Here is a 226,518-nt window from a genome sequence, read left to right as displayed (position 1 = left end):
CGCGCACCGCGCTGGTGGCCTCGACCGGGTCGGCGTGCCGGGCCGCCGCCGCCAGGAACCCCTCCCGCAGCACCTCGGGCGCGCGTGGCGCCAACTCGTTCTCCTCGGCCAGCAGCCGCAGCGCCTCCGGGTCGCGGGCGAGCAGGTCGGCGACGTACCGGGACAACGCGAGGACCCGGGCCAGCCGACGGGCGACCGGGCCGCCGTCGCGCAGCAGCCGCAGGTACCAGGGGGTGCTGCCCAGCTTGTCGGAGACCTTGCGGTAGTTGAGCAGCCCCCGGTCCGGCTCCGGCGCGTCGGCGAACTCGCTGAGCAGCACCGGCAGCAGGGTGCGCTGGATGGCCGCCGTGCGGCTCACCCCGCCGGTGAGCGCCTGGAGGTGGCGCAACGCCCCGGCCGGGTCCGCGAAGCCGAGGATCTCCAGGCGGTTCCGGGCCGCCTCCGGGGTGAGTCGCAACCCGTCGGCCGGCACCCGGGCCACCGACTCCAACAGCGGCCGGTAGAGCAGTTTGGCGTGCAGTCGGCGTACCTCGGTGGCGTGGGTGACCCACTCGGCCCGGAAACTCTCCACCGCGCTGCGCCCCGGCGCGGCGGTGAAACCCAGCGCGGCGGCGAGCCAGCGCAGCGCGCCCGGCTCGGCGGGCACCGTGTGCGTACGACGCAGGCCCTGGAGTTGCAGCCGGTGCTCGACGCTGCGCAGGAAGCGGTAGCCGCGCAGCAGGGCCTCGCCGTCGGCCCGCCCGACGTAGCCGCCGGCGACGAGCGCGCGCAGCGCCGGGATGGTGCCGGGCGGGCGTAGCGTCTCGTCGCCGCGACCGTGTACGAGTTGCAACAACTGGACGGCGAACTCGATGTCGCGCAGCCCGCCGGGACCGCGCTTGATCTCGCGTTCCAGCTCCTTCGGCGGGATGTGGTCGATGATCCGGCGGCGCATGGCGCGGACGTCCTCGACCGCTTCGGGCCGCTCGGCCGCCCGCCAGACCAGCGGCGCGAGCTGATCGATCCACTCCTGGGCCAGCGGCAGGTCACCGGCGGCCGGGCGGGCCTTGAGCAGCGCCTGGAACTCCCAGGTGCGCGCCCACCGCCGGTAGTAGGCCAGGTGGCTGGCGAGGGTCCGCACCAGCGGGCCGCGGCTGCCCTCGGGGCGCAGCGCGGCGTCCACCGGCCAGGCGACCAGCCCGCAGATGTAGATCAACCGGGTCGCCACCTGGGTCGCGGCGGACAGGTCGGCGTCCTCGGCGGCCACGAAGATGACGTCCACGTCGGAGACGTAGTTCAACTCGCCGCCACCGCACTTGCCCATCGCCACGACCGCCAGGCGGGGCCGCTCGGTCCCCTCCGCCAGCTCCGCGACAGCGATCTCGTACGCCGCGGAGAGCGTCGCGTCGGCCAGCGCGGAGAGCGCTGCCATCGTCTGCTCCAGGCCGCGACCGCCGGTCAGGTCGGCCGCCGCGATCCGCAGCAACGCCAGGCGGTACGCGATCCGCAGCGCCGCCACCGCGTTGCCGCCGTCGGTCGGCTCCAACCGCCCCTCGGCGGTCGGGGCGAGCCCGTCCGGTGCGGTCCGCAGCGCCTGGTAGTGCTCGGGGTGGGCCACCAGGTGGTCGCCGAGCGCCGCCGACGCGCCGAGCACAGCGATCAGCCGCCGCCGCAGTCCGGGATCGGCGTGCACGTCCGCGAGCAGCGGCGACTCGGCGCCCTCGGTGCTGCGGCCCTCCGCCTCCACGATGCGGTGCAGTTGGCGCAGCGCCAGGTCCGGGTCGGCGGCCCGGGACAGCGCGGCGAGCAGTTCCGCGGCGGCCTCGTCGACCGGCTCCTGCTCGGCCGGCTGCCACAGCCGCAGCCCCTCGGGGCCGAGCAGGTCCGCGGCGCGCGCGCCGCCATCGCCTTCGGCGGTGCCGAAGCCGTACCGGGCGAGCCGGCCCGGTGCCCTGGTCGGCCGGCTCATCAGTGCCCGAGCAACGGCAGGCCGCGCCGCGTCGTACTGTCGTCCAGCTCGCCGAGGGCCAGCGCGGCGAACCGGGCGGCGAACGGTTGCCAGACCTCCTCGACGTCGGCCAGCACCGAGGCGCAGGCCGCGACCACAAGCTCCGGGTCGTAGCCCAGCTCGGCGAGTTGGGTCGATTCGGTGGCCCAGTCGGCGATCATCGCGGCGTCGCACTCGATGTGGAACTGCAACCCCCAGGCCCGGTCACCGAGGCGGAAAGCCTGATGCGGGTAGCGGGTGGAGGCGGCCAGCAGAGTCGCGCCCCGAGGCAGCTCGGTGATCTCGTCGGCGTGCCACTGGAGCACGTCCGGGATCAACGGCACGTACCGGAACAACGGGTCGTTCTCCGCGGCGTCGCGCCGGCCGACCACGCCGGGGCCGATCTCCGGCCCGGACGGGCTGCGCTCCACCAGCCCGGCGTGCGCGGTGGCGAGCAACTGCGCGCCCAGGCAGACCGCCAGGGTCGGCACCCGGTACCGGACCGCCTTGCGCAGCAGGCCCTCCACGGCCGGAAACCACTGTGCGCCGGGCGAGCCGTCCGGCAACGGGTACGCCTGTTGGTCGCCGCCGAGCACCACCAGCGCCGCGTACCCCTCCAGGTCGGCGGGGAGCTCGTCGCCGGCGTGTGGGCGTACCACCCACAGCTCCAGCCCAGCCTCGGTCAGCCACTCACCCAGCCGGCGCGCGTCGTCCGTCGGGTCGTTCTCGATCACCAGCGCGGTTGCCACCCGTCGAGGCTAGCCGGTACGCCGCACGGCACCACGCCCCGGCACAGGTCCGCCCGCTGGGTGACGGCCTGGCCATGGTCGGGGTCGTTAGGCTCTGCGGTTGTGATCAGCGAGGACAGCGCCGCCGTACGCCCGCCCGTGCTGCGCCCGGGTGACACGGTGCTGCTGGTGTCGCCGTCCGGGCCGACCTCGCCGGAGCGGGTGGCCCGGGGCATGGAGCTGCTCACCGGATGGGGCCTGCGCCCGGTGCCGGCGCCCAACGCGTACGCCCGCCACGGCTACCTCGCCGGCACCGACGACCTGCGCGCCGCCGACCTGAACGCGGCCTTCGCCGACCCGGACGTGCGTGGGGTGATCTGCACCCGTGGCGGTTACGGCGCCCAGCGGATCGTGGACGCCATCGACATGGCCGCCGTCCGCCGCGACCCGAAGGTGGTGGCCGGTTTCTCGGACATCACCGCTCTGCAGTTCGCACTCTGGCGGGGCGCCCGCCTGGCCGGGGTGCACGGCCCCGGGGCGGCCTGGCGCGACGAGCGGACGCCACTGCGTTCCGCCGAGTCCCTGCACGCGGCACTGATGACCACCGAACCGGTGTCGATCACCGCGGTCCCCACCGAGGAGACCTTCGGCGTACGCGTACCGGGTCGCGCCACCGGCACCCTGCTCGGCGGCAACCTGTGCATGATCGCCGCGTCGATCGGCACGCCGGACCTGCCCGACCTGACCGGGGCGGTGCTGTTGATCGAGGACGTTCAGGAGCCCCCGTACAAGGTCGACCGAATGCTCACCCACCTGCGCCGGGCCGGCGCACTGGACGGACTGGCCGGGGTGGCGGTCGGGCAGTTCACCGACTGCGGCGACGGCTGGGACACCACAATCGTCGACGTGCTCACCGAACGTCTGGGCGACCTGGGCGTACCGGTCCTCGGCGGCCTCCCCATCGGCCACGGCCCCAACCAGCTCACAGTCCCGATAGGCACCACCGCCACCCTAGACACCACCACCGCCACCCTCACCGCAACCCCCGCAGTCCACTAACCCCCCACCGCTCCCCCGCCCGCCCCCACCCGCCCCCGCCCGCCCACCTCGGGCACCATTGATCATGAAGTTGTTGTCACTTGCCACGGCGTGTCGCGGCAATAACTTCATGATCGCCGCCGGGTGGGTGGGTCAGGTGGGCTATTGCGCCGATTTCCAGGGCGGCCCAGATGCCGGTGGGGGTGCGGGTGATGCCGTGGGGTTCGGCGTTCGGGGTGGGTAGGGCGTAGCCCTCGATTCGCCCGGCGGGGTCGAGGTGACCGATCCGGTTGGCACCCCACTCGGTGAACCACAGGCCGCCATCCGGGTCGGCCACTATCGCGTGCGGGCGGGCCGCCCGGTCCGGCAGCGGGAACTCGACGATCTCTCCATCCCTGTCGATCCGACCGAGCTGACCGGCGGCGATCTCCACGAACCAGATGACGCCGTCATCGCCCAAGGTGATGCCGACCGGGCCCGCCTTCGCTGTGGGTAACGGGTGCAGCGTGACAGTGCCGTCGAGGTCGATCCGACCGATCGCGTTCGCCTGGTTGAGTGTGAACCAGAGAGCCTGGTCCGCGCCGGCAGTGATCATCGAGGCGAACCCGCCGGTCACCGGCAGCGGGAACGCGGTGTGGGTGCCGTCGGTCTCCACCCGGCCGATGGTGTCGGAGGTCATCCCGGCGTACCAGAGCGCGCCGTCGGGCCCAGCCGCGATGCCGCCTGGCCCGGTGCCGGCCGGTAGGGCGACGGTGCGCTGCTCACCGTCGATGGTGATCCGACCGATCCGGTCGTCTCCCGAGCGGGTGAACCAGAGCGCCCCGTCCGGCCCGGCCGTGATGATCAACGGTCGACCGCCGGCCGGATCCAGCGGGTAGGTCCGGACCTCGCCGTCAGGCGACAACCGGGCGATCCCGCCGGCATGGGCCAACGTCAGCCACAGCGCGCCGTCCGGGCCAGGCGTGATGCCGTACGGTCCGGTGCTCGGCTCGACGAGTGGAATCTCCCGAATCTCGACGGTCATGCCGCAGTGTCCTTCCGTCGGTGAATCGTCCACCCTGACCCCCGGCCAGCGACGACACAACCGATTTCGCCCACCGCCCGGCCCTGATTGTCAGCTCGCTGACAGGGTCGCCACGGCTTTCGCCCAGACTGCCCGGTCACAGTCGGTCACGACAGCGCAGGATGACCGAACCTCTGGAGGACAGCATGTCCCGCACCATCCGCAGGAAGCACCTGCTGGCCGGCCTGGCCACCGCCGGCGTCCTCGGCGTCGGGATCGCGGCCCCGACGATCGCGTTCGCCGCCGACACTCCCACGCCGACACCAAGCGCCAACACCGCCGTCGCGCCCGACGCGGCGCCCGGCGGGGCCCCGGGTGCGAAGGCCGACCGGCAGGGCGAATTCGCCGAGGCGCTCGCCAAGGAGCTGGGCGTTCCCACCGACAAGGTGACCGCCGCACTGGAGAAGGTCCGCGAGCAGCACCGCCCGGCCGACCGACCGCAGCGCCCGTCCGCCGAGGACCGGCAGGCCGCGCTCAAGCAGCGCCTGGACCAGGCGGTCAAGGACGGCAAGCTCACCCAGGAGCAGGCCGACGCCATCACCACCGCCGTTGAGGCCGGCGTCTTCCCCGGCCCCGGCGGCCACCGCGGCCCCGGCGGCCACCGCGGCCCGGGCGGCCACCACGGCGCTGGTACGCCCGGCAAGTAGTCCGACGAGCCCGGCCCCGGCAGGCGCAAGCAGGCCGGGGCCGGCCTCGGCACCCCCAGGACAGGCCCGGTCCGCCCTCGGCACGCCCCCTACAGCAGACCCGGTCCGCCCCCGACACACCCCCGGGTAGGCCCGGTCCGACCCCGACACGCCCCCGGGCAGGCCCCGGTCGGCCCACGCCCGCAGCAGGCCCGTTCCGACCTGTCGGGCCCGGGCCTGTACCGGCTTGATCGACTCGGTTTCCGTGAAGTCGCGGTGTCCTGCGCGCTCGGACACCCCGACATCATGAAAACCGAGTCGATCACGCGTGGCCCGGGAAGGAGCGCGGCCCGGGAAGGAGCGTGGCTCGGGAAGGAGCGCGGCCCGGGAAGGAGCGCGGCCCGGGAAGGAGCGCGGCCCGGGAAGGAGCGCGGCCACCCGGGAAGGGGTCAGGGCTGCGGGGGCGGGGGCGTGAACACGCCCAGGTGGTTGCCGGCCGGGTCGAGGAGGTGGGCCAACGTGAGACCGCTCGGAGTCGTACGCGCCGGCACCAGCACCCGCCCTCCGGCAGCTTCGGCCTGTCGGCAGGTTTCCGCCACGTCGGCGACCTCGGCGTAGAACACCGCGTAGTTGGGCGACGTCCCGTCGGTTGCCCGGATCGCCCCGCCGATCCCGGTGTCGCCGCCGGCCCCGGTCACGCGGTAGGACCCACCGTTGGTCGAGCCCTGCTCCTCGAAGGTCCAGCCGAACAGGTCTCCGTAGAACCGCTCCGCGTCCTCGGGCCGGTCGGTGCCGATCTCGAACCAGGTGATGGGCGTGGTGGACCTGGACATCTCATGCCTCCAGAATTTCCGTGCCGGCCGATCGGCCGTCGTCTGGAGCAGTCTCGGGGTCGTTGGCGACAGCGTCCTGTCGGTGTTTTCGGATCACCCGGCGGGGTTTCCAGCGACGAGGCTCACCATGGCCCGCCGCCCCGCCGACAGGTCTCAGACCAGGCCGCCGCGCCGAGCCCCTCTCAGAGCCGAGCCCGTCTCAGACCAGGCTCAGCGGGCGGACCCGCTCGTGCGGGATGTCGAGATCCGTCAGGCGTAGCTCCCGGGCCACCACGTCGGGCAGCGCCCGGACGCTCCGGATCCGATCGGTACGGAAGCAGCGCAGCTCGTCGCGCAGCCGGCACCAGGCCACCAGGTACCAGTGTCGGGAGTTGCCGAGGTAGCCGAGCGGCTCGACGTCACGGGTCGAGTCGGCGCCGGAGCGGTCCGCGTACCGCATGCGCAGCACCCGCCGCGCGGCGACCGCGTCGGCGACCGTGGCCGGGACGGGCGTGGCCGGCCCGTCGCCGATCAGGTGCACCCGGCCGGCGAGGCGGTGCGCCTCGGCGGCGTCGGCGGCCGGCAGCACCGCCACCAGCTTGCGCAGCGCGGTGGCGGCCGGCGCGGCGAACGGCGAGCCGGCGAGCCGGTGCAGCGCCACTGCCATCGCCACCGCCTCGGCGGCGGTCAGGTTGACCGGCGGCAGGGTGCGGGCGCGGTCGAGGACGTAGCCGCCGGTGCGCCCGGGCTCGGCCCAGATCGGCACCCCGGCCTCCTGCAACGCGCCGAGGTCCCGTTCGATGGTCCGGCTGCTCACCTCGAAGCGCGCGGCCAGCCAGCTGGCGCTGCGCGGCCGTGGTGACACCGCCCGCAGCTCCTCGACCAGCGCGTAGAGGCGATCCGTACGGTTCATGCCCGGCACGCTACGGCCGGGGTACGACGCCCGCGGCGACCGCCCACCGACCGCGAGCGCCCCCGCCGGCCAGAGATCTTGGACAGTTTCCGTCAGGAGATAACGGAAACTGTCCAAGATCTGCACAGCCGCAGACGCACACCCGCCAGGACGCACGACCGCAGACGCACACCCGCACGACGAACCGCCCACACGACGAACCGCCCACACGACGAACCGCCCGCACGACGAACCGCCCGCACAGCGGACCGCCCACACGGCAGACCGCCCGCACGACGAACCGCCCGCACGACGGACCGCCCGCACGGCGACGCGGAAAGCCGCCTCAGGCGATGCAGGCGCAGACGATCAGCGCGGCCCCGAAGTGGGTGGCGGCGCTGACCCGGGCGGCCGGGTGCGGCTCGGGTGAGCAGATGACCTCGCCGAGCTTGCCGGGGGTGAGCAGGTCCAGCACCAGAAAGGCCAGCGCCATGATCGCCAACCCGACCAGGCCGAAGACCACTGTGGAGGCGAGCCCCTTGCCGAAGTCGCTGTAGCTGGTCAGGATCGCGGTGAAGACGATCCCGGCGATGCCGAGCTGGTTGGCAGCGAGCAGCAACCCCGCGTTGGCGTTGCGCTCGACCCAGATCAGGTCCCGCAGCCGTCCCGGGGTGAGCAGGTCGACGAGCCCGAAACCGGCGGCCATCAGGCCGACGCCGACGATCCCGAACACGACGCTCTGCCAGGCACCGCTGAACAGATCCTCCAGCACCGACTTGCCTCCCGACTCTCCGCCCGGAGGGGTACCGGCGCGGTGATCGAGACGATAGCGGCAGCGCGCAACGGCGTCAGCCCCTGCGTCTACAGGGCCAGGTAGCGCTGCCGCTCGTACGGGGTGACCTCACGGCGGTACTGCTCCCACTCGGCCCGCTTGTTGCGCAGGAAGAAGTCGAAGACGTGCTCGCCGAGCACCTCGGCGACCAGTTCGGAGCCGGCCATCACGTCGATCGCCTCGGCGAGGTTCTCCGGCAGCGCCTCGTAGCCCATGGCACGACGCTCAGCGCTGGTCAGCGACCAGACGTCGTCCTCGGCGCCCGGCGGCAGCTCGTACCCCTCCTCGATGCCCTTCAGGCCGGCGCCGAGCAGCACCGCGAAGGCGAGGTACGGGTTGGCCGCGGAGTCCAGCGAGCGGACCTCGACGCGGGCCGAGTTGGGCTTGCCGTACGCGGGAACGCGGACCAGCGCGGACCGGTTGAGGTGACCCCAGCAGACGTACGCCGGGCTCTCGGTGATCCGGTCGGGCAGGTGCTGCGGGAAGAGCCGCTTGTACGAGTTGACCCACTGGTTGGTGACCGCCGTGTACTCCCGGGCGTGCACCAGCAGGCCGGCGATGAACGACTTCGCCACCTTGGACAGCTTCATCGGGTCGCCGCCGTCGTGGAAGGCGTTGCGCTCCCCCTCGAACAGCGACAGGTGGGTGTGCATTCCGCTGCCCGGCTGGTCGGTGAACGGCTTCGGCATGAAGCTGGCCTGCACACCGGTGGAGAGCGCGACCTCCTTGACCACGTGCCGGAAGGTCATGATGTTGTCGGCGGTGGTGAGCGCGTCGGCGTAGCGCAGGTCGATCTCCTGCTGGCCGGGCGCGACCTCGTGGTGGCTGAACTCCACCGAGATGCCGATCCGTTCCAGGGCGAGTACGCCCTGACGGCGGAAGTCCCGGGCCACCGCGTGGGTGGTGTGCTCGAAGTAGCCGCCGGTGTCGACCGGGGTGGGCACCGAGCCGTCCTGCGGACCGTTTTCGAGCAGGAAGAACTCGATCTCGGGGTGGGTGTAGAAGGTGAAGCCCTTCTCGGCTGCCTTGGACAGCGCGCGGCGCAGCACGTGCCGGGGGTCTGCCCAGGACGGCCCGCCGTCGGGCAGCAGGATGTCGCAGAACATCCGGGCGCTCTCGCCGCTGACGCCGCCTTCGAAGGGGAAGACCTGGAAGGTGGTCGGGTCGGGCATGGCCACCATGTCCGATTCGAAGACCCGGGCGAAGCCCTCGATCGCCGAGCCGTCGAAGCCGATGCCTTCCTCGAAGGCCGCCTCGAGCTCGGCGGGGGCCACCGAAACGCTCTTGAGCGTGCCCAGAACGTCGGTGAACCACAGCCGGACGAACCGGATGTCCCGCTCTTCCAGCGTGCGGAGGACGAACTCCTGCTGACGGTCCACTTCCCCAACCCCTCGCGACACTCTTTTGTCCGCCTTGGCCGGGCTGCACCCGACCTGATCGCCCAGTGTTCCCGGGCCTGGTTACGCAGACGTTACGCGAACTGCCGCCGGCCGTCCCTTCGTGTCCCGCCCGGCGAGCGCGTGCCCCCGCCGTACCACGGCGTCCGCCGCCACGACGGCCGAGCTCCTGCCGCTGCGGCGTCGCGGCGGGTGGCGGCAATCTCGTCCGAGGGTACGGATTGTCGCGCGGGGGCTGGGGCAAGATGAAGGCATGCCCACCCTGCGTCTCGCCCTGTCCCAGGTCAACCCGAGCGTCGGCGACCTCGCCGGAAACGCCGACCTGGTCCGCAGCTGGACTCGCCAGGCCGCCGATGCCGGTGCCCAGTTGGTGCTCTTCCCGGAGATGATGCTGACCGGGTACCCGGTCGAGGACCTCGTCTTCCGGCGTTCCTTCGTCGCCGCGTCCCGGGCCGCCGTGGAGCGGTTGGCCGCCGACCTGGCCGCCGATGGTCTCGGCGAGTTGCCGGTCGTGGTCGGCTACCTGGACGCCGACGGCCCGCCGCAGGTCAGCGGGGACGCCGAGCCGGGCCGAGGTGCCCGCAACGCCGCCGCGCTGCTGCACCGGGGCGTCGTGGCCGCCCGCTACTTCAAGCACCACCTGCCCAATTACGGTGTCTTCGACGAGGACCGGTACTTCGTCTCGGGTGACGCGCTGACAGTTGTGCGGATCGGCGGCGTGGACGTCGCGCTGACCATCTGTGAGGACCTGTGGCAGGCCGGCGGTCCGTTCGCCGCCGCCCGGAGGGCCGGCGTCGGCCTGGTCGTCAACATCAACGGCTCGCCGTACGAGCTGAACAAGGACGACATCCGGCTGCCGCTGGTCCGCCGCCGCGCCGCCGAGGCGGGCGCCGCCATCGCGTACGTGAACATGACGGGCGGCCAGGACGAGCTGGTCTTCGAGGGCGACTCGATGATCGTGACCGCCGACGGTGAGCTGCTCACCCGGGCACCGCAGTTCGTCGAACACCTGCTCGTGCACGACGTCGAGTTGCCGGCCGCCGCCGACGCGCCGACCACCGAGACGCTGGCCGACGGCATGCGGATCGTGCACAGCACGCTGGACGGCATTCCGCCCGCGCCGTCCGGCCCGGCCGCCACCGGCGGGCTGATCGAGCCGGTGGCCGACGAGGCCGAGGTGTGGCAGGCGCTGGTGCTTGGTCTGCGCGACTACGTCAACAAGAACCGGTTCCCGTCGGTGGTGCTCGGTCTCTCCGGGGGCATCGACTCGGCGGTGGTGGCGGCGCTCGCCGTCGACGCGCTCGGGCCGGACCGGGTGGTCGGGGTGTCGCTGCCCAGCCAGCACTCCTCGGAGCACTCCCGGGAGGACGCCGCCGACCTGGCCAAGCGCACCGGCCTGGACTACCGGGTCGAGCCGATCCAGCCGATGGTCGACGGCTTCCTGGCCAACCTGTCGCTGTCCGGCGTGGCAGTGGAGAACCTGCAGGCCCGGGTCCGTGGCGTGATCCTGATGGCGCTGTCGAACCAGGAGGGCCACCTGGTGCTGACCACCGGTAACAAGAGTGAGCTGGCGGTCGGCTACTCCACCCTGTACGGCGACTCGGTGGGCGGTTTCAACCCGGTCAAGGACGTCTGGAAGACGCTGATCTGGCGGCTCGCGAAGTGGCGCAACAGGGACGCGGCGCGGCGCGGTGAGACAGCCCCGATCCCGGAGAACTCGATCGGCAAGCCGCCGAGCGCCGAGCTGAGCCCGGGCCAGCTCGACAGCGACAGCCTGCCCGACTACGACGTCCTGGATCCGATCCTGATCGGCTACGTCGACGGCGACCTCGGCCGCGACGGGCTGGTCGAGTCGGGTCACGACCCGGCGATCGTGGACAAGGTGCTGCGGCTGGTGGATACCGCCGAGTACAAGCGACGGCAGTCGGCGCCGGGCACGAAGATCTCCATGAAGGCGTTCGGCCGCGACCGCCGTCTGCCGATCACCAACCGGTGGCGCGAGCACGGCTGAGCCGTACCCCTGGGGGTGCCGGGTCGGTGGCGCGGCCCGGCGCCGCCGCGCGGTGACCTCACGGCGCGGTCCCGGGTGGCCGGGTGGGGCGGCCCCGCGCTGGTGGAGTGACATCTTGCACTGGGCCCTGCCGTCAGCCCGTCTCGCGGTGCGACGATCGCGACGGAACCCGGGGACCGCGCAGGCGGCCTCGAGGAAGGGAGACAGAGATGGTGGAGTCCACTCCGCACGAGGTGACCGCGTTGTACGGCGGCCCGGCCACCCGACGGGTCCGCACCCGCGACCTGTCGGCCGCCAAGGAGCGCGGCGAGCGCTGGCCGATGCTGACCTCGTACGACCAGTACACGGCGTCGATCTTCGACCAGGCCGGCGTTCCGGTGTTGCTGGTCGGCGACTCGGCAGCCAACAACGTGTTCGGCTACGAGACCACCCTGCCGATCACCGCCGACGAGCTGCTTCCGCTGGTCCGGGCAGTGGTGCGGGCGACCCGGCAGGCGCTGGTCGTCGGTGACCTGCCGTTCGGCTCGTACGAGGAGGGCCCGGCCCAGGCGCTGCGCACCGCTGTCCGGTTCATGAAGGAGGGTGGCTGTCACGCGGTGAAGTTGGAGGGTGGCCGCCGCAACGCCGCGCAGATCGCCGCGATCGTCGGCGCCGGCATCCCGGTGATGGCGCACATCGGCTTCACCCCGCAGAGCGAGCACACCCTGGGTGGCTACCGCGTGCAGGGTCGCGGCGACGCCGCTGACGAGGTGCTGGCCGACGCGCGGGCGGTGGCGGAGGCGGGCGCGTTCGCCGTGGTGTTGGAGATGGTGCCCGGCGAGGTGGCCAAGCGGATCACCCACGAGCTGCCGATTCCCACTGTGGGCATCGGCGCGGGCCCGGACACGGACGCGCAGGTGCTGGTCTGGCAGGACATGGCCGGGCTGCGGACGGGCAAGGCGCCCCGTTTCGTCAAGCGGTACGCGGATCTGGCCGGCGCTCTCACCGACGCCACCCGCCGTTTCGCCGACGAGGTCCGCGGCGGCGAGTTCCCCGCCGCCGAACACACCTTCTAGGACCGGGCACGGCGTGATCCGCTCGGTTGCGCCGAAAGCGGGGTGTCCCGGGCACCGGGACACCCCGTCTTCGTGAAACCGGAGTGGATCGCGCCGCTCGCGGGTCAGAGGTCGGTGACGCGGATGCCGGCGTGCGCCTTGTAGCGCTTGTTGATGGCGATCAGGTTGGCGGTGAACGCCTCGATCTGGTGGGCGTTGCGCAACCGGCCGGCGTAGATGCCCCGCATGCCGGGGATCCGGGCGGCGAGCGCGCCGACGATGTCGACCAGCTCGCGGTCCTCGGTGCAGATCAGCACGTCCAGGTCGATCCGGTCGACCTCGGGGTCGGCCAGCAGCGGAGCGCTGACGTGGTTGAACGCGGCGCAGACCCGGGAGTCGGGCAGCAGCGCGGCGGCCTGCTGCACGGCGCTGCCCTCGGCGACGGTCAGCGCGTACGGGCCCTGCTTGTCGAAGCCGAGCGGGTTGACGCAGTCGACGACGATCCGGCCGGCGAGCGGCTCGGCGAGGGCGGCGACGGTGGCGGCGTGCCCGTCCCACGGCACCGCGATGATCACCACGTCGCTGCGTCGGGCCACCTCGTCGTTGGCCGCACCGGTGACGCTGCCGCCGGCCGGCACCCCGGGCAGGGCGGCGATCTCGGCCGCGGACTCGGCGGCCCGCTCCGCCGACCGGGACCCGATCAGCACCGTCTGGCCGGCCCGCGCGAACCGGTAGGCGAGGCCCCGCCCCTGGTCGCCGGTGCCGCCGATGATGCCGACAGTCAGCCCGGACACGTCGGGCAGGGTGCTCGCGTCGTATGCCATTCCCTCATCCTCGCAAACCGCTCGGCCGGTCAGCAGCGCCGAGCGCTGTGAGAATCCCCGCTGCCGCGAGCGACAGCGCCGCCGAGGACCGGGCCAAGGCCGGCGACCACGCCCATGGACGACGGGCCGGCGGCCCGCTCAGGCCAGCTCGAACAGGACGGTACGGGCCGCCGGGTCGGCGGTGACGAGGCGGACCCGGACCCGTTCGCCGAGCGGCAGTTGGCCGAGGCAGCGGGCGCGTACCGGCGGGGCGTCCAGCGCGACGGTGCCGCCGGGCGGGCGGGGCCGGGACTTGCCGTTGGGCGGGGCGTCGACGTCGAGGACGGCCGCGTCGAAGGTCTCACCCACCCGGTGCTCCAGCACCGCCGCCTCGGCCAACTCGACGGCGCCACGAGCGGCCGCCGAGGCGACCCGGTCGGTGCTCGCCATCACCTCGGGCAGCCGGGGCAACGCGGCACGGGCCCAGTCGGGCACCGCCTGGCCCGCGTGCAGGGCCAGGCAGACCTCTGTGGCGTACCGGTCGGCCAGCCGCCGTAACGGCGCCGTCACGTGGGCGTACGCGGCCGCCACGCCACCATGTTCCGGCTGCTCCGGCAGCTCCCCGTCGAAGGCGGTGTACGCGGCACCGCGCATCAGCTCGGCCGCCTGGTCGATGAACGCGGCGGCGCGCGGCTGGGCGGCGTCCAGACCGGCGATGACCTGCCCCGGGCCCACGTCGTCCGGCCAGTGCACGCCCAGCGGCGCGGCGGCGGCCCGGAGCCGCTGCACCGCCTCCGGTTTGGGCGCCGGCATCGTCCGCAGCAGACCCACCCGGCCGGCCAGCATGATGTCGGCGGCAGCCATCCCGGTCAGCAGGGAGATCTGCGCGTTGTGTTCTTCCATCGGCACCGGCGCGCGCAGCACCAGCCGCCAGCCCTCACCGTCGGGCTCCAGATCCTGCTCGGGCAGCGGCAGGTTGATGGCGCCCCGGCTCAGCCCACGGGCGGTCAGTCGGTCGCCGATCTCCGGCAGCAGCGCGATCGGGTCGGGTAGCCGGCCGGCCTCGGCTGCCGCCTGCACCCCGGTGTAGTCCAGTTTGGCGCGGCTGCGGACCAGTGCGCGTTCCAGCTCGACGGCGACGGTGCCGCCGTCGGCGTCCAGGTCGATGGTCCAGACCACAGCGGCCCGGTCGTCGTCGGGCAGCAGGCTGGCCGCCCCCTCGCTGAGGGTGTGCGGGTGCAGCGGCACGTTGCCGTCGGGCAGGTAGATGGTCTGCCCCCGCCGCCAGGTCTCCGCCTCCAACGCCCCACCCGGTGTGACGTGCGCGGCGACGTCGGCGATCGCGTACCGCACCCGGTAGCCCCCACCGAGGCGGCGGCTGAGGTGCATCGCCTGGTCCAGGTCCCGCGAGGTGGCGGGGTCGACAGTGACGAACGGGATGTCGGTGCGGTCGACGGGCGGCTGCGGCGGTGCCGCAGCCGCCTTGTCGGCTTCACGCTGGGCGTCGGCCGGGAACTCCTCGGGCAGGCCGAGCTCGCGGCGCAACGCGCCGAAGTCGATGCGGGGCGCGAGTACGCGTCGAATGACCACGGGTCAATCCTGACAGCGCCACGGGTGATCCGCTTCCGGTGACCGGCCGAAAATCCGCCCGGTGAGGGGATGCTCCGCGTTCAGCCGGTCGCCTTGCGGGCTGCGCTGCGGGCCCCCCGGGGGGCGGTGGCTCGGGCGGCGACCGGGCGGGCCGGAGACTTACGGGCGGTCACCTTGCGGGCCGGCGTCTTGGCCGCGATGGTCTTCTTCGCCGGGGCCTTCTTCGCCGCCGCCTTGCGGGCGGTGGTCGACGAGGTACCCGTCACCTTCGCGGCGGGGGCCTTCTTGGCCGGAGCCTTGCGCGCGCCGCCGCTGGGGCGGGTGGACGCTGTCTTCTTCGCCGCTGCCGTCTTCTTCGTCGCTGTCTTCTTGGCGGCGGACGCCTTGGTCGCCACCTTCCGCGCCGGGGCCTTCGCCGCGCTGGTGGTCTTGCGCGCCGGAGCCTTCGCCGCGGTGGTGGTCTTGCGCGCCGGGGCCTTCGCCGCGGTGGTGGTCTTCTTCGCCGCGCTGGCGGTGGTCTTCTTCGCCGCGCTCACCGTCTTCTTCGTCGTACCGGTGGTCTTCTTCGCGGCGGTGGTGGTCCTGCGCGCGGTGGACGCCGGGGCCCGCTTGGCGGCGGCGGTCGTCTTGCGGGTGGTGGTCGAGGCCTTCGCGGGGGCCTTCTTGGCCGCGGCGGTGGTCTTGGTGGTGGCCTTCTTCGCGGGGGCCTTCTTGGCCGCGGTGGTGGTCTTCTTGGCCGGAGCGCGGCCCGCCCCGCCGGCGGCCTTGCGGGCCGGCGCCTTCGCGGCGGCCGCGGTGGACTTGCGCACCGGGGTGGTCCGGCTCGCCGCCGTGTTCCGCTCCGCCGCGGCGGTCTTCTTCGCGGTGGTGCGTCGGGCGGCCGGGCGCTTGGTGGCCTGCTGTGCTTCGGCCATCGTGGTTCCCTCCTCGGGGGACGTGCTCTCGCGTGCGTCCTCGCGGAGCACGGAATACCTCGGCGCGAGCCCGTCCCGCGCCGCCTATCTGTCGTCCCCGGCCCAACGAGCGTCCTCGGCATCCCACGCCTCGTTTCGCTCCTGCACTCGTTGCAGGGCGTTCTCCGCGTCGGCTGCCGAGTCGTACGGGCCGAGAACGTGCTTCGCCGGACACACGTTGGCGTCCGTCTCGACCCGGTGATGCCGGGTGCACCAGTAGAACTGCCCACCACGTTCGCTATCGCTCATGGGAATCACTGTGCACCGCGAACCGGCCGGCCGCCACCGGATCGCACAAGTCGCCGACGATCTCCACAGTAGATATGCATTGCGTTCGTCGGGCCGAAATGGCGAAACGCGTGGGACTGGAACTCCGGAAGATGCGCAGGTGAGCATCACTGCTGGGCACATCTATGATCGCCGGATGGCGACACCGGACTACATCGTGGGGCTGCGCAAGCACGTCGGCCACGACCTGCTCTGGCTGCCGAGCGTCAGCGCGGTGGTCCGCAACGACGCCGGTGAGCTGCTGCTCGGCCAGCGCGCCGACGACGGGCGCTGGTCGGTGATCAGCGGTTTCGTCGAGCCGGGCGAGCAGCCGGCCACAGCGCTGGTCCGGGAGGTGCGTGAGGAGACGGGCCTTGAGGTGGCGCCGGTGCGGATGTCCAGCGCCGTGTCACACCCGCACACGTACCCGAACGGGGACCGCTGCGAATACCTCAACCTGGGGTTCCTGTGCCGGTTGGTGGCCGGCACGGCCCGTGTCAACGACGACGAGTCGCTGGCCGTGCGGTGGTTTGCACTGGACCGGCTGCCCGAGCTGGACAAGCACGCTTTGCTGGTCATCGCGTACGCGTTGCGCGAGAACCAGCTGGCCGGCTACCTGGAGCCGGGTGCGAAGTGGGACGACGTACCCGACTGAGGTTCACACGGGGGTCGGCGCGAGGGCCACCGGCTCGGCGGTCGCCGACCGGGCCGCCCGGATGGTGTACGCGAGCGCGTACGGCATGCAGGCCAGGTAGAACATGGGTTCCGCCCGCACCTCGTTGGTGACGATGTGGAAGATCTCCCATGAGATGGTGGGTCGGGGCAGGCTGATGTTCCATTCCGTCCAGGTGGCGAGCAGCCACAACGGCGCGGAGATCCAGTCGAGGCCGCCCAGTGGCGTCGGACTGCTGACCGGGCCGGCGCGACCGCCCGCCGCGATGACGTCGACGACAGCGAGAATCACCGCGAGGTCGGCGGCGGCGAGTGCGCCGAGGACGCCCACCCACCAGGCCGCGCGGAGTCGATTCCGGCCTGCGAGGCTCGCTGCGGCCCAGAGGGCAAGCGTCAGGCCGGCCAACCAGAGCAGCAGCCCGGGTACGAAGGTGACCATGTCGTCCGGGGAGATGGCTGACAGAAACACGACAGCGACCGCACCGATGGGGAGCACCACGCCGAGCGCGATGCGCAGCGGGCCGTCGAGTGCGGCGTGCCGGGCCCAGCGCGCGGCGAACACCGCCAGCAGCACCGCCAGCCCGACGGTGAGCGCCGTCCAGATCGGCTTCTGCACCCGCTCGGACCAGTCCTGGGTCACCATGCGCTCGATCGGCATGAGGGCTGACGCGCTGGCGAGCACGATCCCGACGCAGGCGATCGGGGACAGCAGCAGCGCGGCGACGGTGCGACCGGTCCGACCACGCAGCACTGTGCTGTCGACGATCGGGGCGCCGGCGCGACTGACCGCCAGGCTCACCGCGAAGCCGACCATCTTCGTCCGGCGGCCGCTCTCGGCGAGCACGTGCAGCTCGGCGGCCCACTCGCGGCGCAGGTCGTCGCGAACCTCGGCCGGCCAGCGGCGCGCTGCCAACTCCAACAGCAGCTCGACAACCCGGCGGGTCACCACGCCGGTGCTCCGGTGGGCTCGGTGCCGCCCCACGAGCGACGGCCGCCGTCGGGGATCGCGGCCCGCAGGTCGGCGAGCGCCTGCCGGGCCTGCGTCACACCGACGGCGGTCAGTCGGTAGTAGCGGCGGGCCGGCCGGCCGGCCGCGACGGGATCGATCGCTTCCCAGTCGGCGGCCAGCCAGCCGGCCCCCTGCAAGCGGTGCAGCACCGGGTAGAGGGTGCCGCTGGGCAGGCCGGTCATTCGCATCAGGTCGAGCCCGTAGCGCTGCTCGTCGGGCTCGGCGAGCAGCGCCGCGAGCACCTTCGCGACCGGAATGGTCATCCGCATCCGGCCACTGTATCGGAACTCTACATAGGGGTGGGTACCCGTTCGACGGGAATCCACAGCTCGGCGTCCGCCTGGGCGCCGTCCGCCGACACCCGGACCCGGGAGATCTCCGGTCCAGGTCGGCTGCGGTACGGGTTGGACGGAAACCACTGGGTGAACACGTCACGCCACAGGAACTGCACCGCCTGCGGAAACGCACCGGACGTGGTGAACACCGCCCACGACCCCGCCTGCACCGGCAACGCGTCAAGGTCCTCCGGTGGCACGACGCTGGTCACCACCCCGTGCCAGTAGTCCAGCTCGGTGCCCTCCTGCCGACTGTCGGCGAGGTTGTCGCTGACGTTGACGATTCCCTTCGGCTCCTGATCGGAGAGCGCCTCGATCCGCTCTGTCGTTCCCTTGTCGATGCTCCGGATGAACGCGACGATCGCCGGATTCATCCCCTCGTGCACCAGCGGGACCCGGGCCTTGCGCCCCACCAGCGCGAACGCGTCCTTGTCGACGATCCGGTACTCCATGCTGCCGCTCCCTTCGACTGTGAGTCGGAAGGACATCCGGGGCTGGGCTCGCAGCGCTGCCCCCGTACGCCGAGCTTCTCCGGGGCCCACGCCGTGCACGGCGTGGAACGCCCGGGCGAACGCCTCCGCCGAGCCGTAGCCGTGGTGCACCGCGACGTCGAGCAACGTCCGCTCCCCCGCCAGCACGTCCGCACCGGCGACGGTGAGCCGACGCCGACGGATGTACTCCGACAGCGGCATCCCGGCCAGCGCGGAGAACAGCCGCCGGAAGTGGTACTCCGACGTCAGCGCGATCCGAGCCAGCTCGGCCACCTCGATCTTCTGGTCGAGGTGGCGCTCGATGTACGCCATGGCCTCGTTGAGCCGATCCAGCACCCAGGCCTCCTTCCCTTTCGAACACCGACGTTAGGTCGCGGGGCCGGTGGCCCACCCGACATCCGATGCCCGCGTCGGTCGGGTGCGGCCGCACCGATCGTCGTGTCGTAGCCTGGCGGACTTTGCTTCCCGAGGAGGTCGACGTGGCCGAGTATCCGCAGGACGTCGTGCAGCGTTTCCACGGCAGCCCCGAGCAGGTCGACGCCGGCCTGGTCGGCGAGCCGCCAGGAACCTGGGCGTCAGTCGTCATCGAGGAGTACGACAGGGCCTGGGCGCAGCGATTCGTCGCCCTCCGCACGTCGATCGTCGAGGCGCTGGGCGACCTGGCCCTCGCTGTGGAACACGTGGGCTCCACGGCGGTGCCGGGGCTGGCGGCCAAGCCGATCATCGACATCGACCTCGTCGTCGAGGACACCGCCGAGGAGGCCGCCTACCTCCCCGCGCTGGAGCGGCTCGGATACCGGCTCGTCCTGCGCGAGCCCTGGTGGCACGGGCATCGGATGCTCGTCAGCCCCGGCGAGGACGTCAACCTGCACGTCTGGCCGCCGGGTGCGCCGGAACCCGTCCGGCACCGGCTCTTCCGCGACTGGCTGCGTTCGCATCCGCACGACCGGGAGCGGTACGCCGCGGCCAAGCACCGCCTCGCCCGGGACACCGCGCACCAGCCCCGCGACTACAGCCTCGCGAAGAACGACGTCATCGACGAGATCTACGCGCGCATCTTCGCCACCTGACGCCCCGCGCAGTCGACGGCAACACGTAGATCTTGGACAGTTTCCGTTATCAGCTAACGGAAACTGTCCAAGATCTGGCCGCCGGCCGCCGGCCGGGCAGTCGACATTGTCCGGAAAAGCGCCTTGACCCTGACACGGTGGCGGGCTGGAGACTGGCTCCATGGACCTTGATGACTACCGGGGACACTCCCCCTACAGCGACCCCGGTCGGCACGGCGGGCTCCTCGACGCCGTGGCCTCCGACGTCCCCACAGTCGCCGCGACCGCCCGCAACGTGATCGTCCACTACCGGGCCGGCGGCGTCGACCTGCCTGTCGACCGGCTGGACGAGGTGAACCACCGCTGGGTGGACCGCGTCCTCGACACCGACCAATCCCGCTTTCCCCTGCCGCTGAGCGTTGAGCGCCCGGCCGTGGACCGGGTGGCCGGCTGCTGCCGGGACCACACGCTGCTATCGATCGCGATCCTCCGTCAGCACGGCATTCCCAGCCGCAGCCGGGTCGGCTTCGCCTCCTACTTCACTCCCGGCTGGCACCACGATCACGTGGTGATGGAGTACTGGAACGGCGAGCGCTGGGTCTGGGCCGACCCGGAGCTCGACCCGGCCGGCGACTGGCGGTTCGACGGCTACGACATCGACCCGGGGGCGGGGCTCTTCGACTCGGCGGCGCGGGTGTGGTCGGCGTACCGGGCCGGGACGATCGATCCCGACGTCTACGGCGTGGCCCCCGGCCTGCCGGTCCACGGCGCCTGGTTCATCTACAACTACGTCCTGCACGAACTGGCCCACCGGCAGAAGGACGAGTTGCTGCTGTGGGACAGCTTCGGCGCGATGACCGACGACCTCGCCGCCGCCGACCTCACGCTCGCCGATGAGATCGCCGCCCTGCTGCTCGAAGCCGACGACGGCGACGAGGCGGCGGAGAAGGCGCTCGCCGCAAGGTACGCGACCGACACTCGCCTGCGTCCCGGCGCTCAAATACGCAGCTTCTCACCGGTCTTCGGCACTGTGCGCACTGTCGATCTGCGTGTCAGCCGAAGGTGAAGGCGTACGCCTGGGCGCCCGGCTCGCCGAACGTGATCTCCAGGGTCCGCTCACGGACCGGGCCGTCCTGGCGGACGAGCTGGTAGAGCCGGCCGTCCTGGAGTACGCCGTTGCCGTCCTCGTCGACATCGACACCGTGTGACAGGCCGGGGGCGTCACCGTCGAGCAGCACCCGGAACGGAATCGACGCTCCCACCCCGGCGGCCAGCACGAGGTGCGCGTCGCGGGCGTGGAACCGGAAGGCGATGCCGCCGCCGGCCCGGTCCAACAGGACGTTGTCCGACCCGATCGTCCACTCCCCCGCCAGCGCCCACTGGTTGAGGCCGAGGCTCTCCGGCACCTGGTAGGCGCGGCGTTCGTCGAGCGCCGGACCGTTCGGCGACGCAAAGTGTTCGCCGCGACTGAAACCGAGGTACGTCTCGGGCGTGCGCAGGTTGTCCCAGTCGGCCTCCGCCTCCGGGCCGAGCCCCTTGACGGGTACGGGTTCGCGCTCGATGCCCAGCAGGTGCTGGAGCATCCGCTCGGACTGCTCGTAGCGCCCCTCGCCGAAGTGTTCGTCGCGGATGACGCCGTCGGTGTCGACGAAGTAGAGCGCCGGCCAGTAGTGGTTGTCGAACGCACTCCAGATCGTGTAGTCGTTGTCGACCGCCACCGGGTAGTCGATCGATCGGGCCGCCACCGCGCGGCGCACCAGGTCGACCTCGTGCTCGAACGGAAACTCCGGCGTGTGCACCCCGATGACGACCAGCCCGTCATCGCTGTAGGCCTGCGACCAGGCCCGCACGTACGGCTCCTGGCGCAACCAGTTGATGCAGGTCAGCGTCCAGAAGTTGACCAGGACGACGCGCCCACCCAGGTCGGCGGGGCCGAGTGGCTCGGAGTTGAGCCACTCGGCCGCCCCGTTCAGCGGGGGCAGGTGCACGCCCATCTAGCGCAGCGACCGGAAGGCGGTGCGAAGCTCTTCGGAGAAGATCTTCGGCTGTTCCCAGGCTGCGAAGTGCCCGCCCACGTCGAGCTTGTTGTAGTAGATGAGGTTGGAGTACGCCTGCTCGGCCCAGCTCTGCGGCGCCTCGTACAGCTCGTCGGGGAAGACGCTCACGGCGACCGGGACCTTCACGCCCTTGGCGGCGAAGAACGAGAGCTTGTTCTCCGCGTACAGCCGGGACGCGGAGATCGCCGTGTTCGTCAACCAGTAGAGCGAGATGTTGTCCAGGATGTCGTCGCGGGTGAGGCCCGCTTTGGCCCCGTCGAAGACCTGCGAGATCAGGGCCAGACTCTTCGCGTCGTGGTCGAGCAGGAACGACGCCAGGCCGACCGGAGAATCCGCCAGCCCGGTCAGCGTCTGCGGACGTGTCGCCATCATGAGGGCGTAGGCGACGTGTTTCCAGACGTAGTTGGCTTCCTCGGCGGCACGCATTTCGTCGTCGGAGAGCCCTGCTGGCAGCGAGCCCATGGCGTTGTTCGCGCCGGTGGTGTCGCCCTGGAACAACAGGTCGATCTCGGGTGGGATCGCACCGGGCATGTTGGTGTGGATGCCCAGCAGTTCCGGGGGCGCCTGAATGCCCATCTGGTCGACGATGACAGCACCCCAGTCGCCGCCCTGCGCGACGAACCTGTTGTAGCCGAGCCGTTTCATCAGCTCGGTCCAGGCGGTCGCGATCTTCTGCGGGTTCCACCCGGACTCGGTCGGCTTGCCGGAGAAGCCGTGGCCGGGCAGCGACGGGATGACCAGGTGGAAGGCGTCCGACGCGCTCCCGCCGTGCGCCGTCGGGTCGGTGAGCGGCTCGATGATCTTCATTTGCTCGATCACCGAGCCCGGCCAGCCGTGGGTGACGATGAGCGGCAGCGCTTCCTCGTGCTTCGAGCGCACGTGGATGAAGTGGATGTCCACCCCGTCGATGGTGGTCATGAACTGCGGTACGGCGTTCAGCCGCGCCTCGACCTTGCGCCAGTCGTACTCCTTCTCCCAATAGCGGGCGACGGCCTGAATGGTCGCGAGTGGCACGCCCTGCGACTGGTCGTCCACCGTTTCCTTGTCCGGCCAGCGGGTGGCCTTGATGCGCCTCTTCAGGTCATCGAGGTCGGCCTGCGGAATGTCGACCGAGAAGGGCCGAATCTCCGTGGTGCCCGGACGAGTCTTGGTTTTGACAGCCATGCGTGTTTCCTCTCCGTCTCGGTTTGCGCCTCGCGAGGAGAAATCATGGGTGAAAGGCTCTGCCCGGACTTATGTGCCAACGATGGGCACGCCGCCGCCATATCTCGGAGCCTAGAACGCCGCACCGGTTGCTCGTGGCGATACGAGCAGCCCTCTCATGTGTCGGCTCCGGGGGCCGCGACGGCGTGTTCGGCGGCGCGGCTGACCTGCTCCCAGCTCGCCCAGGTGTCCATCCGTCGACGGGCGATGTCGAACGCGAGGTCGTACACCATGCTGCCGAGCAGGAGCCGCAGCGGCGGCTCGTCGCTGTCGACCAGGCGCAGCAGCGCGTCGGCGGCGAGCCGCGGTTCGCTGTCGATCGAGCCTTGCGCCCACTGGCGCTCCAACTCGGCACGCAGTGGCGCGTAGGCGTCCATCGGGGTGGTGGCGCGCACGCTTGTGTAGAGGTCGGTCCAGTATCCGCCCGGCTGCACGATGCTGACAGTGATGTCGAAGGTCGCCGCCTCCATCGCCAGCGCCTCGCTCATGCCCTCCAGGGCGAACTTGCTCGCGCTGTACAGGCCGGTGCTCGGGAAGCCGGCGAGCGCGGCGATGCTGGAGACCTGCACGATGTGGCCGGACCGTTGGGCGCGCAGGTGCGGCAGCACTGCCTGACTGACCCAGAGCGCGCCGAAGAGGTTGACCTCGAACTGGGCGCGCGCCTCGGCCTCGGTGAACTCTTCGATCATGCCCATGGACAGGGTGCCGGCGTTGTTGATGACGATGTCGAGCCGGCCGAAGTGCTCGACGGCGGTGTTCACGGCGGCGATGACGGCGGCGCGGTCGGTCACGTCGAGGGTCAGGGCCAGCAGCCGGTCGGCGTACTTCTCGTCGAAGTCGGCCTGGTTGATGGTGCGGGCGGCGGCGACCACCCGGTCACCCCGGTCGAGCGCGGCGTCGGCGAAGGCGCGGCCCAGGCCGCGGCTGGCACCGGTGATGAACCAGGTACGCATGTGTTCTCCAAGTGTTTCAAGACGAGACGGTCCGTCTCGTGATGTGCCGAGACTAGGGCCGCCACAGCATCGCCGTCAAGACGAGACGGTTCGTCTCGTCGGCTGTTATCCTTCTGCCCATGACGCCCAACACGGCCCGCCGGAGAGAGACCTCCCGACGCGCCATCCTCACCGCGGCCTTCGACCTGCTTCGGGAAACGGGGTACGCGAAGCTCAGCATCGAGGGCATCGCCGCGCGGGCCGGCGTCGGCAAACAGACCATCTACCGCTGGTGGCCGTCGAAGGGCGCTGTCATCTTCGACGCCTTCCTCATGCTCAGCGAGGCCACCGAGGGTGGACCGCCGACGCTGCCGGACACCGGCGACCTGGCGGCGGACCTGACAGTGGTGCTGCACGCGACTGTCGAGGAGATGAACGACCCCCGGTACGAGCAACCGATGCGCGCGCTGGCCACCGAGATCGCGCTCGACCCCGTGCTGGCAGCGGCGTATGCCGAACGGTTGGACGGGCCGTTGAAGGAGGCCAAGCGGCAGCGCCTGCGCAGCGCCCAGCGGGCTGGCCAGATCGCTGAGGGCGTCGACCTCGCCGTGGCGGTGGACATGATCTGGGGGCCGATACTCAACCGGTGGCTGCACCGCAGCGGCCCGCTCACCGCCGAGTACGCCGACCTCGTCGTCGCCACCGCCCTCAACGGACTGCGCCCCCGCCGGTCCGGCGAGTGACTAGCCCTGCCGGCCCTGACGCGCCGTGCAGATCACGTAGCCCTTGGGGTCGCGCCACGGCCCCGCCTCGGCGGTGAACCAGGCGCGCACCTTCGCGCCGATGGCCCGCGTCAACTGCGGGCGCAGGGCCGAGTCGGGCTCGACGCCGTAGAACGACAGTTGGGCCGCCGCGAACGCGATGACCGGCTCCGGACTGTCGAAGACGAGGGCGTTGTCGAATCGGTGTACGGCGACCGCGCCGAAGGTCAACTCGATCATCTCGGGCAGATTGTCGCTGTTGACCCGCGAGTTGGGCACGACCGGGATGTCGATCCCCGCCGACGTGACCAGCTCGGCGACGAGCGCGGACACCCGAGGTGTGGTGCCGGGGCTGTTCACCACGGCCGCGAAGACTCCGTCCGACCTGAGCACCCGCCGGCACTCGGCCAACGCCCGCCGCACATCCGGAACGTGGTAGAGCATGTGGCGCGCTGTGACGACGTCGAAGGTCGCCGCGTCATACGGCAGGTTCATCGCGTTGCCGAGTTGCGCCGACACGCCTGCGACGTCAGAGAGCGCGTGTACGGCCGCCGGTGAGGTGTCCAGCCCCACGAGCCGGCCGCGATGGCCCCGCTCCGCGAGATTGCGGAGAAAGGCGCCGGTGCCGCAGCCGACATCGAGCAGATCCGCGTCCCTGGACAGCGACACCGCCTGCCGGACCGTACCTTCGACGTCGTCCGGGACTTCGCTGTAGCGCTGATGTGTCTGGATCCGCGTGGTCAGCGGCTCCAGTGAGAGGTACTCCTGCACATCGGAGATGGGGTGCTTCACCTCGTGCCCCTTTCCTCGGTGGTGATCTGTTTCGACTTCTTCAGCAGTAGTACTCGGCTTCACCACCAACCTCAACGGACTGCGGCCGCGCCGATCCGGCGAGTGACGATCAGTGGGATGGCTTTGCGCTGCCACAGCACGGTGCGGCAACATCAGGCGCCGTGACGGCACCAGGCACGGCCCCCGACAACGACATCCCGGCCAGCGACAACGGCACACCTCGGTCGGGTCGACGGGTCAGGCACTGGGTGGCCGGCGCCGGGGTCACCGCCCTGGCCGCCGTCCTGGGCATCACCCTCGCCGTCCGCGGCGGCGCCGCCCCGGCCTGCGCCGCGCCGCCGACGGGCAACGCCGTCCACAAGGGAAAGGCCAGCTTCTACGACGCGGGCCGCTCGGGCGGCAACTGCTCCTTCCCCGGCCCGCCGGCGGACCGGCTCTACGTGGCTGTCGGCGCATCTCAGTACTCCGGATCGGCGGCCTGCGGCAGCTACCTGGAGGTGAGCGGCCCGAAGGGCAAGGTCCGGGTCATGGTGATGGACCAGTGCGGCGGCTGCGGACCCAGCAAGATCGACCTCTCCACCGAGGCGTTCACCAAGATCGCCGACCGGTCGCAGGGCATCGCGTCAGTGACGTACCGGGCGGTGGTGAACCCACCGCTCGACGGAGGGCTCACCTTCCGAATGAAGGGCGGCGCCTCGAAATACTGGTTCGCGGTGCAGGTCGGCAACCACGGCAACCCACTCCGCTCGGTCGAGGCGCAGGGGGCCGGCGGCGGCTTCCGCAAGGCCGCCCGGCAGAGCGACAACCACTGGACCATCGAGGGCGGGATCGGCCCCGGGCCGTACAGCATCAGGGTCACCGACGTGTACGGACGCCAGGCGATAGCCACCGGCATCCGCCTGGTCACCAAGAAGGTGCAACGCAGCACGGCCACCCTCGCCAGCGCCTCCCCCACGCCCAGCGGCTCACCCTCGGCCCCGCCGAGCCCCACCATCGCGCCCGCACCGACGCCGACGGAGTCGGCCGCACCGACGGCGACAGTCGAAGCGCTCGCGGGTGCCGCCGCTCCGCTCGACCGCCCCCGCTGCTGACCGAGCCGCGACGGCACGGTCAGCAGCCTTGCGTACGACGGGAATGCGCCTCAGCGGAACGGGCGCGCGACAATCCTCAGTAGCGCCCTGAGCAGCACCAGTACGCGATACACCCCGTAAAAGATCCACACGCCGAACATGCCGATACCGGTGATGATCAGGGCAGGCCCCACGACGGCCGTTTCCTCGACCACCCAGCCGCCCGCGATCACCACCGTGACCACGACGCCGAGTAGCACGACAGCACGTCCCACCCCCTTTGACGCCTGCCACAGGGCGGTGGCTTGGGCACGGGCTGGCAGGGCTCCCGCCGAGGACAGGGTGGGCGACGCGACCGGTGCCGGCGGGCGCGACGCCAGTTCGTCGAGTTGTCGACCCGCCGCGCGGTCCCGTTCGTCAGCGGAGCCATTCAGGACCGCCTCCAGCGCACGCAGGTCATCCCGGCCACGGAGCGACCCGGTGCGCGGATCAGCGAGGAGCAGCAGAGGAACCGGGGGCTCCTCGTCCGCCGAGCGGGCCAGCACCCACGCATCGCCGAAGCCCCTCAGCTGATCCGGTTGCCGCACCGTGACGACCCCGGAGACCAGGCTGATCCGGGGCGCTGCCGGATCAGCACCGATTACCAGGTCAGCGCCGTCGATCATCGCTTCGGTGTCGACCAGGTCCCGGCAACTCTCGGTGAAGTGCCGAACAACTGTGGTGACGATGCCGACCACCACCAGGGAGACGACAAACACGATGCCGCCGAGCAGCTCGCTGTGCTGTGTCGCAACGACGGTCAGCGACAGCGACGGAACGAGGACGAGCAGATACCAACCGACGAACAGCAGGGCCCTGCGCCGGTCCAGCCACCGCTTGAGCCGGGCACGGTCGGGTTCGTCCGGAAAGCGCCCCAGAGGAACCCCGCTGGTCGGCTGGATCGGTTGCCGGCACAAATGGTGGAAGCGCTCACCCGCCAGGACCGCCAGGTCCCGCGCGAACTGGTCCTCCCCGTAGGCCACCTCAGCGAGCGCGAACAGTTCGATGGCCGCCTGGCCGTCCACCGGGCTCTTCTCGGGCAGCGGGACGCCCAGGCTCACCCCGGCCGCGGGCACCAGGAGCACACGTGGACGCCGCAGCGTGGGTCGGTCGGCGGTCGTGGGAGCGTCGGCGAGCACGACAGCGGCAACCTCATCCCACAGCAGGTGGCGCTTGAGCTTCGGAATCCGCACCGACAAGCCGTCGACGTCGACGTCGACACGGAACGGCAACACCGCGTCCCGCACCAGCCGGCCACCTGTGGCCAGACCGAACGCCACAGCCGCCGCACTCAGAAACAGGCCGACCCAGGCGATGTCCATCATCGCGTACGCGATACCGACAGCTCCGGTGAGCAGCAGCGTCCCGAACACCAGGAGGACGAGACGGTCGAAGTACGAGTGCCGTACCTTCACCAGCTCATCGTCCGGCACGAGGTCAAGCCGCAGACGGGTCGACCGTGCGCCGGAGCGGAGCCGGTATGAATCCGGGTTGCGTCAGGACCCGTAACGACCGAGCATCGCCGGGTGGATGCCGTGGTGCAGTGGGTTCGTACCTCGTGGACGAAGCGTTCGCGCGGCGGCGCCGAGGCGACCCGGCGTAACGCCGTACCGGTGTCGTTCGTCCTGCCGGAACGGGCGGTGCCGTTCGTTCAAGAGATCAAGATGTCGGAGGCCGTGGGGTTCGAGCCGCGCGAGGAAGTGACACGCCCGCCGTACCGGAGCGACGTGCGCCTCCAACTGGTAGCTGGTCGACTCCAGGTTGAACTGGTCGCGGCGGCCTGGGGCGCGCCGCGCCGTCACCGCCGGCCGCCCTCGGTACGACTCGCCCGCGGCGAATGGCTGCGCTGGCACATCAACTACCGCTTCGCCGGGATGAACGGCGGTGCCACGTTCTACCGGTTGGACACCCTCAACCTGGCACATGGCGCAGTCCCGGCCAACACCTTCCTCGGGGAACCGTCTCGGTTCATCGACGAACGCGCGCACATCTGGTAGCTGTCGCCGCCGTGCCCCGTCGTACCATCCACCGATGATCTCGGAGAGCTTCGATGCGCGTGGCGGGTTGACCTACGTTGACCGCCTCGACTTCACCCGAGGCGACACGCTCCGAGCTGTCCGACGAATGGCCTGGCCAACGGTGAGGCTGCACGCCGACGACAGCACGCTGACCTTCACGTCGCGTACCGGATCGGACACCCTGGAACACTTCTACGTCGCCGCGCTGGCGCACCATCCGTTTCACAGACGGTTCCCGCTGCCGGCCACCGCCGTTTCCTTCGAGGTCGAGGAGCGCGACCAGGTCCTGCTCTTCTGGACTCCCCGCGCGGGCGCGGTCCTGCGCGCACTCGACGAGTTGGGCTGGGACGCCGAACAGCCCGAGCCGTGGTCCCCGTACGTCTGAGCCGCTGGCAGTACGGGAAAGAGAGAAGCGACACCCTCGGAGGCCCGTTGACATGCGTTTCGAGCGAGTGACAGCGTTGTCATCGACTCATTTCCTCCATTTGAGACGAGGAGCGCATCTTGCTCTATCGGAACTCACCGCGCCGCACCGCGACAGCAGTCGCCGCAGTCGGCATTCTCATCACGGGGCTGGCGCTCGCTCCGTCCGCGCCGGCCCAGGCCAGCCACCACCGGGCGCAAGACGGAGCCGTACGCTCGGGTGACGCACGTTTCGAGGTGCTGTCCCCGACACTGATCCGCACCGAGTATCAGAAGGACGGCAGGTTCACCGACGCCGCCACGTTCAACGCCATCGGGCGCGACGATTTCCCCCGTACGCGTTTCACCAAGCACGTCGACCACGGCTGGCTCACCATCGACACCGGCGCGATGACATTGCGGTACCGGGTCGGCTCGGGCGCGTTCACCGCCGACAACCTCACCGTGCGGCTCACTGCCGGCAAGCAGACCGTGCAGGGCCAACCCTGGGCCGGTCACACCGCCCCGGCCTGCGCGTTCGGCGCGCTCTGCGAGGCCGAATCGCTGCAGTTGAACGGCCCTGGCGTGGCCACCGACCACCAGGGGTTCACCGGACGCGGCTTCGCGGCCGGCTTCGCCTCGTCCGGCGACTCGGTCACGTTCGCGCTCGACGCTCCGGAGGGCGGCACGAAGCAGCTCGCCGTCCGCTACGCCAACAGCACCGGCGGCGACGGCCAGAACGTGGACCGCACCCTGACGATTCAGGTCGACGGCGACGCCGGCCACACGCTGACACTGCCGCCCACCACTAACTGGGACACCTGGGGCCTGGCCAGCGCGCCGGTCGGCCTCACCGCCGGCCGGCACGAGATCAGCATCGTGCGGGGTCCCAACGACTCCGGCAACGTGAACGTCGACAGTCTCGCGGTGGTCAACCCGGGTGACTCGTTCCCGGCGCCGACCCCGCCCCAGCCGCAGCCTCTGCGGTTCGGCACGCTGGGAGAGGCCGAGACCGGTGCGCTGACCGGCGGCGCGAGGCCCGCGAACGACCACAACGGCGCATCCGGTACGGGATTCCTGGCCGGCCTGGAGAGCACCAGCTCAGCCGACACGCTGACAGTGACGGATGTTCCGTCCGCCGGTGACTACCAGGTGCAGATCCGCTACGCCAACGGCCGGGCCGGCGCCCAGCCGAGCCAGACGCGCACCATGTCGGTCACGGCGGGAACGGCGGCACCGGTCACGGCGACCCTTCCGCCGACCAGCGGATGGGACTACTGGAACACCGTTTCCGTCCCGGTCCACCTCAACCGAGGCACCAACACAGTGGCCCTGGGCTGCCCCACTGACGCCAGTTGCAACGTCAACGTCGACACTGTCGCCGTCACGAGCAAGAGCTCCCCGCTGCTCGCCCCGCACGCGCCGCTCGGCGGCTACCGCAGGGGCCTGGACGGCGTGACCGGTTCCGCCCTCACCGCCCCGGGCCTGCTCTACCAGGACGGCTGGTACCTGCTCGACGACTCGGCCTCGGCCCTGAGCACCACCAAGCCGCGGCCCGCCGCCGAGCAGGACGGCTACGTCTTCGCGTACGGGCAGGACTTCACAGGCGGCCTCAAGGACCTGTCGACCCTGACCGGGCCCACGAAACTGCTGCCCAAGTGGGCGTACGGGGTTTGGTACTCCGAGTACTACGACCGCACCGCGACCGAGTTCCAGAACCTGGTGACCCGGGCCAAGACCGAGGGCGTGCCGCTGGACGTGTTGGTCCTCGACACCGACGTCAAGGCGCCGGACAAGTGGAACGGCTGGAGCATCGACCCCACCCGCATCCCCGACCCGAAGGCCTTCTTCGACTGGGCCAAGAAGCAGGGCCTGCACACCGGCATCAACATCCACCCGAGCATCCTCGGCTCGGACCCGAAGTTCGCGCAGGCGCAGGCCACCGCGAAGGGCAAGCTCCAGCGCGTCGGCTGCAACGGCGGTCCCGACTGCTACGCCTTCGACTTCGGCGACCCGGACCAGCTCACTGCCTACATGCAGCTGCACGACGGGATGATCCCGAAGAGCAGCAAGGGCCCGGACCTGTGGTGGCTCGACTGGTGCTGCGACAACACGAAGTCCTCGCTCGCCGGGGTGACAGCCGACGCGTGGATCAACAAGCAGTACGCCGACAAGACCGGCTTCGCGTTCTCCCGGGCGTACGGCTCCTTGCAGGCCGGCGGATACAGCAGCCCGACCCCGGTGTCGACCGGACCATGGGCCGACAAGCGGACCACGTTGCACTTCACCGGCGACACCACCTCCGACTGGTCGACACTGCAGATGGAGGTCGGCTACACGCCGGGCGAATCCGCCGCGACCGGGCTGGCCGCTGTCAGCCACGACATCGGCGGGCACACCGGCGGCCTTCAGGAGCCGGGCACCGAACCGGGCAGCACCAAACTGCCCGACGACCTCTACGCCCGGTGGGTCCAGTTCGGCACGTTCCAGCCCATCGACAGGCTGCACTCCAACCACAGCGACCGGCTGCCCTGGCAGTACGGCCCGGAGGCGAACGCGTCGGCCAAGAAGTTCCTGAACCTGCGCAAGGAACTGCAGCCGTACACCTACGCCGCCGCCAAGGAGGCCACCCGCACGGGTACGCCCATCGTCCGCTCCATGTACCTGGCGTACCCGAACGAGCAGGCCGCCTACGCCACCGCCGGTTCCCAGTACCTCTACGGTCCGGACTACCTGGTGGCCCCGGTGACGACGCCAGGCACCACCGCGACCACGTCGGTGTGGTTCCCGCCGGGCAACACCTGGACCGACATCTTCACCGGGAAGACGTACCGGGGCGGCACCACGCAGAACATCACCACCACGCTGGACACCATGCCGGTGTTCAAGAAGCACTGACGTTTCAGGGATCAAGACGCCGGCCGGGTGGGGGCAACCCCGCCCGGCCGGTTCGTTACCTGGCTATCGCTGTGGCCGGCGGGCCAGCGACAGCCAGCCGAGGAACCTGGCGTGCATCGCGGCCGGGTTCGGGCGCAGCCCCAGGCCGTACACGTCGTCGATCGCCTCCTGCATCGATGCGGCGAGATAGAACGCCAGCGCGATCGAATGGCCGTAGAACTCGGTCACGAGAGCAAGCTGAGCCGGGCCGCACGGCCAGGGCGCGGCGCAGTTGCGGCACAGCCACGCCGGGCGCATCGGCAGGTGCGGGCGAGAGCGGGCGGTCATCCGACCCGCACCGGATGTCGTCGACGTTTGGCCGGCCTGGTCGGTGTGACGGGCAGGGCCTGCAACCGCACGCCCGTACGCATCACGTACAACTCGCGCTGCGCGACCGCGTCGCCCGCCGCGTTCAGCTCGTAGCCCTCAATCCAGACCCACCCGTGGTACGTGTGCCGCTCGGGCAACTCGCGGATGACGCGCACGAAGATCGGGCGCAGGAACTGCACGCTCGCCGCGGTGGTCAGACAGACCACGTCCCCGGCCTTCATCTTTCCGATCACCACAAACCCCACGGGTACGCGCCCGGCGCGCTGATCGGCTCCGGGATGGGCTTCTCGGGTTTGTCGTCGGGCACGGTCTCCCCCTCTGGTGCCGTTGGGAAGGGGCCGCTCCCGTGAGTGCTCGCCCGTCGGGAGCGGCCCCGCTACGAACGCGACCGCCGGGTTTCGTGGTCCTCACCAGCCGCGCCGCCTGGTGACACTCTGCTGTGGAGGCCACTACGCTGGGAAGGTGCTTCCGGCGTCCGGGCTGACCTGGCCTAACGGGGTCCCGACCTGTGGCACCTCGGGTAGTCGATCTCCGATTTGAGGAGCGTTGAATGGCTGACGTGCCGAGCCCTCTCGCGGGCTTCATCGTGAGCGAGATCCGCCGCGCTCGCGGAGCGTCCGGAATGACGCAAGAGTCGTTCGGCCGGGCAGCGGGCTTCAGCGCTTCGCACGTCAGCGCCGTGGAAAGCGGCACCCGAGCACTCACGATGGACTTCATCCGGGGCGCCGACCGCGCCTTCAACAACGACGGGTTGTTCGGACGCCTGGTGGTGAAACTCGGCGCGCCGTCGTGGTTCCTGCCATGGCTGGACGCCGAACGCGGGGCCCGACAGCTTCGTCTCTTCGAGCCACTGCTGATCCCGGGCCTACTTCAGACCGAGAACTACGCCCGCATCGTGATGCGTTTGAACGACCTCATGTCGGCCACGGAGGTCGACCAGCAGGTGAGCGCCCGGATGAGCCGGCACAAGATCCTCACCGGCGACACACCACCGCAGGTGGTGGCCGTGCTGGACGAGTCAACGTTGCGCCGCGCCGGCGACGAGCACGCCGGCATCATGGCCGAGCAGATCGCCCACCTCATCACCGTCGCCGAGCTGCCGCACGTTCACATCCACGTGATCCCGGCGGACGCGGGCCTCCACATCGGGCTGTCCGGGCCGTTCGCGCTCGCGCGAGCCGGCGACGGGGCCTGGGTTGGGCACCTCGAAAATCAGCTGGGCGGCATCGTGGTCGACAACGAAGATGGGCTTCATACTCTTCAGACGAGGTGGGAGAACGTAAGGAACGAGGCACTCCCGCGCCGACAGTCCAACGAGCTGATGAAGGAAGTGCACAGCCATCATGGACCTCACTAACGCCACCTGGCGCAAGTCCCGGCGCAGCGGATCGTCCGGGGGCAACTGCATCGAGGTCGCCGACAATTTGCCCGGCGTCGTCTGCGTACGGGACAGCAAGGACCCTGCCGGCCCGGCCCTGACCTTCGGGCCGGCGGCCTGGCGGGCGTTCGTCGCTCAGCTCGTCGAGCGACAGTAACCGTCGCGACGGGCTTCGCGCCGGACCAAGGTGCCGCAATCGGGCACGTCCCGGGTCACTGCGGCACTCCATCGACCTGCTGAAGGAAGTTGAGAGCCGCCATGGACCTCAGTAACGCTCAGTGGCGTAAGTCCACCCGCAGCGGCGCGAGCGGCGGGAACTGCGTCGAGGTGGCAAGCAACCTGCCCGGTGTGGTGGCCGTCCGCGACTCGAAGGACGTCGCCGGACCAGCATTGGCCTTCCCCCCGGCTGCCTGGGCCGCGTTCGTCGCCCAGGTCACCAAGCGGCCGTAGCGCCCGCCCCCGAGGCGGAGTGGGCGTGGGCACGCTGGGCTGGCATGCCCACTTGGTGCACTGTCGAGATCCTCTATGCAGTTGCCGGACGCCTCGCAGCCATCAACTGGCCCGCGAACTGCGGTTTTCGTAGCGGCGGCAGCCACCGCCTCGTCTTGGGCCCACACGACCTTCGAGACTCGGCGGTGGCTGCTGCAATGTCTACGGACAAACGACACCGTCACCGCAGTTCACAACAGACCTCTGCAATGTTGAGCCGCCTCACATTCCCTGACGGGCAGACGGTGGCGTCAGCCGAAGAGGGCGGCGGAGATGTCGGCGTAGAAGAGGGCCGGGTCGCGGGAAAGCGAAGCCTTGACCTTGGCGGTGGGGCTGTCGGCGATCACTTCGAGCTTGCCCGCTTCCAGGCCGTCCAACGCCATGGCGACCACCTCGTGGGGTGGCAGTTTAGGGATGTCGTAGGCGGCCATCATGTCGGTGTCGGCTATCGCCAGGGCCAGCGCGGTGACCTGGGTCTTCTGGTTGGCAAGCTCAATTCTGATGCCGTTGGTGAGAGACCATTCCGCGGCTTTGGAAGCGGCGTAGCCATTGCTGGCAGGGGCGAAGGTGTACCAGCTCAGCGCTGAGATGACGTTGAGAATGGCGCCCCCGCCAAGCTTGGGAGCGAAGGCGCGGACGACGTTCAGGGTGCCCCAGAAGTTGGTGTCGAACTCTCGGCGGATGTTCTCCGTGGATGAGCCGAGCAGGGGCGCGTCTGTGGAGATGCCAGCGTTGTTGATGAGGATGTCGAGTTCGCCCACCTCGGCTACCGCGGCCTCGATGGACGTCGGGTCGGTGATGTCCAGTTGGAGAGGGACGACGCCGGGGATGTCGATGCGATCGGGGCGGCGGGCGGTGGCGTAGACGGTGGTGGCACCGCGGGCGACGAGCGCCTCGGCAAAGGCCTTGCCGAGCCCACGGTTGGCACCTGTTACGAGGGCTTTCGTACCGTTGATCTGCATGCCCCCCACGCTAGAACCTCACGTTAACGTCAGAGGCAAATGTTTGCGAGGCGGGTCACTGTGCGGATCGGGGACGCGGTAACCGAGGCACTAGTTACCGACGCCGAGGCTCGACATGAACGCCGCCGGGTAACGGTCACCGCGCGCGGCACCCTTCGGCACGGCCGCCTCGATCTCTTCGAGATCATCGGCCGACAGCTTCACGTCCAGCGCCGGCAACGCCTCGGCCAGCCGCTGCCGGGTACGCGCACCGACCAGCGGAACGATGGACGGGTCCTGCGCCGCCACCCACGCGATCGCCAACTGCGCCACCGTGCACCCCTTCGCGTCGGCGACCCGGCGCAACGCCTCCACCAGGGCGAGGTTGTGCGACGCGTTCTCGGCGGAGAAGCGGGGACTGCGGTTACGCGGATCGTCCGCCCGCCCCGGCACCCAGGTCCCCGAGAGCAGGCCACGGCCCAGCACCCCGTACGCGGTCAGCCCGATGCCCAACTCCCCCAGCGTGGGCAGCACGTCGGCCTCGACCGCCCGCGACAGCAGCGAGTACTCAATCTGAAGATCAGCGATCGGATGTACGGCGTGCGCCCGCCGGACGGTCTCCGCGTCAACCTCGGAAAGTCCCACATACCGCACGTAACCGGCGTCGATCATCTCCTTGATCGCGCCGATCGTGTCCTCGATCGGCACCGACCGGTCGAGCCGGGCCGGCCGGTAGATGTCCACGTGGTCGACGCCGAGCCGGGTCAGCGAGTAGCTCAGGAAGTTCCGCACCGAAGCCGGACGGGAGTCCTGACCGGCGAACCGCATGCCTGGCCCCACCTGCTGCCCGAACTTCACACTCAGCAGATAGCTGTCCCGGTCGCGTCCCCGCAACGCCTCCGACAGCAGCAGCTCGTTGTGCCCCATGCCATAGAAGTCACCGGTGTCGACCAGCGTGACCCCCGCGTCCAGCGCGGCCCGTACGGTGGCCATGCTCTCCTCGCGATCGGCCGGGCCGTACGTGCCCGACATGCTCATCGCGCCCAGCCCCACCGCGGAAACCTCGGGACCCGTGTTGCCCAGAGTGCGTGTCTGCATCGAAACTCTCCTTCATCGGTCGATCTCGGCTCCACAGTGCGCCGCTTTCCGGTCCGCCGGCAGCGGAGCGCTTATCGTGGGAGCGCCGCTCCCTGGCTCGGTGCCCAGTCCCGGGGCAGCATGGAGGCATGCAGCGTGAGCAGCTCGCCGACTTCCTGCGGCGCCGACGCGAGGCCATCCGCCCCGCCGAGGTCGGCATCGCCGACGGCCCCCGCCGCCGCACCGCCGGCCTGCGCCGCGAGGAGGTCGCCATGCTCGCCGGCATGTCCGTCGACTACGTCATCCGCCTTGAGCAGGGCCGCAGCAGCCAGCCGTCGACCCAGCTGCTCGGTGCCCTGGCCCGGGCCCTGCGCCTGACCGACGACGAGCGAAGCCACCTGTTCCACCTGGCCGGCCACCAACCGCCACCCGCCGACGGCATCGCCCGCCTGGCCCGGGCCGGCCTGGTCCGCCTGCTCGACCTGGTGGGCGACACCCCCGCCATGGTCCTGTCCGACCTCGGCGAGGTCCTCGCGCAGAACCGCATGTCGATCCTGCTGACCGGCGACCACACCGGGCTGACCGGCGACCGCCGCTACGTCGCCTACCGCTACTTCACCGACCCGGTCATCCGCGACCTCCACGGCCCCGACGAATGGCAACGGCACGCCCGCCAACAGGTCGCCGACCTGCGCGCGGTGGCCGGCCGGCGGCCCGGCGACCCGGCCGTGACCGGCCTGATCGAACGGTTGCGGGCTGCGAGCGACGACTTCCGGCGGCTGTGGGCCGAGCACGAGGTGGCAGTGCGCCGGGCCGACCGCAAGACGTTCATGCACCCGCGCGTGGGCCGCATCACGATGGACTGCGAAACCCTGGTCACCCCCGACCTCGGCCAGCAGCTGCTGGTGCTGACCCCGGGCGACGCCGAGGCCCGGGAGAAGCTTGAGCTGCTGCGCGTGCTGGGGGTCGAGGAGTTCCCGGCCGGTGTGCGTCACTGACCCCTTGTCGCAAACTGCCACCGAGCTACGCGCCCATGCGCTAGTGCCTCGCCATGCAGCCTTGAACGTCTCACACGGGACAGCGGACCTCAGTCCTCAAACTCGAAGCCGTTCGCCTCGGCCGCCGTGACCAGCTGCCGCATACGCTCGCCGTCCGTCGCAACGGCGCCCATCCGAGCGGCAAGTTCCTTCAGAACGCTTCGGTCAGCTGACCATCTCCAGACTCCCTCGACGGCTACGAGCGAGGATGCAGGCCCGGGAGCAGGCCCGTGCCGCCTACCTCGAAGAGGGCGGTTCACCGGATCCTTCACATGATCACGATGGTCTGACCGCGAGCGCTTGTCTGCGGGGCCGCACTGGCGAGACGTCCGCTCATGCCGATGACAGCGCACGGGTATCAGGTCCCCTCATTCCTGCAGCGCCTTTAGCTCAGCGTTAGCTATGCGCCGGAAAGTGCGTGACTTTTCCTGGGTGAATTCATATACCTTCTGCCCCTTTGGGGCACCATGCCACAGGCAGGACCCAAGCAGGTTCGCGACAGATCGTCGGCCGCCGCCCGCAGGTCGTCTGAGCAAATCAGCGTAAGCTGTTTGTGGCGAAACCATAGCTTTTGAGCCACGAGACCTCGCTCGCTGTTAGGGAGTTGACTCGGATCGGCCGCCACCCGCTCGGCCTCTTGCTCCGCCTCAAAGAACAAGTCGATCGCGACCTTTCGTTCGACCCGCAGAGCAGCATGGCGCTGAAGTCGCTCCCGCCGTTCGGCAGATTTTGCAGCTATTTGTTGGCCAACGATTGTGCCGACCATCCCGATGACAGTTCCGGCCAATGTTCCGATCACCGCAACCCAAGTCAACTCTGACTCCTTCACGAGTGCTGGTTACGCCTTGATGGAATTGATCACGTCACGTGCCTGGCGGTCCAGGAGCATACCCATCTACCGCTTCGAGGGCGTGGTGTCGCAGCGAGGTCCACGTTGGGTGGCTCGTCGCGATTGCCTCACACGGTTACCGGGGTCGGTCGCGGCACAGCGCCAGATGGACGCGATCGAGCGTATGGAGTCTCGTGTCGAGCGCTCGCAAGACGCGTTCGTTGGGCGCGAGTCGCGCCGGCTGGCGCCGGCTCTCACATCAGTTCGAGCACGACCCCGTCCTCGAACTCCTCTCCACCGGCACCATGGGCACGGACGATTTCGACAAGCATGTCGAAGAGCGTCGGACCTCTTCCTTGCTGGGCGTCGCTGATCCTTGCTCGGACGCTCGCCCGATTCGACGGGTGGCAGGTGCACAGAATCTGTTCGAGCCAACGGATCGTCGCATGGTGGCTGAGCGCCGCCCTGGACAAGTCGGAGTTGATCCATCTGAACACCCAGCCAGCCTCGGGCGTGCCGAAACCACCTCGAAGGATGTCGTTGAAGGCGTCCAGGTTCCCGTTCCAGGCGTAGTGGCAGAGCAGGCTCGAGAACTCGCGGGCGAAGCCGTCGAGGTCGGAGAAGTTCGCCCCGTCGATAACCAGCACAGGAAGAGCATCGCCACCGGTAGTCATGATCGAAGTATGGAGTGCGTTGCCGACTGCGGGCATCCTCATTTGCCGCTGAGCGCGTGTTGGGTCAGCTGGCTGGGGAATCGGTGTCTCGTACGGATCTCGTCGGTCACATCGGTCGGAGTTCCGACCGGTGTGTCGGGCCCCGGAGGGGGCCATCGACGGCAAAGGGTGCCCGGTTGCGGCTGTATGTGCCTGGATCGGGAGGCCGCAGAACCAGTCGATCAAGCGTTGTGCCGATCGGGCCGCCAATTCGACAGACTGTCGGGGCGTCCTGGAAACCAGCCGCCGTGTGACGGCGGCTGGTTTGGTGGGCGACGGACGAGTCGACCTGTACGCCGGATTCTGTGCGCGGCGCGTACCCCGAAGGATCCGCGCCGGCGGCGGCCATCCATCTCGGCCTGCCGTTGCCGGCAGGCTCCAGCGGCCTACCCGCAGACATCGGGCGGGCAGCCCTCAAGCGTCTGCGCCGGGTCGTCATCTTGCGGTGACGGCCCTTGCTTGGCCTTGCTCCGGGTGGGGTTTACCGAGCCACCCCGGTCACCCGGGGTGCTGGTGGGCTCTTACCCCACCGTTTCACCCTTACCGTCCCCGTTGGGGTCGGCGGTCTGTTTTCTGTGGCACTGTCCCGCGGGTCGCCCCGGGTTGCCGTTAACAACCACCCTGCCCTGTGGAGTCCGGACGTTCCTCGGCGGCGGGCCGAAGCCCGCCGACGCGGCCGCCCGGTCGACTCGTCCGTCGCGCTCTCATCCTAACGACGAGCGTGCTGCCGGTATTGCCGCCCCGCCTGGGCAAGATCGCGCAGCTCACGAACGGTCCGGCGAATCCGTCCCGTGAGGCGGCGGCTAGCCTCGTGGGGCTATGGATCTCTCCCACGCCGCGCTGCTGCTCGCCGCCGGTCTCGCCGCTGGCACTGTCAACGCGGTGGCCGGCGGCGGTTCGTTGATCACCTTTCCGGCGATGATCGCGATCGGGTTGCCTCCGGTGCCGGCGAATGTCAGCAACTCCGTCGCCGTCTTCCCCGGGTACCTGGCCAGCGTGGCGGGCAGCCGGCAGGACCTGCCGCGTCCCCGCGCGCTGGCCACGCTGGTGCCTACCACCATTGTGGGCACGATCCTCGGGGCGTTGCTGCTGCTGGCCACTCCGGCCCGCGCGTTCGAGCTGGTCGTACCGTTTCTGGTCCTCGGCGCGACAGCGGTCCTGGCCTTCCAGGACCCGCTGCGCCGCCTGGTCGGTCACCCCCGGGACCTGACGCCACGCCGGCGGACGGTAACGGTGCAGACGATGGTTGCGCTCGGTGCGGTGTACGGCGGTTACTTCGGTGCGGCCCTCGGGGTGATGCTGGTGGCCGGGCTGGCCCTGGTGCTGGACGCGACACTGGCCCGGGTGAGCGCGATCAAGAATCTGCTCTCCGCGGTGGTGGGGTGCACGACGCTGGTGGTGTTCGCAGTGTTCGGCCCCTTGAACTGGGCGGCCGTCGCGGTGGTCGCGCCGGCCACCCTTATTGGGGGGTACGCGGGCGCCCGGCTCGTCCGTCGGCTGCCGCCGGTGGTGCTCAAGACGGTGATCGTGGTGTTCGGCACGACGATCGGCCTCTACCTGCTCTGGCGCGCCCTGAACTGACCCGGTCGACCGACGGTCAGTACGTCTCGCCGACAGGCTCGTGTTCGGTGTCGGCGGCGGCGCGGTTCCAGCGGGACCAGAGCACCCGCTCGCCGTAGCCGGCGGCCATCAGGTGGGCGAAGGCCAGGTAGACGAGCACGCCGACGGCGAGCACCCCGAAGCCGACCCAGAACGGCAGCGACAGCGACTGCTCGGCGAGCTTGCCGGAGATGATCGGGGCCGGCGCGGCGGCACCCCAGCGGACCAGGTTGAACGCTCCGGTGGCGACGCGCCGGTCGCTGGAGCCGAGGCCGAGCGCCAGGTCGGTGAGGTTGGCGTTGGCCAGCCCCATGCAGAGTCCGGCGAGCACCAGCACCACTAGCGCCTCGGCGGTGCTGGTGGAGGTGGCGAAGAGGACCATGCAGACCAGCAGCCCGGCGATGGCCACGCCGACGGTCTGCACCGCGCCGATGCGGTGGGCCAGCCGGTGACCGATCACCATGATGCCGGCGGCCAGGCCGAGACCCCAGCCGGTGAACGCGAGCCCCAGCGGGATGACGTCCAGGCCGAGGAAGAGTGGCGTGTAGCCGAGCACCACGAAGAACACGAAGTTGTACGCGGCGGTGACCACGCAGAGGGCGATGAACGCCGGTCGGCGGTAGGTGGCGAAGATCTGGCCGACGCGTACCGGGGCCTGCCGGTTGGTGGGTTCGCGGAGTTTGCGGGAGGCCACGCCGAGGGCGAGGACCATGAAGACGCCGCAGACGAAGAACGGCAGCCGCCAGCTGACCTGGCCGAGCAGGCCACCGATGAGCGGTCCGACGGCGAAGCCGAGGCCGAGGGCGGTCTCGAAGAGGCCCACCACCCATTCCCGGTCGACGGCCAGGTTGACGAGCACCACCATGGCGGTGGCGAAGAACATCGCGTTGCCCAGCCCCCAGACGCCGCGCAGCACGGAGAGCTGCACGATGTTGTCGCTGAACGAGGCGAGGATCGCGGCGAGGCCGACAACTGAGACGCCGGTGATGAGCACCGGCTTGAAGCCGAACCGCCCGCTGGCCAGCGTCGCCGGGATCATGCCGAGGGCCATGACCGCGATGTACGCGGTGAACAGCAGCTCGACCTGCCAGGCGGTGACCCCGATCGCCTCGCCGATGGCGGGCAGGATCGGGTCGACGACGGCGATGCCGGCGATGGCGAGGAAGGCCACCAGTGTGGTGGCGTAGATGGCACTGCGGTTCGGTTCGGAACGCCGATCCACTCCGACTCCTCAGATAGCTGTATCGTACAGGTATTTATTCTGTATCATACAGCTATGAGCGACGACAGTGACGAGAGCACCCTCGGCCAGATCGAGACCGAGGTGGCCCTGCTGATGCGCTTCGGCGAGGCCACCCGGCGGGCCACCGGCACGGCCGAACACCGGGTGCTGGACCGCGCGGCGTACGTCATCCTGCGCCACCTGGCAGACGCCGGCCCGCAGAACGTCTCGGCGCTCGCCGCCCGACTCAACCTGGACGGCTCGACAGTCACCCGACAGGTCTCCGCGCTTCAGCGCGACGGCCTGATCACCCGCACCCCGGACCCGTCCGACGGCCGCGGCACTGTCATCTCCCCCACCCCGGCCGGTCTCCAGCGGATGGCCGCCGTCCAGGCCGCCCGCACCCGGCTCTACGGCGACATGCTGGCCGACTGGAGCCCCGAGGATCGGACCACCCTGGCCGCCCTACTGACCCGGCTCAACCAGGCCCTGGTGAACCGCAACCGCTCCCGCTGACCCCGCGTCGGGGTGTCGTGGCGTGGCTCACCGCGCCATCCAGTCGCGCGAAGAAGCCCGTCCACCGCCAAGATCGCGCAAGATCCTGGTTGTAGTGGCATCCCGCGCGCTCCGACACCACTACAACGACGATCGAGCACGATCTGGCGGCGAACCCGCCGGGATTCAGGACAACGTTCGCCGCGCCCAGGTGCGGAAGTCGGTGGTCGGTAGGCCGAGGGCGCGGGTCATCTCCGGACGGGCGGGGCTTCCGTTCTCGTTGATCTGCTCGACCGCCTTGACCATGGCGGGCAGCAGGCCGCGCTCGACGGCCTCCTGCGGGGTGAGCACGGGCGCGGTGATCGCCCGACCGGTGACCTCACTCAGGATGGCGGCGACCTCGGTCATGGTGAGCAGGTCGCCGGCGAGTTCGACGTCCAGCCCGTCGAGCTTGCCCGGGTTCGTGAACGCGATCGCCGCCGCTTCGCCGATGTCGTCGACGGCGACCCACGGCAGGCGTGTGTCTTCGGCGAAGCCGGTGATGATCGTGCCACTGGACCAGTCGCCGAAGAGGTAGGACCACCCGACCAGGTTCTCCATGAAGGTCGAGGGCTTCAGGACCGTCCAGTGCGCGAAGCCACCCGAGCGCGCCAGCTCATCGATTGCCGCCTTGCTCTCCCAGTAGTGCCTGTCCCACCGACCTTCGGCCCAGCCGGGCTGGTTGCGGTGGAAGTCGCCGGCACCCGAGACGCTGCTGTGCACGAACTGCGACACGCCGGCCCGGCGCGCCGCCTCGACGACGTTGCGGCCGCGGATCACCTCGGCGTCGCCCTGCATGTCCGTCACATCGGGATACGGGATGGAGAAGACGCCGTCCATCCCGTCCGCCGCGGCGAGCAGCGAGTCGGCGTCGTCCAGGTCGCCGGTGACCAGTTCGGCACCCCGATCCCGCAGAGCTTGGGCGCTGTCAGTGCCGGGATCGCGGACCAGGGCGCGGACCGGGACGCCACGGTCCAGCAGCGCTCGGGCCGTTGCCCCGCCCTGCTTACCCGTCGCGCCGATGACGAGAACAGCCACGATGCCTCCTGAGAAACAAATGGGGTGGCACCCCACTTTTCGTCGGCTACGATACGGGGGACCACCCCATTTCTGCAAGGCGGGCCATGAGAGCGGACGCGCAGCGCAACTACGACCTCATCGTCACGGCGGCGTCCGCGGCGATCGCCCGCGACGGCGCGTACGCCTCGCTGGAGGAGATCGCCCGATCCGCCGGGGTCGGTTCGGCGACCCTGCACCGGCACTTCCCCACCCGGTGGTCGCTGCTCCAGGCGGTCTTCGGCGGATGTGTCCGCAACCTGGCGGCGCGCGCCGGAGATCTACTCGCCGCGTCGGACGCGCTCGACGCGCTGACGACCTGGCTGCACGAGGTGACCGCGTACGCCACGACAACCCGCGGCCTCGCGGACTCGCTCCTGAACGAGCCCGCCCAGGAGTCCGACACCTGCGGCGCGACACTCGTCGCCGCCGGTGAACCACTGCTACGCCGAGCCGTCGACGAGGGTTCGGTACGGCCCGACATCACCATGGCCGACCTGATGATCCTCGCCAACGGCATCTCACTCGCGGCGCAACCGACGGGCGCGGCCAAGGCGGAACAACTGCTGACCCTCGCCCTCCAGGGGATCGGGTCAGCGGACCTGCGAGAGTCGGTCCACAAGGGCTCGTGAAGCCCAGGCTTCGTCGATCATGGAGTTGTGGTGGGGGACGACTGCCGTGTACAGCCATCAACCAGGCACCACAACTCCATGATCGACGCGAAAACCCGGGCGGGGCCTCAGGTCAGGCGACCGGTTCGCGGGCCGGGTCGGCGTCGCGGTCGGGGCCCGGGGTGATCCGGGGGTCGCCCTCGTCGGCGAAGTAGTCGTCCGGCTCGGTGCCGTCGACTCCTTCCTCGACCTTCGCGGCCCGCAGCGCGAGCGTCACCAGAGCCGCCACGGCCAGGTTGACCGCCACCGCCACGATGCCGACGTAGATCGTCTTGGTGGTGTCGAACCCGAACTCCGACAGCGGGAACGCCGAGCCGCCGAAGTGCTTCCGGGTCGGGCTGGCCACCTGGTAGAGCATCCACATGCCCAACCCCATGCCGGCCACCCAGCCGACGATCAGGCCGGTGCGGTGGAACCACCGGGTGTAGAGGCCCAGCGCCACCGCTGGCAGCGTCTGAAGGATGATCACGCCGCCGATCAGCTGGAGATCGATGGAGAACTGCGGGTCGAGGAAGACGATGCAGGCCACCGCGCCGACCTTCACCACCAGCGAGGTGATCTTCGAGACGTTCGCCTCCTGGGCCGGGGAGGCGTCCCGCTTCAGGTACTCCTTGTAGATGTTGCGGGTGAACAGGTTCGCCGCCGCGATCGACATGATCGCCGCGGGCACCAGCGCGCCGATGCCGATCGCCGCGTACGCGACACCGGCGAACCAGTCCGGGAACTGCTGGTCGAACAGCAGCGGCACGACGGTGTTGTTGTCCACACTGCCGGCCGAAGCACCGGGCAGCGGCTTCACGCCGGCCGCGATGGCCATGTAGCCGAGCAGCGCGATCAACCCGAGCAGCAGGCTGTACGCGGGCAGCGCCGACATGTTCCGCTTGATCACGTCGCGGTTCCGGCTGGCCAGCACACCGGTGATGCTGTGCGGATAGAGGAACAGCGCCAACGCCGAGCCGAGCGCCAGCGTCACGTACTGAAGCTGGTTGTTGCCGTTGAGCAGGATGCCGTCGTTCGGATTGGGTGAGGCGTCGAACTTCGCGTCGGCGGCGGCGAAGATGTCACCCCAGCCGCCCAGCTTGTACGGCAGGTAGACGACCGCCACCAGGATCACGATGTAGATCAGGCTGTCTTTGACGAACGCGATCAGCGCGGGCGCGCGCAGCCCCGACTGGTACGTGTAGGCGGCCAGGATGGCGAACGCGATGATGATCGGCAGGTGTCGGGCCAGCGCGTTGTCGCCGGTGACGCCCATCGTCTTGAGCACCGCTTCGATGCCGACCAGCTGCAACGCGATGTACGGCATGGTGGCGACGATGCCGGTGATCGCGATCAGCAGCGCCAGCACCGGCGAGTCGAACCGGTTGCGGACGAAGTCGGCCGGCGTGACGAACCCGTGCCGGTGCGACACCGACCAGAGCCGCACCAGCACCAGGAAGACCAGCGGGTAGATGACGATGGTGTACGGCACGGCGAAGAACCCGGCCGCGCCGGCACCGAACATCAACGCCGGAACCGCCACGAAGGTGTACGCGGTGTAGAGGTCACCGCCGACCAGGAACCAGGTGATCCAGCCGCCGAAGCTGCGCCCGCCCAGCCCCCACTCGTCCAGGTGCGCCATGTCCTTCGGCGCCCGCCACCGGGCGGCCACGAAGCCCATCACGCTGACCAGGAGGAACAGCACGGAAAAGACGATGATCTCGGTGAGATGGTCGCGCCACATCACTGGACCTCCTTCGTTCGCGACTGCGGGGCTCGCAAACCCGGCTCACTCCTCGCGCTCACCGGTCTCCCCGCTTCTTCGTCATCTGGTAGACCAATGTGGTGGTGCCGACGCCGAGCAGGATGAAGGCCAGTTGCAGCCAGTAGAAGCGCGGGAAGCCGAAGACCCGGGGCGAGTCGCCATTGAAGAACGCCGGGATCAGCGGCACCACGATGGGGATGAAGAGCAACCAGTTCCAGGGGCTGTGGTCCTTCGCCCTGGTCGGCACCGTGGGCGGCGCCTCCGGTTCGGGTGCAGCCATCTGACACACCTCCGGGGAGTCGTGGCTTCCGATGTAACGGCCGGAGGCTACGACTCTGTGACGGCGGTCACCTGACCCGTCCGAAGGGTGCTGCGCCGAACGGCCGGTCGGCTGCGCCGAACGGCGCGGCCGACCGGCCGGGAGTAAATCGACTCAGAGAGCGGCGAGGTGGGCGGTGTCGTTGACGGTGCGCACTGCCACGCCGCCGTCCGACCACATGTCGAGCACCGAGATGCCTGCCGCGTCCAGGAAGAGCCGGTGCAGGAAACCGTCGCCGGCCGCGAGGGCGTCGCGCAGCACCAGCTTGATCGGCGAGACGTGCGAGACGGCCACCACTGTCTCACCGGGGTACGCGGTCAGCAGCCCGCTGATGACGCGGTGCGCGCGCTCGGCGACCTGGGTGAACGACTCCCCGCCCGGCGGGGCGATCCGGGGTGAGGCGAGCCAGGCGTCCATCTCCCCCGGCCACTGCTCGCGCACCTCGGCGAAGGTGCGACCCTCCCACTGACCGAAGTCGCACTCGATCAGGTCGTCCTCGGTGCGGACCGGCACGTCACCGAGCGCCCCGGCGATCGACGCCGCGGTGGCCGTACACCGGGACAACGGTGAGCTGAGCACCGCCGCGACGGACGGGGCCAGCTCGGCCACCCGGGCGCCGGTGGCGCGGGCCTGGGCCCGGCCACGCTCGGAGAGCGGGACGTCGCCGCGCCCGGAGTAGCGCCGCTGCTCGGTGTACGCGGTCTCGCCGTGGCGGACCAGGATCAGCCGGGTGGCGGTGAAGGTCGGCCGTGGCTCCCAGGAGGCCGGCGCGGTCGCCGGATCGCTGCCGACGATCGGGGTGGCGGGCGACGTCGAGGGCTGGCCGGTGGCCGGCGTTGTCGCCGGGCGGCCGGGGGCCGCTGTCGCCGACGGCCGACCCGCGGCGGCGTCCATGGCGGCGTTGGCGAGGGCGTCGGCGTGCCTGTTCTGCTCGCGCGGAATCCAACTGAACCGGACCGCTGTGAACCGGCCCACCAGCGCGGCGGCCTGGGCGGCGAGGGGCCGCAGGCCGGGGTGCTTGATCTGCCACCGGCCGCACATCTGCTCGACCACCAGCTTGGAGTCCATCCGGACGTCCACCTCGGCGGCGCCCAGCTCGGCGGCGGCGGTCAACCCGGCGATCAGGCCCTGGTACTCGGCGACGTTGTTGGTGGCCGTGCCGAGCGACTCGGAGCGCTCGGCGAGCACCTCGCCGGTCTCCGGGTCGCGGACCACCGCGCCGTAGCCGGCGGGGCCGGGGTTGCCCCGGGACCCACCGTCGGCCTCCATGGAGACCACGCGCGGCGCCACGACCTACAGACCCGACTCGTTGGTGCGGACCATGATCCGTCGGCAGTCCTCGCAGCGGACCACGTCGTCGGGGGCGGCCTTGCGGATCCGGGCCAGGTCGGCGCCGGACAGGTCCAGGCGGCACCCGCCGCAGCGACCCCCGGTGAGCAGCGCGGCACCCAACCCGGTGTCCTCGCGGATCTTGTCGTAGAGGTTGACCAGATCGCTGGGGAGGTCGGCGGCGAGCGGCTGACGGGCGCCCCGCTTGAACTCCTCATCCTTGGCGATCTCGGCCAGCGCTTCGTCGCGGCGCTGCTCGGTCGCGGCCCGCTTGTCCCGGGTCTCGGCCAGCCGCTGCTCCACGCCGTCCAGTACGCCCTGCGCGGTTTCCCGCTGCTCCATCAGCTCCAGCTCGGCGTCCTCCAGGTCGCCCTGGCGGCGCTTGAGCGAGACCAGCTCATGCTGGAGCGCCTCCAACTCGCGGGCCGGGCCGGTGCCGGCGGCCAGCCGGTTCTCGTCCTTCTCCTTGCGGGCCCGGACCTGCTCGACATCCTTCTCCAACCGGGCGATGTCCCGGTCCAGGTCGTCCACCGCCACCTGGGCGCGGACCCGCTCGTCCTCCATCGACGACAGCTCCCGGGCCAGCGACTCCAGCTCGGCCCGCTCGGGAAGCGAACGCCTGCGGTGGGCGAGTTGGGCGAGGTTGGTGTCGATCGCCTGGAGGTCGAGCAGGCGGCGCTGCACCTGAGGGTCAGCCTTCACGGTCGGGCTCCTTGTCGTCCACAGCGGGTGCGGCGGGTGCGGCGGCGTGCACGGTCCACGGGTCGGTGTCCAGGTCGGACACCAGCGTCTCGACGTCCAGCGCCTCCCGGAGGAAAGCGGCCAGGTCGTCCAGCCACGGTCGTTCGGTCGCCCAGTGGGCGGCGTCGATCAGGGCGGGACCATCGGCGGCGAGGTGCTCGCCGGCCGGGTGGTGCCGCAGGTCGGCGGTGAGAAACGCGTCCACCCCGGCGGCGGTCGCGGCGCCGAGGAAGCTGTCCCCCGACCCGCCGCTGACGGCGAGGGTACGAACCATACGCCCGGGATCCCCCGCCGCGCGAACTCCCCAGGACGTGACGGGGAGCACCGCCGCCGCGTGCCGGGTCAGCTCGGCGAGGGTCATCGGCTGGGGCAATTCGCCGATCCGGCCGAAACCCCTGTCGTCGCCGTGAGCGGGCGAGCCGGGCGCGGGTCGTTGCAGTGGGCGCAGACCGGTGAGCCCGAAGCGGGCGGCGAGGGCGTCGGAGACGCCCGGGGAGGCCACGTCGGCGTTGGTGTGCGCCGCGTAGAGCGCCACCCCGGCCCGGATCAACTGGTGGATGATCCGCCCCTTGAAGGTCGTCGCGGCGACCGAGGACACCCCGCGCAGCAGCAGCGGGTGATGCGCGACGATCATGTCCGCGTCGGCGGCGAGGGCTTCGTCGACCGTCTCGGGCACCACGTCGACCACGCAGAGCACCCGGCGGACCGGGGCGGCCGGCTCACCGAGCACCAGGCCCACCCGGTCCCACTCCTCCGCCCAGACCGGCGGAAAGCGCCGTTCCAGCGCGGCCACCACGTCGCTGACTGTGGGGGCGGATCCGCTTGTGCTCACGGCGGGCCAGCTTACCGGCGTCGGGGCCGCCGGGCGGTGACACCCGGCCCGGCCGCGTCGGGTGGAAGATCTTCCGGACGCGCTAGACCGCGCTCCAGGAGACGGTCTGCAGTGCGGCCAGCGGCATCGCCCAGGGGAAGGCGTGCAGGTGCTGTTCCCCCGTTCCGGGCGGATGCAGAGCGATGACATCGTCGCCGAAGAGCACAGTGACGCCCCACTCGGCCAACCGTGCCACCCCGGCACGAAACGCCGGGTGGCAGGCCATCGCCGCGTTTGTGTACGGCACCGCCACGATGGGGACGCCCTTGCCCTGGGCCTCGACCAACAGCCCGAGCGCCAGCGTGTCGGTGATCCCGGCGGCCCACTTGTTGACTGTGTTGACGGTGGCCGGGCAGACGATCATGGCGTCGGCGGGCGGCAGCACGTCCGGGTCACCGGGGTTCTTGTAGTGCGTCCGCACCGGGTGGCCGGTCTGCCGGATCAGGGCCGACTGGTCGACGAACTTCGCGCCGTCCGGCGTGGTGACCACGCAGACGTCCCAACCGTCGCGTTGGGCGAGGTCGACCAGACGACCGACGTGCCGAGCCAGCGGCGAACCGCAGGCGATGACGTAGAGCACCTCGCGGTGCCCGCTGTTGCGCGCTGCACCGGCCATCAGACCGGCTCCGCGCTCATACCCCTACTCCCATGTGCTCAGCCAACTCCGCTACCGGAGAAGGCGGCGCACCACGTGTGCGACGGAGGATGTCAGACATCACCTCGTGCGCGATCGGCCGGCAGCGGATCTCCGACGGGGCGAGCCGATCACCGAGCAGCAGCATCTCGCCGGCGTTCGCCACGTCGCCTATCTGGGCGTACCCGCGGGCGATGTCGAGCAGGTGGTGCGCGCGGCGCTCGGGCAGCAGCGCGTTGAAGGAGGGCTCCGCGATGCGCAGCTGGTGCACCTCCACGGCCCGCCCCCCGTCGCCCAACTCCACGGCGGCGGCGGCCCGGTGCAGCTCGACATTTGTCGGGCCGAACGACGTCCAGTAGTGGTTGTGGTCGCCGCCGAGCAGGGTGGCGGCCTCCTGCGCGCAGTTGATCAGGTCGTCGACGCTGGCCGAGTCACCGATGCGGGACGCGGCCATCGCCCCCTGGAGCAGCAGCATCCCGTAGACGGAGAGCCGGGCCGGCGAGACCTCGTTGCTGCCACCCGGCGCCAGCCGGTTGGCGATCTGGACGTTCAGCTCCAGCGCGGGGCGGGCCCGGCCCATCGCGACCAGGGCGTTGCACACCCGGGTGGTGGCGATCCCGGCGAGCAGCGGGTCGTCGGCCCGCTGGGCCACCGCCATCGACCGGTCGGCGGCCAACCAGGCGAGCTCGCACTCGCCGAGCTTGCGCAGCACCGAGGAGGCGATCTGGTAGACCTGGCCGAGCAGGTGGGCCGCCTCGGCGGCCTGCTCACCGCCGTAGGCGGCGTCGGCCGCCTGGGCGTCGCGCAGCAGCTTCGGCAGCGCCCGGGTGAGCATCCCGTAGCGGCCGTACTGGTAGGTGAGCCAGGCGTGGTTGACGGCCTTGCGCATGTCGTCCATCGGTGGCGGGTACGGCGCCGCGTCGAAGTACGCGCTCATCGAGTCGTAGCGTTCCAGCGCCGCCCGGATCTCCTGCACCTCGACCTGGTCGATGCAGTTGAGGGCGTCGGCACGCCGCTCCGGATCCTTGCCCATCAGCAGCTGCACGTCCATCTGGAGGATGTCGGCGATCTCGTAGAGGACGGAGAACTTGTCCAACCGTCGGACGCCGCGTTCGACCTTGTCCACCCAGCTCTTGGACTTGCCCAGCCGGTCCGCGAAGACCTGCTGCGACATCTTGCGTCGCCCCCGCCAGTAGGCAACTCGCCGTCCTATGGGTAGCTCGTCCATCTCCCCATCCTCCCCTGCCACCGACAACCAATCGAGTCGGGGCGATGTCCGCGGGTGCGGCGACTGCCATTCATTTTCAGGTTTTCGCTGGTCGCACAGGATGTACGTCAGCCGTACAGGTAGTCCTCGTAGTTTTCGTGCAAGTTGCACGGGCCGTTCGTCAACCTCAACGATCGTGGGTTACGGCAGTGACGGTGCTCGACATGCGACCTGGCGAACGCCGGGCCCGACGAGAGGAGTTGGCACACATGTGGGGGAATGTCGTACCGCGCGTTGCCGAACTGTCGCCGCTGGAACGGGTCCGGCTGCGCCGGGTCGCCATCCGGTACGCGGTACACGGCTGGGAGGTCACCCCGGGTGCCTGTCTGGCCCGCAGCCGCTTCGTCTGCGGGCGGGCCGGCTGTCCCACAGTGGGCTGCCACCCCGCCCTGGAGAACTGGGAACTGGCCGCCAGCGCCGACCCGGCCCGGGTGGCCACCTGGTGGCGGAGCCGACCGCACGGGGTGCTGCTGCCCACCGGCCGCGCCTTCGACGTGCTGGAGGTGCCCGCCCACCTCGGCCGGCACGTGCTCGACGCGGTCCAGATCCACCCGGCCGGCACCGGCGTACGCGGGCCGGTGCTGGTCACGCCCACCGGACGGTGGATGTTCCTGGTCCGCCCCGGCGACCCGCTCCGACCGGAGTTGGAGCACTGCTTCCACGTGGTCCGGCACGGGCCGGGCTCGTGGATCCCCGCGCCGCCCACCCGGTTGCCGGAGGGCACGGTCCGCTGGGCGGTCGCCCCGGAACAGGCACGTTGGCAGCTTCCGGATTCGTACCTCGTGCAGAACACGTTGATCGGGGCGCTGCGCGCCGCCGGGGTGACGCTCGCCCCCGACCTGCTCCCCGGTCACCTGCCGCTGCCCCGTCGAGGCATGTGAGTCCGGCCCGGTCGACGATTCGATCCGGTGCCCGACAGCGTCGCCGAGGCGTCGGTCCTCGTTGACAGGGGGACGGTGCGAACGCGCGCCACGAACGGGGGAACGATGTCCACCAACGACAGAGCGCCTCACCCCGGCGGCACCGAGCCGCCCCGGCGCAGCCACCCGGGGCGCCGCTGGGCCGGCACCCGACCGTCCGGGTCCCGCCCCGGCCGTCCACGCCCCACCGGCTCCCGCCCAGCCGGCACCCACCGCCCCATCCGCTAGTAGCTTCCCGCTCTCGGCTCCCCCTCCCCCGCACCCCCACCCCGCTCTCGGCGATCTTGCACTTGCTGTCCCGACAAACTGCACGTAACGGGACGAACCAGCAACCGAAACTGCAAGATCGCGGGGAGCGAAGGGGGCGGGGGCGCGTCAGGGGCTAGGCGGTTAGGGGGAGGTCGACGGAGTGGTGCTGGCGGGCGTTGTCGGTTATCGCCGCGTGGGTGTGGTCGTTCAGGCGGGCCAGCCAGTTGAGGCCAGGGGTGCCCATGGCGAGGGCGGCGGTGGCGTACGCGTCAGCCAACCCGAGGTCGGAGCCGACAACAGTCACCGAGCGCAGCCCGCTGGCCGGTGCGCCCCGGCGCGGGTCCAGCACGTGCCGGCCCCGCTCGTACACGCCTGACGTCGCCACGGCCAGGTCGGTCCCGCTGAGCACCAGACAGGCCGCCATCGCGTCCCACGGGTGCCGGATGCCGATGCGCCACGGCTCCCCCGACGGCGACAGGCCCCGCACCCGTACGTCGCCGCCAGCGTTCACGCAGTGGTTGACGGCACCGGCGGCGACGAGGCGGTCCGAGGCGACCTGGGCCGCCCAGCCCTTGACGTAGCCGGACGGGTCGAGCCGCCCGGTGGCGTACGCGTCGAAGAACCCGTCGGTGGCGCCCCACAGGTCGGCGCAGGTCTCCAGCACGTACCGCAGGTCCGCGGACGCCTCGGAGAGCAGCACCTCACCCCTGTCGAAGCGGCACACCTCGCTGTCCGGCTTGTAGGTGCTGAACCGCGCGTCCACCTCGTGCATCCAGGCGAAGACCTCGTCCGCCAACTCGCGCAGTGTCGCCGGTGGCAGGTCGTCGGCGAGGTCCAGCGTGATCGTCGTACCCATGATCTGTTCGACCCGGCACAGCCCGGGTCGGGTCAGCGTGGCCCGCACGTCAGAATGCCTGCTCGATGGCGGACCGCAACGACTGCTTGTAGGAGTTGCTGGTCTCGGTGGCCCCGGAGACGGTGTTGAGGTTCGCGTTCTGTTTCTGCACCACCTCGCCGCCCCTGCCGTCGTAACGGTTGCGGACGTCGCCGCTGTGGATGTCGGATTCACCCCCGCTGGGCAGCGACAGCGCCACGGCCTCGACGATCCGGCTACCCGAGACGACGATCTGCACCTGCACGTACCCGTACTCGTTCTCGAAGCCGTTGCCGGTGACCCGTCGGGTGGTCGACTGGGGTGCCTTGGTGATGGTCCGTGGCGCGCTGGGGGCCTTCGTCGTCCTGGTGCCCGACGGGCGCGCGGTGGTCTTGCCGGGCTTGGGCGACGTCGACGGCTTGGCGCTTCCCGATGGTGTCGGCGTGCCGGCGGCCGGGTCGGTGCCCGGCGCACCCGGTTCGACGCCCGGCCCGGAGGGGTTGACCGGCTGCGCGGTCGGCAGGTTCTGGGCGACCTGGCTGGTGCCTGGCGAGCCCTTGAACACCACAAGCGCTGTGGTGCTGGCGGCCAGGCCGGTGATCGCGAGGAGCGCGCGACGCATGGGGATGCCCTTCCTACAGCTCGAACGTGGCCAGATGGATCTGCCGTCGGGGCACGCCGGCCCGCCGCAGCGCCCGCACCGACTGTTCCACCAACCCGGGCGGCCCGCACAGGTAGACGTCGCGTCGGGCCACGTCGGGCACCAGTTGCCGCAGCCCGTCCGGGCTCATCAGCTGGCGGGGGCCGGGGTCGTCGCGGGAGCCGATGACGTACCAGACGGAGGTGTCGCGTTCCTGGGCCAGCCAGTCCAACTCGCGGCTGAGCAGCACGTCGGCCGGTGTGCGGGCGCGGTAGATCAGCGCGGCGCCCGGCGGCAGCTCCTCCAGCATGGCCCGGATCGGCGTGATGCCGCTGCCACCGGCGATCAGCAGCGCCCGCTCGCGGAGCCGGTGCGCGGCGGTGAAGGTGCCCGACGGGCCTTCGGCCCAGACCCGGGTGCCCGGTTCCAGGTCACGCAGGTCGGCGGTGTGGGTGCCGACCACCTTGACGGTGACCCGCAGCCAGCGGCCGTTGGCGGCGGCGGAGACGGAGAACGGGTGTGACTGCCACCAGCAGCCCCGGGTGAGGAACCGCCAGCGGAAGTGTTGGCCGCCGAGCATCGCCAGCCGGCCGAGCCGCTCCCCGGTGAGGTAGATGGAGATGGTGTCGGTGCTCTCGGCGACCACGTCGGCGACCCGCAGCTTGTAGCGCAGGTTGAACGCCAGCGGTGCGATCACGCGGCCCCAGAGCAGGGCGGCGACGACCAGCACGTACAGCGCGATCCAGCCGGTGCGCACCGGGCCGGGCCGGTACAGCTGCGCGCCGTGGGTGAACTGGTGGCCGAAGCCGAGCAGCAGGATGAGGTAGCTGGACAGATGCAGCAGGTGCCACATCTCGTAGGGCAACGCCCGCCGGATCGCCCGGATGCTGCTGAAGCCGACCAGCATCATGATGCCGGCGGCGACGAACGCCGAGACCATGTCCTCGTAGTCGCCGAGCAACGTGCCGACCTCGGCGAGGATCGACTGGTTTCGCAGGTCGGCGTAGCCGACCAGGATCAGCGACATGTGCGCCAGCACGGTGACCAGCAGTGTGGCGCCGATGTCCCGGTGCCAGCGGGCCATGTGCTCGCCGCCGATCCACCGTTCCAGCACCGGCAGTCGGCTCATCATCAGCACCTGCACCAGCAGCAGGTAGCCGGCGACCAGGCCGGTGATCCGGCCGGCCGCGGTGACGGTGGTCGCTGTGCTCCGCAACGATCCGGCCGGGGTGCCCAGCCACCAGGGCAGCACGCTGGCGAGCAGGCCGACCAGGAGCAGCACGCCCAGCAGCCGTCGGCCGCCAGGCCCGCGCCGGTCCGGGATCTGCGGGGGTACGGGTACCGCCGACCGGCCGCCGTGCCGGGACGAGGTCCCGGTACGACGGCCGGCGGCGTGGGTGTGCGAATACGTCACGCGTACAGCTTCATCGGGGCGTACTTCTGGCGGGGGAAGACCTTGTCGACCTCCGCGTTGGTGAGCCCGAACCGGCCCTGCGCCACAGCGCCGTAGACGTTGAACATGTTGTTGTACTCCGGCACGTCACCGGAGTCCAGCTTGTCCAGACCGTTCCAGGTGCCCAGCAGCGAACCGGCCAGCTTCTTGCCGGACAGCAGGGTGACCACGCCGCCGTGCCCGTGGTCGGTGCCGTTGTTGTTGGAGCCGACCCGACGGCCGAACTCACTGGACACCATGATCGTCACGTCGGCGGCCTTCGGGCCGAGGTCGGTGAAGAAGGCGGCCATCGCGTTTGCCAGCTCGTTGAGGCGGCGGTGCAGCTGGCCGCCCTCGCGGGTGCCCTGGTTCTCGTGGGTGTCGTAGCCACCCATGCCGACGGTGGCGACCCGGACGTTGGCGCCGCCCTTGATCAACTGGGCGAGTTGCTGGAACGCGTTGCCGACGCCCTCGTACTTGACGCCCTCGGCGGGCTGGTACGGCTTGGCGGCGAGCTTCTGGGCGGTGGCCAGCGCGCCCATGCCCTCCTGCACGGCTTCCTCGACCGGGTGGTTGATCCCGGTGAAGAGGCCCTTGATGGCCTTCTCGGTGGCGGCCCGGAACCGCTCGTCACCGTTGAGCCGCAGGGAGCCGACGTTGTTCAGCGAGAGCGCGCCGTTGTTGCCGACCAGCGAACGGGGCAACGTGCTGCCGATGCCGACGCTGCGGAACGCGGTGCCCTTGCCCAGGTTGTCGACCAGACCGTCGAGCCAACCCCGGCCGCCGGTCTCGTTGGGCAGCCCGCCCAGGTTGCAGGCGTCGGCGGCCTGGAAGTGGCTGCGGGACAGCCGCTCGTCGGAGACCGCCGGGATGAAGCCCAACTGACCAGCGGTGAGCCACTTCTCCAGCGGCTTGAACGCGCTGGTCAGCTTGAAGCCACGGCCCAGGGCCAGCGAGTCGTTGCCGAGCAGCAGGTCGGGCCGGGCCTTGTTGAGCACCGCGTCGTTGTCCGGCGCGATCAGGCTCAGGCCGTCCAGCCCGCCGTAGAGGAAGACGTGGATCAGGGTGCCGGTCTTGGTCGCCGCGAACGACGCCGAGGTGGTGACGAACTGGGCGGTGGCCAGCGCGGTGGCGGTGGCCGCGGCACCGGCGACGAAGGTCCGCCGGGTCACGCCGCGACCGTCCTGCTGGGCCTCCTCCAGGTCCTCCAGGGTGCGGTACCTGTCGAACTCGGCGGCGTTCTCGGCGGCGACGATGTCCGCCTCGGCGCGCAGCAACGCCTCGGCCGGGTTGTCGGCCAGCCGTCGCACGTCGGGGCATTCGGGGTGCAGGGGGAAAGAGTTGTACACAGTCTTCTCCATCGGGTGCCTCACCGGAGGTGGTGCTGGGGGGAAGCGAGGATCGCCCGCGCGACGGCGGTGATGGCCCCGTTGAACGTGGCGTCGACCTTGGTGGTCGCCGCCACACCGGCCACGCCGAGGATGAGGTTCTTCTCCCGCGTGCTCAACTTCTGGCCCACCAGCCGCAGGGAGAGCGCGTCCACGTACGCCCCGGCCGTCGCCGGCGGCTTGGCGACCAGCTTCTCCGGCGCCGTGTACGTGAAGGTGGTGCGGTAACCGGCGAGGATCTCGCCCGCCTCGTTCCAGCCGTTGACCATGGTGCCGGCCGAGGTCCACGCGACGTAGACGTCCGGGTAGCCGTCCGGGGTCGGATGACCCATCGGGGACTGGCCCAGCTCGCGCATCTTGTCGTGAATCTGGCGCAGCCCCCGGGCGTACGCGGTGCGCTTGCTGTCGCCGTTGTTGTGCTTCGGCGACGCCTCCGGCGAGACGCCCAGGGTGCGGTACGTGGCAACCAGGTACTCCATCGGCCGGCGCACCTTCTGACCCACGCCGGCCCAGAACTCCGAGGAGCAGAACAGCGTCATCAGGACCGGCTTGATCATGCCCTTGTTCGTCGTGTACGTCTTGGCCAGCCGGTCCACCAGGGACTTCGGCGGGGTGTCCGAGACGAACCGGGTGGCAAGGCTCTGCGCCACGTACTTCGCTGTCGACGGGTGCGTCGCGATGTAGGTGATGTACGCGTCGATCGCCGCTTCGGCCTTCTTCGGGTCGGACGAGTTGTTCGCGTGGGTGAAGCCGAGGATCTTCACCTTGCCGACGTAGTGCTGCTCGGGGCGGAAGACGTACTTGCCCTTGTCGTCGACACCACGGCCGGTCTGCAACATGGCGGCCTGCCGGACGTCCGGCTCCTTGTAGCCGCCGTCGACGCCGACCGAGTACAGCTCGAGGTTCTCCCGGGCGAGGTTCTCGTTGATCGCGTCCTTGCGGGAGTCCTTCTGGTTCAGGTAGATCAGCAGCGCCGGGTGCTTGTTCGCGGCGACCAGCATCTCGGGGTAGCTGCCCAGCGCGTGCTTGCGCACGACGTCCTGGTCGAACGAGTTGCGGTACACCTCGCCGCCGTCGAAGTCCGCTGCGACGTGCAGGAAGTCGTTCCAGAAGTCGACCATCACCTCGAACAGCTGGCGCTTGGACCAGATCTGCCGGGCGATGGTGGCGTCGACCATCTCCCGCTCCGGGTGGGCGTCCTGCTCGTTGAGCTTGTCCCGCTGGTCGCGTAGCTGCTGCACGGAGAGCTTCTGGGTCGGCAGCTCGGCGAGCTTCAGCTCGCCCTTGCTCGGCTCCAACTTCTCCGGGTCGAGCTGGGCGCGGATCCAGGCGTCCATGCCCTCGCGCTTGATGTCGGCGACCACCGCGGGCGTCGCACCGAAGGTGGCGCGCCGGGCCAGGTGCAGGATCGGGTCCTTGGCCAGCACCGTCTTGACTGTCACCTTGGTCGCCGCCGCGGCCGCTGCCGGGCCGGAGAAGGTCCGCCCGCCGGCCGGCGCGTTCTTCTTCAGCGCCTCACCGGCCCGCGAGCCCATGTAGCTTTCGTTCTGCTCGGTGTAGGTACGCACGGTGCTGGGCTGCTGGCCGCTGGGGCGCGCCGCGGTGCCGTCGGTAACCGTGCTGCCGGTCGCGTCGCCCGCCGCCGCCTCGTCGCCGAAGAGGCCACGGATCTGCGGGGTCATGGCGAGCGCGGCGCCACCGGCGACGACGGCGGCGGTGCCGCCGAGGGCCACCATCGCCTTACGTCGGCCGACCTTGCGACCCGGCTCGTTGTCATCGTCCAGGGTGGGCAGTCCGGTACCGGCAGGTCGTGCCGGGGCCGGACGGCCGAGGCCCTCCGGGCCGACCCACTGCGGACCGCGCGGGGCGGGCGCGGGCTGCCCGGCGTACTGCTCACGCGGGTCGGCCTGCGCGGCGTAGTCACCCTGGTAGGGGTGGGGCGAGTCGTAGCCGTAGGGCGCGGGCGTGTGGGGGTCGCCGTAGCCGTCAGCGCTGGGGTGCTGATGTCCGTCCCAACCGCGGTCGTCCCGCGGTCGACGTGGTGGCACATTCTGGTCGGCCATGTACCAATCCCGATTTCTGATGAGCGCCGGAAGCTGCTACCGGGCAGGTGCGGCAGGTGCGGCGACTGTTGCCTGAGGGGGTTGCTACGGCAAGGTAACCAAGGCCCCAGGGCCCTTCAAGGTGGCCGGAACACACTCGTGAGGGCACTTAAGACAGCGCTCAGCGCGACAGCGGCGGCGGGCCGTGGGATGGACCTGCCCGCAGACCTTCCCAGCAGGGCGTACGCGTGGCGTGCCGAGCACGGATCGGACCACGCCGCCGTACGCGACAGTTTCGGCCTCGTTCACCACCAAAGGCAAACTTAAGGCTCAGGTAAGTCGGACATGAGGCGCGCTCGCGTGCAGGAAAAGTAGCAGCAGCGGGCGAGCGTGAGCCGCCACCGCAGCGGGTATGCCGCCGAACCGCTGAACGCGTGAGGGGAAGGCAGCGCCATGCTCAGCAAAGAGGATCAGCGCAGATTCGACCAGATCACCCGTCAGCTCCGGGAAAGTGACCCGGCCTTCTTCAACCGGCTGGACCACCGGGCCCGAGCCCGCAGGGGCCGCTACCTGATGTTGTTGACCATCGTGCTGTGGGCGTCGCTGCCGGCGATAGCCGTGTTCGCCGGTCGACTCACCGGCGCGATCTGCGCGGTGGTGCTGGTGGCCAATGCCGCGATCATGTGGCGGTTCCGCCGCCGCTGGACGTGACTGCTCAACCGCTCAACGGGACGGCTCAACAGGTGGACGTGACGGCTCACCTGTCGGCCGGACCGAACGCCCGGTACGCGCGGCGCAACCGTTCGAGCAGTCCCGGCCCACCGATGGCCGGGGCCGGCGCTCCGAGCTGGCGCAGCAGCAGGTCGGTGCCGGTCACCAGTCGGGGCGGCCGATCCGGCAGCGGCACCGGCGCTGACCAGAACCGGTCCGCCGTGTCCGCCAGCGGCGTCGCCGACAGCCCGGCCAGCGCCCGAGCGGCGCCGACCGGCGCCACGACGTCCACTGTCGACACCGCACCGTTCGGTCCGGACGGTGGGTCGAGCGGTGGGGGCGCCGAGGTCGCACCGGTGGTCGCGGCCCGCCGGGCGCGGAGTTCGTCGAGCAACTCCGCCCGGGACCGACCGCGCCAGTGCAGCAGCTCGAACGGGTCCGCGTCGAACGCCTCGGCCAGCAGGTAGAACGTCGCCGCGAGGTGCTTGCACGGCACCGCGAAGTCGGGGCAGTTGCAGCGCTGGGTCAACTCGTCCACGGCGGCCGGGAAGAGCGGCGCGCCGGCCGCGGCGAACAGCTCCTCCAACTCGTCGGGGAGATCTCCGGCGAGCAGCCGGGCGCTGAAGAACGCCTGCCCGGCCAGCTCGTCCTCGATTCGGGACCAGAGCGCCGCCGGGAACGGCTTCAGCGCGATCGACACCTGGTACGGCTGCGGCCGGGAGCCCTGCACCACCGCGTCGACCCGCCCGGGGGTGATGTCGAGCGTGAGCACCTGACCGGCTCGCGCGTACGACCGGCCCCGGGTCAGCCGGGTGCCGAGCGCGAACGACTCCAGCACCTCCAGGAAACGCCGCGACCACCAGGACCTGCCGATCGCGCCCCGGGCACTGCGTGCCCGCAGACCCCCGTCGACCCGACGCGGACGCCCGTAGTCGGCGAACCGGTCGGTGCTCACGTCGGCGCTCCGCTCGCTCACTCCACCACCGCGCCGGCTTCCAGAGCGAACAGGTCCCGCAACTGGCCGGTGGACAACTCGGTGATCCACTGCTCACCGGTGCCGACCACCCGTTCGGCGAGGCTGCGCTTGTCGGCGATCATCGCGGCCACCTTCTCCTCGACAGTGCCGGCGCACACGAACTTACGCACCTGCACCCGTCGACGCTGCCCGATCCGGAACGCCCGGTCGGTGGCCTGGTCCTCGACCGCCGGGTTCCACCACCGGTCCACATGCACCACGTGGTTCGCGGCGGTCAGGGTCAGCCCGGTGCCGCCGGCCTTGAGGGAGAGGACGAACAGCGGCGGACCCTCCGCAGACTGGAAACGCTGCACCAGGGCGTCCCGCTCGGCCTTGCCGAGGCCACCGTGCAGGAACAGCACCTCCCGGCCGAACCGCGCCGACAGGTGACCCCGCAACATCGCACCGAACTCGGCGTACTGGGTGAAGAGCAGTGCCCGCTCCCCCGCCGCTAGCACCTCCTCAAGGATCTCGGTGAGCCGAGCCAGCTTGCCGGAGCGGCCCTCCAGCGGTGAGCCGTCGCGCAGCAACTGGGCGGGGTGGTTGCAGACCTGCTTGAGGCGGGTCATGGTGGCCAGCACCAGGCCGCGTCGTTCGATGCCGTCGCTGGTCTCGATCCGGGCGAGCATGTCGTCGACCACCACCCGGTACAGCGCGGCCTGTTCCGCCGTGAGGTTGCAGAGCACCTCCATCTCCAGCTTCTCCGGCAGGTCGGAGATGATCGACGAGTCGGTCTTGAGCCGGCGCAACACGAACGGGCCGGTGATCCGGCGCAGCCGCTCGGCGGCCTCGACGTCGCCGTGCCGCTCGATCGGCTCGGCGAACCGTTTGCGGAACGTCGCGGCCGGCCCGAGCAGACCCGGGTTGGCGAACTGCATGATCGACCAGAGGTCGGCGAGGCGGTTCTCCACCGGTGTGCCGGTCACCGCCACCCGCTGCCGGGCGGGCAGCGCGCGAACCGCCTCGGCCTGCCGGGTCGACGCGTTCTTGATCGCCTGCGCCTCGTCCACCACCACCCGGTGCCAGTCGATGCCGGCCAGGTCGGCGGCGTCGCGGGCGGCCACCGAGTAGGTGGTGAGGACCAGGTCCGCGCCGTGCGCGGCCGCCGTGAACTCCGCCCCCCGCGCCCGCTCGGCACCATGGTGTACGTGCACCCGCAGCTCCGGGGTGAACCGGGCCGCCTCCCGCTGCCAGTTGCCGACCAGCGACATCGGACAGACCAGCAGGGTCGGCCCGGCCTCCGGTGGGTCCCCGGCGAGCAGCGCGAGCAGTTGCACCGTCTTGCCCAGCCCCATGTCGTCGGCGAGCACACCGCCCAGACCGAGTGAGCGCAGGAAGGCGAGCCAGGCCAGCCCCCGCTGCTGGTACGGCCGCAGCGTCCCCCGAAAGCCCGGTGGCGGGTCCAGCGGGGTGAGCCGCCGCTCGACCGCGCCGGCGAGCAGGTCGCCCAGCGCCCCGTCGGCGGTCACCTCCAGCACCGGCAGCTCGCCGGTGGCCTCACCGTCGGCCAGCCCGAGGCGGAGCAGGTCGGCGACGGTCAGCTCGCCCGCGGAGCGGAGCAGGCGCAGCCCGGCCGCGAGCCGCCCCGGGTCCAGTTCCACCCACCGCCCGCGGAGCCGTACCAGCGGGGTCTTCGTCTCGGCCAACGCCGCCAACTCCTCGGCGGAGAGCGGCTGGTCACCGAGTGCGATCTCCCAGCGGTAGTCGACAAGGGCGTCCAAGCCGACACCGGCGTCGGTGCCACCCACGGTGCCCGGCGCGGTGCGGCTGCGCGCCCGCAACCGGGCGCCCAGTCGCGCCGACGGACGCTGCCACCAGGACGGCAGCAGCACCCCGAAACCGGCCGCGTGCAGCACCGGTGCGCCCGCGCTGAGGAACCGGTGCGCCCCCTCGACGTCGAGTTCCATCGCCTCCGGGGCGGCGGTACGCAGCGCGGCGTCCAGGTCCGGCCAGAGCCTGCTGGCCCTGCCCAGCTCGGCAAGGAGCGTCTCCTGCGGGTTGGTCGTCCGGCCAACCAGGCCGCCGAGGGTCTGCGGCGCTCGCCAGATGTCCCCGGCATCCACGTGCAGGCCGGGTTCGTCCGCGGCCTGCAACCCGAACTCCAACCGCCAGCGCCCGGCACCGATCGACCCGACCGACACCGACGCGCTGTCGGCGGACACCGACCCGGGCGCGCTGTCGGCGGACCTCACCCGGGTGGCCAGGATCGGTTCGGTGACCTCGTCGGGGGCTGGTTCCACCAGGCGGAAACTGGCCCGCACCGGGCCACCGGCGGCGTCGCGCTGCCAGGCGTCCAGTTCGGTGGAGAGGCTGTCCAGCCTGGCCGGGTCGATGGTGAAGTCCCGCTGCGGGCCGGCGAGCGCGGCGAGCCAGGCCGGCGCCGGACCACCAGGGCGCAGCCCCCGTGCCAGCGTGGTGGTCGCCAGCGCGGCCCGCGCGGCGGCGTCGGTGAACGCGTCGAGCGCATCCGCGACCAGGGCGGCAGCGGTCAGCTCAGACCCGCCCGAACCAACAATCGCCGCAGCGGAGGTGGCGGCGCTCCCAGTGGGCCCCTGAGCAGCGCCGGCGGACGACGGCAAGGCGGCGGACGGCGACGCGGCGGTGGACGGCGGCAACGCGGCGGTGGACGGCAGGACGGCAGCGCGGGCGGCGGGTGGCAGGGCCAGCGCCAGCGCGCGCCCAGGCGGCGTCGGTGCCGGTCAGCAGCGGACGCCAGACCGCCTGCGCGCGCACCTGCCCGCCCGACGCCGTCGTCGCGCCCGCGCCGGGCGCCCAGTCAACCGTCGTCATGCCCGCGCCGGCCGTCGCCGCGCCTGCGCCGGGCGTCTGGTCGACCGCCGTCGCGCCAGCGCCGGGCATCCGATCGGCCGTCGTCGCGCGCACGCTGGGGAGGACGCGGCCACGGGTCACCAGGTCGGCGGCGAAGTCGACCAGTTCGGCGAGGTGCCGCAGGGTGGCCCCGGGCACCGCCGGGATGTCGTCCAGGGCTCGCAGCAGCGAAAGGGCGTCGTCCGGGGCGTACACCAGGGTGGGGACCCGCCACCCGGCCAGGGTGAGCCGGCCGCGGGCCGCGGGTGCGACTGTGGTCCGGATCAGTTCGGGTGAGTCGGTCGGCGCGCCGGCCAGGGTGGGCAGGGTGATTAGCGCGGTGTCCGACCGGCTCGGCTCGGCGGCATCGGCGAGGACGGTGGCCAGGTCGGTGTGCCCGGCCGCGAAGGGGTGCGGGCGTTCCCGGGCCGGCCGGCCCGTACGTGCAGCGGGAATCGGTGCGGTGCTGTCCTCGGCCCAGACGGCGAGGCCGCCGGTCGAGCTGCCGCTGGGCAACCACAGCCCGTGGATGACCAGCACCTGCTCCCCCTAGTCGCCGCCCGCCCCCAGCTTAGGCGGCCCACCCGGCCCGGCGTCCGCGCCCACCGGCCCACCTGCGCGATCTTGCACTTTGTGTCGACGTTCGGCGAAGAGTGCACGTTTTGTCGCAGCAGAAAGCGCAAGATCGCGGGGACTGGAGGTGGGTGCGGCAACGGACTAGCGTCGGCGCTGTGGTCGATCTGCTGGTTCTTGGTGGGCTTGGGGTGGACGTACGGGTTCGCGTGCCCGCGCTGCCCCTCCCGGCTGCCGACTCCCACACCGTCGAGCCGATCGAGCTGCGGATCGGCAACACCGGCGCCGGGGTGGCGTTGGCCGCCCGGGCGCTCGGCCTGCACGTACTGGTGGTCGACACCCTCGGTGCGGATCCGGGCGGTGAGCTGGTCCGGGCGGCGTTGACCCGGGCCGAGGTGCCGGCGCTGCTGGCCGAACACCGGGGCGGCACCCGCCGGTCGGTGAACCTGGTGGACCCGGGCGGGCGGCGCACGTCGCTGTACGACCCGCGCCCATGGCAGGGTGATCCACCGTTTCCCGCCACCGAGTTGGCCGCACTGGTCCGCGACGCCCGGCACGTCCACCTCTCGATCATGGATTGGACGGTGCCGTTGCTGCCCGCCGTGCGGGCTGCCGTTCCGACGGGCGTGGCGCTCTCCACCGACCTGCACGACTGGGACGGCGAGAACACCTACCATCAGCCGTTCGCGGAGGTCGCCGACCTGGTTCTGCTGAGCGCGGTGCGGTTGGGCGACCGGGCCGCGTCGCTCGCCGGCACGTTGGCGCCCCGGACGGTGGTGGTGACCCGTGGCGCGGACGGCGCCGACCTGTACCCGGGCGACGGCACTGCGGTATCCGTGCCGCCCGCCGTCGCGGGAAAGCCGGTGGTGGACAGCAACGGGGCGGGCGACGCCTTCGCGGCCGGCCTGATCGCCGCCCGGCTGCGCGGTGAGCCAATGGCGCGTGCCGCCCGGTACGCGGCGCGGGTTGCCGCTGCGGCCTGTACGCATGACGGGATGGAGTACCCACCGGGCCTGTTGCCCACCGGTTGACGGCCGACGGAGTGCGGCGACCCCTGGCTCAGAGGGCGCCGGCCTCGCCGTCGGTCAGCTCGCGCAGAATGTCGGCGTGGCCCGCGTGCCGGGCCGTCTCTTCGATCATGTGCGCCAGGATCCAGCGCAGCGACACCTCACCGAGCTGCGGGTGCGGCACCACGTGGTCGAGGTCGATGCTCGCGGCGACCGCCCGGGAGCGGGCGCAGGCCCGCTCGTACGCCTCGGTGAGACCGGCGATGGTTTCCTGGTCGCTCAGCGTGAAGCTGGCGACCGCGTCCTCCTCGGAGGTCAGGTAGACGTCGCCGGGCTCGGGTGCCAACAGGGTCGGGAACCAGTTCCGCTCGACAAGGGTCAGGTGCTTGACCAGCCCGGCGAGTGTGGTCGCCGACGGCACCAGCCGGCGTCGGGCGTCGGCGTCGGAGAGACCGCGCAGTTTGCGCAGCAGCACGGCCCGGTGGAAGTCGAGGAACGAGGTCAGGACGGCGCGTTCGTCGCCGGTGCGGGCGAGCACCGGACCGAGCGTGGGATCGATCGTCTGCTCCATCCGCCGACAGTAGCCACGGGCCGGGCGCCCCGCTGCCCCGCTATCCGCTGCGGGCGGGCGCTGGGCCGGGCAGGATGGGCGCATGGCTTCATCCGTGCAGATCCTTCTCGTCGGCGGCACGGCGGACGGGCAGACCATCACCGTCGAACTGGACAGCAACGGCCGTCCGCCACTGACCCACCACCACCTCGGCTCCGGTGGGCTGGCCGACGCGCAGATCTACGAGTTGGAGACCGCCCGCGAGGAGGCCCGCGAGTGGCGCTACCGGTGGACCGGCCCGGCGGTGTGACCGCCCGCTCAGACCCGGGTGAGGGTCTGGCTACGCAGGCTCTCCAACACGCCTCGGGTGACCTCCGAGGTGCCCCGCGCCTGATCGCACACGTCGGCCACCCGTCGTGCGGTGGCCTCGGCGCGTTGCTCCCGCTCGTCCCAGAGTCGGTCGACCTCGGCCAGCAGCGGCCCCTCGACCTCCCGCTCCACCCCGCGTAGGGCCGGCACGCCGAGTCGTTGGGCCAGGTCGAAGACCTTGCCGGCGTACGGCAGGGGCAGGAACGGCGTACCGACCATCGCCGCGAAGATCAGGAAGTGCAGGCGCATGCCGACGGCCAGGTCGAAGTGGCGCATCAGCCCCAGCACCTGCTGCGGAGAGTAGGTGCCGTGCAGGATCCGACCTCGCTCGGCGGCGACCATGTGCGACAGCACACCGTGCGAATGCCTGATGTCGTCGCGCTCCATCGGCACGAACAGCACGTACGCGTCGATCCGGTGCACTAGGAAGTCACCGATCTGGGCCAGCAGCCGGTGGTAGCCGTCCACGTCGAGGCGTTCGGCGGCCCGGCCCGGCTCCCGCACGCTGATCCCGACGAGGCGCTTGCCCACCGGCACACCCTCCTCCGCCAACAGGTGAGCCGGGAACTCCTCCGGTTGCAGGAGGAACGCCGGGTCCGCGGTGACCGTGATCGGGTTGAGCAGGCCGGCCTCCTCCAGCACCATCCGGGACTCCTGGTCCCGGACTGTCACCTGGGTCGCGCTGGAGAGCGTCTCCCGGACCATGCCGGTGTCCACCGCGTCGCTGAGCGGCCCGACCCCCACCGCGTACGTGATCAGCGGCAGGCCGCGTTCCTGGGCCACCCGGACCACCCGCAGGTAACGGCGGGCCTCCCGGTCGTACAGGATGCCGCCGCCGCCCAGGATGAGCAGGTCCAGCTGGGCCAGGACCAGTGCCGAGTCGGTACGGCTCACGCCTTCCCAGGGCACCGCTTCGACATCCGGGTGGGCGGCCCGGGTGTGTTCCGGGTTCCGGGAGAAGACGATGATCCGGGCGTTCGGTTCCTGCGTACGCAGATCGGTGAGCAGGCCGGTGAGGATCGCCTCGTCGCCGAGGTTTCGCCCACCGTACGAGCCCAGCACACCGATGGTCAGTCCGGCGCCGTGCGTCATCCGTCGCTCCTCCCCAGGTGCGGTCCGCGCCGGTTTCCCGCTGGGCCTGTGAACAGTCCTGCCGAGGGGACCCGTCCCGGGCCGCCGCCGGCTCAGCTCCCCGGGGTGAGGCGCTTCGCCATCTGCTGCGAGGTGACCTCGAAGCCCAGACTGCGGTAGAGGCCGATCGCCACGGCGTTCGTACCGAAGACGTTCAGTCCCAGCTCGGGCACACCGCGTTGGGCGAGTTCGGCCTCGATGAGCTGGATCATCCGCCGCGCGTACCCGCGTCCCCGGTGCTCCTCGTGCACCTCGATGTTGTGGATCCAGGCCTGGTTGGGGGCGGCGGCCGTCGGCAGGGTCACCCAGATCCAGCCGACCTCGGCGTCGCCGACCCGGCCCACCCGCAGCAGCGCACCCTCGGTGGCCACGCCGGCCGGCAGCGACTCCCGGATCTGGTCGACCGACCGTTCCAGGGCCGCCTGCGGGGTCATCCCCCGGTGGGCCACCAGGTCGTCGGCGTACCCCTGCACCAGTGGCCCCCGCAGGCGGTCCAGCTCCGGTGCCGTCATCGGCGTCAGCGTCAGCTCCACAGCGTCTCCCCTCCATCGTCGCCAGCGGGTAGTGCAGCAGAGCCGACTCGGACGCGCCAACTGATTCACCGCCGGGTGCGGACAGGGGGCTGCCCCGGCCGGGCCGCCCGGTCAGGATGCCGTCGGCGGCGGATCCAGCTGGCGTGCCAGGTGCGCCAGGTCGTGCAGCCGCAGGTCGCCGTAGAGTCCCTTCAACGCGGCGGTCATCGCCCCGGACGCCCGCCCGGCCCGCAGGCCGACCTCGGCGTCCTCGACGACCAGGCACCGCGCCACCGGTACGCCCAGCAGCGCCGCGCCCCGCAGGTAGCCCTCCGGGTCCGGCTTGCCGACGCTGACGTCCTCCACCGTGACGAGCACCGGCGCCTTGATGCCGACGGCGTCGAGCCGGGCCTCGGCGAGCCGCGCGTCGGCGCTGGTCACCACCGCCCAGGGCAACCCCAGCCGGGCCAGCACGTTCAGCAGTTCGTGCGCACCGGGGGTGGCGGTCACGTCGGACAGGTCGTCGTACTGCAACGCCAACTGCCGGGCCGCGGCGATGCCGACCGCTCTGTCGTCGAGCGCGGGCAGCAGCCGGCGGATGGTCCGGTCGGCGGGGCTGCCGTGCGCGATGGCCAGCGCCGCAGCAGGGTCGACGGCGTACTCGGCGGCCCACCGCTCCCAGGCCCGCTCCACGGCGGCGTCGGAGTCGACCAGGGTGCCATCCATGTCGAACAGCACCGCGCCGATGCCTGCCAGTTCCACGACCACTCTCCCCGCATCCCTCGGCCCCACCCTCCCCCACCTGGCAAGATCCGCGCAACTTCGGTGATCCGGCTGTCTCGTCGCCCGGTGAGGCAGCAGGATCGGTGAAGGTGCGCGGATCATGGCGGCCCACCGCGTCCGCAGGCCGTCGAGGATCGCGGGAATCGGACCTGAGGGTCGCAACGAGGGGTCCGATAGCCGCCAGACGACGAGGCCGCGCGGCCAGATGATCGTTTGCATGACGACGACACTCAACGACAGGGTCGCCCTGGTGACCGGCGGTTCTCGGGGCATCGGGGCCGGCATCGCCCTGCGTCTGGCCCAGGACGGGGCCGACGTGGCGCTGACCTACCGGCAGGACACCGAGCGGGCCGCGACAGTGGTGAAGCAGATCGAGGCGCTGGGCCGACGGGCGCTGGCGATCCAGGCGGACGGCGCCGACCCCGCCGCCGTGCAAGGTGCGGTCGACCGGGCAGCCGCCGAACTGGGTCGGCTGGACATCCTGGTGAACAACGCCGCGGTGTTCACGGTCGGCGCCGTGGACGAGCTTGGCTCGGCCGAGGTGGAGCAGACCGTCGCGGTCAACATCCGGGCACCGTACGTCGCCGCGCGGGCGGCGCTGCGGCACCTGGGCGAGGGCGGACGGATCATCAGCATCGGCAGCAACGTCGGTGAACGGGCGGTCTTTCCCGGGCTGACGCTCTACGCGATGAGCAAGACCGCTCTGGTCGGGCTGACCCGGGGCCTGGCCCGGGAACTGGGCTCCCGGAACATCACCGTCAACCTGGTCAACCCGGGGCCGACGGACACCGACGCCAACCCGGCGGACGGGCCGAACGCGGCGGCGATCACCGGATTCACCGCCGTCGGCCGGTACGCCCGCCCCGCCGACATCGCGGCCACCGTCGCGCACCTGGCCAGCCCCGAGGCCGGCTACGTGACCGGTGCGGTGGTCAACGTGGACGGCGGCTTCACCAGCTGACCCTTCGACCCGGACGCTCCGCAGCATGGCTGGGCTACTTGGCCAGGTGATAGGCGTGGTGCTCAGCGGCGCCGCCTGGTTGGCACGATGGTCAGCAGCACGGTGAGCACCCGCCGGGCGTCGGCGCGGCGTTCCTTGTCGGAATGGAGCGTGGCGACAAGCGCGACCACAGTCAGCAGGAGGAAGTAGGCAGCAGCTGCGGCGCCGAGGAGGTGCCAGAGGCCAGGCGGAATTTCAGGGATATTACGACGCAATCCGTACATAGCAGAGCACCTTCTGCTAGAGGGGTGCTCCTGCTAACGCCGCCGATCATACCTGGGTATCGCCGCATCCGGTGTGGGCGCGCCGAGGCTCGGAAGACACACCGCTCCACTGATAGCCGCCCCTCGCGACTTCAGGGAAAGGCGTCTCCCGGTGCCTCGTCTGACTCCTCGTGGTGGGCCTGCGCCCCGCAGGCTTCACGCTCGGCCACTTCAGCTATTGACATTGGCCGATAACGAGGCCCCGGCGGACAAAGCGGTGAAGGCTGCCCTGATGCTCGGCCAGTCACCTAGGGGCCGGCGTTCGCGCACTGGCATGCGGCGATCAGGATTCGTGACCCACCACCGGGCGTACGGCGTCAACGAACGAGATCCGGCGCTTCGTCCGTACCTCGATCGCCGCGAGCCAGCGCTCCCGGTGCCGGTCGCGCAGCGGCGCACTCCCGTCGCCCGGCTCGCCACCGAACCGACGCTGGTCGGCGCACTCAGTGGTGAGGCTCGTCAACACGGCGCGGCCGGCCGTCGCGACCTCCACCGGGCCCTCCAGGAACACCAGGTTATACGCCTCGTCCACGGCGCGCATCACCGCATACGCCTCATCGTAGCCGGGCGCCGGCGGGCCCCGCCTGCGTCCAGCCACCGCTGGTCCAACTGCCGGTACGCCTAGTCGCAGGCGCTCATCAACCCGACGTACGAGGCCCGCCGCAGCTCATCCCGACGCGTCGCCCGGCGCTCGGCGCTCTCTTGTCGGGCGACGGTGAGCTGGTGGGCCAGTTGCCGACGGATGCTGAGCGCGCCGACCAACCCGGTCAGGGCGGCGGCGGCCAGCGTGGAGAGTGAGGTTATGAGCGCGACGGCGACGGTGTCCTGCACCCGCCCATCATGGCGGTACCGGTCTGGCCCGCCCACGGGACCGCCCTCCTGCGACACGCATGTCTGACTTACCGGAGGTAGCCGAAACGACGGCGGTGACTGGAGGCACGGCGGTTGAAGTGCACGAGGCTGCTAAGCGTCGTGGGGAACTTTTTCAGCCCACTCCGTGGCGCCGCAGTCAACGCACTCCATCCGCAGGGAGATCAACTATCTGCTGATAGCTGCGCCAATGTTGAGATTCGAGAGACATGAATCCGACAGGTGTCGTGTTTGTGATTGACGGCTCCCGACCCGCAGTGCCCTTATTGTTCCTCGGCGCAGCCGCATGAATGTTCCGGCATGGTCACATCTATTAGGATGTACCTCTCGCGAACGTCGCCAACCACCACCTCGCCGAAATTCCTGCCATCCCCTAGGACCGACATGTCCGACTCGCAACGAACCAATCGGGCCGCGCTTACCGCAGCGCTCCTTGCTGCTGCCGTCCCCCCTACCGCAGGAGCGGTTCTTTTTCGAGACCTTTACAGGGACAATCCCGCGATCCTGATTGGCGGGATTATCCTCTGGGAGGTTGTCCTCTTTCTGTGGATCTTTCTAGGCAAAATCGTGGATGAGCTACAGAAGCGATGGTCGGAAAGAGTAGTAGACGTAGTCGACCAGTGGCTGATACGAACGTTTTCGCGCTACGGACGAAAGTATCACAGATACCTGCGGGAACTATATCTCGACATGGACCTAAAGGGCCTACCGCTGCGCGGGATATATTCACTATCAGCGGACCAGGTATTCGTCGACATCAGCCTCTTCCCGCAGCCGATCCACGAAATACCTAGCGGGCTGCTCGAGGGAGGCGAGCCTCAGGCAGACCGATTCCTGCCAGGGACCCGTCTTCACGTATGGGAACTACTACGTCGACACGGCAAGCGTCCTGATCCGCTTGCGATACTAGGCCCGCCTGGCAGCGGAAAAACTACACTTCTCAAGTACATGACGCTGACTATGTTGCACCGCGGCCGAAAGGCCCGACGCCTTGGCGCACCGAGGGCGAGGATGCCAATCCTTCTCTTTCTCAGAGAGCACACCAAAACCATCATTCAAGATGGCGATACCACCCTTGCGGCCCTGGTGAGAACCTCGCTTATGGGTTCACCAGCAGCAGCCGACCCACCCCGTTGGTTTGAGAAGCAACTGGGCAAGGGGCGGTGCGTCATCCTACTCGATGGTCTTGATGAGGTAGCAGAACCCGAAGATCGGCGTCAGGTCGTGGATTGGGTCGACCGCCAGATTGCAACTTATCCCGACAACAATTTCGTAGTGACGTCCCGGCCATACGGCTACAAGTCCTATCCGATTAGTCGCGCGACATCGGCGCGGGTCCGACCCTTCACCGAACAACAGATCGAACTTTTCGTCCATCAATGGTATCTAGCGACTGAACAGCGACGAGCCGGCCGGATCGATGCCGGGGTTACGTTCAGAGCACAAGATGGTGCCAAGGATTTGATGCGACGCTTGCGTTCGAACAACAACCTTCACGCGCTTGCCGTAAACCCGCTCCTCCTAACAATGATCGCTCATGTGCACTACTACCGAGGAGCACTCCCAGGCACACGAGCCGACCTCTATCGCGAGATATGCCAGGTGCTTCTAGGGCGACGACAGGACGCCAAGCAAATCTCGAGCGATCTCTCCCTTGATCAGAAGGAATACGTGATTCAGCACCTCGCCTTCGAGATGATGCGGAGAAGGAAGGTTCGAGTCGCCGCCGACGAGGCAGCCACCATCATTGCCCCGCACCTCAGACGAATGAGCATCCGACTAGACACGCGAGATTTTCTGCAGGTCATCAGAGATGAGTGCGGCTTGCTGCTGGAACGAGAGACGGGGATTTACGCCTTTCCCCATCTCACCTTCCAAGAGTTCCTATGTTCGCGATATATTGCCGAAAAAAAGTTGGAGTCAGTGCTGGTCCAGAGCGTTACCGACCCCTGGTGGCGCGAGACAACTCTGCTCTACGTCGCGCAGCAGGGCGCCGACGCCGTTGTGGAGGCGTGTCTAGCGGAAGCCGCGAGCCAAGCAGCGCTCGAGTTGGCGGTTGGCTGCTCCGACGAAGCCCGAGAACTATCGCCAGAGTTGCGCGCAAAGCTCGAGGAAGCGTTAAGTTCGAATGCGGCGGGGGGCAACCCTGAATCCCGCGCCATGGCGGCCACGGTGATACTCGGTCGGACGATGCGTGAGGCGGTTCGGGTAAATGAGGGCGGATGGCTCAGTCGGAGCCCGATTTCCGTCCGTGAGTATGAATTCTGCCTAGCGCGGTCGTCGCATCTAACCCCCCAGTCCGACCCTCAGCGCCACGCTCTGATTAACAGAGAATCAGAGGTGCAAAAATTTGTTAGGTGGGCGTCGGGCATCGTCGGTGAGGTTCGGTTACCAACATCCAAGGAAGTAAGCGTAGCCCTCTCGGACGATTTGCTAACTTTTTCGGAGTGCGCGATTTGGACTTCGGGCCCTGACAGCACTTTGAATCTATCTGCCGAACACCTGCCGCCGATCACTGACTTCGAGCAGCGCGCCCGGGATCAGTTACGCCAGGACGCCGTCGCCTTTCTGCGTTTCGTTGCTCATGAAGACGAGGCAGCTGCTGAGGCGCAGAACCAGCAGGTCCTTTACACCATCGAACGAAATATGCCCCGTCGGCTTGCTGCTCTCGTGAGCCTTGCTACCTCGTTGGACTTTCGGACGCCACCGGCCGATGTGCGATTCCTCCTGGATAAATCCCAACTCACGTTGAGCGCATTTGATGCCACCCTTGGTAGAACCACTACCACTCACGTGCGCTATGACGATTGGCGCGGCAACTCCCTGGACGGAATCGGGCGAAATCTACCCGACCTGCCGTCTTTCGTCTGTCCAACACAGAGGAATGCCGTGAGTGCCGAGCAGATATTCGAGAAAGCCGAGGCACTCATCCGAGTTAGAGGTGGTCAACGAGAAAAAGCGCAGGGGCCTGGGATGCTTCGCCTCGTTGCTGCAATTGCAGGCATCCTTCGCGGCCTCGTTTCCGACAAGAATTTCGGCGAGTCTACCGCCCAAAAATCAGAGAAGGGGCAAAACTCGGCAGAATTCGATTCCAACAATATGGATCACCTTCTTCTAATTGCGCGAGTAGCGTCTGCCGCAGCTACTCTAGAGCTGCAATTGACCGAACAGAGCCTTGCGCCCGGCAGTCCGGGGCCGAACCACCTGTCGAACAGTCGGGTCTTTCCATCACGGATGCGGCGCGCCTCGAATTGGTATCCAATCCTGGCCCAGCTGACCAGCGAACTCTGTGTGCTTGAATGGCGGCGAAATGGCGAGCTACCTGTGAATGAGGTTGTACACCTGGCACGCAACTGACATCACCGCGTCGGAGGCTCCTCTAGTTGAGCGCCGGTTGACGCCGCATGCCGTGACCGAGGCCGTCGTGAGTATGAGGCGCGAGATCATGGGCAGGCGCCCACCTGCCGCAAACGCCGGCCCGAGGCGTCGCAGAGGCTCGTTGGCCCCGGGGCGGCTCGCAGGGCCGTCGCGCAGCGATGCGTAGCACCCTGGTCGGAGGGGCGGCCCTATCCGCCGCGCCGCACCTCTACGAAGGCCGTCGGCAACTCGCCTGACGGGGCATTCGACGTCACCGTGCTTACGCTAGCTGCCGGCCCGTGAACCTCAACCATCCTCGGCGCTGCCGTCTGCGGCGGCCCTTGTATTTCCGCTTCCCGCGCAGAAGACGTTGGGAATGATCCGTGCGCGGTCGGTGTCGGTAATGCCCTCGACGGCCTCGGCGATGTTGAAGGGCCGGAGGATGGCCCGCGCCCGATTGCTCCGGTCGCCGCGTACACCGCGACCATGTGCTCAGCCGTGACCTTAGAGGCCGCGTACGGGCTCTCGGGGTGCAGGTCGAGGTCTTCGGACAGTGCGCCGTGGTGCTGCGACCCGTAGACGATGTTGGTGGAGGCGAAGACCTGGGAGGCTGGCGCCGTGGTTGTCCGCGCGGCGTCTAGGGCCATGAGTAGGTTCAGGATGCCGGTCGCGTTGACGTCGAAGTAGCCCAACGGGTCAGCGAACGAGTCCCGCCCGCTCGTCAACGACGCAAGGTGTACGACTCCGTCGTATCCGCCCTCCTGAACGATCTCGAAGGCCCGCGCACGGTCCCGGATGTCCCCCGTGACCAACTCGACGCCGGGCGGTGGGATGCGACCACCGCGACCTCGGCTCATTGCCGTGAGCCGGTGCCCCGCCGACTGAGACGGCAACTGAGACGAACAGGGCCACCGGCGTCTCGGTGGCCCTGTTCGCTTACTGGTCGGAGGGTGGGCGCGGCAGGTTTCGAACCTGCGACCCCTCGCTTGTAAGGCGAGTGCTCTCCCACTGAGCTACGCGCCCGGATCGCCCGTGTGGCGGGCCGGTGGCTGGCAAGCTTACCTGCCCGCCACCGACCCGGGCGCACGGCGTACCCCGGTCAGTTTGTCGCTTCGGCGATGGCCTTGCGCCAGCCCTGCTGGTCGCGGGCCTCGCCCGGGCCGTTCATCTCGGCGAAGCGGACCACTCCGGTCTTATCGATGACGAAGGTGCCCCGGTTGGCGAAGCCGGCCACCTCGTTGAAGACCCCGTACGCCTGGGCGACTGCGCCGTGCGGCCAGAAGTCGGCGAGCATCGGGAACTGGTAGCCCTCACGGTCGGCCCAGATCTTGTGGCTGTAGGCCGAGTCGACGCTGACGGTCAGCACCTGGACGTCGTCGTTCACGTACTCGCCGAGGTTGTCGCGCACCTCGCCCAACTCGCCCTGGCAGGTGCCGGTGAAGGCGAGCGGGTAGAAGACCAGCAGCACGGTGCGTCTGCCCCGGAAGTCCGAGAGACGGACCTCCTGGTTGTTCTGGTCCTTGAGCACGAAGTCGGGTGCTTCGGCACCAACCTCGATGAGCATACGAACTCTCCTCGCGTCGAGTCGGGTGACGGCGTCAGCCTGCTACCCGGCGGTGGGCGGACCGTCGGGCGAGCGGAGCGGCGCTGGCTACTTCTTGGCCTTGGCCCCTCGGCGCAGCACCAGACGTGCGCCGCTCCAGTCCCGGCCGGCGTTGACCGTCGAGGTCTGCTGAAGGCCGGCGGTGGGCGCGGACTCCGCGACCTCGCTCGGCTCGACGTGCCCCTCGCGCCCCGCCTTCGGGGTGAGCAGCCACACGACGCCGTTGTCGGCCAGCGGGCCGAGGGCATCGACGAGCAGCTCGAAAAGGTCACCGTCGCCGTCCCGGTACCAGACCAGCACCGCGTCGACCACCTCGTCGGTGTCCTCGTCGACCAGATCTCCACAGCGGTCGGTCAGGGCGTCTCGGAGATCCTGGTCGACGTCGTCGTCGTACCCCATCTCCATGACGACCATCCCCGGTTCGATCCCGAACCGGTCCGCCAGGCTGCGTACCCCGTCGGCGGCCTGACCAGCGGTCGCGCTCACTGTCGCGTGCCTCCTCATCTCGTCCCTGCTCGCGGCGTCGGTGCGACGCCGTCAGGCAAAGTCCACACAGTTGTTGGGCTGCGCGCAAGTGGCGCACCGGGTGGAACGGAATTTACCGTGCCAGCAGCGTACGGGCACCGTCGGTAATGGCTTCCGCGGAGACCAGTACGTGACGTGCTGCCGGACCTAATGGTACAAACGAGTCAACTGCCGCCACTCGACGCGCGGCACCGACATATCCGGCGTCGACAAGCGCGGCGATCACGCCCTCGCCGACCCCGCCGGAGCGGCGCGTCTCGTCCACCACCAGCACCCGGCCGGTCGCCGAGGACTCCCTGATGATGTCCGCCACCGGCAGCGGAGCCAGCCAACGCAGATCCACCACGCGGGTGCCCACCCCCTCCTCGGCGAGGACCGCAGCGGCCCGCAGCGACATCCGCACCCCGTTACCGAAGGTGATGATGGTGAGGTCGTCCGCCGAGCCGACCCGGTAGACCCGGGCCCGCCCGATCGGCACGTGCCCGGCCACCCACCCACCCGGCTCCGGATAGCCGGCCAGCCACTCTCCGTCACCATCCCTGTACAGGTCGCGGGTGTGGTAGAGCGCTATCGGTTCCAGGAACACGCAGACGCTCCCGTCCACCGCCGCGCTCGCCAGACAGGTCCGCAGCATGGGCGCGGCATCGTCCGGTCGCGCCGGCACCGCGACCACCAGACCGGGCACATCACGGAGTACGGCCACCGAGTTGTCGTTGTGGAAGTGCCCGCCGAACCCCTCCTGGTACGCCAGGCCCGCCACCCGCACCACCATCGGGTTGCGGAACGCCCCCTGCGAGAAGAACCGCATGGTGGCCGCCTCACCGCGCAGCTGGTCCTCGGCGTTGTGCAGGTACGCCAGGTACTGGATCTCCGGCACCGGCAGCATCCCGGCCAGCCCGGCACCGAGACCCAGGCCGAGCACCGACGTCTCGTCGAGCAGGGTGTCGAAGACCCGGGCCGCCCCGAACCGGTCGCGCAACCCCTTCGTCACCCCGTACACGCCGCCCTTGGCGGCCACGTCCTCACCGAAGAGCGCCATCTGCGGGTGGTCGAGCATCCCGTCGGCGAGTGCCGCGTTGATGCTCTGCGCCAGGGTCATCGGCCCGGCCAGCTCCGGCGGCTTGCCGCCGAACGCCTCCGCTCGGGCGCCCGCGCCCGGCCCGCTGGCCCGCGCCGCGGCGTCGGCCACCGCCCGCGCCACCCGCACCGGACGACGTGGGGCCAGCGCCGACACCACGTCGGCCGCGGACGCCAGCTTCGGCTCGCCCAGCACCTCCTCCGCCAGCCGGCGTACCTGCCAGCCGGTCTCGTCGTACCGGGCCAGCAGCTCCTCGCCGGTCGCCACGCCGGCATCGACCAACAGCCGCGCGGTGGCGGCCACCGGGTCCCGGTCCAGGTCCTCCACCAGCTCGGCCGGGCTCCGGTACGCCGACTCCGCGTCCGCCCCGGCGTGCCCCATCAGCCGTACGGTGCGCAGGTGCAGCACGGCCGGCCGCCGGTTGCGGCGTACCCAGGCCGCGGCCTCCGCCGCCACCTCGTACGTCCGCACCGGGTCGGCTCCGTCCGCGCTGAAGTAGCGGATGCCCGGCTTGGCCCGCAGGGTCGCCTCGACCCAGCCCTCCGGTGAGCGGACGCTGATGCCCAGCCCGTTGTCCTCGCAGACGAAGAGCACCGGGATCCGCAGCCCCGCGTGGTCGTACCACCCGGCGGTGTTGAAGGCGGCGGTGGCGCTGGCGTGGTTGACCGAGGCGTCGCCGAAGGAACAGACCACAATGGCGTCCGGTGGCCAGGGGGCGTGCGTGGCGCCCGCGCCGCTGCCCACCCGCACGCCGGCCCCGGTACGCCGACCGGCGCTGTCCAGCCGGCGCAGCCGCTCCACAGCCAGTCCCATTCCGACCGCGCGGGGCAGGTGCGAGGCGATGGTCGAGGTGGTCGGCACGATGGCCAGGTCAGCCCGGCCGAACACCTTGTGCCGGCCCCCGGCGATCGGCTCAAGGCTTGACGCGACCATCCCGCGCAGCACGTCCCGGGCCGCGTCGGCGTACGCCCCGAAACCGTTGCCGACCCCGGCCGCCGGTGTCGATGCGCCGTCGACGGCAGGCTCCGATTCGGACACCTGCGGATCGGCGTTCGGCTCGGGGCCACGTGTCGATGCGCCGTCGACTGTCGACCCACGTTCGGAGCGCTCGGCGGCAACGGTCCGCGCTCGGTCGGCGTCCTGGTCGGGGTCGGCGGACCGGGGCGGGTCAACGGACGACTCGGAGTCGGTGGCCAGCGTCGGGTCGGCGGCGACCTGGGCGGCGCGGAGGCAGTAGAAGGCGCCCGAGCGGTAGTGCAGCAGCGCCGGATCGGTGGGACGCAGCGCGGCGGCGACCGCGGCGTTGCCCTCGTGCCCGGCCGAGCCGATGGTGTAGAAACCCTCCCCGAAGCTACGCAACCAGCGGCCGGCCAGGTCGAGCTGCCGGCTGGTCACCTGCGCGTCGAACAGGTCCAGCACCTGTGCGCCGGTCAGCGGGGCGTCATCGGTGACCGGGTCGGCGGGGTCACGCCGCCGCTCGGCGGCAGGCAGCGCCGCCAGCGTCTCCCGGAACCGGTCGTCGAGATCTTGCGGGGTGGTCACGTCGGACAGCATTACCGACGGAAGCCCTGCTCGCCCAGTGGGACACGGCCGGCAGGGGTGCGCTCACTCCGGGCCGAAGGATTCCGGACAGCCGCCGTCGGACACCTTCCAGACCAGGTCACGAAGGGTGCTCAGCTCCTCGTCGCTCAGCCCGGACAGGAGTCGGGAGTCGGACATCACCTCGATCACCCGGGCTCGCACGACGCGACCCTCCTCGGTCACCAGCAGCGTCTTCTGCCGCCGATCCGTCGGGTCGGTGCGGCGCTCGACCAGCCCGCCCTGCTCCAGCTTGTCGACCAGCACCGTCACGTTCGACCGGTCACAACCCAACTGACCGGCGAGATCCCGGGCCGGCAACGGGTGGTCCGGGTCCAACTCCCGCAGCGCCCGGGCCGCCGCCGGGGTGAGCCCCAACTCGGCGAACGCGGAGCCCTGCCGGTGCCGCAGCGCGGCGGTGACGTGTGCCATCCGTCGCACCACATCGGCGGCGAGACCGGCCCGATCCGCCGGCCCGCCCACAGCGGAACCCACCTGCCGCGTCACGACCACATCGTACGCCGCACACCCGTCGCGGCAGCTCAGCGATCAGGTCCGGGGGCGGGCCTGGCCGCCGGAGCTGCGCAGTTCCAACACACGACCGGACGGGCAACACCGGCCCGTCCCGACCTGCGGCCGCCAAGCCCACGTCCACGCCCCGCCGCCGGTCATGCCGCCGCCGGCCGCCACGGCTCTGCCATTGCCGTGTCCGGGAGGCGTCAGGCAGGCTGTCGGTGCCCACGTCGCCCTGCGCCGCCGGGCGATCGTCGTGACCCCGATGCCTCGCGACCGGCGAGAGTCGGCGGCGAGCACGAGGAGGTGCTGTGGCAGACAAAGCCTCTTTCGTCTCGGCGATCGCGGCGGCGCTCGCCGCGGTGCTGGCCGCGCTGAACATCTACTACTCAGGGCAGCGCGAGCGGGAACGCTGGGCGAGAGACGTGCTGGTCGACGTGCTCGTGACCTTCCTGGATTCGAGCTTCGACTCGTCCCGGGCGGTCCGGGACCACCTCGAAGGAACGGCGGCAGATGACGCCCCGGACTGGGTGGCACGGGTCGAGACCGCGCACCGGCAGAAGATGGCCGCTCTCACGAAGATCCGCCTCCTCGCACCCGGGCGGGCCGTGGACGCTGCCGTCGGCCTACACGAAGCCGACTACCGCTTCGCCCGACTCGGGTCGGCGCACCCGATCCCGACCGCCGCCGAGATCAGCCTGGTTCACGAGGAGGTCTGGGCCGCGCGTCGGCAGTTCATCGCCGCCAGTCAACGAGCGGTCCGCCTGCGCTACCGGGACGCACCGACCCGCAGCCTGACCGGCATGCGGAGCCAGGGTCTGTTCCGCAGGCGGTAATCCGATCCGCCCAACGTTCGACGAGGTCGACGCCCGACGAGGTCGACGTCCGACGAGGTCGACGCCCGACGCCCGACGTCCGACGAGGTCGACTCTCAAGATCGCGCAACATCCTGGTTGTAGTGGCATCCGGCGAACCGCAGACCACTAAATCCAGGATCGAGCACGATCTTGGCTTGGCTTGGCGGCGCGGGGCGCGGGCGGCGCGGGGCGCGGGCGGCGCGGGGCGCGGGCGGCGCGGGGCGCGGGCGGCGCGGGGCGCGGGCGGCGCGGGGCGCGGGCGGCGCGGGGTGCCGGGCAGGCGGCGCGGGGTGCCGGGCGGGTGCGGGGTGCGGGCGAGGTCAGGCGGGGAGGAAGGAGAAGCGGACCTGGCGTGTCGGGTTGTCGCCGTTGGTGTCGACGAGGCAGATCGACTGCCAGGTGCCGAGCGCCAGTCGACCGCCGAGCACCGGCAGCGTGGCGTACGGCGGGATGAACGCCGGCAGCACGTGGTCGCGGCCGTGGCCGGGCGAGCCGTGTCGGTGCCGCCAGCGGTCCTCCGTGGGGAGCAGGTCGTTCACGGCGCTGAGCAGGTCGTCGTCGGACCCCGACCCGGTCTCGATGATCGCCAGGCCGGCGGTGGCGTGCGGCACGAAGACGTGCAGCAGGCCGTCGCCCTCGCCCGAGACGAACTGCTGGGCCTCCGCGGTGATGTCCCGGACGGTCGGCCGGGACCCGGTCTGGACGGTGATCACGTCGCTGCGCATACGTCGCATTCTGCCGCAGGGTGGGGTCAGGAGCTGCCGCCACCGCCACCGGAGTCGCCGCCACCGGACCAGCCGCCGCCGGAGTCACCGCCGGACCAGCCGCCGCCGGAGTCACCGCTGGACCAGCCCCAGCCGGACCAGCCTCCCCCGGAGTCGCCGCTGCCGCCGGCCGGCTCCGTACCGTCGGAGCGGTCGTGGTCGCCGTCGCGCTGGTGGCCGACGTGCCCGCTCCCGGCGTCCCCGGCGGGCATCGGGTAGAAGCCGTACCCGGCGGCGTCCGAGTCCGGACGGCGGCGGCGGCGGCGGCCATCGTGGCCGTTCAGACGGGCTGCGCGGATCGCGTCGCGCAGCAGACCCGCGCCGAGCACGGCCACCAGGGCGCCCAGGGCCACCAACCCGACCATCGGCAGATTGCCGGAGGCGAGGCCGACAGCGCCAATGACCAGGCCAACCACCCCGACAACGATCATGCTCGCGGCGACCGCGACACGGCGTCCGTTCATGGCGGTAACGGTAGGAGTAGCGGTCAAACCGGTCGGGTTTCACCGGGTCGTCGCGCTAACTTACTGGCGAGTACCTGTGTTCAGCATCGCGTCGGGGGGACCTAGACGTGACGACGGGTGCCACCAGGGGGCAGGATGGCGCTAGAGACCTATCCCACACACAACCGAGGGAACGCCTGTGGCTACGGAACGCAAGCGCCCGGTGATCAGCGACGGCCTACCGAGCCAGCTTCCGGACATCGACCCTGAAGAGACCAGCGAATGGGTCGAGTCGCTTGACGGTGTCATCGACGAACGCGGGGCCAAACGCGCCCGCTACGTCATGCTGCGCCTCCTGGAGCGCGCCCGTGAGCGCCAGGTCGGGGTTCCGCCCCTGACCACCACCGATTACATCAACACCATCCCGTCGGAGCGCGAGCCCTGGTTCCCGGGTGACGAGCACGTCGAGCGGAGGATCCGGGCGTACGTCCGGTGGAACGCCGCCATGCTGGTGCACCGGGCTCAGCGCCCGGAGATCGGCGTCGGCGGGCACATCTCCACCTTCGCCAGCTCGGCGTCGCTCTACGAGGTGGGCTTCAACCACTTCTTCCGGGGCAAGAACCACCCGGGCGGTGGCGACCAGATCTACTACCAGGGCCATGCCTCCCCCGGCATGTACGCGCGGGCGTTCCTGGAGGGGCGGCTCAGCGAGCACCAGCTCGACGGGTTCCGCCAGGAGCTGTCGCACCCCGGTGGTGGGCTGCCCTCGTACCCGCACCCTCGGCTGATGCCGGACTTCTGGGAGTTCCCCACCGTCTCGATGGGTCTCGGCGGTCTGAACGCGATCTACCAGGCCCGGTTCAACAGGTACCTGCAGCACCGCGGCATCAAGGACACCTCCCAGCAGCACGTCTGGGCGTTCCTCGGCGACGGCGAGATGGACGAGCCGGAGACGCTGGGCGCCATCGGTGTGGCCGCCCGCGAGGAGCTGGACAACCTCACCTTCGTGATCAACTGCAACCTGCAGCGGCTGGACGGCCCGGTGCGGGGCAACGGCAAGGTCATGCAGGAGCTGGAGGCGTTCTTCCGGGGCGCCGGCTGGAACGTGATCAAGGTTGTCTGGGGCCGTGAGTGGGACCCGCTGCTCGCCGCGGACACCGACGGCGCGTTGGTCAACCTGATGAACACCACCACCGACGGCGACTACCAGACCTACAAGGCGGAGTCGGGCGCGTACGTGCGGGAGCACTTCTTCGGCCGGGACGCCCGGACCCGCAAGATGGTCGAGCCGCTCAGCGACGACGAGATCTGGAACCTCAAGCGGGGTGGGCACGACTACCGCAAGCTCTACGCGGCCTACAAGGCGGCCACCGAGCACACCGGTCAGCCCACTGTCATCCTGGCGAAGACGATCAAGGGCTGGACGCTCGGCTCGCACTTCGAGGGCCGCAACGCGACCCACCAGATGAAGAAGCTGACGCTGGAGGACCTGAAGACCTTCCGCGACCGGCTCTACCTGGACATCCCGGACTCGGCGCTGGAGGACAACCCCTACCTGCCGCCGTACTTCCACCCGGGCGAGAAGTCCGACGAGATGGCGTACCTCAAGGAGCGGCGCGAGCAGCTCGGCGGGTACCTGCCGTCCCGGCGGACCAGCACGAAGCGGCTGGCCATTCCCGGCCCGGAGCGGTTCGCCGACATCAAGCGCGGCTCGGGCAAGCAGAAGGTGGCCACCACGCAGGCCTTCGTCCGTCTGCTCAAGGACGTGATGAAGGACAAGGAGTTCGGCAAGCGTTGGGTGCCGATCATCCCGGACGAGGCCCGCACCTTCGGTCTCGACTCGATCTTCCCGACCGCGAAGATCTACTCGCCGCACGGCCAGCGCTACACCTCGGTCGACCGCGAGCTGTTCCTGTCGTACAAGGAGTCGACAACCGGGCAGATCCTGCACGAGGGGATCAACGAGGCCGGTTCGGTGGCCTCGTTCACGGCTGCCGGCTCGGCGTACGCCACGCACGACGAACCGATGATCCCGATGTACATCTTCTACTCGATGTTCGGGTTCCAGCGGACCGCCGACGGGCTGTGGGCCGCGGCCGACCAGATGGCCCGGGGCTTCCTGCTCGGCGCCACAGCGGGTCGGACCACGCTCAACGGTGAGGGCCTTCAGCACGAGGACGGGCACTCGCTGCTGATCGCCGCCACCAACCCGGCGGTGGTCGCGTACGACCCGGCGTTCGCGTACGAGATCGCGCACATCCTGGAGCAGGGTCTGCACCGGATGTACGGGGACGCGCAGGAGAACGTCTTCTACTACCTGACCGTCTACAACGAGCCGACGCTGCAGCCGGCCGAGCCGGCCGACGTGGACGTGGAGGGCCTGCTCAAGGGCATCTACCGCTACTCGCCGGCGCCGCAGGTCGACGGCCCGAAGGCCAACCTGCTCGCCTCGGGCACCGGGATGCAGTGGGCGCTCAAGGCCCAGCAGCTGCTCGCCCAGGACTGGGGGGTGGGCGCCAACGTGTGGTCGGTGACCTCCTGGACCGAGCTGCGCCGCGACGCGGTGGAGACCGAGGAGTACAACCTGCTCAACCCGGGCGCCGAGGCGAAGGTTCCGTACATCCAGCAGAAGCTGGCCGAGGCGGACGGGCCGAAGATCGCGGTCAGCGACTTCATGCGTGCGGTACCGGACCTGATCGCCCGCTGGGTACCCGGCGACTACACGTCGCTCGGCACCGACGGTTTCGGCATGTCGGACACCCGGCACGCGCTGCGCCGGCACTTCCACGTCGACGCGGAGTCGATCGTGGTGGCCACGCTGCGGCAGCTCGCCCGCAGCGGCGCGGTGGCGGCGACGGTGCCGGCCGAGGCCGCCAAGAAGTACGCGATCGACGACGTCAACGCCGCTCCGGTCGGCGAGACCGGCGGCGACAGCTAGACAGAGCACAACCCCAGAAGGGCCCGGCGCTGACGCGCCGGGCCCTTCTGGCTGGTTCCCCACACCACACCCGTACCGGGTCGATCAAGGAGTTGTGGTGGTGGACGAAGGGGACACATCATCGCGCACCAGGCACCACAAGTCCATGATCGACGCCTACAAGGGACGGGAGCGGCGGTGGTCCGGGGGCCCTGGCGGGGATCCGGACCACCGCCGTCGCGGGTGACGCCGGGAGGATGGGCGCTCGTCAGCCGACGGCGGCCAGGTCGGTGAGCCGGGCCAGCGAGTCCTCCAGGTCGGCGCCGACCCGACGCAGTCCGAGGCGCAGCATGGCCGCCTTGACCGGGCCGGCCGGCCAGCGGACCACTATGAGGCGCACGACGGTCCCGCCCTCCTCCTCGTCCCCGGTGAGCTGGACGTAGATCTCGGTGCGCGCCTCCGCACGAGCACCGGCACCCTTTGCCCGTTCCCGCCAGCCGATCAGCGTCGGCTCCTGGTAGGCGATCACCTCGGCCTCATGCGCCGAGCCGCGCCCCGCCTGGACGAGTTGTCGCCGCCCGAAGCCCTCTCCCGAGAGCACTTCGGCCGCTCGGACCCCGGCCAGCCAGGCCGGCAACTGCTCGGCCCGCTGAACGACATCCCAGACCACTTCAATTGGCGCCGCCACGTGCGCACTGCGTTCCACGAGGATCATTTCCGTCTTTCCTCCGGTGAGGACATCCCACGATATCGGCACTCTATGCGCTAAATCGGACTTACCTGGACGGGTTCGGAAAAAGACACGCCGATCAACCATTGCGTATTGCGTCAGGCCGGCCTATGGCGCATTCATCGAGAGCGCCCTAAAGTCCCGAGCACGTTTCACGTTGACCGGGAGGGCGCATGTCGACCGCACCAATGCCCCAGTTCCCCACCGGCTTCCGCTGGGGCGTCTCCACATCGGCCCACCAGATCGAGGGCGCCACCACTGCCGACGGCCGCGCTCCGTCCATCTGGGACACCTTCGCGCGCTCCCCCGGGCGGATCAGCGACGGCAGCAGCGGCGAGGTGGCCTGCGACCACTACCACCGACACACCGAGGACGTGGCGCTGCTGGCCGGCCTCGGCGTCACCGCGTACCGGTTCTCCATCGCCTGGCCCCGGGTCCAGCCCACCGGCGCCGGCCCGGCCAACCCGGCCGGCCTGGACTTCTACGACCGCCTGGTGGACGAGTTGCTGGCCGCCGGCGTCGACCCGGTGGCCACCCTCTACCACTGGGACCTGCCGCAACCCCTCGAAGACGCCGGCGGCTGGATGCACCGCGACACCGCCGCCCGCTTCGCCGAGTACGCCGAGAAGACGGCCGCCCGCCTCGGCGACCGGGTCCGGCTCTGGATCACCCTCAACGAGCCGTTCATCCACATGAGCCTCGGATACGGCATGGGTGTGCACGCCCCCGGGCGGATGCTGCTGTTCGACGCCTTCCCCGTCGCCCACCACCAACTGCTCGGGCACGGGCTCGCGGTCGCCGCGCTGCGGACCCACACCGCCAGCCCGGTGGCGTTCGCCAACAACTACTCGCCGGTGCGGGTGCTCGGCGACAACGACGCCGACCGGGCCGCCGGGGCGGCGTACGAGGCGCTGCACAACCGGCTCTTCACCGACCCGCTGCTCGGCCGCGGCTACCCGGAGCTGCCCGGCTTCGACCCGAGCGTCATCCACCCCGGCGACCTCGACACGATCGCCGCGCCGATCGACGTGCTCGGTGTGAACTACTACAACCCCACCGGGGTACGGGCTGCCGAGGAGGGCTCTCCCCTGCCGTTCGACCTCGTGCCGCTGGACGGCTACCCGCGCACCGCCTTCGACTGGCCGGTGGACCCCGACGGGCTACGCGAGCTGCTCGGCTGGCTGCGCGACACCTACGGCGACGCGCTGCCGCCCATCGAGATCACCGAGAGCGGCTGCGCGTACGACGACGCCCCCGACGCCGACGGGCAGGTGGACGACCCGGAGCGGATCGCGTACCTCGACGGGCACCTGCGGGCCGTCCGAGCCGCCATCGACGACGGGGTGGACGTCCGCGGGTACTTCGTCTGGTCGCTGCTGGACAACTGGGAGTGGGCGGAGGGGTTCACCAAGCGCTTCGGTCTGGTGCACGTCGACTACGCCACCCAGACCCGTACGCCGAAGTCGTCGTACACCTGGTTGCGGGACGTGATCGCGGCCAGCCGGCCGGGGTCGGCGCGGTGACCACCCTCGACCCGACGCCGTCGTCGCTGCCGGCGGCGCTCGCCGAGCCGACGGTGCCGGTGCGGCGCGGCTGGATCGGTCTGATCTTCGCGGCCAACCTCGGCGTGTGGATGGCGTTCTTCACACCCATCCAGGTGCTGCTGCCGCAACAGATCGAGCAGATCGCGCCCGGCGACAAGGAGAACATGCTGGCCGTGGTCACCGGCCTCGGCGCGCTGGCCGCGGTGCTGGCCAACCCCCTGGCGGGCGCGTTCTCCGACCGGACCTGCCTGCGGATCGCCGGCCGCGAGTTCGGTCGTCGGCACGTCTGGACGGCGGGCGGGGCGGTGCTGGGAGCGGCGGCCCTGGTGCTGCTGGCCCAGCAACGGACCATCCTCGGGGTCGCCCTCGGCTGGGTCGCCGCGCAGGTCTGCTTCAACGCCATGCTGGCCAGCCTCACCGCCGCCATCCCGGACCGGGTTCCGGTGCGCCAGCGCGGCGGGGTCTCCGGGTGGGTGGGCATCCCGCAGGCGCTCGGGTTGGTGCTCGGCGCGGTGCTGGTCACCGCCGTGGTCACCGGCAACGCCGCCGGCTACCTGGCCATCGCCGTGGCCATTCTGCTGCTGTCGCTGCCGTTCGCGCTGCTCACCCCCGACGAACCGCTGCCGCGTACCCATCGGCCGGCGATCCGGACGCGGGCGCTGCTGGCCTCGATGTGGATCAGCCCTCGCCGGCACCCGGATTTCGCCTGGGCCTGGATCACCCGGTTCCTGGTCCAGTTGGGCAACGCCCTGGGCACCCTCTACCTGCTGTACTTCCTCAGCGACGGGGTGCGCCACCCCGACCCTGAGGGCGGCCTGCTGGTGCTGATCCTGCTCTACACGCTGGGGATGATGCTGACCGCTGTGGTCGCCGGCCGGATGTCCGACCGTTCCGGTCGTCGCAAGATCTACGTGATCGTCTCCGGGCTGATCATGGCGGTGGCGGCGCTGCTGCTCGCTGTCGCGCCGGTCTGGCCGATGGCGATCGTCGCGGCGCTGCTGCTCGGCGCCGGCTACGGCGTCTACCTGTCGGTGGACGCCGCGTTGATCACCCAGGTGCTGCCCCGGGCCACTGACCGGGCCAAGGACCTGGGCGTCATCAACATCGCCAACTCGGCGCCGCAGGTGCTCGGCCCGGCGCTCTCCGCCCCGCTCGTGGTGTACCTGGGTGGCTATCCCACGCTCTACGCGGTCACCGCCGTGGTCACCCTGCTCGGCAGCGCGCTGGTCGTCAAGATCCGCTCAGTCGCGTGAGTCAGGGGGCCGTGGCGGAAAGCAGTCGCGTACCGCCGTAGGCTGGGGGACGTGACAGTACGTGTGCGCTTCGCCCCTTCCCCGACCGGCATGTTCCACGTCGGCGGCGCCCGCTCGGCGCTGCAGAACTGGATTTACGCCAAGCAGCAGGGCGGCGTGTTCGTGCTGCGCATCGAGGACACCGACGCGGCGCGCAACAAGCCCGAGTGGACCGAGGGCATCCTCTCCGCGCTGGACTGGATCGGGATCTCCCGGGGCAGCTACGAGGGCCCGTACTTCCAGTCGGCGAACGCCGGCGAGCACCGGGCTGCCGCCGCGCGCCTGTTCGAGTCCGGCCGCGCCTACTACTGCGACTGCACCCGCGAGGACGTGCAGGCCCGCACCGGCTCGCAGTACCAGGGCTACGACGGCTACCACCGCGACCGTGGCCTCGGCCCCGGCCCGGGGCACGCGCTGCGCTTCCGTACGCCCGACGAGGGCGCGACGGTGGTGGTCGACCTGATCCGTGGTGAGCCCACGTTCGAGAACAAGCTCATCGAGGACTTCGTCATCGCCCGGGGCGACGGCTCACCCGTCTTCCTGCTGGCCAACGTCGTCGACGACATGACCATGGGGATCACGCACGTGATCCGGGCCGAGGAGCACCTGCCCAACACTCCCAAGCAGCAACTGCTGTGGGAGGCCCTCGGGGTCAAGCCGCCGATCTGGGCGCACGTGCCGGTGGTGGTCAACGAGAAGCGGCAGAAGCTCTCCAAGCGCCGGGACAAGGTCGCCCTGGAGGCGTACCGCGACGAGGGTTACCTCGCCGGCGCGATGCGCAACTACCTCATGCTGCTCGGCTGGGCCCCCTCCGGCGACCGGGAGATCGTTCCCTGGTCGGTCATCGAGGACGAGTTCCGGCTGGACGAGGTCAATCTCTCCTCGGCGTTCTTCGACGAAAAGAAGTTGCGCGCGTTCAACGGCGAGTACATTCGTGCGCTGCCGGTGGCCGAGTTCATCGACGCCTGCCAGCCGTGGCTGACCGGCACCGGGACCATCGCGCCGCCGCCGTGGCAGCCGGAGGAGTTCGACGCCGACGCGTTCGCGGCCGTGGCGCCGCTGGCTCAGACGCGGATCGCGGTGCTCAGCGAGATCGTGCCGAACGTCGACTTCCTCTTCCTGGCCTCACCGCTGATCGACGAGGCCGCCTGGACCAAGACGATGAAGGACGGCTCCGCCGAGCTGCTCGACGACGCCGTCGCGGCGTTCGAGGCGCTGGAGTCCTGGGACGCCGAGTCGTTGAAGTCGACGCTGGAGGCGGTCGGCGCCGAGCGGGGCCTCAAGCTCGGCAAGACGCAGGCGCCGGTGCGGGTAGCCGTCACCGGCCGCACCGTGGGTCTGCCGCTGTTCGAGTCGCTGGAGGTGCTCGGTCGCGAGCGCACCCTGACCCGGATCCGCGCCGCCCGCCTGCGCCTGGTCTGACTGTCGCCCGTCGACGCGTCACGAGCGCGTCGCCGGCGTCACTCCACATCACCCGCCTTTGCTCTGCACCCCAATAGGCACCGGTCGCAGACCGTAACCGTCGCCTCCGCGGGTGCAGAGCAAAGGATGAGTCGCGTACCTGAGCCACCGGGAGCGGTGGCAGCAGAGGGTCATCGAACCCGTCGCCGGCGGAACACGAGGCCGGCCGCGAGGGCGGCGAGCAGGACCAGGCCGCCGATCGGCCAGAGCCACCAGCGGCCACCCGAGTCGGACTGTTCCGACGCCGCCGGCACCGTTGCGGCCGTCGAGCTGGCGGGCGTCGCCGACGCGGGCCCGGCGGAGGGTGCGCCCACGGCCGACGGCGACCCGGCCGGGTTGGTGCTGGCAGCGGCCGACGGCGAGGCGGACGGGTCGGCGGCGGTGCCGGTGGTGAGGGTGAACCGCACCTCGCCCTTCACCGGGTGCCCATCGGACGAGGCGAGCTGGTAGCCGACGATGTAGAGCCCGGCGGCGGCCGGCTTGAACGGCACCCGCACCCGACTGCCGTCGAAGGCGGGAGTCCCGCCAGCGACCACATTGTCCGGTCCGGTTATTGTGATCTTCGTCGTAGTCGGTGACGGCTTGGCGAGGAACCGCAGCTCGACCCGGGCTGGTGCCGACGCCACGCGGGCGCCGTCACGCGGGTTGCTGCCGGTCAGCTGGTTGTGGGCGGCGGCCGGAGTCGCCGGCACCAGAAACGACACACCGAACGCCACGCCGAACACCACTGGCATGACCCGCACCGTACGTGTAACCCTGCCCCCCATGAACCCCTCCGTAAGGGTACGATCCGCCCGCTGATCAAACGGCTCCTCATTAGTCGAGCAGAGATCGCAGATAGTTCCAATTACTGTTCTGAAAGCTGCAACTCATCGACGTTCTGCGGAGTCTGTAGGAGTGGACGCGACCATCCGGTCGATGCCGCACCGGCAGATCGGTCCAGACGTCACGACGAAGCCATCCATCGAACGGGGCGAGGAGGCGGGATGCTCCGACACATGAGGCGCTTGGTCGCCGCGTTGGCGGGCACGCTGGCGGTGGCACTGCTGGCGCTTGGCACCGCCGGCTCGGCCTCGGCGGCGCCGAAGCCGGCACCCGCCGGGGTGGACATCACCGGCACCGGGCTGTCCGCGCCGCTGCGATTGCACGCGGACAAGGAGCCCGCCCTCGTGGGCGCGGTCATCGACCAGGTCAACTTCCTCGCCCGCACCGGCATGGCGACCGGTCCGAAGGCAGCCAACCTCGGTCCGAAATACACAGTCGTGGTGCTCGCCGGTGAGACGCCGAAGCAGACCTACGACCTCTATCCCAAGGCGATCGGCGGCCCCCGCGTCTTCCGGCCGGCGAAGCAGCCGGACGGTCGCAAGACCAGCGCCGGCTGGTTCCTGGGTCGGCTCAGCATGTCCGAGACGCTGCGCACCGCCGGGGTGCCGCTGGAGCGGCAGTTCGACACGGTCAGCGGCGGCGCGGGCGGTGGCGAGCGAGTCCTCCCGGAGGACACGCTCGACCCGGCGAAGGACCTCGACGAGGCGCTCGGCGACCTGCAACACCTGCTGCTGCTCAACGTCGGCGTGATGCTGACCATCACTGTCGGCCTCGCCGGGATCGCCCTGCTGATCCGCCGCCGCACGCGCTGAGCTGACGTACCCGCTGAACTGACGTCGACGTACTCGCCGATCAGCGAGTACGTCGGCGGTGCTCAGCACCAGCGGCGCGGTGGGCGCTCCCGGCGGATGGCCCTCGGCCGCGGTCGGACCGCGCCGTGCCGATGTGCCCCGGCCCAGCCGGGAAGTTCGCTGAGGCAACCAGCGGGAACGTCCGAGTCGGGCTCGGCGAGGCCGGTGGGCTCGGCAGAGCGCTGACGCGGCAGCACGGGCTCGTCATCGACGCGCCCGTGCGGTGGCTCCACCGGGTGCGATGGTGCGCCACCGACCGGCCGGCGGTGCTTGCCAGCCGCCTGCGGGTCGTGGTGCCCCGGCCGGCAGGGCTCGCCCTGGGCGCAGCCGTGCTCGGCCTCCCCGTGCGCCATCCCCGGTCTCCTCACGCTCGCCTCACCCTCGGGTGCTCTCCCCGAGGTGCCCTGTCACCGTACTGGCCGGGACCGACGGGCCGCGCGCAGCGTACCCGGGGTCCGGACCGGCCGGTCCTGCTAGACGCCGCTGAGCGCGGGAGCCGGTTACGCAGTTCACAGCTTCTTCCGGCGCCGTTCACCAGGGGCGTCACGGCCGCGGGCGCTCCGACGGTCGGTACGGGTCCGCATACCCCTTTCGGCGCATGGCGGTGCGGTCGAGGTCCTCCCTCGGTGGGAGTTCGACGGGCGACGGCTGTGGTGGGATCGGAGCATGCGTGCGCCACCGTGGCTCGACTCCGGCACCCTCGGCCGCGACCTCGTGCTGGCCTGCGCGTCACTGGCCGGTGGCCTGGTGCTGTACGCCCTGGGTTGGCAACCACAGGTCCGTCCGGACGCGAACGTGCCTTCGGCGTTGTTCCTGCCGCCGCTGGTGGCGGTCTGCGTCGCCGTCGGCCTACGGCGGGTCGCACCACGCGCCAGCCTGGCCGTGGGGACCGGCGCGCTGGTGGTCGACACGGCGCTGGGCAGTTCGCTGGGCACGGTCCTGGTCTACACCCAGGTGCTCTACGACGCCTGCGTGTACGGCCCGCCCCGGCTCTGGCGGTGGTTGCTGCGGATCACCGTGGCGCTGAGCCTGGTCGGGGTGGTCGTTGGCGTGCTCGGGTACGGCCAGTGGCGCGGCGCGGCGCTCGGGGTGCTGGTGGTGCTCGCCGGGCTGCTGCCGGTCCTGACCGGCATCAGTGTGCGGCAGTACCGCGATCAGGCCGCCGCCGAGCGGGCGCGGGCCGAGCAGACCGCCCGGCTGGTCGAGTTGGACCGTCGGCAGGCGGTCAGCGCCGAACGGGCCCGGATGGCCCGGGAGCTGCACGACGTGGTCGCGAACCACCTCAGCGCGGTGGCCATCCACGCCACCGCCGTGCTCTCCGTGCCCGGCTTGGATCGCGGTCAGGTGGAGTCGGCGTTGCGGGTGATCAGGGAGAGCAGCGTGCAGGGCCTCGCCGAGATGCGTCAGATGATCGAGGTGTTGCGCGAGCCCGGGACCAGCGCCGACCCGGCCACGCCGGAGGTGGTCACCGCGCGGCTGGCCGAGGCGGACGGACTGGTCGACCGGGCCCGGGCGGCCGGCCTCGCGGTGCGGGTCCGAACCGATGGCACGCCGGGCGCGTTGCCGGTGGGGGTGGACCTCGCCGCGTACCGGATCGTGCAGGAGTCGCTGACGAACGCGCTCAAGCACGGTACGGGTGAGGCGGAGCTGACGATCGCGTACCGGCCGGCCGAGGTGGTGCTGACCGTGGAGAACCCGGTGCGCTGGAGCGGGGCCGGGTTGCCGGGCGCAGGGGCCGGGCTGATCGGCATGCGGGAGCGAGCCACACTGCTGGCCGGCCGGTTCACCGCCGGACCGCACGACGGCCGTTGGCAGGTGCGGGCGGCCCTGCCCACCGGGGAGGGCGGGTGACCGGGCTGGCGGGGCCCCCGGACGACGCGGGCCCGGCGACGGTTCGGGTGGTGCTCGCCGACGACCAGCCGGCGGTACGGGCCGGACTGGCGATGATCCTGAACGGCTCGGCGGGCGTCGAGGTGGTCGGCGAGGCGGCCGACGGGGACGCCGCGGTGCGCCTGTGCCGGGAGTTGCGCCCCGACGTGGCGGTGCTGGATGTGCGGATGCCGCGCCGGGACGGGATCTCCGCGACCCGGGCGATCGTCAGCGACGGGCTCGCCGACGTGCTGGTGCTCACCACCTTCGACCTCGACGAGTACGTCTTCGGGGCGTTGCGGGCCGGCGCGGCCGGGTTCCTACTCAAGGACACCGACGCCGACGGCCTGGTCAGCGCGGTGCGGACGGTGGCGCGGGGTGACGGCTTCATCGCACCCACTGTGACCCGCCGGTTGATCACCGCGTTCGCGGCCACGGCGCCGGGCGCGTCGGCGGACGCCCGGGCCGCGCTGGGCACCCTCACTCCGCGTGAGCGCGACGTGCTGGCCTGCCTCGGGTTGGGCCTGTCCAACCAGCAGATCGCCGATCGACTGGTGCTGGCGGAGAGCACCACCAAGACTCATGTGAGCCGGATCCTGGCCAAGCTGGACCTGCGCAGCCGGGTGCAGGCCGCGATCCTGGCCCAGGAGGTGGGCCTGCCCGCTCCCCCGCAGCCGTGAGACGGGCCCGCTGGGCGCGCAGACAGTGGTCGGCGGACCGGTGCCGGCGTGGTTGGCCTGCTCACGACGTGTCAGGCTAGGGCGGTGAGCACGCCGGGCGGTGGGGAGCTGTCGGCCACGCTGCGCCGGATCGAACGATCGGCGGGGGCGTTGGCCACCTCCAGCGTGGCCCGGATGGACGAGACGCTGCCCTGGTTCCGGGCACTGCCGGCCGACCAGCGCTCCTGGGTGATGCTGGTGGCCCAGGCGGGCGCGAGGTCGCTGGTGCAGTGGTTGCGCGACGGCGGCGGCACGGCGGACAGCACCCAGGAGGTCTCGGACGAGGTCTTCGCCGCCGCCCCGCAGGCGTTGGCCCGGTCGATCACCCTCCAGCAGACCGTGGCGTTGATCAAGGTGACGATCGACGTGGTCGAGGAGCAGGTGGCGCACCTGGCCGCCGAGGGTGAGGAGCAGCAGCTACGCGAGGCGGTGCTGCGCTTCTCGCGGGAGATCGCGTTCTCCGCCGCCCGGGTGTACGCGCGGGCCGCCGAGTCGCGCGGCGCCTGGGACGCCCGGTTGCAGGCGTTGCTTGTCGACGCGCTGTTGCGCGGTGACTCGCCGGACGTCCTGGCCAGTCGGGCCGCCGCGCTCGGCTGGGCGGACGCCCCGCCGGTGGCGGTGGCTGTCGGCCGGTCGCCCGGCGGCGAGGTCTCGGCGGTGCTGCACGTGGTCTATCGGCAGGCCCGCCGGATCGGCGTGGAGGTGATCGGCGGCGTCCACGGCGACCGGCTGGTCATCGTGCTGGGCGGCGCGCCTGACCCGCTGACCGCCACCGCGAAGCTGCTGAGCGCGTTCGGGGACGGCCCGGTGGTGGTCGGTCCGGCCGTACCGAGTCTCGACGAGGCGACCGAGTCGGCGCGGGCCGCGCTGTCCGGCTTTCGGGCCGCACCGGCCTGGCCGAGCGCGCCCCGGCCGGTGCCGGCCGCCGACCTGCTGCCGGAGCGGGCCCTCGCCGGCGACGCCGAGGCCCGTCGGCGGCTGCGTCACGATGTGTACGCGACGCTGGTGCGCGCCGGTGGGGAACTGCTGGCGACCCTGGACGCCTTCCTGGCCGCCGGTGGCACGCTGGAGAGCGCGGCCCGGGCACTGTTCGTGCACCCGAACACTGTGCGCTACCGGTTGCGGCGGATCGCCGAGGTGACCGGGTTCTCGCCACTGTCGCCGCGCGACGCGTTCGCCCTTCAGGTCGCGCTGACAGTGGGTCGGTTGGATCCGGTCGCCCCGCTGGCCTCGGCGGTCCCGACTCAGACAATGACCCCGGCTACCCGGAAATCCGCCCAAACAGAGGATGATCCCCGCCGATCTTTGTAGGAAACCTCTAAAGGTCCTAGTGTGGTTTGGTCGAAGGCGGCACCGCGTTACCCGCCTTTATCCGGGAGAGTCATAGACGTGCTCGCCGTACTTAGTCCCGGCCAGGGTTCTCAGAAACCCGGCTTCCTGACCCCCTGGCTCGACCTGACCGGCACCGAGGCGCGGCTGCGCGACTGGTCGGCGCTGGCCGGGGTCGACCTGCTGCACCTGGGCACCGCTGCCGACGCCGACGAGATCAAGGACACCGCCCGCACCCAGCCGTTGCTGGTCGCCGCGGCGTTGCTCGCGGCCGAGCACCTGCCGCTCGACGACGTCGCAGTCACCGCCGGCCACAGCGTCGGCGAGTTGGGTGCCGCCGCCCTGGCCGGTGTGCTCTCGGCCGACGCCGCGATCACACTGGCCGGCGTCCGCGGCCGGGAGATGGCCGCCGCGTGCGCGCTTGAGCCGACCGGAATGGCCGCGGTGCTCGGTGGTGATCCCGACGAGGTGATCGCCGCGATCGAGGCGAACGGGCTCTACCCGGCCAACCGCAACGGCGCCGGGCAGATCGTCGCCGCGGGCGCCCTGGACGGGCTGGACAAGCTCGCCGCCGCGCCGCCCGCCCGGACCCGGATCATCCGACTCCAGGTGGCCGGCGCCTTCCACACCCCGTACATGGCTCCGGCCGAGACCGCGCTCGCCGCGGAGGCCGCCGGGATCACCCCCGCCGATCCGGCCCGGACCCTGCTGTCGAACCTCGACGGCACCGCTGTCGACAACGGCGCGGCAATGGTGCAGCGCCTCGTTCGTCAGGTCACCGCGCCGGTGCGCTGGGACCTGTGCATGCGGACGCTGGCCGACCTCGGGGTCACCGGCGTGATCGAGCTGCCCCCGGCCGGCACCCTCGCCGGCCTGGTCAAGCGGGAACTCAAGGGCGACGGCGCCCCGGAGATCGTCACCCTCAACACCCCGGACGACCTGCCGGCCGCACGGGACCTGATCGCCCGTATCGGAGGTCGTTCATGACTGGCAGTCGCATCGTCTCGATGGGGCACTACCAGCCTTCCCGGGTGGTGACCAACGACGACATCGCTCAGCTCGTCGACACGAACGACGAGTGGATTCGCGACCGGGTCGGCATCGTCAGCCGGCGGATCGCCGACAGTGAGACGGTCGCCGACATGGCCGCCGCGGCTGCCGGCAAGGCGCTGGCCAACTCGGGCCTGACCGCCGCCGACATCGACCTGGTAGTGGTCGCCACCTGCTCCTCCATCGACCGCAGCCCCAACGTGGCCTGCCGGGTCGCCGGCAAGCTGGGCATCACCGCGCCGGGCGCGTTCGACCTCAACACCGCCTGCTCGGGCTTCGCGTACGCGCTGGGCACCGTCGACCACGCCATCCGGGCTGGGGCGTCGCGCAACGCGATCGTCATCGGCGCGGAGAAGCTGTCCGACTTCACCGACTGGACCGACCGCTCCACCTGCATCATCTTCGCGGACGGAGCCGGTGCCGCGGTGGTCTCCGCGACCGCCGACGACGAGCCGACCGGGATCGGCCCGGTCGTCTGGGGTTCGGTGCCGGACAAGAGCGACGCGGTCCGCATCGAGGGTTGGCGCCCGTACATCCAGCAGGAGGGGCAGGCAGTGTTCCGCTGGGCCACCACAGCGATCGCGCCGCTCGCGCTCCAGGCCTGCGAGCGGGCCGGGGTCGACCCGTCGGAGCTGGCCGCGTTCGTGCCGCACCAGGCCAACGCCCGGATCATCGACGGCATCGCCAAGCGACTCAACATCCCCGACGCGATCATCGCGAAGGACATCGTCGAGTCCGGCAACACCTCCGCGGCGAGCGTGCCGCTGGCCCTGTCCAAGCTCGTCGAGCGCCGGGAGGTGCCCTCCGGCGCACCGGTGCTGCTGTTCGGCTTCGGCGGTGGCCTGACCTATGCCGGTCAGGTCGTCCGCTGCCCCTGATGACCCCCTCGGGCGCGTACGCGTCCAGGAGCGGCGGTCGGCGACGCCGGCCGCCGGAGAACCCCGATGAAAGGAACCAACCGCAATGACCCGTGACGAGATCACCACCGGCCTCGCCGAGATCCTCGAAGAGGTTGCCGGGGTGAACCCGGACGACGTGGCCGAGGGGAAGTCCTTCACCGACGACCTCGACGTCGACTCGCTCTCCATGGTTGAGGTAGTGGTCGCGGCCGAGGAGAAGTTCGGCGTCAAGATCCCGGACAACGAGGTGCAGAACCTCAAGACCGTCGGCGACGCAGTCAGCTACATCGCGGCGCAGTCCTGATCATGAGTCGTCCAGACGTCGTCGTCACCGGGCTCGGCGCGACGACCCCGCTTGGCGGGGACGTCGCGTCGACCTGGGACGCAATGCTCGCCGGCCGCTCCGGGGTGAGTGCCCTCACCCAGGAGTGGGCCGAGCAACTGCCGGTCCGGATCGCCGCCCAGTTGGCCGTGGAGCCGTCCGAGGTGCTGGACCGGGTCCGCCTACGCCGCCTGGACCGGTCCGAGGCGATCGCGATCATCGCGGCGCAGCAGGCCTGGGCGGACGCCGGCCTCGCCGGTTCCGACCTGGACGGGGAGCGGTTGGCCGTCAGCGTCGGCTCCGGCATCGGCGGTGCCACCACTCTGCTCGCCCAGGACGACATCCTGGAGGCTTCCGGGCCACGGCGGGTCTCCCCGCACACCATCCCGATGCTGATGCCGAACGGTCCGGCCGCCTGGGTCGGGCTGGAGCTGGGCGCCAAGGCCGGCGTGCACTCGGTGGCCAGCGCCTGCGCCACCGGCGCCGAGGCGATCGCCCTCGGCCTGGACATCATCCGCTCCGGCCGGGCCGACGTGGTGGTGGCCGGCGGCACCGAGGCGGTCATCCACCCCCTGCCGATCGCCGGATTCAGCTCGATGCGGGCCATGTCGACCCGCAACGACGACCCGGAGCGGGCCTCCCGCCCGTGGGACCGGGGCCGGGACGGCTTCGTCCTCGGCGAGGGCGCCGGCATCGTGGTGCTGGAGCGGGCCGAGCACGCCGCGGCCCGGGGTGCCCGGGTGTACGCGCGCCTCGCCGGCGCCGGCATCACCTCCGACGCGTACGACATCGTGCAGCCGCACGCCGAGGGCGAGGGCGCCATCCGGGCCATCGCCAAGGCGATCGCCGACGCGGACGTGGCGAAGCGGGACATCGTGCACGTCAACGCGCACGCCACGTCGACCCCCGTCGGGGACATGCTGGAGATCGGTGGGCTGCACAAGGCGCTCGGCGACCACCCGGTGCTGTCCGCGACGAAGTCGATGACCGGTCACCTGCTCGGTGCGGCCGGAGCGCTGGAGTCGATCGCCACCATCCTGGCGATCCGCGACAGTGTCGTCCCTCCGACGATCAACCTCGACGACCCGGAGCCAGGCCTCACCCTGGATGTCGCCGCGCACAAGGCCCGCCACATGGAGATCCCGGCCGCGTTGAACAACGCGTTCGGCTTCGGCGGCCACAACGTGGCTCTCGTCTTCGCCCGCCCCTGAGATCCTGCGAAAGGGCCCCTCCTCGTCGAGAGGAGGGGCCCTTTCGTCGTTCAGCCTCGGTTGCGGGGGTGCTGTTTGGCGGTGCGCTCGTTGCCGTGGCGGTAGTTGCCGGTCCAGCGGGCCATCACCAACTGCGGGTCGTCGTCGACCTCGGCCAGGAACTCTTCGGCCCGAGCGCCGCGCAGCGTGCCGGCGACCCGGCCGTGGTGGGTGATCACCACAGTGCCGTCCGCCCGTTGCACGTGCCGGAATCCTGCTGCCGTTCCCATGGGGGTGAGGCTGTCAGACCGACCGGCCGGGGGCGACCCGATTTCCGTCGTGCCGGGCGCACGATCCCGATTGACGTCGAGAGACCGCACGGCTTAGATGGGCCGACTGAAGATCGACTGACGGGGATCACGACTATGGACGTTCGTACCCGCGTCGCCGTGTCGGCGGCGCTCACCCTCGGCCTGCTGGCCGGCTGCGGCGACGACGCCGGCGCTCCGGCCGGGCCCGCGACCGGCAGCCCGGCGCCAGAGGCCGCTGGCGAGCCCTGGTACGACGAGGTGGCCCCGGCGTCACCCGGCGGCACGGCCGGCGGCATCGGTTCCCCCTGCCCGGTACCGGTGACGTTTCCGCTGGCCGACGGGTGGACGGCGAAGGCGATCGAGCCGCCCAAGGGCGAGCTGGCCGAACTGGTCGGCGAGGCGCTCACCAAGCGCGGCGGCACCACCGTCCGCTGCGAGGTCGACGGCCGGCCGGCCGGCGGCGGATTCCTGCGGATCTGGGCGGCGGACTCACCGACTGTCACGCCGCGCGCCGCGTTGGAGAGTTTCGCCGCCGGGGCCGGCGAGACGGTCGCCGGCCAACAGTTCCGTGACCTCCGCGCCGGCGGCTTCGACGCCACCGAGATGACCTGGCTCGCCACCAACCCGCTGGTCGAGGAGGAGGATCAGTCGCGAAACTGGGCGCTGGCCGTCCAGTCGGCGGGGCAGACCCTCGTCTTCGCGGTCAACGAGGGGCTGATCACCGAACGGACCGACGTGCTGCCGGCGTACCGGCTCGCGGTGCGGGGGCTCGCGAAGGGCGAGTGAGGTGGGCGCTGACCGGGCCGTGCCGGACGGTCAGGTACCGCAGGTCGTGGCGGGCAGTCCGGGGACGGTCACCGGGGACCGGCCGCCCGGCCGGGCCTTGCCGGCGAGCACGGCGGCCAGGCCGGTCATCGACGCCCGGCTGGACGAGTAGGTCGCCAGCAGCGTCGGTGACTTCGCGTCGGCCAGCACGTACGGGGTGTCCATGGCGACGGTCACCGCCGCGTCGGGGCTCAGGTCCTTGGCGCCGTCGCCGTAGCCCACCAGGTGCACGATCGTGCCGCCGCTGGGCTTGACCTGCACCCCGGCGGCGGTCAGCGCGGCGGTGAGCGTGGCCCGGGTGCCGTCCCGACCGCCGGACGAGGTGACGGTGACCGGTCCGCGTACCGCTTTGCCGCAGGGGCCCTTGAGCACGGTGACGGCGGCGGCTGCCAGCGCGTCGGCCGCCGCCCGGTGCGCCGGGGTGTTGAGCGTGGACATCTGCGCCGCCGGCAGCTCCGCGAGCTGGAACTTCATTGTCAGCACCCGGGTGACCGCCTCGACCAGCCGGGTCCGGGGCAGGGATCCGCCGCGCAGCGCGGCGAGCAGCCCGTCGTACGCCTGACCGACGTTCGGGGTCATCAGAATGAGGTCGTTACCGGCGTTGAGCGCCCGGACCGCGGCCTCGCCGGGGGCCCAGCGCATCGCGGGCGGCATGTTCATCCCGTCGGTGATCACCACGCCCTTGAAGCCGAGTTGGCCGCGCAGCACGTCGGTGAGCAGCTTGTGCGAGAACGTCGCCGGGGTTCCCGGGTCGATCGCGCGCGCGTCCAGGTGACCGGACATCACGGCCATCGCCCCCGCGTCCATCCCGGCGGTGAACGGCGGCCACGCGCCGCTCTGCAACGCCGCGGCGGACTGGGTGAGCACCGGAAGGTCCTGGTGCGAGTCGTCGGCGCTGTGGCCGTGCCCGGGGAAGTGCTTCAGGGTGGCCGCGACCCCGACCGCCTGGAGGCCGCGGACCGCGCCGCCCACCTGCGCGGCGGCCTTCTTCGGGTCGGCGCCGTACGACCGGGAGCCGATCACGGTGCTGCGGGTGGCCAGCACGTCGGCCACCGGGGCGAAGTCGATGTTGATGCCCATCGCGGCCAACTCGGTGCCGGCGGCCCGCCAGGCCGCCTCGGTGAGCTTCGGGTCACCGGCCGCGCCGGCCGCGAGGGCGCTGGGCAGCACTGTGACCCCGTCGCTCACACGGGTGACGACGCCGTACTCCTGGTCGGTGCCGATGAGCAGCGGCGCCGAACCGGCGGCGAGCCGACCGCCGGCGCTCCGCAGCCCGGCGGTGAGCTCGTGCACCTGCTTGGGGTTGTCGACGTTGGTGGTCTCCTGGTTGCCCTTGGTCGGGTCGTCGGCGCTGAAGCCGACCAGGATCAGGCCACCCAGTCGGTACTTGGCGATCATGTCGGCGGGGGTGTCCACCCCGGCCAGGGCCTGGTTACCGGCCGCCGAGCCGGCGGAGACCTTCGTCGCCGAGTCGCCGTAGGCGTACGGCATCAGCACCTGGCCGACGAGGTCTTCGTCGGCCAGCGTCGCCACCAGCGCGGCGGCGCGGCTGGCGGGGTCGCCGGCCGGCGGCGCGGCCGGGACGCTCGGGCCCGCGGACGTGCCGGCCGGGCTGGGCGTCGGCGTGGGGCGCTCCGGGTCACCGGAGCAGCCGGAGACGAGCAGGGCGGTCAGGGCTGCGACAGCGACACTGGCGCGCCACGGGCGATTCGACACGCCGCCCATCCCACCAGCTTCTCCCTTATCGGGGCAACTTGACCTTACCGGTCGTCACCGCTGCGACGTGTCCGGCCAGCGGCCCGCCGGCCGGTCAGCCAACCCGAGTGAGCAAGGTCACCGGGGCTCCGTCGCCGGCGTACCGGTAGGGCTCCAGGTCAGCGTCCCATGCCGTGCCGAGCGCCTTGTCGAGGGCGTGCGCCAGCGCCTCGGGGGCCCGGGAGGTCGCCATCAGCGCCCGAAGGCGGTCCTCACCGAGCTGAATGTCGCCGGCCACGCCCACCGTTGCCCGGAACAGGCCACGGGCTGGCACGTACATGAAGCGCTCACCGTCGGCGCCGGGACTCGGCTCCTCGGTGACCTCGAAACGGATCATGGGCCACTGCCGTAGGGCAGCAGCCAGCTCGGCGCCCGTCCCCGGACGACCGGTCCACCCGCACTCGGCCCGGCGTGCGCCGGGGTCGACGGGCTGAGCCGTCCACTGCAGGTTGACCGGCGCGGCTAGGACGCGCGCGATCGCCCACTCGACGTGTGAGCACACGGCGAGCGGGGTCGAATGGACGTATACGACGCCACGCGTTGGCACGGTGACCTCCCGGAGAGCGAGGTGCGTCTTCCCCTACGACCTCGTCCACCCAGGTGGCTGCTGCAACACATGATGACTCCTGTGACGCATGGTGCGCCAGAGAATCGGAAAAAACGCCGAGTGGAATAGCCGGACGGGTGGTCGCCGTTGCCTCTCAGGACACCGCGACGACCAGCATGATGTCGTGGTCCTGTACAGTTCCACCGGCGGCTTATGCCGCGTTACACCTTCGCGGGTCGAGTCACGTACGACCCGCACACAGCCCCCGGACGTCCAGTCCTCCCGTACGTCTTGCAAGGAGTACCTCCGTGGCGAGCAACACCTCTAAGACCGCGCGCGCGTCCGTCCGGGCCGGCCAGGCTGGCCAGGGTGGCGCCCTCAGCGTGCTGGGCGAGTTCAAGTACCTCATCCCGCTCAACGGCGGCAAGCACGCCTACGTGCGGAACCTGACCAACGGCAAGACCGCGCACCTGCGCACGGACTCCGACGCCTTCGTCGAGGAGATCCGCGTTCTGGCCGCCGCCGGCCACGCCGCCAAGATCCGGGCGGAGATCAACAACCTGGCTGCCACCCACCCGGGTGACGGCTGGGAGGCCACCGAGAAGCGCCTGGTCGCGGCCGGCGTCTTCGAGGGCTGAGCCCTCCCCCACGCACCACCGAAACCGCCCGCCGGGAGTTCCCGGCGGGCGGTTTCGTGTGTCCGGAGGCCGGGTCAGCCTGGATCGAGCAGGGCGACCTCGCCGGTGGCCAGGTCGTAGAGGCCGCCGACCACTGCCACCCGGCCGGCAGCCACCGGCCCGGCCAGCAGATCGTCCTCGCGCAGGGTGCGCACCGTGCGCCGGACGTGCCGGCGGATCGCCAGCGGCTGCACCGCCGGATCGTCGAGCCCCGCCTCGGTCACCGCCGGGGCGATCTCGTCCACCAGGTGCGCCAGCGACCCGCCGGGACGCTGCCCGGTGCGCAGCGACTCCACAGTTGCCTGCACCGCGCCGCACCGCTCGTGGCCGAGAACCATCACCAGCGGTACGCCGAGCTGCCCGACCACGTACTCGATCGAGCCGCAGACCGCGCGATCGAGCACGTGCCCGCCGGTACGGATCACGCAGATCGCGCCGAAGGTCTGATCGAAGATCGCCTCCAACGGCACCCGGGAGTCGATGCACCCCAGCACCACTGCGTACGGCTGCTGGTCGCCGGAGGCCGCTGCGGCGGCCGTCACGTCGTGTCCGTGCACCGGCTGACCACTGACGAACCGCCGGTTGCCGGCGAGCAGGTCGGCAAGCGCGGCGCGGGGCGTACCGCCGGCCTGGTGCCCCTGCCCCGACGTCGCGCCCATGGGTGCTCCCGACGACCCCATGCCGTCCAGCTTGGCCCGCCGCCGTCCAGGACGGGCGAGGTCGGGAATGTTCGCCACGGTGCGATTGGCGTGGTGTCATGGCGGGTAGCCGGTGTTACCGCCGGGTATCGGAGGTGCAGGTGGTACTGGGCGGCCCTGGGGAGGTGGCGATGCCGGAGCGGTTCGAGGTCGGTCTGCCGGACGGCGTACGGCTCAACGTCGAGGCGACGGGTCCGACGGACGCCCAGGTCACCGCCATCCTGCTGCACGGCTGGACGCTGGACGGGCGCGCCTGGCACCGGCAGGTCGACGCGCTCACGGCACCGCCGTTCGGCGGTGCCGTGCGGGTGGTGGCCTACGACGCGCGGGGGCACGGCCGGTCCAGCTGCATGGCGCTGCCCACTGCCACAGTGGCCCAGTTGGGTGACGACCTGGCCGCGGTGATCGACGCGGTCGCGCCGACCGGCCCTGTGGTGCTGGTCGGGCACTCGATGGGCGGCATGACGATCATGGAGTACGCGCACCGCCACCCCGCGCACTTCGCCGCCCGTACCGCCGGCCTGGTCTTCGTCTCGACCACCGCCGAGGGGCACACGCACACCGTCTACGGGCTCTCGCCGCGGATCGCCCGGTTGATCCGGCTGGCCGAGACGACCGGCGCCGGTGTGCTGGCCCGGTGTGGCTCGTGGCGCGCGCCCCGGGCACTGCTGAACGCGCTGCAACCGAGCATCCGGTGGATGCTCTTCGGTGACCGCTGCGAGCCGGCCGACATCCGCCTGGTGACGTCGGCGGTGGCTCGGGCCTCGCTGCGCTCGATCGGCGGGTTCCGCGCCTCCATCGGCACCCAGCACCGGCTGGACACCCTCGCCGCGTTGGCCCACCTGCCGGCCGCCGCCCTGGTCGGTGACCGGGACCGGCTGACCCCGCCACCGTGCGCCGAGTCGATCGCGGCGGCTCTGCCGGCCACCGAGCTGACCGTCTGCCCCGGTGCCGGGCACATGCTGATGATGGAACGTCCGGACGAGGTCAACGCCGCGCTCACCGGCGTGGTGCGGCGGGTGCTCGCCGAATCGCCGCCGGCTCACCGTGACGCGGCCCCCGTCGAGACGGGTGCCTGAGCACGTTCGCGCACCTCGGGCGCGGCGGGTCGGCTCCGGGGCCGTACTCTTCTCGGTTGGCCCGCGCGGTTCCCGCCGCCTGCCGGCGACCTCTGAAGGAGCGTGCGTTGACCGACCAGACCGGCCTGGAGCAGGAGATCGCCGTCGAGCAACGACACCTCGACCGGGTGTACGCCCGACTGGCCGAGCTGCGGCAGTCGGCCGTCCGGGCCGAGCGTGACGGCTACCGGATGGCCCGGGTGGGCACGCACGGCGCCCTGGTCGAGCGCGACGCGATGGTCTTCCACGCGGCGCAGCGGCGGCACACCCTGGACGCCGAGCACGAGGGGCTGGTCTTCGGCCGGCTGGACCTGCGCGACCGTCAGGTGCTGCACGTCGGACGACTGGGGATCCGCGACGAGAACGCCGTGACGCTCGTCGTCGACTGGCGCGCACCGGCCGCCGCCGCCTTCTACCAGGCCACACCGGCGCAGCCGCTGGACGTGGTGCGGCGCCGCACCATCCAGTCCCGCGCCGAGCGGGTCACCCGGATCGAGGACGACCTGCTGGACCCGACGGCCGCTCCGGAGGGGATGACCGTCGTCGGTGACGGCGCGTTGCTGGCCACCCTGTCCAAGGCCACCGGCCGGGGCATGCGCGACATCGTGGCGACCATCCAGCGGGAGCAGGACGAGGCGATCCGCTCGCCCGGCTCCGGGGTGACCATCGTCGCGGGCGGCCCCGGCACCGGCAAGACCGCTGTCGCCCTGCACCGGGCCGCGTTCCTGCTGTACTCCGACCGCAGCCGCTACGCCGGCGGCGGCATCCTGGTGGTCGGCCCGTCGTCGGTCTTCGTCGAGTACATCGGCTCCGTGCTGCCGTCGCTCGGTGAGGACACCGCGACCCTGCACTCGCTGGGCACCCTCTTCCCGGGGATGACCGCCACCCGACCCGACCCGCCCGAGGTGGCGGCGGTGAAGGGCTCGCTGCGGATGCGCCGGGTCCTGGAACAGGCGGCCCGCGACGCGGTGCCGGGCGGCCCGGGTGAGCTGCGGTTGCTCTACCGGGGCACACTGCTGCGGTTGGACCGGACCGCGCTGGACCGGATCCGGGACCGCGCGCTGCAACGCGGCGCACGACGCAACGAGGTGCGCCGAGCCGGTTTCGACGGGGTGTTCGCCGCGCTCTGGACGCAGGCCCGTGAGCTGAGCAGCGGTCGACTGCCGGAGCAACCGGCCTTCGAGGCGGAGATCGCCGAGCGGTCGGAGTTCCGGGAGTTCCTCAAGGCGTGGTGGCCCCGGCTGCACCCCCGGCACGTGCTCGGCTGGCTGGCGCAGCCGGACCGGCTGCGCCGGTACGCCGGGGGGATCCTCTCCTCGGCGGAGATCCGGCTGCTCAATGCCGCGTACCGGAACCTGGACTCGGCCGGGCTGACAATCGCCGACGTGGCGTTGCTGGACGAGTTGGACGCGCTGCTCGGTAAGCCCGCGCAGCCGGCCCGCGCGCGACGCGATCCGTTCCAGCTCGCCGGCGGCGTCCGTGAGCTGAGCACCCTCGGTGAACGGCAGCGGGCCGCCCGCGCGGCGGCCCGGGAGCGCCCGGAGGACTACCGGGAGTACGCGCACGTGGTGGTGGACGAGGCGCAGGACGTCTCGCCGATGCAGTGGCGGATGATCGGTCGGCGCGGCCGACTGGCCTCCTGGACAGTGGTGGGCGACCCCGCCCAGACCGCGTGGACCGGCGATCCGGAGGAGCTGACCCGAGCCCGCGACCAGGCGCTGGGCCGGCGCAAGCGGCACGACTTCACGCTCACCACCAACTACCGCAACTCGTCGGAGATCTTCGCGGTGGCGGCGGCGGAGATCCGTCGGCTCTACCCGGACCTGCCGCTGCCGACCGCCGTCCGCTCCACCGGGGTCGAGCCGGTGGAGCTGGTGGTGCCCGCGACGGGGTTGGAGACCGCGACAGTGGAGGCCGCCGCCGGCCTGCTGGCCGAGGTGGAGGGCACGGTCGGCGTGATCACGCCGGTCCCCCGCCGGGACGAGGTAGCCGGGTGGTTGGGCGCGCTCGGCGCGCCGAGGTTGCAGGTGGTGACCAGCCTGGAGGCCAAGGGCATGGAGTACGACGGAGTCGTGCTTGTCGCCCCGAGCGAGATCCGGGCGGATCCGGGGGCCGGGGTACGCACCCTGTACGTGGCGCTCTCCCGGGCCACCCAGCGGCTCACCACCATCGACCCGACCGGCTGACGTGTGCGGACTGCCGCCAACGGAAGGTGGTGGCCATACACTTGCACACATAGCGATGTGAGCATACATTTGACCGGGTCCCGGCCGGCGGCGGAAGGTGGTTCTCGTGGGCGCAGGTCATGACCACCACCATGGGTCCGTCGCCAATGCCGCACACCAGCACCGAGGTCGACTCTGGGCGGCATTCGGCCTGCTCGCCACCCTGATGGTGGTCGAGGCGGTGGTCGCCCTGCACACCGGCTCGCTCGCCCTGCTCTCCGACGCCGGGCACATGTTCACCGACGTGCTCGGCATCGGGATGGCGCTCGCCGCCATCACGGCGACCCGGCGGGCCACCGGCGACCCGCAGCGCACCTTCGGGCTCTACCGGCTCGAGGTGCTCGCCGCGCTGGCCAACGCCGTCCTGCTCTCCGGCGTCGCGATCTACGTGGTGATCGAGGCGATCCGCCGTTTCGGTGACCCGCACCAGGTCATCGCCGGCCCGATGCTCGCGGTGGCAGTGCTCGGCCTGCTCGCCAACATCGCCGCCTTCGCGCTGCTGCGCGCCGGGGCCCGGGAGAGCATCAACCTCCAGGGCGCCTACCTGGAGGTGCTCGGCGACCTGCTCGGCTCGCTCGGCGTCATCGGCGCGGCCCTGCTCATCACCGTCACCGACTGGTGGTGGGCCGACCCCCTGGTCGCGGTCGCCATCGGCGTGTTCATCCTGCCGCGCACCTGGCGGCTGGCCCGCGCCGCCATCCGCATCCTGGTGCAGGCCGCCCCGGAGCACCTCCAGGTGACGGCCGTGCACGACCGGCTCGCCGCCGTCCCCGGGGTCGTCGAGGTGCACGACCTGCACGTCTGGACGCTCACCTCGGGCATGGAGGTGGCCTCCGCCCACCTGACGATGGCACCCGGCGCGGAGGTCGGCGCGGTGCTCACCGCGGCGCGTACGGCCCTGCACGACGACTTCCGCATCGAGCACGCGACGTTGCAGATCGAGCCCGGCGCCGCTTCTGGAGCCTGCGGCTCCATCGAATGGTGACGGAGTCGTACTTTTCCGTGGTGACGCACGCACCGTCCGTCACATTGGCTGCAGCAGCCCCACCGGCACCGGTAGGCTCGGTCCCGGCCTCCACCAGGCGGCGCCCTCCCGGCGCCGGTGGCGGTCGCCGCCTAATCGCCCAGCTGGGCGAACCGGGGAACCATGTTCCTGGGGTGCATCCGCGTCAGCGGTAGGGATCTTCCGTCCCGAACCCGTCAGCTAACCCGGTCGGCGGCTGACGGAAGGACATGCGCAGTGGCACCAGCACGACCACCCGCCGCCCGACTGGCGGCCCTGATCGTCGCGATGTTCGCCCTCGGCGTCGCGCTTCCGGCCGGCACCGCCTCGGCCGCTCCCCCGACCGGCCTGCGGGCCGCCGCACCCGACTCCGACGAAGAGGGCGGCACCCCGGCGTTGCGCGCCCAGCTCGAAGCGGCCAGCAAGGGCTACCTGGACGCGAAGCGCGCCCTGGACACCTCGGTGCAACGGCAGAAGCAGCTCGCCACCCAGCTGAAGACCATCGAGGTCGAGATCGAGCAGCGCAACGGCAAGGTCGGCGAGATCGCCGAAGTGGCCTACCGCACCGGCCGGCTCGGTGCGATGTCGGCGCTGCTCAACAGCAACACCCCGGAAGGCTTCATGGACCGGGCGGCGGCGCTGGACGCGGTGGCGGCCAACGAGGACCGGGTGCTGCGCGACCTGCTGAACAGCAAGGACAAGGCCAACCGCACCCGGGTCGCCCTGGACGGCGAGATCAACGAACAGCGCAAACAGGTAGCGGTGATGGCCAAGCGCAAGGAACAGGCCGAACGGGCCCTGACCGTGGCCACCACACCCAGACCGCAGACCACCGCCGATGCCGGCTCCAACCGGGGCACCTCCAGCGCCAACGCGACTGCCGCGCCGCGCAACTCCGACGGCTCCTGGCCCTCCGAGTCGTGCAGCGTCAACGACCCCACGCCGGCCAGCGGCTGCATCACCCCGCGCACCCTGCACGCGCTCAACCAGGCCAAGGCGGCGGGCTTCACCCGGTACGTCTCGTGCCACCGCCCCAGCGGCTCCGGTGAACACCCGAAGGGCCGGGCCTGCGACTTCGCGGCGCAGAAGGGCGGCTTCGGCGGGAACGCCACCGGCGGCGACAAGACCTACGGCAACAACCTGGCCGCGTACTTCATCCGCAACGCGGACCGGCTCGCCGTGCTCTACGTGATCTGGTACCGGCAGATCTGGCTGCCCAGCAGCGGGTGGAAGTCGTACAGCGGGGCGCACGGCACCCCGTCGACCGACCACACCAACCACGTCCACCTGTCGGTCTACTGACCCAGCCGTCGTGATGCCTGTGAGTCATCGTGATGACTCACAGGCATCACGTGCGTCCGGGGGCCCGGCTACGTCGCCGGGCGTACCCCTGATGTCGTCGCTCGTCGGACGACCCGGCCGCGGTTCGCGGGCAGCATCGCGGTATGCCTCGGATCCGACCCACCACCCGCAAGGCGCTGCTCACACTGCACCTCGTCACCTCGCTCGGCTGGCTCGGCGCCGACCTGGTGCTGCTCACCCTCGGCATCGCCGTGCAGCGGGGCGCCGACGCGGCGGTGGTCTATCCGGTCACGGCCCTGGTCGGCACGGTGCTGTTCGCGCCGCTGAGCGTCCTGGTCTGGCTGATCGGAGTCGCCAGCTCGCTGCTCACCCCGTGGGGCCTGCTGCGCCACCGTTGGGTGCTGGTCAAACTCGTGCTCACCACCGTGATGGTCGGGCTGGTGCTGTTCCTGCTCACCCCGAACCTGCGCCACGCCGGAGCGGTCGGCGCCGCCCTGCCGGCACGGGATCGCGCCGACCTGGTCATCGCGCCAGCGGTGTCGACCAGCCTGATGATCATCGCGACGGTGCTGTCCACCTACAAGCCGTGGGGTCGACGTCCCGCCGCCCGACCGGCCCGCACAACCCGTGATCGCGCCGCAACCACGATCTAGGCCCCGCCGCCGCTCCACGCCGGCAGCAGGTCAAGGTGCGCCCTTCCCCGCGATCTTGCACTTACTGTCCCGACACATGGGGCATTCCGCTGATATCGACAACCGAAACTGCAAGATCGACGCAGCGGGCGGGGCGGGGCGGGCGGGGCGGGGCGGGGTGGGGGTGGGGGTGGGGGTGGGGTGGTCAGGTGGGCGGGGAGTTGCCGGTGCGGTCGAGGGCGGCGCCCAGCCGGGTGGCGAGGGCGAGGTGAGCGGCCTGGGCCTGGCGGAACGCGTACCGGAACAGTGGCGTCGGCGCGGTCAGGGTGATCTCGACGTCGATGCGGACCAGCCCGTCCGGCTCGGCGCGTAGTCGGGTGTGGTTTCGCACCGTGGTGGCCGGCCACTGGCGGGCCACCATGACGATCTCATCGGCGTCGCTGATCAGCACGTCCGCGTGGTAGGTGGTCCGGAAGCGCAGCGGACCGGCCGCCAACCGATCGTTGATCGTGTAGCTGGCCTGGGCGCCGGGCCGGGTTGGCACCCGGCGAACCCGGACGATCAGCGGATGCAGCTCGCCCTGCCGGGTCAGGTCGCTGAGCAACGCCGCCGCCTGGGCGGGTGAGCACCGGGCCTGGACGGTGTAGCTGAAGGTATCGCTGCTGAGCACACCGTCTCCCGCCGTCGGTTGTCGCCCGATCGTCCCGTACCGATGTCTGGCTGGCAACGCCCCGGGCTCTCCGCGCCGCGCCGGACCGGGCCGATGCGACGACCTGCCACCACCTGCGCCATTAAGGTCGGTTAGTGCGAAATCTTCCGAAAGTGCCGGAGGGCGGCCAGCATGAACGGCGACGACCGATGAGTGGGCACGTGATGGTCTTCGCGCCCACCCCGCAGCTGACGGTGACTGTGGACCAGCCCAACGACCACCCCGAGCTGCACCTGCACCCTGGCGGGCAGGGCGTCTGGCAGGCCCGGATGGTGATCTCCCTCGGTGTCGACGTGGTGCTCTGCGCCGCCCTCGGCGGTGAGATCGGCCAGGTGCTGGAGCCGCTGCTGGTCAGCGAGGGCGTCGACCTGAAGGTGGTGGTCCGTGACTCCGGCAGCGGCGGGTACGTGCACGATCGGCGCGAGGGCTCCCGGCAGGAGATCGCCGACGTGCCCGGGCAGCCGCTGAGTCGGCACGAGATCGACGAGCTGTACAACCTCGCCCTCGGCGAGGGCCTGCGGGCCTCGGTGAGCATCCTCAGTGGGCCGAACGAACCGTGGCTCGTACCGGCCGACCTGTACCGGCGCTTCGCCGCCGACCTCGGTGCGAACGGCGGGCGGGTGGTGGTCGACCTCTCCGGCGATCACCTCGGTTCGGTGCTGGAGAGCGGGGTGTTCTTCCTCAAGGTGAGTCACGAGGAGTTGATCCGCGACGGCCGCGCCCGCAGCGACGACACCGAGGAACTGACCCGGGCCATGTACGAGTTGCATGCGGGCGGCGCTGAGACGGTGGTGGTGAGCCGTGCCGACCAGCCGGCGTTGGCGCTCATCGACGGGGAGCTGTTCCAGGTCGAGATGCCCCGGCTGGAGGCCGCCGACCCACGCGGCGCGGGCGATTCGATGACGGCCGGGGTGGCGGCCGTCGTGGCCAGGGGCGGGGACATTCGGACCGCCATCCGCACCGGCGCCGCCGCTGGCGCGCTGAACGTGACCCGGCACGGCCTGGGCACCGGGCGGCTGGACTCGATCACCGGCCTGGTGGACCGGGTCCGGCTGGTGCCGGCGGACAGCCGGCAACAGGAGCGGACCACCCCTGACGAGTTGGCCGGCCGGGTGGTCGAGCGATGACGGTGCGGGTGTTGATCACCAACGACGACGGGATCGCCGCGCCGGGGATCCAGGCGCTCGCCTGGGCTGCCCAGCAGCGGGGCCTGGACGTCGTGGTGGCCGCGCCGATGGAGGAGGCGAGCGGCACCAGCGCCGCGATGAGCGCCATGGAGCGCGACGGGCGGGTCGTCGTGAACGACCACCCGCTGCCGGACCTGGCGGGTGTGCCGGCGTACGGGGTCGCCGGGTCCCCGGGGTTCATCACGCTGATCGCCCTGCACGGGGCGTTCGGCCCACCGCCGTCGGTGGTGCTCTCCGGCGTCAACCGGGGCGCCAACGCCGGCCGGGCTGTGCTGCACTCCGGGACCGTTGGCGCAGCGTTCACCGCCGCCACCAACGGCTGCCGGGCGATGGCGGTCTCCCTGGACGTGCTCTCCGCCGGCGAGGCGACGGCCGCGAGCGGTGGCGCCGCCGTGGACGCCGCCGCCCGGGTACGCGACGCCGAGCGGCACTGGGGCACCGCCGCGCGGGTCGCCCTGGACCTGCTCCCCCGCTTGACCTCCGCGCCCATGGAGAGCGTGCTCAACGTGAACACTCCGGACCTGCCGCACGGGCAACTGCGCGGGGTGCGGCGCGGCACCCTGGCCAGCTTCGGTCAGGTGCAGATGACTGTGGCCGAATCCGGCCACGGGTTCGTCCGTACCTCGCTGGAGGAGCCAGGGCAGGCCGCACAGCCGGGCACGGACGTGGCGCTGCTGGCCGCCGGGTACGCGTCGGTGACGGCCATCCGAGCGGTCAGCGAGGCGACCGACATCGACCTGACCGGCTTGGACGAACAGCCCTGACGGGACGGCCCGCGCGCTCAGGCGCCGGGCAGCACCTCGGGGGTGGCGGCACCGGCGAAGTAGGGCTCCGGGGCGCCGAAGAGACCGAGCAGGCCGGTCACCCAGAGCTGTCGGTGCACGAACCGGCTCGGCTCGGTGACCACCAGCTTGACGTCGCTGACCTCGGCTGTCTGGAAGCCGGCGACCATGGCGCTGATGCCGACCGAGTCGATGAAGGTGACCAACCTCATGTTGAGTTCGATGCGCAGAGGGCGGCCCTTGGCCAGCACCTCAGCGATCGCTTCGCGCACCTCGTACGCTGTGTCGACGTCGATCTCACCCCGTGGGGCGATCTCCACGACACCACCGGACAGGACCGACTTCACGATCGACAGGCTCACGCGAGCACCTCCACCCGCCCGTCCCCCGGGCGCCTCATCAGTACGCGGGCCGCGACCGAGAGTATTCCTCCGACGGCCTCGGTCGCCACCCCTCGGGATGAGCAATTCGCGGATCCGGGCCCACAAAGGCACCCATATCCGTACTTTTCAGCATCTGATTACTCAAGACTTTTCGTTATCTGACCATCGACGATCGGTCGTGACCGGCCCGCCGCCGAACCAGGGTAGCGGTCCGGACCCGGCGCGCCCGACAACCGGCCCATGACGTACGCCTGCCCCGTGTGCCGTCGGCGTGTCGCCCACCCCCGGCCGGCGCGACCCGCGCCCCCGGTTGCCGACGCGCCCTAGCATCGGCCGGGACACCACCGCGACGGAGAGGATCTTCGATGATCAAGCGACTTGCCGGGCTGGCCGGCGTCGGTGTTCTGCTCGCCCTCGTCCTGGCCTGCGGTTTCGGTGGCGGAGACGACGATGACGACGATGACGACGACTTCGCCAGAGGTGTCGCCGTGTCAGCGGTGCGCTGATTCGGTCGCGCACCCGCCTACCGGTGCGCCGCGGAGGTCGGGGTTTGCGTCCGGCTGACGCGGGGCACTGCGGGATAGGCGACACCGTGACGCGCTGGAAAGACGCCGAAGTCCGAAGTGGCCGGCGGCTTCGGCACCCGAGGAGGTAACCACGATGTTCGGAACCAACCTGCTGGACCGCCGCAGCAAGCCGGAGCGGATCGCGGACCAGGCCTGGGAGCACCTGCTCTCAGCCGTCAGCTACGCCGGAGACAGTGTGCGGGACACCGCCCGCTCGGCCCGCCAGAACAGCAGCGATCTCGCCGACGGGGCTGGTGACCTGGTGGGATCCGCCGCCGAGGAGGCGCGACGCCGCGCCTCGCTGGCCTTCGACGCGCTCGCCGGCCGTCAGCCGGCACTGCCCTGGACGCTCCTGATCGGCGCCGCGCTCGTCGGCGCGGCGGTCGGCTGGGCCGTCGGCTCCGCCGCACGGGCCGCCGGCAGCCGGGACGACAGTGCCGTCGACGACGTGGAGTTCGTCGACGTCGACCGCCCGAACTCCCCCGCCGTCTGAACGACAGCGCCACCACGGGCCCCGATCGACTCAGGTCGAGCGGGGCCCGGCGTGGTGTCGGGGTGGACCGGTCCGCCGGGTGCCGGACCCCTCAGGCGGCCCGGCGGACCGGTGTTTCGTGGTGATCCGGGGTCCCGCCCCGGATCACCCGCTCAGCGGCTCGTGCAGGTGATGGCGGCCGGGGGCGTGTTGCTACCGGCCCACGAGCCGAGGAAGCCGGCGGTGGTGCTGGCCCCGGCGGCGAGCGCGCCGTTCCAGCCCGTGTCCCGGACCGACACGGCGGCCCCGGTCTGGGTGTGGGTGCCGCCCCAGAGCTGGTTGATCCGCTGGCCGTCGGTAAAGGTCCAGCTCAGGGTCCAACCGGCGATGGGGGCGCTTCCGGCGTTGCGGACCACCAGCTCGGCCTGGAAACCGCCGGACCAGGATCCGGTCACCCGGTAGGTCGCCGCGCAACCGGCGGACGGCGGCGGCGTCGTCGGGGGCGGCGTCGTCGGCGGTGGCGTGGTCGGCGGTGGGGTCGTCGGGGGTGGGGTCGTCGGCGGTGGCGTCGTCGGAGGTGGCGTGGTCGGGGGCTCGCCGCCGGTGCGGTCGGCGACCAGGATGCCGCGACCGTTGGTGCCGAGGTAGACCCGACCGTAGACACGAGGGTCTCCGGTCAGCGCCTCGGTCGGATTGCCGTACTGGTGGCGGTCGTCGTTGACGCGTACCCAGGTCGCGCCGGTGTCGTCGGAGCGGTGCACGCCCGGTTGACCGTTCACCGTGCCGTAGAGGAACACGGCGGGGTTGGTCCGCCCGGGTGCCGCCTTGCCGAAACCGACGTTGCCGGAGGCGCTGACGCCGTCCAGCCTGGTGAAGCTGGTGCCGGCGTTTGTGGAGCGCCACAGGCCACCCGGCCCGGCCAGCCACAACTCGCCGGCCCGGCCCGGCAGGGCCTTGAAACGTACGTCGGTGCTGGGTAGCCCGGTCGCCGCGGTCGGGGTGAAGCTGGCTCCACCGTCGGTGCTCAGGTAGAAACGCCCGCCGCTGAAGCCGTAGAACCGGGTGGGGTCGACCCGGTCGGATTCGACTGTGGCGTTCGCCGGGATGCCGGTTGACGCTGCCCAGGAGTTGCCGAAACCGACCGAGTGGACGACGCGTTGGCCCGCGTCACCGGGTGCCCAGACGAAGCGGCTGCCGTCGGCCGCGGCGGCCACCGTGCCACCGAGGTTGACGCCGGACGGTTCGGTGCCCTGGAACCAGGTGGCGCCGCCGTCGGTGGAGAAGGCGACGTGACTGTCGTTGGGCCGGTCGGCGTCGGTGAAGTTGCCGGCGCGCACCAGCACCGCGGGCTTGCTCTCGGCGTAATCGAGGCTGGTGGTGGACGTGAACACCGGCTGGGTGAACAGCATCGACGGAATCGTGTCCAGGTCGGTGTGTCGGAAGCCGCCGACGTCGCCGAGCGCGCTGATCAGGGGTGCGCCGCTGGGCGGGCTGATCAGGTCGAGGACCGCCGTTTCCTCCAGCCCTCTGACCATGGGTCGAAGGGTGAACTGGCCGCCGGTGTCCCACCGGGTCAGGTCGGTGGTGCCGTAGATGGTGGCGCCGGTGCCGTACATCATGCGGTTGGAGTCGTGCGGGTCGATCTCCACCGACTCGTTCATCCAGCCGAGCTTTGGCGAGGCCTCCGGGGGTGCCGGGTTGACACCGAAGGTCAACCAGGGCACCGAGCTGATGTCCATGGTGTAGCGGCGGGACCTCTCCGGGTAGTTGCTGAACTCCCAGATCCGCGTCCAGGTCGCCCCGCCGTCGGTGCTGCGGAAGAAGATCGCGTCCGGCCACCAGGAGACCTGGGTGGCCACCAGCAGGGTGTTCGGGCGTTGCCTGTCGATGGTCAGCCCGCTGTAGCCGAAGTAGGCGTCGGCGCTGGTGGAGGGAATCGGGCTGATCCGCGTCCAGGCACCGGTCGAACGGGTGAACTTCCAGACGTCGCCCTTGCCGCCGTCGTACGGGCCGCCGGTGTCGCTGGTGGCGATGTAGAGGTGGCCACCGACCGGGTCGACGACCCCCTTGTGGGCCAGGTAGCCGGTGGGCTGACCGGGGATGCGCGCCCAGGTGACGCCGCCGTCGGTGCTGCGGTAGACCGGGTTCTGCTTGTCCGCCACTCCCACGTAGATGGTCTGCGTGGTGGAGCCGGCGGTGCCTGTGCTCTTGTCGAAACTGACAAAGGTCAGGCCCTGGTTCTGCCCGTTGTAGCCGTTCGGGTCGCTGGGGTCGGCCCGGTAGTTGCCGACGTTGGGGAAGGCGGTGACGCGGGCCCAGGTTACGCCGTGGTCGGTGCTGCGCCACAGCCCGTTGCCGCCCTCGGCGCCGTAGTAGACGATGCTGTTCCGGTTGGGGTCGACGGCGAGCCGCTCCCCCATTCCCCGGCCCGGCATGTTGCCGCCGTTCTTGAACGGCAGCTCGGTGGCCTGCCAGGTGGCGCCCTTGTCGGCCGAGCGCAGGATCGCGCCGTTGTTCGGGTCCCAGCCGTTGGTGTACATGCCGACAGCGGCGTACACCCGGTTGGTCTGCACCGGGTCGGTGGCGATGCTGACCACGCCGTTGTAGCCCCAGCGGTCCGCGCCGACCCAGTCGAGCAGCGGCGTCCACGACTGGCTGGACTGCTCCCAGCGGTAGGCCCCGCCGATGTCCGTCCGCGCGTAGATCAGGTTCTTCTCGGTGGGGTTGAAGACGATGCCGGGCACGAAGCCGCCACCACCCACCGGAACGTTGCGCCAGGTGTACGCCTCCGCCGCGGCCGGGGCAGGGGCCGACCCGGCGGCGGTGAACGGGACCACCACGACGGCTGTGGCGGCGGCCAGCACGGACACGACAGTGCCGGCGAGACTTCTCCGCATCTGCGGTTCCTCTCGGGATGGAGCCCCGGGGGACGGGGTCGATCGCCTGGGTGACGCCGTGGCCCGGGGGACGAGCACGACGACGGGGACGGGTAGAGCTGCCCTGGCTCCACCACCCGACGCGACGGCTCCCGCGATCGAGGAACGCGATTACCGTAACCGAAATCGGCTCGCTTTGGAAGCGCTCCCATCATCGACGTTCGTCCCCGTTCCCCCAGCCGTGCCGCCCAGGTCGGGCCGCGACGTCACCCGGTCCGGGCGAGGGCGGCTCACCCGAGGCGGCGGCACCATCGCAGCACGGCGGACCTCCGGCCGCGGCCACCACACGGTCCGCCATCGGAACAGCGGAGGAGGGACAGATGGCCATCGCGGAGATCAACCGCACCGACCAGGACATCCAGTCCGCCGTTCTCGACGAGCTGACCTGGGAACCGCGGGTGCAGCCGCACGAGATCGGCGTGACTGTCGCCGAGGGCGTCGTCACCCTGACCGGCCGCGTGGACAGCTACGCCAAGAAGTGGGCCGCCGAACGGGCCACCCACCGGGTCGCCTCGGTCCGGGCGGTCGCCAACGACGTGGCCGTACAGCTCACCAACGGCACCGAGCGCGGCGACAGCGACCTGGCCGCCGCGGCCAGCCACGGGCTGGAGTGGGACGCGTTCGTGCCCATCGAGAAGCTCCAGGTCACCGTCTCGGCCGGCTGGGTGACGCTGCACGGCGACGTCGAGTGGGAGTACCAACGCCGCGCCGCCGAACGCGCTGTCGCCCGGCTGACCGGCGTACGCGGGGTGAGCAACGGCATCACCGTAAGACCGGCCACCGCGCCGGACGCCCGCGACGTGGCCGACCGGATCGTCGACGCCCTCGCCCGGGCCGGAGCGACCGAGGCCGAACGGATCAGCGTCCGGGTGCACGGCGACACCGCGATACTTGCCGGCCTGGTGCACTCGATGCCCGAACGGGCCGAGGTCGAGCAGGTGGCCTGGTCCGCGCCGGGCATCCGGGAGGTGCAGAACCACATCGCTGTCGCCCCGGGACTGCGCTGAGCGGGGGCAGGCGCCCGCTGGGCGGCCGCTGAACCACCCGGGGTGGGTGAGTCCGTCTCACCCACCCCGGGAGCAGGCTGGTGGCATGAGTGATCCGAACGGGCTGATCCAGCCGGGGCGCGCCGCGCCCGGTTTCGCACTGCCGGCCACCCCGGACGGGGCTCTGCTGGGGCCTGAGCAGTTCCGTGGCCGGCCGGTCGTGCTCGCCTTCTACCCCGCCGACTGGAGTCCGGTCTGCGGTGACCAGATGTCGCTCTACCAGTCGGCGGCACCCGTCTTCGCCCAGTACCGGGCGGTGGTGCTCGGCCTGTCGGTCGACAGCATCTGGTCACACCGGGCCTTCGCGGAGAGCCGGGGCATCGAGTTCCCCCTGCTGGCCGACTTCGAGCCCAAGGGCGAGGTGGCCCGCAGCTACGGCGCGTACATGGCGAACGGTGAGGCGGCCCGCGCGCTGGTGGTGCTGGACCCGGCGGGGACGGTGACCTGGAGCTACCTGTCACCGCCGGACGTCAACCCCGGCGCCGACGGCATCTTCGACGCGCTGGACCAACTCGCCGCCGATCGGAAGGTGATGGCCGGATGAGCACTCCACTGCAGGTCACCGCCCGACTTCGAGATCCGGTGACCACCGACGACCACATCCGGGGGCCGGCCGACGCGGCGGTGACCATCGTCGAGTACGGCGACTTCCAGTGCCAGTTCTGCGGTGCCGCGTACCCGAACCTGCACGAGTTGCTGCGGCAGCGGGCCGACACCGTACGGCTGGTCTACCGCTACTTCCCGATCGCCAACGTGCACCCCTACGCCGAACGGGCCGCAGAGACAGCCGAGGCCGCCGGGGTCCGGGGCCGGTTCTGGGAGATGCACGACTGGCTCTACGAGCATCAGGACCAGCTCGACCCGGTGCACCTCTCGCTCGGCGTCGAGCAGGTCGGGTTGCCGCCGGACGAGTTGAACGCCGAGGTGGAGAACCGTGCGCACGCGGACCGGGTGCGTCGGGACTTCGTGGGGGGCATCCGCAGCGGGGTGAACGGCACCCCGACCCTGTTCGTGAACGGCATCAGGCACGACGGCGGGTACGACCTGCCCGACCTGCTGACTGCGGCGGACGCGGCCGCCAACGCCTGACCCCACTCAGATCAGCCGCAACTCGCGCGCCCGCCGGACCGCCTCGCGCCGGCGGGTCGCGTCGAGTTTGCGGTAGATGTTGCGGACGTGGGTCTTCACCGTGTTCACCGAGAGGGACAACTCGCTGGCGATCTCCACGTTGGACAGGATGCTCTGCAGGTAACGCAGGATGGTCAGCTCCCGCTCGGTGAGCGGCTCGTCGAGTACGCCCCTCGGCCCGGCGGCCGGACCGTCGGCATCCTGTCCCGCGCCCCGCACCAGGTCACTGACCAGCGTGAAGTGGGCGGTGCCCGCGTCCAGGTGCACGGCCAGCAGGTCCCGCACCTGTGGTTCGGCGCGGGTGAAGACCCGGCGGCAGCCCTGCGGGCCGGCCAGGTCCAACGTCTGCTCCAGGATCCGACCGGCCCGACGCCCGTCCCCGGCGCGCTGGGCCAGCACCGCGTCGAGCAGACCGGCGTCCAGGCGTACCGGTAGCGGCCAGGCGGTGGCGGCCGGCGCCTGCCAGTCCGGCAGGGTCCGCTCGGCGGTGGCGGCGTCGCCGGCCCGCAGCTGCACCTTCGCCAACGTCACAGCGAGCACCGGGTCGGCCCCCTCGTCGGTGGCACCGGCCAGCAGGTCTCGGGCGGAGTCCAGGTCGCCGCGCGCGGCCCGCAGGTCGGCCTCGGCGGCCCGCAGCAGCCCGGTCAGCTCGTCGGCGGACGGCCGGTCGGCCAGCGCCTCCCGGGCTCGGACGAGCAGCCGCTGACCGGTCGCCGGATCGCCGGAGTCGCGGCGTAGCTGCGCCCGGCACAGCGCGGCCACCGCCGCCGCCACCGGTTCGTCGCAGGCGGCAGCCGGCCAGTCGACGCCCGCCTCAGCGTCGCCGGGCCAGCCGCCGGCCACGTCGAGCCCCGGGAGGGCGAGGGCGAGGTTCGCCGTGGCCTCCTCGGGCTGGTCGCGCAGCAGCGCCACAACGGCGAGAGCCAGGTACGCGTGGGCGCAGTCGAGCCGACAGGACCAGCCCCGACACTGCGGCATGCCGAGCGCGTCCCTGGCCGCCTGCTCGGCTGAGCGCAGCTCGCCGCGCACGGCGAGCAGCAGCGCGGCGCGGCTCGCGGCGACCAGCTCGGTACGTGGCCGGCCGGCTTCCCGAGCGGCCGCCCGGGCCCGCACGAACCGGGCGGTCGGCAGCGCCCCGTCGGCCAACTCGACCAGCCCCAGCGCGGTGCCCGTGAACGCCCGCAGGTCCAGGTCGTCGGCTGCGGCGCCGCCACCTGCCGTCGGGGCGGAACCGGTCACCCCGGTCGGCAGCCGGGTCGGCGTGGCTTCCACGGGGCGGGTGCGCAGCAGGCGAGCGGCGGCGGCCCGGACCTCGACACGGTCGTCGGCGAGCCGGGCCACTGTCAGCTCCAGCGAGGTGACCAACCGCAGGAACCGGTCCCGGCGCGGCACCGGCAGGCCGGTGGCGTGTTCGGCGGCGGCACGCAGGTGACCGGTGGCGGCCGGCAGGTCACCGGCGTACGCGCGCTCGGCGGCGCAGGCCAACGCCACCTCCGGGTCGGCGCGGATCACCTCCGCAGGCGGCGGCGTGGGCGCCGAGGCGTGCACCGGGCCCCGGTCGTAGCGGGTCAGCTCCGGCCAGTGCGCGACGAACAGGTCACCGGCCAGGTCCCAGCGGCCGGCGGCCAGGGCGTGCCGCAGAGCATCGGCGGGCCGGCCGTCACCCGCGTACCAGTCGGCGGACCGGACGTGCAGCTCGCGCAGCTCGTCGGCGGGCAACCGGGCCAGGTCGGCGCGGAGCAGGTCGGCGAGGAGTGACTCGCACCGGTACCAGGGTGGCCGGGTGTCCTCCCGGTGCAGCAGACCACCGGTCCCGGCCAGGTCGGCCAGCACCTGCCCGGCGTCGGCGCGGCCGGTCAACGCCTCGGCCAGGTCGGCGCAGACGGCGTCGACGACTGCGGTACGGCGCAGAAGGTCCTCCTCGGCCGGGTCGAGCGTCGCCAGCACCTCCTCGCGCAGGTAGCCGGCGATCTCCGGCTGGTCGCCGCCGAACTGCCCCACCCAGCGCTCCGGGTCGGGCTGTCCGCGTACCGCCAGTGCGGCGATGCGCAGCGCGGCCGGCCAACCGCCGGTGCGCTCCCGCAGCCGGTGCACGGCGGTCGCCGGCAGCGCGGCGGCGTGGGCGGTGAGCAGGTCGGCCACCTCGTCGTCGGTGAACGCCAGCTCGTCCGGGCCGATCTCGGTCAGCTCGCCGGCGAGGCGCAGCCGGTGCAGCGGCAGGTGCAGTCCGGCCCGCGCACCGATCACCAGACGGAGCCGCCGCCCGGCATGCCGCAGCAGGAACTCCAGGCCGGTCAACGCCGCCGGGTCGGCGACCCGGTGCAGGTCGTCCAGGATCAGCAGCACCGGCCGGTCGGCGTCGGCGAGAGTGGCGGCCAGCGCCTCCAACTGGTCGGGACGCGGCGGCCGGTCGGGCACCGGGCCGCCCTCCGTCGCCCCGGTCGCCGAGCGCAGCGCCGCGGCGAGGTACGCCCAGAGCCGGTCGGAGTCGTCGCCGGCCTCCACCGACATCCACGCCGAGACCGGGACGTCAGCCAACGAGACCGACAGGTCGCCGGAGTCCGGCACTGTCGCGCCCGGCTGCACGTCGGGTGGCGCGCCGCCCAGCCGCATCCAGGAGGCGAGCAGCGTGGTCTTGCCCCAGCCGGCCGGGGCGGCCACCAGGGTGACCGGTCCCGCGCTGCCCTCGTCCAACCGGCGCAGCAGGCGGGGCCGGGCGACCACCGGCTCCGGCGGCACTGCCGGCGTCAGCCGGGACGCCAACAGTGGTGGCCCCGGTGCCGGCTCGACCCGTACGTGATCCTGTTGCGGCACCCAGCCCCACCCCCACCACACGCTCCGCCCCCGGTCGGCGAGCGGTTACCCGGCACAAGCCGGTTCACCCCTTCCGGGCGAGCGCGCTTCACCCGGGTGCGACAGACGATCGGGGGACGTGAACCGGGAGGACGGGTGGTACCGATGGGACGGCTGGCGCGGGCGGGACCCGCCCTCGGCGGGGCGGCGCTGGCCGGGGCGGCGCGGCTGCTGCGCGTACCCCGTCGGGGTGCCCGGCGCGGCGCGGACGGCGATGCTGCCGCGCCGGCCCGGTGGGAGGTGGTGACGGTCGACCGGCCGCCGGAGCAGGTGCTGCCGGAGGGCCGCTGGCCGGAGCCGCTGCGTCGCCTCGACGGGGCGGTCGAGGTGCGGGTGCGCCCGGCGCCCGGTGACCGGGGCACCGAGCTGGCCGCGCGGCCGTTGGCCGGCGTCACCCCGCCCACCGGGCTGGCCGCGCACCTGGTCGGCGACGACCCGGGTCTGCTGGTCCGCCGGACCCTGCGCCAGATCAAGCAGCGGGTGGAGGCCGGTGAGGTGCTCCGCGCGGACCGGTCCGCGCTGGACCGCCCGGAGGTCCACGGGTGAGAGCGCTGTGTTGGGTGGCAGCCGGCGAGCTGGCCGTACGCGAGGTCCCCGACCCGGAGCTGCGCAACGAGCGTGACGTCATCGTCCGGGTTCGGCGCAGCGCCACCGGCGGGGGTGATCTGCCGCTGCTGGCCGGCCGGCACCCGCTGCTGCGGCCCGGCGACGTGCTCGGTGCGGAGTTCCTGGGCGAGGTGGTGGAGGCCGGCCCCGGGGTCCGCCGACACCGCGCCGGCGATCGGGTGGTGGTCGGCGCGAGCGTGGCCTGCGGCGGCTGCTGGTACTGCCGCCGCGGGCTGCACTCCTGCTGCGACAACGCCCATGCCGACCTGCCCAGCGCCGACCCCGACTGGGTCCGCTCCGACGCCGGCTGTTTCGGCCGGCCCCGGGCGGCGGGCGGTTTCGCTGGCGGCCACGCCGAGTACGTGCGGGTGCCGTACGCCGACGTGAGCGCCTTCCGGGTGCCGGACGCCGTCGACGACGTCCGGGCGGTGTTCGCCGCGGACGTGGCGCCGACCGGGTGGCTCGCCGCCGAGTTGGGTGCGGTACGTCAGGGCGACGTGGTGGCGATCTGGGGCGCCGGGGCGGTGGGTCAGGTGACCGCCCGGGCGGCGGTGCTGCGCGGCGCCGCCCGGGTGCTGGTGGTGGACCGGCACGAGGAGCGGTTGCGGATGGCCGAGCGGCATTCCGACGCCGAGCCGCTCGACTACCGCCGCACCGACGTCGCGGCCGAACTGCGCGACCGTAGCGGTGGGCGCGGGCCGGACGTGTGCGTGGTGGCGGTCGGCACGCCGCCGGACCGGTCGAGGGCCGACCGGTTCGGTGGCCAGCACGCCGACCGGCCGGACGCGCTGCGGGAGGCGGTGCACGCGTGTCGCAAGAGCGGCGTGGTGGTGGTGCTCGGCGGGACGGACGGGTTCGTCGACGCGTTCCCGCTGGGCGCGCTGACCGAACGGCGGCTCACGCTGCGCGGCGCCGGTCGGCCGGATCTGCGGGACGTGCCGATGCTGCTGGACCGGATGGCCCGCGGCGAGCTGCGGACCGAACACCTGGCCACCCACCGGCTGCCGTTGGCGCAGGGCCCCGAGGGGTACGCGCTGTTCCGGGACCGGGCCGACGGTTGCGTACGGGCGGTGTTCACGCCCTGACTGCCCACTGGTGATCACGTCATCGTCGGCGGTGGATGGCAGACTCCGGGGATGGCCGTGGAGCGAACGTACGACGTGGTGTTGTTCGGAGCGACCGGGTTCACCGGCGGCCTGACCGCTGAATACCTGGCCCGACACGCGCCTGCCGAGCTGCGCTGGGCGTTGGCCGGGCGCAACCCGCAGCGCCTCGCCGCCGTTCGGGACCGGCTCGCCGCGATCGACCCGAGCCTGGCCGACCTGCCGCTGCTCACCGCCGACGTGACCGACGCCGACTCCCTGCGGTCGGTGGCCCAGAGCGCCCGGGTGGTGGCCAGCACCGTCGGCCCGTACATCCACCACGGGGAGCCGCTGGTGGCGGCCTGCGCCCGGGCCGGCACCGACTACCTGGACATCACCGGCGAGCCGGAGTTCGTCGACCTCATGTACGTGCGCCACCACGCCGAGGCGACCCGCACCGGTGCCCGGCTGGTGCACGCCTGCGGCTTCGACTCCGTCCCGCACGACCTGGGTGTCTGGTTCACCGTCAAGCAGTTGCCCGCCGATGTCCCGATCACTGTGGACGGGTACGTGCGCGCCGGCGGCCGGTTCTCCGCCGGCACCTACCACTCGGCGCTCACCGCGTTCTCCCGTACCGGGCAGGCCAGCCGGGCCGCCCGGGACCGACGAGCGGTCGAGCCGCGCCCCACCGACCGGCGGGTCCGGGCGGTGCCCGGCCGGCTGGCCCGCTCGGCGGAGCTGGGCATCTGGACGGTGCCGCTGCCGACCATCGACCCGCAGGTGGTCCGCCGCTCGGCCGCGGCCCGCACGGAGTACGGCCCGGACTTCCGCTACCGGCACTTCGCCGCAGTGAAACGGCTGCCCACGGTGCTGGCCGGCGCGGCCGGGCTCGGCGCGCTGATCGGGCTGGTGAAGCTGCCGCCCAGCCGACGCTGGCTGCTCGGCCGGCTCGCGTCCGGGCAGGGGCCCACCGCCCAGCAGCGCGCGTCGTCCTGGTTCCGGGTCCGGTTCGTCGGCACCGGCGGCGGGCAGCGGGTGGTCACCGAGGTCGCCGGCGGTGACCCCGGCTACGACGAGACGGCGAAGATGCTGGCCGAGTCGGCGCTGTGCCTGGCGCTCGACGAGCTGCCGTCAATCTCCGGCCAGCTCACCCCGGTCGCCGCGATGGGTGACGCGCTGCTCGACCGGCTCGTCCGGGCCGGCCTCACCTTCCGGGTGCTCACGCAGGAGACGCGGGAGCCCGCGGCTTGACCCTCGACCGGGTCGAGGGGGCAGGATGCCCAGCGTGAGCGACCTGCACAGCATCGGCGAGCTGGCCCGGGCCAGCGGCCTGACCGTCAGCGCACTGCGCTTCTACGACTCGGCGGGGGTGCTGGAGCCGACCCTCGTCGACCCGGTGACCGGCTACCGCTGGTACACCGAGGGGCAGATCGCCCCGGCCCGGCTGGTGGCCGGGCTGCGTCGGATCGGCATGCCGGTGCCGGAGATCGCCGCCGCGGTACGCGCCGAGCCGGCAGTGGTGCACAAACTGCTCGACGCGCACCTGCGCCGGCTGGCCGACGGGCTCAGCGACGCCCGCCGCGAGGTCGACCGGCTCCGCGCCCTGGTCGACCCGGCCCCGCCGACCGCCACCACACTCCTGGTCGCCCCCGCCGCCCTGGCCGCCGCGCTCGACGCGGTGCGTTTCGCCGTCGGCGTCGACAGGGAGTTGCCGATGCTCGCCGGCGTGCTGTTCGACGTGGAGGCCGACGGCGTCCGGCTCGTCGCCACCGACCGGTACCGGCTCGCGCTGGCTCGCGCCGGGGCCGACGTCGACGGGCCGCCGGTGCGGGTGTTCGTGCCGGTGGCCCTCGTCGACCAGCTCCGGCCACTGCTCGACACCGCCGACACCTGGCCGGTACGGCTGACGGTGGCGGGCGCGGACCTGCGGGTGCGGGTGGCCGAGCGCACTGTGGCCGGCGTTGCGCTGCCGTACGACTTCCCGGACTACCACCGGCTGCTGCGCAAGTCCGTCGGTGAGCGGCCGACAGCGCGCCGGATCCCGGTGGACGTGGCCGCGCTGCGCGCCGCGCTGGCCGACCCTGCGGCCCCCACAGTCGCCCTCGACCACGACGGCACGACCCGGGAGGTCACAGTGCTCGGCGTCGACGACCAGGGCGGCCTGCGGCTGCTTCCCGCCGGTGACCTGGGCACCGACGCGCTGCGGGTCGGGGTTGACGGTCGTTACCTGCTGGACGCGCTGAACGCGGCCGGCGCTTCGCAACTGGTGCTGGAGCTGGATGGGCCGATCGCACCGCTGGCCGTACGCCGACCGGACGACGCGGACACCTACTCGGTGCTCATGCCGATCCGGCTCTGAGCCGGCGGCCAGCACTCCCCGTCCCGGGAGGAAAAGCCCGCGACGGTAGCATCTGGTGGTTCACCTGTGACCCCGGACGGAGGCGTACGGAGCAGCATGCTCGACATGGAGTTGATCCGGAAGGATCGCGAGGCGGTGGCGACCGCGCTGGCGAAGCGTCTGGATCCCGCCGAGGTCACCCGTGCCCTGGACGAGATCCAGCGGCTCGACCAGGAACGCCGCGCCCTGATCACGGAGATCGACGCCGAGCGGCAGCGCCGCAAGGCCGAGGCCCGGGCGTACGCGCAGGCGAAGCGGGCCGGTGAGGAGCCGCAGGCCGCCGCGCCGGAGGCGGAGCGTAAGCAGCTCGCCGAGTTGGAGTCCCAGCTGGACGAGGTGCAGGCCCGGCTGCGCGACGCGATGAGTGAGCTGCCCAACCTGCCCAGCGACGACGTCGTGGCCGGCGGCAAGGAAGCCAACCGGGTGGTGAAGACCTTCGGCGAGCCGCCGGTGATCGAGAAGGTCCGCGACCATGTAGAGCTGAGCCGCGCGTTGGGCCTGGTCGACTACGAGCGTGGGGTCAAGCTCGGTGGGTCCGGTTTCTGGATCTACACAGGGGTCGGCGCCCGGCTGGAGTGGGCGCTGCTCAACTACTTCGTCGACCAGCACATCAGGGCCGGTTACGAGTTCCTGCTCCCGCCGCACCTGCTGCTGGACTCGGCCGGCTTCGCCGCCGGGCAGTTCCCCAAGTTCTACGACGACGTCTACCACCTGGACTCGGCGTCCGCCCCGCGTGGCCAGTTCCTGCTGCCCACGTCGGAGACGGCGATCCTCGGCGCGTACCAGGACGAGATCCTGGAGACCCCGACGCTGCCGCTGAAGGCGTTCGCGTACACCCCGTGTTACCGGCGGGAGTCGGCCGGCTCGCACTCGGACGAGCGCGGCACGGTGCGGGGGCACCAGTTCAACAAGGTGGAGATCTTCCAGTTCACCCTGCCGGAGCAGGCCGACGCGGCGCTGGAGGAGATGCTCGCCCACGCCGAGAGCCTGGTCGAGGGGCTGGGTCTGCACTACCAGCGCACGCTGCTCTCGGCCGGCGACGCCAGCGCCTCGATGAAGAAGACCCTCGACATCGAGGTGTGGATGCCGAGCACCGGCAAGTACAAGGAGGTGTCGTCGGTCTCCTGGGCCGGCGACTACCAGGCTCGTCGGGCGGCCATCCGTTACCGCGAGCCGGGCGGCAAGCAGACGCGCTTCGTGCACACCCTCAACGGCTCGGCGCTGGCAACGAGCCGGCTCTTCCCGGCGATCCTGGAGCAGTACCAGCAGGCCGACGGCAGCGTCCTGATCCCCAAGGTCCTCCAGGACCGCCTAGGCACCGACCGTCTGACCCCCCTGCGCTGAATCAGTCGGCGGCGGGGCTGGTGCGATCCGCACCAGCCCCGCCGTCGTCGTTTCGGGCCACGGGTGTCAGACCGTGGTCGATCCCGACGGTTCAGGCACCGAACACCTCCGCGTGGGTCAGCCGGGCGTCACCGGGCCGCCAGTCAGCGACCGTGATCGCCACGTACCGCCCGGAGGACGTGGTCGTGACCGTGGTCTCGGGTTTCGGCTTCGCAACCGAGGCGACCGTCACGTAGCCGAGCCCGTCGGCCGAGGTGGCTACGGTGACCGGCCGTCGCCGACCGGGAGTCCAGGTCAGTCGGACCGAGGCCAGATCCCGCAGCGATCCGAGGTCGATCACCATTCGGCCGTTCGGGCCGGGTTGCCAGGCGGTCCCCGGGTCGCCGTCGACGGCGGCCGACGGGTCGGTCATGCCGGCCGGGAGCGGTGACGTCGGGTAGATCGTCCGGGACCGGGCCAGGTCGTTGGTCGGCGTCACCGTCGCACCCGCGAACGTGACGTCCTTGCGGTGTCCGGCGGGGACCGTCACCCGCTGTCGGGCGCCGCCGGCCGCAGATTCCACCTGCACCTTCACGATGTGCCCGGCGGGCGCGGTGACTCGCAGGTGGTGCGAGTCGGTGACGTCGAAGCGGGTACCGGCGGGGATCGCCTTCTCCGGCTGTGCCGCGGTCACGGTGAACCGGGGCGGCTCGACGCGTGCGCTCGCGGCGGCAAGGTCGACCTGGTAGGTGCTGGTCCCCGATCCGGTGACCTGGCTTCCGTGGTAGAGCCGCAGCGTGGCGTACTGCGACAGGGTGACGGCCGCCCCCGTGATGTCGTCGCCGGACAGGTTGAACAGGCTGAGGTATCCGTCCGCGTCACTCACCCGCAACGCCTCCGGACCACCGCTGGGCAGGGTTCGAGACGCCGCGGCGGCCAGGGCCGACCTGCTCGCGCCCGCGTACCCCTCGATGACCAGCCGGGTGCTGCCGGTGGCCGGTCCGCTGGACAGGGTGACCGTGGTGGCGGTCACGGTGATCGGATTCTGGGCGTTGTGGACCACCAGCCCTGCTCGTCCGTCGACGTCCAGCCAGGAGCCGGCGATGGTCGGGCTGTCCGGCACCACCGCCGCGTCGCTCCAGTCGGTGCCGTCCAGAGAGGTCTGGATGACGTAGCGGGTGCCGTACGCGGCCTCCCAGTCCAGGCGTACGCCGCTGATGTCGATCGGCTCGCCGAGGTCGACGGCGAGCCAACTGTCCGCGCGTGCGCGTTCCTCCCGGGCGACCGCCCAGCGGGTGCCGGGGTTGCCGTCGGTCGCGCGCGCCGCCGGGTAGGCGGGGTCGGCGGACGAGGCCGTGGTGGGCCGGCCGGTGGCGTGGTCGACCCCACCGGCGTCGAGCACGGCGAAGGCGAACAGCGAGTAGCCGTACTGGGTGGCGGGGGTTCGGCCGAGCATCCGCACGTACCGGGCCGGACGAGGCGCGAAGCTGATCTGGTCGGTTCCGCCGTCGCCGACGCCCGATTGCCCGGTCAGGGTGACCGACCCCTGTTCGCCGGTGAAGGTACGGGTGCCGGTGAGCCCGGGTACGCCGGGCATGTCCAGATTGAACAGGGTGAGCGTGCCCTCGTCGGCACCGGTGCCGGTGGTGGCGTACACGACCGTGCCGGTGGGCAGCGTGACGTATCCGGCGGTGCCGCCGGCGACGCGGAGCACGGTCGCCGTGGCGTCGACACCGTCCCGGGCCACTGTGTACGCGGCGGAGGTGCGACCGAGGACCGGCGCGGACTGCCTCGGCAGCAGCGAGGCGGCCCGGGTGTCGAACAACCAGTTGTCGTGGGCGGGCGCCCACTGGAACGAGACGAATCCGGTCTTGCTGACCGCCGCGGCGAAGGCGGTCGCGCTCTGGTGGGCGGTCAGCCCGGCCTGCTCCCCGAAGTCCCTGGTGCCCGCCGCCGCCGTGAAGAACGCGGTGCTGGCGACCGGCTCGACCACGCTGCCGTTGGCCGCCCGCCAGGAGTGGAAGAGGTAACTGATGGCGACTTCGGCCCGGGCCTCGGGCTCGTACTTCGGCTCGCCGCTGAACTTGGTGAGCCGATTCTCGGGCGGGTAGTTCAGGTAGGGCATGAGCCGGTCGGCGAGGTCCGCCTCGGCGCGGGCGGCGTGCCGGTCGCCCTGGACCTGCGCGAGGAAGGCGAGCGGCAGGACGTCACGGCCGTACAGGTGGTAGCGGTCCGCCACCATCGGCATGAAGGGTTCGCCGGCATCGCTGGCCAGCAGCCGCATGGTCCGCCACAGCTGGTCGCCGCTGGGCTGCCGGGAAAGTGCCTCGGGGAGCGGTTGGCCGGCGGCCAGGAAGTGCGCCGCGGTACGACCCGCGGTGCGCCACAGCTCTTCCTGGTAGTGCGGGCCGAAGGAGCCGTGGTTCTCGACCAGGAACGTGTCGTGGATGTTGTGGGCGGTGTTCCAGTCCGCGACCGCCCGCCCGTCGACGACGGTGGGGTTGGCGCGGTCGGCGGCCGGTAGTCCACTCGCGTTCAGCGTCCACATCGAGAACCGCTCACGCCACGCCGCGGCTGCGGGGTCGTCCGGCGCCCAGGCCAGGCCGGGCGCGATCGCCTGGGCGTAGACCCCCATCTCCTCGAGCTTGGTGTCACCGATCCAGCCACCGGTGAGGCCGTTCGGCGTCCAACTACCACTCAGCGGGTCGTTACCGGTGCCGAGGGAATGGGCGTACGCGGCCTGCCCGCGGGCGATGCGGTCAACGTTGGTGCGGGTCACCTCGTCCAGTTCGGACCACAGCAGTCGGGCGGCCAGGACAAAGTACAGCTCGAAGGTGCTGTCCCAGAAGAGCTGTCGGCCCCATTCGGTGCCGCCGGCGAGCCGGTTGGTGGCCGCGAATCGGCGGATGGTGGCGACGGTACGGGCGTGCAGCGTGTCCCGGTCGACGCCTGCGGCCGCCGGGTCGTACCCGGGCGAGGTGAGCAGGACCGCGTTACCGAGGACGACCGCGAACCTGAAGTCCGCGAGGCGGTATGCGTTGATCGCCGGATCCCATTGCTCCTCGGCCCATCGGGTGTGGGCGAGCAGCAGCGCGTGGTAGGTCTTGGCAACCGGGCCGATGGCGGCAGCCGGTGACGTGGTGGCGGATGGCGCGGCCTGGGCGGCGGCGGGTCGGGCGATGGCGAGTCCAGCGCCGATGGCGCTGCCAAGGATGAGGAGCCGCCGCCTGCTCAACTCGAATTCGGATATACGCATGGTGGTCCTTCGGTGTGACAACGTTGTCAGACAGACTCTGACGATCGTTTCCGGATGTCAAGGCCACGTCGTTGCCTCACGGCTTCGGCCGGCGGGGGTTCCGGTACCGCAAGACACCCCGCCCTTCCGGCCGTCGATCATGAAGTTATTGCCCGTCGCCTCCGCGTGTCGTGGCAATAACTTCATGATCAACAGGGCGGGGGCGGGGGTGGGGGCGGCGGGGGTGGGTCAGGGTTGCTGTTAGCAGGAGGGCTGCCAGGGCGGCTAGGAGCGGGGCTGGGCCGATGGTGTCTAGGGCGGTGGCCAGTGTGTGTTGTAGCTGGGACGCCGCTCGGATGACCGGGTCGTGCAGCGCGTCGCGCTGGCCGGCGGCCAGGCGTAGCTCGTACCAGCCGTACCAGGCGACGTAACCGCCGGCGACCAGCAACACCAGGCCACTGAGGCGGGGCACCAGCGCGCCGACGACGCGCAGCCGGGCCACCAGGCCGTCGCGCAGCAACGCCACCCCGAGCGCGGCGACAGCTACCACCAGACCCATCCCGAGGGCGTACGCACCGAACAGCGCCAACCCCCGACCGGTCGAGCCGGCCTGGAGGCTGGTCACCACGATGGCCAGGAACGGCGCGATGGCGCAGCCGAGCGACGCCAGCGCGTACACCGCGCCGAAGAGCGCCATCGACGGCCAGGACCGGGTCAGCCGGGGCGCCCGGGCGGACCAGCCGGGGGCGGGCAGCCGCCGACCGGCGAGCAACCAGCAGCCGGCCACCACCAGCAGCACGCCGAGCGCCACTGTCAGCCACGGCAGCCGGGGCCGCAACCAGCCGGCCAGCGGCGCGAGCGCCAGGCCGAACGCGCCGAACACCAGCACGTACCCCACTGTCAGCCCGGCCGCCGCGGTGAGCGCGCGGCCGACCGCGCCGCGGGTGTCCGACTTCCCGGCGACCAACAGCGAGAGGTACGCGGGCAGCAACGCGAAGCCGCACGGGTTGACAGCGCCGAGCATGCCGGCGGTCAGCGCGAGCAGCAGTGTGGCGGTCACGCCCCGGCCAGTGCGGTGACCTTGGCGGTGAGCGCCTCACCGTCGAGGAAGCCGTGGTGGACGACAGCGCCGTTCCGGTCGATGATCACGAAGATGCTCTGCTCGGTCACCTTGAACCGCTTCCAGAGCGCGCCAGTGGTGTCCGCGATCTGCGGCGCTGCGCCGAGGTCGAACTCGGTGACGAACTCCTTCATGGCCTTCCGCTCGCCCAGCCCGGCGACGCCGATGATCGGCACGGTGTCCCGGTACCGGGGTTCGATCTCGGCCACCGTCCAGGCCTGGCTGGCGCAGGTGGCGCACCACGGCGCCCAGAACCACAGCACCACCGGTTTGCCGGCGAGCTGTGCCGCGTCGAACACGGCCCCACCGAGCGTGGTCCCGGTGAAGCGCAGCACGTCCGGGACCTGCGCCGGGGCGGCAGGTGGTCCGTCGGTCGGCGCGTCGGTCGGCGTGGGCTCGACGCCGGTCGAGGCCGGGGCCGATCCGGCGGCGGCGGGCCCACCCGGCGCGGTCCCGGTACAGGCGGCACCACCGAACAGGGCCACCACTAGCACGCCGACGGTGGCGGCACCGCGAAGCCGCCCGACCCCTGCCCACGCCCTGCTGATCCGCATCCGCTTCTCCGTTCCGGTCCGGAAGGGACCCCTGCTGGGCCTGACGCTTCGCTATTCAGCCTTGGCGAGTCGGAGAGCCAGCTCCGGGCAGACCTTGACCGCCTTCAGCGCGCCCTCGCGCAGCCAGGTCGGCACGGGGGTGGCCGGGAAGGCGGGGTATCCGTTCGCGTCGAGCCGGATGAAGTCCGGTACGACGTGCGCGCAGAGACCGTGCCCGTCGCAGCGGGACCAGTCCAGGGTGAGCTTCTGCGGGTTCGCGTCGGGTGCTCCCGGCAGCCCCATCACGCCCTTGACCCGTCGGCCACAGCCGTCGCCGGTGCTGTGCAGCCGCAGGTCCTCGGCGAAGACCTCGATCGCGGAGAGCGCGAACCGGGCGGTGCCGTCGGGGTGGCTGCACGCGCCCCGGCCCCGCACCTCACCGGCGGCGGCGCGCACCACGTCCGCCGGTTGGCTGCCGGCGACGGCCAGGTCCACCGCGCGGGCCAGGTCGGGCAGGCCCATCTTGCACGGCCCGCACTGACCGGCGGACTCGCCGGCCAGGTAGCGCACCACCTGGGCGGCTTCACCGAGCGGGCAGGTGTCGACACCGAGCGGGACGATGATGCCCGCGCCGAGGGTGCCGCCGACGGCGGCCAGCCCCTTGCGGGAGACCTCGGCCTTCTCCGCCGCCTCCGGGGTGATCCACTTGCCGTGGTAGCCGCCCATCAGGATGCCCTGGACGTCCGGCACCTCGCAGAGATCGAGGACGTCGCGCAGCGGCATACCGGCTGTGCACTCGACCACCGCCGGTCGGCCCGCCGCACCGGTCACCGTGAGCAGCACGGTCCCCGGCTCGTCGTCGGTGCCGAGCGCCGCGTACTCGTACGGGCCCAGTCGGGCACCGATGGCGAGCTGCGCGAACGTCTCGGCGTTGGACAGCAGGGTGGGCAGGCCGCTGACCCCCGAGTCGCTGGAGCGTTTCTTGGTGCCCGGCGGGATGTGCGGCAGACCGTTGATCCCGTTGACAAGTGCGCCGCCCTCACCGGAGATGAACCGGTGCGGCACCGTGACGATCGTCGTCTGCACCGGCATCCGGCGCTCGTCGAGGGCCTCCATCAGCGAGTCCCGGCCGACCCCGTCGTCCGCCACGCCGATCACGATCTCGTCGGCGTCCAGGGCGTACGCGGCCAGCGCCGCCCCGTCCAGGATCAGGTGCGGGGCGCGGGTCAGCAGCACCTTGTCCTTCCAGCTGGCCGGCTCCCCCTCGGTGGCGTTGACGACCACCACGGCGGCGAGGTCCTGCCGCTCGCAGGACTCCAGCACCGCGCGCAGTTTGCGGGCGAACGGGAAACCAGCTCCGCCCTTGCCCTTGAGCTGCATTCCCTCGGCGAGCTGGAGCAGCTGCGCCGGCTCCATCGGGCCGATCGGTCCGTGCACCTCCTCGTGCGCGAGCAGGTCGAGTCGGCCGTACTCGGCGAAGCCGGCGGTGAGCCGGGGCTCGCCCACGCAGGCGACCGGTGGCACGGCGGTCCGCATCACTTCGCCTCACCCCGCAGCCCGGCCCAGTACGCCCCGTCCACAGCGTCGGCGCTGGCCTTGCGACGCTTGGACTTGCCCTCGCCGGCTGCCCGTCGAGCACGGCGGGACGCCAGGTCGACGAGGGTCGGGGTGTCGTCGACGGGCGGCGCCACCTCGTCCGGCACGTACCGGGCCGGCGGACGCCAGTAGTCCGGCTCCTCGGGCAGGTCGTCCTCGGCGCTGTGCCGGCCGCTGCCGCTGCGCGGCGCCGACGAGATCGGGCTGCCGGAGATCGGGCCGGCGGAGATCGGCTCGACGGAGATGGGGCTGGCGGAGATGGGCTCGTCGGCCTGCCACCGGCGTGGACTGTCCCACGGCTCCTCGGCCTCGCCGAGGGTCGGCTGCGGCGGCGCCGAGTAACGGCTGCCGTCGTCCTCGCTGCGGGACCGGCGACGGGACCGCTCAGAGGTCTGCTCGTCGGCGCGTCGCCGGCCGGTCGGCACTGCCTCGTCGCGGGTGCGGGAGCCGCGCCGCCGGGTCACCGGCTCCAACTCCTCCTCGTCGCGTCGGCGGGTGCCGGTGTCCTCCACGCTGCGACGGGCCGATCGGCTGGTGGTGCTCTCCTCGGCACGCCGGCTGCGCGAGGACCGTTCGGTGTCGCGGCGGGCTGCCGGCTCCTCCTCCCGCCGACGTCGGCTGGGCCGGGTCGGCTCGACGAGCGAACCGGGCTCGGGCACCACCGGGACGGTGAACCGTTCGGGGTCCCGTCGCGCGGCAGGCGCGGCCCAGGTGGCGGTGGTGGTTTCCGCCCAGGCGGGACGCTTGTCGGCGGCCTTGCTGCGCCGACCCAACCCGGCCAGCAGCGATCGGGCGGTCTTCGCCTCCTCGGCCCGGCCGGCCATCACCGCGTTGCGCACCGATGCCTGGTGCTGCTCGCGGCTGCGCCGACCGATGGTGACCGAGAACCGGACCAGCAGGGCCAGCACCACCAGCAGGAGGCAGCCGCCGTAGCTGAACATCACCCAGGGCGCTGCGGCCCGACCGGCGTTGAGGCCGTGCACGATGGCGAACGGCCAGGCCACGTAGGCGGTGGAGTGCAACGTGCGCCACAGCCACTTCGGACCGACGCCGGCGAAGCGGGCCCGGATGATGCCGGTCCAGATCACGCTGACCATCAGCAGCGCGGCCACAGTGCCGAGCCCGACGTAGAGCCCTCGGCCGCCGACGAACGGCACCAGCGCGTCGGTCGCCGCCGCCCGCCCGGTGGCAATCTTGGTGAGGACGTGGAAGCCGAGCCCGGCCACGCCCAGCACGCCGGTGGCCCGGTGTGCCGACTGCATCAGCACCCGGTGCGGGATGCGCAGCACCAGCCGGTCGGTGGCGAGCAGGCCCAGCATCACGGTGAGGCTCAACGCCACCAGGGACACCACCCCGGCGAAGAACTCGGTGAAGAAGAAGCCGTACGCGTACGCCTTCTGGCCGGTACCGGTCAGCATGACCGCCGCCCAGAGCGCGGCGAGCACCGACGCGATCAGCAGGGCGCTCGCCGGCCGCGACGGGGTCCGCACCCCCCGACTGCTCTCGCTGGTCCGGACGGTCGCCGCCTTCTTGTCCTGCTGTGCCCGGGCCATCTGCTCCTCGATCGTCTCGCGGCGGCGTACCACCGGCCGACCCCTGCTCCCCCATCCAGTACGGACCGGCGGGGCGCGCGGATCACCCGCCGACGGAAATTTCTGGGCGGAAATCGAACCGAGGGGCGGGGCCGTGCGTTGTACCCACCTCACCCACCGACTTGGACAGTGACGAATGTCCATGCATTGACAGTCGCTGCAACACGCTTGTAACCTTTCAGCAAATTCCAGCCAGGCTTGCAAGATTCCGGCAAGCCGGCACTCCCCCACCGCACCACCACCCCCGCTCCCGTCAGGAGTCCCCATGCACCGACGTCGACACGGCTCGGCGCTCCTCGCCCTCGGCCTGATCGCCAGCCTGCTCGTCCCCACCGCCGTGACAACACCCCCGGCCGTCGCCGCCCCCTCCGGCGGCAAGAAGGTCATCGTCCAGCTCTTCGAGTGGAACTGGCCCTCGGTGGCCAGTGAGTGCCAGAGCACCCTCGGCCCGAAGGGTTACGGCTACGTGCAGGTCTCGCCCCCGCAGGAGCACGTGCGGGGCAACCAGTGGTGGTTGGCGTACCAGCCGGTCAGCTATCGGATCGAGTCCCGCAAGGGCACCCGGGCCCAGTTCCAGTCGATGGTGAACACCTGCCACGCGGCCGGGGTCAAGGTGATCGTCGACGCGGTGATCAACCACATGTCCGGTCAGGACAACGGCGGCACCGGCTGGGCCGGCTCGTCCTACTCGCACTACGACTACCCGGGCATCTACCAGACCCAGGACTTCCACCACTGTGGGCGCAACGGCGGCGACGACATCGCCAACTACAACGACAGGTACGAGGTGCAGAACTGCGAGCTGGTCAACCTCTCGGACCTGAAGACCGAGTCGGACTACGTCCGCACGAAGATCGCCTCGTACCTCAACGACCTGCTCTCGCTCGGCGTCGACGGTTTCCGGATGGACGCCAGCAAGCACATGCCGGCCGCCGACATCGCCGCGATCAGGGGCAAGCTCTCCCGCTCGGCGCACATCGTGCAGGAGGTCATCTACGGCGCCGGCGAGCCGGTGCAGCCGACCGAGTACACCGGCAACGGTGACGTGCACGAGTTCCGCTACGGCAAGGACCTGGCCCGGGTGTTCCGCTCCGAGCGGCTGGCGTACCTGCGCAACTTCGGCGAGGGCTGGGGACACCTGCCCACCGGCCCGGCTTCGGTGTTCGTGGACAACCACGACACCCAACGCGACTCCGGTGGGGTGCTGACCTACCGCGACCGGGGCATCTACGCGCTGGCGAACGCCTTCATGCTGGCCTGGCCGTACGGCTCCCCGACCGTCATGTCCAGCTACACCTTCAGCAACCGGGACGCCGGCCCTCCGTCGGACGGCGCCAACAAGACGCTCAACACCACCTGCTACTCCGGCTGGGAGTGCGAACACCGTTGGCCGGTGATCGCCAACATGGTTGGCTTCCGCAACGCCACCGAGGGTGCCGGTGTGGCCAACTGGTACGACAACGGCAACAACCACATCGCGTTCAGCCGCAGCGGCAAGGGCTTCCTCACCGTCAACGACGAGGACGCCGCGGTGAACGGCCGTTCCTACTACACGGGGCTGCCCGCCGGTCGATACTGCGACGTCATCCACGGCACCTACGCGAACGGCACGTGCAGCGGACCGGTGATCACCGTGGACGGTAGCGGCTGGTTCGCGGCGAACGTGCCGGCGCACGACGCCGTGGCCATCCACATCGGCGCACGAATCTGATTCGGCCGGGGCCTCCGGACGGCGGGTCTCGCCGAACCGGGGGCCCCGGAGCACTCGCCACCATAGAGTGGTTTCGTGCCGTTTGACCGAAAGAATCCGTACCGTCGCCGGGGCGTCTGGGTGGCCGCCGCGATCGGCGTACCCGCGCTGCTGGTGACCTCGCTGCTGGTCGGCCAGGCCCTCACCCCCAGCTCGACGGCCCCCGACGACCGCAACGTGGTGGTAGCCGACCCCACTCCGAGCAGTGTGGAGCAGAACCCGGAGGAGCCGATCCCCCCGGCCGCACCCGCCCCAGACGGGCTGCCGGTGGTCGACTACGACCCCGCGCCCGGAGGCTTCCCCGCCGATCCGTTCACCATGGACGTCACACCGCTGACCGACGGCCTGCACCCGACCAGCCGGATCGCCGCGTACGACGCGCCCGGCGGTCGGCCGCGCGCCTTCCTCGAACCGACCATCCGCGGTGTCGAGCTGACCATGCCGATCGCCCAGCGACGCGCCGGCTGGACGGCCGTTCTGCTGCCCTCGGCAAACCGCCAGCTCGCCTGGCTGCCGCCGGGCGGGTTCGAGACGGTGCCGCTGCGCGACCAGATCGTTGTGGAACGCGCCGTCCACCGGCTCACCTGGTACCGGGCCGGCAAGGCGGTGCGCTCCTGGGAGGTCAGCCTCGGCCAGTCGGGGCAGGAGACTCCACTGGGACGGACCTTCATCCTGGGCCGCACCCCACCGCCCGAGGAGGTCTACGGCGGGGTGGACATCTACGCCCTCGGTTCGGTGCCCGACGACCCGGAGTCGGTGCCGTCCGGGCTGCGCGGCGCGCACATCGGGGTGCACACCTGGAGCCACGACGGCGAGCTGGGCGAGAACACCACGAACGGCTGCATCCGGCTGACCCGCAGCGGTCAGCGGGAACTGCTCGCCGAGGTCCGTCCCGGCAGCAGCGTCGTCGTGGTCGACAAACTGGCCACCCCACCGCCGACCGCCTGAACACCGGCGCACACCGTCACTCGCCGAGCAGCCAGCCGTTCTGCTCGGCGACCCGGATCGCGTCGGCCCGGTTGCGGGCACCGGTCTTGCCGATCGCCGCGGACAGGTGGTTGCGTACCGTGCCCTCGGAGAGGTGCAACGCCCTGGCCAGGTCGGCGACGCTGCCACCGCCCCGGGCGGTCCGCAGCACCTCGGTCTCCCGCTCGGTCAGCGGGCTGACGCCGGCGGCCAGGGTCTCCGCGGCCAGCGTCGGGTCGACCACCCTCAGGCCGGCGTGCACCCGGCGGACCGCGTCGGCGAGCTGCCGGGCCGGGGTGTCCTTGACGACGAAACCGCTCGCACCGGCCTCCATGGCCCGGCGCAGGTAGCCGGGTCGGCCGAACGTGGTCACCACCAGCACCCGGCAGGTAGGCAGCGCGGCCCGCAACGCCGCTGTGGCGGCGATCCCGTCCAGGCCGGGCATCTCAACATCCAGCAGAGCGACGTCGGGAGCGCTGCGTCGGGCCTCGGGCACCACCTCGTCGCCCCGGCCGACCTCGGCGACCACCGTCAGGTCCTCCTCCAGCGACAGCAGTGCGGCCAGTGCACCCCGGACCAGCGCCTGGTCGTCGGCGAGCAACAGCCGGATCGGCGTTGAGCCGCCGCTCATCGGGCCTCCCCCGGCGCGTGCACCCGCAACAGAAAACCGTCGCCCGCCGGCCGCCGGCCGACGGTCACCACAGCGTCCAGCCGCCGCGCCCGCTCCCGCAGGCCCACCAGCCCGTGCCCGCTCGGGTCGGGAGTGGACGGGCCACGACCGTCGTCACTGATCTCGACCCGATCCGCGTGCACCCGAATGGCGCAGCACCGCGCCCCGCTGTGCCGGACCACGTTCGTCACTCCTTCCCGTACCGCCCAGCCGAACAACCGGTCCCACTCCTCCGGCAGCTCCGGCACCTCGGCCGACACGTCAGCGGCGATGCCCGCCGCGGCCAGCGCGGAGCGGGCTCCGGCCAGCTCGGCGGCCAGGCTGACCTCGCGGTACGCCCCGACCGTCTGTCGTACGTCGGCCAGCGCGGCCCGGGCCAGCGCCTCCACCTCGGCGATCTCGGCGGCGGCCCGCTCCCTGTCGACAGTGATCAGACGCCCGGCCAACTCGGCCTTGATCGCCACCACGGTCAGCGAGTGCCCGAGGATGTCGTGCAGGTCGCGGGCGGCGCGGGACCGCTCCTCGGCGACCGCGAGCCGACCGATCTCCTGTTGGGCGGCGCGGAGTTCGCTGTTGCGCTGGGCCAACCGGGACACCCCGAACATGGCGAACGAGGCGAGCAGCACCGCGAAGACGATGCCGTTCTCCGCCTCCCACCCCGGCACCAGCCAGGACGCCAGCATGGGGGTCACCGCGCAGAGCACCACGGCGGCCAACGCCTCCCACGGCGGTAACAGGAACACCGCCGCCGCGGCCACGTAGACCAGGCAGGCCAGCCAGTCCCCCTCGGTGCCCGGGAGGCTGGCCAGGCCCACCGCGAGCAGCAGCGCCAGCCCGGCCCGCGCCCGGCCGACCGGGATCGGCACCAGCGCCTGGCGCAGCTTGCGGGCCCACTGGAACAGCAGCACGTAACCGACACTGAAGACGACAAGGGCCACCACGCCGAGGACCCGCCGCCACAGCTCCGGCTGGTGCAGCGCGGTGGCGAGCGGCACGTTGAGGAAGAACAGCCAGACGGCGGCCAGCAGCCAGCCGGTGATCCGCCAGTGGCGGCTCACCGGCCAGGGCTGCCCGGTCGAGAGGTCCATCGTGTTCACGCTAGCGGTCGCGGCCGCTCAGACCCGCGCGGTGTCCCGGCGGAACAGCCGGGCCGCGCCGACGCCGAAGAGCAGCGCCCAGACGACGAGGTTCGCTACCGCCGCCAGGCTCACCCCGTCGCCGGTCAGTGGGGCGCGGGCCAGCACGCCCATGCCGTACACCGGGGTGAACTTCGCGACCTGCTGGAGCACGTCCGGCAGCACCTCGACCGGGACGAACAGCCCGCCGAACATGGCCAGCACCGCCAGCACCGGGCCGATGATCTGCATGACGTTCTCGGCTGGCGCCAGGTAGCCGATGAAGAGACCGAACGCGGCGAAGACCAGCGAGCCGACCCAGGCGGCGAGCCCGGACAGCAGCCAGACGTACGCCGGGACGCGGACGCCGGCCACGGCACCCACCAGGAACTCGATGACCACCGCGAGCAGACCGAGGCTCATCGCGGTGATCAGCTTGGTCGCCACGTACGCCGCCGGGCGGAGCGGGGTGAGCCGCAGTTGCCGGCTCCAGCCCAGCGCCCGTTCGGTGGCGACCGCGCCACCGACGCTGGTGGTCGCCACCATTGCCGCGTAGACGGCCAGGCTGATCATGACGTACGCCGTCACCGGTCGACCGTTGTCCAGTGACTGCCCGCCCTGCGGCAGGCCGAAGATGAGGAAGAAGACGCCCGGCATGATCAGCGTGAAGGCGAGGGTGCGGCGGTTTCGCAGCACCCGGCGCAGCTCGATGAGCAGGGCGCCGGGGGCGAACCCGCCCAGCGCGGGCAGCCGACGGTCCGGCTCGATGAGAGCGGAGCGGGTGGGGGTGGAGGTGGTCATCTCAGGCTCCGGTCTGCGCTGTGGTCAGGGCGAGGAAGGCGTCCTCAAGGTTGCGGGAGGTGATCTCGACGTCCCGGGCGGCGGTCCGGGTCAGCAGGTGCCGGGCGACGGCGTCCGAGTCGCCGGTCCGCACCAGCACGCTGTCGCCGCGCACCTCCACGGCGTCCACCCCGGGCAGCGCGGCGAGCGCGGCCTGGTCGGCCCCGGGCAGTGTGGCCCGCACGGTACGGCCGGCGGCCAGGTTCTTGATCTCCGCGGTGGTGCCGTCGGCGACGATGCGCCCCTGCCGGACCAGCACGATCCGGTCGGCGTACGCGTCCGCCTCGTCGAGGTAGTGGGTGGCGAAGATGACCGTCCGTCCACGCCGGGCATCGCGGCGCAGGGCCTGCCAGAAGTCCCGCCGACCCTCGACGTCCATTCCGGTGGTCGGTTCGTCGAGCACCATCAGGTCCGGGTCGGGCAGCAGGGCCAGCGCGAAGCGCAGTCGTTGCTGCTGACCGCCCGAGCAGCGCCCGACCACCCGGTCGGCGATGTCGGTGATGCCGGCCCGCTCCAACACCTCCGCCGCCGGGCGGGTGTGTCGGTAGAAGTGGGCGGTCATGCGTACGGTCTCGCCCACTGTGAGGTCCTTGAGCAGCCCGCCGGTCTGGAGCACGGCGGCGACCCGGCCTCGGGCCACCGCGTCGTCCGGCGTGCCGCCGAGGACGCGGACGGTGCCCGTGTCCGGGCGGGACAGCCCGAGCAGCATGTCGATGGTGGTGGTCTTGCCCGCGCCGTTCGGGCCGAGGAAGGCCACCACCTCGCCGGGCTGCACCCGTAGGCTCAACCCGTCGACAGCGGTGACCGCGCCGAAGCGCTTGGTGAGGCCGTCCAACTCGACAGCCGGATGCGTACTGGTCATGCCACTGATGCTCCGGCGGCGCGTACCCCGATGCCCGGAGCGGCCGTCACCTCCCGGCCGTGACATTTGTCAGGGCAGCCGGATTCCGGACGGACACAGCGGGTAACCGCCGGGCCGAGCCGCGACACCGGGAGGACGCGATGGGTGCCACGCCGCAGGGTCAGGTCGACACCATTGTGCTGATCCACGGGCTCTGGATGACGCCCCGCAGCTGGGAGGGGTGGGCCCAGCGGTACACCGAGCGCGGCATGCACGTCATCGCCCCCGCCTGGCCCGGCATGGACCGGTCGGTGGAGGAGTTACGCGACGACCCCGGCCCGATCGCGGAGCAGAGCATGGCCACCATCGTGGCGCACTACGACCGGATCATCCGGGCGCTACCCCGACCGCCGATCATCATGGGGCACTCGTTCGGCGGCCTGTTCGCCCAGGTCCTCGCCGACCGGGGACTCGGCGCGGCGGTGGTGGGAGTGCATCCCGCGGCGGTGAAGGGCGTGCTCAAGGTGCCGCTGAGCCAACTGCGCTCAGGCTTCCCCATCCTGCGCAGCCCCGCCAACCGCGGCAAGGCAGTCCCGTTCACCCCGGACGACTTCGCCTACACCTTCGGCAACACGATGAGCCGCGAGGACTCCGACCGGGCCTGGCGGCGCTACGCCGTCCCCGGCGCCGGGCGGGTCTTCTTCGAGGGCGCGTTCGCCAACCTCGACCCGCGCTCGCCCGCCCGGGTCGACGTCGGTCGTATTGACCGGGCGCCGCTGCTGCTGATGGCCGGCGGGTCCGACCACGTGGTGCCGGCGTCGGTGGTCCGCACCAACGCCGGGCTCTACCAGAAGTCCCGTGCCCTCACCGCGTACGAGGAGTTTCCCGGCCGCTCGCACTTCACCGTCGGGCAGGACGGCTGGGAGAAGATCGCCGACTACGCGCTGGACTGGGCGCTGCGGGCGGCGGCCCTGCCCCGGGAGATGACCATCGCCAGCGAAACCCCCCGCCGCTGACCTCGGCCCGGCATCGGGCGGGCGCTCAAGACCCACTCGGGTTTCATGAAGTCGGGGCATCCCCAGCGCCAGGACAACCCGACTTCACGAAACCGGAGTGGATCATCAAGGCGACTCGGCCGGGCGCGACCACCGGGCCGTCCAGCGCCCGGGGCGTCCCGCCGGCACCGCCGACCGATCAGGCGGAGTCCCCGAGCATGCCCACGGCCTGGCGGGGTATCTCGGTGGGATGAGGGCCAGTTTCCGGCTTGGCCGGGTCGCGGGAGTGCCGGTCGGCGTCAACTGGAGCGTGCTGGTCATCTTCGCGCTGATCGCGTGGGGGTTGGCCGCGAACCAGTTCCCCCGCTCGTACCCCGATCACTCGCCGGTGGCGTACACGCTTGCCGGCCTGGCCGCGGCGGTGGTGTTCTTCGTCGGCCTGCTCGCGCACGAGGTGTCGCACGCGGTGGTGGCCAAACGCAACGGGTTGACTGTCGACGGCATCACGCTGTGGCTGTTCGGCGGCGTGGCCGAGTTGCGGGGCGAGCCGCGCGACCCGGGCGCGGAGTTGCGCATCGCGGGCGTCGGCCCGCTGGTCAGCCTGCTGATTGGGGCGTTCTTCGGTGCCATCGCGGCGCTGCTCGCGTTGGCCGGGCAGAGCGGGCTGCTGTTCGGGGCGGTGGCCTGGCTGGCCGGAATCAACGTGCTGCTGGCCATCTTCAACGTGCTGCCGGCCGCACCCCTGGACGGTGGCCGGTTGCTGCGCGCCGCGGTCTGGAAGGCCACCGGCGACCGGACCCGAGCATCAGTCGTCGCCGCCCGGGCCGGCTGGGTGCTGGGCGTGCTGCTGATCGGCCTGGGGTTGTGGCAGTTCCTGTCCGGTGTCGGTTTCGGTGGGCTCTGGTTGGCGCTGATCGGCTGGTTCCTGATCGGGGCGGCCGGGATGGAGGAGCGGCAGGCCCGCACCGGCACCGCGCTGCGCGGGATTCGGGTGGGCGATGTGATGACCCCGCAGCCGCAGACCGCCTCGGCGCAGATGACTGTCGCGGACTTCGTCGACCACTACCTGTTCGCGTACCGGCATTCGGCGCTGCCGCTGACCGAGGACGGCCGGCCGACCGGCCTGGTCACCGTCGACCGGGTGCGGGGCGTGCCGCCGGAGCGGCGGGCGTCGACCACACTGGCCGAGGTGGCCTGTCGAGCCGACGAACTGGTGCTGGCCCAGCCCGGCGAACAGCTCAACGACCTGCTCCCCCGCTTGACGGAGTGCGCCGACGGCCGCGCCCTGGTGGTGACCGACGACGGCCACCTGACCGGCATAGTCTCCCCCAGCGACATCAGCCGAGCCGTCCAACGCAGCACCCTCCGCACCCCCACCCCCTCCCGCTGACCCCCTGACCCCCCCCGCTGCCCCCCGTTGATCATGAAGTTATTGCCCCGACACGCCGCGCCGGGTGGCAATAACTTCATGATCAACGCAGGAGAAGCGGGGGGCGGGGGCGGGACGGGGGCGGGGGCTCGGTTAGCGGGGGAAGTGGCGGTTCAGGGCGTTGGTGTGGAACTTGGCCTTTGGGTCCAGGCTGGTCAGGAGGGCGGCGAAGTCGGCGTAGCGCGGGTAGCGGGCGGACAGCTCGGCCGGGTCGGTGACGAAGACCTTGCCCCAGTGCGGGCGGGGCGCGAAGGGCGCCAGGCGCTCCTCCACGGCGGCCACCACGGGGAGCACCGCCGCCGTGTCGTCGACCCAGGTGAAGTGCAGCACGAAGCTGTCCCGCCGGTAGTTCGGGCTGAGCCACAGCTCGTCGGCCGCCACAGTGCGCAGCTCGGACACCAGCAGCACCGGGGCGATCAGGTCCGCCAGGTCGTCCAGCGCGGCGAGCGCGTCGGCCGCCGCCGTCCGCGCGACGTGGTACTCGGACTGCAACTCGTCGCCGCTGCTCGGGGTGAAGCCGAGCTTGAAGTGCGGCAGCCGCTCGTGCCACGGGCCCGGCTCACCGAGCTGCGGGGTGCAGTTCTCCGCCGGCATCCCGAGCACCGGGTGCCGGGGCTGGTCGGCGGCTGTGGTGCCCAGCCAGTCCGCAGGGGGTGGCGGCTGGTCGGCCAACTGCTTGCGCCACACCTCGCGCAGCCGGGGCTCACGGAAGTCGGTGAAGACACTCACGCTGTACGCCGAGCCGAGTGCCTCGTCCAACGCCGTCCGGTCCAGGTCGAGGCGTACGTACTGGCGCAGCGCGAAGGTCGGCACGACGTCCAGCGTGACCCGGGTGACCAGGCCGAGCGCGCCGAGCCCGACCACCATGCCGGCGAACGTGTCGGTGTCGCGGTCGACCCGGAGCAGATCGCCGTCGGCGGTGACCAGTTCCAGGCCGGCGACCGCGCTGGCCAGGTTGCCGTGGGTCTGGCCGGAGCCGTGGGTGGCGGTGGCCACCGCGCCGGCCACCGAGATGTGCGGCAGTGAGGCGAGGTTCGCCACCGCGTACCCCTGGGTGTGCAGTTGTCGGGCGACATCGCCGTAGCGCAGCGCGCCGCTCACTGTGACCTGCCCCCGCTCGTGGTCCACCTCGACGACAGGGGGCAACCCGGCGAGGCTGACCAGGTCACCGTCGGTGTCGCCGAGACGGTTGAAGGAGTGCCCACTGCCCACCGCCCGGATCCGGCTGCTGCCGGCGACGAGCCGCCGCAGTTCGTCGACTGAGGTAGGGCTGTGGAACGCCTTCGCGGCGTACTGCACGTTGCCGGCCCAGTTGCGGCGCGGAACGTCGGTGGCCGACGCGGCGTGCGATCCCTGCGCGGTCATGTGGCGGTCTCCCGATCCGTGCTCTGGTGGTCGGCCAACGCGGTGACGAGGGCGTCCAGAACGGTATCCGTCTGGAATGTGCTGTAACCACGTTGGGCGATCGGCAGACCGGCAGTGGTGGCGCGTTCGATCTCTCCCCGGGCCGCCTGCCGGGCTGACGCGTCCCCGGTCATCAGCGCGTCCTGGCCGCGTCGGATCAACCGGTCGACCCGGTCCATCTGGTAGCCACGCAGGCCGACCGTAAGCTCCGGTGCCTCGAAGGCGGCGCGGCGCACCGCGAGCAGGTCGACGAACCGGTCGCCGGCATAGCGGGTCAACGCGGCCGACACCTGCTCGGGCTGCTCACGGACCTGGTCGAGGACGAGCAACTCGACTGCCGCTCGGCCGTCGAGCGGATGGCGGGCGGTGAGCGGCTCAACCGTCACACCCGGCACCGGCACCAACAGCAGTCGCGGCGGCTCCGGATGACCGTCACGCCGGGGCGGCTCGTCGAGGACCAGCGCGTCGACCTCCGCCCACCGGACATCCCGGCGCAGGCCGGGCCGCCGGATGGTGAGCCCGTCCGCGTGGATCCCGAATCGGAACGGCCGCATCGCGCTGACCAGCGCCACCGCGCCGAGCGCGATCGCCCCCACCGCGATGATCGTCCGTAGCAGGGCGCCGTCGCTGGGATAGACCAACAGCAGCACTCCACCGAGTACGCACACCAGGGCGAGCACACGGGCCCCCCGATTCCGGCGCAGTTCCACGCTCGGACCCCCGTTTCATGACCGTGGCGTCGGTCCCGACATCTTCCGCCAGACCGGGCACCCAGGACACCGGTCGATCGGGCACGGTTGTTCTCGTCGTCGTCGGGGAACCCTACGCCCATGAGCAGCTACCGCGATCCGGCCGCACGAGGTGACGTCTTCCCCTCCGAGGAGGAGCTGGACCCCACCGGCACCGAGGTCGAGCAGGCCAGCGCGCCGCCGGCCGGCGGGTTTCCGAGCCACCCGTCGCCCACTCCCGGTCCTCGACCGACACCGGCACCGGCGCCCGCCCCGACGCCGGTGCCGGCGCCCGGCCCGCCGCCGCGTGCCAGTGGCGCACAGTCGATCGTGACCCGTCACCTGGACGGCTCGGTGGAGGTGGTCACCGACCTCGACGGTGACGGCGTCGCCGACGTCGTCCAGATCGACGTGGACGGTGACGGGATCCCGGACATCACCTACGTGGACAGTGACCACGACGGGCGGCTGGACACGGTGCTGGGCGACCCGAACGCGGTCGGGACGGGCGCGCACCGCGCCTGAGCGGCGGCGTCGTCCCACCGCCATCGGGCCGACTCAGAGCTTCGCCATCACCTCGCTGGCGACCAGCTCCAGGTGCTCCAGATCGCTGAGGTCCAGCACCTGGAGGTAGAGCCGCTCGCTGCCGATCTCCGCGTACCGGCCGATGGTGTCCAGCACCTCAGCGGGCGTCCCGGCCAGACCGTTGGCGCGCAGCTCGTCCGGGTCCCGGCCGATGGCGGCGGCCCGGCGGGCCACCTCGGCGTCGTCGCGCCCGCAGCAGAGCACCAGAGCGTTGGACCAGACCATCCCGGCCGGGTCCCGGCCGATCTCGACGCAGGCCGCGCGGACCCTGTCGAACTGCGCCGCAGTGTCCGGCACCGAGGCGAACGGCAGGTTGAACTCGTCCGCGTAGCGGGCGGCCAACCGGGGGGTGCGCTTCGGGCCCGTCCCGCCGAGCAGGATCGGTGGACGCGGCTGCTGCACGGGCTTGGGCAGGGCGGGCGAGTCACGGACCGGGTAGTACCGGCCGTCGTGGTCGAACCGCTCCCCCGTCGGCGTGGCCCAGAGCCCGGTGATGACGGCGAGCTGCTCCTCCAGCCGGTCGAACCGCTCGGCCAGCGGCGGGAACGGGATGCCGTACGCGCTGTGCTCCTCGGCGTACCAGCCGGTGCCGATGCCCAGCTCCACCCGGCCGCCGCTCATCTGGTCGACCTGCGCCACTGTGATCGCCAGCGGGCCGGGCAGCCGGAAGGTGGCGGCGGTCATCAGCGTGCCGAGCCGGATGCGGCTGGTCTCCCGGGCCAGGCCGGCGAGCGTGGTCCACGCGTCGGTGGGGCCGGGCTCGCCGCTCACGTCGCCCATCATCAGGTAGTGGTCGGACCGGAAGAACGCGCCGTAGCCGGCGTCCTCCGCGCAGCGGGCGACGGCGAGCAACTGGTCGTAGCTGGCGCCCTGCTGGGGCTCGGTGAAGATCCGAAGTTCCATGATCCGAGCATAGGGAGCCGATCGGTGGTACCGCGTCGGGACGGCGGCTGTAGTCGTATGCTTTGACAGTCATATGACGGAGAAGGCATATTGGGCAGGTGTCCACCGACGCCTTCACCGTCCTCGCCGAGCCCACCCGGCGCCGGATCCTCGATCAGCTCCTCGACGCCGAACGCAGCGTCGGCGAGCTGGTCGACGGGCTCGGGGTCAGCCAGCCAGCCGTCTCCAAACACCTGCGGGTGCTTCGCGACGCCGGCTTCGTCACCTGCCGGACGGCAGCCCGACAGCGGATCTACCGCCTCGACCCCGGCCCGCTGCGGGACGTCGACGGCTGGCTCGACCCGTACCGGCGGCTCTGGGCCCGACACCTTGACGCCCTGGAACGGCACCTCGACAGTCAGGAGCAGTGAATGGACCGCGACGCGTTCCGCCCGAGCCCACCCGCCGACGTGCGCGCCGAACCCACCGACGCCGGCGCGACACTGGTCTTCGTCCGCGACCTGCGGCATCCGCCAGGTGTCGTCTGGGCGGCACTGACCGACCCGGCCCAGCTCGCGCAGTGGGCGCCGTTCCTCGCCGACCGCGATCTCGGCAACGCCGGCGCGGCCGTGCTCACCCTCGTCGACGGCGAGACCACCCAGGAGGACCCGGCGACGGTACGCCGGGCCGAGCCGCCGCACCTGCTGGAGTACACCTGGGGCGACGACCTGCTGCGCTGGGAGCTGAGCCCGCTGGGCAGCGGCACCCGGCTCACCCTTCGGCACACAGTCGCCGACCGGGGCATGCTGCCGATGGTCGCGGCCGGCTGGCACCTCTGCCTCGATGTGGCCGACCGGCTGCTCGACGGCGACCCGGTCGGCCCGATCCGCGGCGCGGAGGCCAAGGACCACGGCTGGCCCGAGCTGCGCGACGCGTACGCCGAACGGCTCGGTGAGGGCTGACCGGCGCGGTTCCGGCGGCCCCGGAGCCCGGAGCCGCCGGAACCCGGTCAGACGTACGGCCGCTTGGCGTACGCCTCGCGGAGCGCGGCCAACCCGGCCGCCTTCGGCGTCAGGGTGCCCCACCCGGAGTTGAAGTAGTTGGTGCGCACGATCCGTGGCCCACGCTCGGCGTTGAGCTGGGCGATCGCCGCCGGCACTGTGGCGATCCAGGCCGCCTGGTCCGGGATCTCAGCAGACCTGACCCCCCATTCGGCGATGATCACCGGTCGGGACAGCGCCACCGGGCCGAGATCCGCCACCGCCCAGTCCTTGGTACGACGAAACCGGGCCAGCGCGGTGTGGCTGGCGTTGGTGCCGTACGCGTTCCACTGGAGATAGTCGAGACGTGACATCAGCGACTCCGGGTGGGTGCGCTGGAAGCAGGCCCGGTCGAAGCCGCCCAGCCCCACCGAGAACGTCGTCCCGGCCGGCAGCGTGCGCGCCTTGAACCACGTCAGGATGTAGTTCATCGCCAGCACCGCCCGAGCGTCCGACTCGGCCCAGGTGTACGCCTTGCCGTCCTCGGTGGTGCCGAACTCGTGATCGGTGTCCAGTTCCGAGGCGAGCTGGATGTTCACCCCGAAACCGAGCGTCCGGTACTGCGACAGGGCACGGGCCAGCAACCCGTCACACTGCCCCTTGATCACCTGGCCGTACCCGTACGCCTTCGGCCAGGTCGCGCCGGGTCGCTGCTGGATGGTCATTGTCGGCGGCGGCACCGTGTAGCTGGTGCCGTCCACCACGAAGCTCTGCGGTCCGTTGCTCGAAGCGCCGTAGTGCTTCAGCTCCAGGACCATGTTCATCTGCACCCCGGCCTTGCCCAGGCTGACCAGCCACTGCCGGTTGTAACCGGGAAAGATGTAGCCGTCGGCGAGGCTGCGGTACTGGGTGAGCGACCGGAAGTTGCCGCCGGCCATGTCGGCGGTCGGGTCGGCGCCGCCGGAGAGGTAGTAGCCGCCGAGCACGGGTTGGCCCAGGCTGTAGTCGGCGGCGGCCGTCGCGGTGTTGCCGGCGGCGTCGCGGACCTGGACGGTTACCCGGGGCATCACGCCACCGACCGATACACGGCCACGGAGCCGTTGTCGGAAACCCGGGTCCAGGTACGTCCGGAGTTGTCGGTGACGGTCACGGTGAGCGGGTCGATGACCGCGGTGACCTTGACCGGCGCGCTGCTGTTGCCCTGCGCGTCGGTGACCACGATGGTGACGGTCAGCGGTTTGGTGTCGGCGTCTGAGTAGGTGACGGTCAGCAGCATCTGGTCACCCGGCGCGAAGACGGATGCGTTCAAGGCTGCGGTTGCCGTGGGAGCGGCCATGTCGGGCCCTTTCTTGCTCGGTCGCCGGGTCTCGGCGCGCGGTCGAGCTACGCCGGACCCCGGCGGGGTCCACAGTGCGAAAGGCCGGCGGGGCACGGGGACGGTAGGCACTACCGGCGGACAGCGCTGCCTGACTGCCTGTGGTGCTGACGTCCCTGTCCCGATGGGCGGAGGCACCGCTGCGGGCGCCCGCAGGGGTGTCGGTGACAGCCACGCCCTGTCGTACGCGCGATCGGCACGGCGGCTGTGCCGTGACCGCCACGGCTTCGAGGCCGGGCTGGGTGAGGGCGGCACCGGTGCGGACGATGTTGTCCCCACCGAGCCGGAGGATCGGGATGTGGCCCGCCACCCGTCTACCTCCACCTGCCCCAAGGGTGCTCTACCAGGGGCTTTACCGTCTTGTCCGAATTGCGACAAGGGCCCGGAAGGGTGCGGCGCGACGGTTACTCGGGCGGTGTGCCGCGTACGGCCCAGGCCCGCGCGGTGAGCCGGATCGACCCGTCCGGCTCGACCGGCAGCCGTGTGGCCAGCGACTCCCGTAGCGACTCCCGGTCGGATTCGGCCAGCGTCGCGACGTACCCCGGCGCCGACCCCTGACCGCCGAGGAACGGTGTCCAGTAGTCGGCGAAGTCGGTGAAGGTCGTCGGTACGTCGACAGGCCAGACCGACACGTCCCGCAATCCGGCCCGCTCCCACAGCGTGCGGAGCGTGTCGGGCTGGCCCACAGTGGTGCGTCTGCCCTCGTCCCGCTCGATCGAGGTCGGGTCGAGCTGTGCGGCGGCGGCCCAGAAGTGCCGCATCATCGCCATCCCCTCGGCGTAGTCCCACACGTAGGCGGCCACCACCCCGGCCGGCCGGACCACCCGGGCGAACTCCGCCACCGCCCGCGCGGGCTCCGGCACGAAGTTGAGCGTCAATCCGCTGACCACCACGTCCGCGACGCGATCGGGCAGCGGCAGCGCCCGGGCGTCACCGACCTGGAAGGCCGCCCGGGGGTCGGTGACCCGGGTACGCGCGACCGCGACGAAACCCTCCGACGGGTCGATGCCGGTTATCTCGGCCGGATCGTTGTGGGTGAGGATCGTCGAGGTCAGCGCTCCGGTGCCGCTGCCCACGTCGAGCCAGTGCCGCCCCGGCGCAACGGCCAACCCGCGTAGGAATTCCACAGCGACCAGGCGGCTCCACCGACCCACGTACGCCTCGTACGCGTCACCGTTCGCCCACACCGGCTGCACCATCCCGGAACGATACGACAGGCCGGGGCTGCCGATGCCGGCGTTCAGTCGAGATGGTCGGCGGGGGCGGTCTGGAGCAGCCAGGCCAGCGGCATCCGTGCCTGCGCCTCGTAGGTGCCATCCCCGTTCAGCCGGTGCAGGGTGACCGTCTGCGCGGCGTCCCGATCGACCACCCAGTACTGCGGGATCCCCGCCGACGCGTACTCCCGGACCTTGGTCACCGAGTCCATCGCCTCGGAGCCCGGCGAGACGATCTCCACGACGAGTACGACGTCGGTGACCGTGGCCCAGACGCTGCGGGAGGGCGGCTTACGCCAGACACTCACATCAGGGATACGACCACCGTCACCGTCCGGTCCGGAGATGCGCACACCGACTGCCTGAAGCACCTGCTCGGCGGGCCACCCCGCCACGATCGGCCAGGCGAAGAGGCGACTAGCGATCATGGCGTGTTCCGAATCTGGCGGCGGCATGACCGACAGGACCCCCTCGGGGCTGGTCTCGTAGCGGTGACCGTTCGGATCGGCAGCGTTCATCGCCGCCACGTCGTCGAGCGTCACAACGGCTGGCATGTGCATGCCGACAGCCTCAGCGCTCATGGGTCTCATCCTAGGGGACCACTGGCGCCGACCACCGCACCCGAAGGCTCAGCGACGCCGCCGCGCCGGGTCGAGCAGGGCGGGCGGGGTGTCGAACTTCTCGTCGGCGGCAAGGTCGACCCCCGGCGCGACGATGGCGTCGATCGCGTCCAGCACGTCGGCCGGGAGCACGGTGTCCGCGGCGGCGAGTTGGGCGTGCAGGTGGTCGATGGTGCGGGGGCCGATGATCGCGCTGGTCACGGCCGGGTGCGCGGTGACGAACCCGAGTGCGAGCTGGATCAGGGTGAGCCCCGCCTCGTCGGCGACGGTGGCCAGCCGCTCGACGGCGTCGAGCCGGGCCTGGTTGGCCGGGACGCTGAGGTCGAAGCGGGCGGGCAGGATCGCTGAGCGGCTGGTGGTGATCTCCCGGCCGGCGCGGATCGCGCCGGAGAGCCAGCCCGAGGCGAGCGGGCTCCAGGCCAGCACGCCCAGCCCGTACTGCTCGGTCACTGGCAGGACGTGGGCCTCGATCCCTCGTTGCAGGATCGAGTAGCTGGGCTGCTCCGTGACGTACCGGCTCAGGTGGTGCTCCCGCGCGGCCCACTCGGCCTGCACGATGCGGTACGCGGGGAAGGTCGAGGAGCCGAAGTAGCGGATCTTTCCCGCCCGTTGCAGGTCGGTCAGCGCGGACAGGGTCTCCTCGTCGCTGGTGGTCGGGTCCCACCGGTGGATCTGGTAGAGGTCGACGTGGTCGACGCCGAGACGGCGCAGGCTGTTGTCCAACTCGGTGACCAGCCAGCGGCGCGAGCTGCCTCGCTGATTGCGCTCGTCGCCCATCGGCATGCCGGCCTTCGTGGCCAGCACGATGTCGTCGCGACGGCCGGCGATGGCAGTGCCGACCATCTGCTCGGACTCGCCCTGGCTGTACATGTCGGCGGTGTCGATCAGGTTGATTCCGGCCTCCAGCGCGGCGTCGACGATCGCCGTCGCCTCGCGCTGGCTGGTGTGCCCCAGCTTGCCGAAGTTCATCGCGCCGAGCACGAGGGTGCTGACCTGGACGCCGGTGCGCCCCAGGGTGCGGTACTGCATGGCTGTTCCTCCATTGAAGGGTGATGTGGCGCTGGCCCACAGGCTCTGGCATCCTGAACAAGTGGAACCATGTTCCGCTAAGAACAATACGGAACAGCGTTCCGTTTGCCAAGGCGAGTGACGGGGGTAACGGCGCGGTGGCCGACATCGACAGCGGATCAGGACGGCCGAGCCCGCGGAAGCGGGCCGACGCCCGGCGCAACGAAGCGACGCTGCTGGACGCCGCCGCCGCGGCCTTCGTCAGCGCGGGCGTGGACGCGCCGGTACGCGACATCGCCGCCAGGGCCGGCGTCGGTGTGGGCACCATCTACCGCCACTTCCCGACCCGCGCCGACCTCATCGTCGCCGTCTACCGGCACCAGGTCGAGGCATGCGCGCAGGCCGGCCCGACACTGCTGGCCGACAGCGACACACCGCACGCCGCACTCGCCCAATGGATCAACCTCTTCGTCGACTTCCTGGTCACGAAGCACGGCCTCGCCGAGGCGCTGCAGTCCGACAACGCGGCCTTCGAGACGCTGCACGCCTACTTCCTGGACCGCCTCGTGCCGGTGTGCGCCCAACTGCTCGACGCCGCTGCCGCAGCGGGCGAGATCCGCCCCGACGTGACAGCCTTCGAGTTGCTGCGCGGTGTCGGCAATCTCTGCATCGGCGCTGGTCAACCCCGCTACGACGCGCGCCGGATGGTCGAACTCCTCGTCGCGGGGCTGCGCCAACGCCAGAGCGCCGGGCCGCGCTAACTTATTGATCATGAAGGACTGGGAGCTTCGGCCGGCCTCGGCGGCGGACGTCGAGGCGGTGGCCGAGTTGCGGGCGGTGGTGCTGCGGGCCGATCTGGAGCGGCTCGGGCGGTACGACGAACAGCGGGTGCGGCAGCGCCTGCGGGACGGTTTCGCACCGGCGTACAGCTGGGTCGTCGAGGTGGGAGGCGCGTTCGCCGGCTGTGTGGCGCTGCGGCCCGACGCGGACGCCCACTGGCTGGAGCACTTCTACCTGGCCCCGCGGCTACAGGGCAGCGGCATCGGCACGGCGGTGCTGCGCGAGCTGCTGGATCGGTGCGACAGTGCTGGCACGCCGGTGCGGCTGAACGTGCTGCGGGGCAGCCGGGCCCGGCGGCTGTACGAGCGGCACGGTTTCGCAGTCGACACCGAGGATCCGGTGGACGTGTTCATGGTCCGCGCTCCCAGGACGATCACCGCCGAGGCCCGGCCAGTGTCAATGTAACGTTGACAGATGACGTCGGAGCTGGCTCGGTTGGCGGAGGTCCGCGCTGCCCGCACCCGCCTGGACGAGCAGGAGCTGGAGATCATCGACCGCGCGCGCCACGACGGCGCGACGTGGGCCCAGATCGCGACCGCCCTCGGCCTCGGCAGCCGGCAGGCCGCCGAGCAGCGTCGACAACGACTGGTGGCGGCGCGGTGGTCGCGGCGGCAGCAGCTCGACCTGCGGATGCCTGCGCAGATCGCGGCGTTGCGGGCGGCGGTGGCCGATCTCGGCCGGTGGATCGGCGCCGATCAGCGGTGGGACAGCCGATTTCGTCGGGCTGCGCTCGTCCGGAGCACAGTGGACGCCGCGTGGGACGCCGCCCCGGGCTCGCTGCACGCGTTGGCAGTGCTCCTCGCCACCGATCTCGCCGAAGCGGGTGAGCGACTGCCCGCGCCCGCCCGGAGCGCCGCGACGAAGATCAACCTCGCCCTGTCAACGGATCGTTGACATTGCACAGCGGCATTGCCTGCGCCTGGCTCAAGCTTGAGGATGAGTCACCTCGACTCAACTCGGAGTGCTCATGCGTCGCAACGCCTGCCTGTTCGTGGCGATCTCCCTGCTGTCCGGCTTCGGCAGCAGCGCCATGTCCCTGGTCGCCGGCATCTGGATCCTGGACCTCACCGGCTCCACCAGCCTCGCCGCCCTCGCCGGGCTCTGCGTCTACGCCCCGGTGCTCGCCGGCCCGTGGCTGGGCGGTCTGCTCGACCGGGCACCTCGGCGGCCGCTGGTCATCGCCGTCAACCTCATGCTGGCAGCCGCCCTCCTCGCGCTCCTCGCGGTGCGCGGGGCGGGGCAGACCTGGCTCATCTTCGCCGTCTCGTGCGCCTACGGCGTCAGCTACGTGCTGATCGACGCCGGCGAGACGGCGCTGCTGCCGTCGGCGCTCGCGCCAGCCGAACTCGGCGACGTCAACGGGTGGCGCTCCAGCGCGCAGGAGGGCATGAAGCTCGTCGCTCCCCTGGCCGGGGCCGGCCTCTACGCGTGGCGGGGCGGCCACGCTGCCGCCGCCCTCAGTGCGGCAATGCCGGTCCTGGTCGCCACCCTGTACGCGCTCCTTCGCCTGGACCGGACGCCCACCGACCGGCCCACCGAACGTGGCGACGGGCCGCGTACCGGATTGGTGGTCCTGTTCGGACAGCGAGCGACCCGACTGCCGGTCGTGGTCGCCGCGGTGTCGATCGCCATGTCCGGCTTCACGACCGCGGGAATCTACGCGATCGTCGTCACCGAGCTGCGCCTGCCGACGACGTTCCTGGGTGTGCTGGCCAGCGCGCAGGGCGCCGGTTCCATTCTCGGTGGCCTGATCGTCGGCCGGCTCATCGCGGCGAGAGGTCCCGGCGCCGTCGGTGTCGCCGGGACGGCGCTGTTCGCGATCGGCTGCCTGGCGCGCTGCCTGCCGTGGTGGCCGGCCACCGTCGTCGGGGCGGTGGTGGCCGGCGTCGGGCTGCCCTGGACCCTGGTCGCGGCGGTGACCGCCGTGCAGACCCACACGCCGTCGGCGGTGCTGGGCCGGGTCTCCGCGACGGCCAACACCGCGATGTTCGGACCACTCGTCGTCGCGATCCCGCTCGGCTCCGCGGCCGTCCACCTCGGCGCCCGCCCGCCGCTCATGGCCGCCGCGGCGATCTGCCTGACCGCCGTGGTGGTGGCCACGTTCCGCCGCCGGTCGACGGCACCCGACGAAACGCCTACCGCTTCCACACCACGCCGAACGGCGGGAACGGGTCCGGCAAGCCGCTGACCGGGGTCAGCCGCGTACCGGATGGATCGCCTGGAAGGCGAGTCGACGGTCCGCGTCGGCGGCGATCCGGTCGAGGATGTCATCCAGGTCGAGGAAGACCGACCAGCGCTCGCGGCCGGTGGCGTCGGCAAGCCGGTCCACGAGCAGCTCTTCCAGGTCGGTGACCCGCTTTCCCTTCCACACCTTGTCGGCCACGCTGACCAGCAGGTCGTCGACGCCGATACCGTCGCGGTGCCAGGACGCGTGGTCGCGCGCGAACCGGGCCGAGGCCCCGGCGACGCCGTGCTGAAGCAGCAACTCGTAACCGGCGGGCTCGTGCGCGGACCCGGGCCCGGACAACTCCTCCGGATGCCGGACCTTGCCGATGTCGTGGGTGGCGGCGCCGAAGAGCACCGCCTCGCTGTCGAACGGGAGTTGCGGGAACCGGCGCGCCATCGCGTCGGTGAGCTGCGCGGCCACGTCGTGCACGGCCCGCAGGTGCGCGGCGAGGCGCGGCGGCGCGTGCAGGGCCTCCAGTAGGGCGACGACCTGGTCGGGCAGGGGCCGTAGCGGCGGGTCCGCGGGTGCGGTGAGGGCACGGCGCAACAAATCGGACGTCACCGCGGCAAGGGTACGACCAACCGCCGTGCGATCCGTTGATCAAGTGATGAAAAATAGGTCAGGAACGGCGCTCAGAGCTACTTTTCATCACTTGATCGTGGCGCGAGCGGTGGGACGGGTTGACCCCGGCCCGGTGTCCCGGCAGCCCACACCCGGCGGCCGGGGCGGTCGCAGCCGCAGCCGGTGTGACGGGCACCGGGACGGCGCCGCGACATTCGTGGATAGTGTCTAGTCATGCCGCTCAGTCCGGACGAGGTCGAGGTGTTCGAGCACTCCAGGCCCCGCCTGGAGGCGATCGCCTACCGTCTGCTGGGTTCGGCCAGCGACGCGGAGGACGCCGTCCAGGACACCTTCCTCCGCTGGCAGGGCGCCGACCGGCAGCACGTCGAGACCCCTGAGGCGTGGCTGACGAAGGTCCTCACCAACGTCTGCCTCAACCAGTTGACCTCGGCACGGGCCAGGCGGGAGACCTATGTGGGCACGTGGCTGCCCGAACCGGTCCTCGCCGGGGACCGGATGCTCGGTCCGCTCGACACCGCCGAGCAGCGCGAGTCGGTCTCGATGGCGGTGCTCACCCTGCTGGAGCGGTTGTCGCCGAACGAACGCGCGGTGTACGTGCTGCGGGAGGCCTTCGGCTACTCGCACGGTGAGATCGCCGAGATCCTCGGCATCACCGAGTCGAACTGCCAGCAGACCTACCGGCGTGCCAAGCAGCACGTCACCGCCGAACGGGCCCGCGCGGAGGTCGACCGGGCCACCGCCCGGAAGATCGTCGCGGAGTTCCTCACTGCGGCCAACAACGGCGAGATCCAGCGGCTGGTGGAGTTGCTGACCGACAACGCGACGAGCACCGCCGACGGCGGCGGCAAGATCCCGGCCCGGGCCGCGCCGATCGTCGGCGCGCTGGCGGTGGCGAAGTTCCTGCGTGGCCTGTTCAGGCCCGCCGACGTCAAACGGGACCTGGTCGGTGGCAGCCCGGCCATGTACGTCACCACCGCCAACGGCGCTCCGGCGGTGGTGGTCGTGATCGACGACCGGGTCATCGGCGTGATGTCGCTGGAGGTGACGCCCGAGGGTGTCACTGCCATCCACAACCAGGTCAACCCCGACAAGCTCGTCCGCGCCACCCGGCAGTGGTCCGCCGCGGAGCACGAGGAGCCCACCCTGCACATCTGGTGATCCAGCTCATAGCCGACTCCTGTCAGGAATCGCGTCGCTGTCCGGTTCAGGAAGCGACCACCCACCGAGACAGGAGTGCCACCATGAAGCACCGCATCGTCGTCCTCGGAGCGGGGTACGCCGGAGCCATGGCCGCCGGGCGCCTCGCCAAGCGGCTGCACACCGACGACACCGAGATCACCCTCGTCAACGCCGACGCGGATTTCGTCGAGCGGGTCCGCATGCACCAACTCGCCACCGGACAGGACCTCAAACCACGTCCGCTGAGCGAGGTCTACGCCGGCACCGGCGTCAAGCCCCGACTGGCGCGGGTCACCGCCGTCGACGTCGACAGCCGGACCGTCGCGCTCGCCGACGACAACGGCACCGACGAGATCACCTACGACACGCTCGTCTACGCGCTCGGCAGCGTCACCGCCGACCATGGCGTCCCCGGGGTCGCCGAGCACGCGTACGACATCGCCGGCAGGCCCTCGGCGCTGCGGTTGCGCGACCGCCTCGCCCACCTCGCGGCCGGCGGGACCGTGCTCGTCGTCGGCGGCGGCCTCACCGGCCTCGAAGCGGTCACCGAGATCGCGGAGACCCGGCCGGACCTCGATGTCGCGCTCGCCGCCCGCGGCGGTCTCGGCGACTGGCTCAACGGCAAGGCGCAGCAGCACCTGCGTGGCGTCTGCGACCGGCTCGGCATCACAGTGCACGAGCACAGCGACATCGCGCGGGTCGAGGCGGACGGTGCTGTCACGCGCGACGGCCGGAAGATCCCGGCTCAGGTGACGGTGTGGACGACGGGCTTCGCCGTGCACCCGATCGCCGCCGCCACGACGGTGGCGGTCGCCGACACCGGGCAGATCATCGTCGACGACAGCATGCGGTCGGTCTCACACCCCGAGGTGTACGCGGTGGGCGACGCCGCGATCGCCGCAGGACCGGGCGGCAAGCCGCTGCGGATGTCCTGCGCCTCGGGCATCCCGATGGCCTGGCAGGCCGCCGACGCCATCGCCGCACGCCTGACCGGTCGGGCGAAGTTCCCGAAGGCCCCGCTGCGCTACTTCAACCAGTGCATCAGCCTCGGCCGCCGCGACGGCATCATCCAGTACGTGACCGCCGACGACCGGGCCAGGCCGGCCCTCCTCACCGGGAAGTTGGCGGCCCGCTACAAGGAGTTCGTCTGCATGGGCGCCGCCTGGAGCATCGCGCACCCGGTCCTGTACCCGGTCCGCCGCCACCGCGTCGTCCCGACCCGACCGGAGGTCCGCACGGCCACGGCCACCTACTGACGGGTGACTGAGGCACATCGTCCGGCTCCGGTCCTCCGGCAGCGAGCCACCCTAGGCGAGCGGCGTGAGCGTCCTCACGGGCTGACCGAGGGCGCGTTCCTCTGGAGATACCGCATCAACGACCGCCTGCCCAACTTCAACGCTGCGCTGGTGACGGCCTGATCACGTTGGTGTGAGAGCTCGGCAAACCGGGCTCTCACATCGGTTAGCGGTTGGTGTGGCGCGTAGATGGTCCGGAAATCCCTGGCCTGGTCGGCCAGGGATTGGTTGGCCGCAGCGGAGGTGAACGCGACTTCGCTGCGGTGGGCGGCCCCGGAACTGCTGGCCACCGAGGCGAGGCCGGCGGCCACCAGGGCCGCTATCGCAGCTGCCGTGCCCAGCTCTGCGGAGGCCAGCCCGGCCGCCCCCGACGCGCCTGCGAGGACCGCCGACGAGACAGTGGTCAAAGTGTTCCAGCGTTGCCAGAACGCGGCTTGCCTCCGCTGAAGTGAAGCCCAGGAGTCGTGCCGCTGCTCGAGCAACTCGGCTTCAGCGATGAAGACGGCGCGCTCCCGCTGCTCCCCATCCACGCATCACATTGTGTCAGAGGTCCGCACAGCCGCCTCCTGACCGGACGTGCGCCAGCCCCAGGCTGTCTCAATGGCGGGGCAAGGCGGCGGAAGTCCGGCCGCGCGGCGTGGTCGGACGGGCCGGAATCCGCCGACTCAGCGTGCGCTACGGTCGCCGCTTGTTCCGAACAGAGGCGTCCTGTTAGGGCTGCTCACGGGTCTGTCCGGAGTTGTTCGGGCCGCTCAGACTGGCCTCGTCTGCTCGACCAGGTGGACCAGCATCAGCGCCGTCCTCTTGTCGGGCTGCACGACCGCGGTGCGGATCAGGTACGTGCCATCAGCCAGGTCCACCGTGAGGTGGGTGGTGTGCTCCAGCCCGTCGCCGCTGTAGGCGGAGTCGAACAACTTGGCTGACCCGCTGGTCGTCCACGTTCCCGCGTCCTCCCAGTCGGCGATCCTGACCGCCCGGGGAATGAGGCGGACGACGTCTGCCTCGGAGGCTGCGTAGAGCCACCGCACGAAGATCCGCCGGTCCGGGAGGTACGTGGTGGAAGCCGGTTCGTCGGCCAGAACCAGCGCCTGGCCGGCACCGACATCGAGCACCCCCACGTAGCCGTCGACCTCGCAGGCCCGGCCGTAGTCACCCCAGGAGTCATCGTCGTCGTCCGACGCGCCCTTCCAGTCGTCGAGCGCCGTCGTCGGGACGACGACGAGCGGCCCGCCGCCCGAATCGACCCACGGCAGTTGGCTGACCGGCCTGCGCGTACGAGCGAGGACGCCGGCCAGGTCGGTCATGTCGGTCACGACCGCGTCGGCACCGGCGGCGGCGAGACGTTCGGCCTTGCCCGGTCTGTTGGCGTACCCGACGCACGCCACACCAGCTGCTCGGGCGGCGGCGATGTCGGTGATCGAGTCACCGACCAGAACAGCGGCATCGGGTGCGACCTTCAGCGCTTGCAGGGCCTGCTCAACCGGCACCGGGTTGGGCTTCAGCAGATCGGGATGCTCACTTCGGCCAATGACGGCGGCGAAGTAGCGGGCCCGGTCGCGGCACCCGAGATAGGTGCCGATGGCGGCGGCGGAGTTGTTGCTGACGACGGCGAGGCTTCGCCCGGTCCGCAGGCATGCCGCGACCAGGTCGAAGGCTCCGATCGTGGTCTCCGCGGACGCCGCCGCCTCGACCTCCGCCGCCGTCAGGGCCGCACCGACGACGCCGACCAGCTCGGGCGCGAACACAGCGGTCGCGCGGAACAGCTCCAGCGGGTCGTTTCCGTCGCGCAGCTCATCGGGCAGGACGACGCCCCTGCCGACGATCAGCTGACGCAGGTCGGCGGCGATGCGCGGCGCGGCCCTGCTGCCGAACAGGCGGCAGATCGGACCGTCGAAGTCGACGAGGACGGCTTCGGCCCGCTCGGCGATGTCGGCGAGCCGGTCGGGTGGGCGTTCTGCCTCGCTTGTCACCATGCGCTCCCGCAGGCCGTCTTCGCCATCAAGGCTGCCGATCCTAGAGGCCGACGTGGTGGCGGCGCGGCCGAGCCGTCCGGGGAACGGCTCGGCCCGCTTGTCGCTGCGTCAGGGTGTCAACCGGGTGGCCGGGCTGTCGCCCGGCAGACCTCCCGCGTCACTGACCGTTTCCACCGGCGGCAGCGGGGTGGTCCCGAGGACGCCGCCGTCGATGGAGTACGCGGTGAACGTGGCCGCCTGGTTCGGCGGTACCCGGGTGGTGCCGGCGTTCGACGCGTCGAGGGCGACAGTGGCCGGGGGTGCGCCTCCGACCGTCACAGTGACGCGGGCCGCGTCCGGCGGGGCGATCACCCGCACCTCGCCCGTGGGAGGCCGGGTGCCGTCCTCGGTCCGGACCCGCCAGCCGATCGGTCGCCTGTCGACGCCCTCGGCTGGCAACAGCAGCCGCAGGTCGACCCACCAGCCGGTCCGATCGTCGCCGTGCATGGCGTACGCGATCACTCCACCGCCGGCCGGCTGCACGGTGAGCAGCGCGGTGGCCTGGCCGTGCTCGCGGCCCGACCACCGCACCCGCACGGTCGTGTCGACGGCCGGGAGGTGGCTGTTCTGGAGTGCCGTCTGGACGAAGTTGCGGAGGTTGGCGTCGTCGAGCGGCGCACCTCGGGCGGGTTGGCGAGCGCCGGCGAGTAGGGCGTCCATCTCCGGCCCGGTCGGATCGATCCCCGCGTACGGGCCGCCGCCCAGACCGACCTGGAAGAACACCCGGTCGCTGCGGCTGACCCGGACGACGGGTTCGTGCGGCAGGGGTTCGGGTGGCAACACGGCGAGCCCGACCCCGCCGCCGTCCGCCCTGGCGATGTCCTGGTACTCCACGGTCCCCCTCGACGTGTATCGGGGGTCGCCACTGATCGTCACCGTGGAATCGGGCGGACCGACCGCGACCGCGAACCCGGCCCGGTCGGGGTATGCCTGCATCAGTGTCATCACCGGGTCGTCGTCACCCTCGCTGTGGCCGCCGTACCGCATCTGCTGGGCACCGGCTCCGGCCGGACCCACGTACCAGACCAGTGCCTCCCTGGTCAGCAGGCCGAACCGCAGCGGCACCGCGACCAGGGCGACCCGGTGGCCCGGCTGGTCACTGCCGTAGATCAGCCGGATCCGGTCACGGTCGCCGATCTTCCAGGCACCCACCGGGGCGTCGATTCGCACCGGCGGATCGGCGCTGATCCGCGCCCGGAGCGTGTCCAGCCAGGCCCGGTCTCCGGCCAGCGCGCCCCGCGGTGGCGCGTCGAGCAGCGCCGTGGGAGCGGCGGCGACCGCGATGCCCGGTGCCCATCCGGGCAACGGAACCACGTTGGTCTGGACCCCGACTAGCGCGACCCCGACCGCGGCGGCCAACGCCGTGCGGATCAGCCGCGTCCGCTGGTGCCGTCGCTCCCGGCGGGCGAACCCGGGCCAGGGGTCCCCGGGTACGTCGACGCCGTGCGCGGCCTGCCGTAGCGCCGGACTGAGCGTCGAATTGGCGAAGCTTCCGGTCATGCCAGTTCCTCCTCGAGCCGTACCGGGGACTGAGCGGCGGGTGGGGCGGCGAAGTCGCTCCGCAGCCGGGCCAACCCGCGCGACGCCTGGCTCTTCACCGCACCGACCGAGCAGCCGAGAACCTTTGCGGTGTCCACCTCGCTGAGATCCTCGAAATAGCGCAGCACCAGCACCGCCTGTGTCCGAGGCGGTAACCGCCGCAACGCGGCGAGGAGTAGTTGCCGCTGCTCCACCTGCACGTACGCGTCGTGCGTCGGCTGGCTGTCGCCGGTCAGCAGCGGCACCTCCAGCGGCCGCCGTCGGCGCCGCCAGGAGATCGCCGTGTTCACCATCGCCCGGCGTACGTAGACCTCGGGCGCGTCCCTGCGCAGCACCCGGCCCCAGCGCCGATGGGTCTTCTCCAACGCCGCCTGCGTCAGGTCCTCGGCTGTCCCCCGGTCACCGGTCAGCAGATAGGCCGTTCGGAGCAGCGATCCCCACTGTCGTTGGACGAACAGCCGAAACTCTTCGTCGTCGTCGTGCCGACTCACGCCACCTCCAGGTCGCGTCCACCTCGCGTCTATGAGCGGACGCAGAGTGAGACGCCACCGGCGGCCTTGGGGGTTGAGTGGAGGATCGCACGCCGGGCTCGCGCCTACGGCTCAGTCCTCTGGTTGTTGACCCGTCGACGGTTCTTCGGACCCGGCCTGGCGCTCGGCCAGCCAGATGGCGTGTCCCTTGAGCAGGTATCCGATCCAGTAGATCGCGAAGAGGATCAGGAAGCACGCGAAGAACACTCCCGAGATGATGCTCGCGAGAATGAGCGCGCCCTCGCCGTCGCTCAGCCCATAAATCATGAACCCGACGAGGCCCAGGAGAAAAAAGAAGACCATGTAGAGCGGCAGTGTCGAGCCGTCGGCTGGGTGGGACGCGCGAGGCAACCACGGGACGCGAGGGTCATTGCTGATCACCTGCCGAGTATCGGGGACGCACCCGGTCACCGTCCGTCCCGGTCAGACACTCGTCGGCGCTGCCGCCCGGTGGCAGGCGAACCGGGATCCCGCTCCGCCTCGACCGGGGAGGTCGATGCGGAGCGGGACCGTCGACGGTCCACCGGTCAGAACCCGCCCCATTTCTGGGCCGAGCATTTCCAGGTCTTTCCGCCATCCTTCGAGACGCACCAGACGAGGATCTTGCCGAGGATCGGCAGGTTGAGGGTGAAGAGGTGGCCCCTGGTCTTCGCGTACACAACGCCGGACTTCTCGGCGATGTCGGCCAGCGCCCACCCGGGGTCGGGTCCGTCCAGTGTCGCTACCCTGTGCATCGACTCGATGTCATTGCCGTCGAGGAGCATCTTGATCTCGTCCGCCGAGGGCTCACGATCGCCGATCAGCGTGTCAACCGTGTACGGCCCTTCGACGGTGACGCCGTTGGCCTTCTCGAAGGCGGCCTTCGTCTCCCCCACGGTCGTGCTGCCGGCGAGGTCGAGGGTGAAGATCACATCGCCCGTCCGGCGCGACAACAGGCACTGCCAGATGGTCTTGCCCGAGGCGACGCACATGGTCAGGCACCACTCCCGGCCGTCAGGGGTGGACGAGGCGAAGAGCAGGGACGTCGCTGTCCCGCTGTCGCCCCTGCCGTCGTACGCCCCGTCGGCGAGGTCGGCCATTGTGGTGCCGAGGACGTCCCGGCTGCCCGGAATCGTGCCGACGACAGTGACCCCGTCGACCTCCTTACCGGCGGCGAGCGCTTCCAGTTGGTCGCCGGTGAGGGTCCGCCCGCCGGTGTCGACGGCCAGCACCTTGTCCACGTCGCCGACGGGTCGGCCGGTCAGGTCCTCGAACTGTCGAAGCATCGCCCCCGGCGCACCGGGGTGGTCGGTGATCGTCGTCCGGGCCTCCCCCTCGGCGGCCTGCGACGGAGCGTACGAAGCAGTCAGCCCGACGATCAGGGCGGTCGTGACGATGGTGGCGCGCCTGGTGATGTCCCGCAGAGTTGTCATGCTGTCCTCATTTCCGTGATCGGTTTCGGCGGGGTGGACCGGGCTACCAGCGACACGTCACGATGTCGCCAGTGTTGTTGGGGGACCCCCACTCGCAGTGGTCGTCGATCCACTCACCGATCTCGCCGATCGTGTCGACGATCCAGGCGATCGCCGACTTGATCGCGCCCCAGATGCTGAAGTAGACGACTGTCGTCTCGGGGGTGCCCCCGGCCTCGTCGATGACGTCCTTCGCCGACATGGCGGCGTTGGGCTTCTCGATGATGTCCAGCACCCGTACGCCGGTGGTGTCCTTCCCGGCCAGCAGCGCCTCGACCTGCTCCGGGGTCCGCTCCTTGCCGTCGTCGACAGCCACTATCGCGCGGTCGATCAGCGCCTCCCGACTGCCGCTGACGGCCTGGACGATGCCGGTCATCTCGCCCACCGTGAGGTCGTTGCCGAGCGCCGGCCCGGTGAAGCGCCGCACCGAGACGGCACCCGCCGGGTCGATCCGGATCTCGTCGGCCGTGATCATGTCGTCCGCTGCGAACGGCGCCCAGGCGAACGTCCACTGCCCGGCGACGCAGCGGAACTGGCCGTACTCCCGGCCCTCGGGCGCGGTGTCGGTGCGGACGACTTCGCCGCGCTCGTCGACGTGCTGGACCACGCAGTCGGCGCCCTTCTGCGGCGGCTTCTCGGTCTGGGCCACGGCGGCGGAGGACATGGCCAGCACCGTCCCGCTGACCACCCCGATCACCGCGAGGCGGTGTGCCAAACGACTCATCGAACGCTCCATTCCTGATGCGGAAGAAACTGGTGTCCGAAGAGTGGCGGGGCACGCTGAAGCGGGCCGGAAACGGCGCTGAAAGCGGGGTACGTCAGTGCAGCCGCGAGGCGTCGAGCTGGTCGAGGTCGGCGCGGATCGAGTCGGCGTCGGCGTCGCCCAGCTCGTCGAGGATGGTCAGCGCTCGCCGCCACGCGGCACGGGTGGCGGGGACGTCGCCGAGCGCCCGGTGGCTGCCGCCGAGATTGACGTACGTGCTCGCTTCGGCGTACCTGTCGTTCACCTGCGTGAAGAGTTCGAGGGCGTGTTCGTAGCAGGCGATGGCGCGCCGGTGGTCGCCGAGCTGGTGGTGGGCGTGGCCGAGGCTGTCCCAGGTGTCGGCCTGCCCCTGGACGTCGTCCACCTCCTGCAACATCCGCAGCGCCTCGCCGCACGATGCGAGGGCATGGTGGTAGTCGCCGAGCAGCGCTTCCTGCCAACCGACAGCGTTGAGGGTGTACCCCTGCCCGGCCCGGTTTCCGGTCCCCCGGAACAGGGTCAGCGCCCGCCGGGAATGGCGCAGCGCCTGCTGGTGCTGCCCCTGCCGCTCGGCCAGCTGACCGAGGTTCAGGCAGGTGTGCGCCCGTCCGGCGTCGTCACCGAGGTCGGTGAACAGGTCGAGCGCGCGCCGCAGGTGGTCGTCGGCCTCGTCGTACCGTCGGAGTCGGGAGCAGGCGAGACCGAGGCTGCGGTGCGCGTGGCCCTGCCCCGCCTGATCCCCGATGCGGGACGCGGCGGCCAGCGCGATCCGTTGCGTGCCGAGCCAGTCCTGCCAGTGCCCCTGCCGGTGCAGGAAACCGGCGATGGTCCAGGCGAGCCGCCAGGCGTGTCCCTCGAACCCGGAGCGCGCCGCGAGCGGTACCGCGGCGAGGAGGACGGGGACCTCGGTGGTGAACCACGCCGCGGCAGCCGACCGGCTCCTGCGGCGCTCCAGCGTCACGCCCGCCGAGGGTGGCGGGAGGCTGATCTCGCTGAAGTGCGGGTGCAGTGCCAGGTCGGCGGCGTGAGCGGTGTGCAGGCAGTGGTCGAGCAGCCGGTGAATGGCGGCCCGACGCTCGGCCGGCGGCTCGGCCTCGTCGGCGAGGCTGGCGGCGTACGCGCGCAGCAGGTCGTGGAACGCGTAGCGCCCGTACGTGTGCTCGGTGAAGAGATTCGCCCGGGTCAGCTCGGTGAGCAGGGAGCCGGTCGCCTGCCCGTCGACACCGGCCAGGCTGGCCACGGCCGGGGCGGAGACGTCCGGGCCGGGATGCAGGCTCAGCAGCCGGAACAGCCGCGCCGCAGGTGGGCTGAGCGTCCGACACGACCAGGAGAAGACCGCCCGCACGTCGGTGGCCTCGTCGCCTGCCCGGAAGGCGTCCAGGTCGCCCAGCTCGTCGGCGACGGAAGCCAACGAGAAGTGCCGGTTGGTGGCGGCTCTGGCGGCCACGATGGCCAGGGCGATGGGCAGCCGCGCGCACCGGTCGGCGATGGTGTCGGCAGCGGCGGGCTCGGCGGCGACCTGGCGCTCCCCGAGCCGGCGGACCAGCATGTCACGGGCTTCGCCGGGGCTGAGCAGGTCGAGCGGCACCGGTTGGGCGCTTTCGGTGACGACCAGCGGGATGAGCTGGTCGCGGCTGGTGACGATGGCGAGACAGTCCGGTGAGCCGGGCAGCAGCGGCCGGACCTGTTCCGCGTCGCGGGCGTTGTCCAGCACCACCAGCACTCGCTTGCCCGCCACCGTCGTGCGGTACAAGCTCGCCATCGTGTCCGTGTCGCGGGGCATCCGGGCCACCGGCACGCCGAGCGCCTCCAGGAAACCGTGCAGCGCTCGCGCCGGTTCGGTAGGTGTGCCCGCCGGGTCGAAGCCGCGCAGGTTGACGTAGAGCTGCCCGTTGGGGAAGCGCTCGGCCGCGCGGTGCGCCCAGTGCACGGCGAGGGCGGTCTTGCCGACGCCGGCGGTCCCGGACACCACGACGGCGCCGCCCCGGTCGACCAGCGCGTCGAGGGCCGCGAGCTCCGCGTCGCGTCCGGTGAACGTGGGTACGGGGGGAGGCAACTGCGCCGCGACCCGCGGTGGTGCCGCCGTGGCCGGTGCGGCGATAGCGGTGTCCTGGCGCAGGATGGCGCACTCCAGGTCGCGTAGCCGCGGACCCGGGTCGAGGCCGAGGTTCTCCCGCAGGTTGTCGCGCAGCCGCCGGTACGTGGCGACCGCCTCCCCCTGTCGGCCGTCGCGGTACAGGGCGAGCATCAGCTGCGCGTGCAGGTGCTCGTCGAAGGGGTGCTGTCGGACGAGCCGTTCCAAGCCGGGGACGAGGCTGGCGTGCTCACCGACGGACAGCCGGGCCTCGGCGAGCGATCGTTCGGCCTCCAACCGTAGGCGTGCCAGGTGTTCGGCCTGCTCCTCAAGCCAGGCCGACCCGGCCACGTCGGCCAGCGGTGGGCCCCGCCACAGTGCCACCGCGGCCGTCAGGTGCCTCACCTGCTCGTTGCGGTCCGTCGAGCGCCGGGCCAGCTCGATGAGGCGTTCGGCGGCCTGGACATCAGTGGAATCCGGCCCGGTGTCGAGCAGATATCCGGGCTGGCGCGCGACGATCGATCCGGGCTCGCCGAGCACCCCGCGTAGGTAGGAGACGTGGCGTTGCAACGTGTTCGCCGCGGTGGCCGGTAGCTGGTCGCCCCAGACCACGTCGATGAGCCGGTCGATGCTTACGACACGGCCCGCGTGCAGCGCCAACGTGGCCAGTACCGCCTTGCGGCGCACGCCGTTCACCGCCTGCGGACTGCCGCCGACGACCACCTCAACCGGCCCGAGCAGCCTGATCCGCACGCCCGTACCAACCATCGAAATCACCGAATCAAACTAACGTCCCCAGCCCAGCAAACTCGATCTATTCGTCGCGTAATGGACACGATCCACGGGGCACCAGAAACGGACTCCGGGAGCTACCGTCTAGCGCACTACGGCAGGGAGGTGCGCCAATGGGCCATCGGCTGCGGCGCGTCGCGATGCTGCTGCTCGGTGCCGTGTTGCTGGGTACGGTCGGCCTGAGCCTCGGTTCCTGGTACGGCGGTCGCGGTGTCACGCCGCCCAGCGACGACCAGGCGCAGAGCCTGGCAGCGCACCTGCTTCCTGGCGCGGTGCCGGGCGACTCGGGTCGGGTCGTGCACGGCTACCGGTGGGGCGTCAGTCTCGCTGCCGACGACCTGGGCTCGGGCCACACGTCCTTCTGGTACCACGATGGTGACGACTGTGGGCTCGCCGAGAAGCTGCGGCGCAGCGCCGTGACGCAGGGGTGGCAGGGCCTCCGCCGCGTCCCCGGCTACCTGTGCGACGGCTGGCGGGCCGAGCGCGACGGACTGACGTTCACGCTCGACTACTCGGCGAGCGGAACGGAGCTGACCATCGCACCGGCCGCTCCCGGCAAGTTCCTACCCAGCACGGTCGCTGGCACCCTCGCGGGTGCCGCAGCCGGCGCGGCGCTGTTCGGGTGGGTGGCACGGCGACGTCGACCCGTACGCCTGCTGGTCTGCACCCTGGTGACGGCTGGCCTCCTCCCGGGCGTCGCCCTCACCTGGATGGCTCTGGGCCCGGGCATCGTCACCGAGCCGGTCTGGCCCGTCTGGCCCGCTCTCGCTGCCCTGCTGGTGCCCCTGTGGCTCGTGCTCCTCCTGGTCGGCGTTTATGCCTTCCCGAAACGCGAGACCGAGACCGACTCCAACTCTCGGGTCACGGTGGTGATGGTGAGTGTCGCGTGCGCGCTGGCCCCCGTGGTGATGGTCGCCGCGCTGCTCTTCATGTTCGTTCGAGCGCAGCCCGACCGTCCGACTGCCGTCGACCCCGTCGTGCCGTGGCCGACGGCCGAAGGCCGCAACGTCCAACCGTCCCCGTCCCCCCGATAGGTGCGCGCTGTGACCACACGTAACGGCAAGGTGATCGCCGACCAGACCATCTCCGCCGACGGGTACTCGGCCGGGCTCAACCAGAGCGAGGAACGCCCGTTCGGCGACGACGGCGGTGACGGCTGGGGCCGTGGGCTGCACGCCTGGATGTTCGACGCCGCCGAGGAGAACCAGGCCGAGCTCGACCTGAGCAACGCGGCCGCAGCGGTCATCATGGGCCGCAACATGTTCGGCCCGGTGCGCGGCGCATGGGATCGGCAGTGGAACGGCTGGTGGGGTGACGACCCACCGTTCCACAAGCCGGTTTTCGTGCTCACCCATCACGCACGCGAGCCGCAGCCGATGGCGGGCGACACCACCTTCCACTTCGTCACCGACGGGATCGAGTCGGCGCTCGCGCAGGCTCGTGCGGCGGCCGGTGGCGGCGACATCCTGATCCACGGCGGTGCGACCACCATCAACCAGTACCTCGCCGCCGGTCTGGTCGACGAGCTGCGGCTGCACATCGTGCCGGGCACCCTCGGCGCCGGCGTCCGGCTGTTCGAGGGCGTCCCGCCGCTGAACCTCGAACAGGTGACGGCGCGTGCAGCGAGCACGGTCCTGCACGTCACCTACCGCGTGCTCGTCACCCCTCCTCGGTAGCCTGCCCGACGAGCCGGCGGAGAGCCGTAGGGGCAGAGTCGTACGACGGAGGATGCGTTGTCTGCTATCGCGTCACTGACAGTGGTCCCCCGGGACAGCATCACCGAGCTGGCTCGCCTGGCCCGCACATCGCCGTCGTCGTTCCGCGCGTACCTGGCCGAACACGGGAGCAGGGCGCGGCAGGAGTACGACTGGTCCGGCTACTGCATGCTGTACGTCCTGACCTATCTGGAGGAACGCGGCATCGACCTGGAACCGCCGGAGTTGAATGCCGAGTCGGAGGCCATCAACAGCGCGTACGGCCTGACCACGCTCATCACCCCAGCCCCGCGGTTCCTGGACCAGCTCGATCCCGGCGCGCACCGCGAAGAGGAGTTGACCGCCCACTTCGAGGACATGGGGATGGACTTCGAGGAGAGCGGCACAGTCGGTCTGGACACGCTGAGGCTGTTGCGCGACAGCATCTCCGACCTTCGCGACGACGACGTGTTGCTGCTGCACATCGGCTGAGGGCGACGGCTGTCGTCGGATGCCCGGCGACTACCGGGGCCGTCTGTCGCGGGGGGTGAGGGACCGACCGGCCGCGTCCTGAACGGCGACTGACACCGAGTTCTTGCCAGACCAGTCCGGGCCGGTTGGTGCGGCCTGCACCACGAAGCGCCTGGACCCGTCGGAGCCGTGGACCTTGAGAGGCACCAGTTCGGCGTTGCGGAAGCGGGCCTGGACATCGCCGCCGTCCGCGGCCACCTCGGCTCGGGCGGCCGCGGCGGGGAGCATGCCGAAGAGGATCGGGGCGGCGGCGCCGCGGAGCGTACGGACGCTGAGCTCGTAGTTCTGCAGAACTCCGGACTCGGTGCAGGCGCGTTCCACTGTCGCGCCGTCCTGACGCAGGTAGAGACACTCGCCCCAGGTGCTTTCCCGAACCTGGACCACCGACCAGTTCACGCCGCCGGTCGTGCCTTCGGTGAGTAACCGCGGACCGGTGACGGCGGGCCGACGCCCGTCCCAGCCCTCCCAGTTGAGGCCGCCGACCACGGCGAGACCACCGAACACCACCACGATGGCCACCACGGTGCGGGTGCGGCTAGTAGACAAGCAGATCACCGCCTTGCGCGTCGTGCAGCCGCAGCGACACGACCTCGACCCGGTCGCCGGCGTCGGGTACGTACACGGCATAGACCCGGTAGGCGTCGTGACCGGATGCGATCGTCGCCGCCTCGCGTGGCGTTCCGTCGCTGAGGGTGATCTGGATTGACGTGGCGGCGGCCGGCACGATGCCGTAGAGGATCGCCTCCGGCAGGCGCCGGCCCAGACGCTCCGAGTGGACCTGCTCGGCCCGCCCACCGGCCAGCCAGCCGTCGCCGTCTGCCACCCGGGGCCAGGCGCAGTCCTTGCCCGCCTCCCGCCAGTTGACGTACGGGTCGGAGAACGTCTCCCGCTCAAGTTTGGCGCATCGGACATCGAACGAACCGGTGACCCGGAGCCGGTAGTTGTCGCCCTCGTCGAGGGTGAAGAAGGCGACGTTGCTCTTCCACCGGTCGCCGATGGCGACATAGGTCCAGCCGGAGACCGCCAGCAGGACGAGAAGGACGATGAGGCCCCGGCGTACGGCCTTGCGCGGTGCGGCGGTCATGCGGCGCTCCTCGGTGGGTGTGACGCACTCAAGGTAGCGCCGACGCACCAGCGTCTCGGGGAGACCGAATGCCTACCCTGTCAGCTCGCCGTGCCAGGCCAGACCGTGACACGCATCCTCCACCCGCCGCTCATGGGCTCGACGAATTCGACGACTGCGACATGCAGGTCGCCCTGCGTGCGAACGCAGTACCGACTCCCCTTGGCGAATCTTGAGTTGCTCGTCGCGAAGCTGTTGAGCTGCGAGATGCAGTCCTGCCGCTGCGGTGCACCGGGCTTGTCCCACTTCGCCAGACCGGACCAGGCCGGGTAGCTCTGCAACAAAGTTCCGGCGTCGTAGATATCGATGCTCGGGTCCGGGGCCGTGGCGACCTTCGGCGGGTCCGCGTCGAGGTCGACGCCGTTGTTGGCGAAGAGCACCTCGTACGGCCCGGCGCCCGCTCGGTCGACCGGACCGGGACGCGTTGGCGTCGTCCCCGCTGAACTGGACGCGATGGAAGGCGTCGAAGTCGCCCCGGTGGACGTCTGCTGACCGCCGTCCGCGCCGAAGCCGCCGATCTGGTGCACAAAGGCCGCGGCACCCACGATCGCGGTGATCAGGGCTGCGATGGCGGTGAGCATCCCGGCCATCGTCTGCCAGAACGGCTCCCGTCGACCGGAGCCGTGCTGCGGATCGGTCACGCTCTTTCCTTCCGCTACCTGGCACTCGCGCTGATCATCGCATGACCACGCCACTCGTCGATGCCTCCGGCCAACGCCTTTGACGTGATGGACATCGACAGTCGTAGGATGCCCGCCGTGGGATACACGGTGTGGCCGTCAGGCCGTCTGCATCTACCGGAGTCGGACGACACCGCCGCGGTCGCCGCCGCCAAAGCCGCCATGGCTGAACATTCTGTTTGGTACAAACCCGATGCGTCTCCGTCGGATGACACGCTTGTCGACATAGCATGCGAGGCCAGGGCCTCGATCGCCCGTGACGGGGACTGGATCGAGTTCAATCATGACGACGAGGGCGACCCCAAGTGGTCGAACCAGGCCACGGCCTTCTACGTCGCGATCGCGCCGTTCGTTCGCTCCGGCACGGTCCAGATCCAGGGCGAGGACGGCGCCCGCTGGTCCTACGCCTACGCGGACGGGCAGATCACCCAACAGGGTTGGAACGGTTGGGACGGGTCCATCGAGCCGTTCGGCGATTATGTGGACCACCCGTAGGCGCTGTCACTCACCGGCCGCCCGAACTTCGGAGTGCGGGTCTTCTCGCCGGGGAGTCTCCCAGACCGGCCGCTGGGGCTCGTCGTTGTGCACGACGATGTCGGCGTGCACGGTGGGGCGAGCCATAGCGAAGTAGAGCTGCTGCGAGGGGATGTAACGCTCGCGCCAGCGCCGCTCGATATCTACCCGGGTCGACACCCGGTGCTCTCGGATCACGGCACGATCCACTGTCTTCTCCAGCGCCGTCGACACGAAGATGCGCAGGTCCCACCGATCAACCAGTTCCGGGCGCAGGAGGAAGACGCCGTCGAAGACAAGCACGGCGTCGGCCGGGGCGGCCGTGACCGGCGGGGACAGCACAGCATCCGCGCTGCGGTCGTAGACAGCGGGCTGGAAGCGTCGATCTCCGCCCGGCCCCAGCGGATCGAGCAGCACCCGGTTCAGCGCCGCGTAGTCGTGGGTGTCGTAGTAGCAACCTTCGGCCGAGTACTCACCGCGCGGGTAACGCTGCGCCCGGGGGAAGAGGAAGTCGTCGATAGTGGCACGGATGACGTCGCGGCCCCTCTCGCGCAGGACGACGGCCAGCTCATCGGCGAGGGTGGTCTTCCCGGCGGCGGGCGGCCCGTCGATGGCGACCCGCGTCGGGTGGGCGACAGCGACGGACCCGACCACATCAGCCAGGTGCCCGAGCAACTCGTCCCGAGTGCCTTGAACCATGACTCCCCGTCCTCACGACATCCATCAAGGTCGTTCACATCACGTACGGTCTGGCGATGATGGCACGGATCCTGGCGCACCTTCGCCCACCGCTCGTCGTGTGCGGACAACTGGTTGCCCTGGTGTTGCTCACCCTGGACGCGCGCCGTGAATGGAGTGCGTACGGGCTTGTCGTGCTTCTCCTGTTGCTCGGTGCGCTTGCCGCGATACCAGCCGCGTTGGTCGACTCGCCGAGGTTCCGGCCGATCAGCCTGGTCGCACAGGCCGTCGGAGCCGGCGTCGTCGCGCTGGCTCTCCACGACTCGACCGACAAGCGGGCCCTCTGGGTGTACGCACTGTCCGCCCTGGTCGCGGTGATCGCCCCGGCCAGCCGGCCAGGGCTCGGCCGGGCGACGGTGATCGGCGTGGGCTCGGCGCTGGCGCTCACCATCGGCGTGTCGGCTCCAGCGCTGGCCTGGGATGGTGGTCAGCCCGAGGCGGTGGTCTGCGTGCCGCAGGGGGATTCCGCTGAGGAGCTGGTGCGTGAGAGCCACCGCTTCGACCCGAACAACGTGGTTGCGGGCTTCGGGTCAGAAGGGCCGCAGGCGCCGTGCCTGGAGGTGTTGTTCGATCCCGGTGCCACCGCTGGCGACGCCGACGACGTCGTCCGCCGCTACTCCGAGGACCCGAGGGTCTCATCCGTCAGCCGGACACGCTGACGCTCAGCGCACAGGTGCGCCGGACCTCAGTACTTCGGGCTCGTGGAGTGCGTGGCGGGGGGCGCTACCCCTCCGCCGGCAAGTCGTGGAACCACCGGCGGGACGAGGCGGGTACCAGCAACAGGCCGACGATGACTGCCGCAGCGACGATCTGTAGCAGCCCTAACGCACCAGCCTTGGTGATCGTGACGACGCTGTACCCCACGCTGACAGTCGAGAAGACGGTCGTCCAAAACCGGGCCCGCCCGCCGTTAGCGCGGGGGCCCGAAGCGTCAGCTTGAGAGGCGTCGATGTACAGCTGTAGCGTTCTCCCAGTGGGACGGCTAGTGGACCGGCACCGTGATCTCGCCGGGTGGTTGGTGACGCCGCTGTTCACCCTGGTAGCCGCTCCAGTGTTGGCCTGCCTCGTCGGGGTGTTGGGAAGCCTTGGGGACCACAACGGCCCACCGGCGCTGTGCAAGGAGGCCATGGCGGAAAACATGTGCGAGGAGACCAGCCTTGGGGTGGTCGGCGCACATGTGGTCATCTCAGGCGCCATGTGGTTGCTGCTCTGGGTCATCCCGTGGTGGCGAGGTCTTCGCACAGTGCGCGTTCTGCTGGCCGTCGCCGCGACCGTCGTTCTCGTACTCCTACCAGTGCGGATGTTCAACTGGTCCTGACGCACCGCCCGCCGCTTGTCGTCTGCGGACGACGTCGTCCGCCGCTACTCCGTAGACCCGAGGGTCTCGTCCGTCAGCCGGACACGCTGACACTCACCGCACAGGTGCGCCAGTTCGCGAGTGCCATGAACCATGTCAGCCGCCCTGCCGGATCAGGGGCGACACGCGTTCGTCTTGATCGTGTCGACGAACGCGTCCCAGGCGGCGGGCGCGAAGGTCAGCATCCCGGCATCGGGGGCCTTGGAGTCACGGACGTCGACCTGGGCGCATCGGTCGCGCACCTCCACGCACTGGCCGTTGTTGCCGGAACGGCTCGACGTGCGCCAGGCGTTACGTTCCATGGTTGCTCAGCTCCTTGATGAACCTGATCGACTCGGCGGGTGACCGCGCCAGCGTCTTCAGATTGTCGTACGCCGCGGACAGCCGCGCCAGGTCGCGGCTTGACTCAAGGAACAGCTCGCCGGCCAAGGTCTCGATGTAGCCCAGTGGCGGCTCGTCTTCCTCGAAGCTGAGCAGGGCGAAGCCGCTGCTAATCGCGAGATGCGCGCCGGCCTCGAAGCGCAGCACCTGAATCGTCACGTTCGGCAGTCGACTCAATGTGATCAGGTGATCCAGCTGCTCACGCAGCACGTCCTGGCCTGCCACCTCGGTTCGCAGGGACGCCTCGGAGAGGATGGCGTGCATCCGCAGCGGGTTCGATTTCCGACGCAGCACCTCCTGCCGGGTCATCCGGGCGGAGACCCGCTGGTCGATAGTCTCCTGGTCGGTCTCGCGGCCAATGACGTTGACTTCGCGGGCATAGCTCTCGGTCTGCAGTAGCCCAGGCACGAGCATCGGCTCGAAGTTCTTGAGTTCCACGGCCTCGGTCTCGTACGCGATGTAGGTGGCGTACTTGCCTCCGAGGCGCTGCCACCAGCCGTCCTCCCGCAGGCCGCGCGCCTGATCGAGCAGCGAGATCCCCGGCTCCTCGTCGATCTTGACGCCGTACGCGACAAGCAACTCCATGACGTCACCAACCCGAGGTCTAATCTCGCCCGACTCGATCCGACTGATCCGAGACGGCGAGCAGGCAAGTGTCTCTGCCACTCCCTCACCCGTCAGACCCTTGGCTTCGCGGAGCTTGCGCAACTCCCGGCCCAGTCGCCGAGAGCGCGGTGTCGCGGGCGTGAATCGAGGCATGTCGTGATTCTGCACGGATTCTTGGCCTTCTACATTCCACGGCTCACATGCTCGGCGTGTCGATCATGCGCATCTTCTTGCTTTGCATCACATGATGCGCAAGCCTGATGACTGTCAGCATCGCAGCGTTGCCGCAGCGTGAGTGACCGCCCGCGGCAACATCCCAGCCCTGGATGCGTTAGAGAGCGAGCGCGCGCATGGTTTCCGAAGTCGTGTCGATCGTGTTCGGCGGCCTGGTGCCAGGGTTCCTGTTCGGGCTCCTCGCCTTCCGGGTCAAGTCGCGATGGTGCCCGCGCTGCGGAGGATCCACCGACGCCCTCCAGCCGTCACCGGAGCGGGACTAATGACCAGGCCCGGCCGCCGCGACGAGGACGAGCCGCCAATCGGGCGGCGAATGGCGGAGCTGCGCGCGCGTCGGGGCATGAGCCAGCAGGTCTTCGCCGACCGGATTCGCAAGTCAAAAAGCTGGGTGGACAAGGTCGAGCGAGGAGTGCGTACCCTCGACCGACTCTCGGTGATCGAGACGGTCGCCGCAGCCCTCGGCGTCGCCCCGGAAGTCCTGTTCGCGGGCAAAGCCCCGCGCCAGCAACTCCCCAACACCAGCGGCGACGTGGAACGACTGCGCGCGGCGCTGGCCCGCTACGACCTACCCACGGGCGGCAAGACAGCGCCGTCGTTGGCTCAACTCGATGCACAGGCGGGGTACGCGTGGACGGCGTACCGCCACGGTCACCACCCTCAGGTGCTGCGACTACTGCCTACCCTGCTCGACGACAGTCGCCAGCAGCCGGGAGACACTGCGGATCTGCTGGTACGGGTAAACCGGCTCGCCGCCCAACTGCTGGTCAAGCTCGGCGAGACGGATCTCGCCTGGCTGGCCGCCGACCGGGCGATGGCCGCCGCCTCCGGTAACCCCTGGCGTGCCGGCCTTGCGGCGATCTCTCTCGCGCAGGCACTGCGAGCCCTGGGGCGAGGCCGGCTGGCGATGACGGCGGCTGTCGCTGCCATACACCAGTTAGATTCGGAACCGTCCCACGTCCGGGGGCCGGAAGTGACCGGGACCCTGTTGATCGAAGCGGCGCTCGCTGCCGCCGTCTGTGGAGACGCCAACGCGGCAGGCGAACTCACCGGGCGCGCCGCTCGCCTCGCTCACGGCCAGCCCCAGCACGACTGCGACGGCGTGCGGTTCGGTCCCACGCCAGTCGACCTCGCACGCGCACTGATCGCGATGTGGTCGGGCGACCACCAACTGGCGGAGACCACCCACCAGCGGGCCATCAGCGGCAACGCCTGGCACCTCCTCCCCGCCGAACACCGGGCGGCACACCTGATCGACATCACTCAGGCCTATCTGGACCTCGGCGACACGCGCGCCGCCGGCCGGGCGCTGGTCGCCGCCGGCCGGATCGCCACCTGGGAGACACGAATTCGACCTGTGGCTCGGGCGGCCCTGACCGCCGTGTTCCGCGCCGGACCCGATGCGGCCGACGTGTCCCGGCTGGCCACCACCATCGGATTGACGCGGTAAGACAAATCCCATGTTCGCGAAGTGGAAGAGTCGGGCGTGCGCAACCAGCACCCTCCCTATGCATGCCGAGGCTGGGCGGTCGGCATGCACAGGGTGCCTACCGGATCACCATCATGATGGGCTGATCGACCAGTTTCCATCGGCGGTCACCTGCACCAGAGCCGGCGCCTCCAATGGGCGGGTACCGGAATACCCGCCGATCTCGTTCACCAGTAGGCCGCCCTCCCCCGTCTCTAAGTTGTAGGCGTGAATAGCAAAATTTCCTTGACCCTTCGAATGGGTGATCTTCGCTGTGTCGGCTTCTCCGCCCAACACGATCACGTCGTCGCCTCGCCCCGACGCCTTCCCGCTGGCCGCCTGCGTAGCCACCTGCGCCACGGAGCCGATCGTCAACGTCCACTTACCGTTCGTTTCCACCTCGAACTGGGTGGTAAGCGAATCTTCCTCAAGGTTGATCCATCGCTTGCCCGTGTACGCGCCGATCTCATTCACGAGCAGCCCGTCTGGCCCATCCGACTTGAGGACGGTGTTGCCAGTGCATCGAGGGCAGGAGAATTTGGCGACCGCAAGGTCGGTGAGGTTGCCGACCTTGACGACGTCGTCGCCACGGCCGGTATAGACCTTCGGCTTCGGCTTCGACGCTGGCGGGGGTACAGCGCTGGTGGGCGGTGGCGCCGAACTGGTCGTGGGTGCGACGGCTGGTGCGGCGAGACCTGAGTTGGTGGCGCTGGAACGGGGTGTCGCGCTGGCGCTTCTATCAACGGCCTTTTTGTTGCTGCCGTCGGAGGTCAGCGCGCCGACGATACCGACACCACAGCAAAGGACGAGGACGGCGGCGACTCCGCTAAGGATCCACAGCAACGGCTTCCTCTTCTGGGGCGCGGCGATAGGCGGGCCAAGTGTTGGCCCCATCTGCGACGGCTGTCCCGGCTGGTGATGCTGCTGCGAGGTGGCATGGTCGGGCCCAGGTTGCTGCGGGTAGGTCAACGGAGACGCCTTGATTAGGGGACTTCGTCGATGGTGATCGCCGCAATGGCCCAGTTCAGCGCCTTGTCGCTTTGGTGACAGGCGTTGTGGCTGCTCGACGATCATGCGAAGGCACGACGGCCGACCAGCCTGACCGGGCAGCTAGATAACCGCGGCAGTGGAATATGAGACGACCCCAAACGGCTAGTCGGATGCGTTCGTTTAGTGGCATCGCACCGGCCGCGCGATAAGCATCGATCACCGTGAAGCCAACCGCGCTGTCTCCGCTGGCAACTGTCCGGCCCAGACACTCTGGCTGCGTCCCGGCGAACATCAAACTGCTTGTTGGGCTGGCTCTGAAGCCACCGAAGGGCAGCGGCAAGCCACGGAGCCGATCCCCCAAGGATTTGGTTGACGAGCCGGGCCGGCACTGCGAGGTGCAGAAGGAGGCCATCCATTCGTGGCGACCGGCCGTCGCGGCCGCTTGCGGGCCCGCCTTGGTCCTACGAGAGTAGTTGCGCAGTCTGCGTCGTTGACCTACGGGATGCGGCGGCTGGTGGCTTGGCCGCGCTGGCCTCCTTGGTGATGCCCTAGAGTGCCGAGCATGGACAGTCCGGTGCCGGTGCCTGCGGAGATCAGTCAGGCTTTTACCGAGATCGCTCAAGGCAGCCGCCTTACTTGGCAAATGGTCGAGGGGTGCGGCGACCCTGTGAGGGGATCAAGCTTCTATCAGGTCAATGCCCTCTACCCATTCGAGAAGGTCTCCGACCGCGCCCGGCACTACGTCACCGCCGCCCTGCAGCACATGCTCATGTGGGCCGACCACGCGGCGCCGTTCAGATTTCATCCCGAACAGGTGGTGTACTTCACGCTTCGCCCGTCCTACACGCTGGCCCGCGCTGCGCTTGAGAGCGCATCCCAGGCTGTATGGCTGATGGACACGCGAGATCCAACTGCTTGTGTTCAGCGACACCTCAAGCTGATCAGATGGGATCTTCAGGAGCACCGAAAGAGCTACCTCGACATCGCTGGCAAGGAACGGATCCAGGAGCGCGAGACCGAACTGCTGAGGCGTGTTGCCGCCGTCTTTACGGACGATCAACTCAAGCCGCCACCGTCTTATCTCAACGTTATCCGCGACGCCTGCAACCCAGATGACCTGGATCTCAACAAAGACAAGGTGGAGCGCATCTGGCGGGCGGCGAGTGGTGCTGCTCACGGCATGTACTGGACGAATCTTGATCTTCAGACCATCGTTGTTGGTGACGAATACGAGCCAGGTCATTTCCGAACAAGCAGCCAGCCAAATCCTTCTCTGATGCTGGAAGCCCTGCAGGCCGCCTACAAGATGACTCAGTACGCGGGCCTAAAGTATCTCCTGTTCGCGGGAGCGGACCCAACGGAGCGCGTGTCTTCGGCAAGGCGTTGGCTGGCCGATCAGATCACGCTCAAACCGGACGCGGACCCTAAAATCCTGGCGCAGCTCAAGGGTGAGCACCCGGAGTCGCCCTGAAAGCTTGGATCACTCGGCGCGTGTGAGCGTTTCGCGCTGCTCCCTTACCCTGATTTAGGAGAGGCATCATGTGGGGGTCGCGGTACTACCGCACCAAGGCGACGCGGGCCCCGGTGCGGCTGGCCCAAGCCGGTCCTTGAACTCGCGGAGTGGGGCGGGCGGGGCTCGAACCCGCGACCGAGGGATTATGAGATCAAGATGAGCGAACCGCCGACCCCCCAATTCGGCTACCACCAGCGGAGACACCTCTCGGCATCTCTCACCACTCCCCCACCGTCCGTCGCCTCCTTGCGGACTGAATGCGGACTGCTCGGACCAGACGGCGGCCTTGGGATTAGAAGGTCGCGGATGGCTGATCAGGTGGCTTTGCCTATGGTCAACCCGTCTGCCGCTGTCGGGCGGCATTGCCGTCAGTCGGCGGTCTTGGCTGTACGGATGGCTGAACTGATCGGCTCCCCAGTCAGGATTGCCGATCGTCATCAACTTCAGCCTGGTCAGACTTATCGGTGATTTCCCGACGAGGCGGCAGATCCTCACCCTTCGCCCGCGTCTGAGGTGGGCGAAGACCATGCCAAGTTATGCGAGGGTCGTCTAGGTCCAAGCCCTGAGCTGCAAATAGGGCTTGCAAATCAAATCCACCTCCACCACCTCCGCCTCCGCCGCCGCCTAAACCGTCACCCTTTCCGCCCGCACCCCCTGGCGCACCGAATCGGCCGCCACCACCCCCGCCTCCCCCGCCATCTCCGCCCACTCCGCCGGCACCTCCCTGGCCGCCCTCCGCCCAAGAGATCATGCGACCATCGGCATAGACATCGTTGAAGGCTCCGCCACCACGCCCTCCGTCTCCGCCGCCTGGCCCAGCGCCCCCGCCGCCTCCGCCGCCCCCGATCGCAACTGGAACTTCAATGACGGGAGTCTGCTTAACTCGTCCTTCGTGAAGTGCGAGCAAAAAGAGCACCAAAGCAGCAAGCCATGAAGCCCTTTCAGCCCAGATCCAGAAGGTGCTCTCAGCGTTGGTAAAGATCCCCTCTTGTAGGCCGGAGGTCAGGGCTAGAGCCAACACTGCCGCCAGCGCGGAAAAAGCGAGAGGCGTTCTTGCTCTGACGATGAATCGGCGGAGACTTGTCACCATCAAGCCATCATCCCTTCCGCGTTGACTGCCCTGAGTTGCGACTCGCCGCCTTGCCATCCCGTCCGCCGTAGACTCACACACTGTGAGCGCGGACCTGCCCCAGGGTGTCAAGGACGTTCGTCCGGCCGGGCGCTCCACCTTGGCAACCTGGGGCAGGTCTGCTCGGCTTCGCCTGGGTCGTCAGTGGATGAGATGGCACATCGTCCCCGAAGCCCGAGCGCTCCCGCCGGAGGCATGCCCCTCAATTGGCCGGCGCGCCGGCCGATGCCGGTGCCTCCGCCTGCGCCGCCAGCAGGCCGAGCGCGGCCCGCTTGCGGGCCGCCTTGACCGTGCGGCTGCGGACTGAGAGCGTTGGTCCGGACCTCGACGCGGTTCGCCCGGGTCGTCGGGAGCATGGCTGACCAGGGAAGACGGTTGGTGGGGCGGGCGGGGCTCGAACCCGCGACCGAGGGATTATGAGTCCCCTGCTCTAACCGGCTGAGCTACCGCCCCGAACACCGCGCCGGATCTTATCCCGCTCGGCGGTCAGCGGCCAGCATCGAGCCGGCCGGTGCCCACGCCTGCGCCAGCACGATGGGCTACAGGAATATAACAGCGCGCTCGGGTAGGCCTGTCAGCCGGCGCGCAGCTCGTCCAGCACCGCGCCGGCGGCGCGCCAGCCGCTGGTGAGGGCGCCCTGGATCGATGGGCTGTCCCGGTGGTCACCGGCGACGAACAGGCCCTCGCCCAGCGCCACCGGCTTGCGCAGCCGTCCCTGCGGGGGCGGCGCGGCGGGTAGCGCCTCGGGGATTGCCACTGTGGTGAGGTGGGTCCAGTCTGCGGTGGAGCGGCCGTACAGCCGGGTCAACTCGGCCCGGATGGTCGGCTCGGGTGGGGCGGTCGGGCCGACCACCGAGGTGGCGATCAGGTGCCGTCCGGCGGGCGCGTACGTCGCGGCGGCGTTGCTGAGCACCACGGTGTTGGCGACGAGTTCGCGTCGGTCGCCGTCGACGAGCAGGACCGGCTCGGTGAGGGGCGGCTCGGGCGAGCTGTGGTAGTAGGTGGTGTAGCTGTGCATGCGTACCGTCGCCAGGGCCGGAAGCAGCGCGGCCGCGGCGGGCGGGTCGACGGCGACCACGACGGCCCGGCAGCTGATGTCGCCGGCCTGGGTGCGGACCCGGCCCGGGGTGACCTCCGCGACCGGGGTGTCCAGGTCGAGCAGGTCGGCGGGCAGTGGCGCGGCGATGGCCCGGGGCAGCGCGGCCATTCCTTCGGCGGGCAGGCCGATCCGGCCGCGGGCGAAGGAGCGCAGCACCATCGCCAGCACGTGACTTGAGGTGGACAGTTCCCGGTCGACGAACACACCGGACAGGAACGGTCGCAGCAGCTCCTCGATGATGGCGTCGGAGAGGCCGGCGCGGCGCAGCGCTGTCTCGGTGCTGGTCTCCGGCGCGGCGAGGAGCCGGGTCGCGGGGAGGGTGGCGCAGCCGGTGGCGAGCGCGGCGAAGCGCAGCCGGTCGAGCAGGGAGCCGACGTCGGCGAGCGCGGTGCCGGGCCCACCGGTCGGTTCGCGCAGTGGGTTGACCAGCCGCAGCAGCTTGTCGCCCTTGCGGACCAGCACGCCGGAGGTGAAATAGCCGAGGTTGAGCTGGTCGGTGTCGAGCAGCGTGCCGAGCCGGGGGTAGGCGGTGTTGAGCACCTGGAAGCCCCGGTCGATGAGGTGACCGTCGACCACGTCGGTGGCGACCCGGCCGCCGAGCCGACCCTCGGCCTCCACCAGCCGCCAGGGCACGCCGGCGCGGTGCAGCCGGCGGGCGGCGGCGAGGCCGGCCAGGCCGCCGCCGACGATGACCACATCGGTTTCAGCCAGCACCGCGCGCCTCCCGCTCACCGTTCGCCCGGGACAACCGGCCCGGCCACCAGATCTTCGGCCCGATGTCGTACGCGAGTGCGGGCACCAGCAGCGACCGGACGATGATGGTGTCGATCAGTACCCCGATCGCGACCGCCGTACCCAGCTCGACGAGGATCACCAGTGGCAGGACGGCGAGGGCGGAGAACGTCGCGGCGAGCACGATGCCGGCGGAGGTGATCACCCCGCCGGTGACGGCGAGGCCGGCGAGTACACCGGCGCGGGTGCCGCGCTTCACCGACTCCTCGCGGACGCGACTCATCAGGAAGATGTTGTAGTCGATGCCGAGCGCGACAAGGAAGACGAACGCGAACAGCGGGAACGACGAGTCCACGCCGGGGAAGTCGAAGACGTGGCGGAACAGCAGCGCGCAGAGGCCGAGGGTCGCCGCGAAGCTGAGCAGCACTGTGGCGATCAGCAGCAGCGGGGCGAGCAGCGCGCGCAGCAGCAGGGCCAGGATGACCGCGATGACCACCAGCACCACCGGGATGATGACGTTCTGGTCGCGCTTCGCGGCGTCCGAGGTGTCCACGTTGATAGCGGTGAAGCCGCCGACCACAGCGTCCGCGCCGGGCACCTGGTGTACGGCCACCCGCAGCTCCCGGATGGTTCGTTCGGAGCCGTCGCTGTCGGGTGGGTCGGCCAGGGTCGCCTCCAGTTGCACCCGCCCGTCGACGACCTTCGGGGCGGCGTTCTCCTCGGGTGGGCCGGTCTGCGGGCCGGTGGTGAGGGGGCGGACGTCGGCGACGCCGGGCACGGCGGTCGCCACCTGGGCGACCTGTCGGGCGGTCTGCTCGGTGGTGAAGATGGTGGCCGGGCTGCCGGTGCCGGCCGGGTAGTGCCGGGAGATCACCTCCTGACCGTCGACCGAGTCGGTGCGCTGGGTGAACAGGTCGGACTGGCCGAGCGTGGTGGCGCCGAGCTGGGTGAGGCCGAGGGTCAGTAGGGCCAGCACGACGGCGGTGGTCAGCCAGATCGGGCGGGCGTGCCGGGCCACGAAGCCGGCGACCCGGCTCCAGATGCCGTGTTCGGCGCGCGGGTCGGCCTGGTCGGCTCGGGGCCGTCGGGGCCAGAACGCCCACCGACCGCCGAGCACCAGCAACGCGGGTAGGAAGGTGAGCATCACCAGCAGGGTGGCGGCGATGCCGATGGCGGCGACCGGGCCGAGCGCCCGGTTGGAGTTGAGGCTGGACAGCAGCAGGCAGAGCAGGCTGACGATGACGGTGCCGCCGGAGGCGATGATGGCTGGCGCGGCGCCCTTCCAGGCGGTCTTCATGGCGTCCCACGGGCGCTCGTGCCGGTGCAGCTCCTCCCGGTAGCGCGCGATCAGCAGCAGTGCGTAGTCGGTGCCGGCGCCGAAGACCAGCACTGTGAGGATGCCCTGGGCCTGCCCGTTGAGTTTGACCACGTCCGCGTCGGCGAGCAGGTAGACGAAGACCGAGGCGAGGGCGTACGACATGCCGGCGGCGAGAAGCGGGAAGATCCAGAGGACCGGGCTGCGGTAGACGATCAGCAGGATGACCAGCACCACTACCAGGGTGACCAGCAGCAGTGGCCCGTCGATGGCGGAGAAGACCTCGATCAGGTCGGCGAGCAGGCCGGCCGGGCCGGAGACGTCCACTGTGAGGCCGTCCCGGTCACCGCCGGTGATGTCGCGCAGTTGCTCGACGACGGTGCCGATCTCCTCGCCCTCGGCGTCGTCGACGGGTACGACGACCTGGAGTGCCTGGCCGTCGTCGCTCGGGATGGGCGGGGGCAGTGGGGTGACCACGCCGGGGATCTGGGCGAACCGGGCGGCGTCGGCGCTCACCCGTTGCCGGTCCGCGTCGGTGATCCCGGAGGGCCGCTCGTAGACGACCAGAGCCGGGATGGTCTGCCGGTCGACGAAGTCGCCGGCGAGGTCCTGGGCGCGGGTCGCCTCGGCGTCGGTGGGCAGGAAGGCGGCGTTGTCGTTGGTGGCGACCTCGCTGAGGCGCCCCGCGTACGGGCCGGAGACGCCGCCGATCACCAGCCAGGCCAGCACGACCGCCACCGCGATCAGCGTGGCCTTGCCGCCTCGTCCGGACATCCGCACTCACCCCAAGGATCGACGCGTCAGTCGACGCACTCTGAACGCGACTCAACATCGCCCATCCTGCCGCCGAAACCTCCCGAGACAGTGCGAATCCGGCATCCCGCCCGGGTCGATCATGGAGTTGTGGTGGGGGATGAAGGGCGCAGAACAGCACGCAACCGGCACCACAACTCCATGATCGACCCGGGAGTTGGGTGGGGGTGGGTGGGTATGACGAACGCCCGCCGGCTTCAGGCCGACGGGCGTTCGTAGGGAAGCTCCCCCGATTGGACTCGAACCAATAACCTGCCGGTTAACAGCCGGCTGCTCTGCCAATTGAGCTACAGGGGATCGTGCTCCGCGCGACCTCGGATCTCCCCGACGCCGTGCGACGGGACAAGAGTACAGGACATTCCCCGGTGATGGTCCAGTGGGTTCCCTCCCCGTCGTCGCATTGACAATCGGGGTAAATCGCCATCCCGGCACAACCATGCTTGAGCGGAGAGCAGGATGGGTAGTTAGCTGCGGACAGAGGACGCAGGCGCGAACAGGTCGCCTTCCGACGGGGCAACTCGCCGGGGTGACGGCGCGTCAGGTACGGAAGGAGCCGCCATGCGCGGAAAGATCATGTTTCTTGGCGGGCTGGCTGCGGGATTCGTCCTGGGCGCCCGTGCCGGCCGGGAGAAGTACGAAGAGCTAGTGGTCCGGGGCCGCAAGGTGCTCGACCACCCGACCGTCCAGGAGGCGGCCGGGGTCGCGCAGGCCCAGGCCAACAAGCTCTACAGCGAGGGTAAGGACAAGCTCGGCCAGACCAAACTGGGCGAGAAGCTGGGCAATGGCAACGGCAACGGCAGCACCGGCAAGCAGGAGCTGACCGCCGCCGACGACGCGTTCGCCGGCACGCCCGCCACGGTGGGCGCCAAGGCGGGCACCAGCACGGTCGGCACGACCTCCGGGTCGCCGTCGTCCACGAACCCCCGCACCAAGCCGTCCGGCTCGGGCACGAACGCCAGCACGCTCTGACCAACCGCACGTCGACGGGCCGGTCGCCGCAGGGCGACCGGCCCGTGGTCTGTCCGACGTGCGGTCAGTCCTTGCTGCTGAACGCCGCGTCGAAGGCGGCGCTCGGGGCGTCGAAGGCGAGCCGGCGGACGAACTGCAACGCCTCCGGGGCGCCGACCAGCCGGTCCATTCCGGCGTCTTCCCACTCGACCGAGATCGGGCCGGTGTAGCCGATCGCGTTCAACGCGCGGAAGCAGTCCTCCCAGGGCACGTCGCCGTGGCCGGTGGAGACGAAGTCCCAACCGCGCCGCAGGTCGGCCCAGGGAAGGTGCGAGGCGAGCCGGCCACGCCGGCCATCGCCGGTACGCACCTTCGCGTCCTTGCAGTCCACGTGGTAGATCCGGTCGGCGAAGTCGAAGATGAAGTTCACCGGGTCCAGCTCCTGCCACACGAAGTGCGACGGGTCCCAGTTCAGCCCGAACGCGGGCCGGTTGCCGATCGCCTCCAGCGTCCGCTTCGTCGTCCAGTAGTCGTACGCGATCTCACTGGGGTGCACCTCGTGCGCGAAACGCACTCCCACCTCGTCGAACACGTCGAGGATGGGGTTCCACCGGTCGGCGAAGTCCTGGTAGCCGCGCTCGATCATCGACGGCGGCACCGGCGGGAACATCGCGAGGGTGTGCCAGATCGACGAACCGGTGAAGCCGACGACCGTCTTCACCCCGAGCTTCGCCGCTGCCCGCGCGGTGTCCTTGATCTCCTCGGCGGCCCGCTGACGAACCCCCTCGGGCTCCCCGTCGCCCCAGATGCGGCCGGGCAGGATGTCCTGATGCCGCTCGTCGATCGGGTGGTCGCAGACCGCCTGACCGACCAGGTGGTTGGAGATCGTGAAGACCTCAAGGTTGTGCTTCGCCAGGGTCTCCTTCTTGCGCTCGACGTACGAGTCGTCGGCGAGCGCCTTGTCGACCTCGAAGTGGTCGCCCCAGCAGGCGATCTCCAGACCGTCGTAGCCCCACTCGGAGGCGAGCCGGCAGACCTCCTCGAACGGAAGATCGGCCCACTGGCCGGTGAAGAGCGTGATGGGTCGCGCCATTGTCCTTCTCCCCTGTTGTGATGGGGATTCCTTGTGCGGACCGGGGCGAGGGTGACCGGGCGTGCGCGGCACCCGAGCGGTCACCGGTGGGTGCGGAACACACCTGAGCCCGGCGGGTTGCGCCTCCCACCGGGTCACCGGCCACCAGCACGGTCGCCGACCCCCACCCTATTTCCGCAGTGCCCCATCGGGGAAGCCCCGCGGTCGGCCGATCATCCGATCATTTCCTCGGGCGCGGGCAGGACAGCCCGTACGGTGAAGCCGCCGTCGGCGCGCGGGCCGGCCGAGAACGTGCCGCCGAGCCGCTCGGCGCGCCTGCGTACCCCAACCAGACCCCGACCGGCGCCCTGGGTGCCGCCGCCGGACGGAGCGGGACCGGCGCCCTCGTCGCGAACCTCGATGGTGATGCCCGCGGCGTCGTAGCGCAGGCGGACCCCGACCGGCGCGCCCGGCGCGTGCCGGCACGCGTTGGTCAGCGCTTCCTCGATGATCCGGTACGCCACCACGTCGACCGGGCCGGGCAGCGGCCGGGGTTGCCCGGCCATCTTCCACCGCACCGGTTGACCGGCGGTGAAGCCCTCCACCAGCGCGTCGAGACGGTTCAGGCTGGGTGCCGGCTGGGACGGGTCGTCGGGCTCGTCGGCCCGGCGCAGCGCGTCACCCAGCCGGTGCCCGTGCGCCAAAACCATCCCGCGCCACTGCGCGAACAACCCCATGCAGGTCAAGGTACGGCAGCCGCCTGTTAGCCGCGCCCCGGCGTCCCGCGCCGCGCCCCACCCCACCCCGCCCGCGTCGATCTTGCACTTTGTGTCGACGAAAGGTCGGCAGTGTGGCATTTGCCGCGACAGGAAGTGCAAGATCGACGGGGCAGGCAGAGAGGGGGCGGCGACTAACGTCGCCGCCCCCTCCAGCACTAGTCGGTCAGGGCAGGGTCCACTTCTGGTTGGCCGCGTTTAGGCAGGTCCAGAGGTGCACGACGGTGCTGTCGGCGGAGTTGTTGCCGGAGACGTCCAGGCACTTGCCCGACGACGGGTTGCGCAGGGTGCCGTCGGACGCGGCGGCCCAGTTCTGTGCGCCGCTGCCGTTGCAGGTCCAGAGCTGGATCTTGGTGCCGTCGGCGGTGCCGCTGCCGTTGACGTCCAGGCACTTGCCGAGCGCCTTGATCGTCGAGTTCGGCGTCACGGTCCAGGTCTGCGCCGTGCTGCCGTTGCAGGTGTAGAGCTGGATCTGGGTGCCGTCGGCGGTGCCCGCGTTACGCACGTCCAGGCACTTGCCGGCGAGACCCTTGATCGGGCCGACACCGGTGCCCCCGCCGGTGCCCTTGACCAGGGTGAAGTCGTCCAGGTCGAAGAGCCCAGTGCCGCTACCGGTGAAGGTGAGGTAGAGGTTCTGGGTGCTGGACGGGACGTTGGACAGCGCCGTGGAGACGTTGGCGAAGGTCGTCCAACTGCCGGTGTTGGGCACCGCGACGGTGCCGAGCACCGGGCCGGTGGCCGAACCGGTGCGTACCTGGATGGCGCCACCCGCGCCACCGGAGACGACCCGGGCCGTGAACGAGGTGACCCCGGCCAGGTTGACCCCGTTGTACGCGGCCCAGTCGCCCGGGTCGATGTAGCCGACGGTCTGCCCACCGTTGGCGCCCGCCTTGGTGAACGCGGAGACACCGTTGGCCGAGCTGAACGCCTCGGCCTGGATCGTGCCGGTGGGCGGCGGCGTGGTGCCCAGCTCCTTGATCCGGATGTTGCGGAAGGAGGCGTCGTCACCGGTGCCGTGGTTCTGGATGCCGATGTGACCGGCCAACGAGCGGACCGGGTTGGTGTTGGTGAAGTCGTTGATCTTCACCCCGTTGAGGAAGATCTGTAGCCGCTCGCCCTCGACCAGCAGCTCGTACGTGTTCCACTCCCCCGGCGCGTTCAGCGCCGCGTCGCGGGCGGCGATGTCGGCGGACTTGTAGGTGTAGACCGCGCCGGTGGTGCGGTCGGCCGCGTCGGTGGCGTCGATCTGGATCTCGTAACCGTTGTCGACAGCCGACCACGGGTCACTCGACGGTGGGAACCCGATGAAGATGCCGGAGTTGTCGTCACCGGCCAGCTTCCAGTCCAGCTTCAGCGAGTAGTTGGTGAACTGCTTGGCGTTGTACCAGTACAGCCCCATGCCGCCGACCGAGGTCAGGGTGGCGTCGGTGTTGGTGAAGCTGCCCGGGCCGGCCTGTGACCAACCGGCCGTCGAGCCGTTGAACAGCGGGGTGTAGCCGGTCTCGGGCCGGCAGTCGGCCTTGCTCCGACCGGAGGCGTACCGGATGCCGCCGAGCAGGTGGTTCCGGAACCCCGACTCCGCGTACGACGCCTGGGTGTGCCCCGCGCCGGTGTAGAAGGACCGGCCGCCGCTGTAGCTCTTGCACCAGCTCAGCGGGTGGTCGGCGCCCATCCCGCCGCCGGAGTACGACGACTCGTCCAGGGTGGCCAGCACGTGGGCGCTCGACCGGGCGTTGGTGCGGTAGTTGTACCACTCGTCGGTGCGGGTCCAGGTCTGCGGCAGGTGACCGGTTGCCGCGTGGCCCCGGTCCTCCACCTTCATGTTGGCCTGCTGGATCGCGGGGTGCGAGGCGAACCACGCCCCCACGAGGTTGCCGTAGAACGGCCAGTCGTACTCGGTGTCGGCTGCGGCGTGCACACCGACATATCCACGGCCGGAGCCGATGTACGACTCGAAGGCGGTCTGCTGACTGGCGTTGAGCACGTCGCCGGTGGTGTTGAGGAAGACGACCGCCTCGTACTGGTTGAGGTTGCTCGTGGTGAACGCGGCGGCGTCCTCGGTCGCGGTGACCGTGAAGTTGTTCGCCGCGCCCAGGTCGCGGATGGTCTGGATGCCGACCGGGATCGCGTCGTGCCGAAAACCAGCGGTCTTGGAGAAGACCAGCACGTCGTACGGGGCGTCGGCGGCGCTGGCCGGGGTGGCCGGGGTGGTACAGGCGATGACGGCGAGTGCGGCCATGGCCGCACCGAGGACGGGTCGCAGGCGTCTGCGCATATCGCTCTCCTAATTGCGGTTAGGAGGGGCCCCTCGCATCACACTAGGCGTTGTCGAAGGGCCCCTCCCGCCAGCTCAGGGCAGGGTCCACTTTTGGTTGGCGGCGGCGGTGCAGGTCCAGAGATGGACCACCGTGCTGTCAGCGGAGCTGTTGCCGGAGACGTCGAGGCACTTGCCCGACGACGTGTTGCGGAGCGTGCCGTCGGCTTGGGCCGCCCAGTTCTGGGCGGCGGTCCCGTTGCAGGTCCAGAGCTGGATCTTGGTGCCGTCGGCGGTGGCACCACCCGACACGTCCAGGCACTTGCCCAACGACTTGATCGTGGAGTTGGGGGTGACCGCCCAGGTCTGCGCGGCACTGCCGTTGCAGGTGTAGATCTGGATCTGCGTGCCGTCGGCGGTGGCGGCGTTGCGCACGTCCAGGCACTTGCCGCCGAGGCCCTTGATCGCCCCGGCCCCACCGGCCGGGGGCGTCCCGGTGACGAAGGTGAAGGCGTCCAGGTCGTAGAGCGCCCCGGTGCCCGACCCGGCGAAGGTCAGGTAGAGCGTGGTCGTGCCGGTCGGCGGGTTGCTGATCGTCCCGGTGACAGTGGTGAAGGTCTCCCAGCCGCCGGTCACCGGCACCGTGGCCGAGCCGAGCACCGTGCCGGTGGCCGAACCGGCCCGGACCTGGAGGGTGCCACCGGCGCCCGCCGAGGAAACCCGGGCGTTGAACGAGGTCACGTTGCCCAGCCGGTACGGCTGGAACGCGATCCAGTCGCCGTTGTTGATGTCGCCGACGGTCTTGCCGCCCTCGGCCGGGGTCTTGCTGAACACGTTGATCCCCGACGAGGTGCCGTAGAACTCGGCCTGGCGGTGCCGCGGCGGCAGCGTGTGCTGGGTGTGCGTGGTCAGCCCACCGGCGTCGGTGTACTCGGCGTCGAAGATCGCGAAGATGTTCGCCGCGTCGTCGTGCTCACCGTCGACCGGGATGGTGATCGAGCCCGAGCAGCCGGTCTTCGAGGTGATCTGGTGCCCGTGCTGGTCGTGCCCGAGCACGTAGGTCATCTTGACCTTCGTGCAGTCGATGGTGCCGTCCTCCGGGTCGGTCACCGTGATGCTGTACGCCACGGTGTCCCCGAAGCCGAACAACTGACCGTTGCCCGGGTTGTTGATCGTGACCGTGGGCGCGGTGTTGCCGACGCTGATCTGCACACTGCTGCTGCCGGTGGCGCCCTGCGGGTCCCGCACGGTCAGCGTGGCGGTGTAGGTGCCGTTGGCGCTGTAGGTCTTCGTCGGGTTGGCGGCGGTCGAGGTGGTCCCGTCACCGAACGCCCACGCGTAGGTCAACGTGCCGCCCTCGGGGTCGGACGAGCCGGCCGAGGAGAAGGTCACAGCGAGCGGGGCGGCGCCGGAGGTGCGGTTGGCGCTGGCCTTCGCGGTGGGCGCCCGGTTGCCGCCGCCGACGTAGTCGAAGCGGTAGAGCGCCGAGTTGGCGTCACCGTTGAAGTAGCCGGTGCCGTAGTCGAGCACGTAGTACGCGCCGTCCGGGCCGAACGCCGAGTCCATCACCTGCTTGCCGACCCAGGGGAAGGTGTCGATGGCGCCCCGGGAGCCGTCGGAGTTGACGTGGATCGGCTTGATCCAGCCCCGGCCGAACTCGGTGGCGAAGAACTGCCCGTCGAACGACTGCGGGAACTTGGTGGTGGAGGTCGACGAGGCGTTGTACCGGTAGACCGGGCCGCCCATCGGCGACTCGGAGCCGCCGCCGAACTCGGTCGGGGTGCCGGCGTCGCCGGCGTACCGGATCCAGGCCGGCTGGGCCGGCGGCAGGGTGGTCAGGCCGGTGTTGCGGAACGAGTTGTTGGTCGGCCCGCCGGTGCAGTTGTACTTCGCGCCGCTGGCGCTGGTCGCGAAGTCGAACTCGTTGTACGTCTCGGTGCTGGTGTTGGTGCCGGTGCAGTACGGCCAGCCGTAGTTGCCCGGTGCCGCGACCCGGTTGAACTCCACCTGGCCGGACGGCCCGCGGGTGGAGCTGGTGGAGCCGGCGTCCGGCCCGTAGTCACCGACGTAGACCACCCCGGTGGCCTTGTCCACGCTGATCCGGAACGGGTTGCGGAACCCCATCGCGTAGATCTCCGGCCGGGTCTTGGACGTGCCGGGGGCGAACAGGTTGCCCGACGGGATGGAGTACGTGCCGTTGGCGTTCACCTTGATCCGCAGGATCTTGCCGCGCAGGTCGTTGGTGTTGCCGGCGCTGCGCTGCGCGTCGTACGCGGGGTTGCGGTTGGTCCGCTCGTCCAGCGGTGAGTAGCCGGACGACTCGAACGGGTTGGTGTCGTCGCCGGTGGAGAGGTAGAGGTTGCCGGCGGCGTCGAAGTCGATGTCCCCACCGACGTGGCAGCACACGCCCCGGCTGGCCGGGACGTCGAGCACGTCGACCTTGCTGGACTGGTTGAGCGTGAAGTCCGCGTTGAGGGTGAACCGGGAGAGCCGGTTGACGCCGTCGAAGGCCGAGAAGTCGGTGCCGGTGGCCGGCGCGTCGCCGCCGGGGGTGGAGAGCGGCGGGGCGTAGTAGAGGTAGATGTAGCGGTTGCTGGCGAAGCCCGGGTCGACGCCGACGCCCTGCAACCCCTCCTCGTCGTGCGAGTAGACCGACAGGGTGCCGACCACGGAGGTGGTGCCGTTGGCGTCGGTGCGGCGTAGGGTGCCGTTGCGGGCGGTGTGCAGGACCGAGCGGTCCGGCAGCACCGCCAGCGACATCGGCTCACCCATGTCGGTCACGCCACGAGCCAGCTCGACCTGCTGGAAGTCGCTGGCGACGATCGTGTGTGCCTGGGCGGGGGCCGAGCCGGCGGCGAAGGTGACCGTGCCGGCGGCGACCGCCAGCAGCAGCGCGGATCCGGCGGAGAACCATCGTCGGGACCGTTGTCTGGGAGCGTCCTTCATGGACATCTGTGCTGTCCCTTCCTGACGTGTGAATGCCAGGCCGGGCGCGCGCCGTCGCGCCGGATGCCGTAGCGGTGAGGGGGGTCGATGGGTTACCGCGCCGCCGGTTCACCTCGACGAAACATTGTCGTGTTGGTCACGACACTAAGTCGCACGTGTCGATGTGTCCATACCTTCCGGCGGTTCAGCATCAACTTTTGTCGATTTGATCGAAAGTCGCCGGTCAGGCGCGTCGGTCGATCGCCTGCCCGGCCAGCGCAACCAGGGCCGCGCGGGCCTCATCGGCCACCATGGCGTTCTGCAGGGCGGAGAGCGCGGCCTCGGTCCGGACCCGGATCATCTGCTCGATCCGCTTCCGCGCACCGGTCGCCTCGATGATGTCGCGCAGCTCCGCCGCGCCCTCGGCGTCCAAGGCCGGGTTGCCGAACAGCTCCCGCAGCCGGATGGTCTGCGTCCGATCGGCGGCGCTACGGGCCAGCGCCATCATCACGGTGGGCTTGCCCTCACGCAGGTCGTCCAGGACCGACTTCCCGGTCACCGCCGGGTCACCGAACACGCCCAGGACGTCGTCGCGGAGCTGGAACGCGTCACCCAGCGGGTCACCGAACTCGCCCAACGCGGCGATCAGCTCCTGCCCCGCGCCGGCCAGGGCCGCACCGATCTGCAACGGCCGGGTGACCGTGTACCGGGCAGCCTTCATCCGGATCACGGTGAGAGCGCTGGCCACCGAGCCGTCACCCACGCCGGAGACCAGGTCCAGGTACTCCCCCGCGATCACCTCGGTACGCATCAGCGCGAACACGCCGTACCCCCGGTGCACCTGCTCGGTGCTCAGCCCGCACTCGTGGAACATCTGATCCGACCAGGCCGCACAGAGGTCCCCGCAGAGCAGCGCCGTGTTGCGGCCGTACGCCTCGGGGTCACCGCGCCACGACGAGCGGGCGTGCAGGTCGGCGAAGAGCCGGTGCACCGACGGCTCACCCCGGCGGCGGTCGCTGCCGTCCAGGATGTCGTCGTGGATCAGCGCGAACGCGTGGAACAGCTCCAGGGCCGCCGCGGCCACCACGATCGGGGTGCCGTCGGCCGCCCCCGCGCCGCGCCAGCCCCAGTAACAGAAGAGCGGGCGCAACCGTTTGCCACCGGCCAGCACGAACCGTTGCAGCGCGGTGAAAACACCCCGCGGCGCCCCGTCCGGCCAGTCCGGGCCCTGCCGGCTGAGAAACCCGGCCAGCTCCGCGTCGAAGCGCGCCCGCAGCTCGCTGGCGTCGGTGGGCGCGACGGTGACCGTCATGAGCCCTCCCCCGACGCGCCGGCACCGCCGGGGCTCAACCCGGCCAGCTCCAGCAGCAGCGCCTTGACCTCGGTCGCCGCGATCTTGTCCCGGGCTGCGGTCGGGTCGGAGCAGAGCAGCACCGGGCCGTCCGCCGGGTCGTCCGGCAGCCGCCCGTGCGAGCCCCGCACCGCCCGCGCCCCGGCATCGAGCCCGACCGCGCTCATCAGGTACCGCATGCCGAGCTTCTTGCGGGCCAGGGCGACCCCGGCGCGGGCCTTCGCGGCACCGGGGTTGGCCGGGTCGAAGAACAACTCGGCCGGGTCGTAGCCCGGCTTCCGGTGGATCTCCACGAGCCTGGCGAAGTCCGGCGCCTGGGCGTCGTCCAGCCAGTAGTAGTAGGTGAACCAGGCGTCCGGCTCGGCCACCAGCACCAGCTCACCGGCGCGCGGATGGTCCAGCCCGTGTGCGGCCTTGCCCTCGGCGTCGAGCACCTCGGCCACCCCGGGCAGGTTGGCGCAGAGTTTCGCCACCGCCGCGACGTCGGCCGGATCCTTGACGTAGACGTGCGCGATCTGGTGGTCGGCGACAGCGAACGCCTTGGACGTCCACGGGTCGAGGTACTCCATGCCCGCCTGGGTGTGCACCCGCAACAGGCCCTCGGCGCGCAGCAACCGGTTGACGTCCACCGGCCGGGACACGTCGGTGATGCCGTACTCCGACAGCACCACCACTGTGGCGTCCCGGGCCCGGGCGGCGTCCAGGAGCGGGCCGAGCACCGCGTCCAGCTCGGCTGCCGCCGCGGCGGCTTCGGCCGACGAGGGACCGAAGCGTTGCAGGTCGTAGTCCAGGTGCGGGACGTAGACCAGGGTCAGGTCGGGTGACACGTCGGCGAGGATCTGCTCGGCCGCCTGGCAGATCCACCGCGACGAGGGCAACCCGGCCGTCGGCCCCCAGTAGGTGAAGAGCGGGAAGGTGCCCAGCCGCCCGGTGAGCGCGTCGTGCAGCTCCGGCGGGTCGGTGTAGCAGTCCGGCTCCTTGCGCCCGTCGGCGTAGTAGACCGGGCGTGGCGTCACCGTCCAGTTGACGTCGGCGCCCATTGCGTACCACCAGCAGACGTTGGCCACCGTGTAGCCGGGTTCGGCCCGGCGGGCGGCCTGCCAGAGCTTGTCCCCGCCGACCAGCGCGTTGTGCTGCCGCCACAGCAGCACCTCGCCCAGCTCCCGGAAGTACCAACCGTTGCCGACGATCCCGTGCCCGCTGGGCTGCTCGCCGGTGAGGAAGGTGGACTGCACCGAGCAGGTCACGGCGGGCAGCACGGTGCCCAGCTCGGCCCGGAAGCCGCCGTCGGCGACCCCCCGCAGTCGAGGCATGTGCGCCAGTAGTCGGGGGGTCAACCCCACCACGTCGAGGACCACCAGTCGCCGGCTCATCGCGTCACTCCCATACTCACGGTTCGCTCTGCGGTCAGGCCGAGGCCGACCAGTTCGTCCCGGGCGAAGGCCAGCTCCGCGGCGATGCCGGCGGCCAGCTCCGCGTCGGTGCCGGGCCGTCGGGCGGCCGGCAGCACCCCCCAGGTGTACGTCTCGACGTCGAGGTGGTCGCAGCCGGCGGTCGGGCCGTCGAAGAGCGCTCTCAGGGCCGCGCGGAGCACCGGCAGGGTCGAGCCGAGCGGCTCCTCGGGTGGGGCGTGCAGCGGCACGTGGTAGTGCACCCGCCACGGCCCGGGCAGCGCCCGGTCCAGCGCCTCGTCCAGGTCGTCGGCCGCGTACGTCGGGTCGGCCGGGTCGGCCAGGCCGGCGCAGCCGGCGCCCCGGGTCTGGTGCAGGAAGCGCGGCTCCACCCAGCGGCGCAACGCCTCGGCCCCGCCCTCCGGGTCGGCGGCCTCGACAGCGGCTGAGACCTGCACCTTCACCACCGGCAGTCCGGCCGCCCGCAGTCGGTGCAGCGCCTCGGCCGGCTCCTCCCAGGCGCAGGCCAGGTGGGCCAGGTCGACGCAGACACCCAGGCGTTCGGTGTCCATCCCGGACAGCAGCTCGGCCGCCTGACCGGTGCTCTCCACCACACAGCCGGGCTCCGGCTCGAAGGCGACGCGCACCTCGCGGCCGGTGTCCCGCTGCACGTCGGCCAGGCCGGCGGCGAGCTGGTCCAGTCGGCGTCGGGCCGCGTCGGCCCGGCCGGTGTCCCACGGTTGACGCCAGGCCAGCGGCAGCGTGGAGATCGAACCTCGGGCGGCGTCGTCGGGCAGCAGGTCGGCGAGCACCCGGGCCAGGTTGAGGGTGTAGTTCAGGCGCTGCTCGGTGGTCCAGTCCGGGTGGTACACGTCCTGCTTGACCACCGGGGCCTGGAAGGCCGCGTACGGGAAGCCGTTGAGGGTGACCACCTCCAGGCCGCGCGCGTCCAGTTCGGTGCGCAACCGGCGGCGTAGCGTCGGGTCGGTGGCCAGCTCGGCGGCGACCGGGGCGGCCAGCCACAGGCCGAGCCCGAGCAGGTCGCTGCCGAGCGTCTCGCGGACCGGCACCGCGTAGGTGTCCAGTTGACCGAGGATGCCGGCCAGGTCCTCGGCCGGGTGCACGTTCGTGCAGTAGCTCAGGTGGACGGTCTCGCCGCCGGCATGTCGCAGGCGCATCAGCTGCCGCCGCGCAGGATCGAGTTCCCGGTCTGCGGGTCCACAGCGGCTGCGGCGTCCAGGTCGCTGAGGTCGAGCCGCCCCGACTGACCGTAGAACTCCACGGGGTTTCGCCACAGCACCCGGTCGACGTCGTCGTCGCTGAAGCCGGCCGCGAGCATCGCCTCGCCGGTGGCCCGGGTCAGCAGCGGGTCGGAGCGACCCCAGTCGGCTGCCGAGTTGACAAGCATCCGTTCTGTGCCGTACTCCCGCAGCAACTCGACCATGCGCTGCGGGGTCATCTTGGTGTCCGGGTAGATGGAGAAACCCAGCCAGCAGCCGCTGTCGCGGACCAGCTTCACAGTCACCTCGTTGAGGTGGTCGACCACCACCCGACCCGCGTCGATGCCGGACTCGGCGACCACGGCGAGGGTCCGCTCGCAGCCGCGCGCCTTGTCCCGGTGCGGGGTGTGCACCAGCGCCGGCAGGTCGTACGCCACAGCGAGGGCGAGTTGCGCAGCGAACGCCTCGTCCTCCTCGGGCGTCATCGAGTCGTACCCGATCTCGCCGACCGCCACCACCGCGTCCTTGTCCAGGTAGCGGGGCAGCAGGTCGAGGACCGGCCGGCAGCGCGGGTCGTTGGCCTCCTTGGGGTTCAGGGCGATGGTGGCGAAGTGGCGCACCCCGAACTGCCCGGCCCGGAACGGCTCCCAGCCGATCAACGAGTCGAAGTAGTCGGTGAACGAGGCGGCGCTGGTGCGCGGCTGACCCAGCCAGAACGCCGGCTCCACCACCGCGCGCACTCCGGCGGCGGCCATCCGCTCGTAGTCGTCGGTGGTGCGTGAGGTCATGTGGATGTGGGGGTCGAAGATGCGCATTCACGCCTCCCGGGGCAGTGCGGCGGTGAGCCGGTGGAGCAGGTCGTTGGCGTCGGCGGGCAACTCCCGGCCGGCGGCGTGCCGTTCGGCGGCAAGCGCGGCCAGCATCGCGGTCAGCTCGCTGTCGGCCCGGGCGTCCAGGTCGGCCACGTTGGCCAGGGGGACGCCGCTGAACACGCACTTGAGCACCGCCTGCCGCCAGGCGGCCTGGTCGAGGTGCCGGGCGTACGGGCCGAGCGCGGCGGCGACCAGCCGGGTGTCGTTGGTCCGGATCGCGTCGTGCAGCAACGGAACCCCGTCGGCGCCGATCGGCAGCAGCGGCAGGGCGCGCAGCACGGCTCGTCGTTCGGCCGCGTCACCGTGCTGGTAGAGGCGCTCGGCGTACGCGGCGTGCTCGCCGGGGAGGCTGGTGAGCAGCAGCACCCGGGCCGCGTCGTCGGCGGTCCAGCCGGGGGCGTCGGGCAGCGCGGCCCGCCCGCAGCGTCGGCCGACGGCGGGGAAGAGCCGGGTGATCGCGGTGGGCTCGGTGGTGACCCGGCGCAGCGCCGTGTCCAGCCAATCGGGATCGGGTACGCCTCCCAGCGCGGCCCGTAGTGAATCCGGTGTCATCCCGTCTCCTCCCTCGTGCTGCTGTGCGGCTCCGTAGGTGCCCGAGCGCGTCCTTTGCTCTGCACCTACATATGCGCCGGGGCCTCTTCAGTGGGTGTCGCCTCGGCGGGTGCAGAGCAAAGGACGCTGGCAGGGTGGCAATCGGTGGCCGTCGCGGCGGCGGCGCGCAGGAACTCGATGGACCGGGCGGCCACTGCGGGCGCGGCGTGCGAGTCGCGGGGCAACTCGACGGCGACCAGGCCGCGGTAGCCGGCCTCGGCCAGGGCCGCCAGCACCGGCGGGAAGTCGATCTCGCCGACGCCGAACTCCAGGTGCTCGTGCACGCCTCGGCGCATGTCGTCGATCTGCACGTTGACCAGGTGGTCGGCCACCTCGGCGACGCACTGCGGCACCGGCCAGGGCTCCAGGCACCGGCAGTGGCCGATGTCGAGGGTGATGCCGAAACGGGCCGGGTTACCGAGAGCGGCGTGCAACCGACGCCAGTCCGCGATGTCCTGCACCAACATGCCCGGCTCCGGTTCGAAGCCGACTGTGACCCCGGCCGTGTCGGCCGCGTCGACCACTGTGGCGCAGCCGGCCACCAACCGGTCCCAGGCGCACTGCTGTGACACCGCCTCGGGGCGGACACCGGCCCAGAACGAGACCGCCTCCGCGCCCAGGTCGGCGCCGATCCGCACGGCCCGGCGCAGGAACTCGATCCGCCGGGTCGGGTCGTCGTGTAGCAACGTCGGGGCGTGCTTCTGCCACGGGTCGAGCAGGTAGCGGGCACCGGTTTCGATGACCACCGCCAGACCCAGCGACTCCAACCGTCGACCCACCGCTGCGACCCGGCGGGTGAGCCCGGGCGCGAACGGGTCCAGGTGGTCGTGGTCCAGGGTGAGCGCCACCCCGTCGTAGCCGAGGTCGGCGATGACGGCGAGCGCGTCGTCGAGGCGGTGGTTGGCGAAGCCGTTGGTGCCGTACCCGAGGCGCAGCGTGGTGGCGTCGACTGCCGACGCACCGGGCCGGGGCTCGGGGACGCTCATGTCGGTGAGACCTTCCGGGCCAGCCGTCGACCCAGCGGCGCGGCCGCCGCGACGGCCACCCCGAGCAGACCCGCTCCACCCCGTGCGGTCAGGGCTCCCTGGAGGGCCGGCAACCCGGTGATCCCGGCGCCGACGGCCGCGCGGACCCGCCCGGCCGACGGGTCCCGGACGACCTCGGCCTGGGCCGCGCCGTACCGGGCGGCGTACCAGCCGGCCAGCACTGCGGGCAGCGCCGCCGCGATCGTGGCCGATCGGCTGCGACCAGCGCGCACGCCGGTCCCGTCGACGGTCTCGGCCCGGTCGGTGGCCCCGGTCTGGTTCGTCGTTCGGAGAGCTGCGCGTCGGGCGCCCGGCACGGCGACGGCGGCACTGGCGGCGACCAGCGCGGTGCCGGCGAGGGTACGCATCGGCAGGGTGGCGTCGGCGCCGGTGACCTCCCGGCGGGACAGCGCGGTGACCGTCCAGGTGTGCGCGGCGACTGTGGCAGCCGCCGGCAACGCCCGGGTCATCCGGCCGCCGGACGCGCCGAGTAGCACGTCCAGCCCCCGGCAGGCGGCCATCACGGCCGGGCCGGCGGCGGTGTTCTTGGCCAGCAGGTCGTACCCCCAGATGGTGGCGGCCAGCGGCACGGCGAGCGCGGCGGCGCGGCGACCGCCCACGGCGGCGGCCAGGCCCACGCCGGCGGCCGTGAGGCCCGCCGCGAGACCGACGGCGGCGGCCGGGCTGACCCGCCCGCTCGGGATCGGCCGCTCGGGCCGTTCCTCGGCGTCCAGACGCCGGTCGGCCCAGTCGTTGGCGGCCATGCCGGCCCAGTAGAGCAGCACCGAGGCGCCGGCCAGGGCCGGGGTACGCGGGCTCAACGCGCCGGCCGCCGCGGCCCCGGCGATCACGTCACCGGGCACCGAGAGCGCGGCTGGCGCCCGGACCAGCTCGGCGAGATCAGCCAACGTTGCCATGGTCACCGTCCCCGCCGTCGTGCAGGTGCCGGGTGAAGGCGGTCAGCCGGGCCCACTGCTCGCCCAGCGAGTGGGTCGGCGTGCCCAGCGGGTCCTTGAAGAAGAAGCCCAGGTCGGCCAGCGGCCCCACCTGCCCGGCGGCGTGCGCGGCGGCGGTGAGCCGGGCCAGGTCGAGCACCAGCGGCGCGGCCAGCGCGGAGTCGCAGCCGTGCCAGGTGAACTCCATCCGCATGCCGGTGCCGAGGAATCCGCTGAAGGTGATCAGATCCCAGGCGGTCTTGAAGTCGCCCAGTTCCTCGACGTACTCGATGCGGGTGCCGCCCTGCGGGACGTAGCCCAACGTCTCGCCGAGCACCCGCTGCTTGCTCTGCACCTTCGCCGCGTTCGCGGCCGGGTCGGCGAGGGTGGCGCCGTCGCCACCGCCGAGCAGGTTGACCCCGGACCAGGAGCCCACTGCCAGGTTGCGCATCGCGAACATCGGCGCGAGCACCGACTTGACCAGGGTCTCCCCGGTCTTGCCGTCGTGCCCGGCGTACGGCAGTCGGGCCTCCTCGGCCAGCGCGGCCAGCGCCGGCAGCCGCAGCCCGGTGGACGGGGTGAAGTCGACGTACGGGCAGCCGGCGAGCACCGCGGCGTACGCGTAGAGAGAGCTGACCGGCAACACCTCGTCCGGACCGTCGAGGGCGGCGCGTAGCGCGGCCGGGTCGGCGTGCGCGGGGTGCGGTAGAGGGGCCGGTTCGGTGGCGGACACGTTGACCACTACAACCCGGTCCAACTCGTGCCGCTCGCGGAAGCTGATCAGGTCGCGGACCACGGCCTCGGCCCGGTCGGCCTGGGTGTCGCCGACCGGTGCCGGGCGCAGCTCCTGCTCGACCACGCCCAGCTCGTCGCGGAGCGCCGCGACCAGCCGCCACGGGATGACACCAGCGTCAGCGAGGGCCTCGGCGCGCTTGCACAGCGGAGTGGTGGCCAGGTCATGTCCGCCGAAGACCAGATCGGCGAACGCCGGCAGGGCCGGGCCGCGCAGCTCGGGAAGCTCGGTGACGCAGCCGGTGGGCCCGGCAAGGCCGGCCCGCAGCGCGAGCCCCCCGACGATGCTGGTGGTCGCGACGGAACCGCGCGCTCCTACCAGCCAGACACCTGTTCGCATGGTGCTCCTTCCCCATTCACGAGGAACCGTCGGTACCGCTAAATATAGGAATATCAGAATATGTTTCGGAAAGATACGGGCTTGTTTCGTAAAGTTTTCGGGCCGGGTGGATGGGCCCCGTCCGCTCGCCCCGCACCGGAACAGCACCGGCTTCCGACGTCGGCGTCGGCGGCGACGACGACGGACCGGATCCCGGCAGGTGCGAGCAGACGGGGCTGGTAGGCAGGGTCGGGTCGGCGTCTCGACCCTGCCTCCCCCGCATCCGGCCGGTCGGGGCATTGGCATGCCCCGGCCGGGCGTCTCAGGCCGCCGCGCCCACCGGAACACCGACCGAACCACTACCCGCCGGGAACCGGCGAGCGGATGCGGTACGGGTGGGGGCGGCGGCGGGCGGTGTCATCAGTTCCTCCGGAGGTCACCGGTGGTGGCGGTCCTCCGGTGCGGCCGGGGAATCCCGGTCCGGTCGCACCGGACGACCGTCCTGCTCGTGCGCCACCGGGCCGTGTGGCCCGGCTGCACGCTCCCCGATGCCGACCTCTGTCCCGGCCACGGGGCGCAATCCGTGGCCGGTCCCTCGCCGGTCGACTTCGGAAAGCCGGTCGGGCGACGGCGGTGCGAACACCGCCGTCGCGGATGGTCAATGGTCAGAGGGCCGCCGCGGTCAGCGTCGGTTCCACCTCGGCCCAGGATGAGCCGAGCTCCGCCGAGCGGGCCACCGCGTCCAGCACCAGCTGGACCTGCAACGCGTCGGCGAAGGAGGGAGTCGGGTCGACACCGGTGGCGACCGCCTCGATGAAATCGCGCATCTCGTGCGTGAACGAGTGCTCGTAGCCGATGATGTGGCCCGGGGGCCACCACGCCGACATGTACGGGTGCTCGCCCTCGGTCACCAGGATGCGACTGAAGCCCTGCTCAACGGCCGGACGGGTCGCGTCGTAGAACTCCAGCTCGTTGAGGCGCTCCAGGTCGAAGACCACACTGCCCAGCGAGCCGTTGATCTCGACGCGCAGCGCGTTCTTACGGCCGGTCGCGAACCGACTCGCCTCGTACGTGGCCAGGGCGCCACCGTCGAGTCGCGCCACGAAGACCGCGGCGTCGTCGACGGTGACCGTCCCGGTGGGCGCCGCGTGGCCGTCCACCGAAGCCGCCAGACCGCTCGACTCGGCCGGCAACGGCCGCTCCTTGACGAAGGTCTCGGTGACCGCGCTGACGCCGCTGATCCGCTGACCCGTGACGAACTGGGTCAGGTCGATGATGTGCGCACCGATGTCACCGAGCGCGCCGGAGCCCGCCCTGTCCTTCTGCAACCGCCAGACCAGCGGGAACTGCGGGTCCACGATCCAGTCCTGCAGGTACGTCGCACGGACGTGTCGAATCACCCCGAGCCGTCCGTCGGCGACCAACTGGCGCATCATCGTGACCGCAGGGACCCGGCGGTAGTTGAACCCGCACATCGACCGCACTCCGGCAGCCCGGGCGACGTCCGCGGCAGCGGTCATCGCCCGTGCCTCCTCCACCGAGTTGGCCAACGGCTTCTCGCACAGAACGTGCTTGCCTGCGGCCAACGCGGCGAGAGCGATCTCGGCGTGACTGTCGCCCGGGGTGCAGATGTCGACAACGTCGATGTCGTCCCGGTTGATCAGGTCACGCCAGTCGGTGGTGTACGCGTCCCAGCCGAGTGTGTCGGCGGCGTCAGCCACCTTCGCTGTGTCTCGGCCGCAGATCAACGCCATCCGGGCCCGCGCCGGCAGGTCGAAGACGCGGTTCACTGTGCGCCACGCCTGTGAGTGCGCGGCGCCCATGAACGCGTAGCCGACCATGCCGACCCGCAGTTCTTTGTCTGTCGTGGACAAGGTGGGTCTCCCCCCGATATGTCAGAACCCGAGCTTGTCGTAGCTGCTCGCGTTCTCCTTGGTGATCGTCTCCGAGGCCAGGGTCACTTCCTTGGGCACCTGCAGCTCCGTCAGGTCGCCCAGGCCCCGACCCTGCGCGATGAGCCGCGCGAGCGAGACCGCCGAGGAGGCCATCGACGGGTTGTAGGTGACAGTGGCCTTCAGCACGGTGTTGTCGGCCTTGATGGCGTCGATCGCGAGCTTGGAGCCCGCGCCGCCGACCATGAAGAACTCCGACCGGTTGGCCTGCTTGATGGCCGCGAGCACACCGATGCCCTGGTCGTCGTCGTGGTTCCAGATGGCGTCGATCTTCGGCAGCGCCTGGAGCAGCTGGGACGCCTCGCGCTGGCCGCTGTCCGAGGTGAACTCGGCCGAACGACGGTTCTTCACAGTGAACCCGTAGGTCGCCAGGGCGGCCTTGAAGCCCTCGCTGCGCTCGACGGTCAGCGGGATCTCCAGACCGGCGATCTCACCGATGATCGGGTTGGCGACGCCCTTGTCCTTGAGCATCTTGCCGATGTAGTGCCCGGCCGAGACGCCCATGCCGTAGTTGTCGCCCTTGATGACCAGCCGCGAGGCCAGTGCGTCGGGGAACGCCCGGTCGAGGTTCACGATCGGGATGCCCGCCTGCATCGCCTGGAGGGCAACGGCGTTGACCTCCTTGCCGTCGTGCGGCAGCACGACGATGATGTCCGGCTTCTGGGCGATCAGGGTGCCGAGCGTGGAGCGCTGGGCCTCGGAGTTCGACCCACCGTCGACCTCCTTGAACTCCACGTCCGAGTAGGCAGCCGCCTGCGCCTTGGCGTTGGCGTGGATCGCGCCCATCCAGCCGTGGTCGGCGGCCGGGGCGGAGAAGCCGATGACGACCTTCTTGCCGGGGGCGTTGTTGCCTTCGCTGTTTCCGGCGGCCTTGGTCTGGGTGCTGGCAGCCGGGGTCTCGTTGCTGGTGCAGGCAGTGAGGAGGGTGGCAGCGCCCACTGCGGCTCCACCGAAAAGCAACCGGCGGCGCGACAGGTCGCGACTGTGCTGGGTCATTAATGACCTCCTGGGAGCGGGATTTGACTTATTGAGGGTGTGCGAGGCCCGGCCACCGTCGAGTTTCTCGACGTCGCCAGGACAACGGTGCGGTGCGTCAGGTTGCGGTGGTGACCCTGTTCCGCGCGAGGAGCCGAGTGACGGACTTGAACTGGAACTGCTGGACCAGGACGGCGGCGACGATGATGCCGCCCTTGACCATGTTCTGCGCCTCGATGGAGAGGCCGTTGATGGCGAAGAGGTTCGTGATGGTGGCGAAGATGATGACGCCGAGCAGCGAGCCGACGATGGTGCCCCGGCCGCCGCTGAGCAGCGTCCCGCCGATGATCGCCGCGGCGATCGCGTCCAACTCGTACAGGTTGGCCATCGCCGCCTGCGCCGAGGTCGCCTGCGAGGTCAGCATGATCGCGGCGATGCCGCAGCAGAGACCGGAGAGCGCGTAGAGCAGCATGGTGTGCCGCCGGACGTTGATGCCGGCCAGCCGCGCCGCCTCCGGGTTACCGCCGACGGCGATGGTCCGCCGGCCGAAGGTCGTGCGGTTGAGCACCACCCACCCGGCCAGCACGACAGCGCCGAGGATGTAGACGAGGATCGGGATCCCGATCACCTTGCGCGCCGCGATGTCGTTGATGAAGGTGCTGCTCGACACCTGGGTCTGCTTGTTGGAGATCGACGCCGCCAGCCCTCGCGCGGCCACCAGCATCGCGAGCGTCGCGATGAAGGGGACCAGCCGCCCGTACGAGATGAGCACACCGTTGACGAGGCCGACGCAGATGCCGACGGCGAGGGCGGTGAAGATCATGCCGCCGGCGCCGTAGCTCTGGGTGGCCACAGTGGTGCACCAGACCCCGGCCAGCGCGACGATCGCGCCGACCGACAGGTCGATGCCACCGCCGATGATCACGAAGGTCATCCCGACAGTGACCACGCCGACGACCGAGGCCAACTGGAGAATGGCCAGGACGTTGTTCCAGACCCAGTTCGGGTCGCCGTACAGGTCGGGCTTGGTGATCGCGCCGACCACGATGAGCGCGGCCAGCACCCCGATCAGGCCGAGGTTGCGCTTGGCGCCGTCGCCACCGTCACCCCGCCACCAGGAGAGCTTGCGCCCTGATCCTGCCTTGTTATCGGCCACCGCCGTCTCCGCCGGGTCCACCGGCGGCGACTGCGCCGGAAGCTGCGGGCGCTCCGGTGTCGCGGTGGGAGTGGGAGTCGCGTCGCTCATGCCGGTGCGCCTTCCATCAAGGACCCCGCCATCACGAGGTCAAGCACAGTGTTCTCGTCGAGTTCGCCGGCCGCGGCTTCGCGGACGACCCGCCCTTCCCGCATCACCAGCACCCGGTCGGCCAGACCCAGCACCTCGGGCACCTCGCTGGAGACCAGCAGCACCCCCACGCCCTGAGCGGCCAATGACCGGATGACCTGGTAGAGCTCGGCCCGGGCGCCCACGTCCACGCCCCGGGTCGGCTCGTCGAGAAGCAGCAACTTGGTGCCGCCGAGCAGCCAACGCCCGACCACCACCTTCTGCTGGTTGCCGCCGGACAGCGTGCGTACCGGCCGGTCGACGTCCCGGGGCCGCAGCTCAAGGGTCTCCGCGATCCGGTCCGCCTCGGCGCGTTCCTTGGCGGCGTTGGTGAAGCCGAGCCGCGCGTACCGGCCGAAGGTGGCCAGCGTGACGTTGCGGTAGATCGGCTCGCCGAGCAGCAGCGCCTGGCTCTTGCGTTCCTCCGGGGCCATTCCCATGCCGGCGCGGACCGCCGCGCCGACACCGGGGCGCAGGACCTTTCCGTCCATCTGCACGGTGCCGGCCTCCGGGAGGCGGGCACCGTAGATCGTCTCCAGCAGTTCGGAACGACCGGAGCCGACCAGCCCCGCGATGCCGACGATCTCCCCGGCACGCACGTTCAGCGACACGTCGGCGAACTCGCCGGTGCGGGTCAACCCCTGCACCTGGAGCAGGTCGGCGCCTGCGGAGTCGTCGGTCGGCCGGTCCGGGAAGACGTACTCGATGGTGCGGCCGGTCATCCGGCTCACCAGGTCGCGGGTCGGGGTGTCGCGCGCCGGCAGGTTCGCCGCCGTGGTCCGGCCGTCCTTGAGTACGGTGACCCGGTCGCCGATCTCGCGGATCTCCTCCAAGCGGTGGGAGATGTAGATGACGGCGATACCCTGCGCGGTCAGCTCTCGGATGATCCGGAACAGGTTGCCGACCTCGTCGTGGGCCAGCACCGCGCTCGGCTCGTCCATGATGATCAGTCGGGCCTCGTGCGACAGCGCCCGCGCCATGCTGACGATCTGCTTGCCGGCCGCCGGCAGGGACCGGACCATCCGCCCCGGCGGAATCTCACCGTGGCCCAGCCGGCTGAGGATCTGACGGGTGTGCCGGGCCATCCGGCCGCGCCGGACGAAACCGAAGTTGCGGTACTCGTGCCCCAGGAACGCGTTCTCCGCCACCGACAGATCCTCGACGAGGTCGAGCTCCTGGTAGATGGTGGCGATGCCCGCCTTCATGGCGGCCTGCGGGTTGGCGAACGTGGCCGGCTCACCGCGCCACTCCACCTGCCCGGAATCCGGTTGGTGCACCCCGGCGAGCACCTTGATGAGAGTGGACTTGCCGGCGCCGTTCTGCCCGAGCAGGCAGTGCACCTCGCCGGCACGCACCTCCAACTGCACGCCGTCGAGCGCGCGTACGCCGGGGAAGGTCTTCACCACATCGGTGAGGCGCAGGACCACCTCGCCCGCGACGGTGTCGGCGGGAGCCTCGACCAGCGGCGCCTCGGCGACGGCCTCGGCCGACGCGGTGGCGGGGTCATCCTCGGGCAGAGCCACAGTCTCCTCCTCGCTCACGACGGAATCTCGAACAGCTTCATGCGGCTTCCCCGAAGGCGACGTCGCTCGCGAGCACCGCAGCGCCGGTGACACCGGCACGGCCGCCCAGCTCGGACAGGACGACGGGAAGGTTGCCGGTGGCCAGCGGCAGCGACCGGCGGTAGACCACACTGCGGATCTCGGCGAGCAGGATGTGGCCCAGCTGGGCCAGCCCGCCACCGATCACGATCATGGACGGGTTGGTGAAGCTGACCAGGCCGGCGAGCACTCCGCCGACCCGCCGTCCGCCGTCCCGGATCAACTGGATGCAGGTCACGTCGCCCTCGACGGCGCCCTCGGCGACGTCCAGCGCGGTGACGACACCCCGCAGCGCCAGCCGCTCGGCCAGCGCCGGCGACGTGCCACTGCGGGCGGCGGCTGCGGCGTCCTTGGCCAGCGCGGCACCGCTGAACAGCGCCTCCAGGCAGCCGACGTTGCCGCAGGAGCACATCGGACCGTGCGAGTCGACCTGGATGTGCCCTATGTCGCCGGCACAGCCGTCGGTGCCCCGGTAGACCTCGCCGGTGAGGTAGATGCCGCACCCGATGCCGGTGCCGATCTTCACGAAGAGGAAGTCGTCCACCGAGTGGGCGACCCCACCGTGTCGCTCGCCGATCGCCATGATGTTGACGTCGTTGTCGACCACCGCCGGGCAGCCGTGCTCCCGGCTGAGCAGCTCACGCACCGGAAACCGGTCCCAGCCGGGCATGATCGGTGGTGAGACCGGAACGCCGTCGCGGAAGCTGACCGGGCCTGGTACGCCGATGCCGACCGCGTCCAGTCGCTCGTACGCGCCGTCGACCCGGGCCTTGTGCAGCAGTTCGTTGACCCGTTGCAGGGTCACCTTCGGGCCGTTGCGGATGTCGGCTGCCTCGGCGTAGTGGGCCACCGGTTCGAGGCGGCCGTTGACCACCTCGACGTCCATCGAACTGGCGCCGAGGTCGACGGCGGCGAAGCGCAGCTTCGGGTTCAGCTCGACAAGAGTCGAGCGACGCCCACCTCGGGATGCGGCGAGCCCGGCCTCGGCCACATAACCCAGCGTCACCAGGCGATCCAGCTCGGCCAGCATGCGCGGACGTGGCATCTGGAGCCGGTCGCCCAGCTCGGCCCGGGACACGGCGCCCTCGTCGCGGAGCAGCCGCAACAGGCGCACGTGCAGGGGGTCGACGGTGCGCATCCGGGCCCCCTCTTCTTTGGCAGCGTTCACATCGACGCAATGCCGATGTGTTGTGTCCGACACAGTAAGAGCGTTCCACGCCACCTGTCCAGAGCTTCAGCCGTTCCGAGACCAACTTTTGTCCGAAAGAACAAAAGCTACTAGTCGATCAAGGAAAGGATCACGGACGGCCCGCGCTCCCTCGCCCGCAGTTCCATCGACGGACACGCAAACGCCCCGCCAGCCGAACCTCGGTGGCGGGGCGATCGGTGCGGGGACCGTCAGCGGCGGCCGGCAGAGTTGCGCTTCTTGCGGAGCTTGCGGTCGTCGCGCAGCTCGACGTACGGCTCGTCGTCCACAGCGTGGCCGGCCGAGATCGCACGGCTGCGCTCCAACTCCGCGTCGAACTCCGCCCCCAGCAGGATCGCGATGTTGCTCAGCCAGAGCCAGACCAGGAAGATGATCACCCCGGCCAGCGTCCCGTACGTCTTGTTGTACGAGCCAAAGTTGCTCACGTAGAAGGCGAACAAGCCGGAGATCACCAGCCAGATCACCACTGCCAGCACGCCACCCGGGCTGACCCAGCGGAAGCCGCCGTGCCGCGCGTTCGGCGAGGCCCAGTAGAGGATCGCGAACATCAGGCTGACCAGGATCAGCAGGACCGGCCACTTGGCGACGTCCCACACCGTGACGGCCGTCGAGCCGAGCCCGATCACGTCACCCACTGTTTCGGCGAGGCGGCCGGTGAAGACCACGATCACCGCGCTGACCAGCAGTAGCACTCCGACCACCGCTGTCACGCCGAGCCGGATCGGCAGCGTCTTCCAGATCGGCCGGCCCTCCGGCACGTCATAGATGGTGTTCGAGGCACGCATGAACGCACCGATGTAGCCGGACGCGGACCAGAACGCGGCCAACAGACCGATGATCGCCGCGATGCTGGCCAGGCCGCCGTTCTCCTGGGCGGTTTTGATCGCACCCTCGATGATCTTCTGGATGCTGTCGTTCGGCACCGCCTGGTTGACAGTGTCCTTGACGCCCTCGGTGGCGCTCTCGCCGAGCAGGCCGAGCAGGGAGATCAGCACCAGCACGCCGGGGAAGATGGACAGCACCCCGTAGTAGGTCAGCGCCGCGGCCCAGTCGGTCAGGCTGTCGTCCTGGAATTCGGTGATCGTCCGGCGCATCGCCGCCTTCCAGCCGCTGCCGGGCAGGTCGGTGGGGCTGTCCGGGCCCGCGTCGGGCCCGACCGGCGTGGTGGCGGGATCACGCTCCCGCTCACGCTGGGCGGAAGACTCGTCCGAGGCCATCGCCCCTCCTCGTGGTCGGCGGTGTCACCTCCGGACATGCCCCGTCGACGGGCGCGGATAACCCCTACTTGTAGAGCAACCTCGCCAATCGGCGAGAAGCCACCGTCAGGCCGACCGCCACCATCGCCACGAGGTAGAGCACGTCGAGCAGCCAGAACCAACCGCCACTGCCCAGCGCGACCCCCCGGATCAGGTGCACCGACCGGTACAGCGGGGTGATCTCGACGAGCCAGTGCAGCACTGTCGGATAGGCCTGCGCCGGCACGAAAGTGCCGGAGAAGAGGAAGAGCGTGAACTGCGCGGAGCCCACCAGGTCAAAATCCTGCCAGCTACGCATGAAGGTGGAGATCGCCATACCGAGCGCCCCGAACGCGAACCCGACCAGCACTGCGGCCGGGAGAGCGGTCAGCGCCCGGCTGACGCTGGTCAACTCCAGCGCGACCATCACGCCGAGGAACGCCGCCGAGTAGGCGCTGCCCCGCAGCATCGCCCAGCCCAATTCGCCGACTGCGATCTCGAACGGCCGTACTGGGGTGGCGATCATCCCGTCGTACAGCTTCATGTACTTCATCTTGCCGAAGAAATTGAATGTGGTCTCCGCGAGCACCCCGGTCATCGCCGAGGCGGCGAGCATCGCCGGGGCCACGAACTCGGCGTACGAGACCAGCCGCCCGTCGGGCAGCGGCAGGTCGCCGACCAGCGCGCCGACGCCCACCCCGATGGAGAGCAGATAGAGCAGCGGCTCCACGAAGCCGGAGAGCAGCAGCAGCCAGTAGACCGACTTCAGCGCCGCGACGTTGCGCCCGGCCACCGACGCCGACCGCCGGGACGCGGCGGAAACGTCGACCAGTCGGGGCAGGATCAGCGTGACCACGACACCCTCTCTGCTTGATCTTCAAACGACGAGTCTGTTGGGGCCTGCTCGGCTGCCGGACCGGCTCGGCTGCCGGACCAGCTCGGCTAGACGACGAGCTTGCGACGGAACGCGCGCACCGCCAGCAACCAGCCGGCGACCGCCCAGGCGGCCAGGTAGAGCAGGTGCCCGACGATCGACCACTGTGGGGCGACGCCGAGCGTGGCCGCGCGGCACAGGTCCACGGCGTGCCACAACGGCGTCGCGTACGCCAGCCAGCGCAGCGCCTCGGGCAACGACTCGACCGGAAAGAACACCCCGGCGAAGAGCGTCATCGGGATGACCGCGAACCGGAACAGCATCGCCAACCAGTTGTCGCTGGACACCGACGCGGCGTACGCGAAGGTCGGCGCGGCGACGGCCAGCCCGAGCAACGCCACCACCGGCAGGGTGACCACCGCCCACGGCGACCGCAGCGCCCCGAACAGCCCGGTGACCAGCAGGAACGCGGCGATAGTGGTGAGCACCCGGAACAGCACGAAGGCCAGGTGCCCGGCCACGATGTCGCCCACCCGCAGCGGTGACGCGCCCTGCGAGAAGTAGGTCTTGACCCACTGGAAGTTGCTGAACACCGGCCAGGTCGAGTCACCGACTGTCACCTGGAGCGCGGTCGAGGCGATCAGCCCGGGGACCAGCCAGTCCAGGTAACGAACCCCGTCGACGCCCTGGTCGATGTAGGCGCCGACGCCCACCCCGAACCCGAGGACGGTCAGCACCGGCAGCAGGAACGAGGAGAACACCCCGGCCCGCCAGGTGCGCCGCAGCCCCACCAGGTAGTGCTCGAACACCGCGTACGCCGGCACCCATGGGAACCGCGCCGATCCCGCCACACTCACCCGATCACCCCGCCCACCGCGCCGGCCACCACGACCTGTCTACCCCCGGGGTACGACAGACCGGCGGCCACCCTACGACGACCCCGCCGACGTGTCGCCCGGGTTTCGCCACGTCGGCCTGGGTCTCGCCGCGTCGGCCAGGTTCCCGCTCGTTGATCGACTCGGTTTTCAGGAAGTCGCGGTGTCAGAGCCGCCCTGATGCCCCGATTTCCTGAAGGCCGAGTGGATCTTGACGGCGTGGCCGCTGTCTAGCGGCGAACGGCGCCGGACTCGACGAATGCGCGCCACGCGTCGGGCGGAAAGACCAGCACAGCACCGGTCGGGTCTTTGGAGTCGCGCACCGCCACCAGCCCAGGCAAATTGCTGGCGACCTCCACACAGTTGCCGCCATCCGGGCCGCTACGAATGCTCTTGCGCCACCGGGCACCGGTTAGATCCATGTCTCCGCCACTTCCGCCATGAGATCGAGGGATTGCCCGTGCGATAGTGCCTCACCGCGGATCGACTCCCACACCTCGACCATCTGCCGGACGTACTCGGCGCGGTCGATGACCTGCCCGTGACGCTGTCCAGCGAGATAGACAAGGTCTTCCCCCTGGGACGAGCTTGCGATCACGAACGGTCCTCCGAGCCCAGCGTAAGCACCGACGGGAGTCGGCACTACCTGGATTCGGACCCTCGGGAACGCCGTGCCGAGCTTCACGAGATGCTGAACTTGCTCGCGCATAACTCCCGGCCCGCCGACAGATCGGCGCAACACGTGCTCGTCGATCACGGCGGTGAGCAACGGAGGCCGGTCGCGGGTGAGCAGTCTCTGACGGTCCAGCCGGGTTGCCACCTGCTGCTCGACCTCGTCCGCCGCGAACAAGCCGCCACCGGTCAGTAGCGCGCGGGCGTACCCCTCGGTTTGCAAGAGGCCTGGCACACACAGCGGCTCGAACGAGCGCAGCGCGGTGGTCTCCTGCTCGATGCCGGCCCAGTCGCGGAACCACGGCACCACGGCCTCCCGGCTGATCCGCCGCTGGATGCGTTCGAACCGACCGTCGACAGCGAACACGGCGTCACATCGGCGGGCGAAGTCCAGGCTTGGCCGGCGCTCGGATGTCTCCACCTTGGCGACCAGCGCCCCGGAATAGCTCAACGCCTCGGCCAGCGCCGCCTGCGACATCCCGTTGGCGGCCCGGGCCAGTCGCAGCTCCTCGGCGAAGTGCTCCAGCATGGACGAACCTTCCACGGACAACCCCCGTACATTCCCGTACCGTGCCGGGCCGATCGCCGTACGCGCTGGTCGTCGGCGTGCGGAACCTCCCACCGTAGTCGGATCCTCACCAGACTGTCACGCAGCGGAACCGCTCACGGGATCCAGACGGCGGGCGGAACCAGGCCGGGAGCGCCCCGTGACCCCCGATCCGGGGCGCTCCCACCCACCCGATGGAGGTTCCTTCGTGCGACTGACCTGGTCGGCTCATCACGGCGGCGGGCACTGATGCCGCGGTACCGCCCGCACGTGGCGGCACGCCCGTCCTGGCGCTGCCGGGTCTGCGGCGCGGCGTGGCCCTGCTCGCCGGCCCGGCTGGCGCTGCTCGGCGAGTACCGCGAGGACCGGATCGGCCTGCTCATCTACCTCGCCGCGTTGCTCTACGAGGCGGCCGGGGATCTCGCCGGACAGGCCGGTCAGGACCGACTGACCGATCGATTCATCACCTGGGCCAGAGCCCGTTGAGCGTGATCGTTGGCAGCTCAGCGTGCTCGACGCGCGGGAACGGTTGTTGCTGAGCTGCCAACGATCGGACCCGCGAACCGTCAACGATCGGGCCCGCGGTCTGCGCGCGGTCAGGCCGGTCGGTACGCGCGGACCAGCGCCTGCACGGCGTAACCGAGCAGCAGCAGTCCCGCGCCGACGCCCACCACCAGACCGGCGGAGACCGCCGAGGCGAGGCCGGTGACGAGACCCGCCACCGCCACCAGGCACAGCGCGACGCCGAGCGGGCGAAGCAGCGGGTCCCTCAGGAGCGGGGCGAGCGGGAAGAAGTGCAGACCGACCACCAGGCAGACCAGCACGGGAACGTACTCGGACCAGTTGGCCGCGACCAGCACCGCGGCACCCAGCCCGGCGGCGGCGAACTCGGCCCCGACGATGAGCAGGTACGGGCGGTCGGCGGCCCGGTCCCGGGGGCTGCCGGCCCGCCGCAGTCGGGAGGACAGCACACCGCCCAGCGCGGCGGTGAGCAGCGCGACGATGCTGCCCACCACGAGCAGGGCACGCAGCGGCTGCTCCGCCGCCGGGACACTGAACCAGACCATCGCGAAGATGCCCAGGTAGACGGCGGTCAGACCGGCCTGACGTCGGTTGGCGGCCACCAGATCAGACATGAAACTCCCCCGTGTTACGACAGATCGGCGGTCACCCTACGACGTTCCCGTCGGCTTGTCGCCCGCGTTCCACCCAGTCGTCAGGGCCCCGCCCACTGCCTGGCGCTCTCGGGCTCCAGCTCCCTGATCGACTCGGGTTTCAGGAAATCGGGCTGCCCGCTCGGCCGCATCACCCCGACTTTCAGGAAGCCGAGTCGATCAAGCGGGCGCCGGGGCGACACGAAGCCGAGTCGATCAAGCGGGGTCTGAGGCGACACGAAGCCGAGTCGATCAAGCGGGGGCCGGGGCGATACGCCGACGATGTCGCGGGCTGAGCCGTCAACGGTCCTCTTGGCCTGTCAGTCGACAAGGGTGCGGCCGGTCAGGTGCAGGAAGACGTCCTCCAGGCCACTGCGCCGGACCAGCACGTTCGCCGGTTGGAGCCCCAACGCGGTGACTTCGGCGACCGCCGCGTCGCCGTCGGGCACGTAGAGCAGGACCCGGTCGGGCAACACCTCGACCCGCTCCCCCAGCCCGTCGAGCTTGCCGGCGAACGGTTCCTGCGACTCGGCGGCGAAGCGCAGCTCGACCACCTCACGGGTCGAGTGCTGCTCGATCAGCGCCCGGGGCGAGCCCTCCGCGACGATCCGGCCGCCGTCCATCACCACCAGGCGGTCGCAGAGCTGCTCGGCCTCGTCCATGTAGTGCGTGGTGAGCACCAGCGTGACGCCCTGCTGCTTGAGCCGGAACAGCCGCTCCCACACCAGGTGCCGGGCCTGCGGGTCGAGCCCGGTGGTCGGCTCGTCGAGCAGCACGATCTCCGGATTGTTCACCAGCGCGCGGGCGATTGTCAGCCGACGCTTCATCCCACCGGACAGCGGCTCGACCTTGCTGTCGGCCCGTTCGGTGAGCTGGACGAAGTCGAGCAGCTCGGCGGCGCGCTCCCGGGCCGCCCGCCGGGAGATGCCGAAGTAGCGGGCGTAGACGGTGAGATTTTCCCGGACGGTCAGCTCCGGATCGAGATTGTCCAGCTGGGGGCACACCCCGAGCCGCGCCCGGATCGCCGGCCCGTCAGCCACCGGATCCATGTCGAGGATGCGCAACTCACCCCCGCTGGGTGGGGAGATGCAGCCGACCATCCGCATGGTGGACGACTTGCCCGCGCCGTTGGGCCCGAGGAAGCCGAACGCCTCACCCGGCAGCACCTCGACGTCGATGCCGTCCACGGCGGTGAAATCGCCGAACCGCTTCACCAGCCCGCGAGCCTGAATCAGTGGTCGCTCCGAAGTCACCGCCCGACCCTAACCGCCGGGTCCGACACCCCTCCACGCAAATATCCGCCGGCGACCGGCCGTCCGTCGACATGCCGATACCGCCGACGGCGAAACACCGATCAATGCCCCACCGGTCAGCTGATCGACGTGTATCGTCCTCTCGTGTCGCCCATCAGCTCCCCCGATGGTTCGCCTTCACCTGCGCGACCAGCCAACTCTCCCGTTGATGGGCCCGCAGCGACGCCCGGCGGCGGGCCACCCCGACCAAGGTCGGGAGCCGACCCGGCAGAGCCCGACAGCGCCCACCCGCCCAACCCCACCACCCTCGCAACCGAGCCCGACCCGAGCGAGCCCGGCACCACGACCGAGCCCGGCAGCACAAGCGGGCCCGGCACCACGACCGAGCCCGGCAGCACAAGCGGGCCCGGCACCACAAGCGGGCCCGACACCACGAACAGGCCCGACACCACAAGCGAGCCTGGTGCCGCCGAGCGGGCGACTCGGGACCTGGCCGCCCAGTTCGAGGACGAGAAACCGGGACGGGTGCTCTCCGGGCCGGCGGGCCTGCTCCTCACCGCGGCGGCGCTGGCGGTCGGCGCTCTCGCCCTGTGGCAGGTGTTCCGCCCTCTGTCGCAGGGCAGCAAGTATTACCTGATCATCTTCCTGGCCGGCGTACTCCCGCTGGTCTTCCTCGCCTACCCGGCCGACCTGCGGCTGCCGGCCCGCCTGCGCTTCTGGCGACGAGGCACCAGTCGCGTCGGGGCCACCGACAGCGACAGGGGCACTCCGGCACTCGTGTCGTCGGGGCCGACAGTGACCGACTGGGCTCTGGTCGTCCTGGCGGTCGCCGCCTGTCTCTACCCCGTCCTGCCGATCCGGATCGGTAGCGGTGGCGGCGGCTACAACGCGTTCCTCGACCGGCAGGGTCTGCTGACGCCGACGGATCTGGTGTTCGGCACCATCCTGCTGCTCCTGCTGCTGGAAGCGTGTCGACGTGCCACCGGTTGGATCCTGCCGGCGGTCTGCCTGCTGTTCCTCGGCTACGGCTACTACGGCGGGTTGTTGCCGCAGTCCTGGCCGGTCGCGCACGCCGGGCTCGACTTCAGTCAACTGGTCGACGCGTTCTACAACTCCGACAGCGGCTTCTACGGCACGCCACTCGACGTGGCCGCCTCGTACATCGTGCTGTTCACCATCTACGGCGCGGTGCTGGAGTTGTCCGGGGCCGGGCGGTTCTTCGTCGAGTTGTCGGCGGCGGCGTTCCGTCGCTCGCGTACCGCCGCCGGCCGGACGGCGGTGGCCTCGGGTTTCCTGCTCGGCACCGTCTCCGGTTCCGGCGCGGCGACGACGGTGAGCATCGGCGCGGTCACCTGGCCGCTGCTGCGCCGCGCCGGTTACCCGCCGGAGCGGGCGGGCGGCATGCTGGCCGCGGCCGGGGTCGGCGCCATCCTGTCCCCGCCCACACTGGGCGCGGCGGCGTTCATCATCGCCGAGTACCTGGGCGTCTCGTACCTTCAGGTGCTGGGCTGGGCGACGGTGCCGACGGTGCTCTACTACCTCGGCATCCTGCTCGCCGTGGAGATCGACGCGCGCCGGTCCGGCGTACGCCCAGTGGTGATCGACGTCGGCTCGCCCTGGCGGCTGCTGGCCCGGTTCGGCTACCACTTCGCCTCACTGATCGCCATCATCGTGTTCCTCGCGGTCGGTGTGTCCGCGACGCGGGCCGTCGTGTTCGCCATCGTCCTCGCCGTCGTGCTCTCCTACCTGGACCGCGCGCACCGACTCACCCCGGGCCGGCTGGTGACAGCGCTCGTCACCGGCGTACGCGGCGTCCTCGCCGTCACAGCGGTCTGCGCCGCCGCCGGCATTATCACGGCGACCACGACGAAGACCGGCCTCGGGCCGCAGGCGGCGGCGCTGCTGATCGGTGGGGCGCAGGCGGCCACGTCGGACCCGACGCTGGTGCTGGTGCTCACCGCGCTGCTCGCCGCCGTCGCGCTCAGCCTGCTGGGCCTGGCCGTGCCGGTCACCGCGTCGTTCGTGATCGGTTGGGTGATCGTCGGTCCGGCCCTGCTCGACCTGGGCGTCACCGCGCCGGCGGCGGCGATGTTCGTCTTCTACTTCGCGGTGCTGTCTGAGGTGTCCCCACCGACCGCGCTCGCCGCGGTGGCCGCCGCCGCGGTCACCGGCGGCCGGCTGGTGCCGACCATGTGGCAGACCCTGCGGTACGCGCTGCCGGCTTACCTGACCCCGATCGCGTTCGTCATCACGCCGGCCGGGCTCGGTCTGCTCGGCATCGGTGGCGTCCAGCGGATCGCCTTCGCCGCCGGAGTCACAGCGCTCAGCGTGGCGGTGCTCGCCGTCGCCGCCGGTGGCTGGCTGCCCGGCGTGGGCCCGGCCGGCGCCCCGGAACGGGTACTGGGCGCCCTCGCCGGTGTCACATTGCTCTGGCTCGAACCAGTGCCGGTCACTGTCGGCGCGGCACTGGCCGTCGTCGCGGCGGCGGGCGTGTTCATCCGACGCGGTGCCGCCGGCCGGTCATCGTCCGATCCTGTGGAGGAGAAACTGTGAGACGAATCGACGTACGGCTCGCGGCGGGCCTGAGCGTGCTCGCCCTCGTCGCGGGGTGTGGAGGTCAGCAGGGCGGCGCGGCCACTGACGACACGGCCAGCGAGGTCACCTGCGAGGTGACCAAGGAGACCCGCGTCGGCATCGCCACCGGCAACGCGACAGGCGTCTACTACGTGGTCGGCAACGCACTGGCCGGGCAGTTGTCCGGGGCGACCGACGGCAAGCTCACCGGCACCGCCGCCGAGACCGGCGCGTCGGTGCAGAACGTCGAACAACTGGTCGGTGGCCAGTACGACGTGGCGTTCTCGCTGTTCGACACGGCTGTCAACGCGGTGGAGGGCAAGGGCAACTTCACCGCGCCGCAGCCGGTGGAGGCGCTGACCCGCATCTACGACAACTACACCCAGGTGGTGGTCCGCAACGACTCCGGGATCACCTCGGTGGCCGACATGCGGGGCAAGCGGATCTCCACGGGTTCACCGAAGTCGGGCACTGAGGTGATCGCCAACCGGCTGTTGGAGGCCGCCGGCCTCGACCCGGCCAAGGACGTCCGGGCGCAGCGACTGGACCTCACCAAGACTGTCGAGGGGATCAAGGACGGCAGCGTCGACGGCTTCTTCTGGTCCGGTGGTCTGCCCACCGGTGGCCTCACCGACCTGTTCACCACTGCCGGCGACACTGTGAAGTTCGTCGACGTCTCACCGTTGCTGCCGAAGATGACGGCGTTGAGCCCCGGCTATCAGGAAGGCACGATCGGACGGGACGCGTACCGGACGGCGACCGACACCCCGACCATCGTCGTGCCCAACGTCCTGTTGGTCCGCAAGGACCTGGACGCCAACGTCGCCTGCGCGATCACCCGCACAGTGTTCGACAAGCGCGACGCCTTGGCCCAGGCAAACCCGGCGGCGAAGGGGATCTCGCTGGAAAAGGCCCGCAGGACCCTGCCGGTGCCGCTGCACCGCGGCGCGGAGAAGGCGCTGAACGACCTGGGGGCGAAATGACCCGCCGGTCAGACGTCGGCCGGCGCGGTGGCGGCGCGGGCCACACCGACCAGCCGGTCGGTCTCGGCGAGCACTGACTCGTCGTCAGCCGGAGTGCCGGGGTCGAGTCGGACCGTCCAGGTCAGACCGTCGACCCCGGCCACGCGCCGGGCCGCGACCCGCGCCGCGCCGCCGGGCACCGGCTGGTGCTCGGTGTACGCGACCGAACGGGTCACCCGGGCCCGCACCTGGTGCGGCAACTCCCCCGGGTCGAGCAGCAGGTACGTCTCGGCCGGACCGTCGGCGACCACCGTGTAGCCGTCCCGCTCGACGAGCGGCTCGGCGGGGGTGACCGTCAGCTCCCGGCCGGACCAGACCGCCTTGAGGATGCTGTGCCACCCGAACCGGTGCCCCCGACCGGGCAACCACAACCCGAGGTTGGTGGCGACCACCACCCCGTCGCCCTCGCCGTTGCCGGCGGCGGCCCAGGCCAACACCCGCTCGTCGGCGGCCAGCGGCGGCCGGTCGGCCGGCGGCAGCTTCGGCTTGCGGCTGAACAGTCCCATCTAGAGGCCTCCCGCAGCCTGCTCGCGCAACGCCCGGGCGTGCTGCTCCAGGGACAGCAGCTCACCGAAGGCGGCGAAGTACTCGTCCTTGTTGTTGACCGGGTTGATCCGCTGGATGCGTGACTTGAGGTCCCGGACCCGGGCGGTCACCGACCCGAACTGCACCCGGGCCATGGTGATCGACACGTAGCGCGGGTCCGGTTCGCCGTCGATCCGCAGTGGTTCGACGGCCAACTCACCGACGAGCGCCGCGGCCGCCAGGTCGTCGCAGGCATCGCGGACCGACTCGATCCAGACCGCGCCGCCGGTCGCCGACGCGGCGCCGCCGGCCGCCGCGATGGCGGTACGCACCGCGACGTGCACCGGGTGGCGGTATTCGGTGGCCTCGACCGCGTCGAACATCGGCCCGGCCAGAACCGGTTGCTGGAGGGCGAGTTTGAGCGCCTCCCGTTCGACCATCGACTGCGGGCTGTCCACCGCCGGCTCGGGGCGGGCCGAGGTTGGCCGGGCCGCGGGGGTGGCCTCGCGGGTGTTGGACGGCGCGGCGTTGCCGGCGGCGAGCACTGCCCGCTGCACCGGCTCGATTTCCATGCCGAGGTCCATGGCGAGCTTGCGGACGTACTCCGGGCGCTTCTCCCGGTCCTTCAGGCGCGCGACCAGCGGCGCGGCGTGGCGCATCGCCTCGACCCGGCCGTCGACGGTGTCCAGGTCGAAGCGGCTGATCACGTGTCGCAGCGCGAAGTCGACGAGCGGCTCGCGGCGGGCGACCAGGTCACGCACCGCCAGGTCGCCCTTGGCCAGCCGCAGGTCGCACGGGTCCATGTTGTCCGGGCTGACCGCTATGAACGTGCGCCCGACGAAGCGCTGGTCGTCTTCGAAGGCGCGCAGCGCGGCCTTCTGACCGGCGGCGTCGCCGTCGAAGGTGAAGATGATCTCGCCGGCCACCTCGTCGCTGTCGAACAGGAGCCGACGCAGGACGGAGATGTGGTCCGCGGCGAAGGCGGTGCCACAGGTCGCCACCGCCGTGGTCACCCCGGCCAGGTGACAGGCCATCACGTCGGTGTAACCCTCGACGATCACCGCCCGACCCTGCTTGGCGATCTCCCGCTTGGCCTGGTCGATGCCGTAGAGCACGTGCGACTTCTTGTAGATCGGCGTCTCGGGGGTGTTCAGGTACTTCGGGCCGTCGTCGTCGTCGAAGAGCTTGCGCGCGCCGAAGCCGATCACGTCGCCGGCGAGGTCGCGGATCGGCCAGAGCAGCCGGCGACGGAACCGGTCGATCAGGGTGCCGGAACGGGACTCCCGGGACAGCCCGGCGGTGACCAGCTCCTGGTGGGTGAAGCCCTGCTGGCGCAGGTGCTTGGTGAGCGGGTCCCAACCCTCGGGCGCGAAGCCACAGCCGTAGCGCTCTGCGGCGGCCCTGTCGAAGCCCCGTCGCGCCAGGAACTCCCGTGCCGGCCGGGCGCCGGCGGTGCTCAGTTGCGCGCTGTAGAACTGGACGGCGGCGGCGTGCGCGGCGACCAGGCGCTGCCGCTGGCCCTGCTGCGGGCGGGGACGCGGGGTGCCCTTGTCGTCCTCGATGTAGCGCAGTTGGATGCCGGCGCGGCCGGCGAGCCGCTCGACGGACTCCACGAAGCTGAGGTGGTCGGCGTCCATCAGGAACTTGATCGCGTCCCCGCCGGCCCCGCAGCCGAAGCAGTACCAGACGTTGCGGGCCGGGGACACGTTGAACGACGGGCTCTTCTCGTCGTGGAACGGGCACAGACCCTTGAGGTTGCCACCGCCGGCGGACTTCAGGGTGACCGTCTCGGAGATCACATCCCCGATCGAGGTGCGTTCCCGGACCAGTGCGATGTCCTCGTCCCGGATCCGCCCAGCCATGCGCCACCCCCTCGCCGTACATCCTGCCCTGCCGGACCGACGACACGCCGGCCGGGGGACACCGGTGTGGCGGCGACCGCTGCCGGCTCGGCGGTTCCGGCACGCAGGCCAGGTCCGCACGGGGACCATGACCAGATGCGCCGGGTACGGACCCAAGCCCCCCGCCTGCCGAGATGGCTGGCCGATCGGATGGGGCTACCCGGGCAGACCCCGCAGACGGACGAGGCCGGCCATCGGCACGCCACCTGGCTGGAGCTCTTCCTCGACCTCATCTTCGTGTACGCCCTCGCGGCGGTGGTGGCCCGCCTGCGTGACGACACCACTCCGTCGCCAGGCGCCGTGCTGGCCGTGATCGGGCTCTTCGTGGTGATCCAGTGGGCCTGGATGGGGCAGGTCTACTACGACACCAGGTTCGATCCGGACGACGCGCTGCACCGGGTGCTGGTGCTCGTCGCGCTGGTGGGCGCGGGCGCGATCACGCTCGGGGTCGACGAGGTGCCGGAGAGCGTGCTCCTGCCCATCGGGTATCTGATCGTGCGGGGTGTGCTGCTCCTGCTGTACCTGCGCGCCCGTCCCACCAGCGCGGAAGCCCGAACTGTGACGACTGTCTACCTGATCGGCTTCGGGTCGGGCTGGCTGATCTGGTTGGTGTCGCTGATCGTGCCCACCGAGCTGCGGCCCGTCCTGTGGATCGTCGCGATGCTGATCGAGCTGGCCACGCCGTGGGTCGGGGTGCGCTGGCTCAACCGCTGGCCGGTGGACAACAGGCACCTGCCGGAACGGATCGGGCAGTTCACCATCATCGTGCTCGGCAGCGCGCTGGCCAGCCTGCTCTTCGCCGTGCCGGACCATCCCCCGCCACACATGATCCTCACCGCCGCGTTGGCCTTCCTGATCCCGGCGGCCGTCTGGTGGGTCTACACCACATTCGTCACCACCCGCCTCCTTCAGCGACGGCTACGTGGCGGGCAGGCGTACAGCTACCTGCACATCCCGCTCGGCGGTGCGCTGTTGCTGCTCGGCTGGTCGCTCGGGCAGGTGGTCCGGCTGGTCGACGACAACGCGAACCACCTGCCGCTGGAATTGCGGCTGCTCCTCGGCACGTCGATGGTGATCTGGACGCTCTGCGGTCTCGCCCTGTACTGGTTGTGGGCCCGGCCGAGCCCCGCCCGGTTGGCGATCGCCGTCTACGGGGTGGTCTCGGTCGCTCTGATCACCACGACGGTCCACCAACCGAGGCTGATGCTGTCGCTGCTCTCCCTGGCTGTCGTCGGGTACGCCGTCCTGGTCAGCCGGCGACTGGCCAGGGCCGGCGAGGCAGACCGGACGCCCGAGGGATGAGCGGCGCTCAGGCCACCCCGGCCGGCTCGGCGACACTCGTCTCCTCGGCCGCCACCTGCTGATTCCAGTCGGCCTTGGTGGAGCGCCAGCCCTCGTCGTCCATGCCGCGTCGCCAGTAACCGGAGATGGAGAGCCGGTCCAGCGGTACGCCCCGCTCGCCACGCAGCAGCCGGCGCAACTCCCTGACGAAGGCGGCCTCGCCGTGCACGAACGCGTGCACCTGGCCGGCCGGGAACTCCAGTGCCCGCACCGCCTCGACCAGCGCCTCGCCCACCGGGCGTTCGCCACGATGCAGCCAGGTCAGCTCGACCGCCCCGGGGCTGAGCAGCTTCTGCTCCTCCGCCGGGTCGGCGATCTCCACGAAGACGTGGGCCGGGGCGCCCAGCGGGAGGCGCTCCAGCGCGGCGGCGATCGCCGGCAGGGCGCTCTCGTCACCGACCAGCAGATGCCAGTCCGCCTCCGGGCTCGGGGCGTACGCGCCGCCGGGGCCGACGAAGTGCACCGGGTCGCCGGGACGCAGCGCGGCGGCCCACGGGCCGGCCAACCCCTCGTCGCCGTGGTGCACCACGTCGACGGTCAGCTCCCCGGAGAGCGGATCCCAGCGCCGCACCGTGTACGCGCGCAGCCGGGGCCACTGCTCCCGAGGCAGGTCCCGGCGGATCGCGGCGAGGTCCAGCGGCTGCGGGTACGCGACGCCCTGCTGCGGGAACACCACCTTGATGTAGTGGTCGGTGAACTCGCCCACCGGCAGGCCGACCAGTTCGTCCCCACCGAGGACGAGCCGGATCAGGTGCGGGGTGGGCCGCTCGGTGCGCAGCACCCGGGCCGAGGTGACGTTCCTGGAGCGTTCCGTCATGTCAGTTAGGCTAGCCTAAGCTAGCCCGTGCTCGGTCGGGGGTGTCCCCTTGCCGACCAGGCGGGTGTGCCAGGTCACCGCCGCCGGGTCGGTGAGCGAGGCGACCTGGTCGATCACCACCCGCAGTCTGGCCCGGTCGTCTGGGGCGGCCCGCCACAACGGGGCGAAGATCGGATCGAGCCCTTCCGGGGCACACCGGACCAGCGCGGCGACCAACTCCGCCAGCATCGTCCGCTGCCGCTCGTAGCGGCCCCGGAAGCCACTGCGACGCATCACGTACCGCAGCGCGATGCCCTTGAGCAGCGCACACTGCGCGCGTACCAGCCGGGGCACCACCAGATCGGCGGCGTAGCGGCGGTGCGGGCCCGGACCGAAGCGTTCCTCCGTCGCCGCCACCGCCGCGGACACGAACAGCCCGGTCACCCCGCTGGTGGTGGCCTTCAACGCGACCTGCGCGCGATGGCTGCCGTCGTACCCGGTGAACGGGGCGAGCAGCGGACCGGCCAGCAGATCGACGAGCACCTCGGCCAGGTCCGCCGCGGACTCCCCGGAGTAGGCGGCGGCGACATCGGCGCAGAGCGCGGCCCGCTCGTCGGCGTCGGTGAGCAGTCTGTGCAACGTGACGTAACCACCGTGGATGCCGTCCTCCACGTCGTGCACCGAGTACGCGACGTCGTCGGCCCAGTCCATCACCTGGGCCTCCAGGCAGCGCCGGTCGCCGGGCGCGCCAGCCCGGATCCAGTCGAAGACAGCGGCGTCGTCGGCGTACACCCCGAACTTGCGCTCCCCCGGCCGGCGCGGCCAGGGGTACTTGCCGATCGCGTCCAGCGACGCCCGGGTCAGGTTCAACCCGGCGGACGAGCCGTCCGGGGCGAGCACCTTCGCCTCCAGGCGGGTCAACACCCGCAAGGTCTGCGCGTTGCCCTCGAAACCACCGCACGGCGTGGCGAGCAGATCCAGCGCAGCCTCGCCGTTGTGCCCGAACGGCGGGTGCCCGAGGTCGTGCGCGAGCCCCGCCACGTCCACCACGTCCGGGTCACAGCCCAGCCGGGCACCCATCTCCCGGGCGATCTGGGCCACCTCCAACGAGTGCGTCAGCCGCGTACGCAGGAAGTCGTCGGTGCCGGCGGTGTGCACCTGGGTCTTGGTGGCCAGCCGGCGAAACGCCGCCGAGTGCAGCACCCGGGCCCGGTCGCGCTCGTACGGCGACCGGCGATGCCCGGTGTCCTTGGGCGGCTCCTCGACCAACCGCGATTCCGCCGCCCCCGGCTCGATTCTCACGCAGCCGCCGTTGTCAGCGACTGCGGGGCTCGCAACACCGGCTCACTCCTCGCGCTCACGAAGTACGCAGAACTCGTTGCCCTCGGGGTCGGCCAGCACCGTCCACTCGACGTCGCCCTGACCGATGTCGACGTGCCGGGCGCCCATGTCGACCAGACGCTCGACCTCGGCTTCCTGGTTGGCGGGCCGCAGGTCGAGGTGCAGCCGGTTCTTGCGCTCCTTGCCCTCGGCCACCGGGCCGAAGAACAGAGCGGGCAACTGGTCCGGGGACTGGCGGATCTCCACGCCGCTCGGAGTCTCGGTGACCACCTGATAGCCGAGCGCCTCGGCCCACCAACGGGCCAGTCGGGCCGGATCGCGGGCGTCGACAGTCAGGCTCTCCCAGACACTGGTCATGCAGTCACCTCTTCCCGTTCGACGCGGCGCCCAATCGGCCGTGTTCGAGCGGACCAAGATTACGCCCGCCACCACTGCTCGACCCGCCCACGACGCATCGACGGAGGGCACACATCCACCGATTGGCCCGCAGTTGCCAACCGATTGCCGAGGGTTACGGGCTCGCGGCCGGAAGTCGCCACCGGTAGCGTTCCCAGCGCGGAACGTGACCAGCCGACTGACACGCAGAGCCCGACCGGTGAGGGGTAACGCTCGTGGACGCAGACACGGTGATGGGAACGGAGCTACGCGGGCTGCGCCAGCGCCGACCCGACATCGCCGGCACGGTGCTCGCGGGCACCGACGGCCTGCTCATCTCCAGCGACCTGCCCAGCACCGACGCCACCCATCTCGCCGCGCTCGCCGCCGCGAGTTTCGGGCTCGGTCACCGGGTGGCCGACACCGTCCGGCAGGGCGAGTTCCGGGAATCGGTGGTGTGCACCACCGCCGGCTGCGTGGTCACCTACCCGGCCGGGCGCAGCGCCCTGCTGACCCTCGTCACAGTCTCGGCGGCAGGCGACCTGGAGGCGCTGCACGAGGAGGCGCGGGCGGTGGCCCGTCGGGCGGGGTCGTTCCTGGACGTTCGCGGCGCAGGCATCGGCGCGACAGCCGTACCGGACGCGCACGCCCCGCTGGCCACGCGTACCCCGATGGCGACCCTGCCGGCGCAGTTGCGCCGCTCGTCCCGACCCACCTGGCGTCGTCCGCCGATCTGAGCGTCGGCGGCGGCCGGGTGACCAGGCCGCCGCCGACGTGCGTCAGCGGCTGTCCGACCCGCCGGTCTCCACTACCGCCCGACCGGCCTCCAGCCGGGCCACCGGCACCCGGAACGGCGAACAGGACACGTAGTCCAGGCCGACCTCGTGGAAGAAGTGCACCGAGTCCGGGTCGCCTCCATGCTCACCGCAGATGCCCAGCTTCAGACCGGGCCGGGCGGCCCGACCCTCCTCGGCGGCGATCCGCACCAACCGACCGACGCCGTCGCGGTCGATCGACTCGAACGGCGAGATGCCGAAGATGCCCAACTCCAGGTAGCGCCAGAAGAACGCGCCCTCGACGTCGTCGCGGGAGAAGCCCCAGCCCATCTGCGTCAGGTCGTTGGTGCCGAACGAGAAGAACTCGGCGGCCTCGGCGATCTGCCCGGCGGTCAGCGCCGCCCGGGGCACCTCGATCATGGTGCCGATCAGGACCTCGACGCCGCTGTCCCCGACCACCTCGGCAATGATCTTCTCGGCCTCGGCGCGAACCGTCTCCAGCTCCTGCACCGCGCCGACCAGCGGCACCATGATCTCCGGCTTGGCCACGCCCCCGTTGCGGGCGCAACTGACCGCCGCCTCGGCGATGGCGCGGACCTGCATCGCGAACAGGCCGGGGATGACCAGCCCGAGGCGTACACCCCGCAGCCCGAGCATCGGGTTCTCCTCGTGCATCCGCCGGACGGCGGCGAGCAGCGCCTCCTCCTTGGCCACGTCCTCGCCGCGTTCCTGCGCGACAGCCACGTTGACGGCGAGCTGCTCCAGCGGCGGCAGGAACTCGTGCAACGGCGGATCGATGAGCCGGACGGTGACCGGCAGGCCGTCCATCTCGCGGAAGATCTCCTCGAAGTCGGCCCGCTGCAACGGCAGCAGCGCCGCCAGCGCCGCCTCCCGCTCGCCCGGGGCCCGGGCCAGGATCAGCCGCTCGACCAGCTCCCGACGGTCACCGAGGAACATGTGCTCGGTGCGGCACAGCCCGATGCCCTCGGCGCCGAAGCGCCGGGCCCGGGCCGCGTCCGCGCCGGTGTCGGCGTTCGTGCGGACCGCCAGCCGCCGCTTCCCGTCGGCGTGCGTCATGATCCGGTGTACGGCCCGGACCAGCGCGTTGTCGATGTGCTCGGGGTCGAGGCTGCCCTCGAAGTACTGCACGACCTCGGAGGGCATGACCGGCACCTCGCCGAGGTAGACCTTGCCGGTGGTGCCGTCGATGGACACCACATCGCCCTCGGTGACGGTCTGCCCGGCCACCGTGAACCGCTTCGCCGGCACGTTCACCTCGATCTCGTCGGCACCGGAGACACAGGTCTTGCCCATGCCCCGGGCCACCACAGCGGCGTGGCTGGTCTTGCCGCCGCGCGAGGTGAGGATGCCCTTCGCGGCGATCATGCCGTTCAGGTCGTCCGGGTTGGTCTCCCGGCGCACCAGGATCACCGACTCGCCCTCGGCGGCCAGCTCGACGGCTCGGGCGGAGGTGAAGACCACTTTGCCGGACGCCGCGCCGGGCGATGCGCCGATGCCCTTGGCGACCGGTTGGAACTCGTGGTCGAGCTGGAAGCGCGGGAACATCAGCTGGGCCAGTTGCGCGCCGTTGACCCGGTGCAGCGCCTCGTCCAGGTCGATCAGGCCCTCGTCGACGAGTTGCCCGGCGATGACGAACGCGGCGGCGGCGGTGCGCTTGCCGACCCGGGTCTGCAACATCCACAGCTTGCCGCGTTCGATGGTGAACTCGATGTCGCAGAGGTCCTTGTAGTGCTCCTCCAGCCGGGCCATGATGCCGAGCAGCTCGTCGTAGGAGGCCTTGTCGAGCTGCTCCAACTCCTGCAACGGCACTGTGTTGCGGATGCCGGCGACCACGTCCTCGCCCTGGGCGTTGGCAAGGTAGTCGCCGTAGATGCCCTGCGCGCCGCTGGCCGGGTCACGGGTGAACGCGACACCGGTGCCGGAATCCGGGCCGAGGTTGCCGAAGACCATCGTCACCACGTTGACAGCGGTGCCCAGGTCGGCCGGGATGCGCTCCTGGCGGCGGTAGAGCACCGCGCGCTCGGCGTTCCACGACTCGAAGACCGCCCGGATGGCCAGGTCGAGCTGTTCGCGTG

Annotated in this window: 211 protein-coding genes, 3 tRNA genes, 1 other RNA gene, 5 pseudogenes and 1 riboswitch (2 of these 221 only partly in view); of the genes and pseudogenes, 84 read left to right on the top strand and 136 right to left on the bottom strand. The window is 71.0% G+C overall.

Annotated elements, in window-relative coordinates:
- Together AB0B98_RS10820 and AB0B98_RS10815 are read right to left on the bottom strand one after the other, a co-directional pair.
- Positions 1–1,948, bottom strand: the 5' portion of a protein-coding gene (locus AB0B98_RS10820; protein WP_357362001.1) for a bifunctional [glutamine synthetase] adenylyltransferase/[glutamine synthetase]-adenylyl-L-tyrosine phosphorylase. It extends 1,070 nt beyond the left edge of the window; only the first 1,948 of its 3,018 coding nucleotides appear in the window; its start codon is at positions 1,946–1,948; its stop codon lies off the left edge, out of view.
- Complete coding sequence (locus AB0B98_RS10815; protein ID WP_357361999.1) at positions 1,948–2,715, bottom strand: type 1 glutamine amidotransferase; 768 nt, start codon at positions 2,713–2,715, stop codon at positions 1,948–1,950. The genes AB0B98_RS10820 and AB0B98_RS10815 overlap by 1 nt, the downstream gene beginning before the upstream one ends.
- 102 nt (positions 2,716–2,817) lie before the next feature.
- Here AB0B98_RS10815 and AB0B98_RS10810 point away from each other — a divergent pair, with 102 nt between their 5' ends.
- On the top strand, positions 2,818–3,753 hold the full coding sequence (locus AB0B98_RS10810; protein WP_357361997.1) for an LD-carboxypeptidase: 936 nt from the start codon (positions 2,818–2,820) through the stop codon (positions 3,751–3,753).
- A 76-nt stretch (positions 3,754–3,829) separates the two neighbouring features.
- On the opposite strand, the gene AB0B98_RS10805 is transcribed toward AB0B98_RS10810, so the two are convergent.
- The gene (locus AB0B98_RS10805; protein ID WP_357361995.1) at positions 3,830–4,756 is read right to left on the bottom strand and encodes a virginiamycin B lyase; all 927 of its coding nucleotides are present in this window, start codon (positions 4,754–4,756) and stop codon (positions 3,830–3,832) included.
- Positions 4,757–4,941: 185 nt separating this feature from the next.
- On the opposite strand from AB0B98_RS10805, the gene AB0B98_RS10800 reads away from it, so the two are divergent.
- Positions 4,942–5,442 (top strand): hypothetical protein, encoded by a 501-nt coding sequence (locus AB0B98_RS10800; protein WP_357362028.1) that lies wholly within the window; start codon positions 4,942–4,944, stop codon positions 5,440–5,442.
- A gap of 428 nt (positions 5,443–5,870) precedes the next feature.
- On the opposite strand, the gene AB0B98_RS10795 is transcribed toward AB0B98_RS10800, so the two are convergent.
- The 4 genes from AB0B98_RS10795 to glnA all read right to left on the bottom strand — a co-directional run bounded on the left by AB0B98_RS10795 (position 5,871) and on the right by glnA (position 9,336).
- On the bottom strand, positions 5,871–6,254 hold the full coding sequence (locus AB0B98_RS10795) for a VOC family protein (RefSeq protein WP_357361993.1): 384 nt from the start codon (positions 6,252–6,254) through the stop codon (positions 5,871–5,873).
- A 199-nt stretch (positions 6,255–6,453) separates the two neighbouring features.
- Positions 6,454–7,146: a WYL domain-containing protein gene (locus AB0B98_RS10790; RefSeq protein WP_357361991.1), complete on the bottom strand. Its 693-nt coding sequence runs from the start codon at positions 7,144–7,146 to the stop codon at positions 6,454–6,456.
- A gap of 325 nt (positions 7,147–7,471) precedes the next feature.
- Positions 7,472–7,897, bottom strand: a complete 426-nt coding sequence (locus AB0B98_RS10785) for a DUF350 domain-containing protein (RefSeq protein ID WP_238671429.1) — start codon at positions 7,895–7,897, stop codon at positions 7,472–7,474.
- An 89-nt stretch (positions 7,898–7,986) separates the two neighbouring features.
- A complete protein-coding gene (glnA, locus tag AB0B98_RS10780) occupies positions 7,987–9,336 on the bottom strand; it encodes a type I glutamate--ammonia ligase (RefSeq protein WP_124855802.1) in 1,350 nt (449 codons plus the stop codon).
- Between the two features lie 271 nt (positions 9,337–9,607).
- Between glnA and AB0B98_RS10775 the strand changes: the two genes are divergently transcribed.
- Together AB0B98_RS10775 and panB are read left to right on the top strand one after the other, a co-directional pair.
- Entirely contained in the window at positions 9,608–11,365 is a 1,758-nt protein-coding gene (locus AB0B98_RS10775) for an NAD+ synthase (protein ID WP_357361989.1), read from the top strand.
- 209 nt (positions 11,366–11,574) lie between these two features.
- Positions 11,575–12,420: a 3-methyl-2-oxobutanoate hydroxymethyltransferase gene (panB, locus tag AB0B98_RS10770; protein ID WP_357361987.1), complete on the top strand. Its 846-nt coding sequence runs from the start codon at positions 11,575–11,577 to the stop codon at positions 12,418–12,420.
- A gap of 104 nt (positions 12,421–12,524) precedes the next feature.
- On the opposite strand, the gene npdG is transcribed toward panB, so the two are convergent.
- The 4 genes from npdG to AB0B98_RS10750 form a co-directional block, all read right to left on the bottom strand.
- Positions 12,525–13,223 (bottom strand): NADPH-dependent F420 reductase, encoded by a 699-nt coding sequence (gene npdG, locus AB0B98_RS10765; protein ID WP_091409546.1) that lies wholly within the window; start codon positions 13,221–13,223, stop codon positions 12,525–12,527.
- A 138-nt stretch (positions 13,224–13,361) separates the two neighbouring features.
- Entirely contained in the window at positions 13,362–14,792 is a 1,431-nt protein-coding gene (locus AB0B98_RS10760; protein ID WP_357361985.1) for an RNB domain-containing ribonuclease, read from the bottom strand.
- An 80-nt stretch (positions 14,793–14,872) separates the two neighbouring features.
- Positions 14,873–15,706 (bottom strand): histone, encoded by an 834-nt coding sequence (locus AB0B98_RS10755; RefSeq protein ID WP_357361983.1) that lies wholly within the window; start codon positions 15,704–15,706, stop codon positions 14,873–14,875.
- Between the two features lie 84 nt (positions 15,707–15,790).
- Positions 15,791–15,994: a hypothetical protein gene (locus tag AB0B98_RS10750; RefSeq protein ID WP_030330129.1), complete on the bottom strand. Its 204-nt coding sequence runs from the start codon at positions 15,992–15,994 to the stop codon at positions 15,791–15,793.
- Between the two features lie 175 nt (positions 15,995–16,169).
- On the opposite strand from AB0B98_RS10750, the gene AB0B98_RS10745 reads away from it, so the two are divergent.
- Positions 16,170–16,667, top strand: a complete 498-nt coding sequence (locus AB0B98_RS10745) for an NUDIX domain-containing protein (RefSeq protein WP_357361981.1) — start codon at positions 16,170–16,172, stop codon at positions 16,665–16,667.
- A gap of 3 nt (positions 16,668–16,670) precedes the next feature.
- On the opposite strand, the gene AB0B98_RS10740 is transcribed toward AB0B98_RS10745, so the two are convergent.
- The 3 genes from AB0B98_RS10740 to AB0B98_RS10730 are packed head-to-tail and all read right to left on the bottom strand — an operon-like array spanning position 16,671 to position 18,855.
- Entirely contained in the window at positions 16,671–17,633 is a 963-nt protein-coding gene (locus tag AB0B98_RS10740; protein ID WP_357361979.1) for a hypothetical protein, read from the bottom strand.
- Positions 17,627–17,962, bottom strand: coding sequence for a helix-turn-helix transcriptional regulator (locus AB0B98_RS10735; RefSeq protein WP_112680179.1), 336 nt, complete (start codon positions 17,960–17,962; stop codon positions 17,627–17,629). Before AB0B98_RS10735 ends, AB0B98_RS10740 begins: the two co-directional genes overlap by 7 nt.
- Positions 17,963–17,982: 20 nt before the next feature.
- Entirely contained in the window at positions 17,983–18,855 is an 873-nt protein-coding gene (locus AB0B98_RS10730; protein ID WP_357361977.1) for a GyrI-like domain-containing protein, read from the bottom strand.
- A gap of 143 nt (positions 18,856–18,998) precedes the next feature.
- Between AB0B98_RS10730 and AB0B98_RS10725 the strand changes: the two genes are divergently transcribed.
- Together AB0B98_RS10725 and AB0B98_RS10720 are read left to right on the top strand one after the other, a co-directional pair.
- Positions 18,999–19,589: a GrpB family protein gene (locus AB0B98_RS10725; protein WP_357361975.1), complete on the top strand. Its 591-nt coding sequence runs from the start codon at positions 18,999–19,001 to the stop codon at positions 19,587–19,589.
- A gap of 160 nt (positions 19,590–19,749) precedes the next feature.
- Positions 19,750–20,634, top strand: coding sequence for a transglutaminase domain-containing protein (locus AB0B98_RS10720; RefSeq protein WP_357361973.1), 885 nt, complete (start codon positions 19,750–19,752; stop codon positions 20,632–20,634).
- Here AB0B98_RS10720 and AB0B98_RS10715 read toward each other — a convergent pair.
- The 3 genes from AB0B98_RS10715 to AB0B98_RS10705 all read right to left on the bottom strand — a co-directional run bounded on the left by AB0B98_RS10715 (position 20,621) and on the right by AB0B98_RS10705 (position 23,781).
- The gene (locus AB0B98_RS10715) at positions 20,621–21,562 is read right to left on the bottom strand and encodes a redoxin domain-containing protein (RefSeq protein WP_357361972.1); all 942 of its coding nucleotides are present in this window, start codon (positions 21,560–21,562) and stop codon (positions 20,621–20,623) included. The genes AB0B98_RS10720 and AB0B98_RS10715 overlap by 14 nt on opposite strands.
- On the bottom strand, positions 21,563–22,789 hold the full coding sequence (locus AB0B98_RS10710) for an epoxide hydrolase family protein (RefSeq protein WP_357361970.1): 1,227 nt from the start codon (positions 22,787–22,789) through the stop codon (positions 21,563–21,565).
- 155 nt (positions 22,790–22,944) lie between these two features.
- Positions 22,945–23,781: an SDR family oxidoreductase gene (locus AB0B98_RS10705; RefSeq protein ID WP_357361968.1), complete on the bottom strand. Its 837-nt coding sequence runs from the start codon at positions 23,779–23,781 to the stop codon at positions 22,945–22,947.
- A 119-nt stretch (positions 23,782–23,900) separates the two neighbouring features.
- On the opposite strand from AB0B98_RS10705, the gene AB0B98_RS10700 reads away from it, so the two are divergent.
- A complete protein-coding gene (locus tag AB0B98_RS10700; protein WP_357361966.1) occupies positions 23,901–24,503 on the top strand; it encodes a TetR/AcrR family transcriptional regulator in 603 nt (200 codons plus the stop codon).
- Here the strand turns inward: AB0B98_RS10700 and AB0B98_RS10695 are convergent, their stop codons facing one another.
- Positions 24,504–25,313, bottom strand: coding sequence for a class I SAM-dependent methyltransferase (locus tag AB0B98_RS10695; RefSeq protein ID WP_357361964.1), 810 nt, complete (start codon positions 25,311–25,313; stop codon positions 24,504–24,506). It lies immediately after the preceding gene.
- A gap of 161 nt (positions 25,314–25,474) precedes the next feature.
- Between AB0B98_RS10695 and AB0B98_RS10690 the strand changes: the two genes are divergently transcribed.
- Complete coding sequence (locus AB0B98_RS10690) at positions 25,475–26,404, top strand: expansin EXLX1 family cellulose-binding protein (RefSeq protein WP_357361963.1); 930 nt, start codon at positions 25,475–25,477, stop codon at positions 26,402–26,404.
- 50 nt (positions 26,405–26,454) lie between these two features.
- Here the strand turns inward: AB0B98_RS10690 and AB0B98_RS10685 are convergent, their stop codons facing one another.
- Positions 26,455–27,837, bottom strand: coding sequence for a hypothetical protein (locus AB0B98_RS10685; RefSeq protein ID WP_357361961.1), 1,383 nt, complete (start codon positions 27,835–27,837; stop codon positions 26,455–26,457).
- Positions 27,838–27,948: 111 nt separating this feature from the next.
- Between AB0B98_RS10685 and AB0B98_RS10680 the strand changes: the two genes are divergently transcribed.
- The 3 genes from AB0B98_RS10680 (at position 27,949) to AB0B98_RS10670 (ending at position 31,740) form a co-directional block, all read left to right on the top strand.
- Positions 27,949–28,419 (top strand): hypothetical protein, encoded by a 471-nt coding sequence (locus AB0B98_RS10680; RefSeq protein ID WP_357361959.1) that lies wholly within the window; start codon positions 27,949–27,951, stop codon positions 28,417–28,419.
- 34 nt (positions 28,420–28,453) lie between these two features.
- On the top strand, positions 28,454–28,825 hold the full coding sequence (locus AB0B98_RS10675) for a hypothetical protein (protein WP_357361957.1): 372 nt from the start codon (positions 28,454–28,456) through the stop codon (positions 28,823–28,825).
- Positions 28,826–28,944: 119 nt separating this feature from the next.
- The gene (locus tag AB0B98_RS10670; RefSeq protein ID WP_357361955.1) at positions 28,945–31,740 is read left to right on the top strand and encodes a TIM-barrel domain-containing protein; all 2,796 of its coding nucleotides are present in this window, start codon (positions 28,945–28,947) and stop codon (positions 31,738–31,740) included.
- 63 nt (positions 31,741–31,803) lie between these two features.
- On the opposite strand, the gene AB0B98_RS10665 is transcribed toward AB0B98_RS10670, so the two are convergent.
- Both AB0B98_RS10665 and AB0B98_RS10660 read right to left on the bottom strand, forming a co-directional pair.
- Positions 31,804–32,067, bottom strand: a complete 264-nt coding sequence (locus tag AB0B98_RS10665) for a hypothetical protein (protein WP_357361954.1) — start codon at positions 32,065–32,067, stop codon at positions 31,804–31,806.
- A complete protein-coding gene (locus AB0B98_RS10660; protein ID WP_357362026.1) occupies positions 32,064–32,339 on the bottom strand; it encodes a hypothetical protein in 276 nt (91 codons plus the stop codon). Before AB0B98_RS10660 ends, AB0B98_RS10665 begins: the two co-directional genes overlap by 4 nt.
- 320 nt (positions 32,340–32,659) lie before the next feature.
- Between AB0B98_RS10660 and AB0B98_RS10655 the strand changes: the two genes are divergently transcribed.
- The 3 genes from AB0B98_RS10655 to AB0B98_RS10645 all read left to right on the top strand — a co-directional run bounded on the left by AB0B98_RS10655 (position 32,660) and on the right by AB0B98_RS10645 (position 33,937).
- Positions 32,660–33,466 carry a helix-turn-helix transcriptional regulator gene (locus AB0B98_RS10655; protein ID WP_357361952.1) on the top strand — a complete coding sequence of 269 codons (807 nt, stop codon included), beginning with the start codon at positions 32,660–32,662 and terminating at the stop codon, positions 33,464–33,466.
- Positions 33,453–33,644 (top strand): DUF397 domain-containing protein, encoded by a 192-nt coding sequence (locus AB0B98_RS10650; protein ID WP_357361950.1) that lies wholly within the window; start codon positions 33,453–33,455, stop codon positions 33,642–33,644. The genes AB0B98_RS10655 and AB0B98_RS10650 overlap by 14 nt, the downstream gene beginning before the upstream one ends.
- A 101-nt stretch (positions 33,645–33,745) precedes the next feature.
- A complete protein-coding gene (locus AB0B98_RS10645; RefSeq protein WP_357361948.1) occupies positions 33,746–33,937 on the top strand; it encodes a DUF397 domain-containing protein in 192 nt (63 codons plus the stop codon).
- Positions 33,938–34,227: 290 nt separating this feature from the next.
- Here the strand turns inward: AB0B98_RS10645 and AB0B98_RS10640 are convergent, their stop codons facing one another.
- On the bottom strand, positions 34,228–34,938 hold the full coding sequence (locus AB0B98_RS10640) for an SDR family oxidoreductase (protein WP_357361946.1): 711 nt from the start codon (positions 34,936–34,938) through the stop codon (positions 34,228–34,230).
- A gap of 90 nt (positions 34,939–35,028) precedes the next feature.
- Positions 35,029–36,015, bottom strand: a complete 987-nt coding sequence (locus tag AB0B98_RS10635; protein WP_357361944.1) for an aldo/keto reductase — start codon at positions 36,013–36,015, stop codon at positions 35,029–35,031.
- Positions 36,016–36,143: 128 nt separating this feature from the next.
- Here AB0B98_RS10635 and AB0B98_RS10630 point away from each other — a divergent pair, with 128 nt between their 5' ends.
- The gene (locus tag AB0B98_RS10630) at positions 36,144–36,992 is read left to right on the top strand and encodes a helix-turn-helix transcriptional regulator (RefSeq protein ID WP_357361942.1); all 849 of its coding nucleotides are present in this window, start codon (positions 36,144–36,146) and stop codon (positions 36,990–36,992) included.
- A 439-nt stretch (positions 36,993–37,431) separates the two neighbouring features.
- Here AB0B98_RS10630 and AB0B98_RS10625 read toward each other — a convergent pair whose 3' ends face one another.
- The 3 genes from AB0B98_RS10625 to rnpB all read right to left on the bottom strand — a co-directional run bounded on the left by AB0B98_RS10625 (position 37,432) and on the right by rnpB (position 39,265).
- Positions 37,432–37,860, bottom strand: a complete 429-nt coding sequence (locus AB0B98_RS10625; RefSeq protein ID WP_357361940.1) for a hypothetical protein — start codon at positions 37,858–37,860, stop codon at positions 37,432–37,434.
- 254 nt (positions 37,861–38,114) lie between these two features.
- The gene (locus AB0B98_RS10620; RefSeq protein ID WP_357361939.1) at positions 38,115–38,534 is read right to left on the bottom strand and encodes a barnase inhibitor; all 420 of its coding nucleotides are present in this window, start codon (positions 38,532–38,534) and stop codon (positions 38,115–38,117) included.
- A 315-nt stretch (positions 38,535–38,849) separates the two neighbouring features.
- An RNA gene (rnpB, locus tag AB0B98_RS10615) (RNase P RNA component class A) lies at positions 38,850–39,265 on the bottom strand.
- 127 nt (positions 39,266–39,392) lie between these two features.
- On the opposite strand from rnpB, the gene AB0B98_RS10610 reads away from it, so the two are divergent.
- The gene (locus tag AB0B98_RS10610) at positions 39,393–40,154 is read left to right on the top strand and encodes a sulfite exporter TauE/SafE family protein (protein ID WP_357281181.1); all 762 of its coding nucleotides are present in this window, start codon (positions 39,393–39,395) and stop codon (positions 40,152–40,154) included.
- A 16-nt stretch (positions 40,155–40,170) separates the two neighbouring features.
- On the opposite strand, the gene AB0B98_RS10605 is transcribed toward AB0B98_RS10610, so the two are convergent.
- The gene (locus AB0B98_RS10605) at positions 40,171–41,394 is read right to left on the bottom strand and encodes an MFS transporter (protein ID WP_238671457.1); all 1,224 of its coding nucleotides are present in this window, start codon (positions 41,392–41,394) and stop codon (positions 40,171–40,173) included.
- A gap of 54 nt (positions 41,395–41,448) precedes the next feature.
- Here AB0B98_RS10605 and AB0B98_RS10600 point away from each other — a divergent pair, with 54 nt between their 5' ends.
- Entirely contained in the window at positions 41,449–41,910 is a 462-nt protein-coding gene (locus AB0B98_RS10600; protein ID WP_357361936.1) for a MarR family transcriptional regulator, read from the top strand.
- Positions 41,911–42,075: 165 nt separating this feature from the next.
- On the opposite strand, the gene AB0B98_RS10595 is transcribed toward AB0B98_RS10600, so the two are convergent.
- The gene (locus AB0B98_RS10595; protein ID WP_357361934.1) at positions 42,076–42,966 is read right to left on the bottom strand and encodes an NmrA/HSCARG family protein; all 891 of its coding nucleotides are present in this window, start codon (positions 42,964–42,966) and stop codon (positions 42,076–42,078) included.
- A gap of 86 nt (positions 42,967–43,052) precedes the next feature.
- On the opposite strand from AB0B98_RS10595, the gene AB0B98_RS10590 reads away from it, so the two are divergent.
- Positions 43,053–43,616 (top strand): helix-turn-helix domain-containing protein, encoded by a 564-nt coding sequence (locus AB0B98_RS10590; RefSeq protein ID WP_357361932.1) that lies wholly within the window; start codon positions 43,053–43,055, stop codon positions 43,614–43,616.
- Positions 43,617–43,728: 112 nt separating this feature from the next.
- Here the strand turns inward: AB0B98_RS10590 and mctP are convergent, their stop codons facing one another.
- The 7 genes from mctP to AB0B98_RS10555 all read right to left on the bottom strand — a co-directional run bounded on the left by mctP (position 43,729) and on the right by AB0B98_RS10555 (position 50,521).
- Positions 43,729–45,378: a monocarboxylate uptake permease MctP gene (mctP, locus tag AB0B98_RS10585; RefSeq protein ID WP_357361930.1), complete on the bottom strand. Its 1,650-nt coding sequence runs from the start codon at positions 45,376–45,378 to the stop codon at positions 43,729–43,731.
- A 58-nt stretch (positions 45,379–45,436) separates the two neighbouring features.
- On the bottom strand, positions 45,437–45,679 hold the full coding sequence (locus AB0B98_RS10580) for a DUF3311 domain-containing protein (protein ID WP_357361928.1): 243 nt from the start codon (positions 45,677–45,679) through the stop codon (positions 45,437–45,439).
- A gap of 153 nt (positions 45,680–45,832) precedes the next feature.
- Positions 45,833–47,008, bottom strand: a complete 1,176-nt coding sequence (locus AB0B98_RS10575) for a bifunctional RNase H/acid phosphatase (RefSeq protein WP_357361926.1) — start codon at positions 47,006–47,008, stop codon at positions 45,833–45,835.
- A gap of 3 nt (positions 47,009–47,011) precedes the next feature.
- Positions 47,012–47,749 carry a C4-type zinc ribbon domain-containing protein gene (locus AB0B98_RS10570; protein WP_238671464.1) on the bottom strand — a complete coding sequence of 246 codons (738 nt, stop codon included), beginning with the start codon at positions 47,747–47,749 and terminating at the stop codon, positions 47,012–47,014.
- Entirely contained in the window at positions 47,739–48,620 is an 882-nt protein-coding gene (locus AB0B98_RS10565; protein ID WP_357361924.1) for a Nif3-like dinuclear metal center hexameric protein, read from the bottom strand. The genes AB0B98_RS10570 and AB0B98_RS10565 overlap by 11 nt, the downstream gene beginning before the upstream one ends.
- Positions 48,621–48,702: 82 nt before the next feature.
- Positions 48,703–49,275: a flavoprotein gene (locus tag AB0B98_RS10560; protein ID WP_238671466.1), complete on the bottom strand. Its 573-nt coding sequence runs from the start codon at positions 49,273–49,275 to the stop codon at positions 48,703–48,705.
- 16 nt (positions 49,276–49,291) lie between these two features.
- Positions 49,292–50,521, bottom strand: a complete 1,230-nt coding sequence (locus tag AB0B98_RS10555; protein ID WP_238680500.1) for a helix-turn-helix domain-containing protein — start codon at positions 50,519–50,521, stop codon at positions 49,292–49,294.
- Positions 50,522–50,769: 248 nt separating this feature from the next.
- Here AB0B98_RS10555 and AB0B98_RS10550 point away from each other — a divergent pair, with 248 nt between their 5' ends.
- A complete protein-coding gene (locus AB0B98_RS10550; protein ID WP_091409390.1) occupies positions 50,770–51,441 on the top strand; it encodes a bifunctional DNA primase/polymerase in 672 nt (223 codons plus the stop codon).
- A 421-nt stretch (positions 51,442–51,862) separates the two neighbouring features.
- Here AB0B98_RS10550 and AB0B98_RS10545 read toward each other — a convergent pair whose 3' ends face one another.
- The 5 genes from AB0B98_RS10545 to AB0B98_RS10525 are packed head-to-tail and all read right to left on the bottom strand — an operon-like array spanning position 51,863 to position 58,126.
- Complete coding sequence (locus AB0B98_RS10545; protein WP_357362024.1) at positions 51,863–52,585, bottom strand: FAD:protein FMN transferase; 723 nt, start codon at positions 52,583–52,585, stop codon at positions 51,863–51,865.
- A gap of 49 nt (positions 52,586–52,634) precedes the next feature.
- Positions 52,635–53,225, bottom strand: a complete 591-nt coding sequence (locus AB0B98_RS10540; protein ID WP_357361921.1) for an FMN-binding protein — start codon at positions 53,223–53,225, stop codon at positions 52,635–52,637.
- A 13-nt stretch (positions 53,226–53,238) separates the two neighbouring features.
- Positions 53,239–54,657 (bottom strand): ferredoxin reductase family protein, encoded by a 1,419-nt coding sequence (locus AB0B98_RS10535; RefSeq protein WP_357361919.1) that lies wholly within the window; start codon positions 54,655–54,657, stop codon positions 53,239–53,241.
- Positions 54,654–56,036 carry a DUF1501 domain-containing protein gene (locus AB0B98_RS10530; RefSeq protein WP_238671470.1) on the bottom strand — a complete coding sequence of 461 codons (1,383 nt, stop codon included), beginning with the start codon at positions 56,034–56,036 and terminating at the stop codon, positions 54,654–54,656. Before AB0B98_RS10530 ends, AB0B98_RS10535 begins: the two co-directional genes overlap by 4 nt.
- 8 nt (positions 56,037–56,044) lie before the next feature.
- Entirely contained in the window at positions 56,045–58,126 is a 2,082-nt protein-coding gene (locus tag AB0B98_RS10525; protein ID WP_357361917.1) for a DUF1800 family protein, read from the bottom strand.
- A 432-nt stretch (positions 58,127–58,558) separates the two neighbouring features.
- On the opposite strand from AB0B98_RS10525, the gene AB0B98_RS10520 reads away from it, so the two are divergent.
- A complete protein-coding gene (locus AB0B98_RS10520; protein ID WP_091409372.1) occupies positions 58,559–58,816 on the top strand; it encodes a DUF3040 domain-containing protein in 258 nt (85 codons plus the stop codon).
- A gap of 46 nt (positions 58,817–58,862) precedes the next feature.
- Here the strand turns inward: AB0B98_RS10520 and AB0B98_RS10515 are convergent, their stop codons facing one another.
- Positions 58,863–59,792, bottom strand: a complete 930-nt coding sequence (locus tag AB0B98_RS10515) for an SWIM zinc finger family protein (RefSeq protein ID WP_357361915.1) — start codon at positions 59,790–59,792, stop codon at positions 58,863–58,865.
- A pseudogene (locus AB0B98_RS10510) lies at positions 59,789–63,179 on the bottom strand (DEAD/DEAH box helicase). Before AB0B98_RS10510 ends, AB0B98_RS10515 begins: the two are co-directional and overlap by 4 nt.
- Positions 63,180–63,370: 191 nt before the next feature.
- On the opposite strand from AB0B98_RS10510, the gene AB0B98_RS10505 reads away from it, so the two are divergent.
- Positions 63,371–64,243 (top strand): carbohydrate kinase family protein, encoded by an 873-nt coding sequence (locus tag AB0B98_RS10505; RefSeq protein ID WP_357361913.1) that lies wholly within the window; start codon positions 63,371–63,373, stop codon positions 64,241–64,243.
- A 28-nt stretch (positions 64,244–64,271) separates the two neighbouring features.
- Here AB0B98_RS10505 and AB0B98_RS10500 read toward each other — a convergent pair whose 3' ends face one another.
- Positions 64,272–64,790 carry a DinB family protein gene (locus tag AB0B98_RS10500; RefSeq protein ID WP_238671474.1) on the bottom strand — a complete coding sequence of 173 codons (519 nt, stop codon included), beginning with the start codon at positions 64,788–64,790 and terminating at the stop codon, positions 64,272–64,274.
- An 82-nt stretch (positions 64,791–64,872) separates the two neighbouring features.
- Here AB0B98_RS10500 and AB0B98_RS10495 point away from each other — a divergent pair, with 82 nt between their 5' ends.
- A complete protein-coding gene (locus tag AB0B98_RS10495; protein WP_030488784.1) occupies positions 64,873–65,079 on the top strand; it encodes a hypothetical protein in 207 nt (68 codons plus the stop codon).
- An 8-nt stretch (positions 65,080–65,087) separates the two neighbouring features.
- Here the strand turns inward: AB0B98_RS10495 and AB0B98_RS10490 are convergent, their stop codons facing one another.
- From AB0B98_RS10490 to AB0B98_RS10480, 3 genes are all read right to left on the bottom strand, one after another.
- Complete coding sequence (locus AB0B98_RS10490; protein WP_357361911.1) at positions 65,088–66,230, bottom strand: polysaccharide pyruvyl transferase family protein; 1,143 nt, start codon at positions 66,228–66,230, stop codon at positions 65,088–65,090.
- 92 nt (positions 66,231–66,322) lie between these two features.
- Positions 66,323–66,802 (bottom strand): GNAT family N-acetyltransferase, encoded by a 480-nt coding sequence (locus AB0B98_RS10485; protein ID WP_357361909.1) that lies wholly within the window; start codon positions 66,800–66,802, stop codon positions 66,323–66,325.
- Positions 66,803–66,913: 111 nt separating this feature from the next.
- Positions 66,914–67,543, bottom strand: a complete 630-nt coding sequence (locus AB0B98_RS10480) for an HAD-IA family hydrolase (protein ID WP_357361907.1) — start codon at positions 67,541–67,543, stop codon at positions 66,914–66,916.
- 238 nt (positions 67,544–67,781) lie between these two features.
- Here AB0B98_RS10480 and AB0B98_RS10475 point away from each other — a divergent pair, with 238 nt between their 5' ends.
- Positions 67,782–68,525: an SDR family oxidoreductase gene (locus AB0B98_RS10475; RefSeq protein ID WP_357361905.1), complete on the top strand. Its 744-nt coding sequence runs from the start codon at positions 67,782–67,784 to the stop codon at positions 68,523–68,525.
- Between the two features lie 62 nt (positions 68,526–68,587).
- On the opposite strand, the gene AB0B98_RS10470 is transcribed toward AB0B98_RS10475, so the two are convergent.
- The 3 genes from AB0B98_RS10470 to AB0B98_RS10460 form a co-directional block, all read right to left on the bottom strand.
- Entirely contained in the window at positions 68,588–68,788 is a 201-nt protein-coding gene (locus tag AB0B98_RS10470) for a hypothetical protein (protein ID WP_357361903.1), read from the bottom strand.
- Positions 68,789–69,110: 322 nt separating this feature from the next.
- The gene (locus AB0B98_RS10465) at positions 69,111–69,368 is read right to left on the bottom strand and encodes a hypothetical protein (protein ID WP_357361901.1); all 258 of its coding nucleotides are present in this window, start codon (positions 69,366–69,368) and stop codon (positions 69,111–69,113) included.
- Positions 69,369–69,448: 80 nt separating this feature from the next.
- A complete protein-coding gene (locus AB0B98_RS10460) occupies positions 69,449–69,658 on the bottom strand; it encodes a hypothetical protein (RefSeq protein ID WP_357361899.1) in 210 nt (69 codons plus the stop codon).
- A 339-nt stretch (positions 69,659–69,997) separates the two neighbouring features.
- Between AB0B98_RS10460 and AB0B98_RS10455 the strand changes: the two genes are divergently transcribed.
- Positions 69,998–73,054 (top strand): NACHT domain-containing protein, encoded by a 3,057-nt coding sequence (locus AB0B98_RS10455; protein ID WP_357361897.1) that lies wholly within the window; start codon positions 69,998–70,000, stop codon positions 73,052–73,054.
- 209 nt (positions 73,055–73,263) lie between these two features.
- On the opposite strand, the gene AB0B98_RS10450 is transcribed toward AB0B98_RS10455, so the two are convergent.
- The 7 genes and pseudogenes from AB0B98_RS10450 to AB0B98_RS10420 form a co-directional block, all read right to left on the bottom strand.
- Positions 73,264–73,911, bottom strand: coding sequence for a GDP-mannose 4,6-dehydratase (locus AB0B98_RS10450; protein WP_357361895.1), 648 nt, complete (start codon positions 73,909–73,911; stop codon positions 73,264–73,266).
- Positions 73,912–74,005: 94 nt separating this feature from the next.
- Positions 74,006–74,077: transfer RNA gene (locus AB0B98_RS10445), tRNA-Val, on the bottom strand.
- Between the two features lie 76 nt (positions 74,078–74,153).
- Entirely contained in the window at positions 74,154–74,618 is a 465-nt protein-coding gene (locus tag AB0B98_RS10440) for a peroxiredoxin (protein ID WP_238671480.1), read from the bottom strand.
- 87 nt (positions 74,619–74,705) lie between these two features.
- Positions 74,706–75,143 carry a DUF3052 domain-containing protein gene (locus AB0B98_RS10435; RefSeq protein ID WP_030330240.1) on the bottom strand — a complete coding sequence of 146 codons (438 nt, stop codon included), beginning with the start codon at positions 75,141–75,143 and terminating at the stop codon, positions 74,706–74,708.
- 112 nt (positions 75,144–75,255) lie between these two features.
- Positions 75,256–77,226 (bottom strand): annotated as a pseudogene (locus tag AB0B98_RS10430) (thiamine pyrophosphate-dependent enzyme); the annotation flags it as partial.
- Positions 77,227–77,469: 243 nt separating this feature from the next.
- Positions 77,470–77,814, bottom strand: a pseudogene (locus AB0B98_RS10425) (transketolase); the annotation flags it as partial.
- Positions 77,815–77,865: 51 nt separating this feature from the next.
- Positions 77,866–78,270: a MarR family transcriptional regulator gene (locus AB0B98_RS10420; protein ID WP_357362022.1), complete on the bottom strand. Its 405-nt coding sequence runs from the start codon at positions 78,268–78,270 to the stop codon at positions 77,866–77,868.
- Positions 78,271–78,662: 392 nt separating this feature from the next.
- On the opposite strand from AB0B98_RS10420, the gene AB0B98_RS10415 reads away from it, so the two are divergent.
- Positions 78,663–79,187 (top strand): hypothetical protein, encoded by a 525-nt coding sequence (locus tag AB0B98_RS10415; protein ID WP_357361893.1) that lies wholly within the window; start codon positions 78,663–78,665, stop codon positions 79,185–79,187.
- Between the two features lie 341 nt (positions 79,188–79,528).
- Here the strand turns inward: AB0B98_RS10415 and AB0B98_RS10410 are convergent, their stop codons facing one another.
- Together AB0B98_RS10410 and AB0B98_RS10405 are read right to left on the bottom strand one after the other, a co-directional pair.
- Positions 79,529–79,933, bottom strand: a complete 405-nt coding sequence (locus AB0B98_RS10410) for a YjbQ family protein (RefSeq protein WP_238670059.1) — start codon at positions 79,931–79,933, stop codon at positions 79,529–79,531.
- 26 nt (positions 79,934–79,959) lie between these two features.
- Positions 79,960–80,436, bottom strand: coding sequence for a hypothetical protein (locus AB0B98_RS10405; protein ID WP_238670060.1), 477 nt, complete (start codon positions 80,434–80,436; stop codon positions 79,960–79,962).
- Between the two features lie 178 nt (positions 80,437–80,614).
- On the opposite strand from AB0B98_RS10405, the gene aceE reads away from it, so the two are divergent.
- On the top strand, positions 80,615–83,353 hold the full coding sequence (aceE, locus tag AB0B98_RS10400) for a pyruvate dehydrogenase (acetyl-transferring), homodimeric type (RefSeq protein WP_308193520.1): 2,739 nt from the start codon (positions 80,615–80,617) through the stop codon (positions 83,351–83,353).
- A gap of 247 nt (positions 83,354–83,600) precedes the next feature.
- Here aceE and AB0B98_RS10395 read toward each other — a convergent pair whose 3' ends face one another.
- Positions 83,601–84,047 (bottom strand): SRPBCC domain-containing protein, encoded by a 447-nt coding sequence (locus tag AB0B98_RS10395; protein WP_238670061.1) that lies wholly within the window; start codon positions 84,045–84,047, stop codon positions 83,601–83,603.
- A gap of 188 nt (positions 84,048–84,235) precedes the next feature.
- Here AB0B98_RS10395 and AB0B98_RS10390 point away from each other — a divergent pair, with 188 nt between their 5' ends.
- The 3 genes from AB0B98_RS10390 to gltX are packed head-to-tail and all read left to right on the top strand — an operon-like array spanning position 84,236 to position 88,320.
- Positions 84,236–85,585, top strand: coding sequence for a GH1 family beta-glucosidase (locus AB0B98_RS10390; RefSeq protein ID WP_357361890.1), 1,350 nt, complete (start codon positions 84,236–84,238; stop codon positions 85,583–85,585).
- On the top strand, positions 85,582–86,859 hold the full coding sequence (locus tag AB0B98_RS10385; RefSeq protein ID WP_357361889.1) for an MFS transporter: 1,278 nt from the start codon (positions 85,582–85,584) through the stop codon (positions 86,857–86,859). The genes AB0B98_RS10390 and AB0B98_RS10385 overlap by 4 nt, the downstream gene beginning before the upstream one ends.
- Positions 86,860–86,910: 51 nt before the next feature.
- The gene (gene gltX, locus AB0B98_RS10380; RefSeq protein WP_308193523.1) at positions 86,911–88,320 is read left to right on the top strand and encodes a glutamate--tRNA ligase; all 1,410 of its coding nucleotides are present in this window, start codon (positions 86,911–86,913) and stop codon (positions 88,318–88,320) included.
- Between the two features lie 170 nt (positions 88,321–88,490).
- Here gltX and AB0B98_RS10375 read toward each other — a convergent pair whose 3' ends face one another.
- Entirely contained in the window at positions 88,491–89,093 is a 603-nt protein-coding gene (locus tag AB0B98_RS10375) for a copper resistance CopC family protein (RefSeq protein WP_357361887.1), read from the bottom strand.
- 252 nt (positions 89,094–89,345) lie between these two features.
- On the opposite strand from AB0B98_RS10375, the gene AB0B98_RS10370 reads away from it, so the two are divergent.
- Complete coding sequence (locus AB0B98_RS10370) at positions 89,346–89,996, top strand: hypothetical protein (protein WP_357361885.1); 651 nt, start codon at positions 89,346–89,348, stop codon at positions 89,994–89,996.
- Between the two features lie 62 nt (positions 89,997–90,058).
- On the opposite strand, the gene AB0B98_RS10365 is transcribed toward AB0B98_RS10370, so the two are convergent.
- Positions 90,059–90,388: a hypothetical protein gene (locus AB0B98_RS10365; protein ID WP_357361883.1), complete on the bottom strand. Its 330-nt coding sequence runs from the start codon at positions 90,386–90,388 to the stop codon at positions 90,059–90,061.
- A gap of 313 nt (positions 90,389–90,701) precedes the next feature.
- On the opposite strand from AB0B98_RS10365, the gene AB0B98_RS10360 reads away from it, so the two are divergent.
- The 7 genes and pseudogenes from AB0B98_RS10360 (at position 90,702) to fabF (ending at position 97,434) form a co-directional block, all read left to right on the top strand.
- On the top strand, positions 90,702–91,886 hold the full coding sequence (locus AB0B98_RS10360) for a histidine kinase (protein ID WP_357361881.1): 1,185 nt from the start codon (positions 90,702–90,704) through the stop codon (positions 91,884–91,886).
- 5 nt (positions 91,887–91,891) lie between these two features.
- A complete protein-coding gene (locus AB0B98_RS10355) occupies positions 91,892–92,584 on the top strand; it encodes a response regulator transcription factor (RefSeq protein ID WP_357362020.1) in 693 nt (230 codons plus the stop codon).
- Between the two features lie 48 nt (positions 92,585–92,632).
- Positions 92,633–93,934 (top strand): helix-turn-helix domain-containing protein, encoded by a 1,302-nt coding sequence (locus AB0B98_RS10350; RefSeq protein ID WP_308193525.1) that lies wholly within the window; start codon positions 92,633–92,635, stop codon positions 93,932–93,934.
- 78 nt (positions 93,935–94,012) lie between these two features.
- A pseudogene (locus AB0B98_RS10345) lies at positions 94,013–94,921 on the top strand (ACP S-malonyltransferase); the annotation flags it as partial.
- 14 nt (positions 94,922–94,935) lie between these two features.
- Positions 94,936–95,880 carry a beta-ketoacyl-ACP synthase III gene (locus AB0B98_RS10340; RefSeq protein WP_238670069.1) on the top strand — a complete coding sequence of 315 codons (945 nt, stop codon included), beginning with the start codon at positions 94,936–94,938 and terminating at the stop codon, positions 95,878–95,880.
- An 85-nt stretch (positions 95,881–95,965) separates the two neighbouring features.
- Positions 95,966–96,205 carry an acyl carrier protein gene (locus AB0B98_RS10335; RefSeq protein WP_030330276.1) on the top strand — a complete coding sequence of 80 codons (240 nt, stop codon included), beginning with the start codon at positions 95,966–95,968 and terminating at the stop codon, positions 96,203–96,205.
- A 2-nt stretch (positions 96,206–96,207) separates the two neighbouring features.
- Positions 96,208–97,434: a beta-ketoacyl-ACP synthase II gene (gene fabF, locus AB0B98_RS10330; protein WP_124855678.1), complete on the top strand. Its 1,227-nt coding sequence runs from the start codon at positions 96,208–96,210 to the stop codon at positions 97,432–97,434.
- 50 nt (positions 97,435–97,484) lie between these two features.
- On the opposite strand, the gene AB0B98_RS10325 is transcribed toward fabF, so the two are convergent.
- Positions 97,485–97,703 carry a hypothetical protein gene (locus tag AB0B98_RS10325; RefSeq protein WP_357361879.1) on the bottom strand — a complete coding sequence of 73 codons (219 nt, stop codon included), beginning with the start codon at positions 97,701–97,703 and terminating at the stop codon, positions 97,485–97,487.
- Positions 97,704–97,838: 135 nt separating this feature from the next.
- On the opposite strand from AB0B98_RS10325, the gene AB0B98_RS10320 reads away from it, so the two are divergent.
- Positions 97,839–98,510 carry a lipoprotein gene (locus AB0B98_RS10320; protein ID WP_357361878.1) on the top strand — a complete coding sequence of 224 codons (672 nt, stop codon included), beginning with the start codon at positions 97,839–97,841 and terminating at the stop codon, positions 98,508–98,510.
- A gap of 30 nt (positions 98,511–98,540) precedes the next feature.
- Here the strand turns inward: AB0B98_RS10320 and AB0B98_RS10315 are convergent, their stop codons facing one another.
- Complete coding sequence (locus AB0B98_RS10315; RefSeq protein WP_357361876.1) at positions 98,541–100,274, bottom strand: glycoside hydrolase family 3 protein; 1,734 nt, start codon at positions 100,272–100,274, stop codon at positions 98,541–98,543.
- Positions 100,275–100,359: 85 nt separating this feature from the next.
- On the bottom strand, positions 100,360–100,851 hold the full coding sequence (locus AB0B98_RS10310) for a DUF3145 domain-containing protein (protein WP_350860288.1): 492 nt from the start codon (positions 100,849–100,851) through the stop codon (positions 100,360–100,362).
- A 308-nt stretch (positions 100,852–101,159) separates the two neighbouring features.
- Between AB0B98_RS10310 and AB0B98_RS10305 the strand changes: the two genes are divergently transcribed.
- Positions 101,160–101,489, top strand: coding sequence for a hypothetical protein (locus AB0B98_RS10305; RefSeq protein WP_030330285.1), 330 nt, complete (start codon positions 101,160–101,162; stop codon positions 101,487–101,489).
- Positions 101,490–101,563: 74 nt separating this feature from the next.
- On the opposite strand, the gene AB0B98_RS10300 is transcribed toward AB0B98_RS10305, so the two are convergent.
- Positions 101,564–102,187: a carbonic anhydrase gene (locus AB0B98_RS10300; protein ID WP_357361874.1), complete on the bottom strand. Its 624-nt coding sequence runs from the start codon at positions 102,185–102,187 to the stop codon at positions 101,564–101,566.
- A 170-nt stretch (positions 102,188–102,357) separates the two neighbouring features.
- Here AB0B98_RS10300 and AB0B98_RS10295 point away from each other — a divergent pair, with 170 nt between their 5' ends.
- From AB0B98_RS10295 to AB0B98_RS10275, 5 genes are all read left to right on the top strand, one after another.
- Positions 102,358–103,305 carry an alpha/beta hydrolase gene (locus AB0B98_RS10295; protein ID WP_357361873.1) on the top strand — a complete coding sequence of 316 codons (948 nt, stop codon included), beginning with the start codon at positions 102,358–102,360 and terminating at the stop codon, positions 103,303–103,305.
- Between the two features lie 107 nt (positions 103,306–103,412).
- Entirely contained in the window at positions 103,413–105,530 is a 2,118-nt protein-coding gene (locus AB0B98_RS10290) for an AAA family ATPase (protein ID WP_357361871.1), read from the top strand.
- A gap of 106 nt (positions 105,531–105,636) precedes the next feature.
- A complete protein-coding gene (locus AB0B98_RS10285; RefSeq protein ID WP_238670076.1) occupies positions 105,637–106,554 on the top strand; it encodes a cation diffusion facilitator family transporter in 918 nt (305 codons plus the stop codon).
- Between the two features lie 118 nt (positions 106,555–106,672).
- Positions 106,673–106,804, top strand: a riboswitch (cyclic di-AMP (ydaO/yuaA leader).
- A gap of 56 nt (positions 106,805–106,860) precedes the next feature.
- The gene (locus tag AB0B98_RS10280) at positions 106,861–107,874 is read left to right on the top strand and encodes a hypothetical protein (protein WP_238670405.1); all 1,014 of its coding nucleotides are present in this window, start codon (positions 106,861–106,863) and stop codon (positions 107,872–107,874) included.
- Between the two features lie 143 nt (positions 107,875–108,017).
- The gene (locus AB0B98_RS10275) at positions 108,018–108,527 is read left to right on the top strand and encodes a hypothetical protein (protein ID WP_357361869.1); all 510 of its coding nucleotides are present in this window, start codon (positions 108,018–108,020) and stop codon (positions 108,525–108,527) included.
- A 184-nt stretch (positions 108,528–108,711) separates the two neighbouring features.
- Here AB0B98_RS10275 and AB0B98_RS10270 read toward each other — a convergent pair whose 3' ends face one another.
- Entirely contained in the window at positions 108,712–109,176 is a 465-nt protein-coding gene (locus AB0B98_RS10270) for an SRPBCC family protein (protein ID WP_357361867.1), read from the bottom strand.
- 188 nt (positions 109,177–109,364) lie between these two features.
- On the opposite strand from AB0B98_RS10270, the gene AB0B98_RS10265 reads away from it, so the two are divergent.
- Entirely contained in the window at positions 109,365–110,342 is a 978-nt protein-coding gene (locus AB0B98_RS10265; protein WP_181518436.1) for a PfkB family carbohydrate kinase, read from the top strand.
- Positions 110,339–111,166, top strand: a complete 828-nt coding sequence (locus tag AB0B98_RS10260) for a 5'/3'-nucleotidase SurE (protein ID WP_357361865.1) — start codon at positions 110,339–110,341, stop codon at positions 111,164–111,166. The genes AB0B98_RS10265 and AB0B98_RS10260 overlap by 4 nt, the downstream gene beginning before the upstream one ends.
- A 17-nt stretch (positions 111,167–111,183) precedes the next feature.
- Here AB0B98_RS10260 and AB0B98_RS10255 read toward each other — a convergent pair whose 3' ends face one another.
- Entirely contained in the window at positions 111,184–111,546 is a 363-nt protein-coding gene (locus AB0B98_RS10255) for an STAS domain-containing protein (RefSeq protein WP_030330302.1), read from the bottom strand.
- 386 nt (positions 111,547–111,932) lie between these two features.
- Between AB0B98_RS10255 and AB0B98_RS10250 the strand changes: the two genes are divergently transcribed.
- Together AB0B98_RS10250 and AB0B98_RS10245 are read left to right on the top strand one after the other, a co-directional pair.
- Positions 111,933–112,073 (top strand): hypothetical protein, encoded by a 141-nt coding sequence (locus tag AB0B98_RS10250; RefSeq protein ID WP_238670080.1) that lies wholly within the window; start codon positions 111,933–111,935, stop codon positions 112,071–112,073.
- A 154-nt stretch (positions 112,074–112,227) separates the two neighbouring features.
- Positions 112,228–112,626: a hypothetical protein gene (locus tag AB0B98_RS10245; protein ID WP_238670081.1), complete on the top strand. Its 399-nt coding sequence runs from the start codon at positions 112,228–112,230 to the stop codon at positions 112,624–112,626.
- A gap of 152 nt (positions 112,627–112,778) precedes the next feature.
- Here the strand turns inward: AB0B98_RS10245 and AB0B98_RS10240 are convergent, their stop codons facing one another.
- Positions 112,779–115,502, bottom strand: coding sequence for a cellulose binding domain-containing protein (locus AB0B98_RS10240; protein ID WP_357361863.1), 2,724 nt, complete (start codon positions 115,500–115,502; stop codon positions 112,779–112,781).
- 359 nt (positions 115,503–115,861) lie between these two features.
- Here AB0B98_RS10240 and AB0B98_RS10235 point away from each other — a divergent pair, with 359 nt between their 5' ends.
- The 3 genes from AB0B98_RS10235 (at position 115,862) to AB0B98_RS10225 (ending at position 117,676) form a co-directional block, all read left to right on the top strand.
- Positions 115,862–116,548 carry a BON domain-containing protein gene (locus tag AB0B98_RS10235; protein ID WP_238670083.1) on the top strand — a complete coding sequence of 229 codons (687 nt, stop codon included), beginning with the start codon at positions 115,862–115,864 and terminating at the stop codon, positions 116,546–116,548.
- Positions 116,549–116,633: 85 nt separating this feature from the next.
- Positions 116,634–117,131, top strand: coding sequence for a redoxin domain-containing protein (locus AB0B98_RS10230; RefSeq protein ID WP_238670084.1), 498 nt, complete (start codon positions 116,634–116,636; stop codon positions 117,129–117,131).
- A complete protein-coding gene (locus tag AB0B98_RS10225) occupies positions 117,128–117,676 on the top strand; it encodes a DsbA family protein (protein WP_091409221.1) in 549 nt (182 codons plus the stop codon). The genes AB0B98_RS10230 and AB0B98_RS10225 overlap by 4 nt, the downstream gene beginning before the upstream one ends.
- Before the next feature lie 6 nt (positions 117,677–117,682).
- Here the strand turns inward: AB0B98_RS10225 and AB0B98_RS10220 are convergent, their stop codons facing one another.
- Positions 117,683–120,529: a LuxR C-terminal-related transcriptional regulator gene (locus tag AB0B98_RS10220; protein WP_357361860.1), complete on the bottom strand. Its 2,847-nt coding sequence runs from the start codon at positions 120,527–120,529 to the stop codon at positions 117,683–117,685.
- 144 nt (positions 120,530–120,673) lie between these two features.
- Here AB0B98_RS10220 and AB0B98_RS10215 point away from each other — a divergent pair, with 144 nt between their 5' ends.
- The 5 genes from AB0B98_RS10215 to serS all read left to right on the top strand — a co-directional run bounded on the left by AB0B98_RS10215 (position 120,674) and on the right by serS (position 125,998).
- Positions 120,674–121,114 (top strand): hypothetical protein, encoded by a 441-nt coding sequence (locus AB0B98_RS10215; RefSeq protein WP_357361858.1) that lies wholly within the window; start codon positions 120,674–120,676, stop codon positions 121,112–121,114.
- Entirely contained in the window at positions 121,111–122,259 is a 1,149-nt protein-coding gene (locus AB0B98_RS10210) for an alcohol dehydrogenase catalytic domain-containing protein (protein ID WP_357361856.1), read from the top strand. The genes AB0B98_RS10215 and AB0B98_RS10210 overlap by 4 nt, the downstream gene beginning before the upstream one ends.
- Before the next feature lie 51 nt (positions 122,260–122,310).
- On the top strand, positions 122,311–123,507 hold the full coding sequence (locus tag AB0B98_RS10205; protein ID WP_357361854.1) for a saccharopine dehydrogenase NADP-binding domain-containing protein: 1,197 nt from the start codon (positions 122,311–122,313) through the stop codon (positions 123,505–123,507).
- Positions 123,508–123,532: 25 nt separating this feature from the next.
- Entirely contained in the window at positions 123,533–124,615 is a 1,083-nt protein-coding gene (locus AB0B98_RS10200) for a MerR family transcriptional regulator (RefSeq protein WP_357361852.1), read from the top strand.
- Positions 124,616–124,711: 96 nt separating this feature from the next.
- Entirely contained in the window at positions 124,712–125,998 is a 1,287-nt protein-coding gene (gene serS / locus AB0B98_RS10195) for a serine--tRNA ligase (protein WP_357362018.1), read from the top strand.
- 91 nt (positions 125,999–126,089) lie between these two features.
- Here serS and AB0B98_RS10190 read toward each other — a convergent pair whose 3' ends face one another.
- The 5 genes from AB0B98_RS10190 to AB0B98_RS10170 all read right to left on the bottom strand — a co-directional run bounded on the left by AB0B98_RS10190 (position 126,090) and on the right by AB0B98_RS10170 (position 134,047).
- The gene (locus AB0B98_RS10190) at positions 126,090–129,233 is read right to left on the bottom strand and encodes a discoidin domain-containing protein (RefSeq protein WP_357361851.1); all 3,144 of its coding nucleotides are present in this window, start codon (positions 129,231–129,233) and stop codon (positions 126,090–126,092) included.
- A 145-nt stretch (positions 129,234–129,378) separates the two neighbouring features.
- Positions 129,379–130,272, bottom strand: a complete 894-nt coding sequence (locus tag AB0B98_RS10185; RefSeq protein WP_357361849.1) for a cytochrome c biogenesis protein CcdA — start codon at positions 130,270–130,272, stop codon at positions 129,379–129,381.
- The gene (locus tag AB0B98_RS10180; protein ID WP_357361847.1) at positions 130,269–130,886 is read right to left on the bottom strand and encodes a redoxin family protein; all 618 of its coding nucleotides are present in this window, start codon (positions 130,884–130,886) and stop codon (positions 130,269–130,271) included. The genes AB0B98_RS10185 and AB0B98_RS10180 overlap by 4 nt, the downstream gene beginning before the upstream one ends.
- A gap of 51 nt (positions 130,887–130,937) precedes the next feature.
- A complete protein-coding gene (locus AB0B98_RS10175) occupies positions 130,938–132,401 on the bottom strand; it encodes an NADH-ubiquinone oxidoreductase-F iron-sulfur binding region domain-containing protein (RefSeq protein WP_357361845.1) in 1,464 nt (487 codons plus the stop codon).
- Entirely contained in the window at positions 132,401–134,047 is a 1,647-nt protein-coding gene (locus AB0B98_RS10170; protein ID WP_357361843.1) for a ferric reductase-like transmembrane domain-containing protein, read from the bottom strand. Before AB0B98_RS10170 ends, AB0B98_RS10175 begins: the two co-directional genes overlap by 1 nt.
- Positions 134,048–134,318: 271 nt before the next feature.
- Here AB0B98_RS10170 and AB0B98_RS10165 point away from each other — a divergent pair, with 271 nt between their 5' ends.
- Both AB0B98_RS10165 and AB0B98_RS10160 read left to right on the top strand, forming a co-directional pair.
- Complete coding sequence (locus tag AB0B98_RS10165; RefSeq protein ID WP_357361841.1) at positions 134,319–135,764, top strand: alpha-amylase family glycosyl hydrolase; 1,446 nt, start codon at positions 134,319–134,321, stop codon at positions 135,762–135,764.
- Positions 135,765–135,839: 75 nt separating this feature from the next.
- Entirely contained in the window at positions 135,840–136,751 is a 912-nt protein-coding gene (locus AB0B98_RS10160; RefSeq protein WP_357361840.1) for a L,D-transpeptidase, read from the top strand.
- Positions 136,752–136,767: 16 nt separating this feature from the next.
- On the opposite strand, the gene AB0B98_RS10155 is transcribed toward AB0B98_RS10160, so the two are convergent.
- The 4 genes from AB0B98_RS10155 to AB0B98_RS10140 are packed head-to-tail and all read right to left on the bottom strand — an operon-like array spanning position 136,768 to position 140,256.
- Complete coding sequence (locus AB0B98_RS10155; RefSeq protein WP_238670096.1) at positions 136,768–137,400, bottom strand: response regulator transcription factor; 633 nt, start codon at positions 137,398–137,400, stop codon at positions 136,768–136,770.
- Positions 137,397–138,527, bottom strand: coding sequence for a histidine kinase (locus AB0B98_RS10150; RefSeq protein WP_357361838.1), 1,131 nt, complete (start codon positions 138,525–138,527; stop codon positions 137,397–137,399). Before AB0B98_RS10150 ends, AB0B98_RS10155 begins: the two co-directional genes overlap by 4 nt.
- Positions 138,528–138,554: 27 nt before the next feature.
- Complete coding sequence (locus tag AB0B98_RS10145; protein ID WP_357361836.1) at positions 138,555–139,355, bottom strand: ABC transporter permease; 801 nt, start codon at positions 139,353–139,355, stop codon at positions 138,555–138,557.
- A 1-nt stretch (position 139,356) separates the two neighbouring features.
- Positions 139,357–140,256 carry an ABC transporter ATP-binding protein gene (locus tag AB0B98_RS10140; protein WP_238670099.1) on the bottom strand — a complete coding sequence of 300 codons (900 nt, stop codon included), beginning with the start codon at positions 140,254–140,256 and terminating at the stop codon, positions 139,357–139,359.
- 140 nt (positions 140,257–140,396) lie between these two features.
- On the opposite strand from AB0B98_RS10140, the gene AB0B98_RS10135 reads away from it, so the two are divergent.
- Positions 140,397–141,251 (top strand): alpha/beta fold hydrolase, encoded by an 855-nt coding sequence (locus AB0B98_RS10135; protein WP_357361834.1) that lies wholly within the window; start codon positions 140,397–140,399, stop codon positions 141,249–141,251.
- Positions 141,252–141,480: 229 nt separating this feature from the next.
- Positions 141,481–142,620, top strand: a complete 1,140-nt coding sequence (locus AB0B98_RS10130; RefSeq protein ID WP_357361833.1) for a site-2 protease family protein — start codon at positions 141,481–141,483, stop codon at positions 142,618–142,620.
- A gap of 132 nt (positions 142,621–142,752) precedes the next feature.
- Here the strand turns inward: AB0B98_RS10130 and AB0B98_RS10125 are convergent, their stop codons facing one another.
- A complete protein-coding gene (locus tag AB0B98_RS10125; RefSeq protein ID WP_357361831.1) occupies positions 142,753–144,024 on the bottom strand; it encodes an FAD-binding protein in 1,272 nt (423 codons plus the stop codon).
- Entirely contained in the window at positions 144,021–144,743 is a 723-nt protein-coding gene (locus AB0B98_RS10120; protein ID WP_357361829.1) for a hypothetical protein, read from the bottom strand. Before AB0B98_RS10120 ends, AB0B98_RS10125 begins: the two co-directional genes overlap by 4 nt.
- A gap of 150 nt (positions 144,744–144,893) precedes the next feature.
- On the opposite strand from AB0B98_RS10120, the gene AB0B98_RS10115 reads away from it, so the two are divergent.
- On the top strand, positions 144,894–145,316 hold the full coding sequence (locus AB0B98_RS10115; RefSeq protein ID WP_357361827.1) for a hypothetical protein: 423 nt from the start codon (positions 144,894–144,896) through the stop codon (positions 145,314–145,316).
- A 33-nt stretch (positions 145,317–145,349) separates the two neighbouring features.
- Here AB0B98_RS10115 and AB0B98_RS10110 read toward each other — a convergent pair whose 3' ends face one another.
- Complete coding sequence (locus tag AB0B98_RS10110) at positions 145,350–146,279, bottom strand: LLM class F420-dependent oxidoreductase (protein ID WP_357361826.1); 930 nt, start codon at positions 146,277–146,279, stop codon at positions 145,350–145,352.
- Between the two features lie 98 nt (positions 146,280–146,377).
- Here AB0B98_RS10110 and AB0B98_RS10105 point away from each other — a divergent pair, with 98 nt between their 5' ends.
- Positions 146,378–146,689, top strand: a complete 312-nt coding sequence (locus AB0B98_RS10105; RefSeq protein WP_238670112.1) for a metalloregulator ArsR/SmtB family transcription factor — start codon at positions 146,378–146,380, stop codon at positions 146,687–146,689.
- Positions 146,690–147,220: an SRPBCC family protein gene (locus AB0B98_RS10100; RefSeq protein ID WP_357361824.1), complete on the top strand. Its 531-nt coding sequence runs from the start codon at positions 146,690–146,692 to the stop codon at positions 147,218–147,220.
- 47 nt (positions 147,221–147,267) lie between these two features.
- On the opposite strand, the gene AB0B98_RS10095 is transcribed toward AB0B98_RS10100, so the two are convergent.
- From AB0B98_RS10095 to AB0B98_RS10075, 5 genes are all read right to left on the bottom strand, one after another.
- Positions 147,268–148,305 (bottom strand): hypothetical protein, encoded by a 1,038-nt coding sequence (locus AB0B98_RS10095; RefSeq protein ID WP_357361822.1) that lies wholly within the window; start codon positions 148,303–148,305, stop codon positions 147,268–147,270.
- Positions 148,305–148,574, bottom strand: coding sequence for a hypothetical protein (locus AB0B98_RS10090; RefSeq protein ID WP_124859437.1), 270 nt, complete (start codon positions 148,572–148,574; stop codon positions 148,305–148,307). The genes AB0B98_RS10095 and AB0B98_RS10090 overlap by 1 nt, the downstream gene beginning before the upstream one ends.
- A 443-nt stretch (positions 148,575–149,017) precedes the next feature.
- Entirely contained in the window at positions 149,018–149,812 is a 795-nt protein-coding gene (locus AB0B98_RS10085; protein ID WP_357361820.1) for a class I SAM-dependent methyltransferase, read from the bottom strand.
- A gap of 41 nt (positions 149,813–149,853) precedes the next feature.
- Positions 149,854–150,408 (bottom strand): Uma2 family endonuclease, encoded by a 555-nt coding sequence (locus tag AB0B98_RS10080; RefSeq protein WP_357361819.1) that lies wholly within the window; start codon positions 150,406–150,408, stop codon positions 149,854–149,856.
- A 48-nt stretch (positions 150,409–150,456) separates the two neighbouring features.
- On the bottom strand, positions 150,457–151,476 hold the full coding sequence (locus tag AB0B98_RS10075) for an aldo/keto reductase (RefSeq protein WP_357361818.1): 1,020 nt from the start codon (positions 151,474–151,476) through the stop codon (positions 150,457–150,459).
- 146 nt (positions 151,477–151,622) lie between these two features.
- Here AB0B98_RS10075 and AB0B98_RS10070 point away from each other — a divergent pair, with 146 nt between their 5' ends.
- The 4 genes from AB0B98_RS10070 (at position 151,623) to AB0B98_RS10055 (ending at position 154,483) form a co-directional block, all read left to right on the top strand.
- Positions 151,623–152,216: a TetR/AcrR family transcriptional regulator gene (locus tag AB0B98_RS10070; protein WP_238670407.1), complete on the top strand. Its 594-nt coding sequence runs from the start codon at positions 151,623–151,625 to the stop codon at positions 152,214–152,216.
- A gap of 10 nt (positions 152,217–152,226) precedes the next feature.
- Positions 152,227–152,700, top strand: a complete 474-nt coding sequence (locus AB0B98_RS10065; protein WP_238670118.1) for a GNAT family N-acetyltransferase — start codon at positions 152,227–152,229, stop codon at positions 152,698–152,700.
- Between the two features lie 9 nt (positions 152,701–152,709).
- Entirely contained in the window at positions 152,710–153,189 is a 480-nt protein-coding gene (locus AB0B98_RS10060; RefSeq protein WP_357361816.1) for a hypothetical protein, read from the top strand.
- Positions 153,190–153,262: 73 nt separating this feature from the next.
- Entirely contained in the window at positions 153,263–154,483 is a 1,221-nt protein-coding gene (locus AB0B98_RS10055; RefSeq protein ID WP_357361814.1) for an MFS transporter, read from the top strand.
- Positions 154,484–154,489: 6 nt separating this feature from the next.
- Here the strand turns inward: AB0B98_RS10055 and AB0B98_RS10050 are convergent, their stop codons facing one another.
- A complete protein-coding gene (locus AB0B98_RS10050) occupies positions 154,490–155,083 on the bottom strand; it encodes an HD domain-containing protein (RefSeq protein ID WP_357361812.1) in 594 nt (197 codons plus the stop codon).
- Positions 155,084–155,317: 234 nt separating this feature from the next.
- Between AB0B98_RS10050 and AB0B98_RS10045 the strand changes: the two genes are divergently transcribed.
- Positions 155,318–156,262 (top strand): RNA polymerase sigma-70 factor, encoded by a 945-nt coding sequence (locus AB0B98_RS10045; protein WP_357361811.1) that lies wholly within the window; start codon positions 155,318–155,320, stop codon positions 156,260–156,262.
- A gap of 83 nt (positions 156,263–156,345) precedes the next feature.
- The gene (locus AB0B98_RS10040) at positions 156,346–157,539 is read left to right on the top strand and encodes an FAD-dependent oxidoreductase (protein WP_357361809.1); all 1,194 of its coding nucleotides are present in this window, start codon (positions 156,346–156,348) and stop codon (positions 157,537–157,539) included.
- Positions 157,540–157,613: 74 nt separating this feature from the next.
- Here AB0B98_RS10040 and AB0B98_RS10035 read toward each other — a convergent pair whose 3' ends face one another.
- The 8 genes from AB0B98_RS10035 to AB0B98_RS10000 all read right to left on the bottom strand — a co-directional run bounded on the left by AB0B98_RS10035 (position 157,614) and on the right by AB0B98_RS10000 (position 166,694).
- Positions 157,614–158,108 (bottom strand): hypothetical protein, encoded by a 495-nt coding sequence (locus AB0B98_RS10035; protein WP_357361807.1) that lies wholly within the window; start codon positions 158,106–158,108, stop codon positions 157,614–157,616.
- 222 nt (positions 158,109–158,330) lie between these two features.
- Positions 158,331–159,548 (bottom strand): Imm21 family immunity protein, encoded by a 1,218-nt coding sequence (locus tag AB0B98_RS10030; protein WP_357361806.1) that lies wholly within the window; start codon positions 159,546–159,548, stop codon positions 158,331–158,333.
- Between the two features lie 111 nt (positions 159,549–159,659).
- Complete coding sequence (locus tag AB0B98_RS10025) at positions 159,660–161,090, bottom strand: hypothetical protein (RefSeq protein WP_357361804.1); 1,431 nt, start codon at positions 161,088–161,090, stop codon at positions 159,660–159,662.
- Positions 161,087–161,620 (bottom strand): SigE family RNA polymerase sigma factor, encoded by a 534-nt coding sequence (locus tag AB0B98_RS10020; protein WP_357361802.1) that lies wholly within the window; start codon positions 161,618–161,620, stop codon positions 161,087–161,089. Before AB0B98_RS10020 ends, AB0B98_RS10025 begins: the two co-directional genes overlap by 4 nt.
- Positions 161,621–161,731: 111 nt before the next feature.
- Positions 161,732–162,040 (bottom strand): hypothetical protein, encoded by a 309-nt coding sequence (locus AB0B98_RS10015; protein WP_357361800.1) that lies wholly within the window; start codon positions 162,038–162,040, stop codon positions 161,732–161,734.
- 146 nt (positions 162,041–162,186) lie between these two features.
- Positions 162,187–163,071 carry a hypothetical protein gene (locus AB0B98_RS10010; RefSeq protein ID WP_357361799.1) on the bottom strand — a complete coding sequence of 295 codons (885 nt, stop codon included), beginning with the start codon at positions 163,069–163,071 and terminating at the stop codon, positions 162,187–162,189.
- A gap of 43 nt (positions 163,072–163,114) precedes the next feature.
- Positions 163,115–163,834: a hypothetical protein gene (locus AB0B98_RS10005; RefSeq protein WP_357361797.1), complete on the bottom strand. Its 720-nt coding sequence runs from the start codon at positions 163,832–163,834 to the stop codon at positions 163,115–163,117.
- A gap of 94 nt (positions 163,835–163,928) precedes the next feature.
- Entirely contained in the window at positions 163,929–166,694 is a 2,766-nt protein-coding gene (locus tag AB0B98_RS10000; protein ID WP_357361795.1) for a BTAD domain-containing putative transcriptional regulator, read from the bottom strand.
- A gap of 137 nt (positions 166,695–166,831) precedes the next feature.
- On the opposite strand from AB0B98_RS10000, the gene AB0B98_RS09995 reads away from it, so the two are divergent.
- Genes AB0B98_RS09995 through AB0B98_RS09985 form a run of 3 tightly spaced genes read left to right on the top strand, consistent with a single transcriptional unit; the run spans position 166,832 to position 168,904 of the window.
- The gene (locus tag AB0B98_RS09995) at positions 166,832–167,752 is read left to right on the top strand and encodes a hypothetical protein (RefSeq protein WP_357361794.1); all 921 of its coding nucleotides are present in this window, start codon (positions 166,832–166,834) and stop codon (positions 167,750–167,752) included.
- A gap of 9 nt (positions 167,753–167,761) precedes the next feature.
- Complete coding sequence (locus tag AB0B98_RS09990; protein WP_357361792.1) at positions 167,762–168,394, top strand: dihydrofolate reductase family protein; 633 nt, start codon at positions 167,762–167,764, stop codon at positions 168,392–168,394.
- Between the two features lie 57 nt (positions 168,395–168,451).
- Positions 168,452–168,904, top strand: coding sequence for a hypothetical protein (locus AB0B98_RS09985; protein WP_357361791.1), 453 nt, complete (start codon positions 168,452–168,454; stop codon positions 168,902–168,904).
- A 30-nt stretch (positions 168,905–168,934) separates the two neighbouring features.
- On the opposite strand, the gene AB0B98_RS09980 is transcribed toward AB0B98_RS09985, so the two are convergent.
- The 3 genes from AB0B98_RS09980 to AB0B98_RS09970 form a co-directional block, all read right to left on the bottom strand.
- The gene (locus tag AB0B98_RS09980) at positions 168,935–169,489 is read right to left on the bottom strand and encodes a hypothetical protein (protein WP_357361789.1); all 555 of its coding nucleotides are present in this window, start codon (positions 169,487–169,489) and stop codon (positions 168,935–168,937) included.
- On the bottom strand, positions 169,479–170,027 hold the full coding sequence (locus tag AB0B98_RS09975; RefSeq protein ID WP_357361787.1) for a hypothetical protein: 549 nt from the start codon (positions 170,025–170,027) through the stop codon (positions 169,479–169,481). Before AB0B98_RS09975 ends, AB0B98_RS09980 begins: the two co-directional genes overlap by 11 nt.
- Before the next feature lie 80 nt (positions 170,028–170,107).
- Positions 170,108–170,707: a hypothetical protein gene (locus tag AB0B98_RS09970; protein WP_357280771.1), complete on the bottom strand. Its 600-nt coding sequence runs from the start codon at positions 170,705–170,707 to the stop codon at positions 170,108–170,110.
- A gap of 117 nt (positions 170,708–170,824) precedes the next feature.
- Between AB0B98_RS09970 and AB0B98_RS09965 the strand changes: the two genes are divergently transcribed.
- Entirely contained in the window at positions 170,825–171,241 is a 417-nt protein-coding gene (locus AB0B98_RS09965) for a hypothetical protein (RefSeq protein WP_357280768.1), read from the top strand.
- Between the two features lie 6 nt (positions 171,242–171,247).
- Here AB0B98_RS09965 and AB0B98_RS09960 read toward each other — a convergent pair whose 3' ends face one another.
- Positions 171,248–171,958, bottom strand: coding sequence for a uridylate kinase (locus AB0B98_RS09960; protein ID WP_357361786.1), 711 nt, complete (start codon positions 171,956–171,958; stop codon positions 171,248–171,250).
- A 56-nt stretch (positions 171,959–172,014) separates the two neighbouring features.
- Here AB0B98_RS09960 and AB0B98_RS09955 point away from each other — a divergent pair, with 56 nt between their 5' ends.
- Both AB0B98_RS09955 and AB0B98_RS09950 read left to right on the top strand, forming a co-directional pair.
- Positions 172,015–172,656 carry a hypothetical protein gene (locus tag AB0B98_RS09955; protein WP_357361784.1) on the top strand — a complete coding sequence of 214 codons (642 nt, stop codon included), beginning with the start codon at positions 172,015–172,017 and terminating at the stop codon, positions 172,654–172,656.
- Between the two features lie 314 nt (positions 172,657–172,970).
- Positions 172,971–173,315, top strand: coding sequence for a hypothetical protein (locus tag AB0B98_RS09950; protein ID WP_357361782.1), 345 nt, complete (start codon positions 172,971–172,973; stop codon positions 173,313–173,315).
- Between the two features lie 152 nt (positions 173,316–173,467).
- On the opposite strand, the gene AB0B98_RS09945 is transcribed toward AB0B98_RS09950, so the two are convergent.
- Positions 173,468–173,656 (bottom strand): DUF397 domain-containing protein, encoded by a 189-nt coding sequence (locus AB0B98_RS09945; protein ID WP_357361780.1) that lies wholly within the window; start codon positions 173,654–173,656, stop codon positions 173,468–173,470.
- On the bottom strand, positions 173,646–174,494 hold the full coding sequence (locus AB0B98_RS09940; RefSeq protein ID WP_357361778.1) for a helix-turn-helix transcriptional regulator: 849 nt from the start codon (positions 174,492–174,494) through the stop codon (positions 173,646–173,648). Before AB0B98_RS09940 ends, AB0B98_RS09945 begins: the two co-directional genes overlap by 11 nt.
- A 343-nt stretch (positions 174,495–174,837) precedes the next feature.
- On the opposite strand from AB0B98_RS09940, the gene AB0B98_RS09935 reads away from it, so the two are divergent.
- Positions 174,838–176,022, top strand: coding sequence for a helix-turn-helix domain-containing protein (locus AB0B98_RS09935; protein ID WP_357361777.1), 1,185 nt, complete (start codon positions 174,838–174,840; stop codon positions 176,020–176,022).
- Between the two features lie 111 nt (positions 176,023–176,133).
- On the opposite strand, the gene AB0B98_RS09930 is transcribed toward AB0B98_RS09935, so the two are convergent.
- Positions 176,134–177,114: a hypothetical protein gene (locus AB0B98_RS09930; protein WP_357361775.1), complete on the bottom strand. Its 981-nt coding sequence runs from the start codon at positions 177,112–177,114 to the stop codon at positions 176,134–176,136.
- Between the two features lie 478 nt (positions 177,115–177,592).
- Here AB0B98_RS09930 and AB0B98_RS09925 point away from each other — a divergent pair, with 478 nt between their 5' ends.
- Positions 177,593–178,501 carry a hypothetical protein gene (locus AB0B98_RS09925; protein ID WP_357361774.1) on the top strand — a complete coding sequence of 303 codons (909 nt, stop codon included), beginning with the start codon at positions 177,593–177,595 and terminating at the stop codon, positions 178,499–178,501.
- Positions 178,502–180,048: 1,547 nt separating this feature from the next.
- On the opposite strand, the gene AB0B98_RS09920 is transcribed toward AB0B98_RS09925, so the two are convergent.
- The 4 genes from AB0B98_RS09920 to AB0B98_RS09905 all read right to left on the bottom strand — a co-directional run bounded on the left by AB0B98_RS09920 (position 180,049) and on the right by AB0B98_RS09905 (position 183,928).
- Positions 180,049–180,125: transfer RNA gene (locus AB0B98_RS09920), tRNA-Ile, on the bottom strand.
- A 121-nt stretch (positions 180,126–180,246) separates the two neighbouring features.
- Positions 180,247–181,485 carry an FAD-dependent oxidoreductase gene (locus AB0B98_RS09915; RefSeq protein ID WP_357361773.1) on the bottom strand — a complete coding sequence of 413 codons (1,239 nt, stop codon included), beginning with the start codon at positions 181,483–181,485 and terminating at the stop codon, positions 180,247–180,249.
- Entirely contained in the window at positions 181,475–183,592 is a 2,118-nt protein-coding gene (locus tag AB0B98_RS09910; protein ID WP_357361771.1) for an MMPL family transporter, read from the bottom strand. The genes AB0B98_RS09915 and AB0B98_RS09910 overlap by 11 nt, the downstream gene beginning before the upstream one ends.
- Positions 183,593–183,855: 263 nt before the next feature.
- Positions 183,856–183,928, bottom strand: a tRNA-Asn gene (locus AB0B98_RS09905).
- A gap of 261 nt (positions 183,929–184,189) precedes the next feature.
- On the opposite strand from AB0B98_RS09905, the gene AB0B98_RS09900 reads away from it, so the two are divergent.
- Entirely contained in the window at positions 184,190–184,600 is a 411-nt protein-coding gene (locus tag AB0B98_RS09900; protein WP_238649121.1) for a hypothetical protein, read from the top strand.
- A 64-nt stretch (positions 184,601–184,664) separates the two neighbouring features.
- Here AB0B98_RS09900 and AB0B98_RS09895 read toward each other — a convergent pair whose 3' ends face one another.
- The 22 genes from AB0B98_RS09895 to AB0B98_RS09790 all read right to left on the bottom strand — a co-directional run bounded on the left by AB0B98_RS09895 (position 184,665) and on the right by AB0B98_RS09790 (position 211,346).
- Positions 184,665–185,672 (bottom strand): sugar phosphate isomerase/epimerase family protein, encoded by a 1,008-nt coding sequence (locus AB0B98_RS09895; RefSeq protein WP_355009784.1) that lies wholly within the window; start codon positions 185,670–185,672, stop codon positions 184,665–184,667.
- A gap of 212 nt (positions 185,673–185,884) precedes the next feature.
- Positions 185,885–186,388, bottom strand: a complete 504-nt coding sequence (locus tag AB0B98_RS09890) for an ATP-binding protein (protein WP_357361769.1) — start codon at positions 186,386–186,388, stop codon at positions 185,885–185,887.
- 205 nt (positions 186,389–186,593) lie between these two features.
- Positions 186,594–188,702 (bottom strand): ThuA domain-containing protein, encoded by a 2,109-nt coding sequence (locus AB0B98_RS09885; protein ID WP_238670333.1) that lies wholly within the window; start codon positions 188,700–188,702, stop codon positions 186,594–186,596.
- Positions 188,703–188,777: 75 nt separating this feature from the next.
- A complete protein-coding gene (locus AB0B98_RS09880) occupies positions 188,778–191,633 on the bottom strand; it encodes a PQQ-dependent sugar dehydrogenase (protein ID WP_357361768.1) in 2,856 nt (951 codons plus the stop codon).
- Positions 191,634–191,850: 217 nt separating this feature from the next.
- On the bottom strand, positions 191,851–192,918 hold the full coding sequence (locus AB0B98_RS09875; protein ID WP_357361767.1) for a polyprenyl synthetase family protein: 1,068 nt from the start codon (positions 192,916–192,918) through the stop codon (positions 191,851–191,853).
- On the bottom strand, positions 192,915–194,330 hold the full coding sequence (locus AB0B98_RS09870) for a nucleotide pyrophosphatase/phosphodiesterase family protein (RefSeq protein WP_238670336.1): 1,416 nt from the start codon (positions 194,328–194,330) through the stop codon (positions 192,915–192,917). Before AB0B98_RS09870 ends, AB0B98_RS09875 begins: the two co-directional genes overlap by 4 nt.
- Positions 194,327–195,526, bottom strand: coding sequence for a metabolite traffic protein EboE (gene eboE, locus AB0B98_RS09865; protein ID WP_357361766.1), 1,200 nt, complete (start codon positions 195,524–195,526; stop codon positions 194,327–194,329). The genes AB0B98_RS09870 and eboE overlap by 4 nt, the downstream gene beginning before the upstream one ends.
- On the bottom strand, positions 195,526–196,383 hold the full coding sequence (locus tag AB0B98_RS09860; RefSeq protein WP_357361765.1) for a TatD family hydrolase: 858 nt from the start codon (positions 196,381–196,383) through the stop codon (positions 195,526–195,528). The genes eboE and AB0B98_RS09860 overlap by 1 nt, the downstream gene beginning before the upstream one ends.
- A complete protein-coding gene (locus AB0B98_RS09855; RefSeq protein ID WP_357361764.1) occupies positions 196,384–196,992 on the bottom strand; it encodes an EboA domain-containing protein in 609 nt (202 codons plus the stop codon).
- Between the two features lie 65 nt (positions 196,993–197,057).
- The gene (locus AB0B98_RS09850; protein WP_357361763.1) at positions 197,058–198,017 is read right to left on the bottom strand and encodes a sugar phosphate isomerase/epimerase family protein; all 960 of its coding nucleotides are present in this window, start codon (positions 198,015–198,017) and stop codon (positions 197,058–197,060) included.
- Entirely contained in the window at positions 198,014–198,973 is a 960-nt protein-coding gene (locus AB0B98_RS09845) for an SCO3242 family prenyltransferase (protein WP_357361762.1), read from the bottom strand. Before AB0B98_RS09845 ends, AB0B98_RS09850 begins: the two co-directional genes overlap by 4 nt.
- Positions 198,957–200,123, bottom strand: coding sequence for an inositol-3-phosphate synthase (locus AB0B98_RS09840; RefSeq protein WP_357361761.1), 1,167 nt, complete (start codon positions 200,121–200,123; stop codon positions 198,957–198,959). The genes AB0B98_RS09845 and AB0B98_RS09840 overlap by 17 nt, the downstream gene beginning before the upstream one ends.
- A gap of 644 nt (positions 200,124–200,767) precedes the next feature.
- Positions 200,768–201,976 (bottom strand): Gfo/Idh/MocA family oxidoreductase, encoded by a 1,209-nt coding sequence (locus AB0B98_RS09835; protein ID WP_238670343.1) that lies wholly within the window; start codon positions 201,974–201,976, stop codon positions 200,768–200,770.
- Between the two features lie 21 nt (positions 201,977–201,997).
- Entirely contained in the window at positions 201,998–203,050 is a 1,053-nt protein-coding gene (locus tag AB0B98_RS09830) for a substrate-binding domain-containing protein (RefSeq protein ID WP_238670344.1), read from the bottom strand.
- Between the two features lie 97 nt (positions 203,051–203,147).
- Positions 203,148–204,275 carry an ABC transporter permease gene (locus AB0B98_RS09825; RefSeq protein ID WP_238670345.1) on the bottom strand — a complete coding sequence of 376 codons (1,128 nt, stop codon included), beginning with the start codon at positions 204,273–204,275 and terminating at the stop codon, positions 203,148–203,150.
- A complete protein-coding gene (locus AB0B98_RS09820) occupies positions 204,272–205,780 on the bottom strand; it encodes a sugar ABC transporter ATP-binding protein (protein WP_238670412.1) in 1,509 nt (502 codons plus the stop codon). The genes AB0B98_RS09825 and AB0B98_RS09820 overlap by 4 nt, the downstream gene beginning before the upstream one ends.
- Before the next feature lie 133 nt (positions 205,781–205,913).
- Positions 205,914–207,092, bottom strand: coding sequence for an ROK family protein (locus tag AB0B98_RS09815; RefSeq protein ID WP_124819665.1), 1,179 nt, complete (start codon positions 207,090–207,092; stop codon positions 205,914–205,916).
- A gap of 260 nt (positions 207,093–207,352) precedes the next feature.
- Positions 207,353–208,378: a YihY/virulence factor BrkB family protein gene (locus tag AB0B98_RS09810; protein ID WP_357361760.1), complete on the bottom strand. Its 1,026-nt coding sequence runs from the start codon at positions 208,376–208,378 to the stop codon at positions 207,353–207,355.
- A gap of 64 nt (positions 208,379–208,442) precedes the next feature.
- Positions 208,443–209,252: an ABC transporter permease gene (locus tag AB0B98_RS09805; protein ID WP_357361759.1), complete on the bottom strand. Its 810-nt coding sequence runs from the start codon at positions 209,250–209,252 to the stop codon at positions 208,443–208,445.
- 86 nt (positions 209,253–209,338) lie between these two features.
- Positions 209,339–210,127 carry an ABC transporter permease gene (locus AB0B98_RS09800; RefSeq protein WP_357361758.1) on the bottom strand — a complete coding sequence of 263 codons (789 nt, stop codon included), beginning with the start codon at positions 210,125–210,127 and terminating at the stop codon, positions 209,339–209,341.
- 248 nt (positions 210,128–210,375) lie between these two features.
- On the bottom strand, positions 210,376–210,567 hold the full coding sequence (locus AB0B98_RS09795) for a DUF397 domain-containing protein (protein WP_357361757.1): 192 nt from the start codon (positions 210,565–210,567) through the stop codon (positions 210,376–210,378).
- Positions 210,558–211,346, bottom strand: coding sequence for a helix-turn-helix transcriptional regulator (locus AB0B98_RS09790; RefSeq protein ID WP_357361756.1), 789 nt, complete (start codon positions 211,344–211,346; stop codon positions 210,558–210,560). The genes AB0B98_RS09795 and AB0B98_RS09790 overlap by 10 nt, the downstream gene beginning before the upstream one ends.
- A gap of 288 nt (positions 211,347–211,634) precedes the next feature.
- On the opposite strand from AB0B98_RS09790, the gene AB0B98_RS09785 reads away from it, so the two are divergent.
- Complete coding sequence (locus AB0B98_RS09785) at positions 211,635–211,850, top strand: flavin reductase (RefSeq protein ID WP_238670351.1); 216 nt, start codon at positions 211,635–211,637, stop codon at positions 211,848–211,850.
- A gap of 110 nt (positions 211,851–211,960) precedes the next feature.
- Here AB0B98_RS09785 and AB0B98_RS09780 read toward each other — a convergent pair whose 3' ends face one another.
- Positions 211,961–212,500 (bottom strand): hypothetical protein, encoded by a 540-nt coding sequence (locus AB0B98_RS09780; protein ID WP_357361755.1) that lies wholly within the window; start codon positions 212,498–212,500, stop codon positions 211,961–211,963.
- A gap of 338 nt (positions 212,501–212,838) precedes the next feature.
- Entirely contained in the window at positions 212,839–213,771 is a 933-nt protein-coding gene (locus tag AB0B98_RS09775) for an ABC transporter ATP-binding protein (protein ID WP_357361754.1), read from the bottom strand.
- Positions 213,772–214,296: 525 nt separating this feature from the next.
- Between AB0B98_RS09775 and AB0B98_RS09770 the strand changes: the two genes are divergently transcribed.
- Both AB0B98_RS09770 and AB0B98_RS09765 read left to right on the top strand, forming a co-directional pair.
- Positions 214,297–216,324: a TRAP transporter fused permease subunit gene (locus tag AB0B98_RS09770; protein ID WP_357361753.1), complete on the top strand. Its 2,028-nt coding sequence runs from the start codon at positions 214,297–214,299 to the stop codon at positions 216,322–216,324.
- On the top strand, positions 216,321–217,328 hold the full coding sequence (locus AB0B98_RS09765; RefSeq protein WP_357361752.1) for a TAXI family TRAP transporter solute-binding subunit: 1,008 nt from the start codon (positions 216,321–216,323) through the stop codon (positions 217,326–217,328). Before AB0B98_RS09770 ends, AB0B98_RS09765 begins: the two co-directional genes overlap by 4 nt.
- A gap of 8 nt (positions 217,329–217,336) precedes the next feature.
- Here AB0B98_RS09765 and AB0B98_RS09760 read toward each other — a convergent pair whose 3' ends face one another.
- Both AB0B98_RS09760 and dnaG read right to left on the bottom strand, forming a co-directional pair.
- Positions 217,337–217,873 carry a hypothetical protein gene (locus tag AB0B98_RS09760; RefSeq protein ID WP_357361751.1) on the bottom strand — a complete coding sequence of 179 codons (537 nt, stop codon included), beginning with the start codon at positions 217,871–217,873 and terminating at the stop codon, positions 217,337–217,339.
- Positions 217,874–219,776: pseudogene (gene dnaG / locus AB0B98_RS09755) on the bottom strand (DNA primase).
- 113 nt (positions 219,777–219,889) lie between these two features.
- On the opposite strand from dnaG, the gene AB0B98_RS09750 reads away from it, so the two are divergent.
- The gene (locus AB0B98_RS09750; protein WP_357361750.1) at positions 219,890–221,095 is read left to right on the top strand and encodes a low temperature requirement protein A; all 1,206 of its coding nucleotides are present in this window, start codon (positions 219,890–219,892) and stop codon (positions 221,093–221,095) included.
- A 7-nt stretch (positions 221,096–221,102) separates the two neighbouring features.
- Here AB0B98_RS09750 and AB0B98_RS09745 read toward each other — a convergent pair whose 3' ends face one another.
- The 3 genes from AB0B98_RS09745 to AB0B98_RS09735 are packed head-to-tail and all read right to left on the bottom strand — an operon-like array spanning position 221,103 to position 223,628.
- Positions 221,103–221,951, bottom strand: a complete 849-nt coding sequence (locus AB0B98_RS09745) for a siderophore-interacting protein (RefSeq protein WP_357361749.1) — start codon at positions 221,949–221,951, stop codon at positions 221,103–221,105.
- A gap of 15 nt (positions 221,952–221,966) precedes the next feature.
- Complete coding sequence (locus AB0B98_RS09740; RefSeq protein ID WP_357362016.1) at positions 221,967–223,226, bottom strand: deoxyguanosinetriphosphate triphosphohydrolase; 1,260 nt, start codon at positions 223,224–223,226, stop codon at positions 221,967–221,969.
- 48 nt (positions 223,227–223,274) lie between these two features.
- Positions 223,275–223,628 (bottom strand): VOC family protein, encoded by a 354-nt coding sequence (locus AB0B98_RS09735; protein WP_112675786.1) that lies wholly within the window; start codon positions 223,626–223,628, stop codon positions 223,275–223,277.
- Positions 223,629–223,882: 254 nt separating this feature from the next.
- Between AB0B98_RS09735 and AB0B98_RS09730 the strand changes: the two genes are divergently transcribed.
- A complete protein-coding gene (locus AB0B98_RS09730; protein ID WP_357361748.1) occupies positions 223,883–224,383 on the top strand; it encodes a roadblock/LC7 domain-containing protein in 501 nt (166 codons plus the stop codon).
- Positions 224,384–224,425: 42 nt separating this feature from the next.
- Here AB0B98_RS09730 and ppdK read toward each other — a convergent pair whose 3' ends face one another.
- Positions 224,426–226,518, bottom strand: the 3' portion of a protein-coding gene (gene ppdK / locus AB0B98_RS09725; RefSeq protein ID WP_357361747.1) for a pyruvate, phosphate dikinase. The gene runs 616 nt beyond the window's last position; only the last 2,093 of its 2,709 coding nucleotides appear in the window; the start codon falls outside the window, past its right edge — the gene reads right to left on this strand; its stop codon occupies positions 224,426–224,428.

The sequence above is a fragment of the Micromonospora sp. NPDC048947 genome (assembly GCF_040649495.1).
Taxonomy (GTDB): domain Bacteria; phylum Actinomycetota; class Actinomycetes; order Mycobacteriales; family Micromonosporaceae; genus Micromonospora; species Micromonospora alfalfae.
The sequence above is the reverse complement of the archived record's forward strand: the minus strand, read 5'-3'. Positions and strand labels throughout refer to the sequence as shown.

Excerpts from the sequence above, each read along its gene's own strand:
- AB0B98_RS10805 (WP_357361995.1), bottom strand. The coding sequence starts at position 4,756 with ATGACCGTCGAGATTCGGGAGATTCCACTCGTCGAGCCGAGCACCGGA.
- AB0B98_RS10800 (WP_357362028.1), top strand. The coding sequence starts at position 4,942 with ATGTCCCGCACCATCCGCAGGAAGCACCTGCTGGCCGGCCTGGCCACC.
- AB0B98_RS10795 (WP_357361993.1), bottom strand. The coding sequence starts at position 6,254 with ATGTCCAGGTCCACCACGCCCATCACCTGGTTCGAGATCGGCACCGAC.
- AB0B98_RS10790 (WP_357361991.1), bottom strand. The coding sequence starts at position 7,146 with ATGAACCGTACGGATCGCCTCTACGCGCTGGTCGAGGAGCTGCGGGCG.
- AB0B98_RS10775 (WP_357361989.1), top strand. The coding sequence starts at position 9,608 with ATGCCCACCCTGCGTCTCGCCCTGTCCCAGGTCAACCCGAGCGTCGGC.
- panB (WP_357361987.1), top strand. The coding sequence starts at position 11,575 with ATGGTGGAGTCCACTCCGCACGAGGTGACCGCGTTGTACGGCGGCCCG.
- npdG (WP_091409546.1), bottom strand. The coding sequence starts at position 13,223 with ATGGCATACGACGCGAGCACCCTGCCCGACGTGTCCGGGCTGACTGTC.
- AB0B98_RS10755 (WP_357361983.1), bottom strand. The coding sequence starts at position 15,706 with ATGGCCGAAGCACAGCAGGCCACCAAGCGCCCGGCCGCCCGACGCACC.
- AB0B98_RS10750 (WP_030330129.1), bottom strand. The coding sequence starts at position 15,994 with ATGAGCGATAGCGAACGTGGTGGGCAGTTCTACTGGTGCACCCGGCAT.
- AB0B98_RS10745 (WP_357361981.1), top strand. The coding sequence starts at position 16,170 with ATGGCGACACCGGACTACATCGTGGGGCTGCGCAAGCACGTCGGCCAC.
- AB0B98_RS10735 (WP_112680179.1), bottom strand. The coding sequence starts at position 17,962 with ATGCGGATGACCATTCCGGTCGCGAAGGTGCTCGCGGCGCTGCTCGCC.
- AB0B98_RS10720 (WP_357361973.1), top strand. The coding sequence starts at position 19,750 with ATGGACCTTGATGACTACCGGGGACACTCCCCCTACAGCGACCCCGGT.
- AB0B98_RS10715 (WP_357361972.1), bottom strand. The coding sequence starts at position 21,562 with ATGGGCGTGCACCTGCCCCCGCTGAACGGGGCGGCCGAGTGGCTCAAC.
- AB0B98_RS10710 (WP_357361970.1), bottom strand. The coding sequence starts at position 22,789 with ATGGCTGTCAAAACCAAGACTCGTCCGGGCACCACGGAGATTCGGCCC.
- AB0B98_RS10705 (WP_357361968.1), bottom strand. The coding sequence starts at position 23,781 with ATGCGTACCTGGTTCATCACCGGTGCCAGCCGCGGCCTGGGCCGCGCC.
- AB0B98_RS10700 (WP_357361966.1), top strand. The coding sequence starts at position 23,901 with ATGACGCCCAACACGGCCCGCCGGAGAGAGACCTCCCGACGCGCCATC.
- AB0B98_RS10675 (WP_357361957.1), top strand. The coding sequence starts at position 28,454 with ATGATCTCGGAGAGCTTCGATGCGCGTGGCGGGTTGACCTACGTTGAC.
- AB0B98_RS10665 (WP_357361954.1), bottom strand. The coding sequence starts at position 32,067 with ATGACCGCCCGCTCTCGCCCGCACCTGCCGATGCGCCCGGCGTGGCTG.
- AB0B98_RS10655 (WP_357361952.1), top strand. The coding sequence starts at position 32,660 with ATGGCTGACGTGCCGAGCCCTCTCGCGGGCTTCATCGTGAGCGAGATC.
- AB0B98_RS10650 (WP_357361950.1), top strand. The coding sequence starts at position 33,453 with ATGGACCTCACTAACGCCACCTGGCGCAAGTCCCGGCGCAGCGGATCG.
- AB0B98_RS10645 (WP_357361948.1), top strand. The coding sequence starts at position 33,746 with ATGGACCTCAGTAACGCTCAGTGGCGTAAGTCCACCCGCAGCGGCGCG.
- AB0B98_RS10640 (WP_357361946.1), bottom strand. The coding sequence starts at position 34,938 with ATGCAGATCAACGGTACGAAAGCCCTCGTAACAGGTGCCAACCGTGGG.
- AB0B98_RS10635 (WP_357361944.1), bottom strand. The coding sequence starts at position 36,015 with ATGCAGACACGCACTCTGGGCAACACGGGTCCCGAGGTTTCCGCGGTG.
- AB0B98_RS10630 (WP_357361942.1), top strand. The coding sequence starts at position 36,144 with ATGCAGCGTGAGCAGCTCGCCGACTTCCTGCGGCGCCGACGCGAGGCC.
- AB0B98_RS10620 (WP_357361939.1), bottom strand. The coding sequence starts at position 38,534 with ATGACTACCGGTGGCGATGCTCTTCCTGTGCTGGTTATCGACGGGGCG.
- AB0B98_RS10610 (WP_357281181.1), top strand. The coding sequence starts at position 39,393 with ATGGATCTCTCCCACGCCGCGCTGCTGCTCGCCGCCGGTCTCGCCGCT.
- AB0B98_RS10600 (WP_357361936.1), top strand. The coding sequence starts at position 41,449 with ATGAGCGACGACAGTGACGAGAGCACCCTCGGCCAGATCGAGACCGAG.
- AB0B98_RS10590 (WP_357361932.1), top strand. The coding sequence starts at position 43,053 with ATGAGAGCGGACGCGCAGCGCAACTACGACCTCATCGTCACGGCGGCG.
- mctP (WP_357361930.1), bottom strand. The coding sequence starts at position 45,378 with ATGTGGCGCGACCATCTCACCGAGATCATCGTCTTTTCCGTGCTGTTC.
- AB0B98_RS10580 (WP_357361928.1), bottom strand. The coding sequence starts at position 45,679 with ATGGCTGCACCCGAACCGGAGGCGCCGCCCACGGTGCCGACCAGGGCG.
- AB0B98_RS10560 (WP_238671466.1), bottom strand. The coding sequence starts at position 49,275 with ATGGCCGGTGCAGCGCGCAACAGCGGGCACCGCGAGGTGCTCTACGTC.
- AB0B98_RS10555 (WP_238680500.1), bottom strand. The coding sequence starts at position 50,521 with ATGGACGAGCTACCCATAGGACGGCGAGTTGCCTACTGGCGGGGGCGA.
- AB0B98_RS10550 (WP_091409390.1), top strand. The coding sequence starts at position 50,770 with ATGTGGGGGAATGTCGTACCGCGCGTTGCCGAACTGTCGCCGCTGGAA.
- AB0B98_RS10545 (WP_357362024.1), bottom strand. The coding sequence starts at position 52,585 with ATGGGTACGACGATCACGCTGGACCTCGCCGACGACCTGCCACCGGCG.
- AB0B98_RS10540 (WP_357361921.1), bottom strand. The coding sequence starts at position 53,225 with ATGCGTCGCGCGCTCCTCGCGATCACCGGCCTGGCCGCCAGCACCACA.
- AB0B98_RS10530 (WP_238671470.1), bottom strand. The coding sequence starts at position 56,036 with ATGGAGAAGACTGTGTACAACTCTTTCCCCCTGCACCCCGAATGCCCC.
- AB0B98_RS10525 (WP_357361917.1), bottom strand. The coding sequence starts at position 58,126 with ATGGCCGACCAGAATGTGCCACCACGTCGACCGCGGGACGACCGCGGT.
- AB0B98_RS10520 (WP_091409372.1), top strand. The coding sequence starts at position 58,559 with ATGCTCAGCAAAGAGGATCAGCGCAGATTCGACCAGATCACCCGTCAG.
- AB0B98_RS10500 (WP_238671474.1), bottom strand. The coding sequence starts at position 64,790 with ATGGAGCAGACGATCGATCCCACGCTCGGTCCGGTGCTCGCCCGCACC.
- AB0B98_RS10495 (WP_030488784.1), top strand. The coding sequence starts at position 64,873 with ATGGCTTCATCCGTGCAGATCCTTCTCGTCGGCGGCACGGCGGACGGG.
- AB0B98_RS10490 (WP_357361911.1), bottom strand. The coding sequence starts at position 66,230 with ATGACGCACGGCGCCGGACTGACCATCGGTGTGCTGGGCTCGTACGGT.
- AB0B98_RS10475 (WP_357361905.1), top strand. The coding sequence starts at position 67,782 with ATGACGACGACACTCAACGACAGGGTCGCCCTGGTGACCGGCGGTTCT.
- AB0B98_RS10470 (WP_357361903.1), bottom strand. The coding sequence starts at position 68,788 with ATGTACGGATTGCGTCGTAATATCCCTGAAATTCCGCCTGGCCTCTGG.
- AB0B98_RS10465 (WP_357361901.1), bottom strand. The coding sequence starts at position 69,368 with ATGCGCGCCGTGGACGAGGCGTATAACCTGGTGTTCCTGGAGGGCCCG.
- AB0B98_RS10455 (WP_357361897.1), top strand. The coding sequence starts at position 69,998 with ATGGTCACATCTATTAGGATGTACCTCTCGCGAACGTCGCCAACCACC.
- AB0B98_RS10450 (WP_357361895.1), bottom strand. The coding sequence starts at position 73,911 with ATGAGCCGAGGTCGCGGTGGTCGCATCCCACCGCCCGGCGTCGAGTTG.
- AB0B98_RS10440 (WP_238671480.1), bottom strand. The coding sequence starts at position 74,618 with ATGCTCATCGAGGTTGGTGCCGAAGCACCCGACTTCGTGCTCAAGGAC.
- AB0B98_RS10420 (WP_357362022.1), bottom strand. The coding sequence starts at position 78,270 with ATGGCACACGTCACCGCCGCGCTGCGGCACCGGCAGGGCTCCGCGTTC.
- AB0B98_RS10410 (WP_238670059.1), bottom strand. The coding sequence starts at position 79,933 with ATGCGCAGCGACGTGATCACCGTCCAGACCGGGTCCCGGCCGACCGTC.
- AB0B98_RS10405 (WP_238670060.1), bottom strand. The coding sequence starts at position 80,436 with ATGAACGGACGCCGTGTCGCGGTCGCCGCGAGCATGATCGTTGTCGGG.
- AB0B98_RS10395 (WP_238670061.1), bottom strand. The coding sequence starts at position 84,047 with ATGATCCTCGTGGAACGCAGTGCGCACGTGGCGGCGCCAATTGAAGTG.
- AB0B98_RS10390 (WP_357361890.1), top strand. The coding sequence starts at position 84,236 with ATGTCGACCGCACCAATGCCCCAGTTCCCCACCGGCTTCCGCTGGGGC.
- AB0B98_RS10375 (WP_357361887.1), bottom strand. The coding sequence starts at position 89,093 with ATGCCAGTGGTGTTCGGCGTGGCGTTCGGTGTGTCGTTTCTGGTGCCG.
- AB0B98_RS10370 (WP_357361885.1), top strand. The coding sequence starts at position 89,346 with ATGCTCCGACACATGAGGCGCTTGGTCGCCGCGTTGGCGGGCACGCTG.
- AB0B98_RS10365 (WP_357361883.1), bottom strand. The coding sequence starts at position 90,388 with ATGGCGCACGGGGAGGCCGAGCACGGCTGCGCCCAGGGCGAGCCCTGC.
- AB0B98_RS10360 (WP_357361881.1), top strand. The coding sequence starts at position 90,702 with ATGCGTGCGCCACCGTGGCTCGACTCCGGCACCCTCGGCCGCGACCTC.
- AB0B98_RS10340 (WP_238670069.1), top strand. The coding sequence starts at position 94,936 with ATGACTGGCAGTCGCATCGTCTCGATGGGGCACTACCAGCCTTCCCGG.
- AB0B98_RS10335 (WP_030330276.1), top strand. The coding sequence starts at position 95,966 with ATGACCCGTGACGAGATCACCACCGGCCTCGCCGAGATCCTCGAAGAG.
- fabF (WP_124855678.1), top strand. The coding sequence starts at position 96,208 with ATGAGTCGTCCAGACGTCGTCGTCACCGGGCTCGGCGCGACGACCCCG.
- AB0B98_RS10325 (WP_357361879.1), bottom strand. The coding sequence starts at position 97,703 with ATGGGAACGGCAGCAGGATTCCGGCACGTGCAACGGGCGGACGGCACT.
- AB0B98_RS10320 (WP_357361878.1), top strand. The coding sequence starts at position 97,839 with ATGGACGTTCGTACCCGCGTCGCCGTGTCGGCGGCGCTCACCCTCGGC.
- AB0B98_RS10315 (WP_357361876.1), bottom strand. The coding sequence starts at position 100,274 with ATGGGCGGCGTGTCGAATCGCCCGTGGCGCGCCAGTGTCGCTGTCGCA.
- AB0B98_RS10300 (WP_357361874.1), bottom strand. The coding sequence starts at position 102,187 with ATGGGCGCGACGTCGGGGCAGGGGCACCAGGCCGGCGGTACGCCCCGC.
- AB0B98_RS10295 (WP_357361873.1), top strand. The coding sequence starts at position 102,358 with ATGCCGGAGCGGTTCGAGGTCGGTCTGCCGGACGGCGTACGGCTCAAC.
- AB0B98_RS10280 (WP_238670405.1), top strand. The coding sequence starts at position 106,861 with ATGTTCGCCCTCGGCGTCGCGCTTCCGGCCGGCACCGCCTCGGCCGCT.
- AB0B98_RS10275 (WP_357361869.1), top strand. The coding sequence starts at position 108,018 with ATGCCTCGGATCCGACCCACCACCCGCAAGGCGCTGCTCACACTGCAC.
- AB0B98_RS10265 (WP_181518436.1), top strand. The coding sequence starts at position 109,365 with ATGAGTGGGCACGTGATGGTCTTCGCGCCCACCCCGCAGCTGACGGTG.
- AB0B98_RS10260 (WP_357361865.1), top strand. The coding sequence starts at position 110,339 with ATGACGGTGCGGGTGTTGATCACCAACGACGACGGGATCGCCGCGCCG.
- AB0B98_RS10250 (WP_238670080.1), top strand. The coding sequence starts at position 111,933 with ATGATCAAGCGACTTGCCGGGCTGGCCGGCGTCGGTGTTCTGCTCGCC.
- AB0B98_RS10245 (WP_238670081.1), top strand. The coding sequence starts at position 112,228 with ATGTTCGGAACCAACCTGCTGGACCGCCGCAGCAAGCCGGAGCGGATC.
- AB0B98_RS10240 (WP_357361863.1), bottom strand. The coding sequence starts at position 115,502 with ATGCGGAGAAGTCTCGCCGGCACTGTCGTGTCCGTGCTGGCCGCCGCC.
- AB0B98_RS10235 (WP_238670083.1), top strand. The coding sequence starts at position 115,862 with ATGGCCATCGCGGAGATCAACCGCACCGACCAGGACATCCAGTCCGCC.
- AB0B98_RS10230 (WP_238670084.1), top strand. The coding sequence starts at position 116,634 with ATGAGTGATCCGAACGGGCTGATCCAGCCGGGGCGCGCCGCGCCCGGT.
- AB0B98_RS10225 (WP_091409221.1), top strand. The coding sequence starts at position 117,128 with ATGAGCACTCCACTGCAGGTCACCGCCCGACTTCGAGATCCGGTGACC.
- AB0B98_RS10215 (WP_357361858.1), top strand. The coding sequence starts at position 120,674 with ATGGGACGGCTGGCGCGGGCGGGACCCGCCCTCGGCGGGGCGGCGCTG.
- AB0B98_RS10205 (WP_357361854.1), top strand. The coding sequence starts at position 122,311 with ATGGCCGTGGAGCGAACGTACGACGTGGTGTTGTTCGGAGCGACCGGG.
- AB0B98_RS10200 (WP_357361852.1), top strand. The coding sequence starts at position 123,533 with ATGCCCAGCGTGAGCGACCTGCACAGCATCGGCGAGCTGGCCCGGGCC.
- serS (WP_357362018.1), top strand. The coding sequence starts at position 124,712 with ATGCTCGACATGGAGTTGATCCGGAAGGATCGCGAGGCGGTGGCGACC.
- AB0B98_RS10190 (WP_357361851.1), bottom strand. The coding sequence starts at position 129,233 with ATGCGTATATCCGAATTCGAGTTGAGCAGGCGGCGGCTCCTCATCCTT.
- AB0B98_RS10180 (WP_357361847.1), bottom strand. The coding sequence starts at position 130,886 with ATGCGGATCAGCAGGGCGTGGGCAGGGGTCGGGCGGCTTCGCGGTGCC.
- AB0B98_RS10175 (WP_357361845.1), bottom strand. The coding sequence starts at position 132,401 with ATGCGGACCGCCGTGCCACCGGTCGCCTGCGTGGGCGAGCCCCGGCTC.
- AB0B98_RS10165 (WP_357361841.1), top strand. The coding sequence starts at position 134,319 with ATGCACCGACGTCGACACGGCTCGGCGCTCCTCGCCCTCGGCCTGATC.
- AB0B98_RS10155 (WP_238670096.1), bottom strand. The coding sequence starts at position 137,400 with ATGAGCGGCGGCTCAACGCCGATCCGGCTGTTGCTCGCCGACGACCAG.
- AB0B98_RS10150 (WP_357361838.1), bottom strand. The coding sequence starts at position 138,527 with ATGGACCTCTCGACCGGGCAGCCCTGGCCGGTGAGCCGCCACTGGCGG.
- AB0B98_RS10145 (WP_357361836.1), bottom strand. The coding sequence starts at position 139,355 with ATGACCACCTCCACCCCCACCCGCTCCGCTCTCATCGAGCCGGACCGT.
- AB0B98_RS10140 (WP_238670099.1), bottom strand. The coding sequence starts at position 140,256 with ATGACCAGTACGCATCCGGCTGTCGAGTTGGACGGCCTCACCAAGCGC.
- AB0B98_RS10135 (WP_357361834.1), top strand. The coding sequence starts at position 140,397 with ATGGGTGCCACGCCGCAGGGTCAGGTCGACACCATTGTGCTGATCCAC.
- AB0B98_RS10130 (WP_357361833.1), top strand. The coding sequence starts at position 141,481 with ATGAGGGCCAGTTTCCGGCTTGGCCGGGTCGCGGGAGTGCCGGTCGGC.
- AB0B98_RS10125 (WP_357361831.1), bottom strand. The coding sequence starts at position 144,024 with ATGACCGCGCAGGGATCGCACGCCGCGTCGGCCACCGACGTTCCGCGC.
- AB0B98_RS10115 (WP_357361827.1), top strand. The coding sequence starts at position 144,894 with ATGAGCAGCTACCGCGATCCGGCCGCACGAGGTGACGTCTTCCCCTCC.
- AB0B98_RS10110 (WP_357361826.1), bottom strand. The coding sequence starts at position 146,279 with ATGGAACTTCGGATCTTCACCGAGCCCCAGCAGGGCGCCAGCTACGAC.
- AB0B98_RS10100 (WP_357361824.1), top strand. The coding sequence starts at position 146,690 with ATGGACCGCGACGCGTTCCGCCCGAGCCCACCCGCCGACGTGCGCGCC.
- AB0B98_RS10095 (WP_357361822.1), bottom strand. The coding sequence starts at position 148,305 with ATGCCCCGGGTAACCGTCCAGGTCCGCGACGCCGCCGGCAACACCGCG.
- AB0B98_RS10090 (WP_124859437.1), bottom strand. The coding sequence starts at position 148,574 with ATGGCCGCTCCCACGGCAACCGCAGCCTTGAACGCATCCGTCTTCGCG.
- AB0B98_RS10085 (WP_357361820.1), bottom strand. The coding sequence starts at position 149,812 with ATGGTGCAGCCGGTGTGGGCGAACGGTGACGCGTACGAGGCGTACGTG.
- AB0B98_RS10080 (WP_357361819.1), bottom strand. The coding sequence starts at position 150,408 with ATGAGCGCTGAGGCTGTCGGCATGCACATGCCAGCCGTTGTGACGCTC.
- AB0B98_RS10075 (WP_357361818.1), bottom strand. The coding sequence starts at position 151,476 with ATGCAGTACCGCACCCTGGGGCGCACCGGCGTCCAGGTCAGCACCCTC.
- AB0B98_RS10065 (WP_238670118.1), top strand. The coding sequence starts at position 152,227 with ATGAAGGACTGGGAGCTTCGGCCGGCCTCGGCGGCGGACGTCGAGGCG.
- AB0B98_RS10060 (WP_357361816.1), top strand. The coding sequence starts at position 152,710 with ATGACGTCGGAGCTGGCTCGGTTGGCGGAGGTCCGCGCTGCCCGCACC.
- AB0B98_RS10055 (WP_357361814.1), top strand. The coding sequence starts at position 153,263 with ATGCGTCGCAACGCCTGCCTGTTCGTGGCGATCTCCCTGCTGTCCGGC.
- AB0B98_RS10045 (WP_357361811.1), top strand. The coding sequence starts at position 155,318 with ATGCCGCTCAGTCCGGACGAGGTCGAGGTGTTCGAGCACTCCAGGCCC.
- AB0B98_RS10040 (WP_357361809.1), top strand. The coding sequence starts at position 156,346 with ATGAAGCACCGCATCGTCGTCCTCGGAGCGGGGTACGCCGGAGCCATG.
- AB0B98_RS10025 (WP_357361804.1), bottom strand. The coding sequence starts at position 161,090 with ATGACCGGAAGCTTCGCCAATTCGACGCTCAGTCCGGCGCTACGGCAG.
- AB0B98_RS10010 (WP_357361799.1), bottom strand. The coding sequence starts at position 163,071 with ATGACAACTCTGCGGGACATCACCAGGCGCGCCACCATCGTCACGACC.
- AB0B98_RS10005 (WP_357361797.1), bottom strand. The coding sequence starts at position 163,834 with ATGAGTCGTTTGGCACACCGCCTCGCGGTGATCGGGGTGGTCAGCGGG.
- AB0B98_RS10000 (WP_357361795.1), bottom strand. The coding sequence starts at position 166,694 with ATGGTTGGTACGGGCGTGCGGATCAGGCTGCTCGGGCCGGTTGAGGTG.
- AB0B98_RS09995 (WP_357361794.1), top strand. The coding sequence starts at position 166,832 with ATGGGCCATCGGCTGCGGCGCGTCGCGATGCTGCTGCTCGGTGCCGTG.
- AB0B98_RS09975 (WP_357361787.1), bottom strand. The coding sequence starts at position 170,027 with ATGACCGCCGCACCGCGCAAGGCCGTACGCCGGGGCCTCATCGTCCTT.
- AB0B98_RS09960 (WP_357361786.1), bottom strand. The coding sequence starts at position 171,958 with ATGGTTCAAGGCACTCGGGACGAGTTGCTCGGGCACCTGGCTGATGTG.
- AB0B98_RS09955 (WP_357361784.1), top strand. The coding sequence starts at position 172,015 with ATGATGGCACGGATCCTGGCGCACCTTCGCCCACCGCTCGTCGTGTGC.
- AB0B98_RS09945 (WP_357361780.1), bottom strand. The coding sequence starts at position 173,656 with ATGGAACGTAACGCCTGGCGCACGTCGAGCCGTTCCGGCAACAACGGC.
- AB0B98_RS09940 (WP_357361778.1), bottom strand. The coding sequence starts at position 174,494 with ATGCCTCGATTCACGCCCGCGACACCGCGCTCTCGGCGACTGGGCCGG.
- AB0B98_RS09935 (WP_357361777.1), top strand. The coding sequence starts at position 174,838 with ATGACCAGGCCCGGCCGCCGCGACGAGGACGAGCCGCCAATCGGGCGG.
- AB0B98_RS09930 (WP_357361775.1), bottom strand. The coding sequence starts at position 177,114 with ATGATCGTCGAGCAGCCACAACGCCTGTCACCAAAGCGACAAGGCGCT.
- AB0B98_RS09925 (WP_357361774.1), top strand. The coding sequence starts at position 177,593 with ATGGACAGTCCGGTGCCGGTGCCTGCGGAGATCAGTCAGGCTTTTACC.
- AB0B98_RS09910 (WP_357361771.1), bottom strand. The coding sequence starts at position 183,592 with ATGTCCGGACGAGGCGGCAAGGCCACGCTGATCGCGGTGGCGGTCGTG.
- AB0B98_RS09900 (WP_238649121.1), top strand. The coding sequence starts at position 184,190 with ATGCGCGGAAAGATCATGTTTCTTGGCGGGCTGGCTGCGGGATTCGTC.
- AB0B98_RS09895 (WP_355009784.1), bottom strand. The coding sequence starts at position 185,672 with ATGGCGCGACCCATCACGCTCTTCACCGGCCAGTGGGCCGATCTTCCG.
- AB0B98_RS09890 (WP_357361769.1), bottom strand. The coding sequence starts at position 186,388 with ATGGGGTTGTTCGCGCAGTGGCGCGGGATGGTTTTGGCGCACGGGCAC.
- AB0B98_RS09885 (WP_238670333.1), bottom strand. The coding sequence starts at position 188,702 with ATGCGCAGACGCCTGCGACCCGTCCTCGGTGCGGCCATGGCCGCACTC.
- AB0B98_RS09880 (WP_357361768.1), bottom strand. The coding sequence starts at position 191,633 with ATGTCCATGAAGGACGCTCCCAGACAACGGTCCCGACGATGGTTCTCC.
- AB0B98_RS09875 (WP_357361767.1), bottom strand. The coding sequence starts at position 192,918 with ATGACGGTCACCGTCGCGCCCACCGACGCCAGCGAGCTGCGGGCGCGC.
- AB0B98_RS09870 (WP_238670336.1), bottom strand. The coding sequence starts at position 194,330 with ATGAGCCGGCGACTGGTGGTCCTCGACGTGGTGGGGTTGACCCCCCGA.
- eboE (WP_357361766.1), bottom strand. The coding sequence starts at position 195,526 with ATGCGCCTGCGACATGCCGGCGGCGAGACCGTCCACCTGAGCTACTGC.
- AB0B98_RS09860 (WP_357361765.1), bottom strand. The coding sequence starts at position 196,383 with ATGCGCATCTTCGACCCCCACATCCACATGACCTCACGCACCACCGAC.
- AB0B98_RS09855 (WP_357361764.1), bottom strand. The coding sequence starts at position 196,992 with ATGACACCGGATTCACTACGGGCCGCGCTGGGAGGCGTACCCGATCCC.
- AB0B98_RS09850 (WP_357361763.1), bottom strand. The coding sequence starts at position 198,017 with ATGAGCGTCCCCGAGCCCCGGCCCGGTGCGTCGGCAGTCGACGCCACC.
- AB0B98_RS09845 (WP_357361762.1), bottom strand. The coding sequence starts at position 198,973 with ATGGCAACGTTGGCTGATCTCGCCGAGCTGGTCCGGGCGCCAGCCGCG.
- AB0B98_RS09840 (WP_357361761.1), bottom strand. The coding sequence starts at position 200,123 with ATGCGAACAGGTGTCTGGCTGGTAGGAGCGCGCGGTTCCGTCGCGACC.
- AB0B98_RS09830 (WP_238670344.1), bottom strand. The coding sequence starts at position 203,050 with ATGACCCAGCACAGTCGCGACCTGTCGCGCCGCCGGTTGCTTTTCGGT.
- AB0B98_RS09825 (WP_238670345.1), bottom strand. The coding sequence starts at position 204,275 with ATGAGCGACGCGACTCCCACTCCCACCGCGACACCGGAGCGCCCGCAG.
- AB0B98_RS09815 (WP_124819665.1), bottom strand. The coding sequence starts at position 207,092 with ATGCGCACCGTCGACCCCCTGCACGTGCGCCTGTTGCGGCTGCTCCGC.
- AB0B98_RS09810 (WP_357361760.1), bottom strand. The coding sequence starts at position 208,378 with ATGGCCTCGGACGAGTCTTCCGCCCAGCGTGAGCGGGAGCGTGATCCC.
- AB0B98_RS09795 (WP_357361757.1), bottom strand. The coding sequence starts at position 210,567 with ATGGATCTAACCGGTGCCCGGTGGCGCAAGAGCATTCGTAGCGGCCCG.
- AB0B98_RS09790 (WP_357361756.1), bottom strand. The coding sequence starts at position 211,346 with ATGCTGGAGCACTTCGCCGAGGAGCTGCGACTGGCCCGGGCCGCCAAC.
- AB0B98_RS09780 (WP_357361755.1), bottom strand. The coding sequence starts at position 212,500 with ATGTCTGATCTGGTGGCCGCCAACCGACGTCAGGCCGGTCTGACCGCC.
- AB0B98_RS09760 (WP_357361751.1), bottom strand. The coding sequence starts at position 217,873 with ATGGGACTGTTCAGCCGCAAGCCGAAGCTGCCGCCGGCCGACCGGCCG.
- AB0B98_RS09750 (WP_357361750.1), top strand. The coding sequence starts at position 219,890 with ATGCGCCGGGTACGGACCCAAGCCCCCCGCCTGCCGAGATGGCTGGCC.
- AB0B98_RS09745 (WP_357361749.1), bottom strand. The coding sequence starts at position 221,951 with ATGACGGAACGCTCCAGGAACGTCACCTCGGCCCGGGTGCTGCGCACC.
- AB0B98_RS09735 (WP_112675786.1), bottom strand. The coding sequence starts at position 223,628 with ATGACCAGTGTCTGGGAGAGCCTGACTGTCGACGCCCGCGATCCGGCC.